The organism is Allobosea sp. 05T433 (genome assembly GCF_056396065.1).
In genome coordinates, this window is record NZ_JBFTKS010000008.1 from 56,743 (window position 1) to 254,970 (window position 198,228).

General features: G+C 64.7%; 186 protein-coding genes (1 of these 186 only partly in view). 84 read left to right on the top strand and 102 right to left on the bottom strand.

Annotated features, from left to right (window positions below; genetic code table 11):
• The 6 genes from AC1DGP_RS13280 to AC1DGP_RS13305 form a co-directional block, all read right to left on the bottom strand.
• On the bottom strand, positions 1-643 hold the 5' portion of the coding sequence (locus tag AC1DGP_RS13280) for an ABC transporter ATP-binding protein (RefSeq protein WP_476832208.1). The gene continues 203 nt to the left of window position 1, outside the view; 643 of the gene's 846 nt are visible here — the first part of the coding sequence; the start codon lies at positions 641-643; its stop codon lies beyond the left edge, outside the window.
• Between the two features lie 150 nt (positions 644-793).
• Positions 794-2,125, bottom strand: coding sequence for an ABC transporter substrate-binding protein (locus AC1DGP_RS13285; RefSeq protein WP_441487891.1), 1,332 nt, complete (start codon positions 2,123-2,125; stop codon positions 794-796).
• Positions 2,126-2,243: 118 nt separating this feature from the next.
• On the bottom strand, positions 2,244-3,323 hold the full coding sequence (locus AC1DGP_RS13290; RefSeq protein WP_441504324.1) for a branched-chain amino acid ABC transporter permease: 1,080 nt from the start codon (positions 3,321-3,323) through the stop codon (positions 2,244-2,246).
• 12 nt (positions 3,324-3,335) lie between these two features.
• Positions 3,336-4,250, bottom strand: coding sequence for a branched-chain amino acid ABC transporter permease (locus tag AC1DGP_RS13295; protein ID WP_441488332.1), 915 nt, complete (start codon positions 4,248-4,250; stop codon positions 3,336-3,338).
• Positions 4,251-4,589: 339 nt separating this feature from the next.
• A complete protein-coding gene (locus tag AC1DGP_RS13300) occupies positions 4,590-5,408 on the bottom strand; it encodes an ABC transporter ATP-binding protein (RefSeq protein ID WP_476832209.1) in 819 nt (272 codons plus the stop codon).
• Positions 5,405-7,342, bottom strand: a complete 1,938-nt coding sequence (locus AC1DGP_RS13305; RefSeq protein ID WP_476775379.1) for an AMP-dependent synthetase/ligase — start codon at positions 7,340-7,342, stop codon at positions 5,405-5,407. Before AC1DGP_RS13305 ends, AC1DGP_RS13300 begins: the two co-directional genes overlap by 4 nt.
• Positions 7,343-7,723: 381 nt before the next feature.
• On the opposite strand from AC1DGP_RS13305, the gene AC1DGP_RS13310 reads away from it, so the two are divergent.
• Entirely contained in the window at positions 7,724-8,464 is a 741-nt protein-coding gene (locus AC1DGP_RS13310; protein ID WP_441487888.1) for a bestrophin-like domain, read from the top strand.
• A 26-nt stretch (positions 8,465-8,490) separates the two neighbouring features.
• On the opposite strand, the gene AC1DGP_RS13315 is transcribed toward AC1DGP_RS13310, so the two are convergent.
• Positions 8,491-9,165, bottom strand: a complete 675-nt coding sequence (locus AC1DGP_RS13315; protein WP_441487887.1) for a Crp/Fnr family transcriptional regulator — start codon at positions 9,163-9,165, stop codon at positions 8,491-8,493.
• Between the two features lie 119 nt (positions 9,166-9,284).
• Entirely contained in the window at positions 9,285-10,562 is a 1,278-nt protein-coding gene (locus tag AC1DGP_RS13320; protein ID WP_476775354.1) for an MFS transporter, read from the bottom strand.
• 105 nt (positions 10,563-10,667) lie between these two features.
• On the opposite strand from AC1DGP_RS13320, the gene AC1DGP_RS13325 reads away from it, so the two are divergent.
• Complete coding sequence (locus tag AC1DGP_RS13325) at positions 10,668-11,144, top strand: winged helix-turn-helix transcriptional regulator (RefSeq protein ID WP_441504319.1); 477 nt, start codon at positions 10,668-10,670, stop codon at positions 11,142-11,144.
• Positions 11,145-11,183: 39 nt separating this feature from the next.
• Here the strand turns inward: AC1DGP_RS13325 and AC1DGP_RS13330 are convergent, their stop codons facing one another.
• Both AC1DGP_RS13330 and AC1DGP_RS13335 read right to left on the bottom strand, forming a co-directional pair.
• Positions 11,184-11,777, bottom strand: coding sequence for a LysE family translocator (locus tag AC1DGP_RS13330; protein WP_476775353.1), 594 nt, complete (start codon positions 11,775-11,777; stop codon positions 11,184-11,186).
• A 126-nt stretch (positions 11,778-11,903) separates the two neighbouring features.
• On the bottom strand, positions 11,904-15,461 hold the full coding sequence (locus AC1DGP_RS13335; protein WP_476832210.1) for an indolepyruvate ferredoxin oxidoreductase family protein: 3,558 nt from the start codon (positions 15,459-15,461) through the stop codon (positions 11,904-11,906).
• A gap of 255 nt (positions 15,462-15,716) precedes the next feature.
• Between AC1DGP_RS13335 and AC1DGP_RS13340 the strand changes: the two genes are divergently transcribed.
• Entirely contained in the window at positions 15,717-16,367 is a 651-nt protein-coding gene (locus AC1DGP_RS13340) for a DUF1007 family protein (protein ID WP_441504316.1), read from the top strand.
• The gene (locus tag AC1DGP_RS13345) at positions 16,358-17,377 is read left to right on the top strand and encodes a nickel/cobalt transporter (protein WP_476775351.1); all 1,020 of its coding nucleotides are present in this window, start codon (positions 16,358-16,360) and stop codon (positions 17,375-17,377) included. The genes AC1DGP_RS13340 and AC1DGP_RS13345 overlap by 10 nt, the downstream gene beginning before the upstream one ends.
• Positions 17,378-17,421: 44 nt before the next feature.
• On the opposite strand, the gene AC1DGP_RS13350 is transcribed toward AC1DGP_RS13345, so the two are convergent.
• The 6 genes from AC1DGP_RS13350 to AC1DGP_RS13375 form a co-directional block, all read right to left on the bottom strand.
• A complete protein-coding gene (locus AC1DGP_RS13350) occupies positions 17,422-18,363 on the bottom strand; it encodes a DUF6454 family protein (protein WP_441504314.1) in 942 nt (313 codons plus the stop codon).
• A 130-nt stretch (positions 18,364-18,493) separates the two neighbouring features.
• Positions 18,494-18,883, bottom strand: coding sequence for a nitrile hydratase accessory protein (locus AC1DGP_RS13355; protein WP_441504313.1), 390 nt, complete (start codon positions 18,881-18,883; stop codon positions 18,494-18,496).
• Complete coding sequence (gene nthB, locus AC1DGP_RS13360) at positions 18,870-19,529, bottom strand: nitrile hydratase subunit beta (protein WP_441504312.1); 660 nt, start codon at positions 19,527-19,529, stop codon at positions 18,870-18,872. The genes AC1DGP_RS13355 and nthB overlap by 14 nt, the downstream gene beginning before the upstream one ends.
• Positions 19,526-20,155 (bottom strand): nitrile hydratase subunit alpha, encoded by a 630-nt coding sequence (gene nthA, locus AC1DGP_RS13365; RefSeq protein ID WP_441487877.1) that lies wholly within the window; start codon positions 20,153-20,155, stop codon positions 19,526-19,528. Before nthA ends, nthB begins: the two co-directional genes overlap by 4 nt.
• A 10-nt stretch (positions 20,156-20,165) precedes the next feature.
• Entirely contained in the window at positions 20,166-21,362 is a 1,197-nt protein-coding gene (locus AC1DGP_RS13370) for an amidase (RefSeq protein ID WP_476832211.1), read from the bottom strand.
• A 5-nt stretch (positions 21,363-21,367) separates the two neighbouring features.
• A complete protein-coding gene (locus AC1DGP_RS13375) occupies positions 21,368-22,957 on the bottom strand; it encodes a gamma-glutamyltransferase family protein (RefSeq protein WP_441487875.1) in 1,590 nt (529 codons plus the stop codon).
• Between the two features lie 113 nt (positions 22,958-23,070).
• On the opposite strand from AC1DGP_RS13375, the gene AC1DGP_RS13380 reads away from it, so the two are divergent.
• Positions 23,071-23,310 (top strand): hypothetical protein, encoded by a 240-nt coding sequence (locus AC1DGP_RS13380; protein WP_441487874.1) that lies wholly within the window; start codon positions 23,071-23,073, stop codon positions 23,308-23,310.
• A 16-nt stretch (positions 23,311-23,326) separates the two neighbouring features.
• Here the strand turns inward: AC1DGP_RS13380 and AC1DGP_RS13385 are convergent, their stop codons facing one another.
• The 3 genes from AC1DGP_RS13385 to AC1DGP_RS13395 all read right to left on the bottom strand — a co-directional run bounded on the left by AC1DGP_RS13385 (position 23,327) and on the right by AC1DGP_RS13395 (position 26,881).
• Positions 23,327-23,692, bottom strand: a complete 366-nt coding sequence (locus AC1DGP_RS13385; RefSeq protein WP_441487873.1) for a DUF1850 domain-containing protein — start codon at positions 23,690-23,692, stop codon at positions 23,327-23,329.
• Positions 23,689-25,827 carry a TRAP transporter permease gene (locus tag AC1DGP_RS13390; protein ID WP_441487872.1) on the bottom strand — a complete coding sequence of 713 codons (2,139 nt, stop codon included), beginning with the start codon at positions 25,825-25,827 and terminating at the stop codon, positions 23,689-23,691. The genes AC1DGP_RS13385 and AC1DGP_RS13390 overlap by 4 nt, the downstream gene beginning before the upstream one ends.
• Before the next feature lie 85 nt (positions 25,828-25,912).
• A complete protein-coding gene (locus tag AC1DGP_RS13395; RefSeq protein ID WP_441487871.1) occupies positions 25,913-26,881 on the bottom strand; it encodes a TAXI family TRAP transporter solute-binding subunit in 969 nt (322 codons plus the stop codon).
• Between the two features lie 240 nt (positions 26,882-27,121).
• Here AC1DGP_RS13395 and AC1DGP_RS13400 point away from each other — a divergent pair, with 240 nt between their 5' ends.
• A complete protein-coding gene (locus AC1DGP_RS13400) occupies positions 27,122-28,741 on the top strand; it encodes an OpgD/OpgG family glucan biosynthesis protein (RefSeq protein WP_441504309.1) in 1,620 nt (539 codons plus the stop codon).
• Between the two features lie 12 nt (positions 28,742-28,753).
• Here AC1DGP_RS13400 and AC1DGP_RS13405 read toward each other — a convergent pair whose 3' ends face one another.
• Complete coding sequence (locus AC1DGP_RS13405; RefSeq protein ID WP_141740062.1) at positions 28,754-29,017, bottom strand: hypothetical protein; 264 nt, start codon at positions 29,015-29,017, stop codon at positions 28,754-28,756.
• A 115-nt stretch (positions 29,018-29,132) separates the two neighbouring features.
• Between AC1DGP_RS13405 and AC1DGP_RS13410 the strand changes: the two genes are divergently transcribed.
• From AC1DGP_RS13410 to AC1DGP_RS13445, 8 genes are all read left to right on the top strand, one after another.
• The gene (locus AC1DGP_RS13410; protein ID WP_441504308.1) at positions 29,133-29,279 is read left to right on the top strand and encodes a hypothetical protein; all 147 of its coding nucleotides are present in this window, start codon (positions 29,133-29,135) and stop codon (positions 29,277-29,279) included.
• A gap of 15 nt (positions 29,280-29,294) precedes the next feature.
• Positions 29,295-30,029 (top strand): zinc ABC transporter ATP-binding protein AztA, encoded by a 735-nt coding sequence (aztA, locus tag AC1DGP_RS13415; RefSeq protein ID WP_476775344.1) that lies wholly within the window; start codon positions 29,295-29,297, stop codon positions 30,027-30,029.
• A 24-nt stretch (positions 30,030-30,053) separates the two neighbouring features.
• Positions 30,054-30,929, top strand: a complete 876-nt coding sequence (locus tag AC1DGP_RS13420) for a metal ABC transporter permease (protein WP_441487868.1) — start codon at positions 30,054-30,056, stop codon at positions 30,927-30,929.
• 37 nt (positions 30,930-30,966) lie between these two features.
• Complete coding sequence (locus tag AC1DGP_RS13425; RefSeq protein WP_441504306.1) at positions 30,967-31,908, top strand: metal ABC transporter substrate-binding protein; 942 nt, start codon at positions 30,967-30,969, stop codon at positions 31,906-31,908.
• 42 nt (positions 31,909-31,950) lie between these two features.
• Positions 31,951-32,913, top strand: a complete 963-nt coding sequence (locus AC1DGP_RS13430) for a CobW family GTP-binding protein (RefSeq protein WP_069879062.1) — start codon at positions 31,951-31,953, stop codon at positions 32,911-32,913.
• 14 nt (positions 32,914-32,927) lie between these two features.
• A complete protein-coding gene (locus AC1DGP_RS13435; RefSeq protein ID WP_476832212.1) occupies positions 32,928-33,935 on the top strand; it encodes a WD40 repeat domain-containing protein in 1,008 nt (335 codons plus the stop codon).
• Between the two features lie 3 nt (positions 33,936-33,938).
• Positions 33,939-34,223: a hypothetical protein gene (locus AC1DGP_RS13440; protein ID WP_441487865.1), complete on the top strand. Its 285-nt coding sequence runs from the start codon at positions 33,939-33,941 to the stop codon at positions 34,221-34,223.
• A gap of 84 nt (positions 34,224-34,307) precedes the next feature.
• Positions 34,308-34,736, top strand: a complete 429-nt coding sequence (locus AC1DGP_RS13445) for a GNAT family acetyltransferase (protein ID WP_476832213.1) — start codon at positions 34,308-34,310, stop codon at positions 34,734-34,736.
• Positions 34,737-34,755: 19 nt separating this feature from the next.
• On the opposite strand, the gene mutT is transcribed toward AC1DGP_RS13445, so the two are convergent.
• From mutT to AC1DGP_RS13465, 4 genes are all read right to left on the bottom strand, one after another.
• Positions 34,756-35,160, bottom strand: a complete 405-nt coding sequence (gene mutT / locus AC1DGP_RS13450) for an 8-oxo-dGTP diphosphatase MutT (RefSeq protein ID WP_069879059.1) — start codon at positions 35,158-35,160, stop codon at positions 34,756-34,758.
• A 172-nt stretch (positions 35,161-35,332) separates the two neighbouring features.
• Positions 35,333-36,259 (bottom strand): DMT family transporter, encoded by a 927-nt coding sequence (locus tag AC1DGP_RS13455; RefSeq protein ID WP_476832214.1) that lies wholly within the window; start codon positions 36,257-36,259, stop codon positions 35,333-35,335.
• The gene (gene argJ / locus AC1DGP_RS13460; RefSeq protein ID WP_441487862.1) at positions 36,240-37,490 is read right to left on the bottom strand and encodes a bifunctional glutamate N-acetyltransferase/amino-acid acetyltransferase ArgJ; all 1,251 of its coding nucleotides are present in this window, start codon (positions 37,488-37,490) and stop codon (positions 36,240-36,242) included. Before argJ ends, AC1DGP_RS13455 begins: the two co-directional genes overlap by 20 nt.
• Positions 37,491-37,660: 170 nt before the next feature.
• Positions 37,661-38,521: a peptidylprolyl isomerase gene (locus tag AC1DGP_RS13465; RefSeq protein ID WP_441487861.1), complete on the bottom strand. Its 861-nt coding sequence runs from the start codon at positions 38,519-38,521 to the stop codon at positions 37,661-37,663.
• A gap of 350 nt (positions 38,522-38,871) precedes the next feature.
• On the opposite strand from AC1DGP_RS13465, the gene secA reads away from it, so the two are divergent.
• Positions 38,872-41,649, top strand: coding sequence for a preprotein translocase subunit SecA (gene secA / locus AC1DGP_RS13470; RefSeq protein WP_476832215.1), 2,778 nt, complete (start codon positions 38,872-38,874; stop codon positions 41,647-41,649).
• An 87-nt stretch (positions 41,650-41,736) separates the two neighbouring features.
• Here the strand turns inward: secA and AC1DGP_RS13475 are convergent, their stop codons facing one another.
• The 4 genes from AC1DGP_RS13475 to AC1DGP_RS13490 all read right to left on the bottom strand — a co-directional run bounded on the left by AC1DGP_RS13475 (position 41,737) and on the right by AC1DGP_RS13490 (position 46,305).
• The gene (locus tag AC1DGP_RS13475) at positions 41,737-42,660 is read right to left on the bottom strand and encodes a TorF family putative porin (RefSeq protein WP_441487859.1); all 924 of its coding nucleotides are present in this window, start codon (positions 42,658-42,660) and stop codon (positions 41,737-41,739) included.
• A 226-nt stretch (positions 42,661-42,886) separates the two neighbouring features.
• Positions 42,887-44,317 carry a L,D-transpeptidase family protein gene (locus tag AC1DGP_RS13480; protein WP_441487858.1) on the bottom strand — a complete coding sequence of 477 codons (1,431 nt, stop codon included), beginning with the start codon at positions 44,315-44,317 and terminating at the stop codon, positions 42,887-42,889.
• Positions 44,318-44,485: 168 nt separating this feature from the next.
• Positions 44,486-45,439, bottom strand: a complete 954-nt coding sequence (locus AC1DGP_RS13485) for an acetyl-CoA carboxylase carboxyltransferase subunit alpha (RefSeq protein WP_441504299.1) — start codon at positions 45,437-45,439, stop codon at positions 44,486-44,488.
• 98 nt (positions 45,440-45,537) lie between these two features.
• Complete coding sequence (locus AC1DGP_RS13490) at positions 45,538-46,305, bottom strand: class I SAM-dependent methyltransferase (protein WP_441488330.1); 768 nt, start codon at positions 46,303-46,305, stop codon at positions 45,538-45,540.
• Positions 46,306-46,464: 159 nt separating this feature from the next.
• Here AC1DGP_RS13490 and gloB point away from each other — a divergent pair, with 159 nt between their 5' ends.
• Genes gloB through AC1DGP_RS13505 form a run of 3 tightly spaced genes read left to right on the top strand, consistent with a single transcriptional unit; the run spans position 46,465 to position 48,458 of the window.
• Positions 46,465-47,229, top strand: a complete 765-nt coding sequence (gene gloB, locus AC1DGP_RS13495; protein ID WP_441487856.1) for a hydroxyacylglutathione hydrolase — start codon at positions 46,465-46,467, stop codon at positions 47,227-47,229.
• A gap of 9 nt (positions 47,230-47,238) precedes the next feature.
• Positions 47,239-47,697: a cupin domain-containing protein gene (locus AC1DGP_RS13500; RefSeq protein WP_476832230.1), complete on the top strand. Its 459-nt coding sequence runs from the start codon at positions 47,239-47,241 to the stop codon at positions 47,695-47,697.
• A complete protein-coding gene (locus AC1DGP_RS13505; protein WP_476832216.1) occupies positions 47,697-48,458 on the top strand; it encodes a GNAT family N-acetyltransferase in 762 nt (253 codons plus the stop codon). Before AC1DGP_RS13500 ends, AC1DGP_RS13505 begins: the two co-directional genes overlap by 1 nt.
• 117 nt (positions 48,459-48,575) lie before the next feature.
• Here AC1DGP_RS13505 and AC1DGP_RS13510 read toward each other — a convergent pair whose 3' ends face one another.
• The 3 genes from AC1DGP_RS13510 to AC1DGP_RS13520 all read right to left on the bottom strand — a co-directional run bounded on the left by AC1DGP_RS13510 (position 48,576) and on the right by AC1DGP_RS13520 (position 52,453).
• Positions 48,576-50,555, bottom strand: a complete 1,980-nt coding sequence (locus tag AC1DGP_RS13510; protein ID WP_476775336.1) for a potassium transporter Kup — start codon at positions 50,553-50,555, stop codon at positions 48,576-48,578.
• A 106-nt stretch (positions 50,556-50,661) separates the two neighbouring features.
• Positions 50,662-51,936: a flavodoxin-dependent (E)-4-hydroxy-3-methylbut-2-enyl-diphosphate synthase gene (gene ispG, locus AC1DGP_RS13515; RefSeq protein ID WP_441487853.1), complete on the bottom strand. Its 1,275-nt coding sequence runs from the start codon at positions 51,934-51,936 to the stop codon at positions 50,662-50,664.
• Positions 51,929-52,453, bottom strand: a complete 525-nt coding sequence (locus tag AC1DGP_RS13520; RefSeq protein WP_441487852.1) for a transcriptional repressor — start codon at positions 52,451-52,453, stop codon at positions 51,929-51,931. The genes ispG and AC1DGP_RS13520 overlap by 8 nt, the downstream gene beginning before the upstream one ends.
• Positions 52,454-52,583: 130 nt before the next feature.
• Here AC1DGP_RS13520 and AC1DGP_RS13525 point away from each other — a divergent pair, with 130 nt between their 5' ends.
• The gene (locus tag AC1DGP_RS13525) at positions 52,584-53,369 is read left to right on the top strand and encodes a 3-hydroxybutyrate dehydrogenase (RefSeq protein ID WP_441487851.1); all 786 of its coding nucleotides are present in this window, start codon (positions 52,584-52,586) and stop codon (positions 53,367-53,369) included.
• Positions 53,366-54,436, top strand: coding sequence for a patatin-like phospholipase family protein (locus AC1DGP_RS13530; RefSeq protein ID WP_441487850.1), 1,071 nt, complete (start codon positions 53,366-53,368; stop codon positions 54,434-54,436). The genes AC1DGP_RS13525 and AC1DGP_RS13530 overlap by 4 nt, the downstream gene beginning before the upstream one ends.
• A gap of 106 nt (positions 54,437-54,542) precedes the next feature.
• On the opposite strand, the gene AC1DGP_RS13535 is transcribed toward AC1DGP_RS13530, so the two are convergent.
• From AC1DGP_RS13535 to AC1DGP_RS13565, 7 genes are all read right to left on the bottom strand, one after another.
• The gene (locus AC1DGP_RS13535) at positions 54,543-55,148 is read right to left on the bottom strand and encodes a class I SAM-dependent methyltransferase (RefSeq protein ID WP_441488328.1); all 606 of its coding nucleotides are present in this window, start codon (positions 55,146-55,148) and stop codon (positions 54,543-54,545) included.
• Positions 55,149-55,204: 56 nt separating this feature from the next.
• Entirely contained in the window at positions 55,205-56,359 is a 1,155-nt protein-coding gene (locus tag AC1DGP_RS13540) for a glycosyltransferase (protein ID WP_441504294.1), read from the bottom strand.
• Between the two features lie 112 nt (positions 56,360-56,471).
• Positions 56,472-57,686 carry an MFS transporter gene (locus AC1DGP_RS13545; RefSeq protein WP_476832217.1) on the bottom strand — a complete coding sequence of 405 codons (1,215 nt, stop codon included), beginning with the start codon at positions 57,684-57,686 and terminating at the stop codon, positions 56,472-56,474.
• Positions 57,687-57,895: 209 nt separating this feature from the next.
• Positions 57,896-58,195: a hypothetical protein gene (locus AC1DGP_RS13550; RefSeq protein WP_441504292.1), complete on the bottom strand. Its 300-nt coding sequence runs from the start codon at positions 58,193-58,195 to the stop codon at positions 57,896-57,898.
• 99 nt (positions 58,196-58,294) lie between these two features.
• Complete coding sequence (locus AC1DGP_RS13555) at positions 58,295-59,551, bottom strand: S8 family serine peptidase (RefSeq protein ID WP_441504291.1); 1,257 nt, start codon at positions 59,549-59,551, stop codon at positions 58,295-58,297.
• A gap of 562 nt (positions 59,552-60,113) precedes the next feature.
• Positions 60,114-60,797, bottom strand: a complete 684-nt coding sequence (locus AC1DGP_RS13560; protein ID WP_441487845.1) for an anti-sigma factor family protein — start codon at positions 60,795-60,797, stop codon at positions 60,114-60,116.
• Between the two features lie 45 nt (positions 60,798-60,842).
• Positions 60,843-61,403: a sigma-70 family RNA polymerase sigma factor gene (locus tag AC1DGP_RS13565; protein WP_441504290.1), complete on the bottom strand. Its 561-nt coding sequence runs from the start codon at positions 61,401-61,403 to the stop codon at positions 60,843-60,845.
• Positions 61,404-61,656: 253 nt separating this feature from the next.
• Between AC1DGP_RS13565 and AC1DGP_RS13570 the strand changes: the two genes are divergently transcribed.
• The gene (locus AC1DGP_RS13570) at positions 61,657-63,270 is read left to right on the top strand and encodes a gamma-glutamyltransferase (RefSeq protein ID WP_441504289.1); all 1,614 of its coding nucleotides are present in this window, start codon (positions 61,657-61,659) and stop codon (positions 63,268-63,270) included.
• 21 nt (positions 63,271-63,291) lie between these two features.
• Here the strand turns inward: AC1DGP_RS13570 and AC1DGP_RS13575 are convergent, their stop codons facing one another.
• The 4 genes from AC1DGP_RS13575 to AC1DGP_RS13590 all read right to left on the bottom strand — a co-directional run bounded on the left by AC1DGP_RS13575 (position 63,292) and on the right by AC1DGP_RS13590 (position 67,979).
• Complete coding sequence (locus tag AC1DGP_RS13575; RefSeq protein ID WP_441504288.1) at positions 63,292-64,878, bottom strand: ABC transporter substrate-binding protein; 1,587 nt, start codon at positions 64,876-64,878, stop codon at positions 63,292-63,294.
• Between the two features lie 41 nt (positions 64,879-64,919).
• The gene (locus AC1DGP_RS13580; protein ID WP_441504287.1) at positions 64,920-66,413 is read right to left on the bottom strand and encodes an amidase; all 1,494 of its coding nucleotides are present in this window, start codon (positions 66,411-66,413) and stop codon (positions 64,920-64,922) included.
• A gap of 180 nt (positions 66,414-66,593) precedes the next feature.
• A complete protein-coding gene (gene cax, locus AC1DGP_RS13585; RefSeq protein WP_441504503.1) occupies positions 66,594-67,688 on the bottom strand; it encodes a calcium/proton exchanger in 1,095 nt (364 codons plus the stop codon).
• Positions 67,689-67,775: 87 nt separating this feature from the next.
• Positions 67,776-67,979 carry a hypothetical protein gene (locus AC1DGP_RS13590; RefSeq protein WP_441504286.1) on the bottom strand — a complete coding sequence of 68 codons (204 nt, stop codon included), beginning with the start codon at positions 67,977-67,979 and terminating at the stop codon, positions 67,776-67,778.
• Positions 67,980-68,587: 608 nt separating this feature from the next.
• On the opposite strand from AC1DGP_RS13590, the gene AC1DGP_RS13595 reads away from it, so the two are divergent.
• Entirely contained in the window at positions 68,588-69,613 is a 1,026-nt protein-coding gene (locus tag AC1DGP_RS13595; RefSeq protein ID WP_476832218.1) for an AI-2E family transporter, read from the top strand.
• A gap of 119 nt (positions 69,614-69,732) precedes the next feature.
• On the opposite strand, the gene aptA is transcribed toward AC1DGP_RS13595, so the two are convergent.
• Positions 69,733-71,082, bottom strand: coding sequence for an omega-aminotransferase AptA (gene aptA, locus AC1DGP_RS13600; RefSeq protein WP_441504284.1), 1,350 nt, complete (start codon positions 71,080-71,082; stop codon positions 69,733-69,735).
• A gap of 351 nt (positions 71,083-71,433) precedes the next feature.
• On the opposite strand from aptA, the gene AC1DGP_RS13605 reads away from it, so the two are divergent.
• Positions 71,434-71,982 (top strand): cupin domain-containing protein, encoded by a 549-nt coding sequence (locus AC1DGP_RS13605; RefSeq protein WP_441487838.1) that lies wholly within the window; start codon positions 71,434-71,436, stop codon positions 71,980-71,982.
• Positions 71,983-72,115: 133 nt separating this feature from the next.
• Here AC1DGP_RS13605 and AC1DGP_RS13610 read toward each other — a convergent pair whose 3' ends face one another.
• Positions 72,116-73,339 (bottom strand): MFS transporter, encoded by a 1,224-nt coding sequence (locus AC1DGP_RS13610; RefSeq protein ID WP_441504283.1) that lies wholly within the window; start codon positions 73,337-73,339, stop codon positions 72,116-72,118.
• Positions 73,340-73,497: 158 nt separating this feature from the next.
• Between AC1DGP_RS13610 and AC1DGP_RS13615 the strand changes: the two genes are divergently transcribed.
• Both AC1DGP_RS13615 and AC1DGP_RS13620 read left to right on the top strand, forming a co-directional pair.
• Positions 73,498-74,034: a TetR/AcrR family transcriptional regulator gene (locus AC1DGP_RS13615; protein ID WP_441504282.1), complete on the top strand. Its 537-nt coding sequence runs from the start codon at positions 73,498-73,500 to the stop codon at positions 74,032-74,034.
• A 48-nt stretch (positions 74,035-74,082) separates the two neighbouring features.
• On the top strand, positions 74,083-74,565 hold the full coding sequence (locus AC1DGP_RS13620; RefSeq protein WP_441504281.1) for a Rid family hydrolase: 483 nt from the start codon (positions 74,083-74,085) through the stop codon (positions 74,563-74,565).
• A 167-nt stretch (positions 74,566-74,732) separates the two neighbouring features.
• On the opposite strand, the gene AC1DGP_RS13625 is transcribed toward AC1DGP_RS13620, so the two are convergent.
• Complete coding sequence (locus tag AC1DGP_RS13625) at positions 74,733-75,941, bottom strand: MFS transporter (RefSeq protein ID WP_441504280.1); 1,209 nt, start codon at positions 75,939-75,941, stop codon at positions 74,733-74,735.
• Positions 75,942-76,240: 299 nt separating this feature from the next.
• Positions 76,241-76,855 (bottom strand): TetR/AcrR family transcriptional regulator, encoded by a 615-nt coding sequence (locus AC1DGP_RS13630; RefSeq protein WP_441504279.1) that lies wholly within the window; start codon positions 76,853-76,855, stop codon positions 76,241-76,243.
• A gap of 307 nt (positions 76,856-77,162) precedes the next feature.
• On the opposite strand from AC1DGP_RS13630, the gene AC1DGP_RS13635 reads away from it, so the two are divergent.
• Positions 77,163-78,281: a helix-turn-helix transcriptional regulator gene (locus AC1DGP_RS13635; protein WP_441504278.1), complete on the top strand. Its 1,119-nt coding sequence runs from the start codon at positions 77,163-77,165 to the stop codon at positions 78,279-78,281.
• An 84-nt stretch (positions 78,282-78,365) separates the two neighbouring features.
• Here AC1DGP_RS13635 and AC1DGP_RS13640 read toward each other — a convergent pair whose 3' ends face one another.
• On the bottom strand, positions 78,366-78,683 hold the full coding sequence (locus AC1DGP_RS13640) for a winged helix-turn-helix transcriptional regulator (RefSeq protein ID WP_441487831.1): 318 nt from the start codon (positions 78,681-78,683) through the stop codon (positions 78,366-78,368).
• Positions 78,684-78,823: 140 nt separating this feature from the next.
• Here AC1DGP_RS13640 and AC1DGP_RS13645 point away from each other — a divergent pair, with 140 nt between their 5' ends.
• From AC1DGP_RS13645 to AC1DGP_RS13690, 10 genes are all read left to right on the top strand, one after another.
• A complete protein-coding gene (locus AC1DGP_RS13645; protein ID WP_441487830.1) occupies positions 78,824-79,477 on the top strand; it encodes a hydrolase in 654 nt (217 codons plus the stop codon).
• A gap of 2 nt (positions 79,478-79,479) precedes the next feature.
• Entirely contained in the window at positions 79,480-80,310 is an 831-nt protein-coding gene (locus AC1DGP_RS13650) for an alpha/beta fold hydrolase (RefSeq protein ID WP_441504277.1), read from the top strand.
• Between the two features lie 33 nt (positions 80,311-80,343).
• Positions 80,344-80,628 carry a XapX domain-containing protein gene (locus AC1DGP_RS13655; protein ID WP_441504276.1) on the top strand — a complete coding sequence of 95 codons (285 nt, stop codon included), beginning with the start codon at positions 80,344-80,346 and terminating at the stop codon, positions 80,626-80,628.
• Complete coding sequence (locus tag AC1DGP_RS13660) at positions 80,625-82,592, top strand: amidohydrolase (RefSeq protein ID WP_441504275.1); 1,968 nt, start codon at positions 80,625-80,627, stop codon at positions 82,590-82,592. The genes AC1DGP_RS13655 and AC1DGP_RS13660 overlap by 4 nt, the downstream gene beginning before the upstream one ends.
• Positions 82,593-82,611: 19 nt before the next feature.
• On the top strand, positions 82,612-83,058 hold the full coding sequence (locus AC1DGP_RS13665; RefSeq protein ID WP_441504274.1) for a DoxX family protein: 447 nt from the start codon (positions 82,612-82,614) through the stop codon (positions 83,056-83,058).
• The gene (locus AC1DGP_RS13670; RefSeq protein ID WP_441504273.1) at positions 83,058-84,686 is read left to right on the top strand and encodes an MFS transporter; all 1,629 of its coding nucleotides are present in this window, start codon (positions 83,058-83,060) and stop codon (positions 84,684-84,686) included. Before AC1DGP_RS13665 ends, AC1DGP_RS13670 begins: the two co-directional genes overlap by 1 nt.
• A 259-nt stretch (positions 84,687-84,945) precedes the next feature.
• Positions 84,946-85,407, top strand: coding sequence for a hypothetical protein (locus AC1DGP_RS13675; protein WP_441487824.1), 462 nt, complete (start codon positions 84,946-84,948; stop codon positions 85,405-85,407).
• A 29-nt stretch (positions 85,408-85,436) separates the two neighbouring features.
• The gene (locus tag AC1DGP_RS13680) at positions 85,437-86,078 is read left to right on the top strand and encodes a L,D-transpeptidase (protein ID WP_441487823.1); all 642 of its coding nucleotides are present in this window, start codon (positions 85,437-85,439) and stop codon (positions 86,076-86,078) included.
• Between the two features lie 73 nt (positions 86,079-86,151).
• Positions 86,152-87,189 (top strand): amino acid ABC transporter substrate-binding protein, encoded by a 1,038-nt coding sequence (locus tag AC1DGP_RS13685; RefSeq protein ID WP_441504272.1) that lies wholly within the window; start codon positions 86,152-86,154, stop codon positions 87,187-87,189.
• A 278-nt stretch (positions 87,190-87,467) separates the two neighbouring features.
• Positions 87,468-90,809: an autotransporter family protein gene (locus tag AC1DGP_RS13690; protein WP_441504271.1), complete on the top strand. Its 3,342-nt coding sequence runs from the start codon at positions 87,468-87,470 to the stop codon at positions 90,807-90,809.
• Positions 90,810-90,959: 150 nt separating this feature from the next.
• Here the strand turns inward: AC1DGP_RS13690 and AC1DGP_RS13695 are convergent, their stop codons facing one another.
• From AC1DGP_RS13695 to AC1DGP_RS13730, 8 genes are all read right to left on the bottom strand, one after another.
• Complete coding sequence (locus AC1DGP_RS13695; protein WP_476832219.1) at positions 90,960-91,622, bottom strand: peroxiredoxin; 663 nt, start codon at positions 91,620-91,622, stop codon at positions 90,960-90,962.
• A gap of 236 nt (positions 91,623-91,858) precedes the next feature.
• Positions 91,859-92,839: a peptide ABC transporter ATP-binding protein gene (locus AC1DGP_RS13700; RefSeq protein ID WP_441487820.1), complete on the bottom strand. Its 981-nt coding sequence runs from the start codon at positions 92,837-92,839 to the stop codon at positions 91,859-91,861.
• Positions 92,836-93,861, bottom strand: a complete 1,026-nt coding sequence (locus tag AC1DGP_RS13705) for an ABC transporter ATP-binding protein (protein ID WP_441487819.1) — start codon at positions 93,859-93,861, stop codon at positions 92,836-92,838. Before AC1DGP_RS13705 ends, AC1DGP_RS13700 begins: the two co-directional genes overlap by 4 nt.
• 2 nt (positions 93,862-93,863) lie before the next feature.
• Positions 93,864-94,775, bottom strand: coding sequence for an ABC transporter permease subunit (locus AC1DGP_RS13710; RefSeq protein ID WP_441487818.1), 912 nt, complete (start codon positions 94,773-94,775; stop codon positions 93,864-93,866).
• A gap of 48 nt (positions 94,776-94,823) precedes the next feature.
• Positions 94,824-95,834, bottom strand: coding sequence for an ABC transporter permease subunit (locus AC1DGP_RS13715; protein ID WP_069879020.1), 1,011 nt, complete (start codon positions 95,832-95,834; stop codon positions 94,824-94,826).
• A gap of 68 nt (positions 95,835-95,902) precedes the next feature.
• The gene (locus tag AC1DGP_RS13720; RefSeq protein ID WP_441504269.1) at positions 95,903-96,727 is read right to left on the bottom strand and encodes a M55 family metallopeptidase; all 825 of its coding nucleotides are present in this window, start codon (positions 96,725-96,727) and stop codon (positions 95,903-95,905) included.
• A gap of 66 nt (positions 96,728-96,793) precedes the next feature.
• Entirely contained in the window at positions 96,794-98,404 is a 1,611-nt protein-coding gene (locus tag AC1DGP_RS13725) for an ABC transporter substrate-binding protein (RefSeq protein ID WP_476832220.1), read from the bottom strand.
• 73 nt (positions 98,405-98,477) lie between these two features.
• The gene (locus tag AC1DGP_RS13730; RefSeq protein WP_441504267.1) at positions 98,478-100,067 is read right to left on the bottom strand and encodes an ABC transporter substrate-binding protein; all 1,590 of its coding nucleotides are present in this window, start codon (positions 100,065-100,067) and stop codon (positions 98,478-98,480) included.
• A gap of 412 nt (positions 100,068-100,479) precedes the next feature.
• On the opposite strand from AC1DGP_RS13730, the gene AC1DGP_RS13735 reads away from it, so the two are divergent.
• From AC1DGP_RS13735 to AC1DGP_RS13780, 10 genes are all read left to right on the top strand, one after another.
• Positions 100,480-101,175 (top strand): RNA polymerase sigma factor, encoded by a 696-nt coding sequence (locus tag AC1DGP_RS13735; RefSeq protein WP_476832231.1) that lies wholly within the window; start codon positions 100,480-100,482, stop codon positions 101,173-101,175.
• 95 nt (positions 101,176-101,270) lie between these two features.
• Positions 101,271-101,795, top strand: coding sequence for a DUF4142 domain-containing protein (locus tag AC1DGP_RS13740; protein WP_441504266.1), 525 nt, complete (start codon positions 101,271-101,273; stop codon positions 101,793-101,795).
• A gap of 10 nt (positions 101,796-101,805) precedes the next feature.
• A complete protein-coding gene (locus tag AC1DGP_RS13745) occupies positions 101,806-102,126 on the top strand; it encodes a cupredoxin domain-containing protein (protein WP_441504501.1) in 321 nt (106 codons plus the stop codon).
• Positions 102,127-102,199: 73 nt separating this feature from the next.
• Positions 102,200-103,105 carry a patatin-like phospholipase family protein gene (locus AC1DGP_RS13750; protein WP_441504265.1) on the top strand — a complete coding sequence of 302 codons (906 nt, stop codon included), beginning with the start codon at positions 102,200-102,202 and terminating at the stop codon, positions 103,103-103,105.
• Positions 103,106-103,259: 154 nt separating this feature from the next.
• Positions 103,260-104,162 (top strand): amino acid ABC transporter permease, encoded by a 903-nt coding sequence (locus tag AC1DGP_RS13755; RefSeq protein ID WP_441504264.1) that lies wholly within the window; start codon positions 103,260-103,262, stop codon positions 104,160-104,162.
• 10 nt (positions 104,163-104,172) lie between these two features.
• Complete coding sequence (locus AC1DGP_RS13760) at positions 104,173-104,937, top strand: amino acid ABC transporter ATP-binding protein (protein ID WP_441487809.1); 765 nt, start codon at positions 104,173-104,175, stop codon at positions 104,935-104,937.
• Positions 104,938-104,957: 20 nt separating this feature from the next.
• Complete coding sequence (locus AC1DGP_RS13765; RefSeq protein ID WP_441504263.1) at positions 104,958-105,788, top strand: ABC transporter substrate-binding protein; 831 nt, start codon at positions 104,958-104,960, stop codon at positions 105,786-105,788.
• A gap of 124 nt (positions 105,789-105,912) precedes the next feature.
• Positions 105,913-107,310: an argininosuccinate lyase gene (argH, locus tag AC1DGP_RS13770; RefSeq protein ID WP_441504262.1), complete on the top strand. Its 1,398-nt coding sequence runs from the start codon at positions 105,913-105,915 to the stop codon at positions 107,308-107,310.
• An 86-nt stretch (positions 107,311-107,396) separates the two neighbouring features.
• Positions 107,397-108,506 carry an aminotransferase class I/II-fold pyridoxal phosphate-dependent enzyme gene (locus tag AC1DGP_RS13775; protein WP_441487806.1) on the top strand — a complete coding sequence of 370 codons (1,110 nt, stop codon included), beginning with the start codon at positions 107,397-107,399 and terminating at the stop codon, positions 108,504-108,506.
• Between the two features lie 5 nt (positions 108,507-108,511).
• Positions 108,512-109,864 (top strand): M20/M25/M40 family metallo-hydrolase, encoded by a 1,353-nt coding sequence (locus AC1DGP_RS13780; RefSeq protein ID WP_441504261.1) that lies wholly within the window; start codon positions 108,512-108,514, stop codon positions 109,862-109,864.
• Between the two features lie 62 nt (positions 109,865-109,926).
• Here the strand turns inward: AC1DGP_RS13780 and AC1DGP_RS13785 are convergent, their stop codons facing one another.
• From AC1DGP_RS13785 to AC1DGP_RS13800, 4 genes are all read right to left on the bottom strand, one after another.
• On the bottom strand, positions 109,927-110,901 hold the full coding sequence (locus AC1DGP_RS13785) for a Rossmann-fold NAD(P)-binding domain-containing protein (protein WP_441504260.1): 975 nt from the start codon (positions 110,899-110,901) through the stop codon (positions 109,927-109,929).
• Positions 110,894-111,511: a helix-turn-helix transcriptional regulator gene (locus tag AC1DGP_RS13790; protein ID WP_441487803.1), complete on the bottom strand. Its 618-nt coding sequence runs from the start codon at positions 111,509-111,511 to the stop codon at positions 110,894-110,896. Before AC1DGP_RS13790 ends, AC1DGP_RS13785 begins: the two co-directional genes overlap by 8 nt.
• 25 nt (positions 111,512-111,536) lie before the next feature.
• A complete protein-coding gene (locus AC1DGP_RS13795; RefSeq protein ID WP_441504259.1) occupies positions 111,537-112,652 on the bottom strand; it encodes an aminotransferase class I/II-fold pyridoxal phosphate-dependent enzyme in 1,116 nt (371 codons plus the stop codon).
• A 284-nt stretch (positions 112,653-112,936) separates the two neighbouring features.
• Positions 112,937-115,984: an aminotransferase class III-fold pyridoxal phosphate-dependent enzyme gene (locus AC1DGP_RS13800; RefSeq protein WP_441504258.1), complete on the bottom strand. Its 3,048-nt coding sequence runs from the start codon at positions 115,982-115,984 to the stop codon at positions 112,937-112,939.
• A gap of 140 nt (positions 115,985-116,124) precedes the next feature.
• On the opposite strand from AC1DGP_RS13800, the gene AC1DGP_RS13805 reads away from it, so the two are divergent.
• A complete protein-coding gene (locus AC1DGP_RS13805) occupies positions 116,125-116,559 on the top strand; it encodes an Lrp/AsnC family transcriptional regulator (protein ID WP_441487800.1) in 435 nt (144 codons plus the stop codon).
• Between the two features lie 58 nt (positions 116,560-116,617).
• On the opposite strand, the gene AC1DGP_RS13810 is transcribed toward AC1DGP_RS13805, so the two are convergent.
• On the bottom strand, positions 116,618-117,157 hold the full coding sequence (locus tag AC1DGP_RS13810; protein WP_476832221.1) for a phosphatase domain-containing protein: 540 nt from the start codon (positions 117,155-117,157) through the stop codon (positions 116,618-116,620).
• Between the two features lie 186 nt (positions 117,158-117,343).
• On the opposite strand from AC1DGP_RS13810, the gene AC1DGP_RS13815 reads away from it, so the two are divergent.
• The 3 genes from AC1DGP_RS13815 to AC1DGP_RS13825 are packed head-to-tail and all read left to right on the top strand — an operon-like array spanning position 117,344 to position 120,250.
• On the top strand, positions 117,344-118,438 hold the full coding sequence (locus AC1DGP_RS13815; RefSeq protein ID WP_476832222.1) for an amino acid ABC transporter permease: 1,095 nt from the start codon (positions 117,344-117,346) through the stop codon (positions 118,436-118,438).
• 2 nt (positions 118,439-118,440) lie between these two features.
• A complete protein-coding gene (locus tag AC1DGP_RS13820) occupies positions 118,441-119,670 on the top strand; it encodes an amino acid ABC transporter permease (protein WP_476832223.1) in 1,230 nt (409 codons plus the stop codon).
• Entirely contained in the window at positions 119,564-120,250 is a 687-nt protein-coding gene (locus AC1DGP_RS13825; protein WP_441487796.1) for a GntR family transcriptional regulator, read from the top strand. Before AC1DGP_RS13820 ends, AC1DGP_RS13825 begins: the two co-directional genes overlap by 107 nt.
• Here the strand turns inward: AC1DGP_RS13825 and AC1DGP_RS13830 are convergent.
• Positions 120,226-120,690: a protein-tyrosine phosphatase family protein gene (locus AC1DGP_RS13830; RefSeq protein ID WP_441504254.1), complete on the bottom strand. Its 465-nt coding sequence runs from the start codon at positions 120,688-120,690 to the stop codon at positions 120,226-120,228. The genes AC1DGP_RS13825 and AC1DGP_RS13830 overlap by 25 nt on opposite strands.
• 354 nt (positions 120,691-121,044) lie before the next feature.
• On the bottom strand, positions 121,045-122,088 hold the full coding sequence (locus tag AC1DGP_RS13835; protein ID WP_441504253.1) for a transporter substrate-binding domain-containing protein: 1,044 nt from the start codon (positions 122,086-122,088) through the stop codon (positions 121,045-121,047).
• Positions 122,089-122,601: 513 nt separating this feature from the next.
• On the opposite strand from AC1DGP_RS13835, the gene pepT reads away from it, so the two are divergent.
• From pepT to AC1DGP_RS13865, 6 genes are all read left to right on the top strand, one after another.
• Positions 122,602-123,858: a peptidase T gene (pepT, locus tag AC1DGP_RS13840; RefSeq protein ID WP_441504252.1), complete on the top strand. Its 1,257-nt coding sequence runs from the start codon at positions 122,602-122,604 to the stop codon at positions 123,856-123,858.
• A 282-nt stretch (positions 123,859-124,140) separates the two neighbouring features.
• Positions 124,141-125,007: a helix-turn-helix transcriptional regulator gene (locus AC1DGP_RS13845; RefSeq protein ID WP_441504251.1), complete on the top strand. Its 867-nt coding sequence runs from the start codon at positions 124,141-124,143 to the stop codon at positions 125,005-125,007.
• A 314-nt stretch (positions 125,008-125,321) separates the two neighbouring features.
• Positions 125,322-127,394, top strand: a complete 2,073-nt coding sequence (locus tag AC1DGP_RS13850; protein ID WP_441504250.1) for a TonB-dependent siderophore receptor — start codon at positions 125,322-125,324, stop codon at positions 127,392-127,394.
• 11 nt (positions 127,395-127,405) lie between these two features.
• Positions 127,406-128,263, top strand: coding sequence for an alpha/beta hydrolase (locus AC1DGP_RS13855; protein ID WP_441504249.1), 858 nt, complete (start codon positions 127,406-127,408; stop codon positions 128,261-128,263).
• Positions 128,260-129,441, top strand: a complete 1,182-nt coding sequence (locus tag AC1DGP_RS13860; protein ID WP_476832224.1) for an ABC transporter substrate-binding protein — start codon at positions 128,260-128,262, stop codon at positions 129,439-129,441. Before AC1DGP_RS13855 ends, AC1DGP_RS13860 begins: the two co-directional genes overlap by 4 nt.
• Before the next feature lie 52 nt (positions 129,442-129,493).
• Positions 129,494-130,582 carry a DUF2218 domain-containing protein gene (locus AC1DGP_RS13865; protein ID WP_441504247.1) on the top strand — a complete coding sequence of 363 codons (1,089 nt, stop codon included), beginning with the start codon at positions 129,494-129,496 and terminating at the stop codon, positions 130,580-130,582.
• Between the two features lie 100 nt (positions 130,583-130,682).
• On the opposite strand, the gene AC1DGP_RS13870 is transcribed toward AC1DGP_RS13865, so the two are convergent.
• The 12 genes from AC1DGP_RS13870 to AC1DGP_RS13925 all read right to left on the bottom strand — a co-directional run bounded on the left by AC1DGP_RS13870 (position 130,683) and on the right by AC1DGP_RS13925 (position 141,957).
• Positions 130,683-131,639, bottom strand: a complete 957-nt coding sequence (locus AC1DGP_RS13870) for a VOC family protein (RefSeq protein WP_441504246.1) — start codon at positions 131,637-131,639, stop codon at positions 130,683-130,685.
• Complete coding sequence (locus AC1DGP_RS13875; protein WP_441504245.1) at positions 131,636-132,742, bottom strand: 5-methyltetrahydropteroyltriglutamate--homocysteine S-methyltransferase; 1,107 nt, start codon at positions 132,740-132,742, stop codon at positions 131,636-131,638. Before AC1DGP_RS13875 ends, AC1DGP_RS13870 begins: the two co-directional genes overlap by 4 nt.
• A gap of 27 nt (positions 132,743-132,769) precedes the next feature.
• On the bottom strand, positions 132,770-133,480 hold the full coding sequence (locus AC1DGP_RS13880; RefSeq protein WP_441504244.1) for an ABC transporter ATP-binding protein: 711 nt from the start codon (positions 133,478-133,480) through the stop codon (positions 132,770-132,772).
• Complete coding sequence (locus AC1DGP_RS13885) at positions 133,473-134,225, bottom strand: ABC transporter ATP-binding protein (RefSeq protein ID WP_441504243.1); 753 nt, start codon at positions 134,223-134,225, stop codon at positions 133,473-133,475. Before AC1DGP_RS13885 ends, AC1DGP_RS13880 begins: the two co-directional genes overlap by 8 nt.
• Entirely contained in the window at positions 134,222-135,223 is a 1,002-nt protein-coding gene (locus AC1DGP_RS13890) for a branched-chain amino acid ABC transporter permease (RefSeq protein WP_476832225.1), read from the bottom strand. Before AC1DGP_RS13890 ends, AC1DGP_RS13885 begins: the two co-directional genes overlap by 4 nt.
• Positions 135,220-136,077 (bottom strand): branched-chain amino acid ABC transporter permease, encoded by an 858-nt coding sequence (locus tag AC1DGP_RS13895; protein WP_441504241.1) that lies wholly within the window; start codon positions 136,075-136,077, stop codon positions 135,220-135,222. Before AC1DGP_RS13895 ends, AC1DGP_RS13890 begins: the two co-directional genes overlap by 4 nt.
• Before the next feature lie 27 nt (positions 136,078-136,104).
• Positions 136,105-137,280, bottom strand: a complete 1,176-nt coding sequence (locus AC1DGP_RS13900) for an ABC transporter substrate-binding protein (protein ID WP_441504240.1) — start codon at positions 137,278-137,280, stop codon at positions 136,105-136,107.
• Between the two features lie 45 nt (positions 137,281-137,325).
• The gene (locus tag AC1DGP_RS13905; protein ID WP_441504239.1) at positions 137,326-138,009 is read right to left on the bottom strand and encodes a 4-carboxy-4-hydroxy-2-oxoadipate aldolase/oxaloacetate decarboxylase; all 684 of its coding nucleotides are present in this window, start codon (positions 138,007-138,009) and stop codon (positions 137,326-137,328) included.
• A complete protein-coding gene (locus AC1DGP_RS13910) occupies positions 138,006-138,731 on the bottom strand; it encodes a PIG-L deacetylase family protein (protein WP_441504238.1) in 726 nt (241 codons plus the stop codon). The genes AC1DGP_RS13905 and AC1DGP_RS13910 overlap by 4 nt, the downstream gene beginning before the upstream one ends.
• 26 nt (positions 138,732-138,757) lie before the next feature.
• A complete protein-coding gene (locus AC1DGP_RS13915; protein ID WP_441504237.1) occupies positions 138,758-139,873 on the bottom strand; it encodes a 4-oxalomesaconate tautomerase in 1,116 nt (371 codons plus the stop codon).
• 3 nt (positions 139,874-139,876) lie between these two features.
• Complete coding sequence (locus tag AC1DGP_RS13920) at positions 139,877-140,863, bottom strand: Bug family tripartite tricarboxylate transporter substrate binding protein (protein WP_441492080.1); 987 nt, start codon at positions 140,861-140,863, stop codon at positions 139,877-139,879.
• A gap of 182 nt (positions 140,864-141,045) precedes the next feature.
• Positions 141,046-141,957 (bottom strand): LysR family transcriptional regulator, encoded by a 912-nt coding sequence (locus tag AC1DGP_RS13925; protein ID WP_441504236.1) that lies wholly within the window; start codon positions 141,955-141,957, stop codon positions 141,046-141,048.
• Between the two features lie 503 nt (positions 141,958-142,460).
• Between AC1DGP_RS13925 and AC1DGP_RS13930 the strand changes: the two genes are divergently transcribed.
• Entirely contained in the window at positions 142,461-143,624 is a 1,164-nt protein-coding gene (locus AC1DGP_RS13930) for an MFS transporter (RefSeq protein ID WP_441504500.1), read from the top strand.
• A gap of 273 nt (positions 143,625-143,897) precedes the next feature.
• On the opposite strand, the gene AC1DGP_RS13935 is transcribed toward AC1DGP_RS13930, so the two are convergent.
• Positions 143,898-145,211 (bottom strand): aspartate aminotransferase family protein, encoded by a 1,314-nt coding sequence (locus AC1DGP_RS13935; RefSeq protein ID WP_441504235.1) that lies wholly within the window; start codon positions 145,209-145,211, stop codon positions 143,898-143,900.
• A 135-nt stretch (positions 145,212-145,346) separates the two neighbouring features.
• Here AC1DGP_RS13935 and AC1DGP_RS13940 point away from each other — a divergent pair, with 135 nt between their 5' ends.
• Positions 145,347-146,138 (top strand): IclR family transcriptional regulator, encoded by a 792-nt coding sequence (locus AC1DGP_RS13940; RefSeq protein WP_441492102.1) that lies wholly within the window; start codon positions 145,347-145,349, stop codon positions 146,136-146,138.
• A 65-nt stretch (positions 146,139-146,203) separates the two neighbouring features.
• On the opposite strand, the gene AC1DGP_RS13945 is transcribed toward AC1DGP_RS13940, so the two are convergent.
• The 11 genes from AC1DGP_RS13945 to AC1DGP_RS13995 all read right to left on the bottom strand — a co-directional run bounded on the left by AC1DGP_RS13945 (position 146,204) and on the right by AC1DGP_RS13995 (position 159,657).
• Positions 146,204-147,151 (bottom strand): ABC transporter permease, encoded by a 948-nt coding sequence (locus AC1DGP_RS13945; protein WP_441504233.1) that lies wholly within the window; start codon positions 147,149-147,151, stop codon positions 146,204-146,206.
• Positions 147,148-148,017, bottom strand: a complete 870-nt coding sequence (locus AC1DGP_RS13950; RefSeq protein ID WP_441504232.1) for an ABC transporter permease — start codon at positions 148,015-148,017, stop codon at positions 147,148-147,150. The genes AC1DGP_RS13945 and AC1DGP_RS13950 overlap by 4 nt, the downstream gene beginning before the upstream one ends.
• A gap of 79 nt (positions 148,018-148,096) precedes the next feature.
• On the bottom strand, positions 148,097-149,638 hold the full coding sequence (locus AC1DGP_RS13955) for an ABC transporter substrate-binding protein (RefSeq protein ID WP_441504231.1): 1,542 nt from the start codon (positions 149,636-149,638) through the stop codon (positions 148,097-148,099).
• Positions 149,639-149,671: 33 nt separating this feature from the next.
• Positions 149,672-151,180, bottom strand: a complete 1,509-nt coding sequence (locus tag AC1DGP_RS13960; RefSeq protein ID WP_441504230.1) for a M81 family metallopeptidase — start codon at positions 151,178-151,180, stop codon at positions 149,672-149,674.
• 191 nt (positions 151,181-151,371) lie between these two features.
• Entirely contained in the window at positions 151,372-152,406 is a 1,035-nt protein-coding gene (locus AC1DGP_RS13965; protein WP_441504229.1) for an ABC transporter ATP-binding protein, read from the bottom strand.
• Complete coding sequence (locus AC1DGP_RS13970; protein WP_441504228.1) at positions 152,403-153,221, bottom strand: ABC transporter ATP-binding protein; 819 nt, start codon at positions 153,219-153,221, stop codon at positions 152,403-152,405. The genes AC1DGP_RS13965 and AC1DGP_RS13970 overlap by 4 nt, the downstream gene beginning before the upstream one ends.
• Entirely contained in the window at positions 153,218-154,087 is an 870-nt protein-coding gene (locus tag AC1DGP_RS13975; RefSeq protein ID WP_441504227.1) for an ABC transporter permease, read from the bottom strand. The genes AC1DGP_RS13970 and AC1DGP_RS13975 overlap by 4 nt, the downstream gene beginning before the upstream one ends.
• Positions 154,088-154,092: 5 nt before the next feature.
• Complete coding sequence (locus AC1DGP_RS13980) at positions 154,093-155,034, bottom strand: ABC transporter permease (RefSeq protein WP_441504226.1); 942 nt, start codon at positions 155,032-155,034, stop codon at positions 154,093-154,095.
• Positions 155,035-155,071: 37 nt separating this feature from the next.
• Entirely contained in the window at positions 155,072-156,670 is a 1,599-nt protein-coding gene (locus AC1DGP_RS13985; protein WP_441504225.1) for an ABC transporter substrate-binding protein, read from the bottom strand.
• Between the two features lie 222 nt (positions 156,671-156,892).
• The gene (locus AC1DGP_RS13990; protein ID WP_476832226.1) at positions 156,893-158,203 is read right to left on the bottom strand and encodes an alanine racemase; all 1,311 of its coding nucleotides are present in this window, start codon (positions 158,201-158,203) and stop codon (positions 156,893-156,895) included.
• The gene (locus tag AC1DGP_RS13995) at positions 158,194-159,657 is read right to left on the bottom strand and encodes a M81 family metallopeptidase (protein ID WP_441504223.1); all 1,464 of its coding nucleotides are present in this window, start codon (positions 159,655-159,657) and stop codon (positions 158,194-158,196) included. Before AC1DGP_RS13995 ends, AC1DGP_RS13990 begins: the two co-directional genes overlap by 10 nt.
• 191 nt (positions 159,658-159,848) lie before the next feature.
• On the opposite strand from AC1DGP_RS13995, the gene AC1DGP_RS14000 reads away from it, so the two are divergent.
• The gene (locus AC1DGP_RS14000) at positions 159,849-161,363 is read left to right on the top strand and encodes a M81 family metallopeptidase (protein WP_441504222.1); all 1,515 of its coding nucleotides are present in this window, start codon (positions 159,849-159,851) and stop codon (positions 161,361-161,363) included.
• Between the two features lie 115 nt (positions 161,364-161,478).
• Positions 161,479-161,673, top strand: coding sequence for a DUF6494 family protein (locus AC1DGP_RS14005; protein ID WP_441504221.1), 195 nt, complete (start codon positions 161,479-161,481; stop codon positions 161,671-161,673).
• 181 nt (positions 161,674-161,854) lie between these two features.
• On the opposite strand, the gene AC1DGP_RS14010 is transcribed toward AC1DGP_RS14005, so the two are convergent.
• Positions 161,855-162,829, bottom strand: a complete 975-nt coding sequence (locus AC1DGP_RS14010; RefSeq protein ID WP_441492116.1) for a LysR family transcriptional regulator — start codon at positions 162,827-162,829, stop codon at positions 161,855-161,857.
• Between the two features lie 68 nt (positions 162,830-162,897).
• On the opposite strand from AC1DGP_RS14010, the gene AC1DGP_RS14015 reads away from it, so the two are divergent.
• From AC1DGP_RS14015 to AC1DGP_RS14065, 11 genes are all read left to right on the top strand, one after another.
• Positions 162,898-164,055, top strand: a complete 1,158-nt coding sequence (locus AC1DGP_RS14015) for an NAD(P)/FAD-dependent oxidoreductase (RefSeq protein ID WP_441492117.1) — start codon at positions 162,898-162,900, stop codon at positions 164,053-164,055.
• Positions 164,052-164,315 (top strand): 2Fe-2S iron-sulfur cluster-binding protein, encoded by a 264-nt coding sequence (locus AC1DGP_RS14020; protein ID WP_441504220.1) that lies wholly within the window; start codon positions 164,052-164,054, stop codon positions 164,313-164,315. The genes AC1DGP_RS14015 and AC1DGP_RS14020 overlap by 4 nt, the downstream gene beginning before the upstream one ends.
• The gene (locus AC1DGP_RS14025) at positions 164,308-165,594 is read left to right on the top strand and encodes an FAD-dependent oxidoreductase (protein WP_441504219.1); all 1,287 of its coding nucleotides are present in this window, start codon (positions 164,308-164,310) and stop codon (positions 165,592-165,594) included. Before AC1DGP_RS14020 ends, AC1DGP_RS14025 begins: the two co-directional genes overlap by 8 nt.
• Positions 165,595-165,597: 3 nt before the next feature.
• A complete protein-coding gene (locus AC1DGP_RS14030; RefSeq protein WP_441504218.1) occupies positions 165,598-167,004 on the top strand; it encodes an aldehyde dehydrogenase family protein in 1,407 nt (468 codons plus the stop codon).
• 25 nt (positions 167,005-167,029) lie between these two features.
• Entirely contained in the window at positions 167,030-167,938 is a 909-nt protein-coding gene (gene dapA / locus AC1DGP_RS14035) for a 4-hydroxy-tetrahydrodipicolinate synthase (RefSeq protein ID WP_441504217.1), read from the top strand.
• A gap of 121 nt (positions 167,939-168,059) precedes the next feature.
• Positions 168,060-168,887 (top strand): transporter substrate-binding domain-containing protein, encoded by an 828-nt coding sequence (locus tag AC1DGP_RS14040; protein WP_441492122.1) that lies wholly within the window; start codon positions 168,060-168,062, stop codon positions 168,885-168,887.
• A 49-nt stretch (positions 168,888-168,936) separates the two neighbouring features.
• Positions 168,937-169,599, top strand: coding sequence for an amino acid ABC transporter permease (locus AC1DGP_RS14045; RefSeq protein WP_441492123.1), 663 nt, complete (start codon positions 168,937-168,939; stop codon positions 169,597-169,599).
• Between the two features lie 13 nt (positions 169,600-169,612).
• Positions 169,613-170,410, top strand: a complete 798-nt coding sequence (locus AC1DGP_RS14050) for an amino acid ABC transporter ATP-binding protein (RefSeq protein WP_441492124.1) — start codon at positions 169,613-169,615, stop codon at positions 170,408-170,410.
• Between the two features lie 7 nt (positions 170,411-170,417).
• Entirely contained in the window at positions 170,418-171,569 is a 1,152-nt protein-coding gene (locus tag AC1DGP_RS14055; RefSeq protein ID WP_441504216.1) for a saccharopine dehydrogenase family protein, read from the top strand.
• Complete coding sequence (locus AC1DGP_RS14060) at positions 171,566-172,300, top strand: aspartate/glutamate racemase family protein (RefSeq protein WP_441504215.1); 735 nt, start codon at positions 171,566-171,568, stop codon at positions 172,298-172,300. The genes AC1DGP_RS14055 and AC1DGP_RS14060 overlap by 4 nt, the downstream gene beginning before the upstream one ends.
• A 97-nt stretch (positions 172,301-172,397) precedes the next feature.
• Complete coding sequence (locus AC1DGP_RS14065; RefSeq protein WP_441504214.1) at positions 172,398-172,955, top strand: L,D-transpeptidase; 558 nt, start codon at positions 172,398-172,400, stop codon at positions 172,953-172,955.
• 66 nt (positions 172,956-173,021) lie between these two features.
• Here AC1DGP_RS14065 and AC1DGP_RS14070 read toward each other — a convergent pair whose 3' ends face one another.
• Genes AC1DGP_RS14070 through AC1DGP_RS14085 form a run of 4 tightly spaced genes read right to left on the bottom strand, consistent with a single transcriptional unit; the run spans position 173,022 to position 177,180 of the window.
• Positions 173,022-173,771 (bottom strand): SDR family NAD(P)-dependent oxidoreductase, encoded by a 750-nt coding sequence (locus AC1DGP_RS14070; protein WP_441504213.1) that lies wholly within the window; start codon positions 173,769-173,771, stop codon positions 173,022-173,024.
• 4 nt (positions 173,772-173,775) lie between these two features.
• The gene (locus AC1DGP_RS14075) at positions 173,776-175,068 is read right to left on the bottom strand and encodes an ABC transporter substrate-binding protein (RefSeq protein WP_441504212.1); all 1,293 of its coding nucleotides are present in this window, start codon (positions 175,066-175,068) and stop codon (positions 173,776-173,778) included.
• Positions 175,069-175,121: 53 nt separating this feature from the next.
• Entirely contained in the window at positions 175,122-176,417 is a 1,296-nt protein-coding gene (locus AC1DGP_RS14080) for an ABC transporter substrate-binding protein (RefSeq protein WP_441504211.1), read from the bottom strand.
• Positions 176,389-177,180, bottom strand: a complete 792-nt coding sequence (locus AC1DGP_RS14085; protein ID WP_441504210.1) for a FadR/GntR family transcriptional regulator — start codon at positions 177,178-177,180, stop codon at positions 176,389-176,391. Before AC1DGP_RS14085 ends, AC1DGP_RS14080 begins: the two co-directional genes overlap by 29 nt.
• A gap of 105 nt (positions 177,181-177,285) precedes the next feature.
• On the opposite strand from AC1DGP_RS14085, the gene AC1DGP_RS14090 reads away from it, so the two are divergent.
• From AC1DGP_RS14090 to AC1DGP_RS14110, 5 genes are read left to right on the top strand one after another with little or no spacing between them, the layout of a single operon-like run.
• Positions 177,286-178,410 carry a mandelate racemase/muconate lactonizing enzyme family protein gene (locus AC1DGP_RS14090; RefSeq protein ID WP_441504209.1) on the top strand — a complete coding sequence of 375 codons (1,125 nt, stop codon included), beginning with the start codon at positions 177,286-177,288 and terminating at the stop codon, positions 178,408-178,410.
• 5 nt (positions 178,411-178,415) lie between these two features.
• Positions 178,416-179,291 carry a carbohydrate ABC transporter permease gene (locus tag AC1DGP_RS14095; protein ID WP_441504208.1) on the top strand — a complete coding sequence of 292 codons (876 nt, stop codon included), beginning with the start codon at positions 178,416-178,418 and terminating at the stop codon, positions 179,289-179,291.
• A complete protein-coding gene (locus AC1DGP_RS14100) occupies positions 179,284-180,117 on the top strand; it encodes a carbohydrate ABC transporter permease (RefSeq protein ID WP_441504207.1) in 834 nt (277 codons plus the stop codon). Before AC1DGP_RS14095 ends, AC1DGP_RS14100 begins: the two co-directional genes overlap by 8 nt.
• A gap of 35 nt (positions 180,118-180,152) precedes the next feature.
• The gene (locus AC1DGP_RS14105) at positions 180,153-181,022 is read left to right on the top strand and encodes a DUF6772 family protein (RefSeq protein WP_476832232.1); all 870 of its coding nucleotides are present in this window, start codon (positions 180,153-180,155) and stop codon (positions 181,020-181,022) included.
• Positions 181,022-181,357, top strand: coding sequence for a hypothetical protein (locus AC1DGP_RS14110; protein WP_441504206.1), 336 nt, complete (start codon positions 181,022-181,024; stop codon positions 181,355-181,357). The genes AC1DGP_RS14105 and AC1DGP_RS14110 overlap by 1 nt, the downstream gene beginning before the upstream one ends.
• 42 nt (positions 181,358-181,399) lie before the next feature.
• On the opposite strand, the gene AC1DGP_RS14115 is transcribed toward AC1DGP_RS14110, so the two are convergent.
• Positions 181,400-182,599: an aminotransferase class V-fold PLP-dependent enzyme gene (locus AC1DGP_RS14115; protein ID WP_441492136.1), complete on the bottom strand. Its 1,200-nt coding sequence runs from the start codon at positions 182,597-182,599 to the stop codon at positions 181,400-181,402.
• 65 nt (positions 182,600-182,664) lie between these two features.
• Here AC1DGP_RS14115 and AC1DGP_RS14120 point away from each other — a divergent pair, with 65 nt between their 5' ends.
• Positions 182,665-183,474, top strand: coding sequence for an IclR family transcriptional regulator (locus tag AC1DGP_RS14120; protein WP_441504205.1), 810 nt, complete (start codon positions 182,665-182,667; stop codon positions 183,472-183,474).
• Positions 183,475-183,476: 2 nt separating this feature from the next.
• Here the strand turns inward: AC1DGP_RS14120 and AC1DGP_RS14125 are convergent, their stop codons facing one another.
• The 6 genes from AC1DGP_RS14125 to ybaK all read right to left on the bottom strand — a co-directional run bounded on the left by AC1DGP_RS14125 (position 183,477) and on the right by ybaK (position 187,951).
• Complete coding sequence (locus AC1DGP_RS14125) at positions 183,477-183,977, bottom strand: RidA family protein (protein WP_441504204.1); 501 nt, start codon at positions 183,975-183,977, stop codon at positions 183,477-183,479.
• Positions 183,978-184,020: 43 nt separating this feature from the next.
• Positions 184,021-184,815 (bottom strand): amino acid ABC transporter ATP-binding protein, encoded by a 795-nt coding sequence (locus tag AC1DGP_RS14130; RefSeq protein ID WP_441492139.1) that lies wholly within the window; start codon positions 184,813-184,815, stop codon positions 184,021-184,023.
• A gap of 14 nt (positions 184,816-184,829) precedes the next feature.
• A complete protein-coding gene (locus AC1DGP_RS14135; protein WP_441492140.1) occupies positions 184,830-185,465 on the bottom strand; it encodes an amino acid ABC transporter permease in 636 nt (211 codons plus the stop codon).
• 6 nt (positions 185,466-185,471) lie between these two features.
• Positions 185,472-186,140: an amino acid ABC transporter permease gene (locus AC1DGP_RS14140; RefSeq protein WP_441492141.1), complete on the bottom strand. Its 669-nt coding sequence runs from the start codon at positions 186,138-186,140 to the stop codon at positions 185,472-185,474.
• 103 nt (positions 186,141-186,243) lie between these two features.
• Complete coding sequence (locus AC1DGP_RS14145; RefSeq protein ID WP_441492142.1) at positions 186,244-187,116, bottom strand: transporter substrate-binding domain-containing protein; 873 nt, start codon at positions 187,114-187,116, stop codon at positions 186,244-186,246.
• Positions 187,117-187,477: 361 nt separating this feature from the next.
• Positions 187,478-187,951, bottom strand: coding sequence for a Cys-tRNA(Pro) deacylase (gene ybaK, locus AC1DGP_RS14150; RefSeq protein ID WP_441504203.1), 474 nt, complete (start codon positions 187,949-187,951; stop codon positions 187,478-187,480).
• A 284-nt stretch (positions 187,952-188,235) separates the two neighbouring features.
• Between ybaK and AC1DGP_RS14155 the strand changes: the two genes are divergently transcribed.
• From AC1DGP_RS14155 to AC1DGP_RS14165, 3 genes are all read left to right on the top strand, one after another.
• Complete coding sequence (locus tag AC1DGP_RS14155; protein ID WP_441492144.1) at positions 188,236-188,454, top strand: hypothetical protein; 219 nt, start codon at positions 188,236-188,238, stop codon at positions 188,452-188,454.
• A 222-nt stretch (positions 188,455-188,676) separates the two neighbouring features.
• Positions 188,677-188,886 (top strand): hypothetical protein, encoded by a 210-nt coding sequence (locus tag AC1DGP_RS14160; protein ID WP_113516134.1) that lies wholly within the window; start codon positions 188,677-188,679, stop codon positions 188,884-188,886.
• Between the two features lie 139 nt (positions 188,887-189,025).
• The gene (locus AC1DGP_RS14165; RefSeq protein ID WP_441492145.1) at positions 189,026-189,502 is read left to right on the top strand and encodes a Ros/MucR family transcriptional regulator; all 477 of its coding nucleotides are present in this window, start codon (positions 189,026-189,028) and stop codon (positions 189,500-189,502) included.
• Positions 189,503-189,643: 141 nt separating this feature from the next.
• On the opposite strand, the gene AC1DGP_RS14170 is transcribed toward AC1DGP_RS14165, so the two are convergent.
• Genes AC1DGP_RS14170 through AC1DGP_RS14180 form a run of 3 tightly spaced genes read right to left on the bottom strand, consistent with a single transcriptional unit; the run spans position 189,644 to position 192,880 of the window.
• Positions 189,644-190,723: an HlyD family secretion protein gene (locus AC1DGP_RS14170; protein WP_441504202.1), complete on the bottom strand. Its 1,080-nt coding sequence runs from the start codon at positions 190,721-190,723 to the stop codon at positions 189,644-189,646.
• A gap of 16 nt (positions 190,724-190,739) precedes the next feature.
• A complete protein-coding gene (locus tag AC1DGP_RS14175) occupies positions 190,740-192,410 on the bottom strand; it encodes an MFS transporter (RefSeq protein ID WP_441504201.1) in 1,671 nt (556 codons plus the stop codon).
• 17 nt (positions 192,411-192,427) lie between these two features.
• Positions 192,428-192,880 (bottom strand): MarR family winged helix-turn-helix transcriptional regulator, encoded by a 453-nt coding sequence (locus AC1DGP_RS14180; RefSeq protein WP_441504200.1) that lies wholly within the window; start codon positions 192,878-192,880, stop codon positions 192,428-192,430.
• 204 nt (positions 192,881-193,084) lie between these two features.
• On the opposite strand from AC1DGP_RS14180, the gene AC1DGP_RS14185 reads away from it, so the two are divergent.
• Positions 193,085-194,176 carry a tartrate dehydrogenase gene (locus AC1DGP_RS14185; protein ID WP_441504199.1) on the top strand — a complete coding sequence of 364 codons (1,092 nt, stop codon included), beginning with the start codon at positions 193,085-193,087 and terminating at the stop codon, positions 194,174-194,176.
• 45 nt (positions 194,177-194,221) lie between these two features.
• Here the strand turns inward: AC1DGP_RS14185 and AC1DGP_RS14190 are convergent, their stop codons facing one another.
• On the bottom strand, positions 194,222-195,229 hold the full coding sequence (locus AC1DGP_RS14190) for a PdxA family dehydrogenase (protein ID WP_441504198.1): 1,008 nt from the start codon (positions 195,227-195,229) through the stop codon (positions 194,222-194,224).
• Between the two features lie 86 nt (positions 195,230-195,315).
• On the opposite strand from AC1DGP_RS14190, the gene AC1DGP_RS14195 reads away from it, so the two are divergent.
• From AC1DGP_RS14195 to AC1DGP_RS14205, 3 genes are all read left to right on the top strand, one after another.
• Entirely contained in the window at positions 195,316-196,281 is a 966-nt protein-coding gene (locus AC1DGP_RS14195; RefSeq protein WP_476832227.1) for an alpha/beta fold hydrolase, read from the top strand.
• Positions 196,281-197,846 (top strand): rhodanese-like domain-containing protein, encoded by a 1,566-nt coding sequence (locus AC1DGP_RS14200; protein ID WP_441504196.1) that lies wholly within the window; start codon positions 196,281-196,283, stop codon positions 197,844-197,846. Before AC1DGP_RS14195 ends, AC1DGP_RS14200 begins: the two co-directional genes overlap by 1 nt.
• A 151-nt stretch (positions 197,847-197,997) precedes the next feature.
• The coding region (locus tag AC1DGP_RS14205; protein ID WP_476832228.1) for a leucine zipper domain-containing protein at positions 197,998-198,228 on the top strand (231 nt) is incomplete at its 3' end.

The following is a 198,228-nucleotide window of genomic DNA, read 5'->3' on the forward strand; positions in this document are numbered from 1 at the left end:
CGACGAGGAAGGAAACGCCGTCCTCCGCATTGAGGCGACGGACGATCTCGAAGATCTCCTCGACGATCTGGGGCGCGAGCCCCATCGACGGCTCATCGAGCAGGATCATCTTGGGCTTCGACATCATGGCGCGGCCGACCGCGCACATCTGCTGCTCGCCACCCGAGGTATAGCCGGCCTGCGAGTTGCGCCGCAGCTTCAGGCGCGGGAACAGCTCATAGATCTTCTCGAGGTCGCGCTTGATCGCGGCATTGCCGTCGCGCCGGGTGAAGGCGCCGGTCAGCAGGTTCTCCTCGATCGAGAGATGGCCGAAGCAATGGCGGCCTTCCATGACCTGGATGCAGCCGCGCCGGACGAGTTCGTTCGGCGACATCCGATCGACCCGCTCGCCATCGAACACGATCGAGCCCTTGGTGACCTCGCCGCGCTCGGCCTTGAGCAGGTTCGAGATCGCCTTCAGCGTCGTCGTCTTGCCCGCGCCATTGGCGCCGAGGATTGCGACGATGCCCTTGCGCGGCACCTGCAGGGAGACGCCCTTGAGCACCAGGATGACGTGATCATAGATCACCTCGATATTGTTCAGCGACAGGATGGTGTCCGTCGCAGCGGCGGGGGCGGGCTTCTCGAGGGTGGCGGTCGACATTGCGTGCTCCTTCCCTCTCCTTGTGGGGAGAAGGTGATCCGGCACAGCCGGATCGGATGAGTGAAGGACGGACGAGGTCAGGCGCTGCCGCCCTCGTCCGTCTGCTTCGCAGGTGCCTCCTCCCCGGGAGGGGAGAAGGCTGCGCTCACATCAGGACGACTTCTCGCAGGACTCGGTCCGCTTCGGCCAGCCGGCGTTCTTCTCGGCATAGTCCTTGGCGGCGGCCTCGATCAGCGGACGCACCTCGTCCTTCAGCGGCTCGATCCAGTCCGAACCCTTGGTCCACTTGGTGCCGTCCCATTCGGCGACATACATCTTGCTATGGCCGGAATGGTCGCTGCAGGAGATCGTCGATGGGGTGCCGAAGCCCTCCATGCCGATTTCCTTCAGGCGGGCCTCGGTGATGTTGAGGCCCTCGAGACCACGGCGCATGTCCTCGGCATTGACCACCTTCTTGCCGGTGAGCTTCTGCGCGTTGCGGATCGCCTCGACCACGAGCATCGAATTGTAGACGCCGCGGTTATAGAGGTTCTCGCCGACCTTCTCCTTCGGCGCCAGGCTCTTACCCTTCTCCACGACATGCTTGATGATGTCCTGGATGACCGGGAAATTGGTGCCCGCCGCATTGAAGTTGAGCGACTTGTAGCCCTTTGCCTCGGCCCCGCCGGCCCGCGCATCATCGTCGCCGCCGGCCCACCAGACGCCGACCAGCTTGTTGATCGGGAAGCCGTTCTTGATGGCCTCCTTCACAGCCGTCGGGTTCATCGCGCCCCAGCCCTGGTTGTAGAGATAGTCCGGGCGGTCACGCCGGATCGAGAGCCAGAGCGAGCCCTGGTTTTGCATGTCGGCTGCAGCGACGGGGTACAGCTTGAGCTCGAAGCCGTATTTCTTGGCGAGGTTCTCAAGAACCGGGATCGGCTCCTTGCCGAAGGGCGCATCGAGATGGATCAGGCCGAGCTTCTTGCCCTTGAGCTTGTCCATGCCGCCGAACTCATTGGCCATGTGCTTGACCATGACCGAGGCGCCATCCCAGTAGGTGAAGGGCGGGATGAAAACCCAGGGGAAGGTCGAGCCTTCGGCCGAAGCAGACAGGCCATAGGCCATCGACAGGATCGGGATCTTATCGATATGGGCACGCGGGATCGCAGCCAGCGTCGCGCCGGTCGACCACGGGCTGTAGACGATCGTGTTCTTCGACTTCGCCTGCTCGTAGCACTCGATCGACTTCTTGGTGTCGTAGCCGGTCTCGCACTCCTCATAGATGACCTTGACGCCGTTCACGCCGCCGTCGCGCTCGTTGATCATCGCGATATAGTCGCGCATGCCGTCGCCGATCGGGATGCCGGAGCCCGAGAACGGTCCGGTGCGATAGGCATTGTTGGCGAAATAGACGCTGTCCTGCGCCGCCACCGGAGCGATCACCGCTCCCGCCGCGAGCAGCGCGCCGAGCGCCGCGCCCTTCATCAAACCAGTCTTCTTCATCTGTTCCCTCCGTGGTTGCATCGGGCGACCTTTTCGCGGCCTGCCCGTTGTCTCCTGCCCTCCGCTTGACGATGGCGGCGGGTCGTATTCTTGGGCCCTCCCGGCCGAGGCACGCGCCTCAATAGGGGAAGGGCCACGTCCGCAACTTCTGCTTCGTGATCTGCCAGAGCCGCGCCAGGCCATGCGGCTCGACGATCAGGAAGATGATGATCAGGGCGCCGACCAGCATGAAGGTGACATGCTCGGCCGCCGCGCCCGAGAGCGGCACGCCGAGCGCCGGCAGGCCGAATTTGAGGATGGTCGGCAGGCTCGCGATGAAAGCCGCGCCGAAGAAGGAGCCGATCAGCGAGCCCAGGCCCCCGATGATCACCATGAACAGAATGTTGAACGACAGGCGGATGTTGAAGACGTCCGCGGCTTCGCCGCCGCCATACCAGAGGAAGATCATCATCGCGCCGGCGACGCCGGCATAGAAGGACGACACTGCGAAGGCGAGCAGCTTGGCGTTCAGCAGCTTGATGCCCATCAGTTCGGCCGCGATATCCATGTCGCGCACCGCCATCCAGGAGCGGCCGAGTCTGCCGTGCACCAGGTTAGAGGCAAACCAGGTCAGGACGACGACAAGACCGAGGCAGACGAAGTAGCGCGTTTCCGCCGAGGCCGACGCACCCGTGACCGGGACGCCGAACAGGCTGCGCAGCGGCACCTCGATGGCCCCAGACGCATTGTAGTTGAACAGCCAGGGCACGCGCACGAAGGCCCATTGCAGGAAGAACTGCGCGGCAAGCGTCGCGACCGCGAGATAGAAGCCCTTGATGCGCAGTGAGGGCAGCCCGAACAGCACGCCGATCGCGGCCGAAAACAGGCCGGAGACCAGGATCAGGACGATGATGTTCACGCCTGGAAAGAGGGTCGTCAGCTTGTAGCAGGCATAGGCGCCCACACCCATGAAGGCAGCCGTGCCGAGCGAGATCAGCCCGGTATAGCCCGTGAGGATGTTGAGCCCGATCGCAGCCAGTGAGAAAACCAGGAACGGAATCATCACCGTCGCGATGAAGAAGTCGTTGCCGATCAACGGGATGCCGATGAAGGCGATGGCGAGGATGACCGCAATGCCGATCCGGTCCTGACGGAGCGGGAACACGGCCATGTCGGCGGCATAGGTGCTCTTGTATTGGCCGGCTTCGCGATAGAACACGGTTTCAGCCCTTCAAATTCGTTCGATGATCTTGTCGCCGAACAGGCCCTGCGGCCGGAACAGCAGGAAGCCGAGCGCGATGAAATAGGCGAGCCAGCTCTCGATGCCGCCGCCGATCAGCGGCCCCCAGTAGAACTCGCCGAGCTTCTCGCCGATGCCGATGATCAGCCCGCCGACAATGGCGCCCGGGATCGAGGTGAAGCCGCCGAGGATCAGCACCGGCAGCGCTTTCAGCGCCACGATCTCCAGCGCGAAGGACACGTCCGAACGCGCACCCCACATGATGCCGGTGATCAGTGCGACGATGCCGGCGGTGAACCAGACGATGACCCAGATCTGGTTCAGCGAGATGCCGACCGAGAGCGCCGCCTTGTGGCTGTCGGCGACCGCGCGCAGCGCCCGGCCGATGCGGGTGTATTGGAAGAACACGGCCAGCGCCGCGATCATGATCGAGGCGATGATCGCGGCCGCGATATCGATCTTCTGGAAGGAGACGAAGCCGCCGAGGATCTTCGCGTCGATCGCCCCCTTCGGCAGATAGAGTTCGCTCGTGATCATCTGCTTCGGGTTGCCGCCGAAGACGGCCTCGCCAAAACCGATCAGGAAATAGGTGATGCCGAACGTCGCCATGAACAGGATGATGTCGGGCTGGTTGACCAGCGGACGCAGCACCACCCGCTCGATGGTGAAGGCGAGCAGGAACATCACGCCGAGCGTCAGGATGACGGCCAGGAACGCCGGTACGCCCTTCTCATGCAGGCCGACCAGCGTCAGCGCCGCAAAGACGACCATGATGCCCTGGGCGAAATTGAAGACGCCCGATGCCTTGAAGATCAGCACGAAGCCGAGCGCGATCAGCGCATAGAGCACGCCCGAAACGAGCCCTTCCCAGATTGTCTGAACCAGCAGGTCCGGAGCCGAAACCATTTGCTGAAACGGGTCGATCAACACCTTGTGCAGCGTGCCGGAGGAATCGAGCTGTGCACCGACGATCGCGGCAAGGATGATGCCCACAAGAATAAGGCCGGTCTTGATCCAGCCATTGCTGAGCAGGTTGGGCGCAGGCCGCGCAGCGACTTCGCTCATGGCAGGATGTCCTTGGTTGGCGATCGCATCATGGCCGTCTCCAGATCGGGGTAAGGCCAAGAGGCCCCGCGCACAGGACGGCGACGCTCGGGGTCGCAAGTGGAAGCTTCGATGATCCCGACATCAGCCGGCATACCCTCGAACTCCGCAGATCGGATCCGTGCAGCATTGATGCCTCCCTCAATGCGCCACGCCGAGATAGGCATCGATCACCTTCTGATTCTGCTTGACCTCGTCGGGCGTGCCGTCTGCGATCTTGCGGCCGTATTCGAGCACCACGACACGGTCGGACAGGTCCATGACCACACCCATGTCGTGCTCGATCAGCGCGATCGTCGTGCCAAACTGGTTGTTCACGTCGAGGATGAAGCGACACATGTCCTCCTTCTCCTCGAGGTTCATGCCGGCCATCGGCTCGTCGAGCAGCAGGAGTTCCGGCTCCATCGCCAGCGCGCGGCCCAGCTCGACACGCTTCTGCAGCCCGTAGGGCAGCTTGCCGACCGGCAGCTTGCGGATGTGCTCGATCTGCAGGAAGTCGATGATGTCCTCGACCACCTTGCGGTGCTCGATCTCCTCGGCCATCGCCGGCCCCTGTCGCAAGGCCTGCCAGAAGAAGCCGCGCCGCATCTTCAGCGTGCGCCCGGTCATGATGTTGTCGAGCGTCGACATGCCCTTGAACAGCGCGACGTTCTGGAAGGTCCGCGCGATGCCGGCCGCAGCCGCCTGATGCGGCTTCATCCTGGTGCGCCGCACGCCCTTGTAGGTGATCTGGCCTTCCTGCGGATGATAGAAACCATTGATGCAATTCAGCATCGAGGTCTTGCCGGCCCCGTTGGGGCCGATGATGGCGCGCACCTCGCCCTTGCGGATGTCGAAGGAGACGCCAGAGATCGCCTTCACGCCGCCGAAGCGCAGCGAGACATTCTCGACCGAGAGCAGGATCTCGCCCTTCTTGGCGGGGATCGGCGTGCCGGTGACGTTCATGGGTTCCGCATTCATGCTGCCCTCGCCGCGCCAGGTCGCTCGGGCGCCGTTGCCGGGTAGGTCTTGGCGTCACGCACCTTGACCCGTGCGGAAATCACGCCCTTGCGGCCATCCTCGAAGGTGACTTCGGTAGAAATGTCGGCCTCACTCGAGCCGTCATAGAGCGCGTTCACTAGGGGCGCGTAGCGTTCGGCGATGAAGCCGCGCCGGACCTTCTGAGTCCGCGTCAGCTCGCCATCGTCGGCGTCGAGTTCCTTGTGCAGGATCAGGAAGCGCTTGACCTGGGCTCCGCCCATCGCCGGCTCGGACGCCAGCGACTTGTTCACCTCGTCGATATGTTTGGCGATCATGCCGTAGACGAGATCGTGGCCGGCCAGTTCCTGATAGGAGGCATAGACGACGTTGTTGCGCTCGGCCCAGTTGCCGACGGCCGTCAGGTCGATATTGAGCGCAACCGTCGCGTAGTCGCGGCCTTGGCCGAAAGCGACCGCCTCCTTGATGTTCGGATAGAACTTGAGCTTGTTCTCGATGTATTTCGGCGGGAACAGCTCGCCGGAATTGAGCTTCCCGACATCCTTGGCCCGGTCGATGATTTTGAGATGGCCGGTCTCGTCGAAGAAACCGGCATCGCCGGAACGGACATAACCATCCGCGGTCATCGTCTCTGCCGTCTTCTCCGGATCCTTGTAATAGCCGCCGAAGATGGAGGGCGACCGGTAGAGGACCTCGCCATTCTCATCGAGTTTGATCTCGACCAGCGGCGCCGGGCGGCCGACGGTGTCGGCCCGGATTTCGCCATTGGGCTGCATGGTGATGTAGACCCCGGCCTCGGTCTGGCCGTAGAGCTGCTTCAGGTTGACGCCGATCGACCGGTAGAAGCGGAAGATCTCGGGGCCGATCGCCTCGCCGGCGGTGTAGCCGACCTTGATGCTGGTCAGGCCGAAACGATTGCGCAGCGGAGCGTAGATCAACGCCTCGCCGAGCTTGTAGAGCAGCCGCGCTCCGAGCGGGACCGGTTCGCCGTTCAGGATCTTCTCACCATGCTTCTTCGCCACGCCGAGGAAGAAATGGAACATCTTGCGCATCAACGGCCCGGCATCCTCCATGCGCACCATGGTGATGGTCAGCATGTTCTCGAAGACCCGCGGCGGCGCGAAAGCGTAGGTCGTGCCGACCTCGCGGCGATCATCGATCACCGTCTCCGGCCCTTCCGGGCAGTTGACGCAGAAGCCGGCGACGATCGCCTGCGCATAGGAGAAGACGTGGTCGCCGACCCAGGCGATCGGCAGATAGGCGATGACCTCGTCTTCCTCGTTCAGCCCGTCGAACTGGCAGCCGATCTCGGCCGCCGTGATGACGTTGTAATGGCTGAGCATCACGCCCTTGGGGCGGCCGGTGGTACCCGAGGTGTAGAGGATGACAGCGAGGTCCGAGCCGGTCCCGGCCTCCATCTCGCGGTCGAGCCCGGCCGACGCTGCTGAATTCGCCTTCAGGGCCTTGGCCCCGGCCTCGATCACGCGACCAATGTCGTGCAGCTTGGCATGGTCGTAATCACGCAGGCCACGCGACTCGTCGTAGAGCATGTTCCTCAGGCGCGGCAGGCGGTCGGCGATCGAGAGCACCTTGTCGACCTGCTCCTGATCCTGGACGCAGGCGAAGACCGCCTCGGCATGGTCGAGCACATAGGCCATCTCGTCAGCGACGGAATCGGCATAGACTGGCACCGGAATGGCGCCGAGCCACTGCGCCGCGCACATCGACCAGTAGAGGCGTGGCCGGTTGTAGCCGATGATCGCGACCTTCTCGCCGCGCTTGAGACCGAGTTCCTGCAATCCCTTGGCATAGGCACGAACCTGCTCGGCCATCTCGGCCCAGTTCCAGGATTGCCAGATGCCGAGATCCTTGTGCCGGTATGCCGTGCGGCTGCCGCGCTCACGCGCATTGCGCATCAGCAATTTCGGAAAGGTATCCGCCTGGCCGGCGGTTGCGCTTGCCACGGTTGCGTTCTCCCTGTCCGGCCGCCGTACATTGCAGCAGCMTTCTTTCCGGGCCGGTTCCGACCTCTTTGTTCATGCAAGCCTTGCAGGCCCGACACATCTTCGCAAGGAGGCACTTGACAGACAACTTGTTATTTGGTCGCTATTGTCCCGCCGAAGTGTGCGAGAGCGTGAATCCTTGCCGTTCTGGAGACTTCGGCAAGCCTGAATTCGGGACCTGCCAGATCCAGCCGGCCACTCCTATTCCTAGGAGTTGCGCGAATTGACTGAGCTGTCTTCTTCGATGTTCTGAAAAACGACACCGCAAGGCAGCCACCAACCAGGCGCCGCTCCATGGATCCTTACGTCATCGGCTGCATAGCCTTTCTGTGCGTGTTCGGCGCGGCCTTGATCGGGATGTTTTTGCGCGCACGCCTGCCGGAACATCACCTGAGTCCGGAGTCCCGGGACGCCATCAAGCTTGCGACGGCAGTCGTTGGAACGCTCTCGGCGCTCGCGCTTGGCCTCTTGATCGCCTCAGCGAAACGATCATTCGACGAGGCAGGGACGGGCTTGAGAACAACGGCGGCGCGCGTACTCCTGCTCGACCGCGTCATGGCGCAGTACGGCCAGGAGACGAGGGAAACGCGGGAAACGCTCCACAAGCTTCTCGAGATCAGGTTGAGCGATGCCGGCAGCGAACGGTCGCTCGACGACGGTCTGGATATCGAAACGGTCCAGGGGGCGCTACGAAACCTGTCGCCACAAACTGACTCCCAGCGCTGGCTCCAGGCGCGCGCCCTTCAACTCAGCGGACAGATTGCGGAGGCGCGATGGATGCGCGCCGAAACGGAAGTGGGAGGATTTCCCGGCGCATTCCTGGCCATCCTCGTGTTCTGGCTCGCCTTGCTCTTCGCCTCGTTCGGTCTGTTGGCCCCGGGCAATGGAACGGTTATGGCGACTTTGTTCGTCTGCGCCTTGTCGGTGACCGGAGCGCTGGTGCTGATCATCGACATGGACCATCCCTATCTCGGCTTCATCCGGATCTCGGACGCTCCCTTGAAACAGGCATTCGAACGCCTCGGCCGAGAGTGATCAGGCATGCTGGATGGTTTGTGCTCCTAACCATCGTAACGCGCGAGCCGATCCAGATCGAGCACGGTCACCGCGCCGTGGCCGACCTCGAGCAGACCGAGGTCTGCAAGCTTAGCAAGCCCCTGATTGGCCATCTGCCGCGACATGCCGGCGAGCAGGCCGAGCTCTTCCTGCGAAATCGCGAGTGTCAGGCTCTGGCCGGGATACAGGATCGGGTTGAACAGCCAGGCAAGATTGCGGGCGAGACGGGCGGTCGAGTCCAGCATCCGCTCGGTCTCCGCCAGTGCGATGAACTGGCCGAGCCGCTCGTTGAACTGATGGACGAGGAAGCGATTGAACGCCGCACTGTGTTCGAACAGCCAGAGGAAGGTCGAGCGCCGCATCAGCGCGAGCTGGGTGTCGCGTAGCGCCACCAGATCATAACGACGCAGCTCAGCCTTGATCACCGTGCCTTCCCCGAACCAGGCCCCGGCACGCAGGCCGGCCAGCGTCGCGGATTTGCCCTCCTTCGAGGTGGTGCTCATCTTCACCAGCCCCTCGGCGACACCGGTCCAGGATTCGAGCCGGTCGCCGACATGACAGATGTAGTTGCCCTTCCCGTAGGATTTCAGGCTGATTCCGCGTCGCGCTTCCTCAAATTCTTCCGGCTTCAGGTCGCGCGACCAGGCAGCGATGCGGCGCAGGTCTTCGGGAGAGATCAAGGCATGTTCACCGCGCGTTAGAGCGGGCATGGGCCCGCAATGCCGAACCATTATGCGGCGTCATGGACGGCCAACTCAAGCCCGGCGCACCAAGCGGGGTTTGGTACGGGCTCTTCGGTTCATTCGGCCCGGATCTCTGCGGGCTCGTGCCGCCGGGTCGCCGCCCAGAACAGCAGCGCCAACAGGCTGATCGAGGCTCCCAGCACGCAGACGCCAGTCCAGCCTGCGCGGGCATGGACCATGGTTGAGGCGATCGAGCCCAGCGCGCTGCCCAGCGAATAGAAGACCATATAGCCGCCGACGAGCCGGCTTCGGGCATCGGGCCGCACCGCGAAGATCATGGTCTGGTTGGTGATATGCACGGCCTGGATCGCGAGATCGAGCAGGACAACGCCGATGATCAGGTTCCAGAGCGATGCGCTCATCGAGGCGATCGGGACCCAGGACAGCACCAGCAGGCCCAGCGAAAGACCGGTGACGCGCTGACCGAATCCTCGGTCCGCGAGGGATCCGGCACGGGCGGCAGCAAGTGCCCCCGCCAGCCCGACGAGACCGAACATCCCGATCTCGGTATGGGACAGGGAGAAAGGCGCGGTGGTGAGCGGCAGGACCAGCGACGTCCAGAACACGCTGAAACTGGCGAAGATCAACAAGGCGAGCACGGCTCGTACCCGCAGAACCGGCTCCTTGACGAACAGGTCGACGACGGACGCGAGCAGCTCCGGATAGGAGATCCTCGTCGCGGCGCGCTCATGCTTCGGCAGCACCCGGAACAACAGGAAGGCCATCAGCACGGAGAGCACGGCCGACGCCAGATAGACCAGGCGCCAGCCCCCGATATCGGCGAGCACTCCCGAAACGAACCGCGCCAGGAGAATGCCGATCACGATCCCGCTCGTGATCCTGCCCACGGTCCGCCCGCGCTCCTCGTCTGCCGCCATGCTGGCCGCAAAGGCAACGAGCACCTGCACGACGACTGCGAGCAGGCCAACTGCCACCATCCCCGCCAGCAGGACGGCTGCGCTCGGGGCCAAGCCGACGACAAGCAGTGCCAGGCCTGAGAGCAGCGCTTGCGTGCCGATCAACCGCCGACGATCGAGCAGATCGCCAAGCGGTACGATGAAGACCAGCCCGAGCGCGTAGCCAATTTGCGTCACCGTCACCACGCCGCCGATCGCGGCCGGACTGATCGCGAGATCGCGCGCCATCACATCGAGCAGCGGCTGGGCATAATAAATATTTGCCACGCTGAGGCCGCAGGCGACGGCGAAGAGCAGCGTTACCGCGTGGGAGAGGCCCTGGCGCGCGCTGGCTCCGTCTTCCTGTCCCGGGGCATTGCGGCCGCTGGGAGGCTCGACCCGGGATATGGCGGGGGTGGCTGAATTCAGAGGCTTCATTAGGTTATCCCATGCAACATGGTTCTATAATAGAACCATGTTGCATGTAGCTGAATCCAGTCCTATTTTGGAACCGGACATCACGGGGAAGTGAGACGGAAACCGATGGTCAAACGCACCAGCCTCAGGGATGCGGATTGCCCCGTCGCCCGCGCCCTGGACGCAATCGGCGACTGGTGGTCTCTCCTGATCATTCGCGATGCGTTCAGCGACGTGCGGCGCTTCGGTGAATTCCAAAAGAGCCTCGGCGTCGCCAAGGGCATCCTCGCCGCACGGCTGCGCAATCTTGTCGAACTCGGCATTCTTGAGATCGCGCCCGCTTCGGATGGCAGCGCTTATCAGGAATATGTGCTGACGCAGAAGGGCCGCGGCCTGTTCGTCGTCGTTGCTGGATTGCGGCAATGGGGGGAGGACCAGTGCTACGAGCCGGGCGAGCCCCATTCCGCACTCATCGACAACGAAACCGGGCAGCCCGTCGGGCGCCTCGAACTGCATTCCGCCGACGGGCGGGTCCTTGGCCCGCTCAACACGACCGTGCGCTTGGCCGCACCACCGTCCACACGGCCCCATGGCGGGGCCTGAACCTGCAGTCGACCGGCCGCATTTGCCTATGGGCGAGCCTCAACGCACCAGCGCAAATGCGACCGACGCAATCAGCAGGACCGCGAAGACGATATTGATGGCCCGATTCAGCCGCGGCCGACGAAAACAGCGGGTCAGCGCCGCTCCCGTGGCGAGCCAGAGCAGATTGACCGCGGCGATGATCGCCATCAGCACCGCCGCCTTCGCCAGCGCATCGGCGGCAACCCGCTCGCGCAACAGGACAAAACCGGAGAACAGCGCCGCCATCGCCGCATAGCCCTTCGGGTTGACGAGCGACAGCAGGGCACCTGCTGCGAAGGACGGTCGCTCGCCGCGTTCGCTCGCCTCGCTCAGGGGCGGCGCAGTGGCGATGCGATAGGCCAGATAGAGAAAATACCCGGCCGCAGCGACCGTCACCACTGGCGCTACGCCAGGCAGCGCCATCAGCATCCCGACCATGCCGCTGGCGGTGATCGCGATGACCGCGGCCATACCGCTGGTGATGCCGGCAGCATAGACGAGCCCCTCGCGGGCCCCGAAGGCAGCACCGGTTGCAGCCAGGCTCAATGTGGCAGGTCCGGGACTGCCCGCGAGTGCGAGCCCGGCAAGGACGAAACCGAACAACCCCTCCATGCTGCGCCTCCACTGGTGGATGAGCAGCATGTTGTCAGGCCCGGGCGGCTGAATGTCTTGAACGATCGTGCGGACCAAACCGGACGGCGGAGGTCATCCCCCTGGGACGACCCCGGTCAGGTCCGTCTACTCGGCCGCTCTCGGCATGGCCAATGCCGCAGCCGAGCCGTCACGCAGCCGGGCCAGGAGATCGGTCTCCTCGGCCTTGGCCTGCTTGAGGTGGCGTTCCTTGACATGGCCAAAACCACGGATCTTCTCCGGAATTGCCGTCAGTGCCACGCAGAGCGCATGGTTCTCCGGTGTCAGCCGGTTCACCAGCTCGCCGATCAGCGCGTCGTATTCAGCGATCAGCCGGCGCTCCGTTCTGCGCTCCTCGGTACGGCCGAAGATGTCGAAGGCCGTGCCGCGCAGGCCCTTCAGTTTCGCCAGCAGGCCGAAGGCCTTCATCATCCAGGGGCCGAAGCTCATCTTCCGCGGCAGGCCGGTATGGGGATCGACCTTGGCGAGCAGAGGCGGCGCGAGATGAAACTCGTAGCGCAGCCTCTCACCCGAAGCGCTGTCCTTCTCGAAGGTGGCGGCCACCTGCTTCTGGAACGAGCCATCGGCATAGAGCCGCGCGACCTCATACTCGTCCTTGTAGGCCATCAGCTTGAAGAGATAGCGCGCCACGCTTTCGGCAAGCGCGCTCTGCCCCGGCATGACCTGCACTTCCTTGACCTGGATGCGCGCGACAAGATGGCGATAGCGCGCCGCATAGGCCGCATTCTGGTAGGCAGTGAGATAATCGACGCGACGCGCGATGATCTCTTCCAGCGTCTCGGAGAGATGCCGCGCCCGTGTCGGCGCCTTGGCCTCCGCAAGGGCAGAGATCAGAGCGTCCGGATCATGCGCCGCACGCCGGCCGAGCTCGAAGGCCTGCTTGTTCATGGCGATCGCTTCGCCGTTGAGCTCGATCGCTCGGAGCAGCGAGGCGCGCGACAGCGGCACGCCGCCGAACTGCCACGCATAACCGAGCATGAACATGTTCGCGGCAATGGCGTTGCCGAGGAAAGCGTTCGCAGCCGCCGTCRCATCGACGAGATGCGTCCGCTCACGCCCTGATGCCGAGATGATCGCCCGTTTCAGCCGCTCGATCGGCAGCGAGAAATCGGCATTGCGGGTGAAATCCCCCGGCATGCTCTCGGCCGTATTGACCACGACGATCGCGCCGTCCGGTCGTATCGCGCCAAGGACCTTCTTCGAGCCAGTGACGGTGAGATCGCAACCGAGCACCAGATCCGCCTGACCGGCGGCGACGCGAATGGCGTGAATGTCTTCGGGCCGCGGCGCGAGCTTGACATGGCTGAAGACCGCCCCGCCCTTCTGGGCAAGACCGGCCATGTCGATCATGCCGCAGCCCTTGCCCTCGAGATGCGCCGCCATGCCGAGAATGGCGCCGATCGTCACCACGCCGGTGCCGCCGACACCGGTGACAACGACCGCGAAACTGCGATCGAGGGCCGGAACCTGCGGCTCTGGAAGCTCGCCTGCGCTGAGCGCGCCGGCATCGAGCCGGCGCGGCGCCGCCTTCTTCGGCCGGGCGCCATGCACGGTAACGAAGGAGGGGCAGAAGCCCTTCACGCAGGAAAAGTCCTTGTTGCAGTTCGACTGGTCGATCTGGCGCTTGCGGCCGAACTCGGTCTCCAGCGGCTGCACCGAGACGCAGTTCGACTGCACGCCGCAATCGCCGCAGCCTTCGCAGACGAGTTCGTTGACGATCACCCGCTTGTCGGGATCGGGATAGGCGCCACGCTTGCGCCGGCGGCGCTTCTCGGTGGCGCAGGTCTGGTCGTAGAGCAGCAACGACACGCCCGGAACCTGCGCAAGCTCGCGCTGCACGGCATCGAGGTCATCGCGATGATGGATCGTCGTGCCGGCGGGCCATTGCGTGCCCGGCGGGTATTTGTCCGGTTCGTCGCTGACCACCGCGACGCGATGCACGCCTTCCGCTGCGATCTGGCGGGCCATCTGGTCGGGCGTCAGATGCCCTTCCGCCTGCTGGCCGCCGGTCATGGCGACCGCATCGTTATAGAGCAGCTTGTAGGTGACGTTGACGCCAGCAGCGACCGCCCAGCGGATCGCGAGCGAGCCGGAATGAGTATAGGTGCCGTCGCCGAGATTCTGGAAAACGTGCTGGCGCGTCGAGAACGGCGCTTCGCCGATCCAGTTCGCGCCTTCTCCGCCCATCTGGGTGAAGCCTGCAGTGCTCCGGTCCATCCACTGCACCATGTAATGGCAGCCGATGCCCGCATAGGCGCGCGAGCCTTCGGGCACCACGGTGGAACTGTTATGCGGGCAGCCCGAGCAGTAATAGGGCGTGCGCTTGGCGATATCCTGCGCCTCGGCGAGGCGCCCCTGCGCCTGGGCGATCTCCTCGAGCCGGCCCCGTAGCACAGGGTCGTCCTTGTATTGCAGCAGCCGCGCGCCAAGCGCGATCGCGACGTCGTTGGGATCGAGCGCGCCATGGACCGGAAAGAGCCATTCGCCCTTCTCGTCCTTCTTGCCGATCACCATCGGCTGGTGCTTGGAGCCATAGAGCTCCTCGCGGACCTGCACCTCGATCAGCGAGCGCTTTTCCTCGACCACCATGACGAGATCGAGCTTTGAGGCAAAATCCTTCAACTCGCTCGGATCGATCGGCCAGGGACAGGCGACCTTGAACAGCCGGATGCCGAGGTCATTGGCGCGAACCTCATCGATGCCGAGGTCTTCCATCGCCTGGCGGACATCGAGATAGGATTTTCCGACGGTGATGATGCCGATGCGCGGCTTCTTCCCCCCGGATGTGATGGTCTGGTTGAGCTTGTTGGCACGCAGATAGGCAAGCATCGCGGCGCGCTTGTGGATATGCAGCCGCTTCTCCTGATCGACGAAATCCAGCTCGCGGCGGATGCTCAACCCGCCCGGCGGCATGACGAAATCGTCCGGCGTCACGATCTTGACCCGGTCGACCGAGCCATCGACGGAGGCCGTCGACTCGATATTGTCCTTCACGCATTTGATGCCGACCCAGACCGAGGCAAAGCGCGAGAGCGCGATGCCGTGCAGGGAATAATCCATGATCTCCTGAACACCGGCCGGGTTCAGGATCGGCATCATCCGGTCGACGAAGACGAACTCGGTCTGATGCGCATTGGTGGACGATTCAGCGGTGTGGTCGTCGCCCATCAGGCAGATGACGCCGCCATGGGGCGAGGTGCCGGCCATGTTGCCATGGCGGAAGACGTCGCCGCTGCGGTCTACGCCCGGGCCCTTGCCGTACCAGAGCGCGAAGACGCCGTCATGCTTGCCTTCGCCCTGCAGCTCGGCCTGCTGCGTGCCCCAGACCGCGGTCGCGGCCAGATCCTCGTTCAGCCCCGGCTGGAAGACGATATCGGAGGCCTTGAGCTGTTTGCCGGCCCGTAGCAATTGCTGGTCGAGCCCTCCCAGCGGCGAGCCGCGATAGCCCGAAACGAAGCCCGCCGTGTTCAGGCCGGCGCGGCGGTCGCGCTCGCGCTGGACCATCAGCATGCGGGCGATCGCCTGCGTTCCGGTCAGGAATATCTGCTGTTTCGAAAGGTCGTATTTGTCGTCCAGCGCGACCTCGCGCAACAGGCCGGCCTCGGCCAAGTCTGCGGTGCCGGATTTCTGTTCCATCTCGGCCATGTCCGACCTCCCCGATCGTCCCGTTACGGCAGAATGGGGCCAGTTGGTCCGGCCTCCAACTTGATATTATGTCAGTAATGCTGACATATCGCCTCGTTACGGTCAATCACCCTGGGATCGTTCCAGAATGCGCCGCGATTTGGCCCCCTTTGCGAGTGATGGGTGGGCTTGAACCGGCCTTGGCATCGGCCGCCGTTTACGGTTGGTTAACCATGTCGGGCCAGCTTCGCCGCTGAAATCGAGGGATTCCCTGTCGTGACCCGATGCCGCCGCGGCCTTCTCATTCTCGCCGGACTTGCGGCCTGGTTCGGGTTCACCGGCCTCGCGGCCGCGCATCCCCATGTCTTCGTCAGTGCGCGCACCGAGATCATCTACGCCCCCGACGGCAGCGTGAAGGCTCTGAAGCATATCTGGAGTTTTGACGAGGCCTATTCCGCCTTCATCACGCAGGGGCTCGACAAGAATGGCGACGGCAAGCTCACGCCCGACGAGCTGACGGAGCTCGCCAAGGTCAACATGGAATCCCTGCCCGATGTCGGCTTCTTCACCATCGCCAAGGCGAACGGCAAGGTGCAGGCCTTCGGCGAGCCAAGCGAGGCTGCGCTCGCCTTCGAGAACAAGATCCTGACCTTGACCTATGTCCTGCCCCTCAAGCAGCCAGCCACCGCCAATCGGTCCTTCGGCATCGAGATCGGTGACCCGACCTATTTCGTCGCCTTCGACATCGCCGAGGCCGCTGACGCCGTGATCGCGCGCGATGCACCCAAGGGCTGCGTCGTCCGCATCGCTCGTCCGCCCAAACTCGACGCTGCCGTCCAGCAGAAGCTCGCGCAGGAAGACATCACAGCCCAGCCCGACATGAGCGGATACCAGGTCACGACGCGCGCGCTGGTCGCATGTCCCTGAGTCTCGCGCGTTCGACATCGCTACGCCTGCCGATCGTCTCGCGTCGGCTCGCCCTGATGGCCCTCGCGCTTCTGGCCGTTGCCGGCACCCTTGCCGTGCTGGCCTATGTGATTGCCAGCGTAAGCCCACCACCGCCCCCGCCACCGCGCAACCCCTTCGGGACTGCCCTGCCCCGCGAGGCCCTGCCTTCGACGACGGGCATCGGCGCGCTGCTCCTGTCCTGGCAATCGGCCTTCTATCGCGAACTCACCGCGACGCTGAAGGCGATCCACGCCAGCGGCGCAGCCCTGCCCGGCTTGCTTGCTCTGGCCTTCGGCTATGGCGTCTTTCATGCAGCCGGCCCCGGCCACGGCAAGGCAGTGATCTCCGGCTATATCGTCGCCGATAATCGCGGCCTCAGGCGTGGCCTCGCCTTGAGCTTTGCCGCCGCGATCCTCCAGGCGCTGGTCGCCATTGCACTGGTCCTGACCCTGACGATCGCCTTGAGAACGACCGCTGCGACCATGAGCGCGACGACGACGCTGATCGAGCAGGCGAGTTTCGCGCTGGTCGGGCTGGTCGGACTATGGGTGCTTTGGCGCAAGGCCGGGGCGCTGCTCGCCCTGTCGGGCGATGCCGCCGCCCATGATCCGGCCTGCGACCATGTTCACATGCCCGGTCCCGACGAGATCGCCCGATTGCGCGGCTGGCGTGAGATGGCCGGCGTGGTTTTCGCGGCCGGCCTGCGTCCTTGCGCCGGCGCTCTCATTATTCTCGTCTTCGCCTTCTCGCAGGGGCTGCTCTGGGCCGGCATCGCCGCGACCTTCGCCATGGCGCTCGGCACGGCCCTGACCACGGGAGCGCTTGCTGCGCTCGCGGTCTTCTTCAAGTTCGCAGCCCTGAAACTGGCCGGAGGCAGCAGCCTGCGCGGAGCAAGAGTGATCGCAGGGCTCGAACTGCTCGCCGCCGCTTTCGTCGCCGTGCTGGGCGCAGCACTCTTCCTCGGACTCTGGGTGACCCAGGGAAGCTGAGCCCCCGATGCCGCCGCGCTTGCGTCCGTTTTGCTTCGTCGCCCTTACTTGGCCGTCGCCTCGTAGGTGAAGAGCACCGACTTGTCGTCATCCGGGATGAAATGGGCCCGCACGCCGTCAGCAGTCGGCTCGACCCAGAACGGGTTCTGCGTCATCGGCAATCCAGACGGCGACCAGAGCTCGATCGGTACCTGATAGACGGGCCGATTATCCCTGAGGTCGACGATCTCGAACCCGCCGAGGCGAAAGATCGGTCCGTCTTTCGTCGCGCGATAGGCGTTGAGGCCGGAGCAGAGCATCCGGCTCATGCCGATATAGTGGCAGTCCTGATAGTCGATATAGAGCGCGGGATTGATGACCCGCAGTTGTTCAGGCGCCACGTCTGGATTGGTCACCCGGCCCTCGCCGTCCAGGGTCCATTTGTAGAAGCGGCGCGAACCCCAGCTTACCCCATGCAGCGATTTGTCGTCGGTATTGTGGACGATGCCGCCGATATGGTCCTTGAAGCGCAGCACCTCGGTCGCCTTCAGCGTCTCCGGATCGACCTTGTAGACGATCGACTGACTATTCGGCCGATACTCGGCAACCGTCACCCAGATATGCTTGCCATCGAAGTCGATCCCGCCGGGGTGGTACATCGAGCCCTCGCCGAGCGTGATGCTGGCCAGGAGCTTCCCCTCGGCATCGACCTTGAAGAGATGGCCGACGCCCTCGCCGGTATCACGATCATAGCCATCGCGGGGTTCGGAGAAGCGGGTCGTCGGCTTCGTGATCTCGACCGAGGAGACGAAGAAGGCATCGCCGATCTTCAGCATGCCTTGCGGGTGATGTGTCGGGAATTGCAGCGGAACGGCAGCTTTCTGCGTCCATTGCGTGTTGCGGGTGAGCTTTTCGATACGCCCGTTGAGGGCCGGATCGGCCGCATGGGCAGGCGCGGTCAGCAACAAACCGGCAAGGCCGACCAGGCAAGTCATCGTCTTTTTCATCAGGGCCTCCCAGACCGCATGTTTCTCCGAAAGCAGAGCCGATGCCGATTGCGATGTCGTCCCCTATCCAGCGCCCGACAAACTCATGTGACAAGTCCACGCCGCAGTGATGCCGAAGCGTTGCGCGCCCTCAGCTCACGCGCTGCGGGTCGTTCTCCAGCAGGATCGGCTTGCCATGCGGCGTCGCCTCGGCCGCGCGCTCCCAGGACGCCGCGAGCGCTTCGACGCCCTCATGCGAGGCCAGCCCCTTGGCGATCAGGAGATGCTCCAGCGCCTCGCACCAGCGTTCGTAATAATCGGAACCGTCGCGGCAGCCGCCGGCCGCGACCGCCTCCCGGATTTCGGCCCCGAGGGCTTGCGCCCATTCCTGCGCGGAAAAGATGCCCCGGTTCTGCAGCGCAACGACCAGCGCAAAGGCCTGGGCCTGCCAGGGTTCCGCAAAGACCGGCCCTTCCGCATCGCGCGGGATCGGCGTGCCCGCTGCGAGCGCATCGGCAAGGGCTGCGTCAGGCCGGTTCAAGATAGCTCTCCCACGCCTCGACGCTGACGCTGGACGTCGGGTCCGCATCGCGGCCCCAGAGTTCGGGGCCACTGAAGACCACGGTATAGAGCCATTGCGCTGTTTCCGGTGCACCATGGGCGCCGGTATCGGGGAAGACGTGGTTGCCGCGGATTGCCTCGATCCGGCCGAGCTTGCCGCGGGCATAGCGTGGCAGGCGAGTATGGCCGGCCGGGTGCATCACGATGGCGCGCACACGATCGCCGACAGCAAACAGCGCCGACGCCGAAGCCTCGCGCTCATAGGGAAAGCCACGCCGCAACACGGCTGGGACATCTGCGCCGTTCAGCACCCGTTTAGGCGTCGTCCCTGCCCCTGCGGATGTCCCGCTGTCCATCTCGGCCGGCGTCGCAAAGCCGTGCCGCTGCAGCACCGTCCGCAACCCTTCGTACCAGATCTCGTAATAGGAGAAGGAAAGGTAATCTGCCGGCGGGATGCTCTCGCGCGCATGCCGGATCTCGTCGATGGTCCAGTGCCCCATGGCGCCTGCCGCGACGTTCAGCGCGAGCATGCGGCTCTCCCATCCGCCATGGAAGACCGGCTCGTTCGGCTCCGGCATAACGGGCCCGAAGCCCATTTGGCCGCCGAGATCCTGCCCGCCATTCATGCTGACGCTCCCGCCTTCGGCAACCCGACGCCGATCATCGAATCCCGCGTGACGATGCCGGCAAGCCTCTCCTCGTCCCAGCCCTCGGTACCGGCAGGGCGCTGCGGGATGACGAGGAAGCGCGTCTCGGCGGTTGAATCCCAAACCCGGATGCGCTGGCCCGCGGGCAGCGTCACGCCAAAATCGGCCAGCACGCCGCGCGGATCGATGACGGCGCGCGAGCGATAGGGCGGCGACTTGTACCAGACCGGCGGCAGGCCGAGCACCGGCCACGGATAGCAGGAGCACAGCGTGCAGACGATCAGATTGTGCTCGTCGGGAGTGTTGAACACCGCAACGATATGCTCCCCGCCACGGCCGCCATAGCCGAGCTCGGCGACGGCCGCCGTGCCGTCCTGCCTGAGCCGTTCTGCGAAAGCGGGGTCCGTCCAGGCCTTCGCCACGACCAGCGCGCCATTGCGCGGGCCGACCTTGGTCTCGTAGGTCTCGACAATGGCATCGAGCGCCGCCGGGTCGACATAGCCCTTGGCGACGAGGAGCGTTTCCAGCGCCTTCACCCGCGCCTCGATCGGCGTGAAGTGATTGTCATGGTCGTGATGATGGTGGTGGTGATCGTGCCCGCTCATGGCAGCCTCCTCACGCAATCCTGATCCGTGCCGCCCGCTCGAACTTGACGGCGAAATCCACAAGCGACTTGTCCGAGCCCTTCGGCCCGATCAGAGACAGGCCGAGCGGCGCCTCGTCGCGCTGGGCCGCCGGAATCGTCACCTGCGGAAAGCCGGAGAGCCCGGACAGGCAGAGTAGCCGCAGTGCCCGGTTGCGGAAATCCTCCAGCTCGCCTTCGGTCGCGCTGACCAGCGGCGCGATATCCGGCACCGTCGGCAGGATCAAGACACCGTCCGAGCCCAGCAGCCGCGCAAGCTTGGCCCGGAAGGCCTTGCGCAGACTTTCGCCCTTGGCGTAGTCCTCGTCACTCACTGATTTCGAAAAGGCGAAGCGCTCGGCGACGCCCGGTCCGAGCGGCGGATGGAACCGCTCGATCATCGCGCCGTCGGCGTTCCAGGCATCGCGCCCTTGCACCCAGCGGAACGCCCAATAGAGCGCATCGATATCGCGCGCGACCTTGACGGTCTCGGGCTGACCCATCAGCGGCATCGCGCGCTGCACGACATTGCGCAGCACATTCTCGGCATCCGGCGTCGCTTGCGCAAACATGTCCTGTGCCAGCAGGAGACGCGGGATCTCCGGCAGGACCGACCGATCCTTGCCGAGCACGACATCGGCGACGCGGGCAAAGGTCTTGCCGTCGCGCGCGAACCAGCCCGGTGTATCCAGGCTCTCGGCCAGCGGCCAGGTCCGCTTCAGTGAAAGTCGGCCATGTGTCGGCCTGATGCCGAACAGCCCACCATAGCTCGCGGGCGCGCGGACAGAGCCGCCCGTGTCGGAGCCAAGCGCGATATCGGCAAGCTTGCCGGCAACGGCCGCCATCGAGCCCGAGGACGAGCCGCCGGTGATGCGGTCGGGCGCAGCCGGATTGATCGGCGCGCCGAAATGCGCGTTCTTGCCATTCATCGAAAAGGCGAGTTCGTCGGTGATCGTCTTGCCGACGAAGCGAGCCCCGGCATCCAGCAGCGCCTTCACGATCGGCGCCGTCTTGGTCTTGATCCCCGACTGCGCCAGCACCGTCGGCGAACCCGCCCCCGTGGGGTAACCCTTGACGTCGAACAGGTCCTTGACCGCGAGCGTCAGTCCGGCGAGCGGGCCATCCGGCGCGTTCTTAACCGGCGCGTCCGGATAGGGCATGAAACAGCGGAAGGGATCGTCCTTGACCATCAAGCTCAAACTCCCCTCGCATCGCCATCGGAGCGCGGATCATGCGTCGCTTCGACATGGCCCTTCTGATGTTTCACCAGCATGCCGGCATGGCCGAAGCTGTCGGCATAGGCTTCGCTGTACTCCTCGACCGGGTGGCCGGCGGCAGTGAGCCTCGCGAGCAGCATCGGATCGAACCGGCTTTCCAGCTTGAGCGAAAGCGAACCGGCACCCCAGGTCTTGCCGAAGAGCCAGCGCGGCGCATCGACTGCGGTCGCGGGATTCTGGCCGAACCGATAGCGCGTCAGGATCTGCGCCTGGAACTGCGGCTGGCCGTCGCCGCCCATCGCGCCATAGGATACCACGCGCCCGTCATCGAAGCGGGCGAGCGGCGGATTCAACGTGTGGAAGGGCTTGCGGCCCGGCGCCAGCGGATTCAGCGCGGCCTTGTCGAGCGAGAAGGAGACGCCGCGATTCTGCCAGTGGATGCCGGTCTTGGGCAGGACGCATCCCGAGCCATATTCCCAATAGATCGATTGGATATAGGAGACGGCGAGCCCGTTGCCGTCGATCGCGCCCATCCAGACCGTGTCGCCCTCGCGCGGCGCGAAGGGCCAGCTCGCGGCCCGCTTGCGATCGATCGCCGCCGCCTCGCGGGCGAGGACCGGATCCGTGAGGAAGCTCGCAGGATCCGCCTTCATGTGGGCCGGATCGGTGATCTGCCGATCGCGGATGGCAAAGGCTCGCTTGGTCGCTTCGACCAGCCCGTGATGATGGTCAAAACCCTCCGCCCGCGTCACGCCGAGCTTCTCGAAGATGCCGAGGATCAACAGCGAGGCGAGCCCCTGGGTCGGAGGCGGGAAGTTATAGACGGTCAGACCCGGCAGCTTCAGCGACAGCGGCTGCACCATGCGCGCCTTGAAGCCCGCGAGATCCGCCCGCGTAACCGGCGCGCCGATCGCATCGAGATCGGCGCCGATCTCCCTACCGATATCGCCGCGGTAGAAATCATCGAGCCCGGCATCGGCAAGCTGCTTGAAGGTCCCGCCGAGCGCGTCCGGCTTCCGGCGCGCACCGGCTGTCGGCCGTTCGCCGCCCGGCCAGAAGAAACTCGAGAAACCCGGTGCAAGCTTGGTGGCCTCGGCCTCCTGCGGCCAGGTCCGCAACTCCGAATCCGAGACGGCATAACCGGCGTCGCAATGAGTGATCGCATCGGCGAGCAGATCGCGCACCGGCATTTTCCCGCCGAGTGCCTTCGCCAGCTCCAGAGCGGCCTGCCAACCGCCGACCGCACCGGCAACCGTCACCGCCGCATCGGCGCCGCGCGAGGGGATGCTGTCATGTCCCTTCTCGCGATAGCGTTCGATTGTCGCCAATGCGCCCGCCGGGCCGCAGGCCTCGATCGCATGCACCTTGCCGCCAGGCTCGTGCACCAGCCAGAATCCGTCGCCGCCGATGGCGTTCATATGCGGGTAGACCACGGCAATGGTCGCCGCCATCGCCACCATGGCCTCGATCGCATTGCCCCCCTCGGCGAGAACAGCGCGTCCGGCTTCCGAAGCAAGACGATGCGGCGCAGCAGCGGCCCCGGTCGAGAAAACAGGCGTATCGATCATCGAGGGGTTTTCAATCCAGCGGGGAGCAACCATTTGCCGAGTGGCGCGATTTTGTTGCATGCCGGCAGCGCGTCGGCTAGGTCGTAGCGCGCATGAATTCTCAAGGAACGAACATGGCTGAAGAGCGTGGCACCTGGCGTACCCTGATCATGGTGATCTCGCTGGGCATCCTGATCGCTGTCGAACTCTTCGGCGTCGCGCTGGCATCGGGCTGGGCCCTCGCCGGGCTTTTCGAGCTCGGCCATATCGTCGGCTATATTCTGATGGCTCTGTTCTCGGGCTTCGCGGCCTACGGGATGCTCGCCTTCATGCGTCGCGTGTTCAAGTTCGAGCATATCGGCGAGCGCCACTGAACTCAGCCACACGGCCTCAGCCGCAGGGTTTGAGAACGACCGGATCGGCCTCTTCGGGCAGATAGCTGCCCATTGGCCGGCAAGCTGCCCCGACACAGATCGTCCAGTCCGCCGTCGCGCCCGAGCGCCGCATCACGACCTCGGGGAGTGCCGGCAAGGCCGGTGTCCAGCGCCAGAAGCCGTCGCGCAATCTCGCGCCGTCGGGCGGGTCCATGCCGGCTCCTGATCCTTCGATGCGGGCCTCGACGAGCCGCAGACCGTCTGGCGTCTCCCTCCAGACCTCTTCCCACAGCGTCTTCTGTACCGAATGCCGCCAGCCGAGCGTGATCTCGTCGGCGCCGAGCGCGACGACGAGTGCGCCGGCCGCCAGGCACAGGCTCACGCTGTGCTGCTCGCCCGCTGGCCGCGCGTCTCCCTCCAGTGGCGTGCAACCAACGCGGCAGCGAGCAGATAGCCGAGCGCGTCGCTATAGGCGAACTCTCCGAACAGGAACACCGCAGCCACGAAGGCGAGGATGCGTTCCGTCACGTTGAGACGGTCGAACAGATAGCCGATGGCAACGATCCCGAAGAGACCGATGGCGACGCTGGCCTTGAAAACGGCGTAGATCACCGAAGGCCAGAAGCCGATCACGGCCGACATCGGATCGCCCTGTTGCAGCATCAGTGCCGGCGAATAGACCGCGATGAAGGGGATGACGTAGCCCGCAAGCGCCACCCGCATCGCCTCCCAGCCAATCTTGTCCGGATTTTCCTTCGCAATCGGCGCTGCCGCGAGCGCCGCCAGGGCCACGGGCGGCGAGAGATCGGCCATGATGCCGTAATAGAACGCGAACATGTGGCTCACGATCAGCGGTACGCCGAGTTGCTCCAGCGCAGGGGCCGCCAAGGCTGCCACGATGATGTAGGTCGGGATCGTCGGGATCCCGGTGCCGAGCAGGATCGACAGGATCATCGTCAGGACCAATGCCAGGAACAGGCTGGTCTTGCCGAGCCCGATGACCCAGGCGCCGAAGGTCGTGCCGATGCCCGTCTGCGTCATCAGGCCGATGATGGTTCCAACGATCGCGCACGCGATGCCAACAGGCAGCGCGGTCTTGGCCGCATCGGCCAGCGCATTGCGGCAGATCACCAGCGTGGCGCGACCGCCGATGGTGAGGGCGTTCAGGGCGATCAAACCGGCGATCAGCCCTGCGACAACCCTGACGTCCATCCCGTTGCGCAGCAGCGCACCCGCAATCAGGCCGAGGCCCACCCAGAAGATCACCCGCAGCGTCATCGTCTTGAACCCGAGCGCGACACCGGTGCCCAGCAGCAGGCCAACGGTCAGCGCTAGACCGATCGTGCCGGCGAAGAGCGGGGTGAAGCCGTGGAACAGCATGAAGACCAGCACGGCGAGCGGCAGCGCCAGATACCAGCGCTCGCGCAGGGCCTTGAGCGGGCTGGGCAGCAAGCGCCGCTCGATGCCTTTGAGGCCGTGTTTGCCTGCCTCGAGATGCACCATCCAGAACGCCGAGGCGAAATAGAGCACTGCCGGGATTGCTGCGGCCTTGACGATCTCCGAATAATCCACGCCCAGCGTCTCGGCCATGATGAAGGCGGCCGCCCCCATCACGGGCGGCATGATCTGCCCGCCCATCGAGGCAGTGGCTTCGACTCCGGCGGCGAAGGCGCGCCGATAGCCGAACTTGATCATGAGCGGGATCGTGAACTGCCCGACCGTGACGACATTCGCGACACCCGAGCCCGAGATCATGCCCATCAGGCCGGAGGAGAACACCGCGACCTTGGCGGGGCCCCCACGCGCGCTGCCGAAGAGCCCAAGCGAAACGTCATTGAAGAGGTGGATCATCCCGGCCTTCTCCAGGAAGGAGCCGAAGACGATGAAGAGGAAGATATAGGTCGCCGACACATAGGTCGGCACGCCGTAGAACCCCTCAGTGCCGAAGGACAGATGGCCGATGATCTGATCGAAACCGTAGCCGCGATGATTGAGCGGCGACGGCAGGTACTGGCCGAAGAACCAGTAAAGCAGGCACACACCGCACATGATCGGCAGGGCATTGCCCATCAGCCGCCGCGCGGCCTCGAAGATGAGAACGATCAGCAGCGTTCCAACCACGAGATCGGCGGTCGAGGGATCGCCATCGCGCAGGATCAGATCGGCGTAGAAGACGAGCTGATAGAGGCCGACACCGAAACCGATGACACCCAGCGCCCAGCCAGCCCAGCGCCCTGCATTGGTCTTCGCCTTGAAATTGGCGACGAGGCCGAAACTGAGCAGCAGAAGGAAGCCGACATGGACGCCGCGCACCGCCTGGCTCGGCAGCACATGCCAGGCTGAGATCGCGATCTGGAAACAGGCGAATGCGAGCGCGACGGCATAGGCTAGCAAGCCCCAGCGGCCGGGCCCGAAACCCGGCGGAAAGCCGTGCTCGAAATTGTCGAGCGCCGCATTCTCGACCGGCGTTTCGCTCGCGCCCGAAAGCGCGTGCAGTTGGTCCGTCTGACTCGTCATCGCGTCGCATATCCCAATGGCGTGCGCATGCGCCGGCGCCGCCTGCCCGAAGGCCAGCGCCGGGAGAGTTAAATGCGAGAGCTGATCAGGACCCGACCTTGAGGCCCTTTTCCTTCAGATAGCGCGCCGCGCCCGGATGCAGCGGCACCGGCATGCCCTCGAGCGCGCTCTCGAGCTTGATCGCCTTGCCGGCCGAGTGCGCTGCGCCAAGTTCCCCGAGATTATCGAAGATATTCTTCGTCATCTGGTAGACGAGCTCCTCCTTCACCCCCTCATGAGTGACGAGGTAGTTCACCACTGCCGCCGTGTTCACCGCGGCCGCCTGGCCGCCATAGGTGTTGGCGGGAATGGTCGCGCTGACGAAAGGCGCTCCGGCCTTGTCGATGACCGCCTTCGGCACTTCGACGACGACGATCTCGACCGAGGATGCGAGATCGCGGATGGAGGCCACGCCGAGGCCCGCCGACTGAAGCGTCGCGTCGAGCTGGCGGTTCTTCATCAGCTCGACCGATTCGGCGAAGGGCAGATACTCGATCTTGCCAAGGTCCTTGTAGGCCAGGCCTGCCGCCGCGAGGATCGCGCGCGCATTCAGCTCGGTGCCGGATTTCGGGGCTCCCACCGAAAGCCGCTTGCCCTTGAGATCGGCGAGCGTCTTGATGCCGCTTTCCTTGGACGCGACGATCTGCACGAAATTCGGATAGATCGCGGTGATGCCGCGCAATTTCTTCAGAGGGCTCTTGAAGCCGGCATCTTCATCGCCCTTCCAGGCCGCATCGAGGGAATCGCCGAGCGTGAAGGCGAGTTCGCCACGCCCCTGCTGCAGGAGCACGAGGTTCTCGACTGATGCCTTGGTCGCCTGCACCGTCGGGCGGGTGCCCGGAATCTTCTCGCCGTAGATCTTCGAGAGGGCAACGCCCATCGGATAATAGACGCCGGAGGTGCCTCCGGTCAGCACGTTGACGAACTCTTGCGCGCGAGCGCCCGCAGGAGCAGCGGCGATCAGCAAGGCGGTAGCGATACCGGCCAGAGACCGGCCGCGAAACAGCGTCTTCATGGATCCTCCCAGAACCTTAGTTCCCAGCACGAGCGGCCGGGCTTTAACCCTTGTAGAACGGCCCGTTGAGACAAGGAAAGCCCAGGAAATGCATTGCCGGGGCAGCTCCGCCGCGCGCCCGTGACGCTTTCGCCATTTTTCCGGTGCATCCGGCAGGCTCCCGAGCCTGGTTGCCCTTGCCCTTTGGACAGGTTAGCCCGGACAATATTCCCTCAGAAGCGTTCCGAGATCCGTCCAACCATGCAAGCCCGCACGAAATCGCCTTCCCTGGACCGCCGCACGCTGCTCGCCGGCGCAAGCGCCACGGCGGCGCTCGCCGCGCTCGGCTTCGCACCGGCAGCCCTGGCGCAGCAGGGGCTGAAGCTCGGCGAGGCTGAGGCGTTCAGCTTCGAAGGGCTGAAGGCGCGCGCCCGCGACCTCGCGAACAAGCCTTATGCGCCGCCCCCGCCGCCGCGCGCCGATATCCTGGAGCGGATCGATTACGACGCCCATGGCAAGATCAAATTCAAGCCGGAGATGGCCTTGTGGGCGAACGGTCCCTCGCCCTGGCCGGTGACCTTCTTCCATCTCGGCCGCTACTTCCAGAAGCCGGTGCGCATGCATGTCCTGGACAGCGGCAAGGCGCGCGAGATCGTCTATGACGAGAGCTATTTCGAGATGCCGGCGGATTCACCGGCGCGCCAATTGCCGGCGGGAGCGGGTTTCGCGGGTTTCCGCTTCCAGGAGAGCCGCTCCGGACATCCCGGCCGCAAGGGCGAGAAGCTCGACTGGCAGAAGAATGACTGGGTCGCCTTCCTCGGCGCCTCCTATTTCCGCGCCATCGGCGAACTCTATCAATATGGCCTGTCTGCCCGCGGCCTTGCCATCGATCCGGCCGTCGGCGGCAAGCCTGAAGAGTTTCCGGATTTCACCCATATCTGGCTGGAGACGCCGCAGGCCTCGGCCGAGTACGTCGTTGTCTATGCCCTGCTCTCCGGCCCCAGCGTCGCCGGCGCCTATCGCTTCCGGATGCATAGAGGCAAGGGCGTCGACATGGAGATCGAGAAGGCGATCTTCCTGCGCAATGACGTCGCCCGGCTCGGCATCGCGCCCCTGACCTCGATGTACTGGTATTCGGAGACCGCGAAATCGACCGCCGTCGACTGGCGCCCCGAAGTGCATGATTCCGACGGCCTCGCGCTCTGGACCGGCTCCGGAGAGCGCGCCTGGCGCCCCCTCAACAACCCCAGCCGCACCACAGCCTCGTCCTTCGTCGACAACAATCCGCGCGGTTTCGGCCTGATGCAGCGCGACCGCGAGGTCGGTCATTATCTCGACGGCGTCTTCTACGAGCGCCGCCCCAGCCTCTGGATCGAGACGATCGGCCAATGGGGCAAAGGCGCCGTTCAGCTCATCGAGATCCCGACCGACGACGAGATTCACGACAATATCGTCGCGATGTGGGTGCCCGAGGGTCCCGCCAAGGCCGGGGCCGCCTACGAGTTCCACTACAAGCTGCATTGGCTCGCGGACGAGCCCTTCCCCTCGCCGCTCGGCCGCGTCGTCGCGACACGGCTCGGCAATGGCGGCCAGCCCGGGACCACCCGGCCGAAGGGCGTGCGCAAATTCATGGTCGAGTTCAAAGGCCCGGTGCTGGAGAACATTCCCTTCGGCGTGAAGCCCGAGGTCGTGCTCTCGGCCTCGCGCGGCGCGTTCTCCTATGTCTTCGCCGAGGCCGTGCCGAACGACGTGCCCGGCCATTGGCGCGCGCAATTCGACCTGACGGTCGAGGGAGCGGATCCGGTCGAGATGCGCTGCTTCCTGCGCGGCGGCGACACCGTCCTGACCGAAACCTGGCTGTACCAGTATCTGCCGTTCTGAGCGGGAACTGGTTCAGCCCTCCATCTGGCGTTTGCGCACCCGCTCCACTGACACGAACAGGGTATTGGCGGCGCCGGGCTCGACGTTGAACACGTCGAAACTCGGCGCATCCGGATGATCGGCCGGCATGTGCAGCGCCGCGGCCCCCTTGCGGCCGGCAAAGGCCATGATGCGGAAACTCAGCCCGTCAGGCAGGCCGATCTCGATCGCATCGGCCGGAATTTCCGTGACGACGCCGTCACGGACGGCTCTGAAGGTCACTCGGTCACCACTCACGCGCGCGCTCCGGTTCTGCTGCCATTGACCATGGTGGATAACGCCACGGCCGGAAGCCGACAACAATCGCGATCTCGCTTGCTCCGGAGATCGCGTAACATTATATCATTCAGCCATGAGCCATTCGCACCGCCCCGCAGCCGCTGCCCTCTCGGAAGATCCGGGCTGGTCGCTGCTGCGCCTTTCGGCGGCGGGTCGGCTCGGGCTCGCGCTCGGCATCATCGCCTTGCTCTGGCTTGCCACATTTGCAGTCATCTCCTGACGAAAGCTGCCCTTCGTGCCCGCCATTCGCCTCGATGACCTCACGCTCGGGTATGACCGTCACCCGGCGGTTCATCACCTCTCCGGCGAAATCGCCGCCGGAAGCCTGACTGCGATCGTCGGACCGAATGGCGCCGGAAAATCGACGCTGCTGAAGGCCATTGCCGGTGCCTTGACCCCGCTCGACGGGCACCTGACTCTCGCCCGCGGCAAGCGCCTCGCCTATCTCCCGCAATCGGCGGAGCTCGATCGTTCCTTCCCAATCCATGTCTACGATCTCGTTGCCATGGGGCTGTGGGGCAAGGCCGGCATCTTCGGCCGCATCGGCTTTGGAGCGAGGACCAGGATCGAGGAAGCGATCGCCGCCGTCGGCCTGACCGGCTTCGAGCGCCGCCCCATCGGCAATCTCTCCGGCGGCCAGATGCAGCGCGCGCTCTTCGCCCGCCTGCTGCTGCAGGACGCCGATATCATTCTGCTCGACGAACCCTTCACCGCCATCGATGCTCGGACCACGGCCGATCTGCTCGCCTTGGTTCAACGCTGGCATGGCGAGGCGCGCACCGTGGTTGCCGTCCTCCACGATATCGAGACGGTGAAACGCGCCTTCCCCGAGACGCTGCTGCTGGCCCGGGAGGCTGTCGCCTGGGGCGCGACCAACGACGTCCTGACGCCTGAAAACCAGCTCAAGGCCCGGCGCATGGTCGAGGCTTTCGACAGCCATGCGCCCGCCTGCGACCGCGACGCGGCCTGAACCTTCCGCAAACCTGGCACGCCGATGCTCCACGATATTTTCATCGGCCCCTTCGCCGAATTCGACTTCATGCGCCGGGCCCTTGTCGGCGTCTTCGCGCTCGCCGTCTCCGGCGCGCCGATCGGCGTCTTCCTGATGCTGCGACGCATGAGCCTGACCGGCGACGCCATGGCACATGCGATCCTGCCCGGCGCTGCCATCGGCTATCTCGTCGCCGGGTTCTCGCTGCCAGCCATGACGATTGGCGGCCTCGTCGCCGGCTTTGCCGTCGCGCTGGCGGCCGGCGCGGTCGCCCGGCTGACCGTGATGAAGGAGGATGCCTCGCTTGCCGCCTTCTACCTGATCTCACTGGCGCTCGGCGTCACCATCGTCTCGCTGCGCGGCTCGGCGGTCGACCTTTTCCATGTCCTGTTCGGCAATGTGCTGGCGCTGGATGACGATGTGCTGGTGCTGCTTTCGAGTGTCGCGACACTGACCCTGGTCACGCTGGCCTTGGCCTATCGCCCTCTCGTGCTCGAATGCGTCGATCCGGGCTTCCTGCGCTCGGTCAGCCGCTCCGGCGGTGTCGTGCATCTCACCTTCCTTGGCCTCGTCGTGCTCAATCTGGTCGCCGGTTTCCATGCGCTCGGCACCCTGCTTGCGGTCGGCCTGATGATGCTGCCTGCTGCCGCAGCGCGCTTCTGGACAGCCGACATCACGCGACTGATCCTGCTCGCCTCCGGTTTCGGTATCCTGTCCGGCTATGCCGGGCTGGTTGTCTCATACTCGGCCGGCAGCAATCTTCCCGCGGGCCCAGCCGTCATCCTGTCCGCCGGCGCACTCTATCTCGGCTCACTCCTGTTCGGCACGCAGGGCGGGCTCGCACGCCGGCTCTTGCCTCGGTCCCATCTCCAACGTTAGTAATGTTATAGTGTTTCATTATTCGCTGGAAAGCCGCATGTTGAATCGTCGTTGCCTCATCGCCGGGCTCACCGCGGGACTGGCCCTCTCGGCCGCGCCGCTGATCGCGCGTGCCCAGGAGAAACTGCCGGTCGTTGCGAGCTTCTCGATCCTTGGCGACTTCGCCAGGGAGATCGGCGGCGAACGCGTCGCGGTGACGATTCTCGTCGGCCCTGATGGCGATGCGCATGTCTATTCGCCGACGCCGGCCGATGCGAAGAGCGTGGCGGCGGCGAAGCTGGTCCTGATCAACGGGCTCAAATTCGAAGGCTGGTTGTCCCGGCTGATCAAGTCCTCCGGCACGAGCGCAACCGTCGTGACGGCGACGCGGGCAATCTCTCCCCTGAAGCTGCAGGACGACGATCATGACCACGGCAAGTCGGGCGGCCATGATCATGCGGGCGGGGACGACCCTCATGCCTGGCAGAGCGTCGTCAACGCCAGGCTCTATGTCGCGAATATCCGCGATGCGCTGAGCGCGGCCGACCCTGCCGGCAAGGTGGCTTACGAGGCCAATGCCGCGGCCTATCTCGGCAAGCTCGATGGACTTCAAGGCGAGATCCAGGCTGCCGTAGCCCGCATCCCGGTCGACCGACGCAAGGCCATCACGTCGCACGATGCCTTTGGTTATTTCGTCAGGGCCTATGGCATTGAATTCGTGGCGCCACAGGGTGTTTCGACCGAGGCTGAAGCCTCGGCCAGGGACGTGGCGCGCATCATTCGCCAGGTTAAGGCGCAGAAAATTCCGGCGGTCTTCCTCGAGAATATCACCAATCCCCGGTTGATCGAGCAGATCGCGCGCGAAACCGGAGCCAAGATCGGCGGCCGGCTCTACTCCGATGCACTCTCGACCGCATCCGGCCCTGCCGGGACTTACATCGAGATGATGCGACACAATATAAGGCAGATCGAAAAGGCGCTCGGCACAGGCGCAGCGTAAGCTGCGCTGACGAGCGGCACTCGGCAGCAATCAGGTCGTCCCATGTCTGAAAAGATCCCCGTTACCGTGCTCACCGGCTATCTCGGAGCCGGCAAGACCACGCTCCTCAACCGCATCCTCACCGAAGACCACGGCAAGAAGTTCGCCGTGATCGTCAACGAGTTCGGCGAGGCCGGCATCGATGGCGACCTCGTCGTCGGCGCCGACGAGGAAGTCTTCGAGATGAACAACGGTTGCATCTGCTGCACCGTCCGCGGCGACCTGATCCGCATCCTCGACGGGCTGATGAAGCGCAAGGGCAAGTTCGACGCGATCATCGTCGAGACCACCGGCCTCGCCGACCCGGCCCCCGTCGCACAGACCTTCTTCGTCGACCAGGATGTCGGCGATGCGACCAAGCTCGACGCCGTCGTCACCGTGACCGACGCCAAATGGCTGAAGGACCGCCTGAAGGATGCTCCCGAGGCGAAGAACCAGATCGCCTTTGCCGACGTCATCATTCTCAACAAGACCGATCTGGTCACGGCCGAGGAACTGGCCGGGGTCGAGGCGGCGATCCGCGCGATCAACCCCTATGCCAAGCTGCACAAGGCGACCCGCTGCGACGTCGCGATCGACAAGCTGCTCGACCGCAACGCCTTCGATCTCGATCGGATTCTCGACATCGAGCCCGATTTTCTCGAGTCCGGCCATCACCATCATCATTCCGATGATGTGCGCTCGATGTCGTTCACGATCCCCGGCGATGTCGATCCCGACAAGTTCATGCCGTGGATCAACGACATCTCTCAGGCGCAGGGTCCCAACATCCTGCGTTCCAAGGGCATCCTGTCCTTCAAGAACGAGCCGCGCCGCTTCGTTTTCCAGGGCGTGCACATGATTCTCGACGGCGATCTGCAGCGTGACTGGAAGGCAGACGAGAAGCGTGAATCGCGTCTCGTCTTCATCGGCCGCGATCTCGACGAGAACGAGTTGCGCAAGGGGTTTATGGCCTGCGCGGCGTGAGCTAAAGCCACGCCATGGACACGCAGACAAAACCCGTTTCGCTCCGCGAGCATGTCGTCCCGGTCACGGCCGGCGAGCATGTCGTCTCGGCTTCATGGCTCAAGCAGACGCTGGTGTTTGCGCTCGCCGACGGGCGCGTGCTGCGCTGGCATGACGGTGAGGCCGAGAGCATTGACGCCCATGCTGGCGGTATCCTCTCCGCCTGCTCCGATGGCGAGCGCCTGATCAGCGGCGGCGATGACGGACGTGTCGTCGCCACGGCGGCCGAGGGTGAGCCGGTCGAGATCTACCGTGATCCCAAGCGGCGCTGGATCGATGCCGTGACGTTCTCAGGCTCGGGTGCCATCGCCTGGAACACCGGAAAGACCGTCCATGCCCGCGACGACAAGGGCAAGCTCCGGTCCTTCGACTTCGCCTCGACACCGCAGGGCCTCGTCTTTGCACCTAAGGGGTACAGGCTCGCCGTCGCGCAGATGAACGGCGTCTCGCTCTGGTATCCGAACACCGAAGCGAAGCCTGAATTCCTGGAATGGAAGGGGTCGCATCTCGACGTGACCTGGTCCGCCGACGGCCGCTTCGTCGTCTCGTCGATGCAGGAGAACGCGCTGCACGGCTGGCGCCTCGGCGACAAGCCGACGCATATGCGCATGACAGGCTATCCGGCAAAGCCACGCTCGCTGTCCTGGTCGCATGACGGGCTCTGGCTCGCCTCCAGCGGCGCGGATGCGGCCATCATCTGGCCCTTCCAGGGCGAAGGCCCGACGGGCAAGGCCCCGCGCGAGTGCGGCGCGCGCCATGCCAAGGTCACCCGCGTCGCCTTCCACCCCAAGGCGCTCGTGCTGGCCGTCGGCTATGACGATGGCTGCATCCTGCTGGTCCGGCTGACCGATGCCTCCGAGCTGCTGGTGCGCCCTCCGCTCAAGGCCAGCGGTATCACGGCCTTCGCCTGGGACAAGCTTGGCAAGCGCCTCGCCTTCGGCGCCGAGGATGGTGCGGCCGGCATCCTGACCCTGCCGACCTGAGCGATGCGCTTCGGCCTCTTCGGCAAGGACCCTGCGGGCAAGGCCGTCGCTTCGGAAGCGGCCACCCGGATCAAGGCCGAGACCCGGGACCTCCTCGGCCTGCCGGAGCGGGCCGCGATCGCCGTCAACGAGATCCTCTGTGCAGACCCCGCCTGCCCCGGCACCGAGACGGTGATCCTGGTGATGAACCCCGGTGAGAAGACCAGGGCCTACAAGGCGCAGATGCCAATGGCGGAGCTGACGCGGGAGGCCTTGATCGTGACGTTGGAATTGGTCGCGGATCGCTAAAGCATCGGCCCGAAAAGTGGATTGCGGTTTTCCGGAAAGCCGATGCAGACACGAGAGCCAAGTGCCTGAACCGAGGGGTAGCGCGTGACGGACTCACTCTTGATCCGCGATATCGGCGATGATGACGTCGAACAGGTCAGCTCTCTCTGGCGCGCCGCCGGCATCGCGCGCCGCTGGAACGACCCTGAAACCGATATCGCCTTTGCTCGCCGTGATTCGCACTCGACCGTCCTGGTCGCAGTGCTGGACGGCACGATCGTCGCAACGGTGATGGTCGGCGAGGATGGACATCGCGGCTGGGTCTACTACGTCGCGGCTGATCCGGAGCATCAGGGCCAGGGCCTTGGCCGCCGCATCATGGACGCGGCCGAGCACTGGCTCGCCGAACGTGGGGTGTGGAAGCTGAACCTGCTCGTCCGCGGCGACAACGCCAGGGTCAAGCAGTTCTACGAGCACCTGGGCTATACCGACACGCAGTCGACCTGTTTCCAGAAGGTCCTCTCCCGGGCCTGACGCGGCCTCGAACAGCCCGTCACGCCCCCAAGAGATCGATCAGGTGCGGGATCAGCGGCTCGTCGGCCGGCGGCATGGCGAGATCCCGCAGCTTGCCGGGCCGCACCCATTTCAGCGCCTGACCTTCTGCGGAGACGACCGCACCTTCCCAACGCCGGCAGATATAGAGCGGCATCAGCAGGTGGAATTCCGGATAGGCGTAGCTCGCGAAGGTCAGGGGCGCCAGGCAGTCCTCTTTCACGCTGATGCCGAGTTCCTCAGACAGCTCGCGGATCAGCGCCGGCTCCGGCCGCTCCCCCGCTTCGAGCTTGCCGCCGGGGAATTCCCACAGTCCGGCAAGCGACTTGCCCTCCGGACGCTGCGTGACGAGAACGCGGTTGTCGGTATCGATCAGTGCACAGGCAACAACGAGAAGCAGTTTCACGAAGGCTCAGGTCCCGGAGAGGAGGCGATGGCTCACGCTCCTTACCGTCAACGGTGGCCGCGTCATAGGCCGAACCGTCTGTTCCGGTGAGCGCATCCGCCTCGCGGCCGGATCTCCTTCGCGAGGACGCTCGGCCCCGAGGAGCAAGGCAAGCGCCGCCCCCGGGTGCGGCTCAGGCCTCCCTCACCCGTCGTGCCGTCGAGACCAGAAACACCCCGACGAGGATGATGCAGCCCCCGACGAGCTGCCGCAGCTCCAGTGTTTCACCAAGGATGAGCACACCCATGACGGTCGCGACGGTGGGAACGAGATAGCCGGTCATCGCCGCCCGCGTCGGCCCCGCCGCACGGATCAGCTTCATGAAGATCGCCATCGGGACCGCCGTCGAGGCGACTCCGAGCGCTAGCATGACAGGCAGGTGATTCTGGATCGGAAGCAGTCCGGCGGGCCCGATGAAGACGAGTGTCAGCCCAAGCGCGACAATCCCGGAGACGACCTGCTGGCCGAGCGCGAGGCGCGCGGGATTTCCGGCTGGGGCAGGCACGGCACGGACATAGAGATTCCCGGCAGCATAGGCCAGCATCACACCGACCATGGCGGCGACGCCATAGGCAGTCGCGCCGCCTGCGACCAGGCGGGGGCCGATCAGGATCGCGACGCCGACCATCCCGAGCAGGACGCCAAGGACACGGCGGCCGGAAAGCCGCTCCTCCGCAAAGAGAAAATGCGCGAAGATCGCGGTCACCAGCGGACCGGCGGCCTGGATCATCGCCGCAGGCCCGCTGGCGAGCTGCGTCAGCGCATAGGCGACGAGCACATTCGGCACCCAGCCATTGGTGGTGCCGAGCACGAGCCAGTGCCGGAGTTCATGCCGCCGGGGCAATGGGCTCTGCCCGAGAAAGCTCACCCAAAGGGCCAGCGCTGTCGCCCCGAGCAGACCGCGCCCCGCCGCGACGGCCAGCGGCGGCACCTCGCCGCTCATCAGCTTGATGAACAGGAAGCTGCAGCCCCAGAAGAACGAGCAGAGGAACAGATTGCCGACGATGAAGCTCCGGCTGGGTTCAGCCGGAGCGGTCGCCTCAGGAGCGATAATCGCCATTGATCTCGACATAGGCCTTGGTGAGATCGCAGGTCCAGACGGTGGACTTGCCCCGGCCCAGCCCGAGATCGGCCGTGATGACGATGTCGTCGCCCTTCATGTAGTCGGAGACGGCGGTCTCGTCATAGGACGGCGCACGGGCGCCCTGCTTCGCGACCGTGATGTCGCCGAAGGAGATGTCGAGCCTGTCGCGATCGGCCGGCTCGCCGGCCTTGCCGACGGCCATGACGACGCGGCCCCAATTGGCGTCCTCGCCGGCGATCGCCGTCTTGACCAGCGGCGAATTCGCGATCGAGAGCGCAACGCGCTTGGCAGAGCGCGCGGAGGTGGCACCGGTGACCCGCACCTCGACGAATTTCCGCGCACCTTCGCCGTCCTTGCAGACGAGATGGGACAGCTCGAGAAGCAATGCATTGAGCGCACGCTTGAAGCCGGAGAGGCGTGCATCATTGACCTCGGTGATCTCCGGCACGCCGCGCGCCGCCGCCTTCCCCGTGGCGAACAGCATCAGCGTGTCGGAGGTCGAGGTGTCGCTGTCGACCGTGACGGCATTGAATGAACCCTTGACGCCCTTGGAAAGCAGCGCCTGCAACACCGGCGCGGCAATCGGCGCGTCGGTGAAGACGAAGGAGAGCATCGTCGCCATGTCGGGCGCGATCATGCCGGCGCCCTTGGCAATGCCGGCGATGACCACCTCATGCCCGTCGATCTTCGCCTTACGCGAGAGCGCCTTGGGGAAGGTGTCGGTGGTCATGATCGCCTTGGCCGCATCGATCCACGGGCCGTCCGCCGCGCGGGAGGCGCAGTCCTTCAGGACGCCCTCGAACTTCGTCGCATCCAGCGGCTCGCCGATCACGCCTGTGGAGGCGATGAAAACCTCCTGCGGCTTGCAGCCGGCCGCCTTGGCGGCGATCTCGGCGGTCAGCTTGACGGAATCGCGGCCCTTGAGGCCGGTAAAGGCATTGGCGTTGCCGGAATTGACGACGATCGCCCGCGCCTTGCCTTGCGCCAGGTTCTCACGGCACCAGTCGACCGGCGCGGAGGGGCATTTCGAGCGGGTGAAGACACCGGCGGCCTGCGTACCCTCGTCGAGCAGCATGAAGACCACATCTGTCCGCCCCTTGTAGCGAATGCCCGCTTCGGCGGTGGCAAAACGCACGCCCGGCACGGCCGGGACCTTGGGCTGGCGTTTCGGCGCGAGCGGGGAAACGGGAACATCCTTGCCAGCCATCGAAGCATCTCCTGAAACGAGGCGTCCGATGTGCCGCAGCAGCGGACGGAAGACAAGAGTTGGAAATGCAGAGCCCAAACGCATGATGCCCGGGTTTGCCCCGGGCATCATGTCGCAATTCTCCCTGAAATTACCGGGCCAGGCCCGGGAACGGAGCAACGATCAGCCGCTCAGGGCTTCTTCGGCTCGGCCGGCTTGTCCGCGGGCTTCTCGGCTGGCTTGTCCAGCCGCTCGACCTTGGCCTTCTCGCGCATCGCCAGCACGATGTCCTGCTGGGCCTTGCGCTCGAGATACTGGTCGATCTGCGGCTTGACATCCTCGAACTTGGGCAGCGGCTTGGAGCGCTTGTCCTCGACCTTGATGACATGCCACCCAAACTGGCTCTGCACCGGCTCCGAGATCTGTCCCTTCTCGAGCTTGAAGGCAGCCTCCGAGAACTGCGGAACCATGCGCTCCTTCGTGAACCAGCCGAGATCGCCGCCTTCCTTGCCCGAACCAGGATCCTTGGAGAGCTCGGCTGCGACCTTGGCGAAATCCTCGCCCTTCTTCACCCGTGCCGCAGCGTCCTTGGCCTTGGCTTCATCCTCGACCAGGATGTGGCGCGCATGCACCTCTTCCTCGGGCGCCATGGCCTTGACGGTATCTTCGAAGAGCTTCTTCGCCGCTTCCGGCGTCGCAGCCTTCTTGGCCTCGCGCGTCAGATACTCGTCGAGCAGCACCTTCTCGCGGTAATAGGCGAGGCGCGACGCGAAATCCGGCCCTTCCGCGATCTTGGCTGCTACGGCAGCCTTGGCCCCAAGCTTGAGGTCGACGAGGTAGTTGATCACCTCGTCGCGCTTGCGGTCTTCGGGGAGCTGCGCGAGGCGTTCGCCCAGATCTTCGCTGGCAAGCGTCATGTCGCGCTCGGTGATCGCGATTCCGTCGACCTTGGCCACGACCTTGTCCGCCTGAGCGAAGGCCGGCAGGGCAAGCATCGGTGCGCCGGCCAATGCAAGCCCAAGCGGCAGCATGGCGAAACGGGACAATTTCATCGGGACGGCCTTTCGCTGATGTCCAGAATAATGCTGGCGCTCCACTGCCAGTTGAACACGGCGAAGGCAAGGCGATTGAGCCACTTAGAGGTTGCCTGAAGATTGCTTTTCGGTAATCCGCAGGCGCTTTTTACATCCCCGCCACCGATCCCCTTGGCACCTGCGGTGCAAAACCCCACATCCCGGCGAGCGATGCCTCACGATCAGCGCGCCGGCTCCGGCAAAAGCGACGCTGGACCCCGCACCCGCACGCGTCTAAACACGCGGTCGAATTGAGATAATCCGGCTTCCGTCGGCGCAGGATGATGACCATGCGCCGCCGCGAGCCAGGCACCGAAAGAAGGCCAGACATGCTTGGCGCGCTCGCAAAGAAACTCTTCGGCTCGTCGAATGACCGGCGCGTCAAGGGCTATGCCCCTCGCGTCGCCGCGATCAATGCCCTCGAAAAGGAAGTCGCCGCCCTCAGCGATGAGGCGCTGCAGGCCCGTACTCAGGAATTCCGCCAGCAATTGGCGAACGGCGCCAAGCTCGACGATCTGCTCGTGCCGGCCTTCGCAACCGTGCGCGAAGCTGCCAAGCGCGTGCTCGGCCAGCGGCCCTACGATGTCCAGCTCATCGGCGGTATCGTGCTGCACGAGGGTGCGATCTCGGAAATGAAGACCGGCGAAGGCAAGACGCTGGTCGCGACGCTGCCGACCTATCTCAACGCGCTTGAAGGCAAGGGCGTCCATGTCGTCACGGTCAACGACTACCTAGCCCGCCGCGACGCCGAATGGATGGGCAAGCTCTACAACTTCCTCGGCCTGACCACCGGCATCATCGTCCACGGCATCGATGACGACGAGCGCCAGCGCGCCTATGCCAGCGACATCACCTACGGCACCAACAACGAATTCGGCTTCGACTATCTGCGCGACAACATGAAATACGACGTCGCGCAGATGTCGCAGCGCGGCCACCATTTCGCGATCGTCGACGAGGTCGATTCGATCCTGGTCGACGAAGCCCGCACGCCGCTGATCATTTCCGGCCCGCTCGACGACAAGTCCGATCTTTATGTCATGATCGACAAGCTCATCCCCTCGCTGGTCAAGACCGATTTCGAAGTCGATGAGAAGCAGCGCGCCGTCTCCCTGACCGAGGCCGGCAACGAGCATATCGAGGAGCTGCTGCGCCAGGCCGATCTGCTCAAGGAAGGCGATCTCTACGACGCGGCCAACGTCACGCTGGTCCATCACGTCAACCAGGCCCTGCGCGCCCACTCGCTGTTCACCCGCGACAAGGATTACATCGTCCGCAACGACGAAGTCGTGATCATCGATGAGTTCACCGGCCGCATGATGCCCGGCAGGCGCTACTCCGAGGGCCTGCACCAGGCCCTGGAGGCCAAGGAGCACGTCACGGTCCAGCCCGAGAACGCGACGCTCGCCTCCATCACCTTCCAGAACTATTTCCGGCTCTATTCTAAGCTCGCCGGCATGACCGGTACGGCCTCGACCGAAGCTGACGAGTTCTTCCAGATCTACAAGCTGGAAGTGCTCGAGATCCCGACCAACGTCCCCGTCGCGCGCCTCGACGAGGATGACGAGGTCTATCGCACCTTCGAGGAAAAGGTCCGTGGCGTTATCCGCGAAATCAAGGCCTCGCAGGACAATGGCCAGCCCATGCTGGTCGGCACCACGTCGATCGAGCGCTCCGAGCTCGTCGCCGAAATGCTGAGCAAGGAAGGCTTCAAGCAGATCGATTTCAGCGCTCCGAACGCTTTGGAGCCGATCTATGAGGCCGCCCGCCAGGGCAAGCCATCCAAGTATTTCGCCGTGCTGAACGCCCGCTTCCACGAGCAGGAAGCCTATATCGTCGCCCAGGCTGGCGCCCCAGGGGCGATCACCATCGCCACCAACATGGCCGGCCGTGGCACTGACATCCAGCTCGGCGGCAATGCCGAGATGCGGATCCAGCACGATCTGCGCGACATGCCCGAAGGGCCCGAGCGTGACGAGAAGGCCAAGGCGATCCGCGCCGAGGTCGCCGACTTCAAGCAGCGCGTGCTCAAGGCTGGCGGACTCTACATCGTCGGTACCGAGCGCCATGAGAGCCGGCGCATCGACAACCAGCTCCGTGGCCGTGCCGGCCGCCAGGGCGACCCGGGCCGCTCGAAATTCTTCCTGTCGCTGCAGGACGATCTGATGCGGATCTTCGGCTCCGACCGCATGGACGGAATGCTGCAGAAGCTCGGCCTCAAGGAGGACGAGGCCATCGTCCATCCCTGGATCAACAAGGCCGTCGAGAAGGCGCAGGGCAAGGTCGAGGCGCGCAACTTCGACATCCGCAAGAACATCCTGAAATACGACGACGTCATGAACGACCAACGCAAGGTCGTCTTCGAGCAGCGCCGCGATTTCATGCGCCAGGCGAGCGTGCGCGAGACCATCGACGACATGCGCCACGGCGTCGTCGAGGACGTCGTAACCCGCCGCATCCCCGAAGAGGCCTATGCAGAGCAGTGGGATGCTGCTGGCCTGCGCGAAGACGTCCATAACTTCCTCAATCTCGATTTGCCGATCGAGGACTGGGCCAAGGAGGAAGGCATCGCCGACGCGGAACTCCGCGAACGCATCCGCACCCAGGCCGACCTGGCCTATGCCGAGCGCATCGCCCGCAACACCGAAGAGGTCATGACCTATGTCGAGAAGCAGGTGCTGCTGCAGACGCTCGACCATCTCTGGCGCGAGCATCTCGTCACGCTCGACCATCTCCGCCAGGTTGTCGGCTGGCGCGGCTATGCCCAGCGCGACCCGCTGAACGAGTACAAGCAGGAAGCCTTCGAGCTCTTCGACGGGTTGATCGGCCATCTGCGCGAGCAGGTCACCGGCAACCTGATGCGCATCGAGGTCCGCTTCGATCAGCCGGAGGATGGCATCCTGCCACCCCAGGATACCCTGCCTGCTCCCGCCTTCGGCGATTACGGCGGCAGCGGCCTGCAATATGCCGCAGTCGAAGAGGGCGAGGTCGCGGTTGTGGACCGTGACCCGACCGATCCATCGAGCTGGGGCAAGGTCGGCCGCAACGAGCCCTGCCCGTGCGGCTCCGGCAAGAAGTTCAAGCACTGCCACGGGCAGTTCGCCTGACACCCCGGTGGCCTCAAGCTTCGGAATATGAAAAAGGGCCGCTCTCACGAGCGGCCCTCTTCGTTTGTCCTGCATGATCGCGCGGCGTCACTTCGGCGCGAAGACCCCGACGCTGCTGGCCGTGATGTCGAAGGAGAGCGTCCCGACTACGGTCGGGTTGCACCAGTTCGAGCTATAGCCGCCTCCCGCGTTGCCTCGGGTGATCCCGCGCGGATCGGAGGTCAGCAGGAAGCAGTTGGCCTTGGACAGGTTGGTGTCGTGATAGCGCAGATCGGCGGTCAGGTTCTTGTAGGTGTAGGACAGGCCGGCATTCCAGTAATTGTAGTCGGGCAGCCGGATCGGCGTCGGGAACGCGATGTTGGTACTGGTGGTGCCGAGCCAGTAGCGGCCGAACTCGCCAGAGACCGAGAGACCCTCGAGGAAGGGCAGATTGTACTTGGCCGTCAGCGAAGCGTAGGTGCCCGTTGCGCCCGTGCCGAGCCAGTCCCAGGCATAGAAGACATTGGCGCCGAGCGTGGCCTTGTCCTCCCAGTTATAGGAGACCTTGCCGGCAAGCTCGGTGAAATCGGTATTGCGCGGCGTCCAGATCACGCCGAGCCCGTCGATGAAGCGCTTCTCATTCGGATAATAATATTGGATCACGCCCAGGTCGAAGGTGACCGGGCCGAATTTCGGACGGATACCGCCATAGAAGTCGATCTCGGCGGGCGGGCTGGTCGCGAGATCGACATTGGCACCGAAGACGCCGAGATAGAACAGGTTGTCATAGAACTGCAGCTCCACCGAGCCTTGGGCGCCGGGCTTGCGGTCCGTCTGCGAGATGCCGCGGAAAACGTAGTCGGTCACGCCCTTGATGCTGACCGCAGCATCGATCCAGGTGATGCTCGGCGGAACCGGTGCCGGCGGCGGACCCTTCTTGCTTGGCAGGTCGGATGCCTGGGCCGCACCAGCAAACATGGCGAGCGACAGCGCCGCGCCAGTCGCCGGAAGACGTATCAGATCGAGAACCATCAGTAGCTCCGTCAAAAGACAGAAACCGCGCGCGAATTGCCGCGTTTCTGCCCCAATCAGGCCGATGGAACCGGATTCTCAGCAAGACGAGCTTTTTGGCATCCTGCACAGGAAAATCGCAGAAGCCGCCCGTCGGGCGGCATCTGCGCTGTCAAAATGAGCTTCTGCGAGGAAGTCAGGATCTGGTGATATTTTTGTCACGCATCGAATGCGTGACAAAGGAGACTCAACGGGTCGCGGACTGGCTCGAATAGGCAGCGTTCGACTGGTCGAGTTGCGTCGTGCGCAGCGTGTCTGCCCGACGCGGCGGCAGCGGCGTGCGCACATTGGTCGGCTTCGCCGGGACCACGGAAGCGACTGGCGCGGCCACAGGCGCCTCCACAGGCTGCGCCGAGCCTCCGATCAAGGGCACGAAGCTCAGCGCACGCTGATAGAAGGGGCGGTTATCAGCGACGGTGCCCACGGCAGGGGCCGCCGGCACCGCGCTGGCAACGACTGGCACCTGCTGGGCAGCACCCGGCAGGACCTTGGCCACCTGGGTCGCGGCGACGGCCGCGGCCGGCGCAGCGGCGGGCTTGACCACCACAGCGGGAGCAGCAGCCGGCGTCGCCGCCACTTCGGCCGGCGCGGAGGCGACAGCCGCAAGCACGGCCTCATTGTCCGCCGAAGCCGCACGCACGGTCGCCTTGGTCCGTCCCTTGTCGTCCAGCACGACGACGCGCGGGCCAACGGTCAGCGCGTCCGGGCGGCTGATGCCGACATCCCGCGAAGCCCAGGATGCCGACCTGTTCAGCGAATCGGAACCGCCCGCGACGAGAGCCTGCTTGAAGGAGTTATGCTGGTCGCCGTCATCATAGATCAGCTTCACCGCCGGTGTGCCCTTGGCCACCAGCGCCGCAACCTGGACGTCATCCTGCTGGCGCTTCTGCGCCACGGCCGCGCCGAGATTGCCACCGTTGAAGACATAGCGGCCGCCGCTGACGCCGACGCTCGGCTCATCCTTGGCGACCTCGAAATAGTCCGAGCCTTCCTTCAGGTTCTTCCAGAAGGCGATATTGGGGTCGAGCCGGTGCTTGGCGAGGTTTTCCGGCGTCATCCGGAAGGGGAAGGCCTGCATCTGCACGGCCTTCTGGCCGGCGCCCTGTGCTTCGCGCACCAGCGCATAGATCTCGCCGATCTGATCGTCGGTCATCGAATAGCAGCCCGCCGAGGAGCAGGCGCCATGAACCATCAAATGCGCACCGGTGCGCCCATGGGACCGGTCATAGGCATTGGGATAGCCCATGTTGAATGAGACATAATAGGACGAATTCGGGTTCATCTGCCCCGGGGAGATGGCATAGAAGCCCTCCGGCGCCATGCGATCGCCTTCGCGGACCTTCGGACCGAGCTGGCCGGACCAGCGGCACATCGGGAAGGTCTTCAGCAACTCGTAGCGGCCATCGCCCTTGCGCTTCCAGACCTCGAGCTCCGACTCCTTCTTGTAGGAGCGGATCAGGATCGGCTGATCCTTGCTCATGCCCTTCTCGGACATCAGCGCATAGGTCGCCGATGGGATCGGGATGTTATGGCGCGCAGAGCCGCGATACCGCTCCTCTTCGCAGGCGCCCAGGGTCAAAGCAACGAGCGCCACGAGGGCGATGTGTCTTGCTGCCACGTCGTCGATCCCATTGATCAAGCGGTCGTCGCCGACCTTCTATGCTCAAGACGGCAAAATCGTGCCGCTCATCATGGTTGTGAAGCGTTAGGCTTGACCGTTCCTTACCACAAGGGGGTCAGATCTGGCCATACGGTAAAGGAAGCGTAAACAGCGGGATTGCGAAGCTCAAAGGCTGCGGCCGATCGCGAGGAATTTCTCCTCGCGCTGGGCGACGACCTGCTCGGCCGAGAGGCCCGCGAGATCGGACAGGGCAGCTGCGATCGCATCGCCAGCGCGCGAAATCGCCATCTCGGGATCGCGATGCGCCCCTCCGGTGGGCTCGCTGACGATCCGGTCGATAATGCCGAACTTCAGCAGGTCCTGCGCCGTGATCTTCATGCCGGTCGCGGCGTCCTGCGCGCGCGCCGTATCGCGCCAGAGAATCGAGGCAGCGCCCTCCGGCGAGATCACCGAATAGATCGCATGTTCCATCATCATCACGCGGCTCGCGGCAGCGATGGCGATGGCGCCGCCTGATCCGCCCTCGCCGATCACCAGCGCGACGCTCGGGCTGCGCAGACCGAGCCATGCCTCGGTCGAGCGCGCAATCGCTTCCGCCTGCCCGCGCTCCTCGGCCTCGATCCCCGGATAGGCACCGGCGGTGTCGACGAAGCTCAGAACCGGCAGGCCGAAACGGTCGGCAAGCTCGGCCAGACGAACAGCCTTGCGATAGCCCTCGGGCTTCGGCATGCCGAAATTGTGCCGGATGCGGGTCTCGGTGCTGTTGCCCTTCTCCTGCCCCATCACGCAGACCGGCTGGCCGCGGAAGCGCCCGAAACCGCCGACGATCGCCTCGTCCTCGCCGAAGGCGCGGTCGCCCGCAAGCGGCGTGAATTCGGTGATCAGCGCCGCACAGTAATCGATGAAATGCGGTCGCTGCGGATGCCGGGCGACCAGCGTCTTCTGCCAGGGCGTCAGGGCGCCATAGAGGTCCTTGAGCGCCTGGTTTGCCTTGGCATCGAGCTTTCCGATTTCCTCGGACAGAGAATAGCCGTCCCCCTTTGCATCCAGGGCACGCAATTCATCCGCCTTCGCCTCAAGCTCGGCGACCGGTTTCTCGAAATCAAGATAGCTACGCATTGTGATCCAGTTCTGGGGCGGGGCCGTCGATCCGCAGGGGGAGACGGAAGACCGGGGCCCGAAAAGCGGCGGACCTTGGCCGTGCCACGCTGTGATTGTCAACCCGCCGGGCGCTTGTCCGGCGTTTCGCCCAATCGTGGCGTCGGGGTGGGCTGGGGCAGCAGGACGGGACGAAAGGCAAAACTGCGCCGCGTCGCACGCAGCGGCGCCCGGCGATAGAACTGCTTGGTCGCATCGATGACATGGACGCCAGCGAAGGGCAGCGACAGCCCCGAGCCAACCCGCTCCCAGGCTGGGGCGGAGCGCATGAACAGCTTGCGTTTGAGCGGGGGCACATAGAGCGCCTCGGCCCAGTTCTCCGGAGCGAAAGTCGCGCCGCGCATCAGCGATTCGAGCTGTGAGCGGCTGAACGGGCGGCCGTGACCGAAGGGCGTTCCGTCCATCCGGGCCCAGAGCCCACGGCGATTGGGCGCGACGACGAGCATGCGGCCACCGGGACTGAGCACGCGCGCCACCTCGTCGAGCAGGTCGTCGGGGCTCTCTGTCTCCTCAAGAGCATGAACCAGCACGACCCTATCGACCGAGGCTGTCGGCAAGGGCAGCAGCGTCGGCTCGACCAAGGCCGAGGCCGAGAGACCTTCCGACGGCCAGTTCACCACGCCTTGCGCCGCCGGCATGAAGGCGAGCACGCGCTCGGCATTGGCGCCAAGCACCGTCAGGTAGGGGGTGCAGAAACCCAGGCCGAGCAGGCGCTGGCGTCCGCAATCCGGCCAGAAACGCAGCATCGCCCGGCCGATGAAGCGCCGGGCGACATGGCCGAGGGGACTGGCATAGAAGGCGCGAAGGTCGACGACGTCGAGAGCCATGAACATGAAATGGACCGGCGGTGGCGCCGACGCAAGGGCACCGGGTTCTGCTCGGGCAGCACACGGCCATGCTTGATCGCGTGCCGGTCATGCCCCAATTCATGATGCGCTGATCGCCTCCCGGCGGTTATCCTTCGCTTCCCGCGCCAGGAGCCTTCCATGTCCCTCGACATCCATATCTTCCGCACGCTGAGCGACAATGCCGGCGCCTTGATTCGCGATCCCGCGACCCATGCCTGCGCGGCGGTCGACGTCCCCGACGCAAAGGAGGTGCTGGCCGCAGCCGAGGAGAAGGGCTGGGCCATCTCCGACATCTTCATCACCCATTCCCATTTCGACCATGTCCAGGGCGTCGCCGCGCTCAAGCAAGCCACGGGCGCGACAGTCTACGGCCCCGCKGACGCCCGGGACGCTGCCCCCGTCGACACCGTCGTCGGCGAAGGCGATCGCGTTCCACTCGGAGGCTTCGTCTTCGACGTCTGGCACACGCCCGGCCACGCCGATGGGCATCTGACCTTTGTCGGCGAGCAGACCCGGCTCGCGCTCGTAGGCGATGTCGTCTTCGTCATGGGTTGCGGACGCGTTCAGCCCGGGCAGTTGCCCGCCATGTGGACGTCGCTGTCGCGGATCATGACCCTGCCCGACGACACCCAGCTGATCACGGGGCACGACTACACCCTCGCCAACGCCCGTTTCGCGGTGTCCGTGGATCCCGCCAATGCCGTGCTGAAGACCAGGCTCGCCGAGGCCGAAGCGGCCAAGGCGGCCGGGCGGTTCTGGGCGCTGACCACGATCGGCGAGGAAAAGGCCACCAACCCCTTCTTCCGCGCCGGACAAGCCGCGCTCGCAACCTCTGCCGGCCTTGCCGGGGGTGAACCCGGCAAGGTCTTCGCCGCCCTTCGTGAAGCCAAGAACAGGTTCTGAGCGATGACGATGAACCGGCTCGACGGGTTGAGCGCGGCAGGGATCATTCGCCTGCTCGAGCTCAAGCCGCATCCGGAAGGCGGGCATTATCGCGAGACCTTTCGCGACGGGGCAGGACCGGAGGGGCGCGGCTTTTCGACGGCGATCTATTATCTGCTCGACACCGGCGAGACATCGGAATGGCACCGCATCGATGCAGCCGAGATCTGGCATCACTATGCCGGTGCGCCGTTGGTGATCAGCGTGTCCCCAAACGGCCATGACTCCTCGGCGCATCATCTCGGCCGCGATCTCCTCGCCGGACAGCGCCCGCAATTCGTGGTGCCGACCGGCTGGTGGCAAAGTGCGACGTCGCTCGGTGCCTGGACGCTGGTCGGCTGCACGGTCGCGCCCGGTTTCGACTTCTCCGGCTTCGAGATGGCGCCACCGGGCTGGCGGCCTCAACCCCGCGCGGCACGAGGCGCCTGATGATCTCTGATGTTCCGTACGATCCGGCATGCATCGCCGAATGCGAAAGGCGCATCGTCAACGCCTGGCCGGCTCCCTCGACGCTGCTGATCGGCGACTGGGTCGTGCGCTTCGCCAACGGCTATTCCGGCCGGGCGAATTCCGCCTCGCCCTTGAAGCCGGAGGCCGAACTCGACGATGCGACCCTTGAACTGATCGAGGAATTCTACAAGGCCGACGGCCTCCCGCCCTGTGTCAGGCTGACCCCGCTGATCTCGGCAGCAACGCGCGAGCGCATCCTCGCCCGCGGCTACCGGCTGAAGGATGCATCCTTTGGGCTGATCGCCGATCTCGACGGCAAGCCGCCGGAGGTCGAACCCGCGCTTCAGATCGAGGCCCGTCCGAGCCGGGACTGGATTGCGGGAGTGACGTCGCACCAGACCGGCTCGAGACGCAGCGAGACCAAGCTGGCGGCGATCGTCGAGAAGGTGCGCCTGCCTGCGGCTTTCGCCACGCTGTTCCATGGCGGCGAGCCGGTAGCCTATGGCATGTGCGTCGCCGAGCGCGGCATGGCCGAGATCGGCTCGATCGTCGTCGATCCCGGTCACCGCGGACAGGGACTTGGCCGGCGCATGGTTTCCGGGCTCATGTCCTGGGCGCAGCTGCTCGCTTGCGACCGTGCCTATCTCCAGGTCGACCAGACGAATGCGGTCGCGATCAGCCTCTATGCGAGCCTCGGCTTTCGCCGGCTCTATGCCTACGAGACGCGCATCCTGGAATGACACCGCGCCTTGGCCGCCTTCACCGGCGCCCCAGGAAAGGCCCGCGATCCAGGCCCGAACATCGGCAGGCTGCAATCAGGGACGGGGTCGGCTCGCCGCCGTCCTCATCATCCTGCGCTACACCGTCACTTGCGTCCCGACCTCGACCACGCGTCCCGTCGGGATCTGGAAGAAGCTGGTCGCGTCCGTCGCGCTCTTGGTCAGGGTGATATAGAGCTTGTCCTGCCAGATCGGCATGCCCGATTGCGGTGAGGCCTTGATCGAGCGCCGCGACAGGAAGAACGAGGTCGACATGATGTCGAACTTGAAGCCCTGCTTGCGCAGCATGGCGAGCCCTTTGGGCACGTTCGGGCTCTCCATGTAGCCATAGACCAGTTCGACACGCCAGAAATCGTCGGTGATGCGCGAGAGGCGAACGCGCTCTTCGTCGGCGACGCGTGGCGTATCGGCCGAGCGCACGGTCAGGATAACGTTGCGATCATGCAGCACCTTGTTGTGCTTCAGGTTGTGCAGCAGCGAAGCCGGGGCCGTCTGCGGGTCGCTGGTCAGGAACACCGCCATGCCCTTGACCCGGACAGGCGGGCTCTTGGAGAGCATCGCGACCAGCTCGAGCAGCGGGACATCGGTCTTGCGGGTCTTGTCGAACAGGATCCGGGTGCCGCGCACCCAGGTCGCCATCAGGACGACCAGGGCGATGGCCAGCAGCACCGGCATATAGCCGCCACTGAAGAGCTTCAGCAGGTTCGCGGTAAAGAATGCGACGTCGATCACGAGGAACGGCAGGATCAACGCCGCGGCGGCCGGGCGGCTCCAGCCCCAGCTCTTCTCGATGACGATGAAGGCGAGCAGCGAACTGACGACCATCGTGCCGAACACCGCGATGCCATAGGCGTGCGAGAGGCTCGACGACGTCTTGAAGCTCCAGACCAGCAGCAGCACCACGAGCAGCAGCAGCATGTTGATGCGCGGAATATAGATCTGCCCGGAGGTGTGCTCGGAGGTATGGCGGATTTCCAGGCGCGGCATCAGGCCGAGCTGGATCGCCTGTCGGGTCAGCGAGAAGGCCCCGGTGATCACGGCCTGACTGGCAATGATCGTTGCAACCGTCGCCATGATCACGAGCGGCAGGATGAAGCCTTCCGGCGCCAGCTTGTAGAACGGGTTGTCGATCGCGGTCGGGTCGGACAGAACCAGCGCGCCCTGGCCGAGATAGTTCAGCACGAGAGCCGGGAAGACGAGGTAGATCCAGGCGCTGCGGATCGGTCCACGGCCGAAATGGCCCATGTCGGCATAGAGCGCTTCTGCGCCCGTCACGGCCAGGCAGACCGAGCCGAGCACGGCCAGCGACACGTTCGGATGATCGACGAAGAAGCGCAGGCCATAATAGGGATTGATCGCTGCGAGCACGCCGACATCGTCCGCGATGTGGAGAATGCCGAGCCCCGCCAGGGTCGCGAACCAGATCAGCATGATCGGCCCGAAGAAGGTCGCCACCTTGGCGGTGCCATGGCTTTGCACCATGAACAGGCCGACGAGGATCACGGACGCGATCGTGACGACGTAGTCGTCGAGAGCCGGCGTCACGAGCTTGATGCCTTCGACCGCGGAGAGCACCGAGATCGCGGGTGTAATCACCGCATCGCCATAGAACAGAGCAGCGCCGGCCATGCCGAGGAAGAGCACCACTCCTCCCCGCATGCGGCCAAGCGCGCGCTGCGCCAGCGCCACCAATGTCAGGATGCCGCCTTCGCCATTATTGTCGGCTCGCATCAGCAGCACGACATATTTCAGCGTGACGACAATGACGAGCGACCACAGGATCAGCGAAAGCACGCCAATGACGATGTCGCGCGGCACCGCCGCCACTTCACTCCCGCCGCCGCTATGCACCGCCGCGGCCGTAACGATGGTCTCGCGCAGGGCGTAAAGCGGGCTCGTACCGATATCGCCATAGACGACGCCAAGCGCCCCAAGTGCGAGAGCCGTGTAGCTTGCGGTCGAATGCCCGCCTGTCGCAGAAGAGCCGTGCCCGTCTTCAAGGCCGAAACGTGTCTCGCCAACCTGTCCGGTCGGCGGAGTCGGCTGCTCATGCCCCATCAGGGTTCTCCGCGGGTGCTGCAATGCAGCGAAAGGCCGGGGCCTCTAACATAACGCCGCCACCGCGCAAAGGCGCGCGGCCGAACCGCGCACAAGGAGAGCCGGCTCATTCCGCCGCATCGGCGCGCATCCCGTAGCGTCGCTCGATATAGGCGTTGACCATGTCCTTGAATTCGGATGCGATTCCGGCGCCGCGCAATGTCGCGACCTTCTTGCCGTCGACGAAGACCGGAGCGGTCGGGACCTCGCCCGTTCCCGGCAGCGAGATGCCGATATCGGCATGCTTGGATTCGCCCGGCCCATTCACGATGCAACCCATCACCGCGACGTTCAGCATCTCGACGCCGGGATAGCGGGTCTTCCAGTCCGGCATCGAGGACGAAATCCAGTTCTGGATATCCCGCGCCAGTTCCTGGAACACCGTCGATGTCGTGCGGCCGCAGCCGGGACAGGCCGCGACCAGCGGCACGAAGGCGCGGAACCCCATGGTCTGCAGCAATTCCTGCGACGCCTTGACCTCCAGCGTCCGGTCGCCGCCGGGCTCCGGGGTCAGCGAGAAGCGGATCGTGTCGCCGATGCCTTCCTGCAGCAGGATACCGAGCGCAGCCGAGGACGCGACCAGCCCCTTCGACCCCATGCCCGCTTCGGTCAGGCCGAGATGAATGGCATAGTCGCCGCGCTCCGCAAGCGTCCGGTAGACCGCGATCAGATCCTGCACGCCCGAGACCTTGGCCGAAAGGATGATGCGGTCCTTGGCCAGCCCGATCTCTTCGGCCCGTTGAGCCGAGAGCAGGGCCGACTGCACCATGGCCTCGCGCATCACTGCCCGCGCATCGAGTGGCTGCGGGGAGGAGGCATTCTCGTCCATCAGCGCGGTCAGCAGCTCCTGATCGAGCGAGCCCCAGTTGGCGCCGATACGGACTGCCTTGCCATGCTTGATCGCGAGCTCGACGATCTGGCCGAATTGCCGGTCCTTCTTGTCCTTGAAGCCGACATTGCCGGGATTGATCCGGTATTTTGCCAGCGCCTCCGCGCAGGCCGGGTGATCCGTCAGCAGCTTGTGGCCGATATAGTGGAAATCGCCGACCAGCGGCACGTCGATGCCGAGGATATCGAGGCGCTCGCGGATATGCGGCACGGCAGCCGCAGCCTCGTCACGATCGACGGTGATGCGAACGAGCTCGGACCCCGCACGCGCAAGCGCGGCGACCTGCCCGACGGTGGCCGCGATATCGGCAGTATCGGTATTCGTCATAGACTGCACGACGATCGGCGCGCCGCCGCCAACCTCGACGGTTCCGACCTTAACCGGAACTGTGTAGCGGCGCGGCCGCGGCCCGGCGACATCGGCAAGCGCGGCCGTAAGAACCGTTTCATTCATGGGGATGTGCGCTCCGGCAATGGTCGCAGCGACCGACGATCTCGACGACCTGATGCGAGGGCACGAATTGTCGCCCATGTACGATCGCCGCCACCGCCTGCCGCATGGCCGGCGAGGAATCCTCGTCGACGCCGCCACAGGTCTCGCAGATCAGGAAGGCGACAACGTCGCTGGCGCCGTGACCGTGCAGGCAGGCGACATAGGCATTGCGCGAGCTCAGGCGGTGCACGAACCCCTGCTCGACCAGGAAATCCAGGGCGCGATAGACCGAGATCGGCGCGAGACGCCGGCCACCGGGCGGCGAAATGCGATCGGCCAGATCATAGGCGCCGACCGGGCGATGGTCAGCATGCAGGGCCTCCAGGGCCTTGCGACGGATCGGCGTCAGTCTCAGGCCGCGCTCCCGGCAGAGCTTCTCGGCGCGCGCCAGCGCTTCCGCGGCATGACGCTGGTGATCCTGGGCATGGCGACAGGCCGCATGGTCATGGCCGTCATGCGCGTGGGCGTGTGGCTGCATTTTCATCATGTTGCGTTGCAATACTACATCGGGCAACGTGCCGCGACCGCCTTTGCGGGGACGGAAAGACTGCCCGTTCAAATATGCAACGTAAGCATTTTCTCAGCCCGTGTCAGGAGCCTCGACGCTCATGTTCCTTAAAGATCGTACCGCCCTCGTCACCGGATCGACCTCCGGCATCGGTCTCGCCTATGCGCGCGCACTCGCCAGGGAAGGCGCCCATCTTGTCATCAACGGCATCATGCCGGCCCCCGATGCCGAGGCGCTGCGCAGCGGACTCGAGAAGGAGTTCGGAATCAAGGCCCAGTTCTCGCCGGCCGACATGACCAAGCCGGCCGAGATCGCCGCCATGGTTGCGGAGGCGGAGAAGACATTCGGCGCCATCGACATCCTGGTGAACAATGCCGGGATCCAGCATGTCGCGCCGGTCGACGAGTTCCCAATCGAGAAATGGGACCAGATCATCGCGATCAACCTGTCCTCGGCCTTCCACACCACCCGCGCCGCGCTGCCCGGAATGAAGCGCAAGGGCTGGGGCCGGATCATCAACACTGCGTCGGCCCATGCCTTTGTCGCCTCGCCCTTCAAGTCGGCCTATGTCTCGGCCAAGCACGGCATTGCCGGCTTCACCAAGACGGTCGCGCTTGAAGTCGCAACCAAAGGCATCACGGTCAACGCCATCGCACCCGGCTACGTCTGGACCCCGCTGGTCGAGAAGCAGATCCCCGATACGATGAAGGCGCGCGGGTTGACCAAGGAGCAGGTCATCAATGACGTGCTGCTCGAGGCCCAGCCCACCAAGGAGTTCGTGACGGTCGAGCAGGTCGCGGCGCTCGCGATCTTCCTTTGCACGGATGCGGCGAAATCTATCACCGGTGCCACCTTGCCGATGGATGGCGGCTGGACCGCAGCGTGACCGGCAGGCGCAGGACCGGCGCGCGTCTGGTCGAGGGCCTCGCCGGTCCCAAGGCCGAGAAGAGCGTTTCCCTTGCTCTCCAGGGTGGTGGCGCCCATGGCGCCTTCACCTGGGGCGTGCTCGATGCGATCCTCGAGGACGGACGCCTCGCCATCGAGGCGCTGTCTGGCACCAGCGCCGGTGCGATGAACGCAGTCGTGCTTAGCGAGGGCTGGATCGACGGCGGCATCGACGGCGCCCGCACCCAGCTCGAGAATTTCTGGCGGCGCATCAGCGTCGACGGCAAATATGGCGGCTCCGAGCGTTCGCTGATCGACACCATGCTCGGCGCCTGGGGCAAGAACGGCACCCAGCCCGGACTGCTCTGGTTCGAGCTCTTTTCCAAGGTCGCGAGCCCCTATGACGTCAACCCGCTGAACATCAACCCGCTGCGCGGCGTGATCGCCGACCTGATCGACTTCGACAAGGTTCAGGCGTGCCGGGCGGTCAAGCTCTTCATTGCCGCAACCAATGTCCGCACAGGCAAGATCAAGGTCTTCAATGGCGACGAACTGACGGCCGACCACCTGATGGCCTCGGCGTGCCTGCCGATGCTATTCCAGGCGGTCGAGATCAAGGGCGAGGCCTATTGGGACGGCGGCTATATGGGCAACCCCGCCCTGTTTCCCCTGTTCTATGAGGCTACCGGCGACGACATCCTGCTGGTGCAGATCAACCCTCTGCAGCGCAAGGAACTGCCGACCAATGCCCGCGCCATCCAGGACCGGCTGAACGAAATCACCTTCAACGCCTCGCTGCTGCGCGAGCTGCGCGCCATCGATTTCGTCAATCGCCTGGTCGATGCCGGCAAGCTGCCCAAGGACGAGTACAAGCGCGTGCTGATGCACCGCATCGATGGCGGGCCGCCTCTGGCCGAGTTGACCAGTTCCACGCGCATGAACGCGGAATGGGACTTTCTGCTGCGGCTGCGCGACATGGGCCGCGCTGCCGCGAAGCGCTGGCTGAAACGCAATTACGACGCCATCGGCGTCCAGGGAACGCTCGACCTGAAGGAGGCGATCTCCTAGGGCATCGGCCCGGAAAGTGGATTGCGGCTTTCGTGAAAGCCCATGCAACCGCAGACGTTAGATCATGGGATCGGATACGATATGCCCCATGATCGGGGCCATCGGGTCAGGCGATACTCAATCGCCAGACCGTGCTCTTCTTGATCTCGGCGTCTTCCAGCGAGCGCGTCACGGGGACTTCATAGGTCGCCAGTTCCTGCAAGCGCTGCCGCGGCAGATAGCTGCGCCCCGGATCGCCGATCAGCACTTCGGCGCCGCGGGCAACCAGCCCCGAAAGCCAGTCGACCACGCTCTCCGCCATGGCCCGTTCATAGCAGACATCGCCGGCGCAGATCAGCTCCCAGCCGTCATCGCGCCCGATCAGGTCTTCCAGAGCTGCAGTCACCGAGACACCGTTCGCCTCCGCGTTCAGCGTGATCGCCTCGGCCGCGAAAGCATCGATATCGCAAGCCTGAACATGGGCCGCCCCGGCTTTTGCCGCCGCGATCGCGACGAGACCCGAGCCGCTGGCAAAATCGAGCACGCGCTTGCCGCGCACGATCTCGGGATGATCGAGAAGGTGCCGTGCCAGCGCCTGTCCGCCTGCCCAGGCGAAGGCCCAGAACGGCGGCGGCAACCCGATGACCGCAAGCTCGTCCTCTGTCTTCTGCCAGAGTTCGGTCGCCTCCTCGGCGACATGCAGGCTGATTTCGGACGCATGAGGCACCGGCATCAGCCGCGTATGCGCGAGGATGAAGCCGCGCCGATCAAGCGTGGCGAGCGGCGCGCTCACGCCGCGACATCCGTCTGGGGCCGGGCCAAGAGGCCACGATAGAGCGCCTTCACCGCATCCATGACATCGCGTTCGGTGTGGCCATCGAGCAGACGGTTGCGCGCGCTCGCGCCCATCCGCTCGACCAGCCCCGGCGCAGCTGCGAGCACGATCAGCGCCTTGGCGAGCGCAGCCGCATCGTCCGACGGCACCACCATGCCGTCCTGCCCGTCGCGCACAAAGCTGCGGCAGCCCGGCACATCGGTCGTCAGGATAGCCCGGCCGCAGGCCGCCGCCTCGAGGATCGTTCGCGGCAGCCCTTCGCCGCCGCGCGATGGCAGGCAGCAGAGATGGTGGCTCCGCCAGACACCCTCGATATCGCGCGTCGGACCGGCCCAATGGATGCCGGGACGCGCAGCCCATTCCTTGAGAGTCGTCTCCGGGATCGCCTTCGGATTGGACGCGTCCGGCGCACCATGGATGGTGAGTTCGACGCGCGCGCCCTGCGCCCTGGCGAGCTTCACCGCCTCGACGGCGAGGTCGACGCCCTTCGACCAGAGCATGCGCGCGACCAGCGCGACCTTGAGCGGCGGCGCCGGCGGCATCGGCTCCGGCATCAGCACGAGCGGATCGACCCCCGCGCCGCCGACGATCGCGACCTTGCCCTTGTCTTGCGGATCGAACCCCAGCGTCACCGGATCATCGGGATTCTCGAACAGGAAGCGGACGCCGGGTCCGTCGATCGCCTCACGCAGCCAGGTCCGGGCGGCCAGCCGCGCCAGGGCGGCGAGCTGCCCCTGTCTGGCCCCGAGGAAGCCGAGCCCGGTCAGCGCATAGACGCGCCGGTCGATCCCGGCGAGCCTGCCGGCCAGCCCTGCCAGCGCGATCGGCTTCAGCGCGATGCAGTGCAGGATATCCGGCCGTTCGGCTGCGATCAGACGCTTCAGTGTCTGGACCTGGCGCACCAGTGCCAGCGGCGAGAGGCTGCCCCGTTCCGCTTCGAGCGCAATCAGCCGGGCGCCCGTCGCCTCGATGACGCGACGATGCTGGCGCTCCCGCGCGATCACGACGACATCCAGATCCAACTCGCGCGCAGCGCGCGCCATCGGCAGGAAATGCGAGGCGAAGAACCAGTCTTCCGTGACGACGAAGAGGAGTTTGGGGCGGCGCATGATGGCCGGACATGAGGCTGAAGCGGACGAGAAGGTCAAGCGGCCCGCTTGTCAGGGGCCGTGCCGCAGACCTGTCAGGCCACGAGCCAGACAAGGCCAAACCCTCCATGGCTCAGCTATGGCGCGATTCCTTCAGGGTCGGCAGGAACCAGGCGAGCAGGCCTATCGCCGGCAGGAACGAGCAGATTCGATAGATCGTCTCGATGCCAAGCTGGTCGGCAAATTCGCCGAGCAGGGCTGCCGCGATGCCACCGAGTCCGAAGGACAGCCCGTAAAAGAAGCCCCCGACCAGTCCGATGCGGCCCGGCATCAGTTCCATCGCATAGATCAGGATGGCGGCGAAGGCGCTCGACATGATCAGGTTGATGATGATGGTCAGGACGCCCGTCCAGAAGAGGTCGGCATAGGGCAGCACGAGCGTGAAGGGCAGCGCACCCAGGATCGAGAACCAGATGATCTTGTTGCGCCCGATCCTGTCACCGAGCATGCCGCCGAACAGGGCCCCTGCCGCCGAGGACCCCAGGAACAGGAACAGCATGACCTGGGAGGTCTGGACGGAAACGCCGAACTTCCCGATCAGGTAGAAGGTGTAGAACGAGCTGAAGCTCGCACTGTACGCGTTCTTCGAGAACAGCAGAATAATCAGGATTGCGACGGCCGGAGCAACACTCGCCAGGGGCGGTGCCGGGATGGCGACCGGGTCGGCTGCACCCGCGACCTTGCCGCGCACCTGCCGCGGACCGACGAGTGCGGACTGCCCTGCGGTCCAGACCATCAGTGCCATGGCGATCAGTGCCGCCGCCGAGAACCATGCCAGGCTGCCCTGGCCGTTCGGCACGATGATGAAGGCTGCCAGCAAGGGCCCAAGGGCGCCCCCGGTCTGACCGCCGACCTGGAAGATCCCCTGTGCCAAGCCATGCTGCCCGCCGGACGCATTGCGCGCCATCCGCGTCGCCTCGGGATGAAAGATCGATGAACCGATGCCGACGCAGGCTGCCGCCAGCAATAGCAGCGAATAGCTGCTGGCAAAGGCCAGGCCGACGAGGCCGAACAGGGAAAACCCCATGCCGACGACCATCGAATACGGCATCGGCTTCTTGTCGGTGTAGAGACCGACCAGCGGCTGCAGCAGCGAGGCCGAGACCTGAAATGTCAGGGTGATCAGCCCGATCTGTCCGAAATCGAGCGCATAGGCGGTCTTGATGATCGGATAGATAGCCGGAATCAGCGACTGAATCATGTCGTTGAGCAGGTGCGTGACGCTGAGGGCGATCAGCACGGGCATTGTTGCGCGACGGGCGATCCCGACCGGCGTAGTCACATTCATGAGCTATGACTTATGTTTCGGCTAACCAGTCAGTCGCTCACTAAAGCAAGCCGAGAGGCCGGACAATTTCATTGCCATGCTCTGCAAGCGATGCTGCGCGTCGCCCAGCGCGGACACTTCACGGCTGGACCAGTTGCGGCCGGACACTCAAACGGGTCCGGCCCTCCGGAGGTTGCGGAGAGCCGGACTGCAAGAGGCCACGCGCTGGCTCAGTAGAGGCTGCAGACCCGGCGGTGGCCGACGACGTCGCCGAAACGGTTGATGCGCTCGACCAGCTCGCAGCGGCGGACGGGAGCATCCTCCTCATAGACCGGCTCGGCATAGGCACGGCCAGTTGAGGCAGCGAGCAATCCGCCGACGGCCAGCGCTCCGACGATGCCGGCACCGACACCCCAATACGGGCCGCGGTAGCGCGGGCGGGCTTCGGCGCCACCTACGCTGGCGAGGAGCGCGGTGCCGAGCGTGAAGGCGGCKAGAGTGGCGGCCATGCTCTTCCGGAAGGTGGTCATCGTCTGTCTCCTGCAGCTCGATCGGGAGCGAACCATTCGCCCTCCATGACCATTGGTCGCGGCAAGCGCGCAGAAGGTTCAAAGCAGCGCCGTTTTTTTTCAGGGGCGAGCCGTCGACATTGGCAGGGCGCGCGACAGGGCCGCCGGTCCGTCGACCCGGCCCGCTCCGAAGACAGGGTCCTTGCCCCTGCCGCCGAGATCGACGGCGCTTTCGCTCAGGAGCCTGCGCACCTCATCGAGGCCGAGCTCCGGACGCTTCTCGAGCAGCAGTGCCACGAGTCCCGAGACATGGGCCGCTGCGATCGAGGTGCCTGACGAGAAGGCGTAGCGTCCTTGCGGCTCGGCCGCGAGCACATCGACTCCCGGTGCGGCAACCGCAATGTAATCACCCCGGTTGGCCCCGGAGAACGGCTTGTCGTCTGCATCGGTCGCAGTGACGGCAATGACATTCGGATCGGCGCCCGGATAGAGCGGCGCCGCCTTGGCTCCGCCATTGCCCGCGGCCGCGACCGCGATCATGCCCTTGGTCTTGGCCCCTGCGAGCGAGCGTGACAGCAGCCGGTCCTGCGGGCCGGCGAAGCTCAAGTTGAGAATGCGGGCGCCCTCGCCTGCCGCCCAGTCGAGCGCCGCCAGGATATGGAAGGTCGTGCCATTGGCGGGCCCCGTCGTCGCCGCTCCCGAGAAGGCGCGCGCCGCCAGAAGCCGCGCGCCCGGAGCAATCCCCTGCAATTGCGCCTGCGCCAGGATCGCCGCCGCCATCGCAGTGCCATGCGCATCGGGTTGGCCTTCGCCGCCGAGCGCATCGAAGGAACCGGCAAGAACACCCTGCAGCTCCGGATGGCTGGTATCGGCACCGGAATCGATCACGGCCACGCGGATCGCCGCACCGCGCGCGATCTTGTGCAGATCGTCGAGATGCAGCTTCTCGACCACATATTGCGGCTGCAGCTCGCGCTTGGGCACAGTCGAGACAAGTGGCGGGATCGGAGGAAGATCCGGGATGACGATCGTTTTTTCGGCATCGTCAGGCCTGCCTGCTGGCGGTACCGGTACACCATCCGCGCCCGCCGGCTGGGCGGTGCCCTTCGGTTCGTCCTGCTGCAAGGTATAAAGATAGTTCGGCTGGGCACTGGCGACGCGCGGATCGCTCACCATCTCGGCCAGCACGCCCCTGGCGCTGCGGCCGCCCTCGAGACGCGCACGAATGATGGTCATGCCGGCAAGCGCGAACCGCCGGCTGGCAATCTGCGTCGCGCGATAGCGGCGAAGCACCGCCTCGGCTTGCGCATTCGGCGCAAGCGCGAACAGGATCTCCTCATTGACCAACCGCCGTTCGGTGGCCGGCGGGACGATCACATTGGGCTGACGCGCGGCCGGCCGGGCGGCTCGGGTCGGCGGCGGTGAGACGGGAGGAGCGGCGCGCCGCGTCCGGGGCGGCGCAACCGCTCGAACCGACGGCGGCCGCCGCGGCCTGCGCAACACCGGCTCCTCCTCATAATCCTCGATGATGACCGGCCGGCGGCTCGCTTGATCCAGGATCAACCCGCCGATGATGCCGGCGCCGACACCGACAGCCGCGGGCCCCCAGCTACCTCCGCCCGGATATCGTCCAGGATAACGAGGCGGCCGCCCAGGCGCGCCACCGGGACGCTGGTCGGGATAGGGCCTGGTCGTCGGGACGCGATCGCTTCCTGTCTCCGACCTCTGGCTCAGTCCCTGGCCCTGGCCGAAGCGCTGACCGCCGGTCCTGAAATCTTGAGCGGAAGCTGGGAAAATCAGCCCGATGAGCCAGACAAGGGCGGCGCAACCGGCAAATCGCGCCCACTGTTGATGCGACCTCCCGCTGGTTTGACGGAGCACGGCACCCACTCCCCATTTCGGCCCCAAGGCCAGCATCCCAAAGCCCCCGTCGCGCCCGCTACGGGGCCGGCGCTACGAAGCTGATGATCGCAGCCTCGGCCTTCATCCGCGCCGCGATGGCGTCGACCTGCGCCGGCGTCAGCTTCGCGTCGCCGACGCGCACCTTGAAGAAGCCGTTGGCGCGCGGACCGTCGACCACCGACGCCTCGTAGCGCTTGAAGAAAGCGGCAATGTCGGCGGCCCTTGCATCCGGTACGAAGCTGAGCAGGACATAACGCTCCGAGGACGATGTTCCCGGCGCAGACGCAGTCCGGAACCCACCCCCGCCACCGCGCAGGGCAACGCCCGTCAGCGCAACGCCCTGAATCGCGATCAATGCCAGAGCCGCGGCGCTGGCATAGGCAAGCTTTCGCGGCGGCAGCGCCGCCAGCCATTGGCCGAGCCAGCTCAGGAAGCCGCCGCGGGCCCGTGCCAGAAGCGGCGCCTGCTGCGGTTCGGCTTCGATGCCGGCCATCAGACGGTCGAGCGCGCGTGGCGAAGGGGCGCCCAGGCTCTCGTTGAGCAGGATCGTCTCCGCCATATCCTCACGGATGATCTCGAGCCGTGCGGCGAGTTCAGGATCAGTCGCCAGCGCCGTCTCGACGCGCGCCTTGTCGGCAGCCGAAATGCGGTCATTGGCGTAGAAGGGCAGCAGCTCTTCGAGCTCACGTCGCCTCGGATCGGTCGCGATGCCCTCAGTCATGGCGCACCTCCCGATTGGGCGGATCGAACCGGCCTCCGAAAGCACTCATGGCCAGCCCCGATCGATCCCGGCCGCCTTGAGCAGCTCGCCCAGCTTCTTGCGGGCATGGAAGAGCCGCGTCTTGACGGTGTTCTCGGGGATGCCGACAATCCGCGCCACCTCCTCCACGGAGGTCTCGTGATAATAGACGAGATCGATGACCTCGCGGTGTTCGAGGCTGAGTTTCCCGAGGCAGGCCCTGATCGCGAGACCCTTGTCCTGCTTCTGCAGCACGATTTCAGGATCGTCCGCCTCGTCCTCGATGGATTCGGCGAATTCGTCGTCCAGGCCAGCCTCGCGCCGCTTGCGCAGCAGCGAGTACGCCTTGTTGCGGGTGATGGCGAGGAGCCAGGTCGTGACGCTGGCGCGCGCCTCGAACCGGTCCGCCTGCCGCCAGAGGTCCATGAAGACGTCACTGATCACATCCTCCGCAACCGTCTCGTCGCGCACGAGCCGCAGCGCGAAACGATAGACATGCACCTGGTGCCGCGAGAACAGCACCTTCATCGCGAGCCGGTCGCCCGAGGCGATCCGCTTGACGAGGTCTTCGTCGGACTCGGTATGCATCGCGCGGGGCCCTGCATGCCGGCTCGCAGGTTTGTCGCTGCGAATGCGGCGGAGGTTCAATCCGTTCCAAGATTAATGGCTCGCACGCATTGCGCCAGCCATTTGCTGCGACATCCTCAACCTGGGGTCGCGAACCCTGCCGCCGCAGCAGAGCCGCCCCCGAGCCGATCGCAGGGCGGGCCTGCTTTGCCAGCCTTCCGCCGCGCCGCGGAATCGTGGAAGCATGCGCCCTCGAACAAGGGGAGTTGGATATATGGCCGTTGCCAAGAGCGCGCGTGAGACTGTCTACCGGACGCAGAACTGGAACCTGACCAAGCCCTCGGCGCGCGGAAAGAACGGCATTGTCGTCTCGCAGAACCGCGAGGCAGCCGCAGCCGGCGCAGCGATCCTGGACGCCGGCGGCAATGCCGCAGACGTCGCCGTCGCTGCCTGCTTCGCGCTCGCCGCGGTCGAACCCTGGAACAGCGGTCTCGGCGGCATCGGCTTCGCGGTCGTGCTGAAGGCCGGTGAGCAGCGGGCGCAGGTCATCGATTTCGGCCCCGTCGCGCCCCGTCGCGCCGATCCGGCGGACTACCCGCTGACCGGCGCGATGAAGAAGGACCTCTTCACCTGGCCGGAGGTGGTGGACGACCGCAATATCCACGGACCGCTCTCCTTCTGCATCCCTTCGTCGGTTGCGGGCTATGCGGCGCTGAAACAGCATTTCGGCAGCGGACTGCCGGTCTCCGACCTCCTCGCTCCTGCGATCGCGCTCGCCAGGCGCGGGCTGGCGCAGGACTGGTACACGACGCTGAAGATCGCCTCCTCGGCCTCGGTCTTGCGGCTCTATGAAGAAAGCGCCCGCATCTATCTGCCTGGCGGCCTGCCGCCGGTGCCGCCCTATCAAGGTGTCCCGGGCTTCATGAGGCTCGGCAATCTTGCAGCGACCCTGGAGCGCCTGGCCGAGGCCGGCCTGCGCGACTTCTACGAAGGCGAAACCGCAAGGCGCCTCGCAGCCGATATCGCGGCAGTGGGCGGCGTCGTCGATGCGACCGACCTCGCAGGCTGCGAAGCGACCGTCCGGCAGGCTCCCGTGATCGACTGGCGCGGAACGCATCTGCTGCACACGGCCGGCGGGCTGACGGCCGCCCCGACGCTCGCCGCAGTCGTCGAAGGCATGGCGGCAGTCGCTCCGCCGACGGGAGGCCCGGACGCCGCCTGGTTCGCAAAGCTCTCGACGGTGATGCGCGAGGCCTATGCCGAGCGCCTCTCCGGACTCGGCGCCGCACAAGCTGCACCGGAACCGGCCGACACCTGCACCACGCATCTGACCGTGGTCGATGGCGAGGGCAATCTTGTCGCCATTACCACCACGCTGCTCTCGTCGATGGGCAGCCGCGTCGTGCTGCCCGAGACCGGCGTGCTGATGAACAACGGCATGATGTGGTTCGATCCGCGCCCCGGCAGCGCCAATGCGATCACCCCTGGCGCGCGACCGCTCTGCAACATGTGCCCGGTCGTGGTGACTCCGAAGGACGGCAACTGGCCGCGGTTTGCCATGGGCGCCTCGGGCGGCCGGCGCATCCTCGCCAGCGTCTACCAGAGCCTGGCCTGGACGCTCGATTTCGGCATGGACGTCGGCGAGGCCGCCCATGCGCCGCGCATCGACGTCTCCGGGCCGGATTCGACCAGCGCCGATTGCCGCCTGCCCGACGATGTTCTCGATGCGCTGGAAGCGGCCGGACCGGTCTCGATCGTCGAGCACGGGGTGCTGCCGATCAACTTCGCCTGCCCGAACCTGATCCGCGCCGACACCGACGGCGCGGAGGGTTGCAGCGATCTCGTATCGCCCTGGTCGGCCGCGGTCGCGGCAGCCCCTGCGGCCTGACGCGACTCCGCCCTGCGCCGGTCAGGCCCGGCGCAGGCCCCACGGATAGGGCGCGGAGCCCGGCAGCATGCCGGTCAGGCTCTTGCGATAGGCCGTGCGAATAACGAACTGGCCGAGCGGGATGGTCGCAACCTCTTCCAGCGCCAGCCGTGCCAGGGCAACGGCCGCCTTCTTCTGGCCAGCCGCATCGGCGGCGTAGAGCCACTCCTCGGCCAGTTTCTCGGCGGTCTCGTTCTCCCACCAGCCGAACCAGCCCTTCGCTCCCTGACCACGGACGAGCAGCGACAGGGCCGGGTTGCTCCAGCCCACCGCCGGGCCGGTGGTGTGAAATATGCTCCAGCCGCCCTTCTCGACGCTTTCGCGATTGCCGCGACGCTGCACGACCGTGCCCCAGTCGCTGTCGGCCATCTGCACATTCATGCCGAGACGCTGCAGCAATTCACCGGTGACCTGCCCGAGCGGGCCGATATCGGGGAAATCGGTGGGGCTGATGATGACGACCTTCTCGCCAGCATAACCGGACGCCGCCAGGGCGGCCTTCGCCTTGTCCAGGTTTTGCGGCATCAGGTCTTCCTGCTCGCCGGTATAATAGGGCGTGCCGCGCGGCCAGAGGCTGCGGCAGGTCTGCCAGAGCGTGGTGTCGTCGCCCTGCGTCGCCTGCATGTAATCCTCCTGGTTGACCGCCATGCGAACGGCTTGGCGCACCTTGGGATTGTTGAAGGGCGGGTGCAGGTGGTTCAACCGCATGATCGCCATCCGGCCGGAGGTGTCGGTCGCCTCCCGCCTGATCTCGGGATTGCTCGCGAGCAGCGGCTGCAGGTCGGTCAACGGACGCTCCCACCAGTCGACCTCGCCCTTCATCAGGGCCGAAGCCGCGGTCGCGGGATCGGGCAGGACCTGCCATTCCACCCGCTCGAAATAGCCGGTCTTGCCGCCGGCGTTGCGGCTCGCCGGCTCGGGACGCGGCTTGTAGCCGGCGAATTTCTCGTAGACCACCCGGCTGCCGGAGACATACTCGCCCGGGATGAAGCGGTAGGGGCCGGAGCCGACGATCTCCGTCACCTGCTTGCTGGCATCGGTCACGGCCAGCCGTTCGGGCATGATGAAGGGCGGCGTATCGACCTTGGCGAGAGCCTCGAGCATCGTCGGGAAGGCGCGCGTCAGCTTGATCTCGAAGACCCGGTCATCGACGACCTGCCAGCTCTCGACCACCTTGGCCAGCAACTGCCCGTACGGGTCGCGCTGGCACCAGCGCTTCAGGCTGGCGACGCAATCGGCGGCCTTGACCGGCGCGCCGTCATGGAAGACCAGACCGTCACGAAGCGCGATGCGCCAGGTCTTGCCATCGTTCAGCACCTCGTGCCCTTCGGCCATTTGTGGCTGCGGCTTGAAGTCCATATCGGCGCCGAAGAGCGTGTCGAAGACATAGTAGCCGTGATTATTGGTCACGGTCGCGGTGGTCCAGATCGGGTCGAGCGCGCTCAGATTGGCCTGCGGCACGAATTTCATCAGCGTGGAGCGCCCGGCCTGGGCCCGGGCGAGAGACGTCAACGAGGCACTGCCGAGGCCGGCTGCGACGGCCCCCTTCAAGAATATACGGCGCTTCAACGGAAATCCCCTCTTGTCATTGTATTGGCGGCGACGGCGCGTCAGTCGAACCCCAGGAACCCTGGACTGTCGCTCAGGCGTCGAGCCTTCGCCAGCGCGGCGATGTCCGGCACCGGTCGCGCCGTACGTGGATCGCCTGCCAGCACCCGCTCGAGGGCCGCCGCAACGGCAAGCACCTTGGCGTCGCCGCCGCGCGGACCGACGATCTGCAAACCAAATGGCATGCCGTTGCGATCCAGTCCGACCGGCAGCGAGATCGCGGGGTGGCCGACCACGGTGACGGCATAGGCCAGTGCCAGCCAGTGGAAATAGGTTCGCGTCGCCTTGCCGTCGATTTCGGCCGGATAGAGTTCGCTCCAGGGCCGCGGGCTCAACGTCACGGCCGGCGACAGGATGACGTCGAAGCGCGAGAAGAAGCTCTGCCAGTTCTTGTAGAGCACGGTCTGCTGCTTCAGCGCCTGGGTGACGTCGAGTGCGCTGTAGCGCAGTCCTTCCTCGACATTGGCGCGAACATTGGGGCCGACCTGTTCGGGCGTGTCGCGCACCCGCTCATGCATCGAGGCCAGGAAGGAGAGCGAGCGCAAGACCTCGAAGGTTTCGTCCGTGCCGCTGCAATCGGGCGTCGCCTCGTCAGCGACGGCAAAGAGGTGATTGAACAACCCGGTCTTCTCGGCAAAGACCTCACGGATATGCCGCTCGGTCGGCGCGAAACCGAAATCGGGCGTCAACGCGACCTTCAGCGAGGCAAGGTCGATCTCGGCCGGCCGCGCGAAATCCTCCGGTTTGCGCACGGTCTGGCCGAAGATCGTCGTTGCCAGCGGATCGCAGGCATCGTCCGAGACCATGGTCGAGAGCAGCAGGCAGAGGTCGGGCACGGTCCTCGCCATCGGGCCCAGCACACTCAGCGGGTTCCAGCCGAAGGGTCGCTTATCGCTCGGGACCAGCCCCGGTGTCGGCCGAAAGCCGACGACGCCGTTGAAGGCCGCCGGATTGCGCAGCGAGCCGCCCGTATCCGAGCCGGTCGCGATCGGCACCATGTTGGTTGCCAGCACGACGCCGGACCCGCCGGAGGAGCCGGCCGCCGATTTGGAGGGATCGAAGGGATTGCCGGTGACGCCATAGACGGCATTGCGCGTGTTCGCGCCGGCGCCCCATTCCGGCGTGTTGGTCTTTCCGGCGATGATGGCGCCGGCCTTGCGGACCGAGGCGACGATCAATTGGTCTTCAGGCGGCACGAAGTCCCGAAACAGCGGGCTGCCATAGGTCGTCCGCAGGCCCGCGACATTCTCGAGATCCTTGATGCCGACCGGCAGGCCATGCAGGGCGCCGAGAGCATCGCCGCGCATCGTCGCCTCATCTGCCATTCTCGCCGCCGCCCGCGCTCGCTCGTCATCGCGCGCAACCATGGCATTGACGGCCGGGTCGACGGCATCGATGCGGCGGATGCAGCTTTCCAGCAATTCGCTGGCTGAGAGGGACTTCGCCCCGATCAGGGCGCGCGCCTCGACGGCACTGAGATCGCAAGGTTCGCTCAAGGCAGGCCCCTCCATTGGCATGACGCGGCGCAAGGGCCGCGTCTCGTCAGCCAGATCGACAGGAGGCCAAGCTGGCATCGCGGGGACAGGCCTCGCAATGCACAGGATTGCATCGACCCGATGCGCCGGCCGGCGGTCGGGCCGATGGCCGGCTCGCGGGCCAAGATCGGGCCGCTTCGCCTACTGCATATTTGGCGGCAGAAGGTAAAGCGTCATGGCGAAAATCAGATAGACCATCAGCAGGAGCACGCCGACGAACCAGGTCGAGCGACCACCGCTGGTCGTCAGGAACGCGGTCAGCGTGGAAATGAGCACCATGACCACCGCGCCCGGCCAGAACAGCAAATTCATCGGCGCTGGACCGATGACGTAGCTGAGCAGGACCAGCACCGGAGCGACGAAGAGCGCGATCTGGGATGCGCTTCCCAAGGCGATGCCCACGCTCAGGTCAAGCCGGTTTCTGCTCGCGCCGGAGAACGCCGAGGCCATTTCGGCAGCGCCGCCGACCAGCGCCACGACGATGAATCCTACAAACGCAGGCGTCATTCCCAACGCAACAGCGGCTTGCTGGACGGATTCGATGAAGACTTCGCTGACCAGTGCCACGAGGACCGTAACGCCGGCCAGGGTCGCGAGAGCCAAGCCCAGCGGAAATGCCTCTTCGCCGGCCTCCGCTGTATCCGTGCTGCCGAAGAACTCCCGGTGTGACTTGAGCGAGAATACCAAGCCCAACGCATAGGTCCCGATCAGCAGCACCGACAGACCCACGCTCAATTGATGGGCGAAGCTCGATGACGCCACGGAGCCCGCATCGGGAACGATCGACGGAGCCAGCATGGCGACAACGGCAAGAAAGAGAAGGCTCGTTTGGAGGCGGGCACTGACCCGATTGTAGTCCTGCACATGGTATTTGAGACCGCCGATCAGAAATGACGCCCCCAGCATGAACAGAGTGTTGGTCACGATCGCTCCGGCGATGGACGCCTTCACCAACGTGAATTCACCGGCGCGTAGCGCGGCCAGCGCAATGATCAGCTCGGTCAGGTTGCCCAACGTGGCGTTGAGAAGGCCGCCCACGGCATCACCTGTCTTCACGGCAACGGACTCCGTCGCGTGACTCAGCAACGTCGCCAAGGGTACGAGTGCAAGTACGGCAAGCACGAACAGGAGTGTATGTGCTTCGGGCTTGAGGCGCTGGGCGATGAATACTGCGGGTACCATCGCCAACAGCCAGAGAATGGCATTGTGGCGGATTTCTCGGAGCAGCGGCGCAATCATTGCCATCAGGTAGGCCTTCCCTGTCTTGGAACTGGCACCTTCGTTTGGGCTCCGGGCGTCACTCCAGGCGTTCTCAGTTGAACCTTATTTCTCGTCAGTAAAATCGATCTCCGTCGCGCGGAGCGCTTGGACGCTGCCCGCTGCAACAAGACCGGTCAGGACGATGCGTCCAATCACCAATCCGAGCCCGATCATGACAACCAGCACTCCGGACAGAATTGGCCCTATCACACGGAATTGTTGCGCGAGGGCGAAGAAAGAGGCGCGCCTTTTCTCTTTGGGCTCCATCAGATGAAACCTCGTAAGATTAGGCACCCACACGCCCCCAAGCAGACCGCGGCAGCCTTCCATTATAGTAAGGCAAGCGCTTCCATCTGTGCGTCGAACGCTAGAACAAGGCGTCGGCCACCGAACGGGTCGAAAGCTGCCATGAGCGAATTTCCGACTGCCGGAACTGTCTATCGATCGTATTCACCGGTCAAGATCGCCGTTTCGGATGGATTAATCTGTTCTCGCGAAGATGGGTGCGCCGCCGGTACGCTGACGAGCGCGTTGGAGAGTATTCGACTTTCTGCCAGTCGCCAGCGGAACCGGACATGCCGATTCCCGGGCACATCATCGAATGCCAGAACGTTAGTTTACAGGGCTTACGTTCATTGTACTGTGTTCTGCGTGTCAGCCAACGATGAGCCGTGGTTGTTCGGCCAATCGGATAGGCAGGCACTTGGAACTCGTCTTCCGCTACGTCCACCGGAGATCCAGCCCATTCTCGTCGCATTTCCGACGTGGTCCAGAATGGGCTGAGTACTACACACCACACGAGGCTCTTGCAGCAAACTGTTTAAGGGGGCAGATCGATGGACGGGAAGGCTCCAAACCTCGGTCGCCCCTCGACCATGATCGACAATGCCATTCGGGTCGGTCTGGTTGCCCTGCTGGTCTATGCCTGCGCACGGATCGTGCTTCCCTTTGCATTCCTTTTGAGTTGGTCAGCGATCCTGGCGGTGATGCTGTATCCGCTCCATCTGCGCTTGATGCCGCGGCTCGGGAATCGTGGATCGGCGCTGCTGATCGGACTGATCGGCGTCGTGTTGATGCTGGGGCCGATGGTGATTGCGGTGACGTCGCTTGCGACGACGCTCTATTCGCTGATCTCGACCTTGCAGAGCCAGAACGTAACCATCCCACAGCCACCCCTATGGCTCGATGGCACCCCTTTGATCGGCAAGAAATTAACGGAGATCTGGACACTCGTCGCCTCCAACCTGCCGGCGGCGCTGGCAAAATACGGCCACCTGCTCAGCGGGCCCTTGGCATGGCTGGCTACGTTCGCTGGTGGCCTTGCCGTTGGCGAACTCTCATTCGTTCTTTCCTTCGCGATCGCCGCGGTACTCATTGTCTACGGCAAGGACGCAGCAACGTTCGCTAGACGCCTGTTGACACGCGTCACAGGGAGCAACGAGCGCGCGGTGCAACTGGTCACGCTGACCGCAGCCACGATCCGCGGCGTGGGACTCGGGGTTGTTGGCGTTGCTCTGATCCAGTCATCGCTTTTAGGCCTGGGCTTCTTCGCCATAGGAATTCAGGCAGCCGGTCCCTTGACCCTTGTTGCGCTCATATTGGGCATCATGCAGGTGCCGCTGATTTTGCTGACGCTGCCTGTGGTCGKCTATGTCTTCATTTACGAAGCAACGCAGCCGGCAGTCATCTTTCTGATCTGGAATATTGTCGTCGGTCTCGGCGACAACATTCTCAGACCATTGATGCTCGGCAGAGGGCTGAATGTGCCGATGCCGGTCATTCTGATGGGCGTTATCGGCGGCATGATCGTCGACGGGCTCCTCGGACTATTCGTCGGGCCCGTTCTTCTGGCCGTCAGCTACGTGTTGCTGCTGGAATGGCTGCAGCAACACCCGGTGTGAATTGCTCTCCTGCGGCGTCCTTACCTCGATCGCAGGCAGCGCCGCACCGGCGGAGACGCGCCTGACGCCCTCCGTCGAAGGCGGCAAGCGCAATGGCCGCGAATGCACCGGCGCTTGCTCTAGGCTGCGCGCTTCAGCGCTTCGCCGAGCAGGGACACCATGTCGTCGATCTGCCCGGGCTCGACGATCAGCGGTGGCGACAGAGCGATGATGTCGCCGGTGACACGGATCAGCAGCCCCTTCTCGAAGCAGTCGACGAAGATGTCATAAGCCCGCGCCCCGATCGCTCCAGCGCGCGATTCGAGCTCGATGCCGACGACGAGGCCGATGGTGCGGATATCGATCACATGCGGAGCGCCCCTGAGGCTATGCATCGCCTCCTGCCATTTCGCCGCGAGCTCGGCGGCGCGCGTCAGGAGCCCCCCTTCGGCATAGATGTCGAGCGTCGCGAGACCAGCGGCGCAAGCGATCGGGTGGCCGGAATAGGTGTAGCCATGGAACAGCTCGATCGCAGCCTCCGGACCGGTCATCAGCGCATCATGCACCTTGCGGCTGGCGAAGACGGCGCCCATCGGCACCGCACCATTGGTCAGCCCCTTGGCCGTCGTCATGATGTCCGGCACCACGCCAAAATACTCGGCCGCAAAGGGCGTGCCGAGACGGCCGAACCCGGTGATGACCTCGTCGAAGATCAGCAGGATGCCGTGACGCGTCGCAATCTCGCGCAGGCGCTGCAGATAGCCCTTCGGCGGCAACAGAACGCCGGTCGAGCCTGCGACGGGCTCGACGATCACCGCCGCGATCGTTTCCGCGCCATGCAGCGCGACCAGGCGCTCCAGATCGTCGGCAAGTTCGGCGCCGTGCTCCGGGAGCCCCTTCGTGTAGGCATTGCGGGCAAGATCATGCGTATGGCGCAGATGATCGCTGCCCGGAAGCTGCGGGAAGACACGCCGGTTATTGACCAGTCCACCGACAGAAATGCCGCCGAAGCCGACGCCGTGATAGCCGCGCTCGCGGCCGATCAGGCGGGTTCGCGTCCCCTGCCCGATCGCGCGCTGATAGGCGATGGCGATCTTGAGAGCCGTATCGACTGATTCCGAGCCCGAACCGGTGAAGAAGACGCGATCGAGTTTCGCCTCTCCGGCCCCTGGCGCCAGGGCGGCGAGGCGCTCGGCGAAGTCGAAGGCGATCGTGTGCCCCATTTGGAAGGACGGCGCATAATCGAGGGTCGAAAGCTGGCGCTCGACCGCTTCCGTGATCTGGCGGCGGCCATGTCCGGCATTGACGCACCAGAGCCCGGCCGTGCCGTCGACCACCTTGCGACCATCATCGGTGGTGTAGTGCATGCCCTGGGCCGAGGCGAGGAGCCGCGGCGCGGCCTTGAACTGCCGGTTGGCGGTAAAGGGCATCCAGTAGCTGTCGAGCGAGCGGGCGTTCTGCAATGAGGCTGGCGGAGTGTTGGCGGTCATGGCGTGCTCCCTTGTCTGCCTGCCACAAGCCACGTTCCGTCATTGCCAACAAGTCTGTTTCGGATGAAACATAAGACGCTGATTTATAAGGAGACAAAGATAGATCGATGCAGATATTGAACAGAAGGAACAGCGGGTGATCGGCATCGATGTCGGAGGGGTGACTGCGCCATGCCGGTAAGCTCCGACACGAAAATGAGCTCATTTGGGGCCCGTGGGCGTCGGTTTGACAGATAAGCTGTCCCCTTCGCGTCAAACACAGTTGGCATATGTCCCACGGCAAGCGCACGGGACGAAGATGTGTCGAGGATCGTCGCGGGACAAGCACGGGTTGGCGGGGAGGAGAGTTCGGTGTCTGTGGACGTAGGTGCTCGCCTTAGATTCATCCGACAGAAATACAATCTATCGCAGCGCACGCTCGCTAGGCGTGTCGGCATAGCCAATTCGTCGATATCGCTGATCGAGTCGAACTCCATTAGCCCATCCGTTGGAGTCCTGAAGCGAATTCTCGATGGAGTTCCCATTGGACTCAGCGAATTCTTCTCAATGGAGCCTGACAGGCCGCAACAGACCTTCTATCAAGCCAGTGAATTGGTTGAGATTGGCAAGGGCGGGATTTCGTATCGGCAAGTGGGCGAGAGCCTGTTCGGTCGCGCACTTCAAATCCTGAAGGAACGCTACGAACCAGGGACCGACACAGGTCGTGTGCTGCTCGCCCATGATGGCGAAGAGGGCGGAATTGTCCTCATTGGCCGGCTGGAGGTCACGGTCGAGGATCAGCGCCGAATACTGGGCCCCGGCGATGCGTATTATTTCGATAGCCGAAGGCCGCATCGGTTTAGATGCGTGGGACCGGTTGCCTGCGAAGTTGTAAGTGCCTGCACGCCGCCATCGTTTTAGCCCCGAGTTTGGGCCGGTGACGCGCCAACCGTCGATCGCGGACGGCATCTGCGATTGGCCGTCCAGGCTGCCCTGGCCTGCGAACCGTCTGAGTGCCTGCATCCCCGGATATTGCTTGGCGTCCGTTAGGCAGTCATTGCACCGATCTCCTGACGCTGCGCGGCATGAGGCTGACGAGACCGAGCAGCGCCAGCGCGACACCGATCCAAAGCGGCGAGCGCAAACCATAACCGGCGACGATACCGATGCCACCGAACCAGGCGCCTGCTGCAAGACCGATATTGATGACCGATGTGTGGACTGTGTTCACCAATGGCCCGGGGTGCGCTGTCTTCATGACGCGTGAAATCATCGCCGGGTTCATGGGGACCCCGACCAATCCTATCGCAATGAAAGCAACGACGCTGACAATGCGGTGATCGGCAAAGACTGCGAATGTCGCGAGCGTCCCCGCCAATGCGATCAGGCCGCCGACGAGGATCGGAATCGTATGCTTGTCGGCGAAGCGCCCAACGATCGCGTTGCCGATGACGTTGGCTGCACCATAAGCGCCGAGCAGCAGGGGTACCGTGGCAGGAGAAAAGCCCGTCACATCCGTAAAGATCGGCGAGAAATAACTGAATGCGGCAAAGGTCGCGCCAATGATCAGACCGCTCGTGGCATAGGCCGCCCAAAGCTGGCCGTTTCGGAACGATGCCAGTTCAGTGCTCAAGCTGATTTGGGCCGATTTCCTGGATGCCGGAACCAATGCTGCTATGACAGCGGCACACAGCATCGCGAGCGCGACGACCAGCCAAAAGCTCGCTCGCCAGCCAAAGCGCTGGTCAATCAAGGTCGCAGCCGGCACGCCCAGGACCGTCGCGAGCATCAACCCGGCGAGCACGATCGATGAGGCCCGCCCTCTCGCGTCCGGTCGAACGACTTCGGCACAGATGGCCAACGACGCCCCGAAACATGCCGAACCGGCAACACCGGTGATGATCCGCGCGGCAACCATGATGCCATACCCATCCGCCGTCGCGGCGATGATCCCTCCAACACTGTAGAGCGCAAGCAAACCAAGCAGTGCGCGCCTGTTTGGAACTCCGAGTTTGAGAAGCGCGAGGGTCAGCAGCGGCCCACCGACGACCATCCCCGCCGCATAGATCGAGATCAGATACCCGACCTCGGCAATCGTTACGCCAAGCGCGGCCGACAGCGAGGGCATCATGCCGGCGACCATGAATTCCGATGTGGTCAGCGAAAAGATCGTCAATCCCAGGACATAGACCACTACCGGGAGTCCTTCCCGCACGGCCTGCGCTGTCGGCGTTCCGGAAGCCGAGCTCGCCGGGCTGCTGCGATCGACAGTGTCCATTGTCACTCAATCCATTCTATAATTCTCACTATAAAATTCGCTACCCGGCTTGCGTGCCATGGTCAAGGATTTATATAATTCACGCTACAAAAAGGAACACCATGGCAGTCCGAGGCCGCCCGCGCAGCTTTGCCCGTGACCACGCACTTCAGCGGATCATGGAAGTGTTCTGGGCCAAGGGGTATGAGGGCACTCAGCTCAACGACCTGACGGCAGCGATCGGGATTACGCCGCCGAGTTTTTATGCAGCCTTTGTCTCGAAGGAATCAGCGTTTCGGGAGGCGGTAGAGCTCTATGTGGCGACCGCAGGATCTGGCGCCCTGCGCGCGCTCGACGAAGGCACCACCGTACGGGAGTCGATCCGCGCCATGCTTCAGGCCAGCATCGACACGGCGCTCAGCGCACCACACTCTGGCGGCTGCCTGCTGATCCTCGGCGTGGTCAACTGCCAGATTGAAACCGAACCACTGCGCGAACTGCTCAGGAGCATTCGCGAGGAAACCGAGATGCGTATTCGCGCCAGGCTGGCTCGGGGCGTGGCGGAGGGTGACCTGGTGGGTTCKAGCAATATCCCGGTGCTGGCCAACTACTACAGCGCAGTGATGCAAGGCCTTTCAATGCAAGCTCGCGACGGCGCCACGAGAGACGAGCTCGAGGCGCTCATCGCTCCGTCAATGACCCCGCTGCACGTGTAGATCGCAGGCCGACCTGCCCAAACCATGCCCCCGAGAGGTCGAAACACGATGGAAGAACAGGTCAATCGTTCGATCCGCGATCATGCTACGTCCACTGGCAAGGTGGTGGTGCCCGCCGTGCTCAAGGACGATGTCGAACAGTTCCATTATGCCCCGGCGCGGCGCGCTGGAGATTTCGTATTTCTGTCCGGGCTTGTCGCCAGCAACAGGCAATCGACAGCGATGGACGCCGAGCGCTTTTGTAGCGAATTGCGTCGTGTCTTCACATTGATGGAACAGCTTCTGAACGCATGCGGGGCGCGTGTGGATGATGTCGTGGAACTTCAGATGTTTCATGTGCTCGGCAGCGACCGACTGGCGTTGGACAAAGCAGGACAACTGGCCGCGATTGCGGCCGTCCGGGACGAGTTCTTTCCCGCCCCCTATCCCGCCTGCGTCGAACTGGCCGTCGCTGAACTCAACGCGGCAGATGGGCTGGTGGAGATCAAGGCGACGGCATTTGCCCCCCTATTGCCTCGTGACCAGATGTAACGTGGTGAGCGCTCGACGCGCCTGGTTGCAAAGCGATGAATAGCAAACAAGACGACGAGCGATGAGCGAAGCCAAACAGGCCTTGGCAACAGCGACTATCTTACGGCCGGACGGAAGTGTTGCTTCTATCCATGACAGATGTCCCTTGCGGCAAGCGGATTGCATCCTCATCGGTGAGCATGGCTCTCCGATTTCATCGACAATGACAGCCCCAATGCCATGGCTGCCAGCACCGAGGCGACGAAGCCGAGATTGTTCGAGCCCAGCCACTCAATCCCTAGACCGCCGATGGAACCCGATAGTGCGATGGCGAGGTACAGGATTGCCTGGTTGAGCGAAACGAGAACACCGGCGGCTTCAGGCTTCAGGGAGATCAGTCGGTGCTGTTGCGGCGTCGTAATGGCGAAGGCGGCGATGCCGTACACCGCGATCAATGCAAAGGCCCATGCCAGGTTATCGGTGGTCAATCGCAGGACGACCAGGCTGAGGATGAGCCAGACCAAGGCGATCGCCACCACCCTGCGGCCGCCAAAGCGGTCGGCGAGCATACCGGCGCCCAGGTTCCCGACAGTGCCAACCACGCCAAGCGTTGTCATGAGCCCCGCAAGGTAGAGACTGTTTCCCTGCGTCGCCGTTTCAAAGATGACGCCCATATAGGTGTAGGGCATATACACAGCGGTGAAGGCCAGCAGGGTCACTCCGAGGACCGCAGCGATTTGAGGCTCGAGCAGGAACCGCAATTGCTGGCGTAACCCCGGTGCTGTCGCGATCGTCGTTGTCTTCGGGACGGAGATGACGATCCCGATGACGCCAACCACGGCCAGTCCGGTTGCAAGCCACATGGTCGACCGCCAGCCGAACATCCCGCCGAACGCTGTACCCAAGGGTGCCCCAAGCGCAGTCGCCGCAGTGAAGCCGCTCACGACCAAAGCAATGGCTCGGCCCCGGTGTGCTGGCGAAACCATCGCGGCAGCAGTTACGGTGGCGGTCGGCACAAATAATCCAACGCCGAGAGCAGCCACGACCTGACCGGCCAGAACATGAGCATAGGACGGCGCAAGCGCAGTCCAGACACTCCCGGCAAGATAAGTCACCACTGCGGCGACCAGTACGGTTCTTCGGTCCCATCCCCCGGTGGACGTCGTCAGGACTGGGCCCGCGAGTGCGCAGGTCAACGCGAAGATCGTGATGACCTGCCCCGCGACGGACGGCGCGATCTTGAGCGAACTGCTGAGAAGGGGCAGCAAGCCCGCCAAGACGAACTCGCCGGTCCCGACGACAAAGACACCGAATGCGAGCATCGAAACCGGGAGCCATGGGCTCTTGGCCTGCGGCCGATCGACTTCACGTGGAGTTTGCAGCGGCGCAGCGACCATGAATGGACCTTTCCGGCCCGGCGATGTCAGCACCGATGCCAAGTTGTTTGGTTGAACAATTGGGATATGAGCGGGCAGCCGGCGCGGCGGCGCGGCTCATCAAGACGTTCGGCCTCAAGCGCACGAAGCCGTTCGATGAGAGGTCCTTTAGGGGCCCGGCAGGATGAACTTCAGGTCTTCAAGGAAGGTTCGGAAAGCTGGCGACAACCCGTCTCGCCTCGCCAACAAATCCGCAGATCGGCCACGAGCGGCAGGTCGCTGCTGGCGTTCCGGCTCTCCGGAGCGGAATGGGTCGCAGCTCATCTTAGACCCCGCGCCGCCCGGAGCCGCTGCCTGGATGCGAGCCGCGCCAGTTCGAACTGGTCGGCTTCCCCCATCAGGGCCGCCACATTGGCCGATGCCTGATACGAAGTAAGCTCAAAGGCGAGCTGCTCAATATCGGTGTCGGGCTGAAGCTCTCCCGCCCGCATCGCCTCGGTCGACAGATTGACGATGCACTGCCTCGCCTCGAGCCGATGATGCTCCACCCGATCGCGGATCCGTCCCGGACGCGTGCGGTATTCACTGCTCAGCGCGTGAACCAGGCAGCCGCCCGGAAGCGTTCTTTGCTCCACGAATGTGTACCAGCCCTCGATAAGAGCGATGAGACGCTCGACCGCGTTTGGCCTTGCCCTGGCGGGGCCAATGACGGCGTCCGTGTATAGCGACACGCCGTTCTCGATCGTCGCGAGCTGCAGCGCCTCTCTGTCGCCAAAGAGGATTTGGATGTTGCCTCGTGCAACCCCCGCATCAGCGGCCACGCGCCCGAACGTCAGACCGTCCAGCCCCTCGATGGAGGCGATCCGGGTTGCATGGTGAAGAATGTTGGCCCGGGCGCGGTCGCCGCGCTCCTTCCTCTTATCGCTCGTCATCATGTCACCTCACAGCTTGCAATAAATATACAGTCGTATGTATATTGTAAAGCCCGTACTGAAGGGATTGACCGGATGTTGTCCCTCTGAGAAGCGGCCGCCAGGCCCGTCGAACGCCGGGGCCAGACTCTCAAACGGACCTAAATGGCCCGCTGGGAACCGGAAACACACCGGCGCGCCTCAGTCGATCGTGGACTGGCACCGGACCTTGTCTGATAGTGAGCCGGCTGATGGCCGAAGTGCCCTACTATTGTTGTATTGCTGAATCAGCGCGGTATCGGCGGATGATCGGTCAGGACCGGAGGGTGGCATGAGCGATCCACGCGAGCATCAGCTCATCGATGCCGTCTACGAGGCAGCCCTTGTGCCAAGCCTCTGGCCATCCGTGCTCGCCAAATTCGCCGATATCTGCAGCGCGAAGGACGCGGTGCTTTGCACCGTCCGGGGCGAGGAGATGCGCTTCGTCAACTCCTCACCCGCGTTTGAGCAGCTCTGGCTCGATTTTCTCAGCCTCTATCCCGGGGCGTCCAACGAGCGGACCAAACGTCTGATGGCGCTGCAGCATCCCGGTTTTGCAACCGATGCCGACGTCTTCACCATGCAGGAAATGGCTCAGGACCCGATCTATCGCGACTTCTTCATCCCGCGTGGCTATGGCTTCGGCGTCGCGACCGCAATCGAGGTTCCGAGCGGCGACACCATCATCGTCCATGCCGAACGCGACTATGCATCGGGGCCGGTCGGGCGCGATCTCGTCACGCAGGTCGATCGCACGCGGTCCCATTTTGCTCGCGCCGGCATCCTGGCAGCGCGGCTCGACATGGAGCGTGCCCGCACCGTTGCCCACGCGCTCGAGATGATCGGCCTTCCTGCAGCCGTGCTCGGATGGCGCGGACAGGCCCTCGCTGCGAATCCGCTCCTCGTCAGGCTGATGCCGGATGTCGCGCAGGACCGCCCATCCCGGCTCGGGCTCGCCAATCCCTCTGCGGACCGCTTGCTTCTCCAGGCGTTCGCAGCCCTGGGCAAAGCGCCGCACGATGCCGCCGTCCGCTCGATCCCGATTGCCGCCGAGGGCGATAATCCGCCCTTCATCGCGCATCTCGTGCCGGTGACCGGGGCGGGTCACGATGTGCTGTCGCAAGCCCATGCGATTCTGGTCGTAACGCCGGTCGTCCCCGGAGAGGTCCCGACCGCTTCGGTCATCCAGGGCCTGTTCGACCTGACGCCGGCGGAGGCCAAGCTCGCTGCCTTGATCGCCGCCGGAAGCCGCCCCCGCGATGCCGCGCTCGCCCTCGGCATCGGTGAGGAAACCGTTCGGACCACTCTGAAGCGGGTCTTTGCGAAAACGGGCCTCGAACGCCAGGCCGATCTGGTCGGGCTCTTGCAGGGCGCCAGCCTCGGCGGGCGCGTTCTCCACACCCAGCCGTAAAGGGCTGCAACCCCCACGACGTCACCGATCTGAACGCCAGGCGGCTCAAGACAGCAATCTTGGGGTGGTTCTCCCCGCGGATGCTTACTCGCCCGCCGAACGTGCCAGGACCTGGCCATACCGTGCGTGGGAAAAGGCCTCGCTCCGCCTCAGTTCGGCGTCGAGAGCCTGCCCCTCCTCAGTCAGGCTATATTCGACATGGCGGACATTCTCGCTCAGGTCGCAACGGATGACGAAACCCTTGCCTTCAAGTGACTTGAGCCGGGCGGAAAGGACACGCGCGGAGATCGATCCGGGCAGCGCGCGGCGAAGCTCCGCAAACCGCAGCGCGTTATTCTGGCCGAGAGCCCAGATGATATGGCTCATCCATTCCTGGGCAAGGAACTTGAGCAAAGGTTCCACCCGGCATTTGCTATCGTCGACTTCAATTCTTTCAACCTTGTTCATGGCAAGCTTGCGGTATCCATAAGGTTACTACTGGTCGAGGCCGTATTGCAGCGCTAGCGTGCAGCCGTGTTCACTGCCGCGATGGAGGTTGGTTCATGGCTCGCGCAACTCCGGTTCCAGGTAAACTGCTGCTCTCTCCTCAGGATCACACCCTGATCCTGATCGACTTTCAATCGCAAATGTCCTTCGCAACGAAGTCGATCGATGCCGTGGCATTGCGCAACAACGCCGCCCTGATTTCCCATGCCGCCGCCGGCTTCGGCGTTTCGGCCATCCTGACCACCGTCGCCGAGAAGAGCTTCTCCGGGCCGATGTTCGAGGAGATCACGACCGCCTTCAACGGCCAGAAGCTGCTTGATCGCACCTCCATGAACACCTGGGAGGATGCCGCGGTGATCGCGCGCGTCAACGAGATCGGCAAGAGCCGCATCGTGCTTGCCGGCCTTTGGACCTCGGTTTGCATCGTCGGCCCGGCGCTCTCGGCCATCGACCAGGGTTTTGAAGTCTACGTCATCACCGATGCCTGCGGAGACGTCTCCGACGAAGCGCATGAGCGGGCCGTCGAGCGGATGGTACAGGCCGGCGCCCGTCCGATGACCGCGTTGCAATATCTGCTCGAGTTGCAGCGCGACTGGGCGAGGACGGACACCTACGATCTCACCACCGGCATCGCCAAGAAGTTCGGCGGGGCCTACGGTCTCGGCATCATCTACGCCAAGACGATGTTCGGCGCACAAGAGGGACATTGATCATGCCCAAGGTCAGCACGAAGGACGGTCTCGAAATCTTCTTCAAGGACTGGGGTCCGAAAGACGCCCAGCCCATCGTCTTCCACCATGGTTGGCCGCTCAGTTCGGACGACTGGGACGCGCAGATGCTGTTCTTCCTCGCGAAGGGCTACCGCGTCGTCGCCCATGACCGGCGCGGCCATGGCCGTTCGACCCAGACCGGAGACGGTCATGACATGGACCATTACGCGGCCGATGCCGCGGCGGTGGTCGAGCATCTCGACCTGCGAAACACCGTTCATGTCGGCCATTCGACCGGCGGTGGCGAGGCGCTGCACTACACGGTCCGCCATGGCAAGGGCCGCGTCGCCAAGCTGGTGCTGATCGGCGCGGTGCCCCCGCTGATGCTGAAGACCGCGGCCAATCCGGGCGGGCTGCCGATCGAGGTCTTCGACGGCTTCCGGCAGGCGCTCGCCGCCAATCGCGCGCAATTCTTCCTCGATGTGCCGAGTGGGCCCTTCTACGGCTATAATCGCCCGGGCGCGAACCCGTCACAGGGCATCATCCGGAATTGGTGGCGCCAGGGCATGATGGGGGGCGCCAAGGCGCATTACGACGGCATCAAGGCCTTCTCGGAGACCGATTTCACCGAGGATTTGAAGGCGGTCGAGGTGCCGACACTGGTGATGCATGGCGATGACGACCAGATCGTGCCGATCGCCGACGCGGCCCTGCTCTCGATCAAGCTGCTGAAGCACGGCACGCTCAAGGTCTACGAGAAGCTCCCGCACGGGCTCTGCACGACCCATCCGGAGCTGGTCAACGCCGATCTGCTCGCTTTCGTGAAAGGCTGATTGTCGGGCGGCCAGAGCCCAAGGGAGGTCGATATGAAGCCCTATCTGCTGGCCCTGGGGGCCGGCCTGCTGGTCGGCATCATCTACAGCCTGCTAAATGTCCGCTCGCCAGCGCCACCGGTGGTGGCGCTGATCGGTCTCCTCGGCATCCTGGCCGGGGAGCAGATCGTGCCGATCGCCAAGCGCGTCCTGGCGGGCGAGCGGCTCAGCATCAGCTGGCTCAGGAGCGAATGCGGCGAGCACCTTTTCGGCGCCCTGCCCGCGCGCTCCGCCGAAAAGCAGGCCGAACGCAACGATGCCGGCAGCAAGCCTTCATGAACCCGACCCGCAGACAGACCACGCTCGGCGGCGCGGCCGGCGCGCTTTCCACGCTGCTCGGCGGCCGGGCCGCCGCCCAGACATCGACGACAGGACAAGCCGCCATGACCGCCGACCTTCTTCTCGTGAACGGACGCTTCAGCACTCTGGACCGCAGAAACCCCGATCCGCAGGCGGCTGCCATCTCCGATGGCCGTTTCATCGGTGTCGGAGCGGAACAGGACATGCGCGCTCTGGCCGGCCCGACGACTGCGATCGTCGACCTCGGCGGCCGGCGTGTCATTCCGGGGCTGATCGACAGCCATATGCACATCATCCGCGGCGGGCTGAACTACAATATGGAGTTGCGCTGGGACGGCGTGCGCTCGCTTGCCCAGGCGATGGAGATGCTGAAGCGCCAGGTCGCGGTGACCCCGCCGCCACAATGGGTGCGGGTGATCGGCGGCTTCACCGAACATCAATTCGCCGAGAAGCGTTTGCCGACGCTCGACGAGATCAACGTGATCGCCCCCGAGACGCCGGTCTTCATCCTGCATCTCTATGACCGCGCCCTGCTCAACGCCGCGGCCCTCCGCGCCGTCGGTTACGGCAAGGAGACGCCCGATCCACCGGGCGGCGAGATCCAGCGCGATGCAAACGGCAACCCGACCGGACTGCTGATTGCCAAGCCCAACGCCAACATCCTCTATGCCACCTTGGCGAAGGGCCCCAAGCTCCCGCCCGAGTACCAGCTCAACTCGACGCGCCATTTCATGCGCGAGATGAACCGGCTCGGCGTGACCAGCATCATCGATGCAGGCGGCGGCTTCCAGAACTACCCGGATGACTACGCAATCATCGAGAAACTGCATGCCGCAGGCGAGCTGACCTTGCGGCTCGCCTATAATCTCTTCACGCAGAAGCCGAAGGAGGAGCTCGCCGATTTCGCGGGCTGGGCCAACCAGGTGAAACCCGGCCAGGGCGATGATCTCTATCGCCATAATGGCGCTGGCGAGATGCTGGTCTATTCGGCCGCGGATTTCGAGGATTTCAGGGTCGAGCGACCGGACATGCCGTCCACGACGGAGGGCGATCTCGAACCCGTCGTGCGGCTGCTCGCCGAGAACCGCTGGCCCTGGCGCCTGCATGCCACCTACGATGAGACCATCACCCGCGCGCTCGACGTCTTCGAGAAGGTCAACCGCGACACGCCCTTGCAGGGGCTGCACTGGTTCTTCGACCATTGCGAGACGATCAGCGATCGCAACATCGATCGCATCGCAGCGCTCGGCGGCGGCATCGCCGTGCAGCACCGGATGATGTTCCAGGGCGAGGATTTCGTCGAACGTTATGGCGCCAGGGCGGCCGAGCGCACACCGCCGATCGCGCGCATGCTCGAGGCCGGCGTCCCCGTCGGTGCCGGCACCGACGCGACCCGCGTCGCGAGCTATAACCCCTGGGTCTCGCTCGCCTGGCTCGTGACCGGCAAGACGCTGGGCGGCCTCAGGCTCTACCCGCAGCGCAACCTGCTCGACCGCGAAAGCGCGCTTCGGCTCTGGACGCAGGCCAATACCTGGTTCTCGACTGAGGAAGGCAAGAAGGGCCAGATCAAGACCGGCCAGCTTGCCGATCTCGTCGTGCTCGATCGCGACTACATGACCGTGCCGGAGGATGAGATCCAGGACATCGAGAGCGTGCTAACGCTGCTCGGCGGCAAGCCGGTTCACGGCACCGGCGACTATGCCGGGCTTGCCCCGCCACTGCCGCCGGCCATGCCGGACTGGTCGCCGGTCAGGACCTTCGGCGGATATCAGAAGCGTGCGGGCATGGATGACCGCAAATATGCCTTCGCGGCCGCCTGCGGCTGTGCCAGCGCGTGCGGCGTCCACGGACACGCACATGCTTCGGCCCTGGCCGCAACCGTGCCGGTGCGCGACGAGGGTTCGTTCTGGGGAGCACTGGGCTGCTCCTGCTGGGCCTTCTGAGCGCACGAAGGGATCGATCATGCCCGGTTCGCCACTCTCTTCCGCTCAGCACGCCGTCGAACGGCTCCTTGGCCAGCCCTGGCTGGTTGTTCTCGCCCGCGTCGCTGTGGCGCTGCCCTTCATGCTCAGCGGCATCGCCAAGCTGTTCGATTTCGCGGGAGCGACCGCCGAGGTCCGCGGTCTGACCGGGCTCGAGCCTGCCGCATTCTTCGCCACGCTCGTCATCCTGACGCAGCTCGGCGGTTCCGCATTGCTGATTGCCGGCGGCCGCTATGCCTGGATCGGCGCGGCGGCGCTGGCCGGCTTCACGATCCTCGCGACACTCTATGCCCATGCCTTCTGGCTGAAGCCCGCGGGCGAGCGCTTCCTGCATCAGAACATCTTCTTCGAGCATGTCTCGATTGCCGGCGGGCTGGCGCTGCTGGCAGTGCTTTCCGCCCGTTCGAGCCGGGGAGCACGAGTCTGATGACCCAAGTGCCGCACGATACCGCAGCCAGACCGGCGTCTTCGGCCTTCGCGCCGCTACGGCACTCCGTCTTCGCCGTACTCTGGGCGGCCACGGTCCTAGGCAATGTCGGCTCCTTCATGCGCGACGTCGCAAGCGGCTGGCTGGTCACCGATCTCTCCGGCTCGCCTGCGGCTGTCGCCATGATCCAGGTCGCCGGTACCTTGCCGATCTTCCTCCTCGCGATCCCGGCCGGCGTGCTCTCCGACATCGTCGACCGCAGGAAATTGTTGATCGGCGTCCAGCTGCTGCTGGGCTGCACCAGCGCTGTCCTGATGACGCTGGCCCTGACCAACCGGCTGACGATCGAACTTCTGGTCGGGCTGACCTTCATCGGCGGTGTCGGCGCGGCCTTGATGGGGCCGACCTGGCAATCGATCGTCCCCGAGCTCGTGCCGATGACCGAGCTGCGCAATGCCGTCGCCCTGAACTCGCTCGGCATCAACATTGCCCGCGCGATCGGCCCTGCCGCCGGCGGCGCGCTCCTGGCGGCCTTTGGTGCCGCCTCGACCTATGGCGCCGACGTCCTGAGCTATGTCTTCGTCATCGCGGCACTGGTCTGGTGGCAGCGCCCCGCCGGCGCCGATGACGAGCTCCGCGAACATTTCGGCGGCGCTTTCAGGGCGGGGCTGCGCTACGCCCGCGCCAGTCGAGAGCTTCACCTGGTTCTTCTGCGGGCCGTCCTGTTCTTCGCCGGCGCCAGCGCCATTTGGGCGCTGTTGCCCCTCGTTGCCCGACAGCTGCTCGGCGGGGGCGCCGGTTTCTATGGCCTCCTTCTCGGAGCTGTAGGAGCCGGCGCGATCGCAGGGGCCATCGTGCTCCCGCGGATCCGGGCCCATCTCGATGCCGACGGCATCATGCTCGGCGCCGCGCTCGTCACGGCCGCCGTGACGGCGGCGTTGGCGGCGGTGCCACCGCAATGGCTCGCCATTCTCATGCTGCTCGTCCTGGGCGGCGCCTGGATCGCTGCGCTGACGACGCTGAACGGCACGGTACAGGCCATTCTGCCAAACTGGGTGCGCGGGCGCGGCCTGGCGATCTACCTCACGATCTTCAACGGCGCGTCGGCCGCCGGAAGCCTGCTCTGGGGGCTTGTTGCCGAAGCAATCGGGCTGCATGCCACCTTGCTCGTCGCAGCACTCGCGCTCGCGCTGGTCGCCGTTGCGGTCCTGCGCCTGCGGCTACCGGCGGGCGAGGCCGATCTCACCCCCTCGACCCATTGGCCGGAGCCGGCGATCGCCGATCCGGTCGAACACGATCGCGGCCCCGTCACCATCACGATCGAGTACCGTGTCGCTCGCGAAAGCCGGGCCGCCTTCCTCGAGGCGGTGGCGCGGCTCGCTCCGGAGCGGCGCCGGGACGGCGCCTTCGCCTGGGGCGTCAGCGAGGATGCCGCCGACCCCGACTGCATCCTTGAATGGTTCATGGTCGAGTCCTGGGCCGAGCATCTGCGTCAGCACAGGCGTGTCTCGCAGGCCGATGCCGATATCCAGGCGGAAGTCACGAAATTCCATACAGGCCATGACAAACCGGTCATCCGGCATTTCCTGGGCTTGCAAGCGCGCCCCAACTCCGTTCCAGGCCAATAACCAGGGAGGCGCCTGCGCTGTTCAGGCGCGTTCAACACCGCGTGGGGAAGGTCATAGATCTCGCAGCGGAAGATACATCGATGCTTGTGCAAGTGATGGCTTGAATTCTGCCGGCGGCTTCGTCCATGATGACCTGTGTCCGAAGATGCTGGAGTGTAATGTGGTACCGCAACACGACAGAGGCCAAGCCACTTTCCCGGCAATTCTGCACCATTCAGGCGGTGCAAACCCTCCCAGAACAACTTCTCTTCGATCTGGCATGCTGACCCGCCTCGCCGCGGCGGCGTTCACGCTGGCCGCAGCAGGCTGCGCCGGAACCAGTGAAAATGCAGGCAGCTCGTCCGCCGGTGCCGCAGCTGGACCGAGCAGCATCCCGCGCGAGCGCCTGATCGGGAAATGGGGCATCGCCTCCTTCCACGCCGACAAGGACCGCAAGCGGACCGAGGCCCAGGCCAAGGCCCAGTGCAACATGCCCTACTCGATCACCAAGGGCCCGACCGACGGCGTCATGATGCATGTCGCCGACGATCCCAAGCTCTATGAGCTCAAGCTCAAGGGCGGACCGGGCGGCAGAAACTTCCTCGGCTTCGAGGCTCCCGCCGGGGACCCGCAGGATCGCGAAATCCTGTCCGCGACCGACAGGGAGCTGGTCATGCGCTTCGTCGATCCCGACGCGCATCGCCGCTATGGAACCTTCATCTTCGTGCGCTGCGGAGCCTGAGCGCATCTTACAATCCGGGAGTGAGCAGTATGCGGGTAAGCGGACGGAAGCAGACAATCGCTGGAACCTGCCTCGGCCTTGCGGCTCTGGCCTTGGGTGCTGTCGCGACACTGCCCGGCAGCGCATTCGCGGCCCCCAAGGCCGGCGAGGCGGAGACCCTCGACATCGGTGACGAGCCGGGGCGCATTTCGGGTGAGGAAACCGTTGTCGCCGACGGCCCCTACGCGCGTCAGGCCGTGCTGTTCCGCTCCAACGAGCCGCCGGGAACCGTGGTGATTCATACCTCGGAACGCTTCCTCTATGTCGTCCAGGGCAATAACCGCGCTCTGCGCTACGGCATCGGCGTCGGCCGTGAAGGCTTCCAGTGGTCGGGCCTGGTCAAGATCAGCCGCAAGGCGGAATGGCCGGACTGGCGCCCGCCGCCGGAGATGATCGCACGCCAGCCCTATCTGCCGCGCTTCATGGCCGGCGGTCCGGGGAACCCGATGGGAGCGCGAGCGCTCTATCTCGGCTCGACGGTTTTCCGGGTCCACGGCACCAACCAGCCTGAGACCATCGGCCAATCGATTTCGTCCGGCTGTTTCCGCCTCGCCAATGGCGACATCATCGATCTGTATGAGCGCGTCCCGCTCAACACCAAGGTCGTCGTCCGGCACGGTGCAAGTCTCTGACACGGTGCAAGTCTCTGACTTGCGCGAGCCCCCTGCCAATTCCGCAATCTGTCCCAACCGGAGACCGATGGTCATGCTGAACGCGGCCAAGACCTACCTTCGCAGCGCGCTTGCCTGTTTCGCGGCCGTCACGCTCTGGGGAGCGGCGCAGCCGGCCGCAGCCGGAACGCTCGACACCGTCAGGCAGCGCGGCACCCTGCAATGCGGCGTCAGCGAAGGCCTGATCGGCTTCTCCGAGAAGGATGCGCAAGGCGCGTGGTCGGGTTTCGATGTCGATTTCTGCCGGGCCGTCGCGGCCGCGATTTTCGATGATCCGGCCAAGGTCAGCTTCGTACCGCTTTCGGCGAGCCAGCGTTTCGACGCGCTGCGCGCCGGCCAGGTCGACCTGCTCTCGCGCAACTCCAGCTGGACTCTGGCGCGCGAGGCCGAGCTCGGCCTGTCTTTCGCCGGCGTGACCTATCACGACGGCCAGGGCTTCATGATCATGAAGTCGGTGACGGCAACCTCGGCGCTCGAACTCGACCGCACCAAGATTTGCGTCGAAGCGGGCACGACGACGCAACTCAACCTCTCCGACTTCCTGCGCTCGAACTCGATAACCTATGAAGAGCGTGCCTTCCCGACGGCTGCCGCTGCTCTCGCGGCCTTCCAGGCTGGCGAATGCAATGTGCTGACGCGCGACCAGTCGGCGCTCTATGCCGAACGCCTGAAGCTTCCTCGCCCCGCCGATGCCGTCATCCTGCCTGACGTGATCTCGAAGGAGCCGCTTGGCCCGGTGACGCGCGGTGACGATTTCGCCTGGTTCACCTTCGTCAAATGGGTGAATTTTGCTCTCGTGAACGCCGAGGAGCTTGGCATCACCTCAACCAACACGGCCGAGGCCCTGGCCTCCGCCAAGCCTGACGTCCGTCGCTTCATCGGCGCCGAGGGTGGTTTCGGCAAGATGCTCGGGCTCGACAATGCCTGGGCCATTCGGGCCGTGAAGGCCGTCGGCAACTACTCTGAACTCTACGAGCGCAATCTTGGTGTGAAATCCCGCCTCGGCATCCCGCGTGGCTTGAACCAGCTCTGGAGCATGGGCGGAATCCTGTACGCTCCCCCGCTGCGCTGAATCCGCTGAACGCGGCGAAGTCCTCAACCGCTGCCCCTCCGGCTACCCCACGCAACATGACCGCCATGGCCGACCGGCCACGGAGGCCATGTTGCGTGGGAGCCGTCGTTAATCTCATGGAAACCAACGAAACCGCGAACGCCGTATCTCAGGGTTTTCCCTATCGACGGTTGTCCGTGCTGCAGGCAGCATCTGCAGATTCGGCAGAAACACGGGTGATTCGGCGCAAGGCGAGAACAGAAGCGTAGGACCAAGGGCCACCGCAACCGGAGGGCATCATGAGAATGATGTACCGTTGGGTCGTGCCTACGAGTGGCCTGCCAGCCTGCGGAGCAGCAAGCGTCGGGCTGCTCTTGTCCTCCCTCCCGCTCGGCGCCCAGACGGTCGGGCCGAGCCCACCGACGATCACGGCGACGATCAATGTCACGGCGGGCACCACGACCGTCGTCGGCAGCACGAATGTCGCGACGCCCGGTGCCACGAACGCAAGCAACGTCACCGGTGGCACGCTCGTCATCGACAGTCTGGCGGTGCCCCTTCCCGGCCCGATTACCTTTCAGGCATTGAACGGCAATGCGCTCCAGGCCAATGGCGGCGCGATCACCGTGCCGAACGGCAATCTCAGCATCCTGACCCAAGGCGGCCACGCAGTTCTCGCCAATGGTGCCGCCAGTAGCGCAACTCTCAACGGCGTCTCGATCACGACGACTGGCGTTGGAGCAGGACTTGTCGCGATCGGCGGCAGAATCGACGCCACGAACGTCATCGTCAACAACACCGCGACCGCAACCCCGACCATCTCGGCAGGCCATGGCGCGATCGCGGAGGGCGGCGGCACCGTCAATCTGCACAGCGGCACGAGCATCACGACGGCTGCGTTCAACTCCGTCGGTCTCGGGGCTTCGGGCACCGGCAGCCGCGTCATTGCGGACGTTCTCATTCCGGTCACGATGAATGGCGGCGGCTCGATGGGGATCTATCTCCATGACGGCGGCCAGGTCAGCATCCTTCCCCGGTCGACGTTTCAAATGAACGGCACCGGCAATGTCGGCATAGGCGTCGACAATACGGCGGTGGCGCTCGGCACCATCGGCAACGGATTGACCGTCAATCTCAACAATGCCTCCGGTGGGCCAGGCAGCACCGGCCTTTTCGCCGTCAACGGTGGCTCGCTCAACATCGCGGACGTGACAGTTCAGGGTCCGAATGCAGCCGCCGGCGCCTGGGCGCGAGCGAACAGCAGCATCACGCTCTCGGGGCGCAGCGTCATCACCATCAACTCGGAGCAGGGCCCGAACGCCTATGTGCTCCAAACGGCCAATCTCGCGACCGCTGCAGGGCCCGTCGGCTCGGTCTTCAGCTTGGTCGGCGCGATTCCGGTCAGCGGCCTGCTGGCACAGGGAGCCGGAGCCCTGATCACCAGCACCGGCACGACCATCACTGTGACCTCGAGCAATGCTGCGGCCGGCGCCGATGCCGGCCTCGGCGGCACCGTCGACATGACCGACAACACGATCACCACGACGGGGACGAACGCTTTTGGCATCCGCGTCGATTCCAACGGCACCGTCATCGGGCGCGCTTCGCGCGTGACGACCTCCGGAGCAGGCGGCGCCGCCCTCTTCATCAACGGCGGGCCGGGCTTGATCGACCTGACCGGCACGACTGTCCAGGCGACGGGTTCGGGCACCGTTGGCCTTTCCTCGTTGAACATCACCCCAACCAGCGTGAACCTCGTCAGGCTGTCGGGCGGCAGCCTGACCAGTGCGACCTCGACCGCGGTGGAGGCACAAGGCCCGCTCAATCTGACAACCGCTGGAACGGTCGTGACAGGTGGTGGCGGGCTCTTGCTCCAGACCTTCGCCAGCACCTTCGGCCCGGCGCAGCCAACCGCCGTGCAGTTTGACGCCTCGAACGGGAGCGTCCTGACCGGCGATGCGCTCGTCGCCGCGCAGACCACCGCCAACATCAGCCTCGCAACCGGCTCGCAATGGACGGGGGCGGCCTTCGACGTGACCAATGTCACGGTCGACCCGACCAGCACCTGGACGGTCACCGCGAACTCGACCGTCACGCAGCAGGTTGCGAATGCCGGGCTGATCCAGTTCACGCCGCCGGGTGGCGATCCAACGATACTGGGCAGCTACAAGACGCTGACGACACGGAATTATTTGGGCGCGGGCGGAACGCTCGGACTCAACACCTTCCTCGGCAGTGATGGCTCTCCCTCGGACCGGCTGGTGATCAACGGCGGCGTTGCCAGTGGCAATTCGTTCCTGCGCGTGACGAACACCACGGGCCCGGGCAATCTCACCATCGGCAACGGCATCCTGGTGGTCGACGCGATCAATGGTGGCACGACCGTGCCTGGAGCCTTCGCGCTCGGCCAGCCGGTGGTCGCGGGCCCTTATGAGTATTCACTGTACCGCAGCAGCGTCGACGCCTCGGGTCCGGAAAACTGGTACCTGCGCTCCGAGATAACCCCTGCGCCGCCCGGTCCCGGACCGACGCCATCTCCACCAGGAACGGGCATCCCGGATTTTCGCCGCGAAACCTCGCTCTATGCGGCGCTGCCGGCGATGCAGCTGATCTATGGCCGTACCCTGATCGACAGCCTGCATGAGCGCGTCGGCGAACTCGCGCCGCTGGAAGCGCCGGCGGTCAGCGAGGAGCGCACGATCTGGTGCAAGAACCCCGACAAGAACTTTCGCTGCACGACCACCGTGCGGCTGCCGGCGAGCGCAGCCGCACCCGGTCGCTCTTATGCCTCGGCCGGCTGGGCCCGGATCATCGGCACCCATGGCAACCAGGATGGCGGGCCCTGGGGCATCTTCCGCAACGGCCCGAATTACGACTACGACCTCTATGCCTTCCAGGCCGGTCTCGACCTCTATCGCAGCGTGAGCGCCGACGGCTCGCGAGACCATGCCGGCATCTATGCCGCGATTGGCCGGATCGAGAGCGACGTCACCCATTTCAACGGCATCAGGGCCGGGCGGAACACCATCGATGCCTACTCGCTCGGCGGCTACTGGACCCATTTCGGGCCGTCGGGCTGGTATCTCGACGGCGTCGTCCAGGGCACCTGGTACGATGCCAAGGCCGATTCCAAGCGCGGCTTCATCCTCAACCGCGACGCGTTCGGCTTTGCCGCCTCGCTCGAAGGCGGCTATCCGCTCCAGCTCGGCTACGGCGTCATCCTCGAGCCGCAGGCGCAACTGGTCTATCAGACGATTTCGAACGGGAGCGCCTCCGACTCGGCAGCGCTGGTGCGCTTCTCCGATGCCGACTCACTCGCCGGCCGGATCGGCGCCCGCCTTGCGCGAAGCTGGACGCTGGAGGACGCCACTGGCGGCGTCAAACCGCGGATGCTGACCGCCTGGCTGAAGGCCAGCCTCTGGAACGAGTTCATGGGCAATCCCAAGACCGCGTTCTCCTCGGCCACCGGCTTCATCCCGTTTCGCGCCGATCTCGGCGGCAGCTGGGCCGAGTTCAAGGTCGGCGCCGACGCGCAGATGACCAGGAACACCGCCCTCTACGCCAGCGCCGGCTACTCGATCGGCCTCAACGGCCGCTCGCATGCCTATGACGGCAGGCTCGGCATCAAGGTCAGCTGGTGAGTCGCAACGCCAAAGCGAGGAATTGACGGGCGCTGATGCAACCAGCCGTCCCTCTGGCGCAGAACCGGCCACGGGCGGGCTGCAATCCTGCTCCCACAGCTCGTCGCCTTACTGCGACTGTAGCGAGCATCGCTTGAGGCAAAGTCTCTCTCAGCCCCCAGGCTGCGCCACGATGCGGATATAGGGCTTGGGTTCCCTCCAGCCATCCGGATAGAGCTGCTTCGCTTCATCGTTCGACACCGAGCCGGCGATGATCACGTCTTCACCCTCCTTCCAGTTGGCGGGGGTCGCGACCCGGTGCTTCGCCGTCAGCTGGAGTGAATCGATGACACGCAGAACCTCGTCGAAATTCCTCCCTGTCGTCATCGGATAGACCAGGATCAGTTTGATCTTCTTGTCGGGCCCGATGACGAAGACATTGCGCACGGTCTGGTTGTCGGCCGGCGTCCTGCCATCCGAGGTGCCGGATGTGCTGGCCGGCAGCATGCCGTAGAGCTTGGAGATCTCCAGATCCGGATCGCCGATCATCGGGTAGTTCGGCTTGTGGCCTTGCGTTTCCCCGATGTCCTCCGCCCAGCGTGCATGGTTCCCGACCGGGTCGACGCTGAAGCTGATGATCTTGACGTTGCGCCGATCGAACTCGGACTTGATCTTGGCCATGTAGCCGAGCTCGGTCGTGCAGACCGGCGTGAAATCCTTGGGGTGGGAGAAGAGCACACACCAGGAATCGCCGATCCAGTCGTGGAAGCGCATTCGCCCTTCCGTCGTTTCGGCCTCGAAATCAGGTGCTGTACTGCCGAGCTGGAGAATCATCACAAGCCTCCTGTCGCAACGACCTTGTCGCACAGGCCGATATTAACACGGAACGGCTGGGCGAAGGACATTCGCGACCGGCCACTGGACCAGATCAATGGTGGCGTAAGGCGGGGCAACCGCGGCGAACGCAGGCAATCAGCCCTGACGCGGCCGCCCCCCGATCTTCAACAAAAACCACGTCCCAACACTGTCGCGGTCGATCGAAGTCGACCGCGACTGCACGCGCTTGCAGCTCAGGCCGCCTCGGCCAGGAAGCGTTCCGCGTAATGGCAAGCGACGAGCCGCTCATCCAGCTGGCGCGCCACCGGGCGCTCGGCCCGGCAGAGATCGGTCACATAGGGGCAGCGGGTCGAGAACACGCAGCCCTTCGGCGGATCGAGCGGCGACGGCAGCTCGCCGCGCAGCACGATGCGTTCTCGCTTTCCTGCCGCCACGCTTGGCGTCGAGGCCAGCAGCGCCTGTGTATAGGGGTGCAAGGGCCGAGCGAAGATCGCATGCTTCGGGCCATGCTCGATGGCGTGGCCGAGATACATGACCATCACGTCATGTGCGATGTGACGCACGACGCCGAGATCATGCGAAATGAAGAGATAGGCGAGCTTGAGCTCGTCCTGAAGATCGGCCAGCAGATTGAGCACCTGGGCCTGGATCGAGACGTCGAGCGCCGAGACCGGCTCGTCGGCCACCAGCAGCTTCGGCGAGAGGATGAGCGCGCGCGCGATCGCGATGCGCTGGCGCTGCCCCCCCGAGAACTGATGCGGATAACGGTTGTAGTGTTCCGGACGCAGGCCGACCTTGGCCATCATCGCCCGCGCCCGCTCTGTCCGCTCCGCCTTCGTCAGCGCGGTATTGATCAGAAGTGGTTCTTCCAGGATCGCGCCGATCTTCTTGCGCGGGTTCAAAGAGCCATAGGGGTTCTGGAAGACGAGTTGCACGGTTCGCCGCAGGCGCTTGGCTTCGCCCGGAGGAGGCGTGACGGCGTCAAGACCGTCGAGCATCAACGCGCCCGAAGTCGGCTTCTCGATCAGCGTCGCCATGCGGGCGAGCGTCGACTTCCCGCAACCGGATTCGCCGACGACGGCGAGCGTCTTGCCGGCTTCCACGGAGAAGGACACGCCGGTGACCGCCTGCAACTGGGCCGGCGCGCGGAGGAAGCCGCGATTGACCGAATAGACCTGTGTCAGCTCGCGCGCTGTGACGATGGGAGTGCTCACGATGTGCTCTCCACCGTCACGGGGTGAATGCCACCCGCCGCTCTGGCCTTCTCCCGCTCCGGATCGCCAAGCGGGTAGTGGCAGCGGATCTGCCCTCCCTGCCAGGGCCGGAGATCCGGGCGCACAAGGCGCGAATGATCCGTGGCATAGGCGCAGCGCGGGCTGAACAGGCACCCCTGCGGGCGGTCATGCGGGCCGGGAACCATGCCGGGAATCGTCGCGAGCCGGTGCTCGCCTTCGCTGCGCTCCGGCAGGGCGGCAAGAAGTGCTGCGGAATAGGGATGCTGGGGGGCCGCGAAGAGGGACGCCACATTGCGCTCCTCCATCACCTGCCCGGCATACATCACCATGATGCGCTGCGCAGTCTCCGCGACCACGCCCATATTATGAGTGATCAGGACGAGCGCCATGCCGCGCTCCTTCTGCAGCGACATCAGGAGATCGAGGATCTGCGCCTGGATGGTGACGTCGAGCGCCGTCGTCGGCTCGTCGGCGATCAGCAGCCGGGGGTTGCACGCGATCGCCATGGCAATCATGACGCGCTGGTTCATGCCGCCGGACAATTGATGCGGGAAGGCCTTGAGGCGGCTTTCCGGCGCAGGGATTCCAACCTGTTCGAGCAGCTCGATGCTGCGCCTGCGCGCCGCCTTGCTATCCATCCCCTCATGCGCCTTCAGCGTCTCGGCCAGCTGGAAGCCGATGGTGAAGCAGGGATTGAGGCTGGTGCTCGGCTCCTGGAAGATCATCGCGACATCCTTGCCGGTGAGCTTCCGGCGCTCCCGATCGGAGATCTTGAGCAGGTCGCGCCCGGCAAAGGCGAGTCGGTCGGCCTTGATTCGGCCGGGATATGCGACAAGTCCCATCAGCGCGAGCATGGTGACGCTCTTGCCTGAACCGGACTCGCCGACCACCCCGAGGATCTCTCCTTCCTCGAGCGACAGGCTGACACCGTCGACCGCCCGCATCACCCCCGTAGAGGTCGGGAACTCGACACTCAGATTCTCAACTTCGAGCAGCGGCATGGTCAGCGCTTCAGTTTGGGATCGAGGGCATCGCGAAGGCCATCACCGAGCAGGTTGAACGCCAGCACGGTGATCAGGATCATCAGGCCCGGCAGGGTGACGACCCACCAGGCGCGCAGCACGAATTCACGCGCATCGGCCAGCATCGTGCCCCATTCGGGCGTCGGCGGCTGGGCGCCAAGGCCGAGGAAGCCGAGCGCCGCCGCGTCGAGGATCGCGGTGGAGACGCCGAGCGTCGCCTGGACGATCAGAGGGGCGGCGCAATTCGGCAGCACTTCCTTGAACATCAGGCGTAGCGTGCCGGCACCGCTGACGCGGGCTGCGATGACATAGTCCTTGGAGGTTTCGCCGATCACCGCCGCACGCGTGATGCGGACATAGTGCGGCAGCACCACGATGGCGACCGCCAGCATCGCGTTCATCAGGCCCGGCCCGAGGATCGCGACGATGACGATGGCGAGCAGCAGGCTCGGCATCGTCAGGACGATGTCCATCAGACGCATGATGACGATTTCGGTGATGCCCTTGAAGAAGCCGGCGACAAGGCCGAGCGCGATGCCTGCCGCCATGGCGATGGCAACGACCACGATGCCGATCACCAGCGAGAGACGGGCACCGTGAAGCAGTCGGGACAGGATATCGCGGCCGATCGCGTCGGTGCCGAGCGGATAGGCCAGCGAGCCACCCTCCTGCCAGAAGGGTGGCTTGAGGAAGACGGCATTGTTGGTGAGATAGGGCGAGTGCGGCGAGAGGACGTCGGCGAACACCGCCATCAGCAACACCGCGACGATGACGACGAGCCCGGCAACCGCGCCGCGATTGGCGCTGAAATAGCTCCAGAATTCGCGCAGCGGATGCGGCGGCGTGCCAGCCGGTACGGCAGCGGAGGGTGCTTCAAGCGTTTCGGCGGTCATCTGTCAGCGTCCCGCGAAGAAATCAGCCATGTCACGATCACAGGTCCTTCAGCGCGCATGTCTGATGCGTGGATTGATCAGGCCGTAAAGCAGATCGACCAGGAGGTTGACGCTCATGACGACGACGCCGATCAACAGGGTGCCCCCCTGCAGGACCGGATAGTCGCGCCGGCTGATCGCCTCGATCAGCCATTTGCCGACTCCCGGCCAGGAGAAGATCGTCTCGGTCAGGATCGCGCCGGTAAACAGTACGCCGACCTGCAGACCAATGACCGTCACCACCGGAATGAGCGCATTGCGCAGCGCATGCAGCGCAATGACCCTGAGAGGCGCCATGCCTTTGGCGCGCGCCGTGCGGATATAGTCCTCGCCGAGCACTTCAAGCATGGCGGAGCGCGTCATCCGGGCAATGACCGCAAGCGGGACCGTACCCAGGACGATCGCCGGCAGGACGAGATGCGACAGCGCCGACTTGAAGGCGCCGAAATCGCCCGCCAGCAGGCTGTCGATCGTCAGGAAGCCGGTTACCGGCTCGATATAATACTGCACCGCGATGCGGCCGGAGACCGGCGTGATGCCGAGCTGCACAGAGAATAGCAGGATCAGCAGCAGGCCCCACCAGAAGATCGGCATGGAATAACCGGTCAGGGAAAGCCCCATGACGCCGTGATCGAAGATCGAGTTGCGTTTGACCGCAGCCAGGATGCCAGCCGGCAGGCCGATCGCAAGCGCCAGGAAGATCGCGCATAGCGCAAGCTCGATCGTCGCCGGGAACAGCGCCGAGAATTCCGAGATGACGCTTTCGCGTGTCACGATCGACTTGCCGAGATCACCCTGCAGAACGCGACTGATATAGATGCCGTATTGCGTCAGAACCGGCTTGTCGAAGCCGAACTCCTTGCGCAAAAGCTCGTGGCGAGCCGGATCGATGCCACGCTCGCCGGCCATGGTCTCGATCGGATCGCCCGGGACCAGCCGGATCAGGAAAAAGGCGAGCAGCGTGATGCCGATGAAGGTCGGAATCACCAGGCTGACGCGGGTCAGGATGAAACGCAGCATGGATGAGCCAGTCTTGTCGGGGTACCGGCGGCCTGAAGCATGGACCGCGAACGGGATGTTTCGTCCTGCTATTGCAAATTAGAACTATATCCTAATGCGAAGACCAGGAAACGCTGCAAATCGAGGATATCATCGGCGATGTAGCGCACCGTGAACGCGTCGAGGCGCTCGATGCCCTTGAGCATGACGAGGTACTCGACCGGCTGCCGATAGAGGAAGCTGAGTTCCAGCGTGATCGGGCCCGGCAGCCGATAGGGGACGATTCCCGCCCGGCGTGCGATGGCGCGCTGCACGCCCTCGGCAATCAGCTCGTACGAGGCCTCCGGCATCAAGGTGCGCGCCGAGAGGCGGCTATGCGCCCATTTGACCGTGACGGCCTCGATATCGGGCAGGAGCGCCCTGGTCTCCTCGATGCAGACATCATCGCCGCTGACCAGCAGCACGGGCGTGCCGAAATGCCCGGCGATCGCGGCATTGATCATCGCTTCCGGGGCCGAGACGCCATTGACGCGAACCTCGCGCAGCGAAGCGCTGCGAAAGGTGTGCGCCAGGATGCCGTCCGGATTGGTGGCGCCAGCGTGGTACCCGATGAAAAGCGCGCCGGCATAGTCGCCCGACTCCATGCCCTGCATCATCGAGAGCGGGCGCGGCCACGATCGGACGACCTGGACTGCCTTGGGCAGGCGGTCCAGCAGCAGGTTCTGCGCGTTGCCATGGCTGTCGCTGATCACGACCTCGCTCGCCCCAGCCGCGAAGGCGGCGTTGGCGGCGGCGGCGACGCTGTCGGTCATCCAGATGCGCGCCGACTGATACTCAAACCCTTCGGGGCGCGTGTGCTCGCGCGTCACGACACCGGCGATGCCCTCGATATCCGCCGAAATATAGATCCGCATGATACTGCGCCCCCGCCACCAATTGTATTCGGGCGCGGTTCGCCTCTCCGCGCCCGAATGTCAACGTCATTTCGCCAGCGATACACCGGTAAAGGGCTGGCCGCCGAAGAAATGGATCTTGTAGTCTTTCACATCCTTGCGCACCGGCGTGAAGGCCTGCGCGTTTGCAAAGAGCAGACCCCCGACATCTTCCTGGAAAATCTCCTGCATGCGCAGGAACATCTTGGTGCGCTCGCCCTGATCCGTGATCGTATTGGCCTTGGTCAGGAGGTCGGAGAATTCCTTGTTGCACCAGCGTGCCCGGTTGGCGCCGGTTTTCACGCCATCGCAATGCCAGCCCGACAGCAGGATCTGGCTTGGATCCGGATAGTCCCAGGTGTAGCCGAACATGCCGACCTCATGGTCGCCGGCGCGGCCGCGCTTGAGATACTCACCCCATTCGAAACTCTGGATCTCCGCCTGGACGCCGATCTTCGCCCAATCCGCCTGAATCAGCTCGGCCGCACGGCGTCCGTTCGGCATATAGGCGCGAACGACGGGAATGGCCCAGAGCGTGGTCTTGAAGCCGTTCGGCAGGCCCGCCTCGGCGAGCAGGGCCTTGGCCTTCTCCGGATCATAGGGGCGCGGCTTCAGGCCTTCGTGATGCGACCAGAGCGAGGGCGGGACGATCGCGGCTGTCTGCTTGCCGGTGCCCTGATAGACTGCATCGATGATCGCAGGGATGTTGGTCGCATAGACCAGTGCCTCGCGCACCCGCTTGTCGTCAAAGGGCTTCTTCTGCTGGTTGAAGGCGAGGAAGCTCTGATCGGCAATGCTGCCGGAGAGCATCGTCAGATTGGGATCGGCCCGCATCGCCGGCAGGTCGCCGGGATTCGGATAGCGCGCGATCTGGCATTCGCCCGATTTCACCTTGGCGAACCGCACCGAGGCATCCGGCGTGATCACGAAGATCAGGTCGTTGACCAGCGCCATGCGATCCCGGTTTCCGGCCGCCTTGGTCCAATGGTCGGGCACCGCGCGAAAGMGGATCGTGGCGTCCTTCTGGTAGGCCAGCAACGAGAATGGGCCGGTACCGATCGGCGCCTGGTTGATCTGCTCAGGCGTGCTCGCCTTCAGCATCGCATCGCCATATTCCGCCGACAGGATCGACATGGGCTCGACCGAAAGCGCGCTGAGCAAGGGTGCGTAGGGCCGTGACAGGATGAGCCGGACGGTCTGGTCATCGACCTTCTCGACCGCCTTCAGGCTGGGCCGGACGATCTCGTTGAAGAACTGATAATTGGTGCTGCCGACCTTATGGTAGGGATGGTTCTCGTCGAACATGCGCTGGAACGAAAAGACCACGTCATCGGCCGTAAAGCCGCGTGTCGGCGTGAACGCCTTGTTCGCGTGCCATTTCACCCCGCTGCGCAGCTTGAACGTATAGGTCAGCCCATCCTCGGAAATGGTCCAGGATTCGGCCAGGCTCGGAATGATCTGGGAACCGCCGCGCTCGGTGGCGACCAGGCGATCATAGATCTGGGCCGCCACGTCGTAAGCCGTGTTCTGCGAAGAGAACTGCGGATTGAGGAAGTCGGGACTCGCCTCTGAGCAGACGACGAGCGTTTGAGCCGCGACCGCGCCAGCCTGTAAAGCTAACGCAACGGCAGCCGCCGCTGCGAAATGTCTAATCTTCATGACGCTCTCCCGAAGTAAAAAGGGCGCGGCCTCTCGGCCGCGCTCCAATCAATGCATCAGTCGGGGCAGGGCCTCAATTGATGTCAACGCCATAGAAGGTATGCCTGCTGAACGGGGATAGCTTGAAGTCCTTCACTTCCTTGCGGACAGGCTTCAGTTGCACCGCATGCGCGATGGTGAACCAGGGCGCCTGCTCCTTGAAGATCACCTGGGCCTGGCGATAGAGTTCGGTGCGCTGCGCCGTATCGGTAATCTTCTTGGCCTTCTGCACGATGTCCTCGAAGGGCTGGTAGCAGAACTTCGCGACGTTGCCGCCATTGTTCTTCGACGCATCGCAACCCAGCAGCGTGTGCAGGAAGTTGTCCGGATCGCCATTGTCGCCGGTCCAGCCGAACATGCCGGCCTGATGCTCGCCCGCCTGCAGGCGCTTGCGGTACTCGCCCCACTCGAAGGTCTTGATCTCGGCCTTGATGCCGACCTTGGCGAGATCCGCCTGCATCAGCTCCGCGATGCGCTTGGCGTTGGGGTTGTACGGCCGCTGCACCGGCATGGCCCAGAGGTCCATCTCGAAGCCGTTCGGATAACCCGCCTCGGCAAGCGCCTTCTTGGCGGCCTCGGGATCGAAGGGATCGTCCTTCACGGTCTCGTTGTAGGACCACATCGAGGGCGGAATCGGATTGATCGCCGCGATGCCGCTGCTCAGATAGACGGCGTCGATGATCGCCTTCTTGTTGATCGCCATGTTGACGGCATGGCGCACCTTGACGTCGTCGAACGGCTTCTTGGTGGTGTTGTAGGCGAGATAGCCGATGTTCAGGCCCGGCTGCTCCAGGATCTGGACATTGGCGTCCTTCTTCATCGCGTCCAGATCGGCCGGGTTCGGATAGGGCATGACATGGCATTCGCCCTTCTGAAGCTTGGCCCAGCGGACCGAGGCATCCGGCGTGATGGCGAAGATCAGGTCGTCGATCTTGGCCTTGCCGGCCCAGTATTCCGGGAACGCCTTGTACCGGATGATCGCATCCTTCTGATACTGCACCAGCGAGAACGGCCCGGTTCCGATCGGGTCCTGATCGATCTTCTCGGGCGTGCCGGCCTTCAGCATCGCATCGGCATATTCCTTCGACTGGATGCTGGCATATTGCATCGCGAGGTCTGACAGGAAAGGCGCCTCAGGGTTGTTCAGCGTGATCTTGACGGTGTAGTCATCGACCTTCTCGACCGACTTCAGCAACTTGGGCATGCCCATGTCGTTGAAATAGGAATGATTCGAGCTGGTGACCTTGTAATAGGGATTATCTTCTTTCCACTGCCGGTCGATCATGAAGATGAAGTCGTCGGCATTGAAGTCGCGCGTCGGCCTGAAGGCGCGGGTATTATGCCACTTCACGCCCTTGCGCAGGTTGAATGTGTAAACCAGCCCATCGTCCGAAACCGTCCATTTCTCGGCCAGAGCGGGGAGGACCTTGGTCCCGCCGCGTTCGAACTGGACGATGGTGTCGTAAATCTGGGTATTGGCATCGAACGACGTGCCTGTCGTGTTGATGCTCGGAGCGAAGTTCTCGGGACTACCTTCCGAACAATAGATCAACGTCTTGGCTGACAGCGGTCCCGCCGCCATCAGGGCAGCCGCCGACAGCGTGGCGAACAGGATTTTTTTCATGGTCAGCTCTCCCACTTAATGACCCTCGGGCCGGATTGGTCCGCGCCCAGTTCCGCCGAACCCGCCCTGCCCGCGGCAGGATCGTCGGCCCGAACGGAAGTTGGTCCCGATTGAGGCTGAACCTATTGGAATGCGCAGAGAGTGGGTAGCTGATTTTCTGGGGTTATGAACGCCGATCGGACCTGAGCCCTGGACGGCCTCGCCACAGCATAAACCGGCCAGTCCCGGCCTGCTTTCGCAATGGATGAGCGGCCTCGCTGCGGTGGCCGTCGCATGCTCAACAGGCCTATGCTGGGCAGGATCAGCTTCGCGGACCACTGCTGCCGCCAGCGCAGATCCCGCCGGCGCGTATCTGTTTTTCTGGGAACCTTTTCCGTCGCTTTCCATCTCATACAGAGGGAGGAGATCGCCCATGCCGCAGGTTCGAAGAGATGCGCTCGACTCTATATCGGTGCTCAACGACCTCGATCTGGCGCGCCGGGCGCTCGCGCGCGACGGCGATGCATTCCGCACGATCATGCGGACGCATAATCAGCGGCTCTACCGTCTCGCCCGCGGAGTCGTCCGCAATGATAGCGAAGCCGAAGACGTCGTGCAGGAGGCCTATCTCCGGGCCTTTACCCATCTCGAGAGTTTTCGCGGCGACTCCACGCTTGCCACCTGGTTGTCCCGCATCGTCATCAACGAAGCGCTCGGGCGTCTGCGCAAGAACCGGAAAGAGGCGGAACTCGCGCGATCAAGCGACCGGGGCGCCGCCGCCGCGCAGATCATTCAGTTTCCTTGCAACACGAGTTGTGACGATCCAGAGCGGGCCATGGCGCAACGACAGATCCTTCACCTTGTCGAGCGGGCAACCGACAATCTCCCCGATGCCTATCGCTCGGTCTTCATGGCCAGGGTCATCGAAGGCCTGAGCGTCGAAGAAACGGCGGAATTGCTCGGTCTGCGGCCCGAAACCGTCAAGACCCGTCTGCACCGGGCCAGACACCTCCTGCGCAAGCAGCTGGACGAACAGATCGGTCCCGTCCTGCTCGACGCCTTTCCATTTGCCGGCCGGCGCTGCGAGCGCCTGACCGGCGCGGTGATGAAACGGCTCGGCTTTCCCTGATCAATCCGGGAACGTTTTCGATCCCGCAGCATCCAATGATCGTCAATTGAAAGACAAAGCCTGAAGCAATTAAGCGATCAGGCAAAGGAGGTTCCATGTTCACGCGACAGAACACGGCATTGGCCGCACTTGGCCTTCTCGGTGCGATGTCCTTGGCGCAAGCCGCCGACACGCCGACCGATCCGCAGATCGCGCACATCGCCTATACCGCCGGCACGATCGACGTCGAGGCGGCAAAGCAAGCCATCGCGAAATCCAAGAACAAGACCGTCGTAGCCTTTGCCCATGACATGGTTCGAGACCATGAAGCGGTGAACAAGCAGGCGCTCGACCTGGTCAAGAAGCTGAAGGTCAGCCCTGAAGACAACGATACCAGCCGCGCCTTGTCTCAGGCCGCGACAGCGGAGCGGAGCAAGCTCTCGAAACTCCAGGGCGCAGCCTTCGACAAGGCCTATGTCGATAACGAAGTGGCCTACCACAAGCAGGTGAACGGCGCGCTCCAGACACTGCTGATCCCCTCGGCAAGCAACACCGAGCTGAAGGGCCTGCTCGAAACCGGCCTGAAGATTTTCCAGGGCCACGAGCAGCACGCCGCACATGTCGCAGCCGAACTCCGGTGAGGACAAGATCATGTCGTTGAAGCGGCGCCTCTGGGCCATTGCCGGACTGTCGCTGACTCTGGGCGCTGTTCCGGCACAAGCGGAAACCATTCAGGTCGGGATCGACCGGCTGGTGTTTTCGCCTGCGGAGATCACCATGAAGGTCGGGGACACCGTCGAGTGGCTCAACAAGGACATTCTCGCCCACACCGCGACCGTGAAGGGCGGGATGGACGTGATGATCCAGCCGAAGAAATCGGCGAGTCTGGTCCTGCAGAAGATGGAAACGGTCGAGTATTACTGCCGCTTCCACCCCAACATGAAGGGCCGCATCACGGTGTCGGCGCCATAGCCGCCGACATCCTGGCTTCGCGGTCGCGACAGCACCCGGCGTCACGACCGCGGAATCCGAGGAGGCCCTGCCCATGACCAGCGCCGCTGCCCGACCAGCAACCGCCTTCGTCCTTGCGGGAGGTGGCAGTTTCGGCGCCATCCAGGTCGGCATGCTGCGATCGCTCGCGAGCCAGGGCATTGCAGCCGATATGGTCGTTGGTTCAAGCGTCGGAGCGCTGAATGGCGCCTATTACGCGGGGAACCCCACGCTTGAAGGTGTCCAACGACTGGAGACGATCTGGCGCGGACTGCGCCGGCGCGACGTGTTCCCGTTGAGCTGGCGCACGATGCTCGGCTTCCTGTACCGGCGGGACTTCCTTATCGCCTCGGATCCGTTGCATCGGCTTGTTGAGCGCAATCTCTCTTACGCCAATCTGGAGGACGCAAAGATCCCGATGCATGTCGTCACGACCGACATTCTCTCGGGCGAGACGGTCGTGCTTTCGGAGGGCTCGGCTGCGCAGGCCATCATTGCGAGCGTGGCGATACCGGCAGCCTTCGCGCCGGTACGGTTCAACGGCCTCTATCTCGCCGATGGCGCGATATCGAGCAACACGCCGGTCAAGGTCGCAATCGCATGCGGCGCCAAGCGCCTGATCGTTCTCCCCACCGGCTACGCCTTTGCTCTTGACAAGCCACCGGTCGGGGCCGTCGCAAGCGCGCTGCATGCCTTGACGCTGCTGATCGTGCGGCAACTTTTCAGCGAGCTGCAAGGGCTCGACGGCAGCATCGATTTCTTCGTCCTGCCGCCGCTCTGCCCACTCGCCGGATCGCCCTATGATTTCTCGATGACCAGCGAGCTGATCGAACGGGCGGCGAAGAGCACCGACGCCTGGATTGCCGACGGCGGCCTCGACCGGCCGGGCGCTCTTGCCCATTTGAGCACACACAAGCACTCGGGATCACAGGGTGAATGCGGCAGCGTGCTCTCTCATTGAGGCCGCTCCTCTCGAAGAATCCTAGCGCGTCAAGCGCGAGGCAGCGCGCTTGACACCCATGCCTCAGATTAGACAAAAATATTTGATTTGGAATTTACAGTCCATCTACCGCCTGTTATGGCTCCCGCAACGATCGGGAAGATCGGGGGGATGAATGGCTGCCGACAGGGTTGTTTGCCGGAAGGGCGCGATTTACGGCGACGAGATCCTGGAGGTCGCGGCGCTTCCCACGATCCGCAGACGCCATTACGGCCGCGTCGTCGGCGTCGCCCTGATCGTCGTCGCCCTGGCCTTCATCGCCAAGGCCTTCTCCGAGGGCCAGATCGAATGGAAGATCGTTGGCCAGTTCTTCACGGCCCCGGCCATCCTCTTCGGCCTTCTCAACACGATCTGGATGACCTTGTACGCGATGGCGCTGGGCATCGTGCTCGGCGTGATCTTCGCGATCATGTACATGTCGCCCAATCCCGTGATCAGCCGCTGCGCGGTCGCCTATATCTGGTTCTTTCGCGGCACGCCGCTGCTGCTCCAGCTTCTGCTCTGGTTCAACCTCGCTCTGGTCTTCCCCACCATCTCGATCCCCGGACTCTTCGAAGCCCGCATGGTCGACGTGATGACACCCTTCGTCGCGACGCTGCTTGGGCTCGGCCTGAATCAGGGCGCCTACACGGCGGAGGTCGTGCGCGGCGGCATTCTCTCGGTCGATACGGGCCAGGTCGAGGCGAGCAAGAGCATCGGCATGACGCCGCTGGCGACGCTGTTCTACATCGTGCTGCCGCAGGCGATGCGGGTCATCGTGCCGCCGGTCGGCAACGAGGTCATCAGCATGGTCAAGCTGACCTCGATCGCCAGCGTGATCGGCTATAGCGAAGTCCTGCGCAACTCACAGGACGTCTATTACGCGAATGGCCGCGTCATCGAGCTCCTGATCGTCACCGCGTGCTGGTATCTCGCGGTCGTGACCTTGCTCCAGATCGGCCAGCACTTCATCGAGCGCTATTTCTCCAAGGGTTATACCCGGCGCAACGGGGTGCCCGCTCCGGCCGCGTCGGCGTGAGGTGGCCATCATGAACGAGATGGTCCGCGCCGCCGGCGTCAACAAGGTCTTCGGAACATTCGCAGCACTGAAGGACGTCTCGCTTGCGGTCTCGCGCGGCGAGGTGACCTGCATCATCGGCCCCTCGGGCTCGGGCAAGAGCACGTTCCTGCGCTGCATCAACCAGCTTGAGCGCCCCGATTCCGGTGCGATCGTCATCGACGGCGAGCTCATCGGCTATCATCGCACCAAACAGCACCTGCTGGAGCTCGCCGACAAGGAGGTTGCCCGGCAAAGGCTGATGACCGGCATGGTCTTCCAGCGCTTCAACCTCTTCGCGCATCTGACGGCACTGCAAAACGTGATGCTCGGGCCGATCAAGGTCCAGGGCAGACCGCGGCGCGAGGTCGAGAAGGAAGCGGTGACGCTGCTTGAGCGGGTCGGTCTCGCCGATAAGCGTTTCAACTATCCCAGTGAACTCTCCGGCGGCCAGCAGCAGCGCGTCGCGATCGCCCGCGCGCTGGCAATCCAGCCGAAGCTGCTGCTTTTCGACGAACCGACATCGGCGCTCGACCCCGAACTGGTGGGTGAAGTCCTGAACGTCATGCGCGATCTGGCCCGCTCCGGAATGACCATGATCGTGGTGACGCATGAGCTCGCCTTCGCCCGCGAGGTCGCCGACCATGTCGTCTTCATGGATCAGGGCGCCATCGTCGAACGAGGTGCCCCCGGCGCCATCCTCGTCGATCCGCAGCACCCCCGGACACAGAACTTTATCAAAGCGGTCCTGAAGTGACCGAGCAGGAGGAAAGCCCCATGAAAAGATCGATTGCCCTTGGCGCCGGGTTGGCAGCGCTGCTCGCCTGCTCAGTTGCCCATGCCGACGACTCGCTCACGAAGGTCAAGCAGGCCGGCAAGCTCGTCATCGCGACGATGCCGAACTATCCGCCGATCACCTACAAGGATCCCGCCACGAGCAAGCTGACCGGCTTCGACATCGACCTCGGCGAGGCCATTGCCGCAGAGCTCGGCCTCAAGGTCGAGTGGCAGGAAATCGCCTTCGCCCAGATGCTCCCCTCGCTCCAGACCGAGCGCGTCGACACAGCTCTCGCCGGAATGAGCGACACCGTTCCGCGGCGCGAGATCGTCGACTTCGTCGACTATATGCGCTCCGGCACCCAGTTCTATACGGGCGCCCAGCAGGCAGCCAAGATCAAGACCCCGGCCGATCTGTGCGGCAAGAAGGTCGGCGCCAGCCGCAGCACCAACAACCCGCAGCGCATCGCCGAATGGAGCACCGCAAACTGCGAGTCCAAGGGAGCGCCTGCGATCACCGTGGTCGGCACCGAAGGCTCGGTCGACGCGCGCAACCAGCTCAAGACCCAGCGCATCGACGCCTCCGTGCAGGGCAATGAGACCCTGCCCTATTTCCAGGCAATGGAGCCGAACACCTATGTCCTGCTCGGCGAACCCTTGACCGAGGAGATCACCGGTCTGCCGGTGCTGAAGACGAAGCCGGCACTGCGCGATGCCATCAAGGATGCGCTCGACAGGCTGGTGAAGAACGGCACCTATGCCAAAATCCTGGACAAATACGGCCTCGCCCGGAACGGTATGAGCGAGATCAAGATCAACAGCGCCAAGTGACACCCAATAGGTGACACGCAAAGGGGCGGCGCCTGCCGCCCCTTTCACCTATCCCCCGCCTGAGCCTTGCCCTGTCTGTGCGGGGCTCAGGCCACCACGTTCTGAACAACAGGAAGCTGAAGAGATGTCGGAGCAGAAGAGTGGCGCCAACAAGATGTGGGGCGGACGCTTCACGACGGCGCCGGCGGAGATCATGAAGAAGATCAATCCGTCGATCGGCTTCGACTATCGCCTCTACCGGCAGGACATCGCCGCCTCGAAGGTCCATGCCCGGATGCTGGCGCGGCAGGGCATCATCGGCGAGACGGACAACGAGACAATCCAGGCAGGGCTCGACCAGATCCTCCGGGAGATCGAGGAGAGCCGCTTTACCTTCAGCGTCGATCTCGAGGACATTCACATGAATGTCGAGGCGCGGCTGAAGGAGATCGTCGGCGAGCCGGCGGGCCGGCTTCATACCGCTCGCAGCCGCAACGACCAGGCCGTCACCGACGTCCGCCTGTGGATGCGCGATGCGATCGACGGGCTCGATGCGGTCGTGCAGGAACTGCAGCGCGCCCTGATCGAACGCGCCGGCGAGCATGTCGAGACCCTGATGCCGGGCTTCACTCATATGCAGGTCGCGCAGCCCGTTACCTTCGGCCACCATCTCATGGCCTATGTCGAGATGTTCGGCCGCGACCGGCAGCGGCTGGCAGGTGCTCGCGAGCGCACCAATATCTGCCCGCTGGGCGCCGCCGCCCTGGCCGGAACCGCCTTCCCCATCGACCGGCATTTCACGGCCGAGCAACTCGGCTTCTCCGCCCCGACCGAGAACTCGATGGATTCGGTCGCCTCGCGCGATCACATCGTCGAGCTGCTGTTTTGCTGCTCGATGCTGGCCGTGCATCTCTCGCGCATCGCCGAGGAGATCACCTTGTGGTGCAGCGACGGCTTCCGATTCATCGCCCTGTCGGACGCCTTCACGACCGGCTCCTCGATCATGCCGCAGAAGCGCAATCCCGATGCGGCCGAACTCGTACGCGGCAAGACCGGGCGTGTCGTCGGCTCGCTGAATGCCCTGCTCATGACCGTCAAGGGTCTGCCCATGACATTCATGAAGGACATGCAGGAAGACAAGGAGCCCATGTTCGACGCATTGGAGACAGTCCAGCTCTGCGCCGAGGCCACGACCGGCATGATACGCGACCTGACCGTCCGCCCGGACCAGATGCGCAGCTTCCTGGAACGCGGCTTTCCGACCGCGACGGACCTCGCCGACTGGCTCGTTCGCGAGGGCGGCATCCCCTTCCGCGACGCCCATCACATCACCGCCAAGGTCGTMGCCAGGGCCGAGGCCAAGGGCTGCACCTTGAGCGCGCTTGATATCGAGAGCATGCGGGACGTCGATCCGCGCATCACCGAGAAGGTCTACTCGGTGCTTGCGCCGGAGCATTCGGTGAACAGCCGCCGCAGCTATGGCGGAACCTCGCCGGATGTCGTGCGGGAAGCGATCGCACGGGCAAACGCGCGCTGGCTGTGACGCCCGGCATCTGCGCGAAACCAGGGGGAAGTGCTGCCGTTCCGCAGTGAGCCTGCAGCCTTTCCGTTCGATGGAAGGAATGAGCCTTGAAATTCGATATCTTCCAGATGGAGCGCAATCAGACGCTCTTCGAGAACGAGGTGGAGATCAATCTCACCGAGAGCGGCGTTCATCCCTGGGCGATCGAGGACATCCTCCCGCCAAGCGAGATGCAGGACCTGCTCAAGCTGCCATTGGGCTATGGCTGGACCGATGGCCGGCCTGACCTGAGGGCGAATATCGCCTCATGGTATCCGGGAGCCGGGCCGTCCAACGTTCTCGTGACCAATGGCTCCTCCGAGGCGACGATGATCGCGCTGATGACGCTCGTCGAGCCCGGCGAGCGCATCGTCTTTGCCGTCCCCAATTTCATGCAGGTGGATGGTCTTGGCCGCGCACTCGGATTCGACGTCCAGCGACTTGAACTGAGCGGTGACAATGGCTGGCAGTTCGACCCCGCCAGCCTCGATGCGGCCGCGGCGGGAGCCAAGGTCATCGCCGTCACCAATCCGGCCAACCCGACCGGCAGCGTGCTGACGCAGGAAAGCCGCGACGCGCTTGTCGCTGCGGCAAGGCAGAGCGGTGCCTGGCTGCTGGTGGACGAGATCTATCGCGGAGGCGAGATCGACGGGCCTGAAACCCGGACGCTCTGGGGCACCTATCCGCGACTGGTGGTGACGAGCAGCCTGTCGAAATCCTTCGCCTGTCCGGGCCTGCGCCTCGGCTGGATCGTCGCACCAGTCGACGTGGTTGCCGGCGCCGCGGAACGTCAGGACTATACGACGATCGGCAGCGGCATCCTGAGCCAGATCCTTGCGGCAGCAGTCATGAAGCCCGATACGCGCAGCCGTCTCCTGTCGCGTGGCCGCGACCTGCTGCGAACCAATGCCAATCTCGTCGGCGACTGGATGTCGCGTCATCCCGGCTGGTCGTGGAAGCGGCCGGAGGCGGGCGGCATGGCCTTCCTGCGCTATCCTCTCAACCTGCCGTCCGAGGAATTCTCCCGCCTGCTTCGTGAGGAGGAGAGCGTCTTCGTCGTCGCCGGCAGCTGGTTCGGGATCGAACAGCACATCCGGATCGGCATCGGCGTGCCGACCGAAACGCTCGCCGAGGGGCTGAAGCGCCTCGACCGGTTTCTGGTCCATCACGCGGGGTGAATGCGGTGGATGACGCGGTCAGCCGTGGACGGGACGATCTGGCCCGTCTCGTTGCCATTCCCTCGGTCAGCGCCGAGGGACGCGGCCTGAACGAGGCGGCGACCCTCGTCCGGGATCTGCTCGACGACGCTGGCTTCGTCACCGAGATCCACCCTGGCTCGGTCGGTCCCTTCGTCGTCGGCACGGCTGGCGAGGGACCGCTGACCGTCGTGATCTACAATCACTCCGACGTGCAGCCGGAGGGTGACGCGGCGCTCTGGCTGAGCCCGCCCTACACCCTGACGGAACGCGATGGCCGCCTCTATGGCCGCGGCGCGGCCGACGACAAGGGCGAATTCGCCAGCCGTCTTGCCGGCTGGCGCCGCTTCCAGGCCCAGCAGGGCGGGCCGCTTCCGTTCCGGCTGATCTGGATCGTTGATGGCGAGGAGGAGATCGGCAGTCCTTCGCTCGATGGCTTCCTGGCGAAGCGCTTCGCCGGCGAGCGCGCCGATCTGTGCTGGTGGGAATTCGGCGAGATCGATGCCTCCGGCCGGCCTGTCATCCTGTGCGGCTTCAAGGGCATCACCGCGATCGAGCTGCGCTGCCGCACCGCGAGGGGCGACCTGCATTCGAGCTACGGGGCCGTCTACGATAACGCGCTCTGGCGCATCTGCGCCGCCGTCGCCTCGATGCGCGATTCTGCGGGGCGGATCACGATCGATGGCTTTTATGACGATGTGCGGGCGCCCTCGGCTGCGGAGCGCGCTACCGTACTGCCGCCGCCCTTCTCGCTTGCCAGCGTCAGTGCTGCGACGGGCGGGGAGCGTACGCTGAACGGCGTCGACGACCAGAACTTCTTCTCCGCGATGAATTTCGCTCCCTGCCTCAATGTCAATGGCATCGGCGGCGGCTATCAGGGCGAGGGAGCCAAGACCGTGCTGCCCGCGGAGGCTTTCGCCAAGCTCGATTTCCGACTTGTGCCAAATCAGGCTCCAACGCGCGTCGTCGAACTTGTGCGAGACCATCTCGAACGCATCGGCATGGCGGATATCGAGGTCATCGTTCACGACGCCATCGTCAGGCCGGTGCGCAGCGACGCCGGTCACTGGTTCGTCGCCGCCTGCTCGGAGATTCTTGAAACTGAGTTCGGCCGCCTCCCGATTGTCCAACCCAGCTCCCCGGCGTCGGGCACCGCCCATCCCTTCATCGACCATCTCCGCACGGATGTATTCGGGATCGGCCTCACCCACCACGGGGCGCAGTTGCACGCGCCGAACGAAAACATCGAGATCGATCATTTCGAACGGATGGTCGCGGCGTCCTGCGCCATCTTCAGGATGCTGGCGCGCCGTGCGAATGCGGACCAGGCCGCCATCTAGCGCGGCCTGTCATTCACCGGCTACCCTGGGTCGAGACACCTGATCTGCGGTGCCCGCAGACACTATCGGGCACCCGGCCTCAGCGAGGCGCCGCAGCCTTCGAGGACGACGCGCGCGATCGCGATGTCCTGAACGGCAAGCCCGGTCAGATCAGCAATCGTGATGTCGCGGGCGTCGTTGCGTCCGATCGCGTGCCCGGCAAGGACCGCACCAAGTTCAACGCAAGCCCTGCGCTCGATCAATCCCTCGCGGGCCGCGGCGGCAAATTCGCCATGGTCGAGGCACTGATCGAGGGAATCGGCGATTCTGATATCGGCTGCCGCGACCAGGCCGCTCTCGAGCTCCTGCTTGCCCGGCGCATCCGCCCCCATGGCCGTGATATGTGTGCCTGGCCGGATCCATGCCGCCTTGAGCAGGGGGCTCGTGGCCGGCGTCGTGGTGATGATGGCGTCCGTCTCGGCACACAGAGCCTCGGGCGATGTCGCGAGGGTAACAGCAATGCCTTCGGCCAGCAGCTCCGCCTGCACCGCCTCGGCGCGCTCCGCCGAGCGCGCCCAGATCGCGAATTGCGGCGCCCGTTCGCGCATCAGGTGGGCGGCGGCACGGATCTGAAAGCGGGCCTGCGTGCCGGCACCGACAACGCCGATGCGACGCGCGTCGCTGCGGGCTCCGGCTCTGGTCGCGATGGCACCGGCGAGCGCGGTGCGCAGATCGGTCAGCCACCCCTCGTCACGCAAGATCGCCACGACCGCACCGGTCTCGGCCGAGAGCGCGATCATCATGCCGCTGCTGGTCGGCAGGCCGCGCCTCGGATTGTCGTAGAAACCGGTCGCGATCTTCACCACGAAGATCGGATCCCCGGTGATGTGACCGAATTTGATATGGCAGTCGCCGTGATGCGCGGGAAAGCCGAGATAGCCGACGGGCGGCATCTGCACCCGTCCCGCCGAGGCGGCCTTGAACCCCTCCTCCAGCGCCACGACGGCCCGATCGAGATCAATGGCGGCTTCGATCTGGGCCCGCGCCAGATCAAGCATCGGTCGGTCCGTTCGCCTGGTTCAGATAGTTGTAGACGGTGGCGCGCGCGAGCCCGAGGACGCGCGAGATATAGGCTGCAGCATTGCGCCCGCCAAAGGCGCCGCTCGCGGCAAGATCGGCCACCAGTTGCCGCTTCTGCTCGCGGCTCAGCGCGGTCACGATCAGGCCGCGCTCCTGCGTCCATTGCTGGACATACTCGTTGATGCGCTCATGCCAATCCTCCTTGAACAGGACGGGCGGCTTGTCGGCTCCGGCGGGCACGGCCACGAGCGCGCCGAGCGTCTGCATCACGGCGTGGAAATGCGAGACGTCGACATTGATGCAGAGCACGCCGATCGCCGCGCCATTGGCGGTGAGGACGACGCTGATCGATTTGATCCGGCGGCCGTCCCAGTTGATCTTCTCGTAGGGACCGATCGTCGTCTCGGCCTCATCGAAACCGATCTCGTTCAGGAGCGATGGCTCGCCCAGGACGCGCTGCGAGAAGTTGCCGGCGATATGGACCACGGTCTGCGAGCCGAGATCGTGCAGCACGACCTCGGCATAGGGACGGAACAGCAGGGCGACGGCGTCGCAGATCGGCGCATAGGCCATGAGTTCGGTCGGCATGATCCAGGTCCTTGGCAGCCCCGGTCTAGCGCGGCTGCGACTTCAGATAGTCGCTCAGGCGTTCGAGACCGGCCTCCAGATGGTCGCCCGGAGCCCCGATTCCGATACGGATATAGCCGTCGAGACCGTAGACGTCTCCGGGCAGGAGCATGATGCCGCGTTCTTCGCGCAGCCGATGCACGAGTTCCGTCGAGTTCATCGAATGCGCATATTTCACGAAGGCCATGCCGCCGGCCTTGGGCGGAACGAAGGAGAAGAACTCGCTGTTGCGCTCGACCCAGCTCGTCAGGAGCGCCAGGTTCTGTCTCAGGATGGTCTTGCTGCGCTGGAGGATCTCGGCGCGCTTGGCCGGCTCGACGACGATGCGGGCGACATACTCGCTGATCGCGCTCGTGGTGATCGAGGTGTAGTCCTTGCGCTGCCAGGCGGCGTAGATATCGGCGGTGGGGCCGACCAGCCAGCCGATGCGCAGGCCCGGCAAGGCCATCGCCTTCGACAAGCCGCTGGTGATGATCGCCTTCTCGTAGAGATCGGCAAAGCTGGGCGGTTCCTCACCCTCGAGCTCGGCGCCCTTGTAGACCTCGTCGGCATGCAGATAGGTGCCGTTCTGGCGGGCAATGGCGACGAGCCCGTTCATCGTTTCGCGCGAGAGCAGGCTGCCGGTCGGGTTGTTCGGGTGACAGATCGTCATCAATTTGGTGCGTGGCGAAATGGCCTTGCGGACGTCGTCGAGATCCGGGGTCCAGCCCAGTTCCTCGCGCAGCGCGACTTCCTTCACCGTGACCCCGATGGCCCGGGCCCAACCCCAGATCTGCAGATAGTTGGGCACGAAGACGACGATCTCGTCGCCGGGCTCGAGCAGCGACATCACCATCAGGAAATTGGCCTCGGCCGAGCCATTGGTGACGATGACCTCGTCGGATGTCCGGCCGCGATAGAGCCGCGCCACCGCTTCGCGCAACTCGACGGCCCCGTTCGTCCAGCCATAGCCCAGTTCGACATCGAGCAACGCATTGCGCTGGCCTTCGTCGAGCAGCCCGTTCAGGCTGTAGGGGTGAACGCCGCTATCCGAGAGATTGAACTCGACGGTGTTCTCGTAAAGCGACTGGATCCGCTCCAGGCTGAATTCTTCGATCTTCATGACGCTCGTCCAAACGCGGGTTCGAGCTGTCTAGCATATGGGGCAAAGACAAAAAAGTCTAAATTAGAAGCGTTGTCTAATTTGATGGATCCTGGGCCGCTCGAGCCCCTCTTCGCGACGGAGCCGATACACCATCGTCGGCGTCGCGCGCAGGAATTCGCGTTTTCGTCATCGCAGCCGGGTTGCGTAGGCGCCCCCAAGATTGCCCCGGCGGAGGTTGCCCACCGCCGGGCCTGTTTCAGCGAGCGACGCGCCTCGCCTGCTCGGTGCGCCGATCAGTAGCTTCAGCCCAGCGTGTCGCGCATCGCCTCGTCGAGGGTCTCGAGCAGGATGTCTGCATGCTCGCGCCGGAAGGTCATGGGGGGGCGCAGCTTGATGACGTTGTCGAAGGGGCCGTCGGTCCCCATCAGCACGCCGAGCTCCCTGGCCCGATTGACGATGGCCGAAGCGGGTTCCCCGGCATGCTCCTTGGTTGCCCGGTCCCGCACGAGTTCAAGGCCGAGGAACAGGCCCCGCCCGCGCACGTCGCCAATGACCGAATGACGGTCCATCAACTTGCCCATGCCGGCGAGGAGATAGTCTCCCTGCTCCACGGCGTTTGGCAGAAGACGCTCGTCTTCGAGCACATCGAGGACAGCGAGCCCCGCCGCGCAGGACACGGGATTGCCGCCGAATGTATTGAAATACTCCATCCCGTTGGCGAAGCGTTCCGCGATCTCGCGGCGCATCGCGACAACGGCAAGGGGATGACCGTTGCCGATCGGCTTGCCCATCGTGACGATGTCCGGCACGACACCGTGCTCCTCGAAGGCCCACATCGATTGGCCCACGCGGCCGAAGCCCACCTGGACCTCATCCGCGATGCACAGGCCACCGGCGCGACGAACGGCATCGTAGATCGCACCGAGATATCCCGGCGGCAGGAAGACCTGCCCGGCGACGCTTGGGATCGTTTCGGCGATGAAGGCGGCGGGCGCATGCCCGCCCTTCACGAGCCGGTCGATGATCTCGCAGGCATGCTCGCCATAGCGCTTGCCGATCTCGCCCTCCGGCCACTCGGCCGGCGCGCGATATGGATCCGCGACAGGCAGCACATGCGTATGCTCGGGCCGCCCGCTGCCTCCCTTGCGCTTGAACTTGTAGGGGCTGATGTCGATCAGGCCCTGTGTGTGGCCGTGATAGGCCCAGTCCAGGACGATCATGTCGCGTCGCCGCGTATAGGCTCGGGCCGCGCGCAGCGCGAGTTCGTTCGCCTCGCTCCCCGTGCACACCACGAAGAACGTATCAAGCTCACTTGGCAGCGTCTTCGCCAGGCGCTCCGTGTAGTCGATGATGTTGTCGTGGAGATAGCGCGTGTTGGTGTTGAGGCGCTGGGCCTGCCGCGTGATCGCATCCACCACGCGCGGGTGGCAATGCCCGATATGGGCGACGTTGTTGTAGCAATCGAGATGGGCCCGGCCGGTCTCGTCGATCAGCCAGACATCTTCGCCGCGAGCCATCTTGAGCGGCCTGCGATAGGACAGCGACAGATTTGGGCCCAGTCGCTTCTTGCGCGCCGCCTGCAGGGCATCCTTTTCCTGTCCGGTCCTGTCGAAGGTCTCCGGCGGCAGGCCCGCGAAATCATAGGGCGAAGGAAAGAGGTCGTTCCAGACGCCAGGAAAAGCCGACTCGCCAACGCCCGGAATGACGCCGACGTCATCATAATCCGCGGCGACGAGTTGCAGATGGAGATGCGGTATCCAGCCGCCATTCTCTGCATAGTCGCCAAGCCGCGCCACACAGGCGCCGGCCGGCAGTTCCTCGCCGACGCGGCGCTCGCGAACCGACGCATGATCCAGGTGACCCCAGAGGCTGCGGAAGCGCAGGCCGGGTTCCGGCTCATGCTCGAGCAGCAGGAGCCCGCCATAATCTTGCGGCGCAGGATTGATCGTGGCCGCCACCACCTTTGCCGGCAGCGGGGTAAAGAGCGGCGCACCCGCAGGCGCGAAGATATCGAGGCCGAGATGGATGTTCCGGCGCGCGCCGTCGATCAGGGTCGAGTCGAAAAAGGGCGCCGTATAGACGGTGCGCAGTTCGCCATACGGCCCGAGGCCGAGCGTAAAGCCGTGTTCCCTCTGCAGATCGGCATAGGCCCGGTCCGCGGCAGCATGATCCTGCGCCGCGCTCGCCCGCGCCAGCGGCGCCTCGGGATTGCCGAGATCGACCACATGCTTCTGCTGGCGCGCCGGATGCGGGTGCATGAGCGGCGCCAGCGTCCGGCGGTTTGCGGCCAGCCAGCCCCGCAGGCGCCCGGCCCCGGGCGTCGCCTCAAGGCCACAGGCGTTGCGCAGGATCGCCGTGGCGATACGGCGATCGACCTTGCCGAGCCGCTCCAGGAGAGTCCAGGCCGGCCTTTCGCTGACGAGGAGATAGGGATTCTCGATCGCTTCGGCATGACGCGTCGCCGAAATCGACACGCTCACCGCCAACCGTGCGGCGATCAGATCGAGCAGGATCTCGAACTCGGCGTCCTGCAGCGGCAGTTCCGCGTGATAGCCCGCAGTGATCATGGCGGCTGTTTCGATCGGGCTCTTCTCGTCGAGCATCGCATACGTGCAGGCGACGGCGAGCTCGGCGATAAGCGGCGAATGGGCCGCGTCACCAAAATCGATAAGACCCGCGATCGCGCCCTTCTCGGGATCGGCGACCAACAGGTTCCAGTCATTGGCGTCATTGTGGATGACACCATGGCGCAGGCGCCGGAGCGTCGGCGCGACCCGGGAATCATAGGTGTCGAGCACCTTCTCCAGGCAGCGCCGCTGTGCCGCATCGGACACATGGGACAGGCGCTGGCGCGCCCGCGGCGTCTCGCGGATCTCCCAATCGAAGGCGACATGCGCACCGGGATGACCGAAGCTGCCGAGCACCCGGTCGAGCTGCCCGAGGACACGGCCGATGTCGCGCAGCGTTTCCGGCGTCTTGGCAACCTCGGCCAGCGGCGTGCCGGGGAGATAGGAGACGAGACGGACACAATGACGCTCGCCGCCGCGGCCGGTCAAAAGGCCGAATTCCAGCCCATCGCGGGTCGGCACCACACGCGGCGTCGGCAAGCTCGGATCGTTGATTTCGACGTGCCGCAGCAGCGCGGTCTGGAATTCGATCGCCGTGAGCGGCTCGGCCCCATTGACGATCTTCAGGATGAAACGCTGCCCATCGTCCGCCCGCACGTCGAAATTCTGGTCGCGCTCACTGGGCAGGCCATCAAGGCGGCCGACAACGCCGAAGCGTTGCCGCAAGACCTCCGCCGCCTCGTCGAGGGAGAATGTCGGGCGTGGGTGGTTGACGAAGGTCATCGCAGGCTTTCCGAATTGTCGCTCTGCCATCAATCTGACATTGATGCGGTGGCGGCCGCGCTGCTCCAATCGGCGGTTTTGCCGCCATTGTGGCGGTAGCAACCTGCTATCGCCGCCACACGGATATCTGCGAGCCCTTGATGGCGATGGACGAGACGAACGCGAAGATTCTGCGGCTGCTCCAGGACAATGCGCGGCTGCCGATCAAGACGATTGCGGGAAGCGTCGGGCTCGCCCGCAGCTCCGTGCGCGAGCGCATCGCCAAGATGGAGACCGACGGCACCATCCGCGGCTACACGGCAACCGTCATGGAGGGCCGTTCGGGTGTTGACGCATTCCGCGCCTTCCTGATCATCCGCCTCACCAAGACGCCGGCACGCGACACGGTGGATCGGATTGCCGTGCTCCCGGCGGTCAGGCGGTGCTACTCGATCGGCGGCGAGATCGACGTCATCGCCGAAATCGAGGCGGAGACGACCCGGGCGTTGAACTCCGTGCGTGACGAGATTGCGTCGATGCCGCATGTCGCCGACCTGACGACGGCAATCGTGCTCGCAGACGAGAAGCCAGCCTGAGCGATCGACGGACGCCGGCGGTCAGCTCTTCGTCACGCCCGCGCCGCGACAGCCCGCATCACATGCGAGACCGCGCATGAGCGATCAGGTACTCGACCTGCGCGGGCGTCTCGATCGCGCCGGCTGCGTGTTCATGCCGGATTTTCGCGATCGCGGCCTCGGCTTCGAGGCCGCATTCGATGAGCAGCAGCGCTGCGACCGTCCCGGTGCGCCCAAGCCCCGCCTTGCAATGGATGGCCCAGTTCTCCCCCGCCGCGAGGCGACGCAACAGCGCAAGCTTCTGCCAGTCCTCGGCGAAGGCCGCAGTCGGCGCGCTGTAATCGGGAATGGCTGCATGGGCCCACTCCAGTCCGGTCTCCCGGACAGCCACGGAAAACAGCTTCTGCTCGCAAGGCAGCTCATGCGCCTCGACGAGACTGAGGAGCCCACCGGCTCCGAGCCTGGCGAGATGATCGAGATCCTGGGCGAGAGCCAGCACGGGATCGGCGCCTGGCAAGGGGCGCCCTCGCCACGATCCCGGACAAGGGGCCAGCACCAGCTTTCCGGCGATCCCGGGCAGCGCGATGATCGATGCTGGCTTCGAAGCTGACTTGTCCAAGCAGACCCCTCCGGGCCGCGCGCAAAGCGCGCAACGCCCATCAATTGACTCAGTGATATAGCTGTGTACAGCTATATCACTATGGAGTCCATGTCAGCCCCTCCGCCCAACACAGTGAGTTCCATGCCGCCTCCGCCACGGACGAGGCGTGAGCGGCTCGCGGCCGTGCTTTGGCCGGCGGCGACAATGCTCGGGATCGCCCTTCTCGGTCTCCTCGCGGCTCGCAACGTCTCTGCGAACCTTGCGGCTGCGGGAATGGAAATCGACTTCTCGTTCCTCTGGCAGGAAGCGGGTTTCGATGTCAGCGAAAGCCTGATCGGCTATTCGCCCCGCGACACCTACGCTCGTGTGCTGCTCGTCGGCATCTTGAATACCCTCGCCGCGGCGGCCCTCATCCTCGTCCTGGCAAGCGGCATCGGGCTGTTCGTCGGCATCGCCATGACCAGTTCCAACTGGCTCGTGCGCACGTTGGCGCGCACCTATGTCGAGTTGCTCCGCAATCTGCCGAAGCTCCTGATCGTGATCGCGCTCTATGTGGCGATGGTGCGCAACCTGCCCCATATCCGCTCGGCCTGGACCAGCCCCTTCGGCGCGATGCTGAGCAATCGCGGTCTCGTGCTGCCCTGGCCGATCATCGAGCAGGGCGGCCAAGCGCTTGCTATGGCAGCCTGCCTCTGGCTCGCAGGCGCGTTTCTGTGGATCCGCGCCGCCCGGCTGCACCAGGACCGCACAGGCAAGCGCCGCCCGGTCTTCCTGCCTGTGCTCGCTGCCGCGGCGAGCCTCTACGCGGCGCTCGACCTGACAGGGACACTCCATGTCACCTGGTCTGTGCCGAAGCTGGCGGGCTTCAATGTCACCGGGGGCGTGAGCCTGTCCTTGCAGTTCACCGCGCTAGTGGTGGCCCTGTCGGTCTATCACGGCGGGCAGATCGGCGCGATCGTGCGCGGCGGCATCATCGCCACTTCGCACGGGCAGCGCGAGGCAGCACAGGCGCTCGGCCTCGACTGGTTGAAGACGATGCGGCTCATCGTGCTGCCCCAGGCACTGCGCGTGATCACGCCGCCGCTGGGTAATCAGTACTCCAACCTGCTGAAGAACACCTCGATCGCGCTGGCGATCGGATACTCCGATTTGCTCAGCGTCGTGAGCACATCGGTGAATCAGACATTCCGCCCGATCGAACTGATGGCGCTCGTGGCCGCCTTCTTCCTGATCGCGAACCTGCTGATCTCGGCCTTGGTGAACTGGTGCGACCATGCCTTCCGGCTGAAGGCGCGCTGAGAATGACGCTGACAGTCGAGACGATCGCCCGCGCGAATGCCCTTCCCCGGAAAGGGCTCGCGCCCATCCAGGGCTGGCTGCGCCAGAATCTGTTTTCGAGCTGGTGGAACACGGTGCTGACCGTCGTCACGCTCGCTCTTCTGGTCCTGTTCGCCTGGAGCGCGCTGACCTGGGTGGTGCTCGAGGCGGTCCCGTTTTCCGGCAACCGGGCCGAATGCCTGAATGCCTCGGGAGCCTGCTGGGCCTTTCTCAGCGAGAAGGCCAATCTCGTCCTGACCGGGACCTACCCGGCCGCCGAGCGCTGGCGCGCGCAACTCGCCAGCGGCCTGATCATCGTGACGATCCTCGTCTTTGCACTTGTTCCGATGAGGCTTGCGATCCGGGCAGCCATGGTCGTGGGCACTGCTGTGCTCTCCTACCTGCTTCTGCGCGGAGGTTTCGCTGGCCTGCCCTTCGTCGAATCCCACCGCTGGAACGGCCTCCCCCTCATCCTGTTCCTGTCTGCCTTCACGATGGCCGCAGCATTTCCGCTCGGCATCCTGCTGGCGCTGGCTCGCTGGTCGCAGCATCGCGCGCTGAACCTTGCCGCCGTCGCCTATATCGAGACGGTGCGCGCCATTCCGATGGTCGCGGTCTTGTTCGCCGGCATTTTCGTATTGCCGCTGCTGCTGACGCGCGGCGCGACCATAGAGCCCGTCGCCGCCATCCTGATCGTGCTGACCCTCTTCTATGCGGCCTATTTCGCCGAGGACATTCGCAGCGGGCTGCAGGCGCTGCCCAAGGGGCAGATCGAGGCGGGAGCCAGCCTCGGCCTCACCGCCGCGCAACGCATTCGCCTGATCGTGCTGCCCCAGGCCTTGCGGACGGCCATCCCCGGCATGACGAACACGATTATCGGCAGCTTCAAGGACACCTCGCTCGTCGCCATCGTCGGCATGCATGATTTGCTTTCGACAGCCCGCATGGCATATGCCGATCCTCTCTGGCAGGCCTATGCTTTGGAGGCGAACATTGCGATCGGGCTGTTCTATTTCCTCTGCTGCTGGATGATCTCCGAACGAGCTCGGCGGCTCGGGCACGGCGCCGGCAAGCTCGGCTTAGACCGGCCTTGCGACAGGGAGAGCTATGACGATCGAACTCACCAGCCCCGAGGCGCAGCAGCTTCGCCAGATGGTCCGCTCGCGCAACGACGTGATCTTCGAGATCGTGCGCGACCGCATCTGCCTGCGTGAATATGACGAAGGGCATGTCATCCACGAAGCAGCACTCGCCGCGGAGTTCCACGTCAGCCGCACGCCGATCCGGCAGGTCCTGCAGCGCCTTGTCTACGAACAGCTCGCGGAGACGCGAAACGGCGTCGGCACCATCGTTTCCTATGTCGATCATCACGCTGTCGACATGCTGCGTTTCCGCATCGGCCTGACGGGTCTGATCGCCGATCTCGTGCCGCTGCAGCTCCCGACTTCGCTCCGGTCCGACTATGCGCGGTTGCGCTCATTGGCCGAGGGGCTGCGTGACACCTCCCCCGTCAAGGATGTCTGGGGCGTCTGGCGCGCCCATCACGAGGCGCGCAACGCCTTGATCGGCGACGAGGCGCTGCGCCAGATGGACGACATGATTTTCTTCCGCATCGCGCGAAGCTGGGTCAGCTGGCTGAAATGCGATCCGGAGCTCGTGCGCGCCCTGCTCGTGCAGGAAATCGCGGCGACGGCCGAGAAGACCGAAAGCCTGCCGGCATCGGAGCTGTTTCGCCTGCATGCGGCGCATCTCGAATTGCTGCTCGCACGCTATGGCGAGGACGATAGCAAGTAGGAGACCTGGGCCTCGCTTTCGATTGCGCCCGGCCGAGCCGAGCGCACCGCGGCGATCGCGTCCTGCGGCGGCATTCCGGTCTCGATCAGCACGCGCGCGGCCATCATGCCGCTGCGGCCATATCCAGCGAGACAACAGAAGGCGGCACCCCGGCCGAGGCTTAGCTCGCCAAGGATCGCCTGGGCCAAACGCGGCCAGTCCAATGTCTCGTCCGGCGCGGAAAAATCCAGGATAGGCGCACAAACGAGGCGGATCCCGCGCAGCTCCGCAGCGCGTTGCAGATGTTCGCTGTCATCGGCATCGCATTCCGTCTGGTCCAGGAGGCTCACCAGGAGCGTCGTTCCCCTCGACTTCAGAACATCGAGAACCTGCTCCTGCTGATCCGCGTCGATGGTCCGTTCGCCCCGCCGGAGGATGACGAGCCCCGGCAGCGGCAACATGCCCACGGCTCCGGCATGCCCGCGGACCGTAACCCATACCGGCCCTTCCTCCATGCCCGCCCCCTGCAAACCTTGCCGGATCCAGTGTTCCGATCGGTGCCGACTAGAGGCAGATCAGGCGGAACTGTCCAGAACAATGGCATCGGCCGTCTCGGAAGAGCAGGCGACGGCGGTGCCGGAACGCATTCCGGCTCGCCGAGCGGTCGGCGAGCCGGAAGAAGGACACGCAGTCGCACTGCGGTTGAACGACGGCCTAGAGCATCGGCCCGAAAAGTGGATTGCGGTTTTCGGGAAAGCCGATGCAAAGACAAAGGGTTAGATCATCGGACTGGATACGATATCCGGTCCGATGATCTAGCGGACGGGGAACGCGAAGATCAGTCCGCCATCCCTGGCCAGGCGGTTCGGAGACGCTGAGCGGTCCATGGCGAGGGGCGAGCCCTTGCCGATATGCTTTTCGAAAACCTCGCCGTAATTGCCGACCTGCTTGATGATCTGCGCACTCCAGTCGGGACGCAGGCCAAGCTTCTTCGCCATGTCGGCAGTTGGCCCGGTCGGGGAGATCAACCGTTGCTCGTCGACTGGCAGATCCTTGAGCGAGGCGAGCTTGGCATCGATATTCTGCGAGGTGACACCGAATTCCTCGGCGGCGATCATGATCTGGACGCCCCAGAACAGCGTCTTCTCCAGCTCCGTATCCGGGCGCGACACAAGGGCGAGCGGCTCGGTGGCTGAACGTTGGGGAACGATCACGTAATCGTCCGGCTTCGGTGCCAGCAGACGATCGGCGGCCAGGGCCGATACCGAGCTCGCCACCGCATCGCATTTTCCGGAGAAGAATGCCTGCAGGCGTGCGGTCTTGTCGGCGATGTTCTCGACCTTGTAGGGCAGCTTCGCGGTGCCGAACCAGTCGGCGAGATAAAGCAGCGTCGTCGAGCCTTCTTCGGCACAGACGGTCGCGCCGGACAGGTCAGCGAGCTTCGTCATGCCGAGGCTTTTCGGCACCATGAAGCCCTGCCCGTCATAGAAGGTGGTCGTCACGAAGGACACGCCGGGATCGGCGTCGCGGGTGCCGGTCGCGGTGATGCCGCGCGAGGCAATATGTGCGCTGCCGCTGATGATCGCCTTCAGGCTGTCGGAGAACCCGATGCCGCGCAGCTCGGCCTTGGCCCCATCGCCGAAGATCGCAGCCGCCGCCATGCGGCAGAAATCGACATTGAAGCCGCGGAATGCGCCCTGGCTGTCGGGGACGGAGAAGCCGGGTGAATTCGGATTGACCAGGCAGACGAACTTTCCGTCCTGCTTGATCTTGTCGAGGACCGGGCCAGCCTGTGCGCCCGGCGCAGCGGCAAGCAGAACGGCCGCGGACAAGGCCATGCGGAGCACGTGAAACGCCATATCAATCCCCCTCTTCCCTCTGGAAGCTTATAGCTATCTACCTGTATACAGCAACGCAGCAAACCGTCAAACCCACGGCATCGCTCGCGGCGCTTTCCGTCGCGATGCCTCCCCATTCTGAAGACCCAGATCGAAGAGCCCCTCCCGGGGGTTCCGGTATGGCGCCTGAATCGAGGGCGGCCAGACCGGGCCATGGCAGACCAACGATGGCCTGTGCCTCCTGGTCGGGCCTTGAAGAGGGCGGCAGTTGCGAGGACCGTTGCTGGCGCGTCGGGGCCTGCTCGTCCCGGTTCGGTGCACAATCGCGACGCCCCGCCACACCACCCGGATTGCGGCACACGAAGGGGAGACCAGCCGGGCCGCCCCTGTCCGGCAGCCGCCATTGCGCTTGGTTCGTCGCAGCGGGAGCAGCCAATGGCCGGCCGCGATCGCGCCGGTTGCTTTCGGGGAACGGAAACGCCGACATACCGCCTGACACGGCATCAGAGCCTCGAAGAGTCCAATGGAGCAGGAATGAGCATTCGCGAGCAACTGGTCGAACGATTCTTCCGCTATCTGGCGGTTGAGAGTCAGAGCGACGCCACAGCGACGACGCTGCCGACCACTCCGGGCCAGCAGCGGCTCGCCGCATTGCTTGCAGAAGAGCTGCGCGCACTTGGACTTGAAAGGGTCGTGCTTGACGACCACGCCACCGTCACCGCCATGAAGCCGGGCACGAGGCCGGGCGCGCCGAGGATCGGCTTCATCGCGCATCTCGACACGATCGACACCGGCCTCTCGCCGACGATCCGCCCGCGCATCCTGCGCTTCGAGGGCGAGGATCTTTGCCTGAACCCGGAAAGGGACGTCTGGCTGCGCGTGGCGGAGCATCCCGAGATCCGCTCCTGGGTCGGGCAGGACATCATCGTCGGTGACGGAACGAGTGTGCTCGGAGCCGACAACAAGGCCGCGATTGCCGTAATCATGACGCTGCTCGAGCAGCTCGGCGCCGGGAGCCAGCATGGCGACATCCTGGTCGCCTTCGTTCCTGACGAGGAGATTGGCCTGCGCGGCGCGAAGGCACTCGACCTCGCCCGCTTCGACTGCGATTTCGCCTATACGATCGATTGCTGCGAACTTGGCGAGGTCGTGATCGAGAATTTCAACGCCGCTGCAGGCGAGATCGTCTTCACTGGCGTTACCGCCCACCCGATGTCGGCGAAGGACATCCTCGTGAACCCGCTGCTGATGGCGCTCGACTTCATCAGCCAGTTCGACCGCGCGGAAACGCCCGAGCACACCGAGGGCCGCGAAGGCTATTTCTGGTTCAACGACATCGTCGCCAATGCCAGCGAGGCGCGCCTGCGCGTCTTGATCCGCGACTTCGACAGGGAGCAGTTCGAGCGGCGCAAACGGCGCATCCGCAAGGTTGCCGACCTGATTGCCGCGCAATATCCCAAAGGCCGTGTCGACTGCCAGGTGACCGATACCTACAGCAACATCCATGACAGCCTGGGCGATGACCGCCGCTCGGTCGACCTGCTCTTTGCGGCGCTGAAGGCACTGCAGATCGAGCCGAAGCTGATCCCGATGCGCGGCGGAACAGACGGCGCAGCGCTCTCGGCCAAGGGATTGCCGACCCCCAACTTCTTCACGGGCGCGTACAACTTCCACTCGCGCTTCGAGTTCCTGCCTGTTCCCGCCTTCGAGAAATCATGGGAGGTCGCGCGCATGATCTGCACCTTGGCAGCGCAATCAAACGGCCCACTCGAGGTAACCCGCCCGGATTGAACGGGTCCGCGCTGAGCGTCGTCGGTCGCAAAAGGGTTCATGCTCCCGACGACACCAGCGGGCAGATCGGATCGGGCGCCCGGACGCGTCCTGGCAAGGGGACCTTCGCCGGACGTCAGCGGCGCGCCTCGTCGCGCTCGACATCTACGCTGCCACGGCCGCCCGAACGGCAGACCGCGTGTAAGTCCAGGATCATTAGAATTCTTACAAACTATTGATATTGAAGAGATTTACGTTTCTCGTCTATGACGGATCCCAGGGTACGGATGCCATGGGGCAGGAATGGACGATAGGCTCGATCAGGATCGGTCGTCGGCTTCGATGCAGTTGTTCTCGAAGCGGCTGAAGGTGTCCGCCGGAACGTTTCGGCACGGGCGGGGCGAACAGGTCGTCGGGCCGATGAAGCGGGGGCTCAAGGTCGTCGTCATGCTGCAGGGACATCAGTCCTATGAGCTCGACGACAGGCCGCCTCTGACCATCAACAGCCCGATGCTGCTGGTCGCCGCCAATGACGGCGATCATGTCCAGAAACGGACCTGCCTGTCGGGCGAGGGCGTGCGCTGCGCGATCGTGCAGCTCGATGCCGACTTCGCGCAGGACGAACTCGGCGCCAGCTTCTCAGGTCTGATGGGACAGATGCAGGGCAGCGGGATCGGCCCGGGACTATGGGCGCGCGCTGCCGGCGCCGATCTGCGCGGGATCGCGCTGCAGATGGCGGAGTGCCGGATCGAAGGCGCGATGCGCAATCTCTACATGGCCGGGAAGGCGCTCGAACTCGCGGCCACAGTTGTGGACCAGATCGTCAACGAGCGGCCGCAGCGAGCCGCGCGGCTGTCGCCGCGAACGATCGAGCAACTGCGTGCGGCGCACGCTCTGCTTCTTCAATCGGCCCGCAATCCCCCGACACTGGGGGAACTCGCCAGGAATACCGGCCTCAATGTCACCAAGCTGACGGCTGGATTTCGTCAGCTCTACGGAGCGAGCGTTTTCGACTATCTCCAGGCCCATCGCCTGCAACAGGCCTACGACCTGATCCGCAGCGGCGAGAAGAGCGTCGCCGAGGCGGCCTACCACGTCGGATACAACCCTGCGCATTTCTCGGGGATTTTCCGGAAGCGCTTCGGCATTCTGCCCAGCACCTTGCGTTGACGCCGCTCTGCTGAAGTTCTGGCAACCGATTGGAAGGCTTCGAAACTCATTCGAAAGAAATACTGCGGGCAGCCAAAGTCGATCCGATTGCCCCGATTGTTGTGCTGGTCGAGAAGAAACCCGCAATACGGCGGGGCATCTCGATCATGAACACATGCAACTCGAACAAGGATGGATCTTGGTCGATCCGAGCAGCAGGCGCTCCTGTATGCTTCTGGCGTCGTGCCAGGACCGTGGCGCTCGCCAGCGTCGCTCTCAGTGTTCTTCCGGTCGCGCTCGCTGGTCCAGCCCTCGCTCAAAGCGAATCTCCCACCGTGTCGCTCGACACGATCGAAGTTCAAGGCGCGACGGAGAAGGCGAATGGGCCGGTCGACGGCTATATCGCGCGGCGCAGCGCCAGCGGCACCAAGACCGACACTCCCCTGATCGAGACGCCGCAATCGATCACGGTCATCCCGCGCGCCCAGATCGACGATCAGGCCGCGCAGAGCGTCGGCCAGGCGCTTCGCTATTCCGCCGGCGTCCTGGCGGAGACGCGCCTGTCCTCGGGTCGCTACGACAGCACCTTCATCCGAGGCTTTGGCGGTAGCGGTTCGAATGCAGGCTTCGTCAATTTCCAGGACGGCCTGCGTGTCCAACGCGGCGTCAATTTCCTCGTCCCGGCCATGGAAACCTACGGGCTGGAGCGGATCGAGGTGCTGCGCGGTCCGGCTTCCGTGATCTTCGGGCAGGTCAAGCCGGGCGGCCTAGTGAATCTGGTCAGCAAGCGCCCGACGGATCAAGCCTTTGGCGAGATCCAGGCTCAGATCGGCTCGCATCAGCGCCGCCAGCTCGCCTTCGACATCGGCGGGCCGGTGAACCCGGACAAGACGGTCCTCTACCGGATCGTCGGGCTCGGCAGGGCCGCAGATACGCAGGTCGATTTCACCAAGGAGGAGCGGGTCTTTATCGCGCCATCGCTGACCTTCCAGCCAAGCGCTGCGACGAGCCTGACCATCCTCACCTCCTTCCAGCGCGACCCGGAAACCGGCTTCTACGGCTTCATCCCGGCAGTCGGCAGCGCATTGCCTAACCGCTACGGCCGGATCCCCAGCAAGTTCTTCCCCGGCGAGCCCGCCTATGAGGGCTATAGCCGAAACCAGATCGCAGCAGGTTACGCGCTCGAGCACCGCTTCAACGATGTCTTCAGCTTCCGCCAGAATCTGCGGTTCACCGACCTCGAGTCGCGCTTCAGGACTGTCGCCGTGGCAAGCCTGGCCGCCGACCAGCGCACGCTCATGCGCCGCGTGACGGCGTCGAACGAGAAGGCCCGGACCTTCGGCATCGACAACCAGCTCCAGGCCGATTTCCGCACCGGTCCGCTGACTCACAAGGTCCTGCTCGGCGTCGACGGCTATTGGATGGACGGCACCGCCTTCACCGGCGCGGGTGGCACCGTCCAGACCCTCGATTGGGTCAACCCGGTCTATGGCCGCACGCCCTTTGCAACACCGGCCCTGCCCGGCACCACGCAGGAAACGACGCAGTTCGGCGTCTATCTCCAGGACCAGATCAAGCTCGACCGGCTCTCGCTCCTCATCGGCGGGCGCTTCGACAACGCCAGAAGCCGCACGCGCGCCCTCACCAATGGCGCACTGACGAAGCAGGACGACGACGCCACGACAGGCCGCGCCGCATTGATGTACAATTTCGACAATGGCCTGGCGCCCTATGCGAGCTATTCGACCTCGTTCGAACCGGTTGCGGGCACGACCTTTGGCGGCTCGCCCTTCAAACCGACCGATGGCGAGCAGTATGAGGTCGGCCTGAAATACGCGCCGCCCGGCTACGACGCCTTCATCCAGGCAGCCGTGTATCAACTGACCCAGAGCAATGTGCCGACGGCCGACCCCGCCAATGCGGGCTTCCAGATCCAGACGGGCGAGGTACGGGCGCGTGGTTTCGAGGTCGAGGGTCGGGCGAAGCTGTTCGACAGTCTCGAGCTGATCGCGGCCTATGCCTATACCGACGCCGAGGTGACGAAGAGCACCGGCGTCGACCTCGGCAAGAGGCCGACGGTGGTCCCCCGCAACATGGCTTCACTCTGGGGCCACTATACCTTCAAGACGGGCCTGTTTGCGGGCTTCGCCCTGGGCGGCGGCGTGCGTTATGTCGGCGAGGGCGCAGGTGATCCCGGCAACACCTTCAAGACGCCGGACTACACCCTGCTCGATGCGGCCATCAGCTATGATTTCGGTGTCCGGGCCCAGGCGCTGAAGGGCTGGAAGGTTCAGGTCAATGCCCAGAACCTGCTCGACAAGGACTATGTCGCGGGTTGCTACGCGCTGACCCAGTGCTCGTTCGGCCTTCGCCGAACGGTGCTTGCGACCCTGTCCTACAAATGGTGAGCCGCGACGGCATGGACGCCACGAGATTTCGCAACACAGCCGGCCCCGAGCTCCCGTCAGCGGAGCCCGCGACTCTGGCGCAGGCGCGTCAGCTGGACATCGTGGCAGGCCATGGCGAGATCTATCGGCTGCTGATCGCGATCCCGCCGGGTCCGGCACCGGCGGCCGGGTTTCCGGTGATCTATCTGGTCGACGGCAATGCTCTCTTTGCCACGGCCGTCGAGACGGCACAGCTCCAGGGTCGGCGGCAGGATGTGACAGGGGTCGACCCGGCGATCATCGTGGGCATCGGTTACCCCATCGACGCTCCGTTCGATGGTGCGCGCCGACAAGGCGATCTCCTGCCGGACGAGGGAGGTGCGGACCGGTTCCTCGACTTCATCGAGGAGAGCGTAAAGCCGGCGGTCGCAGCGCTCGCCGCCATCGACCCCAGCCGCCAGGCTCTGGTGGGGCATTCCTTCGGTGGCTTGTTCGCACTGCATGCGCTGTTCACGCGGCCTGAGCAGTTCAGGTCCTATGTCGCCGGCAGCCCTTCGATATGGTGGAACGATCGCGCGATCGAGGTCAGCGAGGCCAGTTTTGTCGCGCGCCGCCGCGATGGGCCCCTGCCGCGGCTGCTGATCACAGCTGGAGGCAGCGAGCAGGCACGCGACGCGCGCACCTCTCCGGAACGCGCTCAACGCCTGCATATGGCGCGCATGCTTGACAATGCTGCCGAAATGGCGCTGCGCCTGGCCTCGTCGCACCGCGTCGCGGTGGAGCATGTGATCTTCGACGGCGAGAACCACATCTCGGTCATCCCCGCGATGCTGGCCAGGGCGGTTTCGTTCGCGATCGCCGGCACCGCCGGCCGGGAGACGACGGCATGAGCCAGGTACGGATCTCGTCGCGCGAGCTGCGGCCATTTGCGTGGGTTCTGGGCCTCGTGCTGACGCTGTTTGCGTTGACGGCGGCCGGCCCGGCCCCGGCCGCTCCCGTGACGGTGACGGATGTGCTCGGTCGCACGGTGACCTTGCCGGGCCCGGCCAAGCGCATCGTGCTGGGGCAGGGTCGCCAGCTCAATGCGCTGGGGCTCATTCATCCCGACCCGATCAGCCTGCTTGTCGGCTGGGGCAATGACTTCCAGCGCCAGATGGGCGAGGCCTATGCGCTGTACCGCGCGCGGTTCCCCGCGATCGAGACGCTGCCGACTGTCGGAGACGGCACCGCAGACGGGTTTTCCTTCGAGAAGGCGGTCGAACTTGCCCMGGACCTGGTCGTTCTGAGCCTGTCGATCGCCGGCACGCGCCGCGGCCCTGGCGATCTCGTCGCGAAATTCGAGGCGGCGGGCATCCCGGTGATCGTGGTGGATTTCTTCCTGCAGCCGTTCCGCGACACGATGCCCAGCCTGCGCATCCTCGGCAAGGCGATCGGCAGGGAGGCTGCGGCCGAAGAGTTCGTCACCTTCTACCAAGACCGGAGACAGCGCATCGCCCAGCGGCTTGGTCCGGTTGAGCGACCGTCCGTCTTCATGCATGCGCATGCCGGAAGCGCCGAATGCTGCTTCTCGCCGGGAAAGGGTACCTTCGACGACTACATCACGGCCGCGGGCGGAAGAAATATCGCGGCAGCGTTGCTGCCGGGAGCGACAGGCCAGATCAGCCTCGAGCAGGTTCTCGCTGTTGACCCGGCGATCTATATCGCGACAGGCGGCACCCATCTCGCAAAGAGCGGCGGGCTGGTGCTGGGTCTGGGCGTTCCCGCCGAGGTCGCGTCGCGCAGCCTTGCAGCCCAGCTCGCTCGTCCCGGCCTCAAGGCATTGACGGCGGTGAGGAACGGCCAGGCCTATGGTCTCTGGCATCTGTTCAACGACACCCCCACCCATATCGCGGCGATCGAGGCGATGGCGAAGTGGTTCCATCCGCAGCTGTTCGCCGATATCGACCCGCAGGCGACTCTGGACGAGATCTCCCGGCGCTTCTCGGCGATCCCGCTACAGGGAACGTTCTGGCTCGAGCCGCAAAGCGGAAAGCCGCAAGACTTGGCAAGCCCGCCGGCAAAGCCATGAATTTCGCTGCAAATCCCGCCTCCCCCGCCGCTGCCCGCGAGGTTGCCCTGCCATGACCGCTCTCGTTGCCCACGCGCGGATCGCTCTGGCCGATCCGGACGCCGTCATCGCTCCGCTCTGCGAACATCTCGTCGAGCATGGGGCTGAGATCACACAGGAGGAGGGCGCGACGATCATTGCGCTGGGCAGCTATCGCGGCCGGCTGCAGTCCAGCGACGGGCATCTCGTCGTGCGCGCCGAGGCCCCCGATTTGGCGAGCCTGCAGGGCGCCAAACAGGCGATCGCGAGCCATATCATCGAGTTTGCGCCGCGCGGCGAGGCCGTTCCCCTGATCGCCTGGACGGGAGCGGGCAGCGGCGTGGCGATCCCATCGAGTTTTCGCATCCTGACTGTGACTGGCGTTCGGGATATCTCGCCGCATATGCGCCGGATCAGCTTCCAGGGCGACGACCTTGCCAGGTTCGACAGCCTGGAGGCACTGCATGTCAGGTTGTTCCTGCCGCCGCCTGATCTGGCCGAGCCGGAATGGCCGACATTCGGAGAGGATGGGATCTTGCGTCTGCCGGAAGCAAACAAGGCGCCGGCGGTGCGCAAATACACGATCCGAGAGATCGATACGGTCGCGGGAACGGTCGCGCTCGATTTCGTGCTGCACGAGGATGCCGGTCCCGGCGCAGCCTTCGCGGCGCGGGCCCGGCCGGGCGATCGCATCGGCATGGCAGGCCCCGGCGGACGTGGCTTGCGCGAGGCCGACTGGTATCTGTTCATGGGCGACGAGACCGCGCTGCCTGCGATCGGTCGCATGCTCGCCCACCTGCCACTAACGGCACGGGGCCTCGCTTTCATCGAAGTCACCGATGCCGGTGAAGAGCAGGCCCTGGTCTGCCCCGCCGGTGTGGAGATTCGCTGGCTGCATCGCCAGGGCGCCGAGGCCGGCACCACGACACTGCTCCAGGACGTCTTTGACGCTGTCCTGTGGCCTTCGGACGAGGCGACCGTCTATCTCTGGGCCGCGCTCGAACATGCCGGCTTCAAGGCCCTTCGCATGGCCGCCCGCAAGCGTCTGCGGCCCGAGCGCGATCATCATCTGATCGTCAGCTATTGGCGTCGCGGCATCAGCGAAGACCGGCAAGCCGACTGAATTTGCGGCACTACGCCGGGCCTGACCGCCCTCCGTTTCGGGGCGCGACGGGGCTCGGGCCGCCAGCGGGTGATCGAACTCTCGCGGCCGCCTTCTCCACTCATCCGGCGGCCGGCGGGGTACCGTGCGTGTGGAAGCTCTCGATCGTCTTCAGCCCCCACGCCTGCCCCTTCTTCCGCTCGGTTTCGGTCCACGTCACCGTCTGCCAGTCCGGATCGAGAATGAGGCGTGCGCCGGCATTGGCGATCTCGATGCGATTGCCGGCGGGCTCGTAGACATAGAGAAAAAAGGTCTGCTGAACCGCGTGCTTATGGGGCCCGGTCTCGATGTGAATGCCGTTCTCGAGAAAGATGTCGGCGGCTTCGAGAATGTGTTCGCGCTGGTCGGCCGCATAGGTGAGGTGGTGGAAGCGCCCGAGAGCCGCGGTGTGGTCGCGCGTATAGGCGATGTCGTAGCTCTTGTTGTTGACGGTGAACCAGCAGCCGCCAACCTCGCCGGAATCGAGCACGATCTGTTCCGTGATGCGGCTGCCCAGGGCCTTCGGCATGAAATCGCGGATCACCGCGACGTCCTGCGCCAGCAGATTGAGATGGTCGAGACGGCGTACAGCACAGCCGCGACCGTGATTGCGTTGCGCCTGGTTCTTCAGCGCCGGCCGTTCGTGCGGCGGCGCCGCGTATTTTTGGGTGTCGAAATAGATCTCGAACACATGATTGTCGGGATCGCGGAACCGGTAGGCCTTGCCATGGCCGAGATCGCCGTCGTTCCAGCCGATGCCGGCCCCCATGGCCTCGATCGCGTTGACCCGGCGCATCAGGCCAGTCTCGCTTGTCGCCCGATAGCCGATATGGCCGACCCCCGTCGTGGTCGAGGCCGTGAGTTTCAGCGTGTGGAACTCATAGTCGTCCCAGGCGCGCAGATAGACGCTGTCGCCCTCCCGTCCGCTCTCGGTCAGCCCGAGGATATTGACGAAGAAGTCGAGGCTGGCCTCCGGCTTGTTCGTGAACAGCTCGACATGGGCGAGATGAGCGATATCGAAACAGGGTTCCTGGCTCATCCCCACACCTCCTGCGCCACCTCGACGATGCGCGCCAGCTTGGCCCATTGCTCGTCCTCCGCCAGCACATTGCCCTCTTCGGTGGAGGCGAAGCCGCATTGGGGCGAGAGGCAGAGCTGATCCAGGGGCGCGAAGGCCGAGGCCTGCTCGATCCGCCGCTTCAGGTTGTCCTTGCTCTCGACGCTGCCGAACTTCGAGGTGACGAGGCCCAGCACGACCTGCTTGCCCTTCGGCAGGAAGCGCAGCGGCTCGAAGCCGCCGGAGCGGTCATCGTCCCATTCCATGAAATAGCCGTCGACATTGATCTGGTTGAAGACCATGTCGGCGACGGGCTCATAGCCGCCGGAGGCGATGAAGGTCGATTTGAAGTTGCCGCGGCAGGTATGAGTGGTGATCGTCATGTCCGCCGGCTTGGCCGCCGTCGCCGTGTTGATGACGTCGCGATAGATATGGATCAGCTTGTCGGGGTCATCGCCACGATCGACCAGCATCTGGCGCTGCTCGGGATCGCAGAAATAGGAGAGGCTGGTATCGTCGAGCTGCAGGTAGCGGCAGCCGGCGTCGTAAAAGGCCTTCACCGCCTTGGCGTAGGCCTTGCCGAGATCGGTGTAGTAATCCTCCATCCTGAAATAGGCGGAGATATCGACGGCTTTCCGGCCGCCGCGATAGTGCAGCATGCTCGGGCTCGGGATCGTCATTTTCGGCACGCGATCGGTGACGGAGGCAAGAAACCTGAAATGGGCGAGATGCGGGTGGTCGTCGGGGAAATCGAGTTTGCCGGTCACGCGAAGGCCGCGGGCCTTGGTCGCGACGCCCTTGAACTGGATGCCTGAATCCGAGTCGTATCCCTGCACGCCGGAGAGATTCTCCAGGAAATCGAAATGCCAGAAGGCGCGGCGGAACTCGCCGTCCGTGACCGCCTGGAGCCCCACCTCCTCCTGCTTCTTCACCAGCGCCCTGATCTCGGCATCCTCGATCGCCGTCAGATCGGCGGCGGAGATTTCGCCGGTCACGAGCTTGGCGCGCGCGTCCTTGACGCGTGCGCTGCGCAACAGGCTTCCAACCATATCGGCTCGGAACGGCGGCTTGTGTCGGAGGGGCATGCGGTTTCCTTCCCTGATCATGGTCTTCTAGGCAGCGGCGCTGAGGCCGAGATGGCGCTCCAGCCGCGCCGGTTCGCGCAGCAGCGCGGCACTGTCGTCGGCGAGCACGACACGACCGCGCTCCAGCACGATCGCGGTGTCGGTCAGCTCCAGAATTGTCCTGGCATGCTGTTCGATGACGATGGCTGCCAGCCCTTCGTCCCGGAACAGCGTCTTCAACGCCGCGAGCAGTTCCTCGACGATGATCGGCGCCAGCCCCTCGGTCGGTTCGTCCAGAAGCAGCAGCCTGGGATTGAGCATCAGGGCGCGGCCAATGGCCAGCATCTGCTGTTCGCCGCCGGAGAGCTGGTTGCCAAGATTGCTCTTGCGTTCGGCGAGGCGCGGAAACATCCGGAAGACGCGTTCCGTCGTCCATGGGCCGGGGCGCGCAACCGCAGTCAGGTTCTCGACAACGGTCAGCGACTTGAAGATGTTGCGCTCCTGCGGCACCCAGCCGATGCCGGCATGGGCACGCTGCTCGGGCGTAGCCGTGGAGATGTCGACATCGGCAAGCGTGATCCGCCCGGCTCGCCGACGCGTCACGCCGATGATCGTGTTGACCAGCGTCGTCTTGCCGACGCCGTTGCGGCCCAGCAAGGCGAGCGAGCGCCCCTCGTCGAGCGAGAGCGCGACATCGAACAGGACGAGAGCGTCGCCGTAGCCGGCGTTCAGGCCTTCGATCCGCAGGAGCTCAGACATGGGCGGCCTCGCCGAGATAGGCCTGCTTGACGGCGGGGTCGCGCGCGACCACCGCAGGTTCGCCTTCCGTCAGCACGCGGCCATTGACGAGAACGGTGATCCGGGTCGCGAACCGGAAGATGATGTCCATGTCGTGTTCGATCAGCAGCACCGAGACATCGTCCGGCAATGCTGCGACCGTCTCCAGCAATTCGCGCCTCTCGGCTTCGGGAACGCCGGCGGCGGGCTCGTCGAGCAGGAGCACGCTCGGCCTGGCCGCAAAGGCCGCGGCGATCTCGATCTGGCGCTGCTTGCCATAGGGCAATGTCGCGATGCGCTGATCCATGATGTCCTCGAGCTTGAAGCGGGCGAGGATATCGGCCGTCTCGGCGATGGCCTCGTCATCGGCGTCGAGCCTTTGGAAAAGCCGCATGCCCCGGCCGAGCCGCTCTGCGGTGACGAGAGAGATCATCTCGAGCGGCGTCATTGTGCCGAAGAGCTGATTGATCTGGAAGGTTCGGGCGACACCGCGCTTGACCCGCGCCTCTCGCGACAGGCCGGTAATGTCCTGCCCCATCAGGCTCACACGCCCCGATGTCGGCCGCAGAACCCCTGTGAGCAGATTGACGAAGGTCGTCTTGCCCGCGCCGTTCGGGCCGATCAGCGCGTGGCGCGCGCCCTTTTCCAGCGAGAACGTCACGTCGTCGGTCGCAGTGATGCCGCCGAAGGTCTTGACGAGATCGAAGGTCTGCAGGACGGCGCTCACGACGAGGCCCCACGTTTCGGAAACCGCGCGACCAGCGCCTTGATCGCGCCATGGATCAGTTCACGACCACCAAGGACGAAGAGGACGAGGAAAAGCCCGATCCAGAACATCCAGTATTGCGGGGTGAAGGTCGCGATGGCGTCCTGCGGGAACTTGAACGCGATCGCACCGATCAGGCCGCCATAGAGATAGCCGGCCCCGCCGATGATCAGCACCAGCATCAGGTCGGCTGAACGGTGGAAGTCGAACACGTCCAGGGAGACGAATTGCGTGGTTTGGGCGAGCAATGCGCCCGCAGCCCCGGCATAGGCCGCCGACAAGGCATAGATGGCCGCAAGGCGCCAAGGGACAGGCACGCCGGATGCGGCGGCGCGCAGTTGATTGTCGCGGATGCCGCGAAGGGACAAGCCGAACGGCGAATTCACGATGCGCCGCGCGATCAGGAACAGGATGAACAGCACCGACAGCGAATAGAGGTAGGCCGTGCGGCCGAAGATATCGAAATCGAACGTCCCGAAGACCGGCGCCATCGTGATGCCCTGCAGGCCGTCGGCGCCACCGGTGAGCCATGCCAGCGAGTTTGCAACCTCGTAGAGGATCAATGCCACGCCGAGCGTGATCATGAGGCGGGTCAGATCCGTGCCGCGCAGGACGAGCGGACTGGTGAGCAGCCCGAGCAGCGCGGATGTCGCCATGCCGAATGCCAGGCCGGCCAGTGGATCGGCCGTGACATACTTGGCCAACAGCCCGGCCGAATAAGCCCCCATCCCCAGGAAGGCGGCGTGCCCCAGCGATACGATCCCGGCATAGCCGAGGATCAGATCGAGCGAGAGGGCGAACAGGGCAAGGATCGCGATCTCGTTGAGGATCAGAAAGCGCGTTGGAAACAGCACGAAGGACGCTGCGGCGAAGAGCCAGAATGCCAGTTCGCCTGGGTGCCAGCGCCGGGCGCGGTGCAGCGAGTGCCTGACGCGCTGTTCGAGAACCGTCCCGCTCATGTGCGAGCCCTCGCGAACAGGCCCTCGGGGCGAAGCAGCAGCAGGATGACCATCAGCGCGTAGATGATGAAGGCTCCGGCCTGCGGGACCAGATATTTGCCCATCACATCGGCAACGCCGAGCAGCATGGCCGCGAGGAAGGGGCCGGTGATCGTCGAGGTGCCGCCGACCGTGACGACGATCAGGAAGTAGATCATGAATTTCAGCGGGAAGGTCGGATCGAGCCCCATGAGCTCGATCCCGAGCGCGCCGCCGAGCCCCGCCAGTCCGGAACCGAGCGCAAAGGTCAGGGCGAACAACCGGTTCACAGGAATGCCCAGGCCACGCGCGACGCGGGCATCGTCCACGGCGGCCCGCAGCCGGCTGCCGAAACGTGTTTTTGCAAAGCCCCATTGCAGGGCGACCGCAAGCAGCCCGCAGATCCCGATCACGAACAGGCGGTAATAGCCGATGCCGATGCCGAGCACGTAGAAACGCCCCTGAAGCCAGGGCGGCAGCTGGATGATCTGCTGGCTCGAGCCGAGCAGCCAGTCGGTGCCCGCAACCGCCATGAAGACGAGACCGATCGAGAACATCACCTGATCGAGATGGCTCTTGGCATACATCGGTCGATAGACGAGCCGCTCGAGCACGATCCCCGCCAGCGCAGCGGCAAGGAAGGCGGCCGGAAGTGAAGCCAGGAACGGCAGGCCCAGCCGCTGCATCAGCAGCACGGTCACATAGCCGCCGAGCATGGCGAAGGCGCCATGGGCGAGATTGACGAAATTCATCAATCCCATCGTCACGGAAAGCCCGCAAGCGAGGACGAACAGCACCATCCCATAGGCGATGCCATCGAACAGGATGGTGAGCATGGCGTCGGTCCGGCCGCGTCAGACCGCCTATTTGCGCGCCTTCACGGGATCCTTGACCTGCGGGATCGTGGCAAACTCGACGTTGAACAGGTCGGAACCGACCTTCTCGGTGCGGCGGACATAGATGTTCTGGATGATGTCGCGCGTCGCCGGATCGATCGTGATCGGTCCGCGCGGGCTCTCCCAGGACGCGCCCTTCATCGCCGCGATGAGCTTTTCGCCGCCAGCGTCGCCATTTGTCGCCTTGAGCGCCTCGGCGATCAACCGCATGCCGTCATATCCGCCGACGGCCATGAAGTTGGGACGCACGCCTGGATTGGCGGCCTCGAACGCCTTCACGAAGGCCTGGTTGGCTGCGCTGTCGTGCTTGGCCGAATAATGATGCGTGGTGATGGCGCCGATCGCGACGTCCCCCATACCGTTGAGGATATCGTCATCGACCACGTCGCCTGGGCCGATCAGCTTGACGCCGGCCTTGTCGAGGCCGCGCTCGACGAACTGCTTCATGAACTGCGCGCCGATGCCCGACGGAACGAACACGAACAGGGCATCGGGCTTTGCCTCGGAGACGCGTTGCAGGAACGGCGCGAAATCCGGGTTGCGCAACGGCACGCGCACGCTTTCGACCGTGCCGCCGGCGGCCTTGAACTTGTTGGCGAAGGAGGTCTCGGCGTCGATCCCGGGGCCGTAATCGGTCACGACGGTGAAGACGCGCTTGATGCCGTTCGACCAGGCCCAGTCCGCCATCGGCTCGGACGCCTGCGGCAGGGTGAACGAGGTGCGCACGATGAAGGGCGAGGCCTCGGTGATCGACGCCGTCGCAGCCGCCATCACGATCTGCGGGATCTTGGCCTGGGTCGCGATCGGGGCCGTCGCCATGGCGAGCGGCGTCAGGCCGAAGCCAGCCAGAACCGCCACCTTGTCGTTGACCACGAGTTCCTGTGCGATCCGGCGCGTCGCATCGGCGTTGCCGGTATCGTCCTTGAGAATGACCTCCAGGCGCTTTCCGCCATGCATCGCGCCGTTCTGAGCCAGGAAGAGCTTCACGGCCGCTTCGATCTGGCGTCCCGTCGATGCGAAGGGGCCAGTCATCGGCAGGATCAGCCCGACCTTGACCACCTCCTGGGCCTGCGCCGTGGAGCCCAGTGTCGCCGCGAGCGCACCTGCCATGAAGGCCTTCAGAACCGTCCTGCGGAATGTCATCGTGATACCCCTCCCTGGGTCTGGCTCTTGTTTCCGAGCCGCCTTTTAGTTGTCGTCGCGATAGACGAGCCCGGCTTTCGCGAGCCCATCGCGCATTCCATACATGTCGAGCCCGAGCTCGCCGGCGGAGAGCCGGCGGCGCTTCTCATCTTCATTCGCTTCCCGCGCCCGCGCCGCGGCGGCAACCCTCTCCGCTTCGAGCCGTGCAACCACCACCACGCCATCATCGTCGGCGACGATCACGTCGCCAGGATTGATCATCGCACCGGCACAGACCACCGGCACGTTCACCGATCCGAGCGTCGCCTTGACGGTCCCCTTGGCCGAGATCGCGCGCGACCACACCGGGAACCCCATCTCCGTCAGGATGCGCACATCACGCACTCCGGCATCGATGACGAGGCCGATGCCGCCGCGCGCCCTGAGGGAGGTCGCGAGAAGGTCGCCGAACATGCCGTCAGTGTTATCTGCCGTGCAGGCGACCACAAGTACGTCGCCTGGCATGACCTGCTCGATCGCGACATGGATCATCCAGTTGTCGCCGGGCTGGGCGAGGACGGTGACGGCCCCACCGGCGATCGAGGCGCCGGCATAGATCGGGCGCATATAGGGCTTCATCAGGCCCGTCCGGCCCATGGCCTCATGGGTGGTCGAGACGCCAAGTTCCTGGAATGCCGCCATATCGGCGCTTGCAGCCCGTTTCTTCGTGCGGACGACGACGCCGGTCATGCCAGGGACTCCAGGGCTTCGGGGAACAGGCGCTGGTAGGCTTCACCGTAAGTCATCGCCTTGCCGGAGTTGCGCCCACCCTGCATGCCGCGGTTCAGCGCCACTCGGGTGTAATACTCCCAGAGATGCTTCTGCGCGGCCAGGATTTCGAATGCCTTGCGCTTCGTCTCCCAGACCTCGTCGATGTTGAGGATCAGGTTCGGCTTGAAGTTGCACTGCTCGGGCTGGTGCGGCTCGAACAGGAAGACCGGCGGCGCGGCATAGGGGCGTGCGGGGTCCGGCTTATGGCCGGCGGCCTGCGCGATGATCCGCGCTTCCTGCGCGAAGCGTGCTGCTTCGGGATGGTCGACATTGTAGGGGTCTTCAAGCGCATGGGTCAGCACGAAGCTGGGAGTGAGCTCATGGAAGAGGTCGATCGCCCGGTCGAGCATCGGCCCTGTCGTGCGCAGCGGATAGTCGCCGGCATCCATGAATTCGATCTCGGCCCCGAGGACCGCGGCGGCGCGCTCGGCTTCGTCGCGACGCTGCGCCTTGACGTCCTCCACCCGCACACCCGCCTGCTTCCAGGCGAACTGGCTTTCGCCGCGCTCGCCATAGGCCAGGCACAGGATCTTTACCCGCATGCCCTGCCTGGCGTGCAAGGCGATGGCACCGCCCGCACGCCAGACAAAATCGCCGGGGTGGGCGGTAATCACCAGACCCGTCTTCTGCAGGCTCGCCATTGAGCTGTAATCCTCTCTTCTCGGTCCTATTCGGGGGCACGACGTGCTTCGTCGCCGCTGCGCGCGAGCGCATGCGGTGGCACGTAGGCCTGGCCATCCATCAGAATGCGCGCGGTGCGCAGCAGGCCGGCGCGCTCGATGACGGGGCGCTCCGGCGTGCCACCCACGATGAGCTTCACCGTGAATTCCCCGGTCGGATGTTCGACGGAAATCGCGCGTTCGCGACCGGTAGGCATCGCGGCGACCGAAGCTGCCGGCGACCCCGGCAGGGCTGCGGCTGTCGCCACCGTCACCGCGGCAAAGACACCGATCGAAGCGTGGCACTCATGCGGGATGAAGCTGCGCGTCGCGATCGATCCTGCAACGGGCCGCGCGACAAGGGCGATCTTCGGGACCACCATCTTTGCCACATCGCCGAGATTCATCAGAGGTCCGGCCGCGAGGCGTATGCGCTCGATGCGCTGCTTCAGCTCCGTATCCTCTTGCAGCGCTTCGCGGGTTTCGTGGCCCGTGCGTCCAACATCGACCGCCCGGAGAACGATGACCGGCATGCCGTTATCGATCAGGGTACATTCGACACCGTCGATGATGTCGACCGGATTTCCCGTCGGCAACAGCGCGCCACAGACGGAGCCTTCCGTGCCGAGGAAGCTGATGTCGATGGGTGCGGAGGTTCCGGGCACCCCATCGATGCGGGCATCGCCCTCGACGCCTGCCTGACCGGCGTCGGTCCGCATCGCGAGATCGGCGATGGTGCCGGTGTTCAGCGTCCGGACCCGCACCGTCGTGCTGGCGCCCTCTGTTCGAACGAGGCCCCGCGCCAGCGCGAAGGGGCCGATACCGGCAAGGATGTTGCCGCAATTCGGCGTGGTGTCGACCGACGCGGTCTCGATGCCGACCTGCGCAAACAGGAAATCCACGTCGCAGCCTGGCTCGCTCGAGCGCGAAACGATCGCGACCTTGCTCGTCAACGGGTGAGCCCCACCAAGCCCGTCGACCTGACGCTTGTCGGGCGAGCCCATCACCGCGAGCAGGAACGCGTCACGCGCGCCCGTACCAACCGGCAGATCCTCGGCGAGGAAATAGGCGCCCTTCGACGTACCGCCCCGGATCAGCATGCATGGCACGGCAATCTGCGACATCGCTCAGCCCCCGCCCGTGATGCTGGCACGTGTGATGATATCGCGCCACAGCGTCCCCTCCGAGGCGATCAGCCGCCCGAAGCCTTCCGGCGTCTCGCGGCGTGCGATCGCGCCGTCGCGATCGAGCGCCGCGACAAATTCGGGCTGGTCGAGCAGCGCGTTGATCTCGCGGTTGAGGCGCTCGACAATTGCGGCCGGCGTGTGCGCGGGGGCAACGATGCCATACCACTGCACGGCTTCGAAACCCGGCAGCCCGCTTTCGGCGATGGTCGGGAGCTGAGGGGCAAAAGAGGTGCGCTCGGAGCTGGCGACGCCGAGCGCTCGCAACTGGCCCGCTGCGGCGAGCGGCAGAACCGCCGGACCGCCAGTCAGCGTGAATTGCACGGAACCGGCGACGAGATCCGTCACCGACGGTGCGGTGCCGCGATAGGGCACATGAATCGCCTCGAAACCGGCCCGATGCGCGAGATAGGCACCGGCAATATGCGCCGCGCTGCCTTGTCCGCCGGAGCTGTAGTTCAGCTTGCCCGGATTGGCCTTGGCATAGGCCACGAACTCCTGAAACGAGTTCGCCGGCAGGCTGGGATTGATGACGAGGATGTTCGGCACCATGGCGACCAGGGCCACCGGCTGGAAGTCCTTGACCGGATCATAGGGTACGTTGGGATAGAGCGCCGGGTTGAAGGCAAGCGTGCCGATATGCCCCATCATCAACGTATGGCCATCCGGATCGGACTTCGCGACCTGGCTCGCCGCGATCATGCCGCCGGCGCCGGGGCGGTTCTCGATGACGAAGCCCTTGCCGGGGATCGTGCGTTCCAATCGGTTGGCAATCAGACGCGCGAGGAGGTCGGTGCTGCCGCCAGGGGTGAACGGCACCACGAGCCGAATGATCTGCGTCGGCCACGCCGGCTGGACCTGCGCACGCGCCGCGTGCCCGAGGCCGGCCAGACCCAGCCCGGCAAGGAGTGATCGGCGGTCGATGTTCATCACGCGCCACGCCCTTGCCGCGCGCCGTACCCGGCCGCCTCGCCAAATCCGATGAACGCGATCGTCGCTGCTTTGGAGCCAGGCATGGGTCGTCCCTTGCTTGTGCGTTTCCTTGTCCCGCGAGGACCCTGACCCCAAGCTATTCTGCCATCAAATGAGAAGAATGCAGCGATTGATTACTTTCATGCATCTTTATCCGAGACACTGTTTCTCAGCGCCTCGCTGACCAGCGCCAGGAGGTCGCGCGCCGCCGGCCGCAGCAGCATATTCTTGCGGGTGACGATGCCGAGAGTGCGGCTGATGCTCGGTGAACGCAGCGGGATCGCAACCAATTCGCCGGCATCGACAGAGTCGAGCGCGAGCTGCGGCACGATCGCGTACCCGATCGCGGAACGGACAAGACTCACTGCGGTAATGACGCGCTGGACCTCGTAGCGCCAGGTCAGGGCCTCGCGCCGCGCACCCAGCGCATCGTCGATCAGGACGCGGTTTCCGGTCTCGGCACTGATCCGCACGAGCGGCAGCCCCTGCAACTGCGCCCAGGTCAGCGAGTCCGATCGCGCGAGCGGCATGCTGCGGTGACTGACGAGCACGAACGGCTCCTTGACCACCGGTTTGAGCTCGAGGTCCCAGCGATTGGCGGCGACGATGGTCACGCCGAATTCAGCCTGGCCCGACTGCACCTTGTCGGCGATCTCCGAAGCCGAGTTGTCGTGCACCCGGACGCGCACCGCCGGATATCGTCTGGCGAACTCTGCGATCACCGACGGCATGCAGTGGACCGCGACGGTTGGCAGACAGCCGACCGCAACCTCTTCCTCGGCATCCGCGGCATCGACCCGCGCCTCATCGATGGCCGCACCAAGCTCTTCAAAGATCTTGCGGGCGCGCGGCAGGAGCGCCGACCCCGCCGGGGTCAACGAGACCTGGCGCGTGGTGCGCAAGAGCAGCGTCGTTCCGAGGGATTCCTCGAGCTTCCGGATCCGATGGCTCAGCGCGGTCTGGGAGAGATTAAGATGCGAGGCCGCGGCATGAAAACTGCCCCGCTCGGCGATACTGACGAAGGCCTGCAGGCCCAGAACGTCGACCCTCACCCGCAAGATCCTCCAACCCGGTCCAATCGACGTCAGCACGACCTCAGGGTCGCATCAACCATGCGCAGTGAACCGGCATCAGACTCGTCGACCTACGCCGGCAGAGGCGAGTTCAGATCGGCAGAATCGAAAGACCGGCACGGCTCCAGCATCGCCGGGAGCGGTGACCGCTGACAACAGCCTCCAAAGCAATGGCTCCATTTTCGCCGGATCACCCATGTCGGCCTTACGGCAGAAGGAAGAAGCCGACTGTTGGTCCGGTTCTCCGGATTTGGAGAACAACCACGAAAGGCCGCGGCCCGGCGAACCGCATGCTTCTGCTGCAGCCCCCATAGCCGGGAAACGGCCTCGACCGGTCGCCGACATTGCCGGAAGACCAGTTCAACGCCGCAATCCCTGCATGCTCGTGCTGGAGCTGGAGGGGGAATGACGAGTGGCGACGCGACGGGAGATCTGCCTTGAAGCTGCCGGTATGGGCGAGCGCCTTGAGCGCGACTCTCCTTGTGCAAGTCATCAGCTCATTTGCCGCCGCGGCGATTCCTCTCCTGGGTCCGATTCTGACGCAACGCTGGGGCATGACGCCAGAAAGCATCGGCTATGTTTCGGCGGTCGTTTCGGTCGGCATATGCTGGTTCCTGGCGTGCGGCGGCCCGATGCTCGATCATCACGGCCCGATCCGAGCCTTGCAGCTCGGCCTGATCTTCGTCGCGGTGGGTCTCCTGCTCCTGTCGCAGTCCTTCGGCCTCGTCGGCCTTGTCGGTGCGCTCCTTGTGGGCCTGGGCCTGGCGCCCAATACGCCAGCTGGCAGCCAGTTGCTGATGCGCACGGCGCCGCCCAGGCACCGCACACTTGTGTTTTCGATCAAGCAGGCGGGCGTGCCTCTGGGCGGCACGATAGCCGGTCTCGTTGTCGCGCCTCTGGTCCTGGGGCTCGGCTTCGTCGGTGCGGTCTGGACGATTGTCGCGATCATCCTTCTCTGCATCGTGCTGGTTCAGCCCTTTCAAAGAAGTCTTGATGCCGAGAAGGGCCCACGGAACCGGGCCTGGGCCCGGCTGTTCCTCTCGCCGTCTTCGCTCAGCCGATCGGCCCGGGTTCTGAACTCGCACCCGTCCTTGCCGATGCTCACCGCGCTGGGTGTGTCGTTTTCCATAACGCAGGCCAGCATCACGGCCTTCACGGCAACCTACATGGTCACGCAGCACGGAAAGACCCTGGCGCAGGCCGGCCACTACATCGCCGTCTTGCTTGCAGCGAGCACGGTCGCGCGCATCTTCTTCGGATGGCTGGCGGATCGCATGGGCGGCGGGCTCCTGCTTCTCTCGCTTCTGGCCTTGGGCGCAGGCTCCGCGATCATGCTGCTTGTCTCTTCGACAACCGCCAGTCCCTGGATGGTCTATGGCTGCATGGCACTGGTCGGAGCCACCTCGATGGGGTGGAACGGTGTCCACATGGCCGAACTTGCGCGGGTCGCGCCGCCCACTCTGATTGGCGACGTAACGTCGGGCGCAAGCCTGTTCGGCTTCGTCGGCTCGATATGCGGGCCGTTGGTGTTTGCCATTGTCGCCAGCCGCACAGGAAGCTTTGAATGGCCTTTCCTGCTCGTCGCTGGCCAGCTGGCGGCATTCGGCTTGTTCGCTCTTGGGAGACAGTTCAAACGCCCCGCTTGAGGAGGCGCGTGCTCATTCCAACACTGCGGAAGCAAGGAAATCCGCAGCCATGGCTCACCTGCCGGCACCGGGCTTGCGTCTCAGGCTCAGGAAACGAAGTGCCAGCGGCGGCAAAGGGTCTTCAGGCTCGCTTGGCCGGCCATTCCGTCCCAAGAGAACCAAATCAGCTGCTCCCGAGAACGAGCGGACGGTGCGAACCGGCCGCCCGCTCGTGATTACTGCAAAGGAAGGAATGCCCAGGGCGACCTGGGTGTCCCAGGGGTATCCGTCCGATCAGATCTCGCGCACGGATCCGCGCACTGCTTCCAATGTGGCCTCGACGATTGCCGCATCGTGCTCCGACGAGACGAACCAGGCACCACGCTCCAGCACGCGAACGCCGCGTTTCAACAGCGCGAGCGCGAAACGGCTATAGGCCGCCTTGTCGGAGGCCGCGACCTCCCGGTAGTTGCGGGCCGGCGCGTCCAGCCCGAACGCAATGTGGAACATCAGTGGAAAGCCCGCGACCTGCGCCTTGATGCCCGCCTGAGCCAGGATCTCACGGATACCGTCCTGAAGGCGCTGGCCGTGAGCCGAGCTGCGCTCGTAATGCTCCGGCGTTAGCCCCTGCTGCGTCGCGACCATCGCCGCCATCGCGATCGGCTGCGCATTGAAGGTGCCGCCATGGAGCACACCATCCGCGAACATATCGATCAGCTCGCCCCGCCCCGCGATCGCTGCGACGGGAAAACCGTTGGCAATCGCCTTCGCCAGGATCGTCAGGTCCGGCGTGACGCCGAAGCGCTCCTGGGCACCACCGCGGCCGAGGCGGAAGCCGGTGATCACCTCGTCGAAGATCAGCAGGGCGCCATGGGCGCGACAGGTCGCGAGCGCACCTTCCAGATAGCCCGGTAGCGGCGCGATGGCGCCCTGGTTGCACATGGCCGGCTCCATCATCACCGCCGCGACGTCGCCGCGGGCAAGGCGAGTCTCGAGAGCAGCGAGGTCATTCCAGCCGAGGATCGACAGACCGTCGCCCGCGCTTGGGTCCTGCCCCCGGCTCCCGGCGACGGGCGTGGGCGCGTCGCTCGGACCAGCCGCATTGAGACCCGGCGCCGTTGACCACAGGACGTTGTCGAACCAGCCGTGATAATGCCCTTCGAACTTGACGATGGTGCGCCGCCCCGTCGCCGCACGGGCGAGGCGGATCGCGGCCTGCGCCACCTCGGAGCCCGAGGAACCGAAGCGAAGCCGCTCGGCACTGGGAACGCGCTCGCAGATCAGCTTCGCCGCCTCGTGCTCGATCGGTGCCTGGCCGGCAAACAGGATGCCACGCTCCGCCTGGCGCTGCACCGCCTCGATGACCCTGGCCGGGGTGTGGCCGAGCACCGTTGCCCCCATTCCGCAGTAATAATCGATGATGCGGTTGCCATCGACATCGATGAGATAGGCCCCTTCGCCTCGCTCGAAGACGAGTGGGCCCGGCGCCATGCCTAGTCTGAAGTTGCTGTTCACGCCGCCAGCGATGTAGCGCGCATTCGCAGCGATCTGCCGCGCCGATTCCTCAAAACGCAGTGTTGCTGCTGGTCCGCTTCCGTTCGCTCGCACGTGCCTGTTCTCCACTGCCGGTATTTTAAGCAGACCAGAGCCCTCATCCCATGTAAAGGAACAGGGGTTTCGTCTTGCGGAATTCAGAGGGACCCGCTATGCGAAGTCTCGCGACAGCGAGGATGCGGGGCGACCATGCCGAAGAAATCGGGCAACCCTTACGTCGTGCAGCCCGTGATGAAGGCGCTCAAGGTGCTGGAATTCGTCGCGCGCCATGGTCACGAGATCGCGCTCACGACCGTCGGACGTGAGCTGCGGATTCCGAAGACGACGACCTTCCGCTACCTGCAAACGCTGACGGAAGCCGGTTTCGTCAGCCACAACCGCGAGACCGACAAATACAATCTCGGGCCGCTGCTGCGCTCGATCGCGCGTGCCGATGCGAGCTTCAGCAAGATCCGTCAACTCGCACGCCCGGCGATGGTCGAACTGATGAACGAGTTCAATGAAACCGTGAATCTCGCGGTGAAGGGCAACGGCACGATCGTCTATATCGACCTCATCGAGGCCAATCGCTCGCTGCGCATGCAGGCGCGGATCGGCGACAGCCATCCGATGCATTCCACCGCGCTGGGCAAGGCGATCCTGGCCTTCCTCCCCGAAGCGGAAAAGCTGCGCCAGCTCGACCTGCCCTTGACCGAGCGAACCGGACGCACGCTGCTCGAGCGCGAAGAGATCGAGCGCCAGCTTCGACAGGTCGCAAAGCTCGGTTACGCGACGGAAATCGGCGAGAACGAAGACGGGGCGATGTGCGTCGGCGTGCCGATCTTCGACGACAATCATTACCCGGTGGCTGCCCTCAGTATCTCGGCGCCGTTGATGCGAATGCCGCGGCCACTCGCCGCGAAGGCGGGAATGCGGCTGCGCGAGGTCGCCGCGCATATCTCGAGCCATCTCGGCTCGCAGGACCCCATCGTTTCCGCCTGACAGGCATGGCCAGCGCGAGCCCTGCACATGCAGGCCCGTGCGGGACCTCGCGCTGCGGAGCGGTGTCAATGATATTCGATGCGTGGATCGATCCACGCATAGAGCAGGTCGATGATCAGGTTGACCAGCATATAGCCGACGAGGATCACCATGATGCAGCCCTGGATCAACGGGTAATCGCGGGTGCTGATCGCCTGGATGACCAGACGTCCGAGCCCCGGATAGGTGAAGACGGCTTCCGTCACCACCGCACCGCCGATGAAATTCGCCATCATCAAACCGACGATCGTGACGAAGGGCAGCAACGCGTTGCGCATGATGTGCAGGCCGACGACGCGGCTTTCCGGCAAACCCTTGGCCCGCGCCGTGCGGACATAATCCTGCTTCGCTTCGCCGATCAGCGACGCGCGCAGGAACCTCGCGAAGATGCCGGAGACATAGATGCCCAGTGTCAGCGCCGGCAGCATGAGACTGCGTAACGCATCCACCGGCGCCTCCCAGAACGGCACGTAGCGCGAGGCGGACGGCAACCAGCGGAGCTCGACGGCGAAGAGCAGGATCAGCAGGATGCCGAGCCAGAAGGTCGGCACACCCAGCGCCAGCGCGCTCCACCCGCTCAGCAGGCGGTCGAGCCAGGAATTGGGGCGCACGGCGCTGGCAATTGCGACGGGTATGCCGACGGCCAACGCCACCAGGATCGCGGCGACCGCCAGTTGCAGCGTTGCTGGCAGCCTCTCTCCGATCAACGCCAGGACGGGCTGGCGGCTGTGGAGCGAGAGACCGAAATCGCCGCGCACGGCCTGGCCGAGCCAGTCGAGATACTGGACCAGCATCGGTCGATCGAGGCCATAGCGCGCGATCGTGGCCGCGATCTCCTCCGGAGAGGCGTTCTCACCAACGAGCACCGCCACGGGGCCGCCCGGCACCGCGTAGATCATCGCGAAGATCGCGAAGGATGCGAGAAAGAGCACCGGCAGCATCTGAAACAGGCGGCGCAGCAGATAGCTCGTCATCGCCCCCTGCGCTCCGGCACACCGGGATCATGCCTGTCGAGCAGCGCGGTCAGGGCACGGCCAATCGTATCGAAGGAGAGGATCGTCAGCGTCAGCACGAGACCGGGCAGCACGGCGTAGGTCGGCGCCTCGTGCAGATAGGATTTCCCCGTTCGCAGCATTTCGCCCCAGCTCGGCGTCGGCGGCGGCACGCCGACGCCGAGAAAGGCGAGTGCAGCCTCCAGCAGGATCGCGACCGAGGCGAGCACGATCGCCTGCACGACGAGCGGGCTCAGCGCGTTGGGCAGAATGGTGCGGAACATGATGTAGGACGAGCCGCCGCCGAAGCTGCGCACCGCCGTGACGAAATCGAGCTGGCGCAAGGCCATGACCTGCGCTCGCGCGATCCGCGCGAAATTCGGTATCCCCGCAATGCCGACAGCGACCAGGGCCGCCGCCTGGCTGCGACCGAGTACAGCGATCAGCGCCATGGCGAACAGGATGTTCGGCAGCGCCAGCAAGACATCGATGCAGCGCATCAACACAGAATCGCGCCAATCACCGAAAAAGCCGGCGACGAGCCCGACCGGCACCCCGATCAGCGCCGCGATAACGACGGCACCGAAGGCGGTGACGAGCGACGTTCGCGCGCCATAGACCACGCGTGCCAGGATATCCCGCCCAAGCTCGTCGGTACCAAACCAGGCGGAAGCCGATGGCGGCATCAGCGAGTCCGCCAGGTTCTGCGTCAGCGGGTCGAGCGGGAGCAGATCGGCAAACACCGCCGCCAGTGCCACCAGCAACAGGAAGGCGAAACTCAACGACGTGCTGCGGCGGGCAGAAAGCCGGCGCAGCACGTACAGGGTCGATCCTGAGGTCGCGCTCATCGCGGGACGCCGCGCAACCGATGGCTGCGTGACGCCGCGACCTCGTCCCGGCGACGGCGTCCCGCCTCACCGCTCCGCATTACTTGAACCCGATCGTCCGCGCGACGAGGAGGTTGTCGATCTCGAGTGTCACCCCGCCAACCTTGTCGGAGGCGACGATCAGGCCAACCTCATAGGAATTGGTCGGTATCGCGAAGGCCTCGTCCACCAGCACCTTGTTCAGGTTGTCATAAGATGCCTTGACCTCGGCCGCTCCCCCCGCGGCGCCATCGACCTTGGCAATCGCCGCGACATAGGCCGGATGCGGGTGCGGGTCCTTGAGGATTGGGTTCTGGGAGGTCCGATAGATCGAGTTCGTCGTCACGCGCGACGGGAACTTCTGGACATTCCCGACTGCACCGAAGACCGCGGCGAAATCGCCGCCCAGCAGCGCACTGACGAATTCGGCCCCCTGGCGGATATCGAGCTCGATCGGGATCCCGGCCTTGCCCAGCGAGGCCTGTACGATCTGGCTGATCTGGACCGAGGCCTCGTCGCTGCCATTGACCAGCATCTTCCAGTCTTTCATCTCGGCCGCCGAGAGGCCGGATGCCACAAGCAAGGCCTTCGCCTTGTCGAGATCGTAGGCGTAGGCCTTGGTGAAGCTGGCGTCGAAGGCCGGGCTTGCCGGCGCCCAGGGCTGCGCGACGACCTCGCCCATGCCGGCATAGCCGACGCGTAGGATGCCCGCGCGATCCATCAGGTGGTTGAAGGCCTGGCGGTAGGATTTGTTGCGGAATGGGCCACGCGTCGAGTTGATGCGGAAGACCTGCACGAGCTTGCCGGGTCCGGAAAAGACCTGGTAGCCAGCGCTCTTGAGGCGCACGGCACTCCGCGAGGAGCCGTTATAGATGATGTCGACGGCGCCCGACTCGAGCGCCGCGCTCGCCGCCGCATCCTCGCTGAACACAGTGAAGACGAGATCCTGCACGATCGGCTGCTTCTCGCGCCAGTAGTTCGGATTGGCCTTGAGGCGCAAGCCCTGCCCGACTGCGCGGCTCACCAGGGTGAAGGGGCCGGTGCCGGCCGGAACCGTCTCGACCGTATCGATGCCCTTTGCCTCGATCGGGATCAGGAACTGCAGCAGGTCGAGGATCTGCCGTTCCGGAACCGGAGCCTTGAAGTTGATCACCACGGTCCGGTCATCGGGCGCCGACCAGTCCTTGACGATCGACATCGTGGAAAAGACGTTCTTGCCGCGCTTGGGATCGGCTCCCTTCTGCAGCGTCGCCAATACGGAATCGGCCTTGAACGGAGTGCCGCTATGGAAGGTCACGCCATCGCGCAGCTTCACGCTGACCGAGGTCTTGTCAGGCGCGATCGTCCACTCAGTCGCCAGGCTCGGCTCCGGCTTTCCCTCGGGCGTGTATTCGATCAGGCTGTCATAGAGGTTCTTGATGACGTGGAAATTGACGGTCGAGAGCTGCTGCGGATCGTAATTGGCGAGTTCGCTCAGCACGGCGACACGCAAGGTGCCGCCCTTCAGTTGCTGAGCGATGGCTGGGAGTGACATCGCCAGGGGAGCTGCTGCAGCCAGGGCGATGCCCCCCATGCAGAATTGACGTCGCGATACGGTGGTCATCCGGCACACTCCCCTTTTTGGTTGGTCTTCGTATCAGCTCGTCCCCGCGCCAGGCTGGGTCGAATGCGCCCGCCAGTCGCTTATTGTTTCAAGTGGATAGACGGGGCGCGGAATCCGCGCCCAGGGCAAGGTGAAGACGTCCGACTGCCCGGGCCCGCGCGTGTCGGCACGAATGACCTGCGAGGAGATCGGCGCGAAATACTGGAAATTCGACGCCGTCTTGAGGACAGCCATCTTGTAGTCCGCGAGATCGACGCCGAAAGCTTCGTAGACGCCCGGCACATTGCCAGCGACACCGCGCAACTCGCTGATCAGGAGCGTCACGGGCCCGACGTCGAAAACGACGACCCGGCCCATATCGACCTCGTTCTGGTGGTTGTAGATCAGCGGCACGGGCCCACCCCCGATACGCCGGACCGTGCCGGTGACCTCGAGCGGCGTAAAGAAGGCCGGCGCCGCATCGCCGCCCAGCGGCAGCGTCACCCGTGCACCCTCGCCGGCCGCGACCAGCGTCGCGACGGCCTGCGGCGAAATCAGCGGGATCAGCGCGCGGCTGCCGATGCCGAGCCTGAGGATCGATTCCAGGATCAGGTTGCTGTCGCCGGCGGAGCCACCGAAGACGGTATCGCCGGTGTCGCTGAGCACGACCATGCCGCGCTCGGCAGCGTCGGCCTTGCGCACGGCCTCGTCGACCGAGAGCGCCTCGCGGACCTGGAAATCATCGCGCATCGACCAGGCGAGGTCGGCGAGCTCATCCGCCAGAGTCTCGGCCAGGGACGGGTCGCCATCCGTGACGACGATCGTCGACCAGCCGCCCTCGGCGACATCTAGCCAGGGCTGCATCGGATAGTTCGATGCCTGCAGCACGCGCTCATCGGCCTCCAGCTCGCGGGCCCGATCGAACCAGCGCTTCATCGGCCCCTTCGACGTCAGGAACTGCTCTTGATGCGACAGCAGCGGAATCTTGCGCCAGGCCATCACCGGCCGCCGCTTCTCCGCGAGAATCTTGAGCAACAGAGCCGTCCCGATTTTGCCGGTATCGAAGACGTCATGCGGCTGCGTACGATGCCCGACGATCGCCGTGCAATTGGCCATGATCTTGCGCGTGATGTTGGCGTGGTGATCGAGGCCAAGCAGGATCGGGACCTCGGATCCGAGGATCGAACGGCAGAGCTCGGCCTGCTCGCCTTCGACATCGTCGATATCCTCGGCAGCAGCGGCGCCGTGGAGTTGCAGGACGAGCCCGTCGATCGGGCCGACAGCCGCGAGCCCGGTCCGGATCTTGTCCTGGAAGAAGTCGAACGCCGCGCGCGTGATCCGGCCGCCGGCGACGCTCCAGGCCCTGATGATCGGGATCGTCTCGACCGCAAGGCCGGATTCAGCCACCGCTGCATAGTGACCGCCGATCTGCCCGATCTCGCCAAACTGACGCGCGATCTCGGCCCCCTCATACAGGCCGAATGCCTCGAAATCCGCGAGCGTGGTCGGTACAGGATTGAAGTCGTTCGTTTCCTGCACAATGTGAATCAAGGCCAGGCGCACAGAATTCCTCCCGGAAAACGACGGTTCGCCAGCCGCAACGGCAAGGCGATCTCAATGGGTCGCACACCTCGTTATTGAGCGCTCACGCCGGTTGAACCTGTCGCAATGCGCGAAAACATGGGAAAAACGTACTGACGGCGCTATTTCGGGTCAAGGATTCTCTGTTTCGCAAGAAGAAACCGCTCCGATCTTCACAGGACCGGCAAACCTGTATTCCCGACCTCGCCTGGCTCACGAGACAGCGCTTCTCGGCGCGGCCAATAGCGGCACGAGACGCCGTGACCTGCCGCGACTTCGTGCCACTCCGCAGTGTTGCTGCTCGCGTGATCGTCGCCGTGGACACAGCCCCCGCCATCGCCTTCGAGAAAGCGCAGATCCGGCGGCGGCCGCTGGAGCCGTTCGCGCTGGCGGACGGGATCGGGCACCGGCACTGCATCCAGCAATACGCGCGTATAGGGGTGGGCGGGGCTGTCATAGACTTGAGCCGCGCTGCCCATTTCGACGACCCGGCCGCGATACATGACCGCTACGTGATGGGCGACTTCGCGAACGATCGCGAGATCATGCGCGATGAACAGATAGGACAGGCCGAGCTTCGCCTGAAGTGACTGCAACAGGTCCACGATCTGCGCCTGGGTGCGGACGTCGAGCGCCGAGACCGGCTCGTCGCAGACGATGAAATCCGGGCTGACCGCCAGGGCCCGGGCGATGACGACGCGCTGGCGCTGCCCGCCGGAAAATTCGTGCGGGTAGCGCTGCATCATGCCCGGGTCGAGGCTGACCAGGTCCAGAAGCTCAGCGACACGGTCCTGCAGCCGGGCAGGAGGCACCGAGCGATGCACCTGGAGCGGCTCGCGCAGGATCTGTCCGATCGTCATGCGCGGGTGCAAGCTCGAATACGGATTCTGCAGCACGAACTGCATATGGCGCCGCATCTGCCGCAATCGTGCGGCCAGCATCGTGGTCAATTCCTCGCCGAGCAGTTTCACCGAGCCCGAATATGTCTTCTGCAGCTGCAGGATCGCCCGGCCGGTCGTGGTCTTGCCCGACCCGGACTGGCCGACGAGCCCGAGCGTCTGGCCGGGTCCGATATCGAAGGAGACACGATCGACCGCCTTCAGCGCCTTGCCGTCGCCCCTGCCGGGAAAGCGCACCGACAGATCGCGGACCTGAAGCAGTGGCCGCGGCAGCGCCTCGGCGAGTGCGGCGGGATCATGAGCGGTCATCGCGTCGGCCCGGTGCTCTGGAGACGCGGCACGGCATCGAGCAGGGCGCGCGTATAGGCGTGCTGCGGCGCGGCGAAGACCCTCTCGATCGCTCCGGCTTCGACGATCTCGCCGCGGTACATCACATTGACCCGGTCGACCATGCCGGCCACGACGCCGAAATCATGGGTGATCAGCATCAACGCCATGCCGCGCTCCTCCTTCAGCCGCAGGAGCAAGCGCAGGATCTGCGCTTGCACGGTGACGTCGAGCGCCGTCGTCGGCTCATCGGCGATCAGCAGGTCCGGCTCGCAGGAGATGGCCATCGCGATCATGACGCGCTGGCGCATCCCGCCTGAGAACTGGTGCGGATGATCGTCCAGGCGCCGCGCCGCATCAGGTATCCCGACCTGATCGAGCAGTTCGATGCAGCGTTCGCGTGCCGCCTTGCCGGACAGCCCGGTGTGGTGGCGCAGCATGTCGGTCATTTGCGCGGCAATGCTCAGCACCGGATTGAGCGACGTCATCGGATCCTGGAAGACCATGGCGATGCGCCGCCCACGCAGAGCCCGCATATCGACTTCGCTCTTCGCCAGGATGTCCTGCCCCAGGAAGCTGACCTCGCCGCCAAGCGCGACAGAGGTGCCTTCGGGGGTGAGCCGCATCAGCGCCTTGGCCGTGACGCTCTTGCCGCAGCCGGATTCGCCGACGAAACCGACCGCTTCATCGGCAGCGATATCGAAGGAGATGCCGCGTACGGCCTGGATGACCTCCCGGCGCGTCGTGACGCTGGCGGTCAGGTTGCGGACGCTGAGGAGAGGGCCGGTGCGGATCATCGCACGCTCCCGACATCGAGCACGTCGCGCAGGCCATTGGCCAGGACGATAAAGGTCAGCGTCGCGAACACGATCGCGGCGGCGGGGCCGATCACGGTCAGCGGTGCCAGCTCCATGAATTGCCGCGCTTCGGACAGCATGCCACCCCAGTTCGGGTCTGGCGGCGGCGGCCCGAGCCCGAGGAAGGACAGGGCCGTGACCGTGAAGATCGTCTGAGACAGGGTCAGGCTGGTCGCGACAAGGATCGGCGAGACGACGAGCGGCAGGATATGGCGGAGAACCAGCCGCAATTCGCTCATGCCGATGCTGCGCGCCGCTTCGACATGGTCCCATTGCTTCACGCTGAGCACGGGCGCGCGCACCACTCTGGCCATTGCCGGCGTGTACACGATGGCGATGGTGAGGATCAGATTGGGAATGGTCGGTCCAAGCGCCGCAACGACCGCAATCGCGAGAAGGAGCACCGGGAAGGCGAAAACCACATCCAGGACGCGCATGATCACGTCATCGACCAGGCCGCCCAGATAGCCGGAGAGCAACCCGAGGACGAGACCTCCGACGAGGGCGATAAAGACGGCCGTGATCGTGATCAGCAGGGTCGTGCGGCCACCGACGATCAGCCGGCTGAGGACATCGCGACCGATCGAGTCCGTACCGAGCCAGTGGCGCGCACTGGCTCCGGCAAGAGAGTCGGGCGAGGTCGCGGACGGATCGAACGGCACGAGGAAGGGCGCGAAGATCGTGACGATCAACATCGTGGCCAGCATTGCCAGCCCGATCCCCAGCAGCAGGCCGCCTTGCGTGATCCGCAGCGCCTTGGGAGCGCACGCGCCAAGAGCCCGCTCCTGAACTCCCTCCTGCGACACGGCCCTCACAGCTTCACCCGCGCATCGACCCGTGCATAGGCGATGTCGATCATCGTATTCACCACGACCACGATCGCCGACGCCGTCAGGACGATGGCCTGGATCACCGGATAGTCGCGGCTATTGATGGAATCGAAGAGATATTGGCCCATTCCGGGAATGGCGAAGATGGTCTCGACCAGGATGCTGCCGCCAAGCAGGGCTGCGATCTTGAGACCGGTTGCGGTGATGACCGGCGTCAAGGCGTTGCGGACGAGGTAGTCGCGGAGGATCCTGCCCGGAGGCAGCCCTTTCGCGCGAGCGACCATGACGAAATCCTGGTTGGCCACCTCGAGGACGGCAGCGCGGGTGTTCTCGGAAATCGTGACCGAGACCGCCAGCGCCAGGGCGAGCGCCGGCAACAGCAGGCTACCGATATTGGCGAGCGGATCCTCGAGAAACGGCGTGTAGCCGAAGATCGAGATCTGCGGGAAATAGAGGCCGAAGAGCAGCACGATCAGCGTCGCGACCACATAATTCGGCACGGCCAGCATAACGCCATTGTAGAGCCGCACGATCCAGTCGATCGCGCCACGCATCCGCGCCGCTGCCAGCCCGGTCGCTACCCCCATCAGCATCGAGATGATCGCGGCAACCAGCGTCAGTTGGAAGGTCACCGCAAGCCGATTGAGCAATTCCGGCCGAACCGGCTGGCGCGTCACGAAGGACGTGCCGAGATCACCGAGGAGGGCATGCCCGAGCCAGACCCCATATTGCGCCAGCAGTGGTCGATCGAGCCCGAGCTCCTGCCGGATCGCCGCCAGAACCTCCGGTGCGACGCTCTGTGAGCCCGCTGCGGCAATGGCAAAATCGCCCGGCAAAGCCCGCATCATCGCGAAGGCAATGAAGGAGACCGCCAGCAGGATGACCAGCATCCAGGCGAGGCGGCCGAGGACAAAGCGCGTCATCGGCCGGCGCCCAATGTGCCGAGAGCGAACGGGGGAGTTATTTTTTCAGCCATGCCGTGCGCACGAAGGAGCGGATATTCGCAGCGATCGGAACGTAATCCTTGACGTAGTTCCACCAGATCTCCCAGCGGAGCGGGTACTGGTAGACTTGGATGATGTAGGCTTGGTCGGCGATATGGCGCTGGATCGCCATGTTCTTGGCCGCACGCAGGCCGAGGTCGAGTTCGGCGCGGGCTTCCAGGATCATTCTGTCGAGTGCGGCATCGTTCGATCCGGTGCCCTTGCCGGTAGCGCTGTCCGACTTGATGTATTGAAGGGTGGCGTCCGAGTCCGGCGTCCAGGACAGGGCGACCGAGAGCAGCGTCGGCCACGTACCGGTGTTCCACATGGTCAAGAGCGGTGCCGTCTCCATCGGCGTCAGTTTGACCGTGATTCCCGCCACCTGCCATTGCTGCTGCAGGATCTGCGCACAGGCGACGTCGAGCGGGTTGGCTGCGACGATGATGTAATTGCCGAGATCGATGCCCTCGGGATAACCGGCCTCGGCCAGCAGAACCTTCGCCGCTGCCGGATCATGCTTGTAGTAGGGCAGTTCCCCGGTGCCATCATAGCCGCCGACCTGGCTTTCCGGGATCATCGCGCCGATCTTGCCCGAACCGCCCAGGATCGTGTCGAGGCAGGCCTTGCGATCGGTCGCGAGGCTAAGCGCGCGGCGCACCCTGACATCGTTCAGGGGCTTGGCCTTCATGTTCAGCCAGATCGGGAAGGTCCGCGAGGTCTGACCGGGAGCGGACACGAGGTTGGGCGAGGTGCGCGCAATCGCAGCCGCGACTTTCGGGTCCTTCAGCCAGGTCATGTCGATCGCGCGCGACCGCAGCGCCGAGGTCAGCGTGGCCTGGTCCTTGTAGAACTTGAACACCACCCTGGAGAGATGCGGCTGCCCCTTCTCATAATAGCCCGCATGCGCGGTCAGCGAGAATTGCAGATTCGGCTGATAGGCCTCGAACACGAAGGGGCCGGTTCCGACGGGCTGGGTGTTGAGGTTCTCGACCCCGGCCGGGACGATCGCACCATTGGGGCTGGTCGCCAGATTGCTCAGGAAGGCCGCATCGGTCGCGTTCAGCTGGAATTTGACAGTGTAGGGGTCGATGACCGTAACCGCATCGACGCTGGAATAGAACGCCCGCAGGCGGCTGCCGGAAGCCGGGCTCAGGATACGATCGAAGGTGTGCTTCACATCATTGGCCGTGAAATCCTGGCCATTGTGGAATTTCACGCCCTGCCGCAGGCGGAAGACATAGGTCTTGGGATCGGGTTGATCGTAGCTCAGCGCGAGGTCGGGCTCGATCTTCATCTGCGCGGACCAGCGCAGCAGCCCCGTATAGATCAGGCTGGTGAAATCATAGGAGGAGAACGCCGTAAGCGTGACCGGATCCAGCCCGATCGGGTCGGCATCGGCGCCGATCGTCAGTGTTCCACCGGAAACCGGCGTCTCGGCCGCAGCATCGCCAACCATGATCGCGGGCGAAAGCGCCATGGCACTGCTGGCGAGCACAAGCCGCAGCAGGCTGCGGCGCGATAGCTCCTCTGCCATCTCCGGCTCGGGGGCGATCATCGGGAATGACGGAGGCTTCACGAACGATCCTTCCACATATGATCACAGGGCATGATCTCGGCCTGAAGCCTACAAGACGCTGATCTCCCATCAGCACCCGCCGCATGAAGCGAGACGCCTGTCGCCCTCGCCGATTCCCGCCCGCAGATCATCCCTCTCTCCGACGGAGGCTAGGAGTCGCCAGAATTCGCGTCAAGGATTCCTGGTTTCGCAACAAGAAACACGGTTTCCAAGTAGGGCCTCTCAGAAGAACGTTCTGACGGCCCCGCGCACGCCGTAATCGTCGTCGACCAGCATCAGCAGAGCCCATTTGTCGAAGGTCGTACAGGGATGACCGATGCCGAAGCCGACCATGTCTCCAACCTGGAGCGGGCTGTCCTCCGGCGTACCGAGATGGCAGTGCTGGTCGTTGAGTGCGAGAACCGTGTGCCCTGCCGGCATCGGCTCGGGATTGCTCATGCCCTGCCGGAACCAGCGCAGGGGAACGGGCATGCCTGCGTCGTAGCTGATGTMGCGCTTGCCGACGGTGAGCAGGCTACGACCTCGCTCGGGCCGCGATTGGACATAGGCCCAGACCTCAAGCGCCGGCTCGAGTCCGCCCGCCGGCAGGGTCAGGCTTGTTTCCATGACGATGCGCCGGAATGCACTGGCATAGGCTGTTGAATCGTGCGTCAGGTAACAACCCGAGCGCAGGACCTTCACGATGGATCGCGCAAAGGACGCCGCGTTCAGCTTTTCTCCGACGCGATCGAAAAGGGCGGTTCCGCCGGCACTCAGCACCATGGGATCGGGGCCGAGCAAACCCTCCGCTTCGGCGGCCAACGCCACGTCGATCATGTCGTCGAGGAGGCGGTCGGCACCTGCGGTGACACTATGTAACCCTTCGAAACACTCGAACCCGGCAAGTTGCAGCCCAGCCGCCCCACTGATGGCACGGGCGATCGCCATCGCCTCGGCCCGGCTGCGCGCACCCGTTCGGCCGCCCATGAAACCGATCTCGACGAGGATGCGCAGCGGATTGCCCGATGGCGGCGGCGCGCGCCGGGCGGCCTCCGCCAGCAATGCGACACCTTCGACGCTGTCGGCCAGGCAATACAACGCAAAGCCCTCATCCATCACGGCATCGAGGCAGGCGGTGATCTCCTGGCGTCCGACAGGCTGATTGGCGAGGATCACGCGTCTGACACCGAATTGGCGGCACACCTGAAGCTGCTGGATCGTCGCCACGGTAATGGCCCAGGCGCCGTCGGCGATCTGCAGGTCGAAGAGCTGCGGCGCCATGGTCGTCTTGCCATGGGGCGCGATCACCAGACCGTTCTCTGCGGTGAACGCGCTCATCCAGACGCTGTTTCGCCTCAGCACGCTCTCGCGGATCACCGCAATCGGGAGCGGCAAGTCGCCGGCCAGAACATTCCAGCCTTGCGTCCCGATATCGCCCAGTCGCAGGCCCGATATGCCTGGCGGCAGCCCCTTGCTCAGCCCATCGAGGCGTTGATCGTCGATATCGGCGAGTGACAGACGCGGCAGCGCGCCACCGGGGGCGATCAGAGCCATGGGTTCGGGTCCAGCGGCGAGAATGGGCGGCGGATCTTGGTGTAGGCGATCTTGCTGGCGTCCGGTGGGTATGGGCCGCCGCTGTCGAGATAGAGAACGCTGGCCGCGATCGGCGCAAAGGCCGCATGGAAATGGTTCGAGGATTTGACGACCACGACCCGCTTTGCAGCCAGATCAATGCCGAGATTGGTGAAGACCGGAGGGCTGAAGGTCTGAGCGCGGGTCGATGCGAGGACGATATCGAGAGCGCCGATGCGGATCGCCGCAGCCGGCCCGAGCGAAACCCAGCTCTGCGCAAAGGGCACCACAAGCTCGGACGTCGTGCCTGTCACCAGCACCGTGGCATCGATCGGCCGGCCCGACGACGGCGCAGCCTTGCCAGCGAAGCGCAGGGAAATCTCGGCTCCAACCCCGGCGGCGCGGCACAGGCTCACGGCGACGGGGTCCCAGAGCGCCCCGATCGCGGCCGGCACCTCCGGCCGTCTGAGCAGCGCCTCGACCATCACGGAGGAATCGCCGGCGACGCCGCCGCCGGGATTGTCCCAGCGATCGGCGAGGATGACGGGACGGCCATCCTGCGCCAGTGCCAGCGCCGCCTCGATACCCTCATCAGGCTTGTAGTGCTTCGGCGCCGCACCGCTGGGACCCCAGCGCAGGATTTCCAGCCCAAGCGTCTTGGCGAGCGCTGCCGCCTTGCCCGCATCGCGATCGGCGATGACGAGCACCTTCGTGCCGACATCCGCCACGTCCGCCGCCTGGAAGCCGTGCGCGACCGAGATGCTCAGGATACCGTCCCTGCCCTCCATCGCCTTGATACGGTCGACGAAACTGCGACCTGGCTCGCGGCTTGTCATGAAGCTCGCAATTCCGCGGCAGTCGAAGACAGCGCTGACGGGTTTCACCTGCGCGCGCGCTGTCCGCAGACAGAGCTCGAGAAGATCCTCCGCCCGATCGAGAAAGTCGGTATGCGGAAACTCCTTGAAGGCAATGATGACATCAGCGGCATCGACCATCTCAGTGGTGAGATGGCAATGCATGTCGAGCTCGGCCCCGATGACGCAATCGGGGCCGGCAAGCGCGCGGGCGCGCGCCATCAGGTCGCCCTCGCAATCGTCATAGTCGCGCGCAACCATTGCGCCATGCAGCCCCAGCAGCACGATATCGACAGGGAGCGCCTCACGAAGCTGGCTAAGAATTTCATCCCGCAGGCTTTCATAGCCCTCGCGCGAGACGAGCCCTGCAGGCTCGGCCCATGTCGCCGTGCCCTCGATCAGGGTGTAGCCCTCGCTGGCAGCGCGGCGGCGGGCGGCGACCACCGGCGCCGAGCACAGCGTCGGCGTTTCCGGGTGCGTACCGGGCGGACAGTAGAAGGCCGCCTCAAAGGCGCTGCGATCGACGAAGAGCGGAGCGAAGGTGTTGGTTTCAGTCGCCAGCGATGCAACGAAGACGCGCATGCAGATAGCCCCCGCTCGGCGACACGACGCAACCGCACCGTCCCGCTCCTCCGCCAGGATCTAACGGGAGGTCGCTTCCCCCTGTCAAAGCAGAGTGGTTTCTCCTGACGGAATAATGGCGTCTTGATCCGGAACGCCCCCGCGTCCGAAATGGTGCCACGCCGCTTCCTGTCGAGATTGGTTTCCCCAGCATGGCACGCCCCCGCCGCATCCTGCTCGCCGCGCTGTTTCACGAGACGCACAGCTTCATCGACGAGGTTACGAGCCTCGCCGACTTCACGATCCGGCGCGGTGGCGAGGTGTTGCAGCGGCGCGGAGACGGATCCACGCTCGATGGTTTCCTGGAGGTGGCCGAAGCCGAGGGGTGGCAGGTCGTACCGACGATCGACTACACGGCCCTGCCCTCGGGCACCGTCGAACAGGCTGTCTTCGACCGCTTCCGAGACGAGTTCGACGCAGGGCTCAGGGCAGCGCTTGCGGATGGCGGCCTCGACGGCATCTGGCTCGCCCTGCACGGTGCCATGGTGACGTCAGCATGTCTCGACCCGGAGGGTGCTTTGCTCGCCCATATCCGTGCGGTGCCCGGCTGCGAGGACCTGCCGGTCTTCGGTGTCTTCGACCTCCACGCGAATTTCACCGCGGCCATGGCTGCCCACGCCAATGGCCTCGTCGCCTATCGCGAGAACCCGCACACCGATGCTCGGGAATCGGCCAAGCGCGCGGCGCAGCTGCTCGCACGGGCCCTGAACGAGAACAGCCTTCCGCGCATGCATTCGTGCAACGCTCCCGTCATGTGGCCACCGACAGGAACCGGAACGGCCGATCGGCCGATGCGCGAGCTCGAGGCCATGGCTCGGGCGATCGAAAGCGACGATCCCGCGATCTGGGCTGTCAACGTCGTCGGCGGCTATTCATTCTCCGATGTTCCCGAGGCCGGCGTCGCATTCTGCGTGGTGACCACGGGAGCGGAAGCTGAGGCGCGTGGAGCGCTGGCGCGGCTCACGGAAACGGCCGCGACCCTGCGCGCCTTCGGCCTGCCCAGCGAATGGGATCTCGACGACGCCGTTGCGGAGATTCAGCGTCTGCCGGGCGGCCCCTATATCGTCGTCGAGCCGGCGGACAATATCGGTGGCGGCGCGCCCGGCGACGGCACGTCCGTGCTCCGCGCGTTCCTGCGCCATGAGGTCGAGAACTGTGCCATTGCCATCGCCGACGCCGCGGCGGTTGCTGCGCTCTCTGATGCCAGGCCGGGCGATGTCCGGAGGATCTCGGTCGGCGGCAAGGGGAGCGCCATTGCCGAAGGCCCAGTCGAAATCGAGGCCCGATTCGTCAGCTCAAGCGATGGCGACTTTGCGCTGGAGGACCTGAACAGCCATCTAGCCGCCTCCCAGGGCGCCCATTTCAGCATGGGGCCCTCTGCCGTGGTGACCACTGGACGCGGGATCAGCGTGCTGCTGACCAGCCGCAAGACACCCCCCTTCGACCTTGGGCAGTTCCGCTCGCAGGGCATCCACCCGGAGACCCTGAAGGCGATCGGCGTCAAGGCGGCCGTCGCGCATCGGCGTGCCTACGACAAGATCGCCAAGGGCAGCTACACGGTTGCAACATCCGGCCCCTGCACCAGCAAGATCGCTTCGCTGCCCTACACGCAGCTCCGCCGGCCAGTCTTCCCAATCCATCCGGATGACGCGCTGGACGACCGTTGAGCGGCCCCCGACGCCGAAAGCCGATGCGCGCTCAATTGCGCGGGTGCTGCCGGTGAGCTCATCCGGGTGTATCACCAATGTACGCGGCCCTTGGCAGCGAGTTTGGAGAGCGATCATGGATGAGGACCGTTTCAACATGGCCGTCCGGAAGTTCCTGAAGGAGGTCGGGCTGACCTCTCAACGGGAGATCGAGCGCGTCGTACGCGAGGGAAACCTGCAAGGACGCGTCGTGCGCCTGCGCATGTCGCTCACGTCAGACGATGCGCCCTCGCTTCAGCATAGTGTCGAGACAACCATCGACCTCCGCTGAGGCGGCTGGCGGAGTGGCCCAGAACCCCCGCGGAAGCATCGGCAGCCGATCGCTTTACCTGACTGCGAAGGTCGCCGCGTTCGCTTTCGCGAGCATTCACCTGTAGCAGGGTGCCACCCAGCGATCAGGGAAGGCCTCATGCAATGCTCGGAATCTGTAATAACTAAGCAAATTTCGACTTCTAATAGAATTTAATCAGATCCGTACACAATTGCCTCAGCGATTTGACATAGGTATTATTGAATAGAAAAATTGCCTCACCAAAGTAAATCGGAATCTCCGGCAATCCATCTATATCAACCTTTGTTACATTTGGCTCCTGCTCCCCCAGGCACCATTCCGGAATGATCGCAAAGCCGAGGCCGGCCTCGACACATCGCTTGACGCTCGAACTGCCCGACGTCGAGATCGCGATCTCCATTTCGGAATCCTGTGGCCTGAGATAGTCGACCGCGAGATTGCGAAGGAGCTGGCCTGGCTCATAGGTCACGAACGGCCGGCCTGTGGCCCAATCCTTGATGCTGCTCGGCGAAGGCGGATCCCCCCAGGACGTCGGGAAGATCAGCGCCGGCCGATAGGTGCAGACGAGGTGCTGCGGAACGTTCGGGTCCCCGAAATACCGTTCGGTGATGCAGACATCCAGGCTGCCGTCCTTGATCAGTTCCGGGAGCGACGTGTCGCGCTCATAGGCCACGATCTCCACCTGGGGGTAACGCTCACGGAAGCGGGCCAGGACCGGCGGCAGGAGATAGTAGAAGATGGCTTGCGGAAGCCCGATACGCAGGACCGGACGCTCCTTGTCCAGGGTGCGGTCGAGCCGGGCGAGCATCGTATCCAGCTCAGGCAGCAGCAACTTGTAGAGGCTGCGTCCGCGAGGCGTCAGAATAACCGTCTTCGCGCCCTGCTCCGAGACCACCAGGCGCTCTCCCAGAACCTGCTCAAGCCGCCGGACATGATTGGCGGCAGACTGATAGCTCATGCCGAGCTTGCGCGCGGCTGCGGAATAGGAGCCGTCGCGCGCAACGATGAAGAACGTTTGGATGAGCGTCAGGTTGGCGTCACGCATGGCAGCCCCTCCCAGGAAAGCGACCTGCATGTCCCACAGCCGAGCGATTTCCGCCACTTTCAAACAATGAGGCAAGTCGGCGCCGATCATTTGGATCGACCGGCCGGGCGAAGCGGAAGAGGTTCGGCGCACCTCTTCTGGGAAACAAGATCGCCGTCATGGCCCGCCCCTCCTCAATGCATGTCGCCGTGGTTGGCGCGGGAATCGTCGGTGCTGCCGCCGCCCATTTCCTCGCGGCCGCGGGCGCAAGGGTCACGTTGCTGGATGCATCGGGCCCGGCAGCCGGTGCGACCGGCGCATCCGACGGCGCGGTCTCGGTGGCCAGCAAGCGCCCGGGGCCGATGATGGACCTCGCCCGTCATGCCAGGGCCTTCTACGGTCAGTTGGAAGCCGACGGCCTCTTCCAAGGGCTGTTCCATCGCCGCTCGACCTTCCTGATCGCGCAGAACGCCCTTGAAGCGGAACTCGTGTCGCAGCACGGCGCTGACCTCGCCCAGGCCGGCGAACGCGTCATCGCGGTCGCGCGAGCCGACCTGATGAACCGCATCCCCGGTCTTGGCGAACGCGTCGCGGCCGCCCTCGAGATTCCCGATGACGGCCACGCCCTTGGGTACCAGATCACGGCGCGCCTGCTGCAGCGGAGCGACATCGTCGTGCGGCGCCGGGCGCCGGTGTCCGAGATCGTGGTGCGGGATGGCCGTGCCGTCGGCGTCGCGCTCGCGGACGAAGTCCTGCCGGCGGACGCGGTCCTCGTCGCGGCCGGTATCGGATCGGCCCATCTCCTGAACCTGGGCGACATCCTTATCCCGCGGAAGGGACAGATGGTCGTCACCGATCGGGCAAGTGCCGGGCGTCCCGCCATCGACGGGCATCTCATGGCCGCCTCCTATCTCGCGGCCAAGCGCGGCATCGTTCTGGACAGATCGCATATCGGCCTCGTCATCGACCCGCTGGTGACCGGCCAGTTCCTTCTGGGCGGCAGTCGAGAGGACAATCGCAGCGATCATCGAACAGACGCGGTGACCGTGTCGGCCATCTTGCGGGCAGCCCTCGATCTCTATCCACCGCTCGGGGCGCGGCGCGTGGTGAGAACATTCGCGGGCGTGCGGACGGCCTCGCGTGATGGGCTGCCGATCATCGGCAGGCACCCGCATGTCGATGGGCTCGTCGTCGCGACCGGTTTCGAGGGCGACGGCATCTGCCTTGGTCCCTTCATGGGCGAATCCGCGGCGCGAATAGTCCTGGACCGGCCGCTCGCCGCCGATCTTTCGATGCTGACACCCGCTCGATTTGCCGGGGTCGAGGCCTGCCAATGATGTCGCGGATATTCTGGAACGATCGCGTCGTGCCCTTCCGCCCCGGCGAGACGATTGCAGCGGCCTTGGGCCGGGCCGGCATCCTCAGCCTCGGTCCGGAAGGCGCGCCGGTGCGCGGACGTGTCTTCTGCGGCATCGGCGCGTGCCAGGCTTGCGTCGTCTCGGTCGAGGGTGGCGCACCGGTCGAGGCGTGCCTGACGCCCGCCAGGGATGGGTTGAGAATTGGGTCCATGCCCTCGGTTGGGGGGCGGAATGACTGACATTCCGATCCTCGTCGTCGGCGGCGGGCCCGCCGGAGCAAGCGCTGCGGCCACTCTCGCAGAGGCTGGATTGCGTGTGCTTCTGGTCGAGCAGCGCGATCAACTGGGCGGCGCGATCCACCGCCAGGCGGCCCGCGGCGCGGCCCATGCCGTGCACACGCCCGCCCGGCACCGACGCAACTGGGCCGAGCTCGCCCAGCGTATCGAGGCTGCCGGCAGCCGCATCGAATTGCGCACCGACACCGTCTTCCTGGGCGTCGACGGCGATGGCCGCCATCTCTTCGACGATCGGGCGGCCGGCAGGGTTTTTGCCCGCACGGTCCGCGCGGCAGTCATCGCTGTCGGAGCGGTTGAGAAGATCCATCCGTTCGAGGGCTGGGACCTGCCGGGCGTCATGACCGCGGGCGGAGCTCAGGTCCTGCTCAAGGAGACCGGCGTCCCACCGACGGGGCCCATCCTGGTCGCCGGAACAGGCCCCCTTCTTCTTGCCGTATCCGCACAGCTTGCCAAGGCGGGCAACCCGCCGGTCGCGGTGCTGGAGCGAGGGCGTCCATGGCTTCGCTTCAACGCCCTGCTGCAGATGGTCGGGGCAGGGCCGCAACTCGGCGAGGCGGCTTCCTACGCCGCCACGCTCCTGTCGCAGGGCGTCCCCTACCGGACCGGAACCGACATCCTCTCCGTTCGCGAGGATGATGCGGGTCTGGACATTCGGGTCAGGCGCAGTGGCTCCCTTCATCGTCTGCGCGCCCGGCATGTGCTGGTGCATGACGGCATCGAGCCCAACCGGGTCGGCATACCCCTTTCGGATCCTGACGGGGCCGTTCCCGTTGTCCTTGCCGGCGACGGGCGCGAGGTTCTGGGCGCGGACGCGGCCATCCTGGACGGCCGCCGTGCAGCCTGCACGGTCCTCGCGCGTCTGGGGATGCGGCGTCCCGACGGGCAAGTCGAGGCCAGGCTGACGGCGGCGCGGAATGTCCAGGCCGCCCTCTTCAACCTGTTCCGCTCCGCCTTGCCGGAGCCAACCCCCGAGACGCTGATCTGCCGCTGCGAGGCGCGTCGCCTCTCCGACTTCAGATCGCTCCCGGACGATGCCTCGACTCGGGAGATCCGCCTCATGGGGCGGTTCGGGATGGGTGTCTGCCAGGGGCGTTTCTGCGGCCCGACGATCGCCGCCCTGCGCGGCGAGGCCGTGCCTTCGGCCATCCCACCTCGTTGGCCCCTGCGGCCGGTGTCCTTGGCAGCACTTGCCGACCTGAAAACAGACGATCTGGAGTCCTAGACCGTGACCATCACCCTTGTGAAACGTCCCGCAGCCGCAACCGCATCCCCACAGATCGAGGTGTTCAATCCCTACTCGGGCGCCAGAATTGGTCAGGTCGCGGTTGCCGATGAGGTCGCGGTCGCAAAAGCTCTGCAAGGCGCGCGCCGGGCGTGGCGCGAGTTCCGCTTCAGCACTCCGGCGGAACGCAAGGCCTTGCTCTACCGCCTCGCGGTGCTTCTCGCTGATGAGGCCGACGATATGGCCAAAATCATCTGCGCTGAAGTCGGCAAGACGATCGCGGAGGCCCGCAATGAGGTCCGTCGCGCCCAGAACACCCTGCGCCTGTCCGGCGATGCGGTGACCGTGCTGCATGGCGAGGTGCTGCCGACGGCAATTGTGCCCGGCGCGCCCAGCAAGTTCGCGTCCATCACCTATGAGGCCGCCGGCGTGGTCGGGGCGATCACGCCCTTCAACTATCCGCTCAACCTGCTTTGCCATAAGCTCGGTCCCGCGATCGCGGCCGGCAACGCGGTCGTTGCCAAGCCGTCACCGAAGGCGCCGCTCGCGGCGGCGCGCCTGGCCGAACTCGCTGCCAAGGCCGGCTTTCCCGCAGGCCTGTTCACCGTCGTGCATGGGGGCGCCGAGGTCGCCGCGACCATTGCCGGCGGCGATATCGACATTCTGAGCTTCACCGGCGGACCCGCAGCCGGGCTGGCGCTGAAGAACGCATCCGGCCTGGTCCGTTGCCTGATGGAGCTCGGTGGCAATGACCCGCTGATCGTCATGCCCGACGCCGATCTGGACCGCGCGGCCGACGTCGCCATTGGCCATCGTTTCGAGATCGCCGGGCAAAGCTGCGCTGCGGTGAAGCGCCTCTTCCTTCACGACTCCATTCGCGAAACCATGCTGGAGCGCATCGTCGCGAGAATCGAGGCCGTTCGCACGGGCGATCCGGCCGATGCGGACACGGTCATGGGAACCGTCATCGATGAGCAGGCCGCCATGGAGGTGGAGCGGCGTGTCAGGCAGGCGGTCACCGATGGGGCAGAGCTGCTGGCAGGCGGCGTCCGGAAGGGGACGCTCTTTGCTCCGACGCTCCTCGACGCCGTGTCGGAAGGCACGGACCTCGTGCGCTCCGAAACCTTCGGCCCGGTTCTGGCAGTCCGCCGCTTCAGCGATGTCGGCAGCGTCATCGCCGAGGTCAGTGACGGCATCTACGGCCTCCAGGCCGGCGTCTTCACCAACGATCACGCGCTGGTCAAACGCTTCTCGCGCGAACTGCGCGTCGGTGGCGTGATGATCAATGAGGGCCCCGATTTCAGGGCCGAGAACGTGCCGTTCGGCGGAATCAAGTCCAGCGGCCTGGGACGCGAGGGCATCCACATGACCTTGCGGGAAATGAGCGAGACCAAGGTCGTCATCGACTGAGGCTTCGGGAAAAGGGAATTGCACAATGATCGATAAGCAACTTCGTCAGCGCATGGCTGGCGTCTTCACCGCTCTCGTGACGCCGTTCAGGAACGGCGCGGTCGATACCCCGGCGCTCGAAGCCTTGATCAAGAAGCAGCTGGAAGCGGGTGTGGCCGGGCTTGTACCGGTCGGCACCACGGGCGAGGCCGCGACCCTGACTGACAGCGAGGCAGAGGACGTCATTCGCACCACGGTCGCAGCGGCCAAAGGCCGAGCCTTCGTGATGGCCGGCGCAGGATCCAACGCGACGAACCTGGCCATCGGGAAAGCCGTGCGGGCGCAGGCGCTGGGCGTCGACGGCCTCCTGATCGTCACGCCCTATTACAACAAGCCTTCTCAGGCCGGCCTGTTCGACCATTTCTCCGCCATTGCTGCGGCGGTGGAGATCCCGATCATGCTCTACAGCGTGCCGGGACGTACCGGAGTCGAAATCGCGCCGGAGACGGCGGCGCGCCTGGCGAAAGCCCATACCAACATCGTCGGCATCAAGGAGGCCGGCGGCAAGGTCGAGAGGATCACCGAACTGCGCCGTGCCCTCGGTGAGGAATTCGTGATCCACTCAGGCGATGATGGGCTCACCCTGCCCTTCCTCGCGGTCGGTGCCGACGGCGTGACGAGCGTCGCCTCGAACCTGCTGCCCAAGGACATCGTCGCTCTGCACAAGGCCTGGGTCGCTGGCGAGACAGACAAGGCTCGGCGCCTTCATGAGGCTCTGTTCGACGTGATTGGACATCTCTTCATCGAGAGCAATCCAGTACCGCTGAAGGCAGCGCTCGCCCGCACCGGGGCCATCAGCACCGAAATCCGAGCGCCGCTCGCCCCGTTGCGCCCGGAGAGCCTTGCGTCGCTCGAGGCGAGCCTCAAGACCTACGAGACAACCGCCAACATATAAAAAAACCGGTAGGAAGCGGGGCTACTCTCGCATTGTTCGCGAGGGTGGCTCGCCTACGCTGCCGTCAATCCGGATATCGGAGCAAGGCCGAGTACATCGGCGGGGAACGGAGTTTAGACCCATGAAACAAGTCCTTCGGGCAATCTGCGCCGCCGGCCTCTCGCTGCTGGCGCTTTCGGGAACGGCCAGAGCCGAGGATACCGTGGAAGCCGTGCGCGCTCGCGGCGTTCTGCGCATCCCGGGAATTCTCAACGAGGATCCCTATTTCAACAAGGATCCGCGGACCGGCGAATGGCGCGGCTTTGCCATCGAGATGGCCAGGGACATCGCCAAGACGCTGGGCGTCAAATTGCAGGTCGTTGAATCGACCTGGCCCAATTCGATCCTGGACGTGCAGAGCGGCAAGGCTGATCTGGCCCTGGGCGTCACCGCGACGCCGCAACGGGCGCTGTCGGTCGCGTTCTCCCAGCCGACCTATTTCAACAGCTTCGTCATCGTCTCGCCGAAGCCCGAATTGTCGAAGCGGAGCTGGGCCGAGCTCAACGATCCCAAATACACTTTTGCCGTCGATCTCGGCTCCTCCCAGGACCTCATCGCGCAGCAATACCTGCCGAAGGCAAAGATGCTTCGGTTCAAGTCCCGCGACGAAGCGATCGTCGCCGTCGTCACCGGCAAGGCCGATGGCCTCGTGAACACGATGCTCAACGGCCTCGTCATGGCCAAGAAGGCCAGCGGCATCGGCAAGGTCATGGTGCCGCAGCCCGTGCTCTCCACCCCTTCGGTGGTGGCTATGAACTGGGGAACCGACGAGAAGTGGAAGGCCTTCATCTCCTCCTGGGCCGAATACAACCGCCGCATCGGCAACAACCAGACCTGGATCGTGAACAGCCTGGAGCCATTCGGCATCACGCTGGACGATATGCCCGAAGGCTTCGGCTTCGGCGGCTGAACTCCCAGGCGGCCCGCGAGGGCCGCCTCCACGGAAGGCTGGAGAGAACATGTATACGTGGAGCTTTGCCCCGATCCTCCAGGCGAGCGATCTCTTCCTGTGGGGGGCGTGGATCACCGTCGTCTATACGATCGGCTCGATCGCACTTGGCCTGATCCTCGGCCTGGCGGTCTGCTTCGCGCGGCTGTCGGGCAATGGACCGCTGAACTGGTTCGCACAGGGCTTCCAGGAGCTGTTCCGGTGCACGCCCCTGCTCGTGCAGCTGCTCTGGATCTATTACGCCTTGCCGCTGATTCTCGGGATCGACATCCCGAACTGGGCGGCTGCGATGACGACGCTGTCGCTCTATGCGGCCGCATTCTATGCCGAAGTCTTCAGGGGTGGCATCGTCTCGATCGACAAGGGGCAATCCGAAGCAGGCGCCGCGATCGGCATGTCGGGATGGCAAGTCATGCGCAGGATCGTCCTGCCGCAGGCGATCCGCAGGATGATGCCCGCCTTCATCAATCAGTCGGTCACGCAGTTCAAGAACACCTCACTCGTATCGGTCATCTCGGTCGCCGACCTCACCTATATGGCGACCGTCGTGAACGGGCAGACCTATCGACCGCTGGAGGCCTATACGGCTGTCGCGATCCTCTATTTCGTCATCCTGTTCCCGGTCACGAAATTCGCCGACGTCGTTGAGCGCCGCATGCGCGCGGGCAATTGAGGAAAGGCGTTCCATGACCTCCAAACCTTCGTCGACCTCCAAGCCTTCGTCCGCTTCGTCCGGCTCCCTCCTGGAAGCCTCCGGCGTCACCAAGAACTTCGGGGCCCTGAAGGTGCTCCATGGCATCGACCTGGCGGTGAAAGCCGGCGAGGTCCTCTCGATCATCGGCCCTTCCGGCTCGGGAAAGTCCACCTTCATCCGCTGCATGAACATGCTGGAAAGGCCCGATGCCGGCGATATCCTCTTCCGCGGCAGGCGCGTTGGTCTCAAACATGTCGGCGATGCCCATTTCATGGGCCAGGGCGAGCTACGGCGCCATGTCGGCATGGTGTTCCAGCACTTCAATCTGTTTCCCCACAAGACGGTTCTGGAGAACGTGATCGAAGGACCGATCATCGTGCAGCGCAAGCCCCGCGCCGAGGCCGTCGAGATCGCGATGGACTATATCGCGAAGGTCGGGCTCGCCGATAAGCGCGATGCCTGGCCGAACCAGCTTTCCGGCGGACAGAAGCAGCGCGTCGCGATCGCGCGGGCCCTGGCCATGCAGCCGGATGCCCTTCTCCTGGACGAAGTCACGAGCGCGCTCGATCCCGAGCTGGTCGGCGAGGTTCTCGGCGTCGTACGCAGCCTCGCGGATCAGGGAATGACGATGGTTATCGTCACCCATGAGATCTCCTTCGCGGCCGACGTCTCGGACCGGATCGTCTTCATGGAAGCCGGGCGCATCGCGGCGGAGGGCTCGCCGACCGATATTCTGCGCAGCCCGAGCAACGAGCGCCTGAAAGCGTTCCTGTCGCGCTTCCATGCCTGATGAACCGATGAACAGGCTTGGGGAGGAACACCGCCCGTTTTCCGTCGTGATCGTTGGCGGCGGCAGAATTGGCTCGGCGCTGGCGGTCCTGCTTCGCGAGGCCCCGGAGTTCGACGTCGTGATCGTGGATCCGACGGAGCCGGCTCGGGTAAGCGCTCGCAATCTCAATCTGCGCCTGGTGGACATCGATCCCGCCAACCCATCCAAGCTGGACAGCCTGCTGGCCCGGTCCGACGCGGTGGTGGCCGCGCTGCCATCATCCGCGACACCTCCCATAGCCGCGGCCGCCCGGCGCAGCGGCGTGCATTACCTTGATCTGAGCGATGATACGCCCGGCCTCGAGGCCGTTCGACGCGAGGCCGGGTCGGCCTCCAGCTGCTTCGTTCCGCAATGCGGTGTATCGCCAGGATTGATCTCGCCGCTGGTGCTGGACCTCTTGTCCAGGGGTGTGATGCAAGGCAGCGAGGTGAATGTCCGGATCGGCACCTTGCCACGGCATTCGACCAATCGGTTCGGCTACGGCCTCACCTGGGATGTCGATGCCCTGCTGCGCGAATATCTGCAGCCCTCGACCGCGTTGATCAACCGCAAGGTAACGCGCCTGCCTCCCCTGTCCGAGCAGGAGCAGCTCCGTCTCGACGACAGCCTCTACGAGGTCTTCGTTTCCGGAAATATCCCCCTGAGCCTGTGCACATGCCTGGAGGGGCGTGTCGACAGCCTGGTCTCCCGGACGATCCGCTATCCCGGCCATCTCGACTACATGAAGTTCCTGCTGGACGATCTGAAACTGCGGCACCGGGTGGATCAGCTGCGGAACCTCTTTCTGAACGCGCTCCCCGAGATCGACGACGACCGGCTCCTGGTCTTCATCACGGCCGTCGGCCTGCGGAACGGGCGGCGGATCGAACACCGGTTCGCGCGTCACGTCGTTCCCGCGACTGTCGGCACCGTTTCGTTGAGCGCGATGCGGCGGACTGCGGCATCCCATGTCGCCGCCGTCCTGGACCTCATTCGGGAGGGACGGCTAAGCGGCTGCGGACTGATCGCTCAGGAGGATATCCCGATTGACGCATTGCGCGCCAATCGCTTCCTGTCGTGGTTCTTCGACGGGATCACGACCGCCTCGGCCGAGCACTCGAGCATGGAAACGGCATCGTGAACAGCAATCCCACTCCCGCGCGGACAAACGGCGTGGTCGCCGATCTCGGGATCGGTGTGCTCATGCTCGACACGCAATTCCAGCGTCTGCCCGGGGATATCGGGAACGGAACGACATGGTCGTTCCCGGTCCAGTTCCGGGTTGTGCGCGGCGCGAATCCCGCTGCGGTGGTCCATGGGCAAGCCGCGGGACTGCTCGAGCCCTTCATCGCTGCAGCGCTCGATCTCGTCGCGACCGGCGTGCGCGGCATCACGACGAGCTGCGGCTTCCTGGCGCTCCTGCAGAAGGAGATGACCGCGGCGCTGCCAGTGCCGGTGGCGACCAGCAGCCTGCTCCAGGCACCGGTGATCGAGGCGATGCTTCCCGCCGGCCAACAGGTCGGCATTCTCACCTTCGCAGCGGAAGCGCTGACACGAAGGCACCTCGATGCGGTCGGCGTCAGGGCGGACACCCCGATCGAGGGTCTGGCGCCGGAGAGCCTGTTTCGCCGCGTCTATGGCGGCCAGGGCGGGATTTCGGATTTCGCTACGCTCGAGCGGGAGGTCGTCGACGCGGCGCTGGCGCTCGTAGCCAGGCATCCCAATGTCGGGGCCATCCTCTGCGAATGTACCAATCTGCCGCCTCATGCAGCAGCAATTGCGGAGGCGACCGGACGACCGGTCTTCGACATCATCGGCTTCATCGACTGGTTCGCGCGCAGCTTGACGCCTCCAAGATATGTGCGGCGCTGAACTCCGGCTCCGTCCCAGTCTGCGCCGGCGCATTCTGTCTTGACGCCCCCTCCATTTCTCCCTTGAATCGCCAGCTGGGGGCGTTGCAGGGCGGGTCATGCTGCGCGCTATCATTCTCTTCGTTGCGGCGCTGGCGCTCTCGGCGCCCGCCTACGCCTACGACAATGCGGTCAGCCGCGGGCTTGCCGACTTCCTCAACATCTTCAGCGAACAGGCGATCCCGCGCCAGATCGTGCCTTGGCGCGGGCAATACGCGCCCGGCACGATCGTCATTTCAACGAGCCAGCGGCGGCTTTTCTACGTGCTCGGGAATGGGCAGGCGATCCGCTATGGCGTCGGCGTCGGGCGGCAGGGCTTTAGCTGGTCGGGGACCAAGATCGTCACGAGAAAGCGCGAGTGGCCGGATTGGCGGCCTCCCGCGCAGATGCTGAAACGCCGGCCCGATCTGCCGCGCTACATGCCGGGCGGCATCGACAATCCCCTGGGCGCACGCGCGCTCTATCTCGGATCAAGCCTGTATCGCATCCATGGCTCCAATGAGCCCAACACGATCGGGGCAGCCGTGTCGTCGGGTTGCATCCGGATGACCAATCGCGACGTTGTCGACCTCTACGATCGCGTCAGGACTGGTACCAAGGTCGTTGTGCTGCGGTGACGGGAAGCCCCCGGATCACAGCATCATGAGCCCCGCATGCTACGCGAGAGCCGCGGGCCGCGCAGGCTACAGTCGCAATCCGCCATCGACCGCGATCTCGGCGCCGTTGATATAGGCCCCCTCGCCGCGGCACAGCAGCAGCGCCACTCCGGCGCAGTCGCGTGGTGCGCCAATCCGCCCAAGCGGGACGCGCTCCAGGACCGCCGCCTCATAGACCGGGTCGGCCAGCACGGCGCGGTTGCGATCGGTCAGGATCGCGCCCGGCTTGATCACGTTGAAGGTGACATCCGGCGCCCGGACGGTGCGCGCGAGATTCAGGATCATGCTCGTCTGGGCCGCCTTGGTGGCGGCATAGTAGAGGCAATCGGCATTGGGCCTGGCCTCCTGAACGCTGCCGATCGCGATCACCCGGCCAAAGCCTCCCGCGATCATGCCGGGCAGGAAGGCCTGGATCAGGCGGACCGTGGCGTGGAGATTGACTTCGCTCTGCACCACCAGGGCACGATCACTGACGATGTCCCACCGCTCCCTGATCTCGGCCGAAGCACACAGCACCAGGATGTCGGGAACGAGGCCCCGAGCGTTCAGGTCATCACGCATTCGGCCGGGCATCGCCGGGTCTGCAAGATCCGCGATCAGGCCGCTCGCCTTCAGCCCGGCCGCATGCAGCCGCGAGAGCGCCTCCGCGTTTGCGGCCGCATCGCGATCATGCAGCACGGCATGCGCACCGGCCCGGGCCAGTTCCGACGCCACGGCCAGGCCAATCCCCCGCGCCGCGCCGGTGACCAGAGCGACGCGCCCATGAAGCCCTGCCATCCGCCTAGCCGAGCAGCGGGCGAACGCGCTTCACCGCGTCGTCCATTGCCTGTTGCGGTGGCTTGATGCCGAGCACTGCGGCCTGCGTCTCCTCGATGAAGATGTCATGGGCGCGCGCCTGCTCGTCGAAGGCCGGCAGATGAATGCGGGAGGCTTTGAGCGCTGCCGCCTCGTCGGCCGCATAGGGCATCGCGGCAATCAGCGCCGGATCGGCATAGGTCGAGATCCGGACAGGACCGTTGCCATTCAGGGCCATCGCCTTGGTGCCGGCCTTCGACGAGAGAGCCCGGATGAGATCCCAGGACAGCGGCTTCTGCCTGCTGTTCTTCGGGATCACCAGCGACCAGAACTCGACTGTCGGCGCAAACGCGACCTTGCCGACAAGGTCGGAGGCCATCGGCGGCAGTAGCGACTTGAAGCGCCCGCCATACTTGCCCTTGGCCGGATCGTTATAGGTCACCAGCCGGGCGAAGGGGTTGATCGTCATCGCCGCCCTGCCCTGCTGCATCCAGGTGGTGATCTCCTCGTTGTTGACGGTCGCGAAATTGCGCGGCAGCACGCCCGCCTTGTAGAGATCGGCAAGCACCGTCAGGGCCTTCACCATTGGCGCCTCTGCCGCCACGAGCTTGCCGTCGCTGGTCATGTAGTCGCCACCAAGACAGCGGGCGAGGGTCAGGAAATTGGAGGCGAAGACCGCTGTGAAGGCAAGGCCGTTGACCTGCGTGCCGTCCTCGCGCTTGAAGGTCAGCTTGCGCGCCACCTCGATCAGTTCCTCGAAGGTGGCCGGCAGTTTGGTGATGCCGCGTTCTTCCAGCAGCGCCTCGTTATAGATCAGCGCATTGGTGGCGTGGCGAACCGGTATACCGTGCAGGGCGCCGTCGACTTTCAACGGCTCGACCAGTCCCGGCGCGAAATCGGCGAAATCCTCGACTGGCGCATCCTTCAGCAAGGCATCCAGCGGCTCGAACAGCTTGAGATTGCGCGGCACGGCGCGGCCATTGAGCAGGTAGGCGAGATCGATCGAGGTCTCGGTCAGCGTCACCTCGCGCAAGAGGCGCTCATGGATGGCGTTGACGTCGCCGAAGGTGACCCAGTTGACCGCCGCGCCTGCCTGCTTGCGCCAGGCTTCGGTCGCATCGCCGCCCGGGCCCGTCGTGGCCGAGGTCTGATGGACACGGTGCCCGAGTGCGGTCACCGTCCGGGCCTGAGCCATGGCGCCTGTCGGCAAGGCCAGCGACGCTGCCGCTCCGCTGGCGAGCAGTCCGAAGCGGCGGCGCGAAAGAGTGCGATTGTCCATAGTGTTCCTCCCGATGGTGCTCCGCGCTGTGCCGCGCGATTGTCAGAGATGGTTCAGGCCGGCAGCAGGGGCTGCACGCGCTTGACGAGCGAGGACATGGCCTCCTCCGGGGTCTTCATGCCGAGCACGGCGGCTTCGGCCTCTTCCTTGAACAGGTCGCCGGCACGGGCCGCCTCGTCGAAGGCTGGCAGCGGCACACGGGCGACCTTGAGCACCTTCAGCTCTTCCGCCGCATAGGGAACGGTGTTGGCGAAGCCGGCATCGGCATAGGTCGAGGCGCGCACCGGGCCATTGCCGTTGAGGGCAGCCTTCAGGGTCGCATCCTTCGCGGTCATCGCCTTGATGAAGTTCCAGGCGAGATCCTTGCGCTTCGCGTTCTTCGGGATGACCATGCCCCAGAACTCGACCTTGGCTGGCGCAGCGTCATATTTTCCGGCCAGCGTCTTCGAGGCGGGGACGGCGACCGTTCTGATCTTGCCGGGAAATTTCGACTTCTGCGGGTCGTTGTAGATGCGATTGCGGCCCATGCTCTGCAGGCTCATCGCGGCACGCCCGGTCTGCATCCAGACATTGACGTCCTCGGGCGAGAGCGTCGCGAAATTGCGCGGGAAGGCACCGGCCTCGAACAGGGCGCGCAGGAGCTTGATGGCGTTCAGCATCGGCGGCTGGTCGGCGACGCATTTGAAGTCAGACGTGATGAAGTCGCCGTCCCAGGCGCGAGCGATATCGATCACGTTCGGGTAGGTGACGCCGGGCATGCACAGGCCCACCACCGCGGTGCCGTCGCTGCGGCGATAGGTGCAGGCCCTGGCGATCTCGACCAGTTCCTCGATCGAGGCCGGCGGCTTCGAAAAGCCCCTCTCGGCCAGCAATTCCTCGTTGTAATGCAGCCCCGACGAGGCATGGCGGAACGGAACCGCGAGCTGCTTGCCGCCGACCTTCATGCCTTCCATCAGCCCGGGGAAGATGTCAGCCGGGTCCTCCAGGGGATCGCGGCTCAGGTAACCGTCGAGCGGCTCGAACAGGTTGGCGGCGCGTGGGATCACCTGCGTGTTCAGCACGAAGCCGACATCGACGGTGCTTTCGGAGAGGCTTGCCTCGCGAAACAGCCGCTCCTGCAACGGTCCGGTATCAAAGGTCGTCCACTGGATCGTGGCACCATTCTTCTGCGCCCAATCCTTCGTGATGTCGCCGCCTTGTGCACCGGTCGCGACGGTCTGCATCACCCGGTGCGCAAAGACGTTGAAAGGGCCGCCCTGCTGCGCGAAGGCCGGAGCGGCGCCGGCAAAGCTCAGGCCGATGAAGCCGCCCAGGAGCTGCCTACGGTCCAACCCTGTTCCTGCCGTCATGATTATCCTCCCCGAGTGTCGCGAGTTCCGCGATGGCGGCTTCAGCCGCTTCGAAATGCTTGTTCATGGCCATTTCCGCCGCCTCGGCGTCGCCGGCGCGGATCGCTTCGACAACGCGGACATGGCGCTCATAGGTCTTGCGCCAATCGGCCTGCGTGCGGGCGCTGCGCGAATTGAAGATCTCCATCACTTCACGGATCACCGGACGAAGGCCCTGGATCTGGAGATCAAGCAGCCGGTTGCCGGCGGAGGCGGCAATCGCCTCGTGAAAATCGAGATCTGCCTCGATCCAGCGCGGCACGTCGCCGAGCGACGCCTCCATGCGCACGAGGATGCCAGTCAGGCGCTCGATATCGGCGGGCGAGCGACGCTCGGCGCTATAACGCGCGATCGGCGGCTCTAGGATGCGGCGCAGTTCGACAGCCTCGGTGAGCCCGGTCTTGCTGCCTCTCACGGCGAAGCGAAAGAAGCGATCGAGCGGAGCGGCATCGAGCGCCTGGACGCGCGTGACCTTGCCCTGCTGGATGTTGACGACGCCCATGGCTGCGAGCTGGCGGATCGCCTCGCGCGCGATCGGTTTGCTGACTCCGAAGGATGCGGCAAGGCGCGCCTCGGATGGAAGCGCGTCGCCGGGCTTCAGCCTGCCATCATGGATTGCCTGGGTGATGCGCGCGATCAACGCATCGCCCAGCCGCGTCGGCACGACATCGGAGGCGGCGAACGGGTCGCTGTCGATCTCGGGCAGTGTCGCGGCTTCGGTCATTCGCATCCTCCACTTTCATGATTGACAGATACAGAGCAGGTTTGCAACTGATCAACCTATCAGTTAGGTTGATCAGCCTTCCCGCAAACCAGGGACCGATACCAGATGACCGGCCGCAGCATCGCCAGGATCGAGTCCCATCCCCTGCGGGCGACACTCGAGAAGACGCAACGCACCTCGCAAGGTGACTATCCCGCGATCGAGCTCGTTGTCGTCGAGGTCACGACCAGCGACGGCATCACCGGCTACGGCGAGGCGCTCGCGCGCCGCGGAGCCGCCGGCTATGCGCGCCTGATCGACGATGCGCTGAGCCCGCGGCTGATCGGCAAGGATCCCGCAGACCGGCGGGCCCTGTGGAAGTCGATGCGCCATGCCCTCTCCGGGCGGCCCGGTGGGCAACTGGTCGAAGCCATATCCGCGATCGACATCGCTCTCTGGGATATTGCCGGCAAAGCCGCCGGCGAACCGATCCACAAGCTGCTCGGCGGCATGGGGCGGCTCCGCGTGCCGGCCTATGCCTCATCAATCAACTGGCTCGACGATGCGACGGTGGAAGCAGAGGTCGCAGCGGCGGTGACGGCCGGGTTCCGCGAGATCAAGGTCAAGCTCGGCCATCCCCTGAAGGACGCGATCGCGCGCGCCAAATTCATCCGCAAGCTCGCCGGGGACGATATCGCCCTCTATGTCGACGCCAACTGGGCCTATGACGTCGACGACGCCATGATCGTCGGGCGGGCGCTGGCCGATCTCGGCTACGGCTTCTTCGAGGAGCCGATCGCGCCGCATGACCGCGCAGGCTATGCGCGCCTCGCCCAACACCTGCCGATCCGGCTCGCGGCGGGCGAGAGCGACTATGTCGCCAGCGAGGCCCTCATGATGCTGCAGGACCGCTCGCTCGGCCTGATCCAGCCGGACGTCACACGCTCGGGCGGCATCACCGAGACCTGGCGCATCGCTGAACTCGCCGCGAGTTTCAACACGGCCTATGCCCCCCATGTCGGCTGGTCCGGCGCAATCTGCGTTGCCGCCAGCCTGCAGCTTGCCGCCGCGGCCGAAAGCCTGCGGACCTTCGAGTGCATGGTCTACGCCAATCCGCTGCGCGACAGCTTCACCACACCGGTCGTTGGCGAAGGGCATCAGCTCGTCGACGGTATGCTCGACGTGCCGCAAGGTCCCGGCCTCGGCATCGAAATCGACCGCGAGATGCTCGCGCGCCACCGTATCGCCTGAGCATCATGGCCAGTCGCACGCCCCTCTCTGCCCTCGCCCTCGTCAGCCCGGTCCAGCTGATGGTTGGCGGTATCATCTTCCTGCCGGCGATCTATGTGTTCTGGCTCAGCCTGAACCAATCCTCCTTCGGTCAGGCAGCCAGCTTCGTCGGCCTCGCCAACTACGCCAAGGTGCTCGGCGACCCGTATTTCTGGCGGGCGTTGATCAACACGGTCATCGTCGTCGCCGTCGTCGTGCATGTCGAGCTGCTGCTCGGCCTGCTCATGGCGCTGTTCTTCGCCTCGGGGGTGCCCTTCCGGGCGCTCCTGCTCGCCATCGTGCTTGCGCCCTACGCGGTCAGCGAGGTCTCGGCGGTGGTGATGTGGCGCTATCTGTTCGAGCCCGATGTCGGGATGATGAGCCAGGCGCTCGCCTGGTTCGGCTTGCCACCGATCGAATGGGCGGTGAAGCCGTCGCATGGCCTTTTCATGGTCTCGTTGCTCTCGATCTGGCTGCACCTGCCATTCAGCTTCATCATCATCTACGCCGCAAGACTCTCCGTCCCGGACGAGCTCTACGAGGCCGGCGCCATCGATGGTGCAACGGGTTGGACCGCATTCCGCCGCATCACCTTGCCGCTCCTGATGCCGGCGCTGCTGATCGCCGCCCTGTTCCGCTACATCTTCGCCTTCCGGCTGTTCTCCGAGGTCTGGCTGATGACCGGCGGAGGTCCCGCACGCACCACCGAGGTGATGGCCGTCTATCTCTATCTCGAGGCGTTCCGGTACAACTCCTTCGGTGCTGCGGCCGCGACCGGCTGGTTGCTGGTGCTCGCCTCGCTCCTGCTTGCGCTGTTCTACCTGCGCTCTCTCTACCGGGAGATGTTCAGAAAACATGCCTAAGCGCTCATTCCCCCTTGCGGTCCTGAAGGGCTTTGGCGTCCTCGCGATCGCCGCCTGGTCGATCCTGCCGATCGCGCTGATCGTGATGTCGTCCTTCAAGTCGGACCGGGACATCTTCTCGTTAACCTCGCGGTTCAGCTTCACGCCGACGCTCGCCAATTACGAGCTGCTCTGGAGCCGCTGGGGCGACTTCTTCCACGGGCTCTGGAACAGTTTCCTGGTTACGTCCGGAGCGACCGTGCTTGCCGTCACGGTTTCACTGCTCGCCGGCTTCGCCTATTCCCGTCACGCCAGCCGGGGCCTGCAGGCCAGCGCCTTCTTCCTGATCTTCATCCGCCTGATCCCGCCGATCGTGATCACGCTGCCGCTCTTTCCGGTGGTCAACTGGCTCGGGCTCAACGACACGCATCTCATCCTGATCGTGCTCTACGCCACCTTCTTCGTCTCGCTCGGCACCATCGTGATGCGCACGTTCATCGACCAGATCCCGCGTGAACTCGACGAGGCGGCGATGATCGACGGGGCCTCGCAGTTCCAGATCATCAGGCGCGTCATCTTCCCGCTGGCCGCGCAAGGCATGCTGGCGGTCGCGGTCTTCGTCATCGTCTACGCTTGGAACGAATTCCTCTTCGCCTTCATCTTCACCACGACCAAGGCCAAGACCGCGCCGCTGGTCGTCGCCGAGATGATCGGCGCGGTCGAGGGCGTCGAATGGGGCGTGCTCTTCGCCGCCTCCGCCGTCCAGCTGCTGCCGGTGCTCGCCTTCGTCATCCTCATGCAGAAGCACCTCGTCGCGGGCCTGACCGCCGGCGCGGTGAAGGGGTAAGCCCAATGACCGCGACCAGCTCCCAACTCGATGACATGCGCCGTGCGATCCGCGAGGCGGATCCGCAACTCAGTCGCTTCGATCCCTTGCCTCGCATCATCTGCCTCGACGATTTCGACCGCGGCATGTGCGGCTGGACCCAGCTCGTTGGCAATTACGAGGACACGCTGGACGCCATGCTGCCGGGCTATGCCCAGCATTCGCACGCCATGCTCTCGACGCTGCCAAACTGGGATTTCGGTTCGCATGGCGGCGTCGACGGCTCCTATGCGCTGAAGATCGCGACACGGCCGAAGAAGGGCGCGCAGAACGTCGCAATCAAGCGCCTGACCTTCCGCAAACCCGGACCGATTCGTCTCGAGGCCTATTTCAGCTTCAAGCCGGAAGCGACGGAACTGCAGCTCTCCGAAACCGACATCCGCTCGTTCGGCTTCCTCTACGATCTCCAAGTCGGCGACCAGCATGGCGCCGGCGGCGAGCGCGTGATGCCGCATCTGCGCTTTCTCAATGCGCTCGACGGCGAGCATGTCCAGAAATGGCAGTTCAAGCGCCGCACCACGCCGATCAAGCCGATCGGCTCCGCCGGCAAGACGATCTCGCATTACCATCTCTCGCCGGACGACTGGGAGGATCTGCCGGGCGGCGAGCAGCGGCTCTGCTACAACGAGATTCCGACCAAGGTGAACTGGCACTATCTGCGTTTCGACTTCGATCTGGCGACGATGCGCGCCACCGGCTTCCAGGTGAACGACCGCAGCTTGGACATGAGCAGCTATGAGTCGATCCGCATCCCGGCGATGAAGAACCTCTGGTGCATGCTCAATCTCGGCTTCTTCGCCGAAACCGACTCCGACAAGCGCGCCTTCGCCTATCTCGATTCCGTTTGCCTGTCGGGAGATTTCTGATGCTGCCCGAGAACCTCACCGCCATCGTCGCCCGCAACGAAACCTGGACGGGCGAGGCCGCAACCGAGCCCTACGAGGCCGGCTGGGCCAAGGAAGCCATCATCTTCGTGCGGGCCCTCAAGCCACCGAAGGGTGCGCTGCCGCAGGCCCGCATCGAGATTTCGGCCGACGGGCTGCATTGGGCCCCGGAAGGTTCGCTCTTCGATCTGCCTGCGCGCGAGAACGCCGTGACCTTCCAGCGGCTCGCGCATTTCGGGAACTTCCTGCGTGTTGCGGTCTCGCTGCCGGCGGGAGCGGAAATCACCGTGCTGGTGAGCCTGCACCTAAAAGCGTGACGCACCGACAGTCACCAGAGCCTGCGATCCGCGGGATAGGCATCAATCCGGCCAACGCCTGAGATAGGCTGCCCGACGGCTTCGGCGTTCCTCCAGCGGCGTGGCGATGATCTCATTGCTGCGCAGGGCGGCGCCAAGCTCGGCGGCCAGTCGATCGGCGACGATATTCTCCTGGCCTGGGTGAAGGTTACAGGGGTCGAGATAGAAGAATCCGTGCTCGACCTCGTGATCGCGCACAATAACTGGCGGCTCCCCGCGTGCGAGCGCATCGGCGAGGTCCCAGGCCGTGATATGGGCGGCCTGCGGTTCGACCGAGAGCTTGATCCTGTCGAGCGGGTTGTCGGTCGGATCAGGCTCAATCTCGACACGGATCCCCGGCCTCTCGGCCAGTCGTTCGCGCCACAGCGCAAGCGCGGCCTGTTCGCGCTCCCGGATGCCGGCATGGTCGCGCGTCTCCCATGCTTCCAGGGCAGCGATGGTGCCGACGATGCTCTCCTTGCCGACTTTCATGCCGCGGCCGATGCCGCCGTTCTGAAGAAATGCCGCGCGCACGAGGTCCTTGCGACCGGCGACGATTCCGGCTGTCGGGCCACCGAGAAACTTGTGAGCCGAATACAGCGCAATGTCCGCGCCTGCGGCCAGGAAGCGCTGGAGGTCGTATTCCGAAGCGGCATCGACGATGACCGGCACCCCCCTTGCCCGGCAAATGGCGGCGAACTCCTCGAGCGGGAGCTGCCCATAGCTGACCGTATGATGGGACACGACATAGACCGCAGCGGCGGTCCGTTCCGAGATCGCTCCGGCCAGTTGATAGGGCCGTACGCTCGTGGCCTGCCCGACCGGCACTACCCTGGCGCCAGCGAGCGCAATGCCTTGTTCGACGGGAGCGCCGTAGCTCACCATATGCCCGGTCATGATCAGGACTTCGTCCTTCAGGCCCGTCGTGTCCGGCAGTCGTTCGACGGCATAGAGGTCACTGCCCGTCATCGCCCCGGCCACGGCAAGCGTGATGCCGGCCGAGCAGGAAGCCGTGACGAATCCAGCCTCGGCTCCGCACAATCTGGCGATGACGCCGCTGGCGACCTTCTGAAGTTCGTCGACTTCGACGAATTGCGGCATGACCCCAGCCATCGCCTCGATGGCCTGCGGCACGATGATCGAGGCGCCGAGCCCCGTCATCGTTCCCGACACATTGATGATCGCACGGAGACCGAGCGCCTTTCGGGTATCGGGCTTGTTCATGGCGTTCCTCCGGAAGCATGGTTACGGTAAGGGGTCCGCGGAATCGCGTGACGGAGAGCTGGCAGATGAAGGACAGTGAGATGGGCGTGGCGTCCGCGCCCTCCGCCACTGGGCCGCGGCGCACGCGGGTCAGCGGAATCGAGCGATCGGTCCAGATCCTTGACTATCTCCAGGAGACGGCGCGGCCGGCGACCGGATACGATATCGCCCGCGCGGTCGGAGCGCCGCTGTCCACGGTCTATTCGATCGTCGAGGAACTGGTCGCCAGGGACCTGCTTTCGCGCAATGGCAGCGTGGTCTGGCTCGGCCCCAAACTCTATCACTACGGCCTCGCCTACGCGCGCGATCTTGAGATCATCACGGTCGCCACCCACGAGATGCATGTGCTCTCTCGCGAGGTCGGTGAGACAGTCCAGATCTGCGGCCGTGACGGCGACATGATGGTGGTGGAGGCGATGGCCGAGGGGCCCGGCCACTTCAAGGTCACATCGCGGATCGGAACCCGGGTGCCCCTGAACTGGACCGCCTCGGGCCGGCTTCTGGTCGCCCATCTCGATTTTCAGGACCGGGTGGCGCTGTTCCGGCGCTGCGCCAAGGCCTCGCCAACGGGGCGGGCAACGGTCGACCCGGTCGCGCTCGCCGAGCAATCCGACGAAGCACTGTCCGCCGGCATCGCCGTGCAGGCTGGCGAATCCGACTATGCCGTGGCCTGCGTCGCGGCACCGGTGCGCAACAATTCCGGAGATTGCGTGATCACCATCTCGATCGTGCTGCCGGAATTCAAGGTCCAGGAGGAGCCCTCCCGCTTCGCCGATGCAGTCCGGAGCGCGGCACAGCGCATCGAAGCAAGCCTTGGCTGGCAATTCAGGCAGTAGCATCATGAGACCGCGACGACCGCTTCGATCTCCACGGTGATGCGGCGCGGCAGCGAGCCGAACCCGACGGCTGAACGCGCGTGCCGGCCAGCATCGCCAAAGACCGCGACGAAGAGGTCCGAGCAGCCATTGATGACGGCGGGATGGTCGGTGAAGTCCGGCGTGGCGTTGACCATGCCGAGCACCTTGACGATGCGCCTGACCTTTCGAAGGTCCCCCAGTGCCGTGTGCAGCACCGCGATGAGGTTCAGCCCCGTCAGGCGTGCATGAGCATACGCCTCCTCGACCGAGACGTCGGCGCCGACCTTGCCCGTGTGGATGCGACCGTCCTCATGCGTCGGCCCCTGACCCGACAGGTAGAGCAGCGTACCTTCCCGGACATGGGTCGTGAAATTGCCGATCGGTGTCGGCACTTGCGGCAATTCAAGACCAAGTTGTGCCAGCTTCTCATAGGGCGACATCGCAAGATCGGAGGGAGGAGCAAGATCGGATGGAGGCGGCATCGCTGAACTCGGTCGGAATGGGTGTCAGGGCGCCAGCAGCCGCTCAATGAGCATGCCGAAAGGCGGCGAAGCGCGAGAGGAAAGCCCGCAATCGTTCGTTCGACTGTTCATCGAAGACGGCCTTCGGCGGCGCGTCGATCGCGATCAGTCCCTGGTCGGTGAACACCACGCGGTCGGCGACTTCCCTGGCGAAGGCCATTTCATGGGTGACGAGGATCATCGTCCGGCCCTCCGCGGCCAGTTCCTGGACGACCTCCAGCACCTCGCCGACAAGCTCGGGATCGAGCGCGGAGGTTATCTCGTCGAGCAGCAGGACCTTCGGCTCGATCGCAACCGCTCGCGCGATACCGACCCGCTGCTGCTGCCCACCGGACAATTGCGAGGGCAGCGCGTCGAGCTTCTCGGAGAGGCCGACGCGCACGAGCCATTTCTCGGCAATCTGCCTTGCCTCGCCCTTGCTCTTGCCGCGCGACTTCATCAGCCCGAGCATGACGTTCTGGGCCGCCGTCAGATGCGGAAACAGGTTGAACTGCTGGAAGACCATTGCCGCATCGACCCGGATGCTGGCGAGTTCCCGGTCACTGCGCCGACGGCGGCCGGCGCCGTCATCCCGATAGCCGACTTCCACTCCATCGATCCGGACCGAGCCGCCATCATATTCCTCGAGGAAGTTGATGCAGCGCAGCAAGGTCGTCTTGCCACTTCCGGATGGGCCGATGACGGCGATCACCTGTCCCTTGCCGACATCCAGATCGATGCCCTTCAGCACCTGGTGCGCGCCGAAGGACTTGGTCAGGCCCTTGATGCGGATCACCGGCTCGTCGGGCGTCTCGATCATGATCGTCCTTCCGCTCAGATGAAACGCTTTTCGAGACGCCGGCTCAGCGTCGAAAGCGGATAGTTGATGGCGAAATACATCAGCGCCCCCATCACATAGAGCGGCAACGCTACATGGGTGCGTCCAATCACCTGCTGCAGCGCGAGCATCAGGTCGACGATCCCCAGCAGGGAGACGAGCGAGGAGCCCTTCACCGTATCGACGACGCTGTTGACGAAGGGAGGCAGGAAGCGTCGGATCGCCTGCGGTGCAAGCACATGGACGAAGCGGTCGAGGAGGCCGAGCCCGATGGACTTCGCCGCTTCCGTCTGCCCTCTGGGGATGGACTGGAAGGCGCCGCGGGTGATTTCAATGACCTGGGCGGACTTGAAGGCGGTCAATGCCACAATCGCGGCGGTCAGGCTCGGCAGGTTCACCTTGATGGCCGGCAGCCCGTAATAGACGAAATAGAGCAACACCAGGATCGGTACGCCGCGCACGAAATCGGCATAGATCCGGATCGGAAACCGCGCCCAGAGCGGGCCGAAAGCGAGCACGCAACCGAGCGGGACACCGATCAACAGCGAGAGCGCGATCACGCCGGCCGAGACCAGGAGCGTGATGCGCAGGCCATCGAGCAGAAACGGAAGCGTCTGCAGGAACAACGTCATGGCCGCTCACCGCGTGATGGCATAGCGCCGCTCGGCCAGCCGCAACAGCAGCAGGATGGCGTAGCTGGTGACCAGATAGATCGGCGTCGCGAGCAGATAGACCTCGACCGTCCGGAAGGTCTGCGTCTCGATCCAGCGCATGCCGTAAGCCAGTTCAGGGACGGCGATCGCGGAGGCGATCGAGGTGTCCTTGAACAGCGAGACATAGGTGTTCGAGAGCGATGGCAGGGCGATGCGCAGCGCCGTCGGCAGCCGGACATGGACGAGCACGCCCGCTGGCGTAAGACCGATCGCCTTGCCAGCCTCGATCAGCCCTTTCGGCACGGCTTCGAAGCCGGCGCGCAGGACCTCGACCAGATAGGCGCCGGAATAGATCGCCAGCGTCACCACGAACGAGGTCGTGGCGTCATATTGCAGATCGATCGCGCTCGGCACGCCGTAGAAGACGAGATAGACGAGCAGCAGCAGCGGGACGTTGCGGATGAACTCGACATAGCCCCGGATGAACGGCCTGGCCCAGCGTGGCCCGTCCATTTCGACGAGCGCCAGAACCAGCCCGATCACCATGCCGATCGCGATCGTCGCGATCGCGAGTTCGATGCTGAGCAGGAGACCGTCGAACAGCTTCGCGGCGTAGCGCCAGACGATCGCGAAGTTGAAGTGGTAGTTCGTCATGCCGGGAGACGTCTCGTCACGGGCCGTGCAGGCGACTTCGCCGCCCTGCCGCGCGCCAGCGGCGAGCGCAGGGGTCGGCGAAGCGCGACCGCGAAAGCCGCCGTCAGAATTTCGGCAGCCCCGTCTCGCGGACTGGCGGCGTCAGACCAAAATAATCGCTGATCGCGACATCGAAAATCTCGTTCTGGTGGCCGTACATGGCGATCCCGAAGGTGGTGTCGACGAAGCGCACCCAGTCCGGATCGCCCTGGCGCATGGCCGCGCCGTACAGCATGGAGTTCCAGGACTTGCCGGCATCGGCATATTTATCGGGGTGGCGCTTCGCGAGCCACCAGACGGTCGAGAGATCGACGGCGGCGGCATCGGCACGCTTTGAATCGAGCGCAAGGACGACATTGGCCTGGCTGTCGAGCTGCATGACCGTCGCCTGCGGCAGGACCTTCTTCACCGACGCTTCGGCATCGACGTTCTGCAGGATGGAGACCCGTGCACCCGATCCTGCCTTGAGCAGGGCGTCGAAGCTCTTCTTGTCGCTGTCGGGGCGCGTCAGCAGGGCGATGCCCTCGACATAATAGGGTCGGGAGAACGCGACGAGCTGCGCCCGCGCCGGTGACATCGTCATGAACTGGATGACGATGTCGACCTTCCCGGTATTGATGTTGGGAATGCGTTGAGCCGCATCCTGCCTGACGAACTCGACCTTCTTGTCGTCGTCGAAGAGCCCCTTGGCGAGGATCCGCCCCATGGCGATGTCCATGCCGACGAGCTGTCCCTTCTCATCCTCGAAATGCCAGGGCGCATTGGTCGAGCCCGTGCCGACGATGAGCTTGCCCCGGTCGAGAACGGTGCGCAGCAGGCTGTTGGGAGCGGCTTGTGCCGCCGCCTGCCTGGCTGAACTGGACGCTGCCGCAAGTGCAAGGCCACCGACAAGGCCGGCCTTGAGCAGGTTTCGTTTGCTGTCGACGACGTCTGTCATAGCGGCACGCTCCCCTTATGCGAGGCGGTCGCCTCGTATGGATTTATTCTATAATTACAGAATAAGAAGCATAATTATGTTAGCCTAGTTTTGATCGACAGAGCCTGTCAAGCGACGTCCAGAGGCGCCGAGGGAAGCGGCGCAACGAGACGGGGAGCAGATTGCTGGGGCATCTCCAATGGTGTTCGGCCGCTGGATTGGACCCCGAGGCCAGACCTGCGAGTGGCGGCGTTCAACGCCGGGTTCGACACAACGAAGCCGCCGCAATCACCGCGCTGTGTCGTCGGGCCTCTTCTCCCGGACCAGCGCTTGATCGCTCGAGCCCGGAACGTCGCAGAAGCCGAGCCAGAGACGATCACCGCTAGGAAACGATCGCGACGGTCGCCGCATTGCTTGCGCGGACAAGGTCGTCCGGCGCCAGCTTGACCTGCAGGCCACGTAACCCTCCATTGACGAAGACATATGGCTCGGAGACGGCCGTGATCTCGACAAGGGTCCTCAGCTTGCGCTTCTGACCGAATGGGCTGACGCCGCCGACCTTATACCCCGTCAGGCGCTCGGCATCGCTCGGCGCCAGCATACGCGCGCTCTTGCCTCCAACGGCCGCGGCCACCCTCTTCATGCTTGCCTCGCAGTCTGATGGGAGAACCAGACAAACGGGTATGTTGTCGACCTGCGCAATCAATGTCTTCAAGACCCGACCGGGTGGTTCACCCAGGGACTGGGCCGCCTGAAGACCGACGCGATCGCTATTGGGGTCGTATTCATAGGTTCGGAGTTCGAAGGAAACGCCGCCCGCTTTCAACACGGCCGTGGCAGGTGTGGATTGTCCCATAGCCCTCAAACCCTGGTGCTTTGGCCGCGATTGCGGCCCGCGCCGAAACGCCCCCTCCCTATAGAAATCCCGCGCCCCGAGAGACATCCCCATCTGCTGGGCCCATGAGGCACCAAGGGCTTCACTGGAGGCGGCCGTTTCGATGCGCGCGTCTGCTCCGCAGACCAGGACGAAGCCGCCCCCTTGGAAGCATCCGCGGCGAGCTTCGCGACAGCGTCACACCCTCTTGAAACCCCAACCGTCCAAACTAGTTTTCTGGGATCAGCCACGGAAGGAGAGATCCGATGACCGCGGTGACTGAACTCAAACCGGAAACGCACAGCGTCTGCATCACCTGCCATGAGGATTACCGGTATGCGCTTCTGCGCATCGGCCAGATCGAGGATGCGCAGCCCAATTCGGCGAAAGCCCTCGAATTGCAAGCTCTGAGGGCCGCGATCGTCGACTATGAGACGCGCAAGGCATTGCACGCGAAGGGACCAGAGGTGACGGCCGCGAGGTGACAGGCTCCGCAATCAGCTGAACATCGCCCACGCCGTCGAACACGTCCAACGACTGATCGGCTGCATCAAGGGTTCTGGCGGGGAGAGCGTGTTAACCGGCCTCGTCGTCACATTGGCCGCTCGCGAGGACCACGGTGCCGGGGGCACGTGGCGAGGCGGCTGTGAATACGTTGTAAGTTGATATCGAATGACGAACACAGATCAAAGAACGGGGGTGAGAGAATGCCGCAGAAGCCGACGCGCGAGTTTGCAGTGATCAAAGTGAAGCACGTTACAGTCAGCGCAGACACGACACTGGGCGCCGTAATCGCCTTGGAAGTCGATGGGAAGAACGAAATCTCCCTCTTCATGGTGCCAGAAGTTCTCGCCTCGCTGGAGGCCATGCTGGCCAAGGCCAGTCTCGAACAGGCGCGTCACCACCCAGTTCAGTAGGCCGCCGCACGCCCTCTCACCAGAATAAACCGGGACTGCAAGCATCGGAATTGAGCGAACCACCGCAACGAGTATTGCAAATAGAACGTTCGGCAGGTTAAATGAGACCTAGGCGCAATATTCTGATTTGGGAAAAGCCATGGCCAACGAAGATGAAAATTATATTGATCTGACGGCGATGGTTATTTCGGCCTACGTCGCACATAACAATGTCCCTCGCAGCGATCTCGTTGGCTTGATTGCGAGCACGTATTCAGCGTTCGCGCAGCTCGACGCCAAATCCGAAGCTGCGCCGCCACCGGTCGCGCTCGTACCGGCCGTTCCGATCAAGAAGTCGGTCACGCCGGACGCCATCATCTGCCTGGAAGACGGCAAATCGTTCAAATCCCTCAGGCGTCATCTGGGTACGGCCTACAATCTCACTCCTGAGCAATATCGCACCAAGTGGGGCTTGCCCTCAGACTATCCGATGGTCGCACCGAACTATTCCGAGGCCCGGGCCGCCCTTGCAAAGGCATCGGGCCTGGGTCGCAAGGCCAAGGTGGTCCCGGCCGCACCCGTCGTCGCGAAGCCACCGCGCGCCAAGCGCGGCCCGCGCTCAGGCTCCAGCGCCTGACCCGGCCGCGAAGCTGACGGCCGTTGGCGCCTGCCGTTTCGGCGCTTTCGGGACTGGATATTTCTGGATCACCGCAGCCATTTTGGAGCGCGGGCGATCCAGAAGTCCGCAATTGTCCCCCTGGTCGCTTGCACGCCGATGTTATTGCTTGTCGGCGCTGGATAGGTTGACGGCTGCCTCAACCGGCGTGGCGGTGTCGATGCTGACGATGACCGACATGCCGGGCGCCAGATCCTCGGTCAAAGGCTGGCCGTGATCGATCGCGATCCGCACCGGCAGCCGCTGCGCAATCTTGGTAAAATTGCCGGTCGCATTGTCGGCCTTCAGGATGCTGAACTCGGAGCCCGTGGCTGGCGAGAACTCCTGGACATGCCCGGTCAACGAGGCGTGATGCAGCGCATCGACCGTAAAGGTCACCGGCTGGCCGATCTTCATCCCGGAGAGCTGGTTTTCCTTGAAGTTCGCGATCACCCATTTCCTGGCCGGAACCAGCGACGCCAGTTGCGTGCCAACAGCAACATATTGCCCGAGCCGCACGCCGATCTCGCCCATCTTGCCGTCCTGCGGCGCCAGGATGCGGGTGTTCTGCAGATCGATCGCGGCCAATTGCACTGCTGCCTCGGCATTGCGCACGGCTGCCTCCAGCCCGGCGCGCCCGACGATGATGGACTGCCGATCCTGCCGGGCGACATCGAGGGCCGCTTCGGCCTGGCGTAGGCTGGCGCGGGCCTGGTCGAGCACCAGACTGGCCTGATCGGCCGCGCTCTGCGTCGAAATCCCCTTCTCGCGCAGGGCGAGGATGCGCCCGGCATTGGCTTCCGCGGTTTCGACCGCCGCCTGCGCACTGGCGATCTGGGCTTCTCCGGAGCGCAGGCGCGCTTCGGCAGCGCGCTGCGATTGATCGGCATTGGCGAGATTGGCCCGCTGGCCGGCAAGAGTGGCCTGCGCCTGCCGCACACGCTGCTCGTAGATCCGGTCGTCGATCTGCACGATGAGATCACCAGCCTTCACCGTTTCGAAGTCCTGAACCGCGACTTTCTTCACATAGCCCGCCAATTGCGGGCTGATGATCGTGACCTGGCCTTTGACATAGGCATTCTCCGTGCTCTCGACCGAGCTGGCGAAGGGCGGCAGCCGCCAGGCGTAAAGCACGAGCAGCACACCGCCTGCGGCGACCAGCAGCGCAATCAGGGTTCCAGGTGAGCGAATGGCTTTCGACATGATGGCTGGTTTCGGTTCAGAGGGCTTCGGCCGGGCGTAAGAAGAACTTGGCGCTGCGCAGTCTTGCGTAGAGCAGATGGATGATCAGTCCGCCGAGCGCGGCTCCTGCCAGGGCCGCGATGAGCAGGAATGCGTCGTTATAGGCGAGGATATTGGCTTCGCGGCTGGCCTGCTGGGCGAACAGGGCGACGCCCTCGGCATTCAGCAGCCGCCCGTCGGTGAGCAGCTTTCCATAGACTGCCGAAAGCTGCCTCACCCGCTCCGCCACCGCCGGGTCGGACAGCGAGAAATGTTCGACGAGAAGGCTGGAATGGAACTTCTCGCGGAGCGTGACGAAGCTGCCGAAGAAAGCCGAACCGATCAGGCCGCCCAGACTCTGCGTGAAAAGGAAAACCACGATGAAGCTGGTAATAAAGGCCGGCCCCTGCCGGAGCGCAGCCATGAGACCGGTCAGCATCGCCGGAGGCAGGAACAGCGCGCCGCCAAACGCGATCAGGGCCTGGCTCAGATACATGTTGTCCGGCCGCGTCAGATTGGTCGCCTGACTATCCATGGCGGCACCGGCGCAAATGCAGAGCAGCGCGACGCCATGCAGCAGCGGCACGCGCTCGAGCTTGAGAGTGGCGCCGCAAAGGAGCCCGCCGCACAGCGAAGCCAGCAGGATCACCACATATAGCCCCCTGCTCTGCTCATTGAGCAGGCCAAGATTCTGGAACAGGGCGAGTGCACCCGAAGTCTGCTCGGACAGCACGATGCGGAAGACCAGCAGCACCGTCGTGATATGGAGCATTTCCCGGCTCATCAGCCAGCGCACATTCAGCAGCGGCGTCTCGCGATTGATCTCGATTGCCACCGCAAGCCCGAGCGACAGGATTGCCAGGGCAAGGCACCAGCCGATCCAGGGTGCTTCCAGCCACCAGACCAGGCGGCCCATCACCAGGATGACCGCGAGCAGGCCAAAGCCGATCGCGATCAAGGGGTAGCTGATGAAATCCAGCCGCTGCAGGACCTTCGCATGGGGAATCGGCGTCAGTGGCAGATAGAAAATCACGGCAAGCGAAATCAGCGCGAGGCCGATCGCCATCGTATAGAGGCCCTGCCATTGACCGATATCGAGCAGCATCGGCGAGATCAGCCGCGCCAGCGTAGGGGTGATCGCGGAGCAGGTCAGCGTCAGGCTCAAGCCCCATGACATCTTCCTGGCCGGAGGAAAGGCCTCGAGCATGTAGAGGAAGCCGAGTGTCGATATCGGCGAGGCGGCCATGCCCGCGAGGAAGCGGACCCCGATCGCCGAATGCAGATCATGCGCGATGAGATGCAGAAGCGAGGCGGCGACGAAGATGCAGATGCCGAGCTCGGCGAAACGGCGCAGCCCGAACTGCGTCCGGACCTTGGTCAGGATCAGGGTCAGGCTGACATTCGGCGCCATATAGGCGGCGATCAGCCAATTGATCTCAAGCTGCGTCGCGCCGAAGGCACCCTGGATTTGATTGGTATTGGCAGCGACGAAGTTCATGCCGAGGCCCTGCGTGCCAATCAGAAGGGCGGCGGCCGCGACATAGGCCGCGGCGACGGCAAAGGGCTTTGCCGGCAGCAGAGCCGAGCTCTCAGGGGCGGGAGGCTCTTGGACTGTCGCAGGCGGATGATCCGCCTGGCCTTCGGGCCGCGCTTCCGCTTCGTCGGTCATTGCCACGGCCATGGGCCTCAGGACGCCGGCTCCATATTGCGGATCATCTGCCGAAGCACGCGGATCGCGATCTCGAGTTCGGCAGGATCGATCTCGCGCAACACGTCGCGGCCGATCTCGCCGGAGATCTCCTCGATCTCCTCGACCTGATGCTGCGCGGCGGGGGTCAGGCTGATCTGTTTCGCCCGCCGATCGCCGTCGATGGCGCTTCGCTCGATCAGGCCGTTCTTCTCCATCCCGTCGAGCAGGCGCACGACGGTCGGGCCCTCGACCTCCAGCAGACTGGCGAGTTCCGTCTGATTGATCGCCGGACAGCGCGAGAGATGAAGCAACGCGCGCGCGCGCGACAAGGTCAGGCCGCGCTGGCGCACAAGGCGATCGAACAGGGTTCGCAATTTGCGGCCGGCCGTCGACAGCTCCGTCAGGAAGCTGCGCTCGAATCCAGGTTGGGCATCGTCCATAGAACGCATATATGTAGTATGCTATCTATTAGTCAAGCACCCAACCAAAAAAAAGACATTCGGACGAGCCCAGGCGCAGGCCGACAATCCGTCGGGGATACCCGAGGCTATGAGCGCAGCGGTTTTCCTTGCCCAGCCGGTAGACTATTTCCGACACAGCTCTATAATTGTCGACAATAGGCAATAATTCGAACGCAAGGACGGAGCCGTCTGATGAAAACCTACAGGATTGCCGCCATTCCCGGCGACGGGATCGGCGCCGAGGTGATCGAGGCGGGTCTCGAAGTCCTGTCGCTCTGCGCCGCCCGGTCCGGCAGTTTCGCGTTCGACTTCACCCATTTCGATTGGGGTTCGGACTACTTCAAGCGCCATGGCCGGATGATGCCCGAAGACGGGCTCGACCGCATCCGCGATTGCGACGCGATCTATTTCGGTGCCGTCGGCGCGCCCGATGTGCCCGATCATGTCACCCTATGGGGCCTGAGGCTGGCCATCTGTCAGCCCTTCGACCAATACGCGAATGTGCGCCCGACGCGCATCCTGCCGGGCATCGAGCCGCCCCTGCGCGGCGTGGCTCCGGATGATCTCGACTGGGTGATCGTGCGCGAGAATTCGGAGGGCGAATATGCCGGCCAGGGCGGGCGCTCGCATCGCGGGCAACCCGAGGAGATCGCGACCGAGGTCTCGATCTTCACCCGCGGCGGGGTCACGCGCATCATGCGCTTCGCCTTCGAAATGGCGCGCTCTCGTCCCCGCAAACTCTTGACCGTCGTCACCAAGTCGAACGCACAGCGCCACGGCATGGTGATGTGGGATGAGATCGCCGCCGAAGTGGCGCGCGAGTTTCCCGACGTGACCTGGGACAAGATGCTGGTCGACGCCATGACCATCCGCATGACACTGAAGCCGCGGAGCCTCGACACGATCGTCGCGACGAATCTTCATGCCGACATCCTGTCCGACCTCGCCGCAGCCCTCGCCGGCTCGATCGGCATTGCCCCCACCGCCAATCTCGACCCCGAGCGCCGCTTTCCCTCGATGTTCGAGCCGATCCACGGCTCCGCCTTCGACATCACCGGCAAGGGCATTGCCAATCCGATCGCCAGCTTCTGGTCCGCCGTGATGATGCTCGACCATCTCGGCGAGGCGGACGCAGCCGCGCGGCTGATGCGCGCAATCGAGCGCGTCACGGCTGACCCGGCAAACCACACGCCGGATCTCGGCGGCGCGGCGACCACGCGCTCGGTGACTGATGCAGTGCTGGAGGCGCTCCGCGGCGACAATCTCGCTCACGCCGCCAGCTGACCGGCGCCCTGCGGATAGCGGCATCGTCGCGACCCGCCCGGCGGTTCAGGCGGCGACGCGGACTGTCGCCAGTCGGCTCGCAAGTTCGACGGCGCTCTGGAGCGCGCCGGGCGAGGCCACTCCCTGGCCGACAATGTCGAATGCTGTGCCATGCGCTGGCGTCGTGAAGACGACATCGAGCCCCGCCGTCACCGTGACGCCGCGATTGAAGCCCCTGAGCTTCGTCGCGATCTGGCCCTGGTCGTGATACATGGCCACAACGCTGTCGAATTCGCCGGCGAAGGCACGAATATAGACCGTATCGGCCGGATAGGGCCCGGTGCAGCTGATGCCTCCAGCCGCGATCCGCTCCACGGTCGGCCGGATTAGCTCGATCTCGTCGCGGCCGAACAGGCCGTTCTCGCCGGCGTGAGGATTGAGTGCGGCCACCGCGATGCGCGGGCTGACGATCCCGGCGCGCTTCATCATCCGGTCGACGAGTTCGACCGCATCGGTGATCGCGCGCGCATCGATCAGGTCGAGGGCTTCGCGCAGCGAGACATGCGACGTCACCCGCGACATCCACTGGCCGTCGAGCACGTTCATTTCCGAGAAATAGCCGTGATGCCTGAGCAGATGCGCGAACAACTTGTGCTCGTCGGGAAAGCGCCAGCCACCTGCGAACATCGCGGCCTTGTTCAGCGGCGCGAAGGTGATCGCATCGAGCTCCCCGGCCTGCGCCATGCTGATCGCACGGGCCAGCGTCTCGCCTGTGATCCGGCCGGATTCCGCCGATATCTGCCCGCGCCCGAGTTGAGCCGGATCGGCATTGCCGAGATCGACGAGCGGGATCTCGGGAGCATCCCAGTCGATCTCGTCGCGTTCAGTCACGCCGGTCCAACGGAGCTGAACACCGGCATCGCGCGCGCCCTGCTCCAGCACGCGACGATCACCAATCGCAACGAGCCGGACATGCTCGCGATAGCGGCCTGCGGCGAGAACCTTGGCCGCGATCTCGGGACCGATGCCGGTCGCGTCTCCGAAGAGGAAGCCGAGGCGAGGCTTATCCTGCATGGCGGCCATGACGTCCCTCAGATTCAAGATGCTTATTGTCGACAATATGATATTCATCGCATGGGATCCGATGAGGAGCAATGCCGATGATGCTGGAACGATCAGAACCCGGGGCGAACCTGCCGCCACTCCTGCCGCATGGCACCGTGCTGATGGCAGGATTCGAGCGGCGTAAACTGCGCACCCGCGGTGCCGAAATCGAGGTGGCCATAGCCGGAAGCGGGCCGCCCTTGCTGCTGATCCACGGCAACCCGCTCAATCTGTCGAGCTGGCACAAGATTGCGCCATCGCTGGCTCAGAGCTTCACGGTGGTCGCGACCGACCTGCGCGGGTATGGCGACAGCTCCAAGCCCGACGGCGGAGAGGATCATGCAGGCTACAGTTTCCGCGCGATGGGCGAGGACAATTTCGACGTGATGGACGCGCTCGGATTCGACCGTTTCGCAGTCGCCGGGCACGACCGGGGCGCGCGCGTCGCCTTCCGCATGGCTCTCGACCAGCCGGACCGCGTCACCGCGCTGGCCGCTCTCGACATCGTGCCGACCCATCATGTCCTGACCAATGTCAGCCTCGGCTGGGGGCTTGAATCCTACCACTGGTTCTTCATGGCGCAGAAAGCGCCGTTTCCCGAGCGGCTGATCTGCGCCGATCTCGACTATTACATCCGCTACAAGCTCAACAAGAAGGGTGTCGGGCTCGAGATCTTCACGCCCGAGGCGCTGGCTGACTACGCGCGCTGCACGACCCCGGAGCAGATTCACGCCGTCTGCGAAGATTATCGCGCCACCGTGACCCTCGACCTTGCCATGGACACGGCGGATTACGGCAAGCGCAAGATCGCCTGCCCCGTCCTCGTCCTGTGGGGCTCGAACAGCCATTGCGGCCGGCATTTCAAGCCGCTCGAAGCCTGGCAGGAATGGGCGGACGGCGTGCGCGGCTGGGCCATTCCGACCGGGCACTATCCGGCCGAGCACCGACCCGACCTCGTCTACGCCGCCTTCCATGACTTCTTCTCGGGACGTGAGCCCGTGCCCTATGCCGAAGCCGCCTGATGCCGGCGCTCGATCCGCAGGAAGCGAAGCGGAGGCTGCACGCACCCGGGGAGATCGCCTGTCTCGATTTGCGCGAACAGGGTCAGTACGGCGAAGGCCACCCCTTCCTCGCCGTGCCCTGCCCCTATAGCCGGCTGGAGGCGCTGGTCGGGGTACTCGTGCCCCGCCGCGACGTGCCGGTCGTGCTGGTCGACGAGGGCGATGGGGTGTCCGAGCGCGCCGCAACGCGGCTCACCGCGATGGGTTACAGCCGTATCGACTGGATCGCGGGCGGCGCCCCGGCCTGGGCGGCGGCCGGATACACCCTGTTCAAGGGCGTGAACCTGCCGAGCAAGACGCTGGGCGAGCTGGTCGAGGAGCATTGGCACGTGCCTGCGATCGGTCCCGACACTCTCGACGCCTGGCAGGAGCAGGGCCGCCCGCTGCACCTCCTCGACGGTCGCTCAGCCGGCGAATACACGAAGATGACGATCCCGGGCTCGCGCTCCTTTCCGAACGGAGAGGCGGCGCATCGCTGGGACGCACTCGCCCCGGGGGAAGCCCCCGTCATCATCAACTGCGCCGGGCGGACGCGCAGCATCATCGGCGCCGCGGGTTTGGCGCTGATGCAGCCGGGCGCAGTGGTGCTTGCCCTGGAAAACGGGACGCAGGGCTGGGCGCTCTCGGGCCGTGCGCTCGCGTATGACTCTGCCGCCGGTCCTTTGCCGCAGATCGACCGCGCGGCAAGCCGACTGCGGGCCGATGCCTTCATGCGCACGCATGCTATTTCGCGGATCGACCGCCTCAAAGCCGAAGACCTTGCCGGAGAGCCCGGCCGCACGACCTATCTTCTCGACATGCGCGATCCGGCCGAGCACGCGGCCACGCCGCATGCCGCGGCGGCCTCGGCGCCAGGAGGCCAGCTCATTCAGGCCACGGATCACTGGATCGGCGTCCGCCGCGCGCGCATCATCCTGGCCGACGATACCGGGTTGCGCGCGGCGCTCGCAGCGTTCTGGCTGCGCCAGCTCGGCTACGAAACCTATGTGCTCCCCGATATCGAGACCTGGCCGGCCGACTGGCGCCTGCCGGTATCCGAACCCCCTCCCGACCTTGTCGCGCCACCTGTAATCGGCGCCCGTGAGGCGATCGAGCGCGCGCAAGCCGGAGACCTGCTGCTCGACCTGCGCGGCTCGCTTGCCTATCGCGCCGGCCATCTGCCGGGCGCCGCCTGGTCGATCCGGCCGCGCCTGCCCGCCGTGGCGGGCCGGCACGTCCTGCTTGCGGGAGACGAGACAGCAACTGCGCTCGCCAGCCGCGACCTCGCGGAATGCGGCGCGACATCGGTTCACCGGGTCACGGGCGACGCAAGCGATTGGCGCGCTGCGGGGCTTGCCATCGACACCTCGCCCTACGCCCCCGCGGACGTCGACGCCATCGACTATCTGTTCTTCGTGCACGACCGGCACGACGGCAATCTCGAGGCCGCGCGGCGCTACCTTGCCTGGGAGCTCGGGCTGGTCGCCCAGCTCGACGCAGACGAACGCGGCGAATATCGGCTCGACACGCTCGACCTCAGAACCTGATGCAACATTTCGGCATCGGGCTCCGGATCATCGGACCGGAACGCGTATCCGGCCCGCTGATCTAACTGTGAGCTCTCAATAGGTTGTCCATCCGGTCCCGAGCGAGGAAGCTGAGGTTGCGAAGCTTCAGTCTCCATCGAAGGAGGCCCGGATGAACATCCACAAGAATGCCCGTCTGACGCAGTTGGGTCGAGAGCGGATCGTGCGCATGGCGGCGGCAGGCACGGCCTCTGGCGTGATCGCCAGGGCGGCCGGCGTCAGCCTCAAGACCGTCCATAAATGGATCGCCCGTTTCGCCGCCGAGGGCATGGCCGGGCTGGCGKACCGCTCGTCGCGTCCGCGCCGGCTGCATCGCCCGACGCCGGCAGGCCAGGTCGAGCAG

What these genes read in the sequence shown, in the direction of transcription:
- AC1DGP_RS13900 (WP_441504240.1), bottom strand. Translation starts at nt 137,280, where the DNA reads ATGACATTCCGCAGGACGGTTCTGAAGGCCTTCATGGCAGGTGCGCTC.
- ybaK (WP_441504203.1), bottom strand. Translation starts at nt 187,951, where the DNA reads ATGGGACAATCCACACCTGCCACGGCCGTGTTGAAAGCGGGCGGCGTT.
- AC1DGP_RS13625 (WP_441504280.1), bottom strand. Translation starts at nt 75,941, where the DNA reads ATGGTCGCTGCGCCGCTGCAAACTCCACGTGAAGTCGATCGGCCGCAG.
- AC1DGP_RS14135 (WP_441492140.1), bottom strand. Translation starts at nt 185,465, where the DNA reads ATGACGTTGTTCCTGCAGACGCTTCCGTTTCTGCTCGATGGCCTGCGC.
- AC1DGP_RS13765 (WP_441504263.1), top strand. Translation starts at nt 104,958, where the DNA reads ATGAAAAGATCGATTGCCCTTGGCGCCGGGTTGGCAGCGCTGCTCGCC.
- AC1DGP_RS13875 (WP_441504245.1), bottom strand. Translation starts at nt 132,742, where the DNA reads ATGCCCCTCCGACACAAGCCGCCGTTCCGAGCCGATATGGTTGGAAGC.
- AC1DGP_RS14180 (WP_441504200.1), bottom strand. Translation starts at nt 192,880, where the DNA reads ATGCGTTCTATGGACGATGCCCAACCTGGATTCGAGCGCAGCTTCCTG.
- AC1DGP_RS13815 (WP_476832222.1), top strand. Translation starts at nt 117,344, where the DNA reads ATGCTCGGGATCGCCCTTCTCGGTCTCCTCGCGGCTCGCAACGTCTCT.
- ispG (WP_441487853.1), bottom strand. Translation starts at nt 51,936, where the DNA reads ATGAATGAAACGGTTCTTACGGCCGCGCTTGCCGATGTCGCCGGGCCG.
- AC1DGP_RS14110 (WP_441504206.1), top strand. Translation starts at nt 181,022, where the DNA reads ATGCTGCCCGAGAACCTCACCGCCATCGTCGCCCGCAACGAAACCTGG.
- AC1DGP_RS13395 (WP_441487871.1), bottom strand. Translation starts at nt 26,881, where the DNA reads ATGAAGACGCTGTTTCGCGGCCGGTCTCTGGCCGGTATCGCTACCGCC.
- AC1DGP_RS13350 (WP_441504314.1), bottom strand. Translation starts at nt 18,363, where the DNA reads ATGAAAAAGACGATGACTTGCCTGGTCGGCCTTGCCGGTTTGTTGCTG.
- AC1DGP_RS14170 (WP_441504202.1), bottom strand. Translation starts at nt 190,723, where the DNA reads ATGTCGAAAGCCATTCGCTCACCTGGAACCCTGATTGCGCTGCTGGTC.
- AC1DGP_RS13590 (WP_441504286.1), bottom strand. Translation starts at nt 67,979, where the DNA reads ATGGAGCCCAAAGAGAAAAGGCGCGCCTCTTTCTTCGCCCTCGCGCAA.
- AC1DGP_RS14175 (WP_441504201.1), bottom strand. Translation starts at nt 192,410, where the DNA reads ATGACCGACGAAGCGGAAGCGCGGCCCGAAGGCCAGGCGGATCATCCG.
- AC1DGP_RS13785 (WP_441504260.1), bottom strand. Translation starts at nt 110,901, where the DNA reads ATGCTTGATCTGGCGCGGGCCCAGATCGAAGCCGCCATTGATCTCGAT.
- AC1DGP_RS13800 (WP_441504258.1), bottom strand. Translation starts at nt 115,984, where the DNA reads ATGACCTTCGTCAACCACCCACGCCCGACATTCTCCCTCGACGAGGCG.
- AC1DGP_RS14000 (WP_441504222.1), top strand. Translation starts at nt 159,849, where the DNA reads ATGGCACGCCCCCGCCGCATCCTGCTCGCCGCGCTGTTTCACGAGACG.
- AC1DGP_RS13655 (WP_441504276.1), top strand. Translation starts at nt 80,344, where the DNA reads ATGAAGCCCTATCTGCTGGCCCTGGGGGCCGGCCTGCTGGTCGGCATC.
- pepT (WP_441504252.1), top strand. Translation starts at nt 122,602, where the DNA reads ATGAGCATTCGCGAGCAACTGGTCGAACGATTCTTCCGCTATCTGGCG.
- AC1DGP_RS13330 (WP_476775353.1), bottom strand. Translation starts at nt 11,777, where the DNA reads ATGGAGGGGTTGTTCGGTTTCGTCCTTGCCGGGCTCGCACTCGCGGGC.
- AC1DGP_RS13915 (WP_441504237.1), bottom strand. Translation starts at nt 139,873, where the DNA reads ATGTCGCAGATTGCCGTGCCATGCATGCTGATCCGGGGCGGTACGTCG.
- AC1DGP_RS14040 (WP_441492122.1), top strand. Translation starts at nt 168,060, where the DNA reads ATGAAACAAGTCCTTCGGGCAATCTGCGCCGCCGGCCTCTCGCTGCTG.
- AC1DGP_RS13520 (WP_441487852.1), bottom strand. Translation starts at nt 52,453, where the DNA reads ATGCAGCCACACGCCCACGCGCATGACGGCCATGACCATGCGGCCTGT.
- AC1DGP_RS14020 (WP_441504220.1), top strand. Translation starts at nt 164,052, where the DNA reads ATGATGTCGCGGATATTCTGGAACGATCGCGTCGTGCCCTTCCGCCCC.
- AC1DGP_RS14120 (WP_441504205.1), top strand. Translation starts at nt 182,665, where the DNA reads ATGAAGGACAGTGAGATGGGCGTGGCGTCCGCGCCCTCCGCCACTGGG.
- argJ (WP_441487862.1), bottom strand. Translation starts at nt 37,490, where the DNA reads ATGGCTGGCAAGGATGTTCCCGTTTCCCCGCTCGCGCCGAAACGCCAG.
- AC1DGP_RS13665 (WP_441504274.1), top strand. Translation starts at nt 82,612, where the DNA reads ATGCCCGGTTCGCCACTCTCTTCCGCTCAGCACGCCGTCGAACGGCTC.
- AC1DGP_RS13325 (WP_441504319.1), top strand. Translation starts at nt 10,668, where the DNA reads ATGGTCAAACGCACCAGCCTCAGGGATGCGGATTGCCCCGTCGCCCGC.
- AC1DGP_RS14025 (WP_441504219.1), top strand. Translation starts at nt 164,308, where the DNA reads ATGACTGACATTCCGATCCTCGTCGTCGGCGGCGGGCCCGCCGGAGCA.
- AC1DGP_RS13500 (WP_476832230.1), top strand. Translation starts at nt 47,239, where the DNA reads ATGAACCGGCTCGACGGGTTGAGCGCGGCAGGGATCATTCGCCTGCTC.
- AC1DGP_RS13610 (WP_441504283.1), bottom strand. Translation starts at nt 73,339, where the DNA reads ATGGACACTGTCGATCGCAGCAGCCCGGCGAGCTCGGCTTCCGGAACG.
- AC1DGP_RS13740 (WP_441504266.1), top strand. Translation starts at nt 101,271, where the DNA reads ATGTTCACGCGACAGAACACGGCATTGGCCGCACTTGGCCTTCTCGGT.
- AC1DGP_RS13380 (WP_441487874.1), top strand. Translation starts at nt 23,071, where the DNA reads ATGGCTGAAGAGCGTGGCACCTGGCGTACCCTGATCATGGTGATCTCG.
- AC1DGP_RS13720 (WP_441504269.1), bottom strand. Translation starts at nt 96,727, where the DNA reads ATGCGGATCTATATTTCGGCGGATATCGAGGGCATCGCCGGTGTCGTG.
- nthA (WP_441487877.1), bottom strand. Translation starts at nt 20,155, where the DNA reads ATGAGCGGGCACGATCACCACCACCATCATCACGACCATGACAATCAC.
- AC1DGP_RS13825 (WP_441487796.1), top strand. Translation starts at nt 119,564, where the DNA reads ATGACGATCGAACTCACCAGCCCCGAGGCGCAGCAGCTTCGCCAGATG.
- AC1DGP_RS13735 (WP_476832231.1), top strand. Translation starts at nt 100,480, where the DNA reads ATGCCGCAGGTTCGAAGAGATGCGCTCGACTCTATATCGGTGCTCAAC.
- AC1DGP_RS13750 (WP_441504265.1), top strand. Translation starts at nt 102,200, where the DNA reads ATGACCAGCGCCGCTGCCCGACCAGCAACCGCCTTCGTCCTTGCGGGA.
- AC1DGP_RS13375 (WP_441487875.1), bottom strand. Translation starts at nt 22,957, where the DNA reads ATGATCGATACGCCTGTTTTCTCGACCGGGGCCGCTGCTGCGCCGCAT.
- AC1DGP_RS13920 (WP_441492080.1), bottom strand. Translation starts at nt 140,863, where the DNA reads ATGAACATCGACCGCCGATCACTCCTTGCCGGGCTGGGTCTGGCCGGC.
- AC1DGP_RS13940 (WP_441492102.1), top strand. Translation starts at nt 145,347, where the DNA reads ATGCCGAAGAAATCGGGCAACCCTTACGTCGTGCAGCCCGTGATGAAG.
- AC1DGP_RS14065 (WP_441504214.1), top strand. Translation starts at nt 172,398, where the DNA reads ATGCTGCGCGCTATCATTCTCTTCGTTGCGGCGCTGGCGCTCTCGGCG.
- AC1DGP_RS14010 (WP_441492116.1), bottom strand. Translation starts at nt 162,829, where the DNA reads ATGATCGGCGCCGACTTGCCTCATTGTTTGAAAGTGGCGGAAATCGCT.
- AC1DGP_RS13540 (WP_441504294.1), bottom strand. Translation starts at nt 56,359, where the DNA reads ATGCGCCGCCCCAAACTCCTCTTCGTCGTCACGGAAGACTGGTTCTTC.
- AC1DGP_RS13310 (WP_441487888.1), top strand. Translation starts at nt 7,724, where the DNA reads ATGGATCCTTACGTCATCGGCTGCATAGCCTTTCTGTGCGTGTTCGGC.
- AC1DGP_RS14015 (WP_441492117.1), top strand. Translation starts at nt 162,898, where the DNA reads ATGGCCCGCCCCTCCTCAATGCATGTCGCCGTGGTTGGCGCGGGAATC.
- AC1DGP_RS13650 (WP_441504277.1), top strand. Translation starts at nt 79,480, where the DNA reads ATGCCCAAGGTCAGCACGAAGGACGGTCTCGAAATCTTCTTCAAGGAC.
- AC1DGP_RS13300 (WP_476832209.1), bottom strand. Translation starts at nt 5,408, where the DNA reads ATGAATGCGGAACCCATGAACGTCACCGGCACGCCGATCCCCGCCAAG.
- AC1DGP_RS13880 (WP_441504244.1), bottom strand. Translation starts at nt 133,480, where the DNA reads ATGTCTGAGCTCCTGCGGATCGAAGGCCTGAACGCCGGCTACGGCGAC.
- AC1DGP_RS13690 (WP_441504271.1), top strand. Translation starts at nt 87,468, where the DNA reads ATGAGAATGATGTACCGTTGGGTCGTGCCTACGAGTGGCCTGCCAGCC.
- AC1DGP_RS14105 (WP_476832232.1), top strand. Translation starts at nt 180,153, where the DNA reads ATGCGCCGTGCGATCCGCGAGGCGGATCCGCAACTCAGTCGCTTCGAT.
- AC1DGP_RS13910 (WP_441504238.1), bottom strand. Translation starts at nt 138,731, where the DNA reads ATGGCGAGCCTGCAGAAGACGGGTCTGGTGATTACCGCCCACCCCGGC.
- AC1DGP_RS14145 (WP_441492142.1), bottom strand. Translation starts at nt 187,116, where the DNA reads ATGACAGACGTCGTCGACAGCAAACGAAACCTGCTCAAGGCCGGCCTT.
- AC1DGP_RS13400 (WP_441504309.1), top strand. Translation starts at nt 27,122, where the DNA reads ATGCAAGCCCGCACGAAATCGCCTTCCCTGGACCGCCGCACGCTGCTC.
- AC1DGP_RS13730 (WP_441504267.1), bottom strand. Translation starts at nt 100,067, where the DNA reads ATGAAAAAAATCCTGTTCGCCACGCTGTCGGCGGCTGCCCTGATGGCG.
- AC1DGP_RS14165 (WP_441492145.1), top strand. Translation starts at nt 189,026, where the DNA reads ATGGCCAACGAAGATGAAAATTATATTGATCTGACGGCGATGGTTATT.
- AC1DGP_RS13715 (WP_069879020.1), bottom strand. Translation starts at nt 95,834, where the DNA reads ATGCTGCGTTTCATCCTGACCCGCGTCAGCCTGGTGATTCCGACCTTC.
- AC1DGP_RS13950 (WP_441504232.1), bottom strand. Translation starts at nt 148,017, where the DNA reads ATGAGCGCGACCTCAGGATCGACCCTGTACGTGCTGCGCCGGCTTTCT.
- AC1DGP_RS13390 (WP_441487872.1), bottom strand. Translation starts at nt 25,827, where the DNA reads ATGACGAGTCAGACGGACCAACTGCACGCGCTTTCGGGCGCGAGCGAA.
- AC1DGP_RS13980 (WP_441504226.1), bottom strand. Translation starts at nt 155,034, where the DNA reads ATGACGCGCTTTGTCCTCGGCCGCCTCGCCTGGATGCTGGTCATCCTG.
- AC1DGP_RS13830 (WP_441504254.1), bottom strand. Translation starts at nt 120,690, where the DNA reads ATGTTGCCGCTGCCGGGGCTCGTCATCCTCCGGCGGGGCGAACGGACC.
- AC1DGP_RS13560 (WP_441487845.1), bottom strand. Translation starts at nt 60,797, where the DNA reads ATGACTGAGGGCATCGCGACCGATCCGAGGCGACGTGAGCTCGAAGAG.
- AC1DGP_RS13995 (WP_441504223.1), bottom strand. Translation starts at nt 159,657, where the DNA reads ATGCGCGTCTTCGTTGCATCGCTGGCGACTGAAACCAACACCTTCGCT.
- AC1DGP_RS14055 (WP_441504216.1), top strand. Translation starts at nt 170,418, where the DNA reads ATGAACAGGCTTGGGGAGGAACACCGCCCGTTTTCCGTCGTGATCGTT.
- AC1DGP_RS13790 (WP_441487803.1), bottom strand. Translation starts at nt 111,511, where the DNA reads ATGCCGACCGAACTCATGGCCTATGCGCCGATCTGCGACGCCGTCGCC.
- AC1DGP_RS13965 (WP_441504229.1), bottom strand. Translation starts at nt 152,406, where the DNA reads ATGACCGCTCATGATCCCGCCGCACTCGCCGAGGCGCTGCCGCGGCCA.
- AC1DGP_RS13620 (WP_441504281.1), top strand. Translation starts at nt 74,083, where the DNA reads ATGGAAGAACAGGTCAATCGTTCGATCCGCGATCATGCTACGTCCACT.
- AC1DGP_RS13410 (WP_441504308.1), top strand. Translation starts at nt 29,133, where the DNA reads ATGAGCCATTCGCACCGCCCCGCAGCCGCTGCCCTCTCGGAAGATCCG.
- AC1DGP_RS14190 (WP_441504198.1), bottom strand. Translation starts at nt 195,229, where the DNA reads ATGCAGGATAAGCCTCGCCTCGGCTTCCTCTTCGGAGACGCGACCGGC.
- AC1DGP_RS14095 (WP_441504208.1), top strand. Translation starts at nt 178,416, where the DNA reads ATGGCCAGTCGCACGCCCCTCTCTGCCCTCGCCCTCGTCAGCCCGGTC.
- AC1DGP_RS13545 (WP_476832217.1), bottom strand. Translation starts at nt 57,686, where the DNA reads ATGAATGTGACTACGCCGGTCGGGATCGCCCGTCGCGCAACAATGCCC.
- AC1DGP_RS13870 (WP_441504246.1), bottom strand. Translation starts at nt 131,639, where the DNA reads ATGAGCCAGGAACCCTGTTTCGATATCGCTCATCTCGCCCATGTCGAG.
- AC1DGP_RS13425 (WP_441504306.1), top strand. Translation starts at nt 30,967, where the DNA reads ATGTTGAATCGTCGTTGCCTCATCGCCGGGCTCACCGCGGGACTGGCC.
- AC1DGP_RS13285 (WP_441487891.1), bottom strand. Translation starts at nt 2,125, where the DNA reads ATGAAGAAGACTGGTTTGATGAAGGGCGCGGCGCTCGGCGCGCTGCTC.
- AC1DGP_RS13670 (WP_441504273.1), top strand. Translation starts at nt 83,058, where the DNA reads ATGACCCAAGTGCCGCACGATACCGCAGCCAGACCGGCGTCTTCGGCC.
- AC1DGP_RS13430 (WP_069879062.1), top strand. Translation starts at nt 31,951, where the DNA reads ATGTCTGAAAAGATCCCCGTTACCGTGCTCACCGGCTATCTCGGAGCC.
- AC1DGP_RS13890 (WP_476832225.1), bottom strand. Translation starts at nt 135,223, where the DNA reads ATGAGCGGGACGGTTCTCGAACAGCGCGTCAGGCACTCGCTGCACCGC.
- AC1DGP_RS13510 (WP_476775336.1), bottom strand. Translation starts at nt 50,555, where the DNA reads ATGGGGCATGAGCAGCCGACTCCGCCGACCGGACAGGTTGGCGAGACA.
- AC1DGP_RS13305 (WP_476775379.1), bottom strand. Translation starts at nt 7,342, where the DNA reads ATGCGCAATGCGCGTGAGCGCGGCAGCCGCACGGCATACCGGCACAAG.
- AC1DGP_RS13485 (WP_441504299.1), bottom strand. Translation starts at nt 45,439, where the DNA reads ATGCGTAGCTATCTTGATTTCGAGAAACCGGTCGCCGAGCTTGAGGCG.
- AC1DGP_RS13370 (WP_476832211.1), bottom strand. Translation starts at nt 21,362, where the DNA reads ATGGTCAAGGACGATCCCTTCCGCTGTTTCATGCCCTATCCGGACGCG.
- AC1DGP_RS13345 (WP_476775351.1), top strand. Translation starts at nt 16,358, where the DNA reads ATGTCCCTGAGTCTCGCGCGTTCGACATCGCTACGCCTGCCGATCGTC.
- AC1DGP_RS13630 (WP_441504279.1), bottom strand. Translation starts at nt 76,855, where the DNA reads ATGATGACGAGCGATAAGAGGAAGGAGCGCGGCGACCGCGCCCGGGCC.
- AC1DGP_RS13695 (WP_476832219.1), bottom strand. Translation starts at nt 91,622, where the DNA reads ATGATTCTCCAGCTCGGCAGTACAGCACCTGATTTCGAGGCCGAAACG.
- AC1DGP_RS13475 (WP_441487859.1), bottom strand. Translation starts at nt 42,660, where the DNA reads ATGGTTCTCGATCTGATACGTCTTCCGGCGACTGGCGCGGCGCTGTCG.
- AC1DGP_RS13660 (WP_441504275.1), top strand. Translation starts at nt 80,625, where the DNA reads ATGAACCCGACCCGCAGACAGACCACGCTCGGCGGCGCGGCCGGCGCG.
- AC1DGP_RS14140 (WP_441492141.1), bottom strand. Translation starts at nt 186,140, where the DNA reads ATGACGAACTACCACTTCAACTTCGCGATCGTCTGGCGCTACGCCGCG.
- AC1DGP_RS13745 (WP_441504501.1), top strand. Translation starts at nt 101,806, where the DNA reads ATGTCGTTGAAGCGGCGCCTCTGGGCCATTGCCGGACTGTCGCTGACT.
- AC1DGP_RS13855 (WP_441504249.1), top strand. Translation starts at nt 127,406, where the DNA reads ATGGACGCCACGAGATTTCGCAACACAGCCGGCCCCGAGCTCCCGTCA.
- AC1DGP_RS13525 (WP_441487851.1), top strand. Translation starts at nt 52,584, where the DNA reads ATGTTCCTTAAAGATCGTACCGCCCTCGTCACCGGATCGACCTCCGGC.
- AC1DGP_RS14115 (WP_441492136.1), bottom strand. Translation starts at nt 182,599, where the DNA reads ATGAACAAGCCCGATACCCGAAAGGCGCTCGGTCTCCGTGCGATCATC.
- secA (WP_476832215.1), top strand. Translation starts at nt 38,872, where the DNA reads ATGCTTGGCGCGCTCGCAAAGAAACTCTTCGGCTCGTCGAATGACCGG.
- AC1DGP_RS13905 (WP_441504239.1), bottom strand. Translation starts at nt 138,009, where the DNA reads ATGACCGGCGTCGTCGTCCGCACGAAGAAACGGGCTGCAAGCGCCGAT.
- AC1DGP_RS13805 (WP_441487800.1), top strand. Translation starts at nt 116,125, where the DNA reads ATGGCGATGGACGAGACGAACGCGAAGATTCTGCGGCTGCTCCAGGAC.
- AC1DGP_RS13435 (WP_476832212.1), top strand. Translation starts at nt 32,928, where the DNA reads ATGGACACGCAGACAAAACCCGTTTCGCTCCGCGAGCATGTCGTCCCG.
- AC1DGP_RS13320 (WP_476775354.1), bottom strand. Translation starts at nt 10,562, where the DNA reads ATGAAGCCTCTGAATTCAGCCACCCCCGCCATATCCCGGGTCGAGCCT.
- AC1DGP_RS13295 (WP_441488332.1), bottom strand. Translation starts at nt 4,250, where the DNA reads ATGGTTTCGGCTCCGGACCTGCTGGTTCAGACAATCTGGGAAGGGCTC.
- AC1DGP_RS13955 (WP_441504231.1), bottom strand. Translation starts at nt 149,638, where the DNA reads ATGACCACCGTATCGCGACGTCAATTCTGCATGGGGGGCATCGCCCTG.
- aptA (WP_441504284.1), bottom strand. Translation starts at nt 71,082, where the DNA reads ATGACCGCCAACACTCCGCCAGCCTCATTGCAGAACGCCCGCTCGCTC.
- AC1DGP_RS13970 (WP_441504228.1), bottom strand. Translation starts at nt 153,221, where the DNA reads ATGATCCGCACCGGCCCTCTCCTCAGCGTCCGCAACCTGACCGCCAGC.
- AC1DGP_RS14100 (WP_441504207.1), top strand. Translation starts at nt 179,284, where the DNA reads ATGCCTAAGCGCTCATTCCCCCTTGCGGTCCTGAAGGGCTTTGGCGTC.
- AC1DGP_RS13820 (WP_476832223.1), top strand. Translation starts at nt 118,441, where the DNA reads ATGACGCTGACAGTCGAGACGATCGCCCGCGCGAATGCCCTTCCCCGG.
- AC1DGP_RS13535 (WP_441488328.1), bottom strand. Translation starts at nt 55,148, where the DNA reads ATGCCGGTGCCTCATGCGTCCGAAATCAGCCTGCATGTCGCCGAGGAG.
- AC1DGP_RS14130 (WP_441492139.1), bottom strand. Translation starts at nt 184,815, where the DNA reads ATGATCGAGACGCCCGACGAGCCGGTGATCCGCATCAAGGGCCTGACC.
- AC1DGP_RS13680 (WP_441487823.1), top strand. Translation starts at nt 85,437, where the DNA reads ATGCGGGTAAGCGGACGGAAGCAGACAATCGCTGGAACCTGCCTCGGC.
- AC1DGP_RS14155 (WP_441492144.1), top strand. Translation starts at nt 188,236, where the DNA reads ATGACCGCGGTGACTGAACTCAAACCGGAAACGCACAGCGTCTGCATC.
- AC1DGP_RS14090 (WP_441504209.1), top strand. Translation starts at nt 177,286, where the DNA reads ATGACCGGCCGCAGCATCGCCAGGATCGAGTCCCATCCCCTGCGGGCG.
- AC1DGP_RS13755 (WP_441504264.1), top strand. Translation starts at nt 103,260, where the DNA reads ATGGCTGCCGACAGGGTTGTTTGCCGGAAGGGCGCGATTTACGGCGAC.
- AC1DGP_RS13635 (WP_441504278.1), top strand. Translation starts at nt 77,163, where the DNA reads ATGAGCGATCCACGCGAGCATCAGCTCATCGATGCCGTCTACGAGGCA.
- AC1DGP_RS13645 (WP_441487830.1), top strand. Translation starts at nt 78,824, where the DNA reads ATGGCTCGCGCAACTCCGGTTCCAGGTAAACTGCTGCTCTCTCCTCAG.
- AC1DGP_RS13835 (WP_441504253.1), bottom strand. Translation starts at nt 122,088, where the DNA reads ATGGCGTTTCACGTGCTCCGCATGGCCTTGTCCGCGGCCGTTCTGCTT.
- AC1DGP_RS13505 (WP_476832216.1), top strand. Translation starts at nt 47,697, where the DNA reads ATGATCTCTGATGTTCCGTACGATCCGGCATGCATCGCCGAATGCGAA.
- AC1DGP_RS13945 (WP_441504233.1), bottom strand. Translation starts at nt 147,151, where the DNA reads ATGACGAGCTATCTGCTGCGCCGCCTGTTTCAGATGCTGCCGGTGCTC.
- AC1DGP_RS14070 (WP_441504213.1), bottom strand. Translation starts at nt 173,771, where the DNA reads ATGGCAGGGCTTCATGGGCGCGTCGCTCTGGTCACCGGCGCGGCGCGG.
- AC1DGP_RS14075 (WP_441504212.1), bottom strand. Translation starts at nt 175,068, where the DNA reads ATGGACAATCGCACTCTTTCGCGCCGCCGCTTCGGACTGCTCGCCAGC.
- AC1DGP_RS14160 (WP_113516134.1), top strand. Translation starts at nt 188,677, where the DNA reads ATGCCGCAGAAGCCGACGCGCGAGTTTGCAGTGATCAAAGTGAAGCAC.
- AC1DGP_RS14185 (WP_441504199.1), top strand. Translation starts at nt 193,085, where the DNA reads ATGAAAACCTACAGGATTGCCGCCATTCCCGGCGACGGGATCGGCGCC.
- AC1DGP_RS14125 (WP_441504204.1), bottom strand. Translation starts at nt 183,977, where the DNA reads ATGCCGCCTCCATCCGATCTTGCTCCTCCCTCCGATCTTGCGATGTCG.
- AC1DGP_RS13490 (WP_441488330.1), bottom strand. Translation starts at nt 46,305, where the DNA reads ATGGCTCTCGACGTCGTCGACCTTCGCGCCTTCTATGCCAGTCCCCTC.
- AC1DGP_RS13685 (WP_441504272.1), top strand. Translation starts at nt 86,152, where the DNA reads ATGCTGAACGCGGCCAAGACCTACCTTCGCAGCGCGCTTGCCTGTTTC.
- AC1DGP_RS13420 (WP_441487868.1), top strand. Translation starts at nt 30,054, where the DNA reads ATGCTCCACGATATTTTCATCGGCCCCTTCGCCGAATTCGACTTCATG.
- AC1DGP_RS13705 (WP_441487819.1), bottom strand. Translation starts at nt 93,861, where the DNA reads ATGCCGCTGCTCGAAGTTGAGAATCTGAGTGTCGAGTTCCCGACCTCT.
- AC1DGP_RS13795 (WP_441504259.1), bottom strand. Translation starts at nt 112,652, where the DNA reads ATGAAGATCGAAGAATTCAGCCTGGAGCGGATCCAGTCGCTTTACGAG.
- AC1DGP_RS13895 (WP_441504241.1), bottom strand. Translation starts at nt 136,077, where the DNA reads ATGCTCACCATCCTGTTCGATGGCATCGCCTATGGGATGGTGCTGTTC.
- AC1DGP_RS13760 (WP_441487809.1), top strand. Translation starts at nt 104,173, where the DNA reads ATGAACGAGATGGTCCGCGCCGCCGGCGTCAACAAGGTCTTCGGAACA.
- AC1DGP_RS13865 (WP_441504247.1), top strand. Translation starts at nt 129,494, where the DNA reads ATGACCGCTCTCGTTGCCCACGCGCGGATCGCTCTGGCCGATCCGGAC.
- AC1DGP_RS13675 (WP_441487824.1), top strand. Translation starts at nt 84,946, where the DNA reads ATGCTGACCCGCCTCGCCGCGGCGGCGTTCACGCTGGCCGCAGCAGGC.
- AC1DGP_RS13845 (WP_441504251.1), top strand. Translation starts at nt 124,141, where the DNA reads ATGGACGATAGGCTCGATCAGGATCGGTCGTCGGCTTCGATGCAGTTG.
- AC1DGP_RS14050 (WP_441492124.1), top strand. Translation starts at nt 169,613, where the DNA reads ATGACCTCCAAACCTTCGTCGACCTCCAAGCCTTCGTCCGCTTCGTCC.
- dapA (WP_441504217.1), top strand. Translation starts at nt 167,030, where the DNA reads ATGATCGATAAGCAACTTCGTCAGCGCATGGCTGGCGTCTTCACCGCT.
- AC1DGP_RS14080 (WP_441504211.1), bottom strand. Translation starts at nt 176,417, where the DNA reads ATGACGGCAGGAACAGGGTTGGACCGTAGGCAGCTCCTGGGCGGCTTC.
- AC1DGP_RS13455 (WP_476832214.1), bottom strand. Translation starts at nt 36,259, where the DNA reads ATGGCGATTATCGCTCCTGAGGCGACCGCTCCGGCTGAACCCAGCCGG.
- AC1DGP_RS13570 (WP_441504289.1), top strand. Translation starts at nt 61,657, where the DNA reads ATGGCCGTTGCCAAGAGCGCGCGTGAGACTGTCTACCGGACGCAGAAC.
- AC1DGP_RS14085 (WP_441504210.1), bottom strand. Translation starts at nt 177,180, where the DNA reads ATGACCGAAGCCGCGACACTGCCCGAGATCGACAGCGACCCGTTCGCC.
- AC1DGP_RS14200 (WP_441504196.1), top strand. Translation starts at nt 196,281, where the DNA reads ATGCCGGCGCTCGATCCGCAGGAAGCGAAGCGGAGGCTGCACGCACCC.
- AC1DGP_RS13565 (WP_441504290.1), bottom strand. Translation starts at nt 61,403, where the DNA reads ATGCATACCGAGTCCGACGAAGACCTCGTCAAGCGGATCGCCTCGGGC.
- AC1DGP_RS13440 (WP_441487865.1), top strand. Translation starts at nt 33,939, where the DNA reads ATGCGCTTCGGCCTCTTCGGCAAGGACCCTGCGGGCAAGGCCGTCGCT.
- AC1DGP_RS14195 (WP_476832227.1), top strand. Translation starts at nt 195,316, where the DNA reads ATGATGCTGGAACGATCAGAACCCGGGGCGAACCTGCCGCCACTCCTG.
- AC1DGP_RS14045 (WP_441492123.1), top strand. Translation starts at nt 168,937, where the DNA reads ATGTATACGTGGAGCTTTGCCCCGATCCTCCAGGCGAGCGATCTCTTC.
- AC1DGP_RS13465 (WP_441487861.1), bottom strand. Translation starts at nt 38,521, where the DNA reads ATGAAATTGTCCCGTTTCGCCATGCTGCCGCTTGGGCTTGCATTGGCC.
- AC1DGP_RS14005 (WP_441504221.1), top strand. Translation starts at nt 161,479, where the DNA reads ATGGATGAGGACCGTTTCAACATGGCCGTCCGGAAGTTCCTGAAGGAG.
- nthB (WP_441504312.1), bottom strand. Translation starts at nt 19,529, where the DNA reads ATGAATGGCGGGCAGGATCTCGGCGGCCAAATGGGCTTCGGGCCCGTT.
- AC1DGP_RS13710 (WP_441487818.1), bottom strand. Translation starts at nt 94,775, where the DNA reads ATGACCGCCGAAACGCTTGAAGCACCCTCCGCTGCCGTACCGGCTGGC.